The organism is Pseudomonas argentinensis (assembly GCF_001839655.2).
GTDB classification, from domain to species: domain Bacteria; phylum Pseudomonadota; class Gammaproteobacteria; order Pseudomonadales; family Pseudomonadaceae; genus Aquipseudomonas; species Aquipseudomonas argentinensis_B.
In genome coordinates, this window is the sequence record NZ_CP056087.1 from 1,752,786 (window position 1) to 1,976,685 (window position 223,900).

The 223,900-nt window shown below is 64.3% G+C and carries 204 protein-coding genes, 2 tRNA genes, 8 pseudogenes and 1 riboswitch (1 of these 215 running past the window's edge); of the genes and pseudogenes, 123 read left to right on the forward strand and 91 right to left on the reverse strand.

Annotated features, from left to right (window positions below; all coding sequences use genetic code 11):
* Window positions 1-203 precede the first annotated feature (203 nt).
* From SA190iCDA_RS07675 to SA190iCDA_RS07690, 4 genes are all read right to left on the reverse strand, one after another.
* Window positions 204-575: a hypothetical protein gene (locus SA190iCDA_RS07675; RefSeq protein ID WP_070884153.1), complete on the reverse strand. Its 372-nt coding sequence runs from the start codon at window positions 573-575 to the stop codon at window positions 204-206.
* A 213-nt stretch (window positions 576-788) separates the two neighbouring features.
* Entirely contained in the window at window positions 789-1,598 is an 810-nt protein-coding gene (locus SA190iCDA_RS07680) for a putative RNA methyltransferase (protein ID WP_070884152.1), read from the reverse strand.
* Window positions 1,598-2,740 carry a succinyl-diaminopimelate desuccinylase gene (gene dapE / locus SA190iCDA_RS07685; protein WP_070884151.1) on the reverse strand — a complete coding sequence of 381 codons (1,143 nt, stop codon included), beginning with the start codon at window positions 2,738-2,740 and terminating at the stop codon, window positions 1,598-1,600. The genes SA190iCDA_RS07680 and dapE overlap by 1 nt, the downstream gene beginning before the upstream one ends.
* A 183-nt stretch (window positions 2,741-2,923) precedes the next feature.
* Window positions 2,924-5,533 (reverse strand): glycosyltransferase, encoded by a 2,610-nt coding sequence (locus SA190iCDA_RS07690; RefSeq protein ID WP_070884150.1) that lies wholly within the window; start codon window positions 5,531-5,533, stop codon window positions 2,924-2,926.
* 218 nt (window positions 5,534-5,751) lie between these two features.
* Between SA190iCDA_RS07690 and tcdA the strand changes: the two genes are divergently transcribed.
* A complete protein-coding gene (tcdA, locus tag SA190iCDA_RS07695; RefSeq protein WP_070884149.1) occupies window positions 5,752-6,564 on the forward strand; it encodes a tRNA cyclic N6-threonylcarbamoyladenosine(37) synthase TcdA in 813 nt (270 codons plus the stop codon).
* Here tcdA and SA190iCDA_RS07700 read toward each other — a convergent pair.
* The 4 genes from SA190iCDA_RS07700 to SA190iCDA_RS07715 form a co-directional block, all read right to left on the reverse strand.
* Window positions 6,561-6,965, reverse strand: coding sequence for a SufE family protein (locus SA190iCDA_RS07700; RefSeq protein WP_070884148.1), 405 nt, complete (start codon window positions 6,963-6,965; stop codon window positions 6,561-6,563). The two genes, tcdA and SA190iCDA_RS07700, sit on opposite strands and share 4 nt — an antisense overlap.
* Window positions 6,962-8,167, reverse strand: coding sequence for an aminotransferase class V-fold PLP-dependent enzyme (locus tag SA190iCDA_RS07705; protein ID WP_070884147.1), 1,206 nt, complete (start codon window positions 8,165-8,167; stop codon window positions 6,962-6,964). The genes SA190iCDA_RS07700 and SA190iCDA_RS07705 overlap by 4 nt, the downstream gene beginning before the upstream one ends.
* Window positions 8,168-8,240: 73 nt before the next feature.
* Window positions 8,241-9,275, reverse strand: coding sequence for a 2,3,4,5-tetrahydropyridine-2,6-dicarboxylate N-succinyltransferase (gene dapD / locus SA190iCDA_RS07710; protein WP_070884146.1), 1,035 nt, complete (start codon window positions 9,273-9,275; stop codon window positions 8,241-8,243).
* 39 nt (window positions 9,276-9,314) lie between these two features.
* Entirely contained in the window at window positions 9,315-9,662 is a 348-nt protein-coding gene (locus SA190iCDA_RS07715) for an ArsC family reductase (protein WP_070884145.1), read from the reverse strand.
* Between the two features lie 165 nt (window positions 9,663-9,827).
* Here SA190iCDA_RS07715 and SA190iCDA_RS07720 point away from each other — a divergent pair, with 165 nt between their 5' ends.
* Complete coding sequence (locus SA190iCDA_RS07720; RefSeq protein ID WP_070884144.1) at window positions 9,828-11,468, forward strand: Na+/H+ antiporter; 1,641 nt, start codon at window positions 9,828-9,830, stop codon at window positions 11,466-11,468.
* A gap of 222 nt (window positions 11,469-11,690) precedes the next feature.
* Here SA190iCDA_RS07720 and SA190iCDA_RS07725 read toward each other — a convergent pair.
* The 6 genes and pseudogenes from SA190iCDA_RS07725 to leuS all read right to left on the reverse strand — a co-directional run bounded on the left by SA190iCDA_RS07725 (window position 11,691) and on the right by leuS (window position 19,130).
* Window positions 11,691-12,841: pseudogene (locus SA190iCDA_RS07725) on the reverse strand (acyl-CoA dehydrogenase family protein).
* 157 nt (window positions 12,842-12,998) lie between these two features.
* Window positions 12,999-14,291, reverse strand: a complete 1,293-nt coding sequence (locus tag SA190iCDA_RS07730) for a lytic murein transglycosylase (RefSeq protein ID WP_070884662.1) — start codon at window positions 14,289-14,291, stop codon at window positions 12,999-13,001.
* Window positions 14,292-14,362: 71 nt separating this feature from the next.
* Window positions 14,363-14,515, reverse strand: a complete 153-nt coding sequence (gene arfA / locus SA190iCDA_RS07735; protein WP_013792548.1) for an alternative ribosome rescue factor ArfA — start codon at window positions 14,513-14,515, stop codon at window positions 14,363-14,365.
* Between the two features lie 88 nt (window positions 14,516-14,603).
* Complete coding sequence (gene holA / locus SA190iCDA_RS07740) at window positions 14,604-15,638, reverse strand: DNA polymerase III subunit delta (protein WP_070884142.1); 1,035 nt, start codon at window positions 15,636-15,638, stop codon at window positions 14,604-14,606.
* Between the two features lie 182 nt (window positions 15,639-15,820).
* A complete protein-coding gene (gene lptE, locus SA190iCDA_RS07745) occupies window positions 15,821-16,426 on the reverse strand; it encodes an LPS assembly lipoprotein LptE (RefSeq protein ID WP_070884141.1) in 606 nt (201 codons plus the stop codon).
* 97 nt (window positions 16,427-16,523) lie between these two features.
* Window positions 16,524-19,130 (reverse strand): leucine--tRNA ligase, encoded by a 2,607-nt coding sequence (leuS, locus tag SA190iCDA_RS07750; RefSeq protein ID WP_070884140.1) that lies wholly within the window; start codon window positions 19,128-19,130, stop codon window positions 16,524-16,526.
* 178 nt (window positions 19,131-19,308) lie between these two features.
* Between leuS and SA190iCDA_RS07755 the strand changes: the two genes are divergently transcribed.
* Both SA190iCDA_RS07755 and SA190iCDA_RS07760 read left to right on the forward strand, forming a co-directional pair.
* Window positions 19,309-19,635 (forward strand): hypothetical protein, encoded by a 327-nt coding sequence (locus SA190iCDA_RS07755; RefSeq protein ID WP_070884139.1) that lies wholly within the window; start codon window positions 19,309-19,311, stop codon window positions 19,633-19,635.
* Between the two features lie 75 nt (window positions 19,636-19,710).
* A complete protein-coding gene (locus SA190iCDA_RS07760) occupies window positions 19,711-20,475 on the forward strand; it encodes a YdcF family protein (RefSeq protein WP_070884138.1) in 765 nt (254 codons plus the stop codon).
* 266 nt (window positions 20,476-20,741) lie between these two features.
* Here SA190iCDA_RS07760 and lnt read toward each other — a convergent pair whose 3' ends face one another.
* From lnt to miaB, 5 genes are all read right to left on the reverse strand, one after another.
* The gene (gene lnt / locus SA190iCDA_RS07765) at window positions 20,742-22,259 is read right to left on the reverse strand and encodes an apolipoprotein N-acyltransferase (protein ID WP_070884137.1); all 1,518 of its coding nucleotides are present in this window, start codon (window positions 22,257-22,259) and stop codon (window positions 20,742-20,744) included.
* Window positions 22,260-22,314: 55 nt separating this feature from the next.
* On the reverse strand, window positions 22,315-23,151 hold the full coding sequence (locus SA190iCDA_RS07770; protein WP_070884136.1) for an HlyC/CorC family transporter: 837 nt from the start codon (window positions 23,149-23,151) through the stop codon (window positions 22,315-22,317).
* Between the two features lie 25 nt (window positions 23,152-23,176).
* Window positions 23,177-23,635 carry an rRNA maturation RNase YbeY gene (ybeY, locus tag SA190iCDA_RS07775; protein ID WP_070884135.1) on the reverse strand — a complete coding sequence of 153 codons (459 nt, stop codon included), beginning with the start codon at window positions 23,633-23,635 and terminating at the stop codon, window positions 23,177-23,179.
* The gene (locus tag SA190iCDA_RS07780) at window positions 23,632-24,651 is read right to left on the reverse strand and encodes a PhoH family protein (protein WP_070884134.1); all 1,020 of its coding nucleotides are present in this window, start codon (window positions 24,649-24,651) and stop codon (window positions 23,632-23,634) included. Before SA190iCDA_RS07780 ends, ybeY begins: the two co-directional genes overlap by 4 nt.
* A 131-nt stretch (window positions 24,652-24,782) precedes the next feature.
* Window positions 24,783-26,117: a tRNA (N6-isopentenyl adenosine(37)-C2)-methylthiotransferase MiaB gene (miaB, locus tag SA190iCDA_RS07785; RefSeq protein WP_070884133.1), complete on the reverse strand. Its 1,335-nt coding sequence runs from the start codon at window positions 26,115-26,117 to the stop codon at window positions 24,783-24,785.
* A 287-nt stretch (window positions 26,118-26,404) separates the two neighbouring features.
* Here miaB and SA190iCDA_RS07790 point away from each other — a divergent pair, with 287 nt between their 5' ends.
* On the forward strand, window positions 26,405-26,731 hold the full coding sequence (locus SA190iCDA_RS07790; protein ID WP_070884132.1) for a DUF1820 family protein: 327 nt from the start codon (window positions 26,405-26,407) through the stop codon (window positions 26,729-26,731).
* 80 nt (window positions 26,732-26,811) lie between these two features.
* Here SA190iCDA_RS07790 and SA190iCDA_RS07795 read toward each other — a convergent pair whose 3' ends face one another.
* The 4 genes from SA190iCDA_RS07795 to SA190iCDA_RS07810 all read right to left on the reverse strand — a co-directional run bounded on the left by SA190iCDA_RS07795 (window position 26,812) and on the right by SA190iCDA_RS07810 (window position 30,389).
* Window positions 26,812-27,360 (reverse strand): tetratricopeptide repeat protein, encoded by a 549-nt coding sequence (locus SA190iCDA_RS07795; RefSeq protein ID WP_070884131.1) that lies wholly within the window; start codon window positions 27,358-27,360, stop codon window positions 26,812-26,814.
* Window positions 27,361-27,603: 243 nt separating this feature from the next.
* Window positions 27,604-28,893: a glutamate-1-semialdehyde 2,1-aminomutase gene (gene hemL / locus SA190iCDA_RS07800; RefSeq protein ID WP_070884130.1), complete on the reverse strand. Its 1,290-nt coding sequence runs from the start codon at window positions 28,891-28,893 to the stop codon at window positions 27,604-27,606.
* Window positions 28,894-28,914: 21 nt separating this feature from the next.
* Window positions 28,915-29,556, reverse strand: a complete 642-nt coding sequence (gene thiE, locus SA190iCDA_RS07805) for a thiamine phosphate synthase (protein ID WP_070884129.1) — start codon at window positions 29,554-29,556, stop codon at window positions 28,915-28,917.
* A complete protein-coding gene (locus SA190iCDA_RS07810) occupies window positions 29,556-30,389 on the reverse strand; it encodes a bifunctional hydroxymethylpyrimidine kinase/phosphomethylpyrimidine kinase (protein ID WP_070884128.1) in 834 nt (277 codons plus the stop codon). Before SA190iCDA_RS07810 ends, thiE begins: the two co-directional genes overlap by 1 nt.
* A 452-nt stretch (window positions 30,390-30,841) precedes the next feature.
* Here SA190iCDA_RS07810 and SA190iCDA_RS07815 point away from each other — a divergent pair, with 452 nt between their 5' ends.
* Entirely contained in the window at window positions 30,842-31,693 is an 852-nt protein-coding gene (locus tag SA190iCDA_RS07815; protein ID WP_070884127.1) for an ABC transporter substrate-binding protein, read from the forward strand.
* Between the two features lie 151 nt (window positions 31,694-31,844).
* Window positions 31,845-34,250 carry a hybrid sensor histidine kinase/response regulator gene (locus SA190iCDA_RS07820; protein WP_070884661.1) on the forward strand — a complete coding sequence of 802 codons (2,406 nt, stop codon included), beginning with the start codon at window positions 31,845-31,847 and terminating at the stop codon, window positions 34,248-34,250.
* 36 nt (window positions 34,251-34,286) lie between these two features.
* Here SA190iCDA_RS07820 and SA190iCDA_RS07825 read toward each other — a convergent pair whose 3' ends face one another.
* The 4 genes and pseudogenes from SA190iCDA_RS07825 to SA190iCDA_RS07840 form a co-directional block, all read right to left on the reverse strand.
* Window positions 34,287-35,093 carry an MBL fold metallo-hydrolase gene (locus SA190iCDA_RS07825; RefSeq protein ID WP_070884660.1) on the reverse strand — a complete coding sequence of 269 codons (807 nt, stop codon included), beginning with the start codon at window positions 35,091-35,093 and terminating at the stop codon, window positions 34,287-34,289.
* Between the two features lie 66 nt (window positions 35,094-35,159).
* Window positions 35,160-35,911 (reverse strand): annotated as a pseudogene (locus tag SA190iCDA_RS07830) (OBAP family protein).
* A gap of 52 nt (window positions 35,912-35,963) precedes the next feature.
* Window positions 35,964-36,473, reverse strand: coding sequence for a DUF4142 domain-containing protein (locus SA190iCDA_RS07835; protein WP_070884125.1), 510 nt, complete (start codon window positions 36,471-36,473; stop codon window positions 35,964-35,966).
* Between the two features lie 185 nt (window positions 36,474-36,658).
* Window positions 36,659-36,808 (reverse strand): annotated as a pseudogene (locus tag SA190iCDA_RS07840) (general stress protein); the annotation flags it as partial.
* A gap of 362 nt (window positions 36,809-37,170) precedes the next feature.
* On the opposite strand from SA190iCDA_RS07840, the gene SA190iCDA_RS07845 reads away from it, so the two are divergent.
* On the forward strand, window positions 37,171-37,383 hold the full coding sequence (locus tag SA190iCDA_RS07845; protein WP_083329697.1) for a hypothetical protein: 213 nt from the start codon (window positions 37,171-37,173) through the stop codon (window positions 37,381-37,383).
* Window positions 37,384-37,444: 61 nt separating this feature from the next.
* Here SA190iCDA_RS07845 and SA190iCDA_RS07850 read toward each other — a convergent pair whose 3' ends face one another.
* Complete coding sequence (locus SA190iCDA_RS07850; RefSeq protein WP_070884122.1) at window positions 37,445-37,954, reverse strand: ferritin-like domain-containing protein; 510 nt, start codon at window positions 37,952-37,954, stop codon at window positions 37,445-37,447.
* 263 nt (window positions 37,955-38,217) lie between these two features.
* On the opposite strand from SA190iCDA_RS07850, the gene SA190iCDA_RS07855 reads away from it, so the two are divergent.
* The 3 genes from SA190iCDA_RS07855 (at window position 38,218) to SA190iCDA_RS07865 (ending at window position 41,710) form a co-directional block, all read left to right on the forward strand.
* Window positions 38,218-39,099 carry a manganese catalase family protein gene (locus SA190iCDA_RS07855; RefSeq protein ID WP_070884121.1) on the forward strand — a complete coding sequence of 294 codons (882 nt, stop codon included), beginning with the start codon at window positions 38,218-38,220 and terminating at the stop codon, window positions 39,097-39,099.
* A 260-nt stretch (window positions 39,100-39,359) separates the two neighbouring features.
* Entirely contained in the window at window positions 39,360-40,736 is a 1,377-nt protein-coding gene (locus SA190iCDA_RS07860; RefSeq protein ID WP_070884120.1) for an iron-containing redox enzyme family protein, read from the forward strand.
* Window positions 40,737-40,753: 17 nt separating this feature from the next.
* Window positions 40,754-41,710 carry a methyltransferase gene (locus SA190iCDA_RS07865; RefSeq protein WP_070884119.1) on the forward strand — a complete coding sequence of 319 codons (957 nt, stop codon included), beginning with the start codon at window positions 40,754-40,756 and terminating at the stop codon, window positions 41,708-41,710.
* 44 nt (window positions 41,711-41,754) lie between these two features.
* On the opposite strand, the gene dapC is transcribed toward SA190iCDA_RS07865, so the two are convergent.
* The gene (gene dapC, locus SA190iCDA_RS07870) at window positions 41,755-42,951 is read right to left on the reverse strand and encodes a succinyldiaminopimelate transaminase (protein WP_070884118.1); all 1,197 of its coding nucleotides are present in this window, start codon (window positions 42,949-42,951) and stop codon (window positions 41,755-41,757) included.
* A gap of 501 nt (window positions 42,952-43,452) precedes the next feature.
* On the opposite strand from dapC, the pseudogene SA190iCDA_RS23365 reads away from it, so the two are divergent.
* Together SA190iCDA_RS23365 and SA190iCDA_RS23370 are read left to right on the forward strand one after the other, a co-directional pair.
* Window positions 43,453-44,253, forward strand: a pseudogene (locus SA190iCDA_RS23365) (cache domain-containing protein); the annotation flags it as partial.
* Between the two features lie 138 nt (window positions 44,254-44,391).
* Window positions 44,392-45,156 (forward strand): methyl-accepting chemotaxis protein, encoded by a 765-nt coding sequence (locus SA190iCDA_RS23370; protein WP_419203906.1) that lies wholly within the window; start codon window positions 44,392-44,394, stop codon window positions 45,154-45,156.
* A 40-nt stretch (window positions 45,157-45,196) separates the two neighbouring features.
* Here the strand turns inward: SA190iCDA_RS23370 and SA190iCDA_RS07880 are convergent, their stop codons facing one another.
* On the reverse strand, window positions 45,197-47,890 hold the full coding sequence (locus tag SA190iCDA_RS07880; protein WP_070884116.1) for a [protein-PII] uridylyltransferase: 2,694 nt from the start codon (window positions 47,888-47,890) through the stop codon (window positions 45,197-45,199).
* Window positions 47,891-47,927: 37 nt separating this feature from the next.
* Window positions 47,928-48,728, reverse strand: coding sequence for a type I methionyl aminopeptidase (map, locus tag SA190iCDA_RS07885; RefSeq protein ID WP_070884115.1), 801 nt, complete (start codon window positions 48,726-48,728; stop codon window positions 47,928-47,930).
* A 302-nt stretch (window positions 48,729-49,030) separates the two neighbouring features.
* Between map and rpsB the strand changes: the two genes are divergently transcribed.
* From rpsB to tilS, 18 genes are all read left to right on the forward strand, one after another.
* Window positions 49,031-49,774 (forward strand): 30S ribosomal protein S2, encoded by a 744-nt coding sequence (gene rpsB / locus SA190iCDA_RS07890; protein ID WP_013792518.1) that lies wholly within the window; start codon window positions 49,031-49,033, stop codon window positions 49,772-49,774.
* A gap of 127 nt (window positions 49,775-49,901) precedes the next feature.
* Window positions 49,902-50,765, forward strand: coding sequence for a translation elongation factor Ts (gene tsf / locus SA190iCDA_RS07895; protein ID WP_070884114.1), 864 nt, complete (start codon window positions 49,902-49,904; stop codon window positions 50,763-50,765).
* Window positions 50,766-50,950: 185 nt separating this feature from the next.
* The gene (gene pyrH / locus SA190iCDA_RS07900; protein WP_013792516.1) at window positions 50,951-51,694 is read left to right on the forward strand and encodes a UMP kinase; all 744 of its coding nucleotides are present in this window, start codon (window positions 50,951-50,953) and stop codon (window positions 51,692-51,694) included.
* Window positions 51,691-52,248, forward strand: a complete 558-nt coding sequence (gene frr, locus SA190iCDA_RS07905) for a ribosome recycling factor (protein WP_070884113.1) — start codon at window positions 51,691-51,693, stop codon at window positions 52,246-52,248. The genes pyrH and frr overlap by 4 nt, the downstream gene beginning before the upstream one ends.
* Window positions 52,249-52,264: 16 nt before the next feature.
* Window positions 52,265-53,029, forward strand: a complete 765-nt coding sequence (uppS, locus tag SA190iCDA_RS07910) for a polyprenyl diphosphate synthase (protein WP_070884112.1) — start codon at window positions 52,265-52,267, stop codon at window positions 53,027-53,029.
* Entirely contained in the window at window positions 53,029-53,844 is an 816-nt protein-coding gene (locus tag SA190iCDA_RS07915; protein WP_070884111.1) for a phosphatidate cytidylyltransferase, read from the forward strand. The genes uppS and SA190iCDA_RS07915 overlap by 1 nt, the downstream gene beginning before the upstream one ends.
* On the forward strand, window positions 53,841-55,034 hold the full coding sequence (gene ispC, locus SA190iCDA_RS07920) for a 1-deoxy-D-xylulose-5-phosphate reductoisomerase (protein WP_070884659.1): 1,194 nt from the start codon (window positions 53,841-53,843) through the stop codon (window positions 55,032-55,034). Before SA190iCDA_RS07915 ends, ispC begins: the two co-directional genes overlap by 4 nt.
* Entirely contained in the window at window positions 55,031-56,383 is a 1,353-nt protein-coding gene (rseP, locus tag SA190iCDA_RS07925; RefSeq protein ID WP_070884110.1) for a sigma E protease regulator RseP, read from the forward strand. The genes ispC and rseP overlap by 4 nt, the downstream gene beginning before the upstream one ends.
* 73 nt (window positions 56,384-56,456) lie before the next feature.
* Window positions 56,457-58,817, forward strand: coding sequence for an outer membrane protein assembly factor BamA (gene bamA, locus SA190iCDA_RS07930; protein WP_070884109.1), 2,361 nt, complete (start codon window positions 56,457-56,459; stop codon window positions 58,815-58,817).
* 48 nt (window positions 58,818-58,865) lie between these two features.
* Window positions 58,866-59,369, forward strand: a complete 504-nt coding sequence (locus SA190iCDA_RS07935) for an OmpH family outer membrane protein (protein ID WP_070884108.1) — start codon at window positions 58,866-58,868, stop codon at window positions 59,367-59,369.
* Window positions 59,369-60,430: a UDP-3-O-(3-hydroxymyristoyl)glucosamine N-acyltransferase gene (lpxD, locus tag SA190iCDA_RS07940; protein ID WP_139159433.1), complete on the forward strand. Its 1,062-nt coding sequence runs from the start codon at window positions 59,369-59,371 to the stop codon at window positions 60,428-60,430. Before SA190iCDA_RS07935 ends, lpxD begins: the two co-directional genes overlap by 1 nt.
* Window positions 60,431-60,474: 44 nt before the next feature.
* Window positions 60,475-60,915: a 3-hydroxyacyl-ACP dehydratase FabZ gene (gene fabZ / locus SA190iCDA_RS07945; protein WP_013792507.1), complete on the forward strand. Its 441-nt coding sequence runs from the start codon at window positions 60,475-60,477 to the stop codon at window positions 60,913-60,915.
* Window positions 60,912-61,688 carry an acyl-ACP--UDP-N-acetylglucosamine O-acyltransferase gene (gene lpxA, locus SA190iCDA_RS07950; protein ID WP_070884107.1) on the forward strand — a complete coding sequence of 259 codons (777 nt, stop codon included), beginning with the start codon at window positions 60,912-60,914 and terminating at the stop codon, window positions 61,686-61,688. The genes fabZ and lpxA overlap by 4 nt, the downstream gene beginning before the upstream one ends.
* Before the next feature lie 3 nt (window positions 61,689-61,691).
* On the forward strand, window positions 61,692-62,825 hold the full coding sequence (gene lpxB, locus SA190iCDA_RS07955) for a lipid-A-disaccharide synthase (RefSeq protein WP_070884106.1): 1,134 nt from the start codon (window positions 61,692-61,694) through the stop codon (window positions 62,823-62,825).
* The gene (gene rnhB, locus SA190iCDA_RS07960) at window positions 62,825-63,433 is read left to right on the forward strand and encodes a ribonuclease HII (protein WP_070884105.1); all 609 of its coding nucleotides are present in this window, start codon (window positions 62,825-62,827) and stop codon (window positions 63,431-63,433) included. Before lpxB ends, rnhB begins: the two co-directional genes overlap by 1 nt.
* Window positions 63,434-63,508: 75 nt before the next feature.
* Window positions 63,509-67,048, forward strand: a complete 3,540-nt coding sequence (dnaE, locus tag SA190iCDA_RS07965) for a DNA polymerase III subunit alpha (protein ID WP_070884657.1) — start codon at window positions 63,509-63,511, stop codon at window positions 67,046-67,048.
* 241 nt (window positions 67,049-67,289) lie between these two features.
* On the forward strand, window positions 67,290-68,240 hold the full coding sequence (accA, locus tag SA190iCDA_RS07970) for an acetyl-CoA carboxylase carboxyl transferase subunit alpha (protein WP_070884104.1): 951 nt from the start codon (window positions 67,290-67,292) through the stop codon (window positions 68,238-68,240).
* A gap of 74 nt (window positions 68,241-68,314) precedes the next feature.
* Window positions 68,315-69,625 carry a tRNA lysidine(34) synthetase TilS gene (tilS, locus tag SA190iCDA_RS07975; RefSeq protein WP_070884103.1) on the forward strand — a complete coding sequence of 437 codons (1,311 nt, stop codon included), beginning with the start codon at window positions 68,315-68,317 and terminating at the stop codon, window positions 69,623-69,625.
* 219 nt (window positions 69,626-69,844) lie between these two features.
* Here the strand turns inward: tilS and SA190iCDA_RS07980 are convergent, their stop codons facing one another.
* Window positions 69,845-70,030: a hypothetical protein gene (locus SA190iCDA_RS07980; protein WP_236101343.1), complete on the reverse strand. Its 186-nt coding sequence runs from the start codon at window positions 70,028-70,030 to the stop codon at window positions 69,845-69,847.
* On the opposite strand from SA190iCDA_RS07980, the gene SA190iCDA_RS07985 reads away from it, so the two are divergent.
* From SA190iCDA_RS07985 to ispD, 5 genes are all read left to right on the forward strand, one after another.
* Window positions 69,957-71,546, forward strand: a complete 1,590-nt coding sequence (locus SA190iCDA_RS07985) for a CTP synthase (RefSeq protein WP_236101267.1) — start codon at window positions 69,957-69,959, stop codon at window positions 71,544-71,546. The genes SA190iCDA_RS07980 and SA190iCDA_RS07985 overlap by 74 nt on opposite strands.
* Before the next feature lie 3 nt (window positions 71,547-71,549).
* Complete coding sequence (kdsA, locus tag SA190iCDA_RS07990) at window positions 71,550-72,395, forward strand: 3-deoxy-8-phosphooctulonate synthase (protein ID WP_070884101.1); 846 nt, start codon at window positions 71,550-71,552, stop codon at window positions 72,393-72,395.
* Between the two features lie 141 nt (window positions 72,396-72,536).
* A complete protein-coding gene (gene eno / locus SA190iCDA_RS07995; protein ID WP_070884100.1) occupies window positions 72,537-73,826 on the forward strand; it encodes a phosphopyruvate hydratase in 1,290 nt (429 codons plus the stop codon).
* 157 nt (window positions 73,827-73,983) lie between these two features.
* Window positions 73,984-74,262 (forward strand): cell division protein FtsB, encoded by a 279-nt coding sequence (gene ftsB / locus SA190iCDA_RS08000; RefSeq protein WP_070884099.1) that lies wholly within the window; start codon window positions 73,984-73,986, stop codon window positions 74,260-74,262.
* Window positions 74,259-74,969, forward strand: a complete 711-nt coding sequence (ispD, locus tag SA190iCDA_RS08005) for a 2-C-methyl-D-erythritol 4-phosphate cytidylyltransferase (protein WP_070884098.1) — start codon at window positions 74,259-74,261, stop codon at window positions 74,967-74,969. The genes ftsB and ispD overlap by 4 nt, the downstream gene beginning before the upstream one ends.
* A gap of 15 nt (window positions 74,970-74,984) precedes the next feature.
* On the opposite strand, the gene SA190iCDA_RS08010 is transcribed toward ispD, so the two are convergent.
* A complete protein-coding gene (locus SA190iCDA_RS08010) occupies window positions 74,985-75,266 on the reverse strand; it encodes an HPF/RaiA family ribosome-associated protein (protein WP_236101119.1) in 282 nt (93 codons plus the stop codon).
* 170 nt (window positions 75,267-75,436) lie between these two features.
* A complete protein-coding gene (locus SA190iCDA_RS08015; RefSeq protein ID WP_070884096.1) occupies window positions 75,437-76,324 on the reverse strand; it encodes a LysR substrate-binding domain-containing protein in 888 nt (295 codons plus the stop codon).
* A gap of 124 nt (window positions 76,325-76,448) precedes the next feature.
* Between SA190iCDA_RS08015 and SA190iCDA_RS08020 the strand changes: the two genes are divergently transcribed.
* Window positions 76,449-77,561, forward strand: coding sequence for an S-(hydroxymethyl)glutathione dehydrogenase/class III alcohol dehydrogenase (locus SA190iCDA_RS08020; RefSeq protein ID WP_070884095.1), 1,113 nt, complete (start codon window positions 76,449-76,451; stop codon window positions 77,559-77,561).
* An 87-nt stretch (window positions 77,562-77,648) separates the two neighbouring features.
* On the forward strand, window positions 77,649-78,488 hold the full coding sequence (gene fghA / locus SA190iCDA_RS08025; RefSeq protein ID WP_070884094.1) for an S-formylglutathione hydrolase: 840 nt from the start codon (window positions 77,649-77,651) through the stop codon (window positions 78,486-78,488).
* 180 nt (window positions 78,489-78,668) lie between these two features.
* On the opposite strand, the gene SA190iCDA_RS08030 is transcribed toward fghA, so the two are convergent.
* Window positions 78,669-79,226: a Dps family protein gene (locus tag SA190iCDA_RS08030; RefSeq protein WP_070884656.1), complete on the reverse strand. Its 558-nt coding sequence runs from the start codon at window positions 79,224-79,226 to the stop codon at window positions 78,669-78,671.
* Window positions 79,227-79,481: 255 nt separating this feature from the next.
* Between SA190iCDA_RS08030 and ispF the strand changes: the two genes are divergently transcribed.
* The 7 genes from ispF (at window position 79,482) to rpoS (ending at window position 85,397) form a co-directional block, all read left to right on the forward strand.
* Complete coding sequence (ispF, locus tag SA190iCDA_RS08035; RefSeq protein ID WP_070884093.1) at window positions 79,482-79,955, forward strand: 2-C-methyl-D-erythritol 2,4-cyclodiphosphate synthase; 474 nt, start codon at window positions 79,482-79,484, stop codon at window positions 79,953-79,955.
* On the forward strand, window positions 79,952-81,010 hold the full coding sequence (truD, locus tag SA190iCDA_RS08040) for a tRNA pseudouridine(13) synthase TruD (RefSeq protein ID WP_070884092.1): 1,059 nt from the start codon (window positions 79,952-79,954) through the stop codon (window positions 81,008-81,010). The genes ispF and truD overlap by 4 nt, the downstream gene beginning before the upstream one ends.
* The gene (surE, locus tag SA190iCDA_RS08045) at window positions 80,998-81,750 is read left to right on the forward strand and encodes a 5'/3'-nucleotidase SurE (RefSeq protein WP_070884091.1); all 753 of its coding nucleotides are present in this window, start codon (window positions 80,998-81,000) and stop codon (window positions 81,748-81,750) included. The genes truD and surE overlap by 13 nt, the downstream gene beginning before the upstream one ends.
* A gap of 29 nt (window positions 81,751-81,779) precedes the next feature.
* Window positions 81,780-82,415, forward strand: coding sequence for a protein-L-isoaspartate(D-aspartate) O-methyltransferase (locus tag SA190iCDA_RS08050; protein WP_167364665.1), 636 nt, complete (start codon window positions 81,780-81,782; stop codon window positions 82,413-82,415).
* Between the two features lie 22 nt (window positions 82,416-82,437).
* Window positions 82,438-83,367 (forward strand): DUF368 domain-containing protein, encoded by a 930-nt coding sequence (locus SA190iCDA_RS08055; RefSeq protein ID WP_070884089.1) that lies wholly within the window; start codon window positions 82,438-82,440, stop codon window positions 83,365-83,367.
* Window positions 83,368-83,458: 91 nt separating this feature from the next.
* The gene (locus tag SA190iCDA_RS08060) at window positions 83,459-84,277 is read left to right on the forward strand and encodes a peptidoglycan DD-metalloendopeptidase family protein (protein ID WP_070884088.1); all 819 of its coding nucleotides are present in this window, start codon (window positions 83,459-83,461) and stop codon (window positions 84,275-84,277) included.
* Window positions 84,278-84,386: 109 nt separating this feature from the next.
* Complete coding sequence (rpoS, locus tag SA190iCDA_RS08065; protein WP_070884087.1) at window positions 84,387-85,397, forward strand: RNA polymerase sigma factor RpoS; 1,011 nt, start codon at window positions 84,387-84,389, stop codon at window positions 85,395-85,397.
* A 111-nt stretch (window positions 85,398-85,508) separates the two neighbouring features.
* Here rpoS and mqo read toward each other — a convergent pair whose 3' ends face one another.
* On the reverse strand, window positions 85,509-87,011 hold the full coding sequence (mqo, locus tag SA190iCDA_RS08070; RefSeq protein WP_070884086.1) for a malate dehydrogenase (quinone): 1,503 nt from the start codon (window positions 87,009-87,011) through the stop codon (window positions 85,509-85,511).
* Window positions 87,012-87,489: 478 nt separating this feature from the next.
* On the reverse strand, window positions 87,490-87,684 hold the full coding sequence (locus SA190iCDA_RS08075) for a hypothetical protein (RefSeq protein ID WP_070884085.1): 195 nt from the start codon (window positions 87,682-87,684) through the stop codon (window positions 87,490-87,492).
* A gap of 143 nt (window positions 87,685-87,827) precedes the next feature.
* Between SA190iCDA_RS08075 and SA190iCDA_RS08080 the strand changes: the two genes are divergently transcribed.
* Window positions 87,828-88,412 (forward strand): YajG family lipoprotein, encoded by a 585-nt coding sequence (locus SA190iCDA_RS08080; protein WP_070884084.1) that lies wholly within the window; start codon window positions 87,828-87,830, stop codon window positions 88,410-88,412.
* Window positions 88,413-88,440: 28 nt separating this feature from the next.
* Here the strand turns inward: SA190iCDA_RS08080 and SA190iCDA_RS08085 are convergent, their stop codons facing one another.
* On the reverse strand, window positions 88,441-89,646 hold the full coding sequence (locus SA190iCDA_RS08085; RefSeq protein ID WP_329610181.1) for an ISL3 family transposase: 1,206 nt from the start codon (window positions 89,644-89,646) through the stop codon (window positions 88,441-88,443).
* 148 nt (window positions 89,647-89,794) lie between these two features.
* Window positions 89,795-90,958, reverse strand: a complete 1,164-nt coding sequence (locus SA190iCDA_RS08090) for a 1-acyl-sn-glycerol-3-phosphate acyltransferase (RefSeq protein ID WP_070887967.1) — start codon at window positions 90,956-90,958, stop codon at window positions 89,795-89,797.
* Between the two features lie 135 nt (window positions 90,959-91,093).
* Between SA190iCDA_RS08090 and SA190iCDA_RS08095 the strand changes: the two genes are divergently transcribed.
* The 4 genes from SA190iCDA_RS08095 (at window position 91,094) to SA190iCDA_RS08110 (ending at window position 93,168) form a co-directional block, all read left to right on the forward strand.
* On the forward strand, window positions 91,094-91,276 hold the full coding sequence (locus SA190iCDA_RS08095) for a CPXCG motif-containing cysteine-rich protein (RefSeq protein ID WP_070887966.1): 183 nt from the start codon (window positions 91,094-91,096) through the stop codon (window positions 91,274-91,276).
* Window positions 91,276-91,536, forward strand: a complete 261-nt coding sequence (locus SA190iCDA_RS08100; RefSeq protein WP_070887965.1) for a DUF2007 domain-containing protein — start codon at window positions 91,276-91,278, stop codon at window positions 91,534-91,536. The genes SA190iCDA_RS08095 and SA190iCDA_RS08100 overlap by 1 nt, the downstream gene beginning before the upstream one ends.
* 36 nt (window positions 91,537-91,572) lie before the next feature.
* A complete protein-coding gene (locus SA190iCDA_RS08105; protein WP_070887964.1) occupies window positions 91,573-92,190 on the forward strand; it encodes an SOS response-associated peptidase in 618 nt (205 codons plus the stop codon).
* 159 nt (window positions 92,191-92,349) lie between these two features.
* Window positions 92,350-93,168 carry a M48 family metallopeptidase gene (locus SA190iCDA_RS08110; RefSeq protein ID WP_070887963.1) on the forward strand — a complete coding sequence of 273 codons (819 nt, stop codon included), beginning with the start codon at window positions 92,350-92,352 and terminating at the stop codon, window positions 93,166-93,168.
* 119 nt (window positions 93,169-93,287) lie between these two features.
* On the opposite strand, the gene SA190iCDA_RS08115 is transcribed toward SA190iCDA_RS08110, so the two are convergent.
* The 3 genes from SA190iCDA_RS08115 to SA190iCDA_RS08125 all read right to left on the reverse strand — a co-directional run bounded on the left by SA190iCDA_RS08115 (window position 93,288) and on the right by SA190iCDA_RS08125 (window position 96,212).
* Complete coding sequence (locus SA190iCDA_RS08115; RefSeq protein WP_170834001.1) at window positions 93,288-93,878, reverse strand: TMEM165/GDT1 family protein; 591 nt, start codon at window positions 93,876-93,878, stop codon at window positions 93,288-93,290.
* 91 nt (window positions 93,879-93,969) lie between these two features.
* A riboswitch (yybP-ykoY riboswitch) is annotated at window positions 93,970-94,116 on the reverse strand.
* 58 nt (window positions 94,117-94,174) lie between these two features.
* On the reverse strand, window positions 94,175-95,173 hold the full coding sequence (locus SA190iCDA_RS08120) for a class I SAM-dependent methyltransferase (protein WP_070887961.1): 999 nt from the start codon (window positions 95,171-95,173) through the stop codon (window positions 94,175-94,177).
* Between the two features lie 73 nt (window positions 95,174-95,246).
* Entirely contained in the window at window positions 95,247-96,212 is a 966-nt protein-coding gene (locus SA190iCDA_RS08125) for a 2-hydroxyacid dehydrogenase (RefSeq protein WP_070887960.1), read from the reverse strand.
* 156 nt (window positions 96,213-96,368) lie between these two features.
* Between SA190iCDA_RS08125 and SA190iCDA_RS08130 the strand changes: the two genes are divergently transcribed.
* Entirely contained in the window at window positions 96,369-96,998 is a 630-nt protein-coding gene (locus SA190iCDA_RS08130) for a LysE family transporter (protein ID WP_070887959.1), read from the forward strand.
* A gap of 30 nt (window positions 96,999-97,028) precedes the next feature.
* On the opposite strand, the gene SA190iCDA_RS08135 is transcribed toward SA190iCDA_RS08130, so the two are convergent.
* Window positions 97,029-98,204, reverse strand: a complete 1,176-nt coding sequence (locus SA190iCDA_RS08135) for an acetyl-CoA C-acyltransferase (protein ID WP_070887958.1) — start codon at window positions 98,202-98,204, stop codon at window positions 97,029-97,031.
* A 181-nt stretch (window positions 98,205-98,385) separates the two neighbouring features.
* Between SA190iCDA_RS08135 and SA190iCDA_RS08140 the strand changes: the two genes are divergently transcribed.
* The 6 genes from SA190iCDA_RS08140 to SA190iCDA_RS23375 all read left to right on the forward strand — a co-directional run bounded on the left by SA190iCDA_RS08140 (window position 98,386) and on the right by SA190iCDA_RS23375 (window position 105,829).
* Complete coding sequence (locus tag SA190iCDA_RS08140; RefSeq protein ID WP_070887957.1) at window positions 98,386-100,068, forward strand: fatty acid--CoA ligase; 1,683 nt, start codon at window positions 98,386-98,388, stop codon at window positions 100,066-100,068.
* A gap of 211 nt (window positions 100,069-100,279) precedes the next feature.
* Window positions 100,280-102,226, forward strand: a complete 1,947-nt coding sequence (locus tag SA190iCDA_RS08145; RefSeq protein WP_070887956.1) for a DUF1302 domain-containing protein — start codon at window positions 100,280-100,282, stop codon at window positions 102,224-102,226.
* A 28-nt stretch (window positions 102,227-102,254) separates the two neighbouring features.
* Complete coding sequence (locus tag SA190iCDA_RS08150) at window positions 102,255-103,622, forward strand: DUF1329 domain-containing protein (protein ID WP_070887955.1); 1,368 nt, start codon at window positions 102,255-102,257, stop codon at window positions 103,620-103,622.
* 177 nt (window positions 103,623-103,799) lie between these two features.
* Window positions 103,800-104,444: an MBL fold metallo-hydrolase gene (locus SA190iCDA_RS08155; RefSeq protein WP_070887954.1), complete on the forward strand. Its 645-nt coding sequence runs from the start codon at window positions 103,800-103,802 to the stop codon at window positions 104,442-104,444.
* A gap of 126 nt (window positions 104,445-104,570) precedes the next feature.
* Complete coding sequence (locus SA190iCDA_RS08160) at window positions 104,571-105,227, forward strand: OmpA family protein (RefSeq protein WP_083329907.1); 657 nt, start codon at window positions 104,571-104,573, stop codon at window positions 105,225-105,227.
* Window positions 105,228-105,418: 191 nt separating this feature from the next.
* Entirely contained in the window at window positions 105,419-105,829 is a 411-nt protein-coding gene (locus SA190iCDA_RS23375; protein ID WP_170833999.1) for a PAS domain-containing protein, read from the forward strand.
* Here SA190iCDA_RS23375 and SA190iCDA_RS08170 read toward each other — a convergent pair.
* The 4 genes from SA190iCDA_RS08170 to SA190iCDA_RS08185 all read right to left on the reverse strand — a co-directional run bounded on the left by SA190iCDA_RS08170 (window position 105,768) and on the right by SA190iCDA_RS08185 (window position 110,440).
* Window positions 105,768-106,667 (reverse strand): acyltransferase, encoded by a 900-nt coding sequence (locus SA190iCDA_RS08170; RefSeq protein ID WP_070887952.1) that lies wholly within the window; start codon window positions 106,665-106,667, stop codon window positions 105,768-105,770. The two genes, SA190iCDA_RS23375 and SA190iCDA_RS08170, sit on opposite strands and share 62 nt — an antisense overlap.
* 135 nt (window positions 106,668-106,802) lie before the next feature.
* Window positions 106,803-108,896 (reverse strand): phosphate acetyltransferase, encoded by a 2,094-nt coding sequence (pta, locus tag SA190iCDA_RS08175; protein WP_070887951.1) that lies wholly within the window; start codon window positions 108,894-108,896, stop codon window positions 106,803-106,805.
* Between the two features lie 14 nt (window positions 108,897-108,910).
* Entirely contained in the window at window positions 108,911-110,095 is a 1,185-nt protein-coding gene (locus tag SA190iCDA_RS08180; protein WP_070887950.1) for an acetate kinase, read from the reverse strand.
* The gene (locus SA190iCDA_RS08185) at window positions 110,096-110,440 is read right to left on the reverse strand and encodes a DUF3565 domain-containing protein (protein ID WP_083329908.1); all 345 of its coding nucleotides are present in this window, start codon (window positions 110,438-110,440) and stop codon (window positions 110,096-110,098) included.
* Here SA190iCDA_RS08185 and SA190iCDA_RS08190 point away from each other — a divergent pair.
* Window positions 110,409-110,894: an FKBP-type peptidyl-prolyl cis-trans isomerase gene (locus SA190iCDA_RS08190; RefSeq protein WP_070887949.1), complete on the forward strand. Its 486-nt coding sequence runs from the start codon at window positions 110,409-110,411 to the stop codon at window positions 110,892-110,894. The genes SA190iCDA_RS08185 and SA190iCDA_RS08190 overlap by 32 nt on opposite strands.
* Before the next feature lie 139 nt (window positions 110,895-111,033).
* Window positions 111,034-111,516 (forward strand): glutathione peroxidase, encoded by a 483-nt coding sequence (locus SA190iCDA_RS08195; RefSeq protein WP_070887948.1) that lies wholly within the window; start codon window positions 111,034-111,036, stop codon window positions 111,514-111,516.
* 42 nt (window positions 111,517-111,558) lie between these two features.
* Here the strand turns inward: SA190iCDA_RS08195 and SA190iCDA_RS08200 are convergent, their stop codons facing one another.
* Both SA190iCDA_RS08200 and cysZ read right to left on the reverse strand, forming a co-directional pair.
* Complete coding sequence (locus SA190iCDA_RS08200) at window positions 111,559-112,764, reverse strand: glycosyltransferase family 4 protein (RefSeq protein WP_070887947.1); 1,206 nt, start codon at window positions 112,762-112,764, stop codon at window positions 111,559-111,561.
* Between the two features lie 39 nt (window positions 112,765-112,803).
* Window positions 112,804-113,571 carry a sulfate transporter CysZ gene (gene cysZ / locus SA190iCDA_RS08205; RefSeq protein WP_070887946.1) on the reverse strand — a complete coding sequence of 256 codons (768 nt, stop codon included), beginning with the start codon at window positions 113,569-113,571 and terminating at the stop codon, window positions 112,804-112,806.
* 228 nt (window positions 113,572-113,799) lie between these two features.
* Here cysZ and trxB point away from each other — a divergent pair, with 228 nt between their 5' ends.
* Window positions 113,800-114,747: a thioredoxin-disulfide reductase gene (gene trxB, locus SA190iCDA_RS08210; protein ID WP_070887945.1), complete on the forward strand. Its 948-nt coding sequence runs from the start codon at window positions 113,800-113,802 to the stop codon at window positions 114,745-114,747.
* Between the two features lie 84 nt (window positions 114,748-114,831).
* Here trxB and SA190iCDA_RS08215 read toward each other — a convergent pair whose 3' ends face one another.
* From SA190iCDA_RS08215 to metG, 5 genes are all read right to left on the reverse strand, one after another.
* Entirely contained in the window at window positions 114,832-115,011 is a 180-nt protein-coding gene (locus SA190iCDA_RS08215; RefSeq protein WP_070887944.1) for a PA3496 family putative envelope integrity protein, read from the reverse strand.
* Window positions 115,012-115,118: 107 nt separating this feature from the next.
* Complete coding sequence (nth, locus tag SA190iCDA_RS08220) at window positions 115,119-115,757, reverse strand: endonuclease III (RefSeq protein WP_070887943.1); 639 nt, start codon at window positions 115,755-115,757, stop codon at window positions 115,119-115,121.
* A 28-nt stretch (window positions 115,758-115,785) separates the two neighbouring features.
* Complete coding sequence (locus tag SA190iCDA_RS08225; protein ID WP_070887942.1) at window positions 115,786-116,910, reverse strand: RnfABCDGE type electron transport complex subunit B; 1,125 nt, start codon at window positions 116,908-116,910, stop codon at window positions 115,786-115,788.
* Between the two features lie 162 nt (window positions 116,911-117,072).
* Window positions 117,073-117,876, reverse strand: coding sequence for a DUF4349 domain-containing protein (locus SA190iCDA_RS08230; protein WP_070887941.1), 804 nt, complete (start codon window positions 117,874-117,876; stop codon window positions 117,073-117,075).
* A gap of 16 nt (window positions 117,877-117,892) precedes the next feature.
* Complete coding sequence (gene metG, locus SA190iCDA_RS08235) at window positions 117,893-119,926, reverse strand: methionine--tRNA ligase (RefSeq protein WP_070887940.1); 2,034 nt, start codon at window positions 119,924-119,926, stop codon at window positions 117,893-117,895.
* A gap of 152 nt (window positions 119,927-120,078) precedes the next feature.
* Here metG and SA190iCDA_RS08240 point away from each other — a divergent pair, with 152 nt between their 5' ends.
* Window positions 120,079-120,768 (forward strand): OmpA family protein, encoded by a 690-nt coding sequence (locus SA190iCDA_RS08240; RefSeq protein ID WP_070887939.1) that lies wholly within the window; start codon window positions 120,079-120,081, stop codon window positions 120,766-120,768.
* Between the two features lie 94 nt (window positions 120,769-120,862).
* Window positions 120,863-121,957, forward strand: a complete 1,095-nt coding sequence (gene apbC / locus SA190iCDA_RS08245; RefSeq protein ID WP_070887938.1) for an iron-sulfur cluster carrier protein ApbC — start codon at window positions 120,863-120,865, stop codon at window positions 121,955-121,957.
* A gap of 94 nt (window positions 121,958-122,051) precedes the next feature.
* Here the strand turns inward: apbC and SA190iCDA_RS08250 are convergent, their stop codons facing one another.
* Window positions 122,052-122,261: a cold-shock protein gene (locus tag SA190iCDA_RS08250; RefSeq protein ID WP_003245585.1), complete on the reverse strand. Its 210-nt coding sequence runs from the start codon at window positions 122,259-122,261 to the stop codon at window positions 122,052-122,054.
* Window positions 122,262-122,587: 326 nt separating this feature from the next.
* On the opposite strand from SA190iCDA_RS08250, the gene dcd reads away from it, so the two are divergent.
* From dcd to SA190iCDA_RS08265, 3 genes are all read left to right on the forward strand, one after another.
* Window positions 122,588-123,154 (forward strand): dCTP deaminase, encoded by a 567-nt coding sequence (gene dcd / locus SA190iCDA_RS08255; protein WP_070887937.1) that lies wholly within the window; start codon window positions 122,588-122,590, stop codon window positions 123,152-123,154.
* Entirely contained in the window at window positions 123,154-123,324 is a 171-nt protein-coding gene (locus SA190iCDA_RS08260; RefSeq protein ID WP_170833998.1) for a hypothetical protein, read from the forward strand. Before dcd ends, SA190iCDA_RS08260 begins: the two co-directional genes overlap by 1 nt.
* A gap of 109 nt (window positions 123,325-123,433) precedes the next feature.
* Window positions 123,434-123,661: a hypothetical protein gene (locus SA190iCDA_RS08265; RefSeq protein WP_070887936.1), complete on the forward strand. Its 228-nt coding sequence runs from the start codon at window positions 123,434-123,436 to the stop codon at window positions 123,659-123,661.
* 12 nt (window positions 123,662-123,673) lie between these two features.
* Here the strand turns inward: SA190iCDA_RS08265 and SA190iCDA_RS08270 are convergent, their stop codons facing one another.
* The 11 genes from SA190iCDA_RS08270 to SA190iCDA_RS08320 all read right to left on the reverse strand — a co-directional run bounded on the left by SA190iCDA_RS08270 (window position 123,674) and on the right by SA190iCDA_RS08320 (window position 137,602).
* Window positions 123,674-124,525 carry an ABC transporter ATP-binding protein gene (locus tag SA190iCDA_RS08270; protein ID WP_070887935.1) on the reverse strand — a complete coding sequence of 284 codons (852 nt, stop codon included), beginning with the start codon at window positions 124,523-124,525 and terminating at the stop codon, window positions 123,674-123,676.
* A 10-nt stretch (window positions 124,526-124,535) separates the two neighbouring features.
* The gene (gene ntrB / locus SA190iCDA_RS08275; RefSeq protein ID WP_070887934.1) at window positions 124,536-125,381 is read right to left on the reverse strand and encodes a nitrate ABC transporter permease; all 846 of its coding nucleotides are present in this window, start codon (window positions 125,379-125,381) and stop codon (window positions 124,536-124,538) included.
* Between the two features lie 13 nt (window positions 125,382-125,394).
* Window positions 125,395-126,726, reverse strand: a complete 1,332-nt coding sequence (locus SA190iCDA_RS08280) for a CmpA/NrtA family ABC transporter substrate-binding protein (protein WP_070887933.1) — start codon at window positions 126,724-126,726, stop codon at window positions 125,395-125,397.
* A 653-nt stretch (window positions 126,727-127,379) separates the two neighbouring features.
* Window positions 127,380-128,687: a nitrate regulatory protein gene (locus SA190iCDA_RS08285; RefSeq protein ID WP_070887932.1), complete on the reverse strand. Its 1,308-nt coding sequence runs from the start codon at window positions 128,685-128,687 to the stop codon at window positions 127,380-127,382.
* 74 nt (window positions 128,688-128,761) lie between these two features.
* Window positions 128,762-129,508 (reverse strand): uroporphyrinogen-III C-methyltransferase, encoded by a 747-nt coding sequence (gene cobA / locus SA190iCDA_RS08290; RefSeq protein WP_070887931.1) that lies wholly within the window; start codon window positions 129,506-129,508, stop codon window positions 128,762-128,764.
* Window positions 129,509-129,546: 38 nt separating this feature from the next.
* Window positions 129,547-132,288, reverse strand: a complete 2,742-nt coding sequence (locus SA190iCDA_RS08295) for a nitrate reductase (RefSeq protein WP_070887930.1) — start codon at window positions 132,286-132,288, stop codon at window positions 129,547-129,549.
* Window positions 132,288-133,553 (reverse strand): NAD(P)/FAD-dependent oxidoreductase, encoded by a 1,266-nt coding sequence (locus SA190iCDA_RS08300; RefSeq protein WP_083329905.1) that lies wholly within the window; start codon window positions 133,551-133,553, stop codon window positions 132,288-132,290. The genes SA190iCDA_RS08295 and SA190iCDA_RS08300 overlap by 1 nt, the downstream gene beginning before the upstream one ends.
* 260 nt (window positions 133,554-133,813) lie before the next feature.
* Window positions 133,814-136,345: a penicillin acylase family protein gene (locus SA190iCDA_RS08305; protein ID WP_070887929.1), complete on the reverse strand. Its 2,532-nt coding sequence runs from the start codon at window positions 136,343-136,345 to the stop codon at window positions 133,814-133,816.
* Between the two features lie 111 nt (window positions 136,346-136,456).
* Complete coding sequence (locus SA190iCDA_RS08310) at window positions 136,457-136,909, reverse strand: DUF2489 domain-containing protein (protein ID WP_070887928.1); 453 nt, start codon at window positions 136,907-136,909, stop codon at window positions 136,457-136,459.
* Window positions 136,899-137,099: an SEC-C metal-binding domain-containing protein gene (locus tag SA190iCDA_RS08315; protein WP_083329904.1), complete on the reverse strand. Its 201-nt coding sequence runs from the start codon at window positions 137,097-137,099 to the stop codon at window positions 136,899-136,901. The genes SA190iCDA_RS08310 and SA190iCDA_RS08315 overlap by 11 nt, the downstream gene beginning before the upstream one ends.
* A gap of 5 nt (window positions 137,100-137,104) precedes the next feature.
* Entirely contained in the window at window positions 137,105-137,602 is a 498-nt protein-coding gene (locus SA190iCDA_RS08320; RefSeq protein WP_083329903.1) for an LEA type 2 family protein, read from the reverse strand.
* 209 nt (window positions 137,603-137,811) lie between these two features.
* On the opposite strand from SA190iCDA_RS08320, the gene SA190iCDA_RS08325 reads away from it, so the two are divergent.
* On the forward strand, window positions 137,812-138,354 hold the full coding sequence (locus tag SA190iCDA_RS08325) for a hypothetical protein (RefSeq protein WP_070887975.1): 543 nt from the start codon (window positions 137,812-137,814) through the stop codon (window positions 138,352-138,354).
* A 9-nt stretch (window positions 138,355-138,363) separates the two neighbouring features.
* Here the strand turns inward: SA190iCDA_RS08325 and SA190iCDA_RS08330 are convergent, their stop codons facing one another.
* Window positions 138,364-138,846 (reverse strand): YchJ family protein, encoded by a 483-nt coding sequence (locus tag SA190iCDA_RS08330; RefSeq protein WP_070887925.1) that lies wholly within the window; start codon window positions 138,844-138,846, stop codon window positions 138,364-138,366.
* 2 nt (window positions 138,847-138,848) lie between these two features.
* Window positions 138,849-139,346 carry a DUF6231 family protein gene (locus SA190iCDA_RS08335; protein WP_070887924.1) on the reverse strand — a complete coding sequence of 166 codons (498 nt, stop codon included), beginning with the start codon at window positions 139,344-139,346 and terminating at the stop codon, window positions 138,849-138,851.
* Between the two features lie 442 nt (window positions 139,347-139,788).
* Here SA190iCDA_RS08335 and SA190iCDA_RS08340 point away from each other — a divergent pair.
* The 3 genes and pseudogenes from SA190iCDA_RS08340 to SA190iCDA_RS08350 all read left to right on the forward strand — a co-directional run.
* Window positions 139,789-140,145, forward strand: a pseudogene (locus SA190iCDA_RS08340) (OmpA family protein); the annotation flags it as partial.
* A 153-nt stretch (window positions 140,146-140,298) separates the two neighbouring features.
* The gene (locus SA190iCDA_RS08345; protein ID WP_070887922.1) at window positions 140,299-140,610 is read left to right on the forward strand and encodes a DUF1145 domain-containing protein; all 312 of its coding nucleotides are present in this window, start codon (window positions 140,299-140,301) and stop codon (window positions 140,608-140,610) included.
* Window positions 140,598-141,362 (forward strand): collagen-like triple helix repeat-containing protein, encoded by a 765-nt coding sequence (locus SA190iCDA_RS08350; RefSeq protein ID WP_070887921.1) that lies wholly within the window; start codon window positions 140,598-140,600, stop codon window positions 141,360-141,362. Before SA190iCDA_RS08345 ends, SA190iCDA_RS08350 begins: the two co-directional genes overlap by 13 nt.
* A 26-nt stretch (window positions 141,363-141,388) precedes the next feature.
* Here the strand turns inward: SA190iCDA_RS08350 and SA190iCDA_RS08355 are convergent, their stop codons facing one another.
* On the reverse strand, window positions 141,389-141,850 hold the full coding sequence (locus SA190iCDA_RS08355) for a CopD family protein (protein ID WP_070887920.1): 462 nt from the start codon (window positions 141,848-141,850) through the stop codon (window positions 141,389-141,391).
* A 248-nt stretch (window positions 141,851-142,098) separates the two neighbouring features.
* Here SA190iCDA_RS08355 and dinG point away from each other — a divergent pair, with 248 nt between their 5' ends.
* The 15 genes and pseudogenes from dinG to SA190iCDA_RS08430 all read left to right on the forward strand — a co-directional run bounded on the left by dinG (window position 142,099) and on the right by SA190iCDA_RS08430 (window position 160,351).
* Window positions 142,099-144,243, forward strand: a complete 2,145-nt coding sequence (dinG, locus tag SA190iCDA_RS08360) for an ATP-dependent DNA helicase DinG (protein ID WP_070887919.1) — start codon at window positions 142,099-142,101, stop codon at window positions 144,241-144,243.
* A 296-nt stretch (window positions 144,244-144,539) separates the two neighbouring features.
* Window positions 144,540-146,805 (forward strand): annotated as a pseudogene (locus SA190iCDA_RS08365) (beta-agarase).
* Window positions 146,806-146,852: 47 nt separating this feature from the next.
* Window positions 146,853-147,998, forward strand: a complete 1,146-nt coding sequence (locus tag SA190iCDA_RS08370) for a serine hydrolase domain-containing protein (RefSeq protein ID WP_070887918.1) — start codon at window positions 146,853-146,855, stop codon at window positions 147,996-147,998.
* Window positions 147,999-148,087: 89 nt separating this feature from the next.
* Window positions 148,088-148,927, forward strand: a complete 840-nt coding sequence (locus SA190iCDA_RS08375; protein ID WP_070887917.1) for an OmpA family protein — start codon at window positions 148,088-148,090, stop codon at window positions 148,925-148,927.
* 48 nt (window positions 148,928-148,975) lie between these two features.
* Window positions 148,976-149,623, forward strand: coding sequence for a pyridoxamine 5'-phosphate oxidase (pdxH, locus tag SA190iCDA_RS08380; protein WP_070887916.1), 648 nt, complete (start codon window positions 148,976-148,978; stop codon window positions 149,621-149,623).
* Between the two features lie 77 nt (window positions 149,624-149,700).
* Window positions 149,701-150,807 carry a sugar diacid recognition domain-containing protein gene (locus tag SA190iCDA_RS08385; RefSeq protein ID WP_070887915.1) on the forward strand — a complete coding sequence of 369 codons (1,107 nt, stop codon included), beginning with the start codon at window positions 149,701-149,703 and terminating at the stop codon, window positions 150,805-150,807.
* Window positions 150,808-150,955: 148 nt separating this feature from the next.
* Window positions 150,956-152,314: a GntP family permease gene (locus tag SA190iCDA_RS08390; RefSeq protein ID WP_070887914.1), complete on the forward strand. Its 1,359-nt coding sequence runs from the start codon at window positions 150,956-150,958 to the stop codon at window positions 152,312-152,314.
* A 55-nt stretch (window positions 152,315-152,369) separates the two neighbouring features.
* A complete protein-coding gene (locus SA190iCDA_RS08395; RefSeq protein WP_070887913.1) occupies window positions 152,370-153,512 on the forward strand; it encodes a glycerate kinase in 1,143 nt (380 codons plus the stop codon).
* A gap of 179 nt (window positions 153,513-153,691) precedes the next feature.
* On the forward strand, window positions 153,692-154,156 hold the full coding sequence (locus SA190iCDA_RS08400) for a hypothetical protein (RefSeq protein ID WP_070887912.1): 465 nt from the start codon (window positions 153,692-153,694) through the stop codon (window positions 154,154-154,156).
* A gap of 474 nt (window positions 154,157-154,630) precedes the next feature.
* Window positions 154,631-157,423: a monovalent cation/H+ antiporter subunit A gene (locus SA190iCDA_RS08405; protein ID WP_070887911.1), complete on the forward strand. Its 2,793-nt coding sequence runs from the start codon at window positions 154,631-154,633 to the stop codon at window positions 157,421-157,423.
* Window positions 157,423-157,749, forward strand: a complete 327-nt coding sequence (locus SA190iCDA_RS08410) for a Na+/H+ antiporter subunit C (RefSeq protein ID WP_070887910.1) — start codon at window positions 157,423-157,425, stop codon at window positions 157,747-157,749. Before SA190iCDA_RS08405 ends, SA190iCDA_RS08410 begins: the two co-directional genes overlap by 1 nt.
* Window positions 157,749-159,251 (forward strand): monovalent cation/H+ antiporter subunit D, encoded by a 1,503-nt coding sequence (locus SA190iCDA_RS08415; RefSeq protein ID WP_070887909.1) that lies wholly within the window; start codon window positions 157,749-157,751, stop codon window positions 159,249-159,251. Before SA190iCDA_RS08410 ends, SA190iCDA_RS08415 begins: the two co-directional genes overlap by 1 nt.
* Window positions 159,248-159,751, forward strand: coding sequence for a Na+/H+ antiporter subunit E (locus SA190iCDA_RS08420; RefSeq protein ID WP_070887908.1), 504 nt, complete (start codon window positions 159,248-159,250; stop codon window positions 159,749-159,751). The genes SA190iCDA_RS08415 and SA190iCDA_RS08420 overlap by 4 nt, the downstream gene beginning before the upstream one ends.
* Window positions 159,736-160,005, forward strand: a complete 270-nt coding sequence (locus tag SA190iCDA_RS08425) for a K+/H+ antiporter subunit F (RefSeq protein WP_070887907.1) — start codon at window positions 159,736-159,738, stop codon at window positions 160,003-160,005. The genes SA190iCDA_RS08420 and SA190iCDA_RS08425 overlap by 16 nt, the downstream gene beginning before the upstream one ends.
* 13 nt (window positions 160,006-160,018) lie before the next feature.
* Window positions 160,019-160,351 (forward strand): Na+/H+ antiporter subunit G, encoded by a 333-nt coding sequence (locus tag SA190iCDA_RS08430; RefSeq protein ID WP_070887906.1) that lies wholly within the window; start codon window positions 160,019-160,021, stop codon window positions 160,349-160,351.
* A gap of 107 nt (window positions 160,352-160,458) precedes the next feature.
* Here SA190iCDA_RS08430 and SA190iCDA_RS08435 read toward each other — a convergent pair whose 3' ends face one another.
* The gene (locus SA190iCDA_RS08435) at window positions 160,459-162,078 is read right to left on the reverse strand and encodes an NAD(P)/FAD-dependent oxidoreductase (protein ID WP_070887905.1); all 1,620 of its coding nucleotides are present in this window, start codon (window positions 162,076-162,078) and stop codon (window positions 160,459-160,461) included.
* A 186-nt stretch (window positions 162,079-162,264) separates the two neighbouring features.
* Between SA190iCDA_RS08435 and SA190iCDA_RS08440 the strand changes: the two genes are divergently transcribed.
* From SA190iCDA_RS08440 to SA190iCDA_RS08455, 4 genes and pseudogenes are all read left to right on the forward strand, one after another.
* A complete protein-coding gene (locus SA190iCDA_RS08440; RefSeq protein WP_070887904.1) occupies window positions 162,265-162,894 on the forward strand; it encodes a DUF998 domain-containing protein in 630 nt (209 codons plus the stop codon).
* Window positions 162,895-163,047: 153 nt separating this feature from the next.
* A pseudogene (locus SA190iCDA_RS08445) lies at window positions 163,048-163,272 on the forward strand (universal stress protein); the annotation flags it as partial.
* Window positions 163,273-163,411: 139 nt separating this feature from the next.
* On the forward strand, window positions 163,412-163,735 hold the full coding sequence (locus SA190iCDA_RS08450; protein WP_236101346.1) for a universal stress protein: 324 nt from the start codon (window positions 163,412-163,414) through the stop codon (window positions 163,733-163,735).
* Complete coding sequence (locus SA190iCDA_RS08455; RefSeq protein WP_236101128.1) at window positions 163,722-163,919, forward strand: universal stress protein; 198 nt, start codon at window positions 163,722-163,724, stop codon at window positions 163,917-163,919. Before SA190iCDA_RS08450 ends, SA190iCDA_RS08455 begins: the two co-directional genes overlap by 14 nt.
* On the opposite strand, the gene rlmF is transcribed toward SA190iCDA_RS08455, so the two are convergent.
* Window positions 163,868-164,851 (reverse strand): 23S rRNA (adenine(1618)-N(6))-methyltransferase RlmF, encoded by a 984-nt coding sequence (gene rlmF, locus SA190iCDA_RS08460; protein WP_419203831.1) that lies wholly within the window; start codon window positions 164,849-164,851, stop codon window positions 163,868-163,870. The genes SA190iCDA_RS08455 and rlmF overlap by 52 nt on opposite strands.
* 177 nt (window positions 164,852-165,028) lie before the next feature.
* Here rlmF and SA190iCDA_RS08465 point away from each other — a divergent pair, with 177 nt between their 5' ends.
* Window positions 165,029-165,496 (forward strand): bacteriohemerythrin, encoded by a 468-nt coding sequence (locus SA190iCDA_RS08465; protein ID WP_070887902.1) that lies wholly within the window; start codon window positions 165,029-165,031, stop codon window positions 165,494-165,496.
* A 171-nt stretch (window positions 165,497-165,667) separates the two neighbouring features.
* Here SA190iCDA_RS08465 and SA190iCDA_RS08470 read toward each other — a convergent pair whose 3' ends face one another.
* From SA190iCDA_RS08470 to SA190iCDA_RS08495, 6 genes are all read right to left on the reverse strand, one after another.
* Window positions 165,668-167,497, reverse strand: coding sequence for an SLC13 family permease (locus SA190iCDA_RS08470; protein ID WP_070887901.1), 1,830 nt, complete (start codon window positions 167,495-167,497; stop codon window positions 165,668-165,670).
* A gap of 79 nt (window positions 167,498-167,576) precedes the next feature.
* Window positions 167,577-167,873: a winged helix-turn-helix domain-containing protein gene (locus SA190iCDA_RS08475; RefSeq protein WP_070887973.1), complete on the reverse strand. Its 297-nt coding sequence runs from the start codon at window positions 167,871-167,873 to the stop codon at window positions 167,577-167,579.
* A 134-nt stretch (window positions 167,874-168,007) separates the two neighbouring features.
* Window positions 168,008-170,839, reverse strand: coding sequence for a valine--tRNA ligase (locus SA190iCDA_RS08480; protein WP_070887900.1), 2,832 nt, complete (start codon window positions 170,837-170,839; stop codon window positions 168,008-168,010).
* 124 nt (window positions 170,840-170,963) lie between these two features.
* A complete protein-coding gene (locus SA190iCDA_RS08485; RefSeq protein WP_070887899.1) occupies window positions 170,964-171,371 on the reverse strand; it encodes a DNA polymerase III subunit chi in 408 nt (135 codons plus the stop codon).
* A 9-nt stretch (window positions 171,372-171,380) separates the two neighbouring features.
* Entirely contained in the window at window positions 171,381-171,800 is a 420-nt protein-coding gene (locus tag SA190iCDA_RS08490) for a DNA polymerase III subunit chi (RefSeq protein WP_070887898.1), read from the reverse strand.
* Window positions 171,801-171,922: 122 nt separating this feature from the next.
* Complete coding sequence (locus tag SA190iCDA_RS08495) at window positions 171,923-173,413, reverse strand: leucyl aminopeptidase (protein ID WP_070887897.1); 1,491 nt, start codon at window positions 173,411-173,413, stop codon at window positions 171,923-171,925.
* Window positions 173,414-173,558: 145 nt separating this feature from the next.
* Here SA190iCDA_RS08495 and lptF point away from each other — a divergent pair, with 145 nt between their 5' ends.
* On the forward strand, window positions 173,559-174,671 hold the full coding sequence (lptF, locus tag SA190iCDA_RS08500) for an LPS export ABC transporter permease LptF (protein ID WP_070887896.1): 1,113 nt from the start codon (window positions 173,559-173,561) through the stop codon (window positions 174,669-174,671).
* The gene (gene lptG / locus SA190iCDA_RS08505; RefSeq protein ID WP_070887972.1) at window positions 174,664-175,725 is read left to right on the forward strand and encodes an LPS export ABC transporter permease LptG; all 1,062 of its coding nucleotides are present in this window, start codon (window positions 174,664-174,666) and stop codon (window positions 175,723-175,725) included. Before lptF ends, lptG begins: the two co-directional genes overlap by 8 nt.
* A gap of 71 nt (window positions 175,726-175,796) precedes the next feature.
* Here lptG and SA190iCDA_RS08510 read toward each other — a convergent pair whose 3' ends face one another.
* The 3 genes from SA190iCDA_RS08510 to SA190iCDA_RS08520 all read right to left on the reverse strand — a co-directional run bounded on the left by SA190iCDA_RS08510 (window position 175,797) and on the right by SA190iCDA_RS08520 (window position 177,030).
* Window positions 175,797-176,291, reverse strand: a complete 495-nt coding sequence (locus SA190iCDA_RS08510) for an RDD family protein (protein WP_070887895.1) — start codon at window positions 176,289-176,291, stop codon at window positions 175,797-175,799.
* A gap of 98 nt (window positions 176,292-176,389) precedes the next feature.
* Window positions 176,390-176,602, reverse strand: coding sequence for a cold-shock protein (locus tag SA190iCDA_RS08515; RefSeq protein WP_003284681.1), 213 nt, complete (start codon window positions 176,600-176,602; stop codon window positions 176,390-176,392).
* A 343-nt stretch (window positions 176,603-176,945) separates the two neighbouring features.
* Window positions 176,946-177,030: transfer RNA gene (locus tag SA190iCDA_RS08520), tRNA-Leu, on the reverse strand.
* Between the two features lie 113 nt (window positions 177,031-177,143).
* On the opposite strand from SA190iCDA_RS08520, the gene queA reads away from it, so the two are divergent.
* From queA to SA190iCDA_RS08550, 6 genes are all read left to right on the forward strand, one after another.
* Entirely contained in the window at window positions 177,144-178,193 is a 1,050-nt protein-coding gene (queA, locus tag SA190iCDA_RS08525; protein WP_070887971.1) for a tRNA preQ1(34) S-adenosylmethionine ribosyltransferase-isomerase QueA, read from the forward strand.
* Between the two features lie 14 nt (window positions 178,194-178,207).
* The gene (gene tgt, locus SA190iCDA_RS08530; RefSeq protein WP_170834000.1) at window positions 178,208-179,323 is read left to right on the forward strand and encodes a tRNA guanosine(34) transglycosylase Tgt; all 1,116 of its coding nucleotides are present in this window, start codon (window positions 178,208-178,210) and stop codon (window positions 179,321-179,323) included.
* Between the two features lie 38 nt (window positions 179,324-179,361).
* Entirely contained in the window at window positions 179,362-179,697 is a 336-nt protein-coding gene (yajC, locus tag SA190iCDA_RS08535; RefSeq protein WP_070887893.1) for a preprotein translocase subunit YajC, read from the forward strand.
* Window positions 179,698-179,940: 243 nt separating this feature from the next.
* Window positions 179,941-181,809, forward strand: coding sequence for a protein translocase subunit SecD (gene secD / locus SA190iCDA_RS08540; RefSeq protein ID WP_070887892.1), 1,869 nt, complete (start codon window positions 179,941-179,943; stop codon window positions 181,807-181,809).
* Between the two features lie 9 nt (window positions 181,810-181,818).
* Window positions 181,819-182,739 (forward strand): protein translocase subunit SecF, encoded by a 921-nt coding sequence (gene secF / locus SA190iCDA_RS08545; protein ID WP_070887891.1) that lies wholly within the window; start codon window positions 181,819-181,821, stop codon window positions 182,737-182,739.
* Window positions 182,740-182,866: 127 nt separating this feature from the next.
* On the forward strand, window positions 182,867-183,409 hold the full coding sequence (locus tag SA190iCDA_RS08550) for a glycine zipper 2TM domain-containing protein (RefSeq protein WP_070887890.1): 543 nt from the start codon (window positions 182,867-182,869) through the stop codon (window positions 183,407-183,409).
* 239 nt (window positions 183,410-183,648) lie between these two features.
* On the opposite strand, the gene suhB is transcribed toward SA190iCDA_RS08550, so the two are convergent.
* Window positions 183,649-184,464: an inositol-phosphate phosphatase gene (gene suhB / locus SA190iCDA_RS08555; protein ID WP_070887889.1), complete on the reverse strand. Its 816-nt coding sequence runs from the start codon at window positions 184,462-184,464 to the stop codon at window positions 183,649-183,651.
* A 143-nt stretch (window positions 184,465-184,607) separates the two neighbouring features.
* On the opposite strand from suhB, the gene trmJ reads away from it, so the two are divergent.
* The 21 genes from trmJ (at window position 184,608) to SA190iCDA_RS08660 (ending at window position 204,483) form a co-directional block, all read left to right on the forward strand.
* Window positions 184,608-185,384 carry a tRNA (cytosine(32)/uridine(32)-2'-O)-methyltransferase TrmJ gene (trmJ, locus tag SA190iCDA_RS08560; RefSeq protein ID WP_139159562.1) on the forward strand — a complete coding sequence of 259 codons (777 nt, stop codon included), beginning with the start codon at window positions 184,608-184,610 and terminating at the stop codon, window positions 185,382-185,384.
* Complete coding sequence (cysE, locus tag SA190iCDA_RS08565) at window positions 185,377-186,156, forward strand: serine O-acetyltransferase (protein WP_070887887.1); 780 nt, start codon at window positions 185,377-185,379, stop codon at window positions 186,154-186,156. The genes trmJ and cysE overlap by 8 nt, the downstream gene beginning before the upstream one ends.
* Before the next feature lie 149 nt (window positions 186,157-186,305).
* Window positions 186,306-186,803, forward strand: a complete 498-nt coding sequence (gene iscR, locus SA190iCDA_RS08570) for a Fe-S cluster assembly transcriptional regulator IscR (protein WP_070887886.1) — start codon at window positions 186,306-186,308, stop codon at window positions 186,801-186,803.
* Between the two features lie 46 nt (window positions 186,804-186,849).
* On the forward strand, window positions 186,850-188,064 hold the full coding sequence (locus SA190iCDA_RS08575) for an IscS subfamily cysteine desulfurase (RefSeq protein WP_070887885.1): 1,215 nt from the start codon (window positions 186,850-186,852) through the stop codon (window positions 188,062-188,064).
* 42 nt (window positions 188,065-188,106) lie between these two features.
* Window positions 188,107-188,493: a Fe-S cluster assembly scaffold IscU gene (iscU, locus tag SA190iCDA_RS08580; protein WP_002552476.1), complete on the forward strand. Its 387-nt coding sequence runs from the start codon at window positions 188,107-188,109 to the stop codon at window positions 188,491-188,493.
* Between the two features lie 12 nt (window positions 188,494-188,505).
* Complete coding sequence (gene iscA, locus SA190iCDA_RS08585; protein WP_070887884.1) at window positions 188,506-188,829, forward strand: iron-sulfur cluster assembly protein IscA; 324 nt, start codon at window positions 188,506-188,508, stop codon at window positions 188,827-188,829.
* Window positions 188,829-189,356 (forward strand): co-chaperone HscB, encoded by a 528-nt coding sequence (gene hscB / locus SA190iCDA_RS08590; protein WP_070887883.1) that lies wholly within the window; start codon window positions 188,829-188,831, stop codon window positions 189,354-189,356. The genes iscA and hscB overlap by 1 nt, the downstream gene beginning before the upstream one ends.
* Before the next feature lie 54 nt (window positions 189,357-189,410).
* Entirely contained in the window at window positions 189,411-191,276 is a 1,866-nt protein-coding gene (hscA, locus tag SA190iCDA_RS08595) for a Fe-S protein assembly chaperone HscA (RefSeq protein WP_070887882.1), read from the forward strand.
* Window positions 191,277-191,279: 3 nt separating this feature from the next.
* Window positions 191,280-191,621, forward strand: coding sequence for an ISC system 2Fe-2S type ferredoxin (gene fdx / locus SA190iCDA_RS08600; protein WP_070887881.1), 342 nt, complete (start codon window positions 191,280-191,282; stop codon window positions 191,619-191,621).
* A gap of 15 nt (window positions 191,622-191,636) precedes the next feature.
* Complete coding sequence (gene iscX, locus SA190iCDA_RS08605) at window positions 191,637-191,837, forward strand: Fe-S cluster assembly protein IscX (protein ID WP_013792386.1); 201 nt, start codon at window positions 191,637-191,639, stop codon at window positions 191,835-191,837.
* A gap of 139 nt (window positions 191,838-191,976) precedes the next feature.
* Entirely contained in the window at window positions 191,977-192,408 is a 432-nt protein-coding gene (gene ndk / locus SA190iCDA_RS08610) for a nucleoside-diphosphate kinase (protein WP_013792385.1), read from the forward strand.
* 24 nt (window positions 192,409-192,432) lie between these two features.
* On the forward strand, window positions 192,433-193,581 hold the full coding sequence (rlmN, locus tag SA190iCDA_RS08615) for a 23S rRNA (adenine(2503)-C(2))-methyltransferase RlmN (protein WP_070887880.1): 1,149 nt from the start codon (window positions 192,433-192,435) through the stop codon (window positions 193,579-193,581).
* A 10-nt stretch (window positions 193,582-193,591) separates the two neighbouring features.
* Entirely contained in the window at window positions 193,592-194,356 is a 765-nt protein-coding gene (gene pilW, locus SA190iCDA_RS08620) for a type IV pilus biogenesis/stability protein PilW (protein ID WP_070887879.1), read from the forward strand.
* The gene (locus tag SA190iCDA_RS08625; RefSeq protein WP_070887878.1) at window positions 194,353-195,372 is read left to right on the forward strand and encodes a RodZ domain-containing protein; all 1,020 of its coding nucleotides are present in this window, start codon (window positions 194,353-194,355) and stop codon (window positions 195,370-195,372) included. The genes pilW and SA190iCDA_RS08625 overlap by 4 nt, the downstream gene beginning before the upstream one ends.
* 1 nt (window position 195,373) lies before the next feature.
* Window positions 195,374-196,486: a flavodoxin-dependent (E)-4-hydroxy-3-methylbut-2-enyl-diphosphate synthase gene (gene ispG / locus SA190iCDA_RS08630; RefSeq protein WP_070887877.1), complete on the forward strand. Its 1,113-nt coding sequence runs from the start codon at window positions 195,374-195,376 to the stop codon at window positions 196,484-196,486.
* 20 nt (window positions 196,487-196,506) lie between these two features.
* Entirely contained in the window at window positions 196,507-197,796 is a 1,290-nt protein-coding gene (gene hisS / locus SA190iCDA_RS08635; protein ID WP_070887876.1) for a histidine--tRNA ligase, read from the forward strand.
* A gap of 33 nt (window positions 197,797-197,829) precedes the next feature.
* Window positions 197,830-198,468 carry a tetratricopeptide repeat protein gene (locus tag SA190iCDA_RS08640; RefSeq protein ID WP_070887970.1) on the forward strand — a complete coding sequence of 213 codons (639 nt, stop codon included), beginning with the start codon at window positions 197,830-197,832 and terminating at the stop codon, window positions 198,466-198,468.
* Window positions 198,461-199,612, forward strand: a complete 1,152-nt coding sequence (bamB, locus tag SA190iCDA_RS08645) for an outer membrane protein assembly factor BamB (protein ID WP_070887875.1) — start codon at window positions 198,461-198,463, stop codon at window positions 199,610-199,612. The genes SA190iCDA_RS08640 and bamB overlap by 8 nt, the downstream gene beginning before the upstream one ends.
* A gap of 259 nt (window positions 199,613-199,871) precedes the next feature.
* Complete coding sequence (gene der / locus SA190iCDA_RS08650) at window positions 199,872-201,344, forward strand: ribosome biogenesis GTPase Der (protein WP_070887874.1); 1,473 nt, start codon at window positions 199,872-199,874, stop codon at window positions 201,342-201,344.
* Window positions 201,345-201,541: 197 nt separating this feature from the next.
* Window positions 201,542-202,219, forward strand: coding sequence for a type 1 glutamine amidotransferase domain-containing protein (locus SA190iCDA_RS08655; RefSeq protein WP_070887873.1), 678 nt, complete (start codon window positions 201,542-201,544; stop codon window positions 202,217-202,219).
* Between the two features lie 149 nt (window positions 202,220-202,368).
* Complete coding sequence (locus SA190iCDA_RS08660) at window positions 202,369-204,483, forward strand: TonB-dependent siderophore receptor (protein ID WP_070887872.1); 2,115 nt, start codon at window positions 202,369-202,371, stop codon at window positions 204,481-204,483.
* Window positions 204,484-204,734: 251 nt separating this feature from the next.
* On the opposite strand, the gene SA190iCDA_RS08665 is transcribed toward SA190iCDA_RS08660, so the two are convergent.
* The 3 genes from SA190iCDA_RS08665 to SA190iCDA_RS08675 are packed head-to-tail and all read right to left on the reverse strand — an operon-like array spanning window position 204,735 to window position 207,686.
* Window positions 204,735-205,526, reverse strand: coding sequence for an ABC transporter ATP-binding protein (locus SA190iCDA_RS08665; protein ID WP_070887871.1), 792 nt, complete (start codon window positions 205,524-205,526; stop codon window positions 204,735-204,737).
* The gene (locus SA190iCDA_RS08670) at window positions 205,523-206,593 is read right to left on the reverse strand and encodes a FecCD family ABC transporter permease (RefSeq protein ID WP_070887870.1); all 1,071 of its coding nucleotides are present in this window, start codon (window positions 206,591-206,593) and stop codon (window positions 205,523-205,525) included. Before SA190iCDA_RS08670 ends, SA190iCDA_RS08665 begins: the two co-directional genes overlap by 4 nt.
* Window positions 206,586-207,686 carry an ABC transporter substrate-binding protein gene (locus tag SA190iCDA_RS08675; RefSeq protein WP_070887869.1) on the reverse strand — a complete coding sequence of 367 codons (1,101 nt, stop codon included), beginning with the start codon at window positions 207,684-207,686 and terminating at the stop codon, window positions 206,586-206,588. The genes SA190iCDA_RS08670 and SA190iCDA_RS08675 overlap by 8 nt, the downstream gene beginning before the upstream one ends.
* A gap of 303 nt (window positions 207,687-207,989) precedes the next feature.
* Between SA190iCDA_RS08675 and SA190iCDA_RS08680 the strand changes: the two are divergent.
* Window positions 207,990-208,305: pseudogene (locus SA190iCDA_RS08680) on the forward strand (type II toxin-antitoxin system RelE/ParE family toxin).
* 5 nt (window positions 208,306-208,310) lie between these two features.
* A complete protein-coding gene (gene nadS / locus SA190iCDA_RS08685) occupies window positions 208,311-208,598 on the forward strand; it encodes a NadS family protein (RefSeq protein ID WP_070887868.1) in 288 nt (95 codons plus the stop codon).
* Window positions 208,599-208,676: 78 nt separating this feature from the next.
* Here the strand turns inward: nadS and SA190iCDA_RS08690 are convergent.
* The 5 genes from SA190iCDA_RS08690 to SA190iCDA_RS08710 form a co-directional block, all read right to left on the reverse strand.
* A tRNA-Gly gene (locus tag SA190iCDA_RS08690) sits at window positions 208,677-208,750 on the reverse strand.
* 95 nt (window positions 208,751-208,845) lie between these two features.
* On the reverse strand, window positions 208,846-209,724 hold the full coding sequence (locus tag SA190iCDA_RS08695) for an alpha/beta fold hydrolase (protein WP_070887867.1): 879 nt from the start codon (window positions 209,722-209,724) through the stop codon (window positions 208,846-208,848).
* A 226-nt stretch (window positions 209,725-209,950) separates the two neighbouring features.
* Window positions 209,951-210,643, reverse strand: a complete 693-nt coding sequence (locus tag SA190iCDA_RS08700) for a pseudouridine synthase (protein WP_070887866.1) — start codon at window positions 210,641-210,643, stop codon at window positions 209,951-209,953.
* A 3-nt stretch (window positions 210,644-210,646) separates the two neighbouring features.
* Window positions 210,647-210,856 carry a cysteine-rich CWC family protein gene (locus tag SA190iCDA_RS08705; RefSeq protein WP_070887865.1) on the reverse strand — a complete coding sequence of 70 codons (210 nt, stop codon included), beginning with the start codon at window positions 210,854-210,856 and terminating at the stop codon, window positions 210,647-210,649.
* Entirely contained in the window at window positions 210,853-211,005 is a 153-nt protein-coding gene (locus SA190iCDA_RS08710) for a hypothetical protein (protein ID WP_236101131.1), read from the reverse strand. Before SA190iCDA_RS08710 ends, SA190iCDA_RS08705 begins: the two co-directional genes overlap by 4 nt.
* 410 nt (window positions 211,006-211,415) lie before the next feature.
* On the opposite strand from SA190iCDA_RS08710, the gene SA190iCDA_RS08715 reads away from it, so the two are divergent.
* The 3 genes from SA190iCDA_RS08715 (at window position 211,416) to lapD (ending at window position 214,636) form a co-directional block, all read left to right on the forward strand.
* On the forward strand, window positions 211,416-211,871 hold the full coding sequence (locus SA190iCDA_RS08715; RefSeq protein WP_070887864.1) for a hypothetical protein: 456 nt from the start codon (window positions 211,416-211,418) through the stop codon (window positions 211,869-211,871).
* 171 nt (window positions 211,872-212,042) lie between these two features.
* Window positions 212,043-212,684, forward strand: a complete 642-nt coding sequence (gene lapG, locus SA190iCDA_RS08720) for a cysteine protease LapG (RefSeq protein ID WP_419203911.1) — start codon at window positions 212,043-212,045, stop codon at window positions 212,682-212,684.
* Window positions 212,685-212,704: 20 nt separating this feature from the next.
* Window positions 212,705-214,636: a cyclic di-GMP receptor LapD gene (gene lapD / locus SA190iCDA_RS08725; RefSeq protein WP_070887863.1), complete on the forward strand. Its 1,932-nt coding sequence runs from the start codon at window positions 212,705-212,707 to the stop codon at window positions 214,634-214,636.
* Here the strand turns inward: lapD and SA190iCDA_RS08730 are convergent, their stop codons facing one another.
* Complete coding sequence (locus SA190iCDA_RS08730) at window positions 214,637-214,975, reverse strand: tryptophan synthase subunit beta (protein WP_070887862.1); 339 nt, start codon at window positions 214,973-214,975, stop codon at window positions 214,637-214,639.
* Between the two features lie 73 nt (window positions 214,976-215,048).
* Window positions 215,049-223,900, reverse strand: the 3' portion of a protein-coding gene (locus tag SA190iCDA_RS08735) for an Ig-like domain-containing protein (RefSeq protein WP_236101135.1). 4,228 nt of this gene lie beyond the right edge of the window; 8,852 of the gene's 13,080 nt are visible here — the last part of the coding sequence; the start codon falls outside the window, past its right edge; it ends in the stop codon at window positions 215,049-215,051.

Below are 223,900 nucleotides of genomic sequence, written 5' to 3' on the forward strand. Positions count from 1 at the left end.
CTGCGGGGACGACCAGCCGCTCCTGTCACTTCGCAGGCAAAGCACCGAAATCGAGCTGAAAGATCGTAAACAGATTCATACAACGAGGCGGCAAGTGAGGAGGGGTCAGAGGCGGAGCAAGGCAGCGTGTGAGGAAACGCTGCCAAGGCACCCAAAGCCGAGCGGTCGACTTTGGGCGGGATGAATAGCTGAGGGCAGGACGGTCAGCCCGTACGCCAGGTGATTTCCTGTACACCGTCGGCGCCGATGCGCAGCCATTGATCGGCCTGCTCGTCGCTCTCGTCCTCTTCCCAGCTGCCGGGTGCGCAACGGATTTCCACGCCCAGGGCCCCATAGGCCGCCTGGGCGCAGGCCAGGTCGTCGTCCCAGGGGGTGGCGTCGCTTTCCAGGTACAGGCTGTGCCATTTGCCGACGGCCTTGGGCAGCCAGGTCACCGGAATGTCGCCGGCGCGGCACTGGAAGGTCTGGCCCTTCTGCAGCCAGTCCGTACAGGGGCCGAGGGCCTGGGTCAGCCAAGCTGCCACGGCCTGGTGATCGGCGTCCTTCAGGTATATCTCGATATCCGGTTGGCGCATGTTCATCCTCATCGCGATCTGCTGCGCGTCGGCCCTACTGCGTTAAAAACAGACTCGGAAGTTGTTTGCGACTAACGCACTTCAGTGCGGCCCCGAAGGGGCGAACGAAGTGAGTCATGCTCATGTACAAAAGTACACTCCGCTTCCTCGTCTGTTTTTGCGGGGCCGCCTAGGTATTGTAGGGCTCTAGCTCGCAAGATCTGGCACAGGTTGTTAGGGGGCGTCACGCTCGATCCAATCGTAGCGGATGGCGACGGTGACTTCGAAGCTTTCGGCAATGACCGCGGCGCGGCGTTCGGCACTGGCGCGCCAGCCGTGGGGCGTCATCGCCAGCAGGTCGGCGCGTGCTTCCGGGGTGTCGAGCAGCAGCGGGAAACTCAGGGTTTCACTGTGCGCCAGGTGCATGCCCGGCGGGATCAGCTCGAGGTGTTTGCTGTCGTCGTAGTCGCGAACTTCGTCGTAGAGCTTCTCGCGCAGCTCCATCAGGTGTTCGCGGGTCGGGCCCATGCGCAGCAGGCCGCCGCCGTGCGCGAGCAGGCGCTTGGCTTCCTGCCAGTCCAGCGGGCTGAACACGCTGGCCAGCAACCCGCAGCTGGCATCGGCCAGGGGCACGCGGGCCATGCTGGCGACCAACCAGTTGAGCTGGGGCGCACGTTTGCAGGCGCGCTTGACCGCCTCGCGGGAGATATCCAGGGCATAGCCGTCGGCATCCGCCAGCGCCTCGGCGATCTGCGCGGTGTAGTAGCCCTCGCCGCAACCGATATCCAGCCAGCGCTGCGGCTTGTAGCTCGCCGCCAGTTCGGCCAGTCGGGCGGCCAGCGGCGCGTAGTGGCCGCCATCGAGAAAGCGGCGACGTGCTTCGACCATGGCAGCGTTGTCACCCGGGTCGCGGCTGTTCTTGTGCTGCACCGGCAGCAGATTCAGGTAGCCCTGGCGCGCGCGGTCGAAGCGGTGGTTGGCCGGGCAGGCCACGCCATTGTCGACGGCGGCCAGCGGCGCCTGGCAGATCGGGCAGGCGAGCATCAGGCGAGCAGCTTGACCAGGGTCTGGTAGTAGATCTCGGTAAGCACCTCGAGATCGCTGGCCAGCACCCGCTCGTTGACCTGGTGAATGGTCGCGTTGACCGGGCCGAGCTCGACCACCTGGGTACCCAGGGTGGCGATAAAGCGCCCGTCGGAGGTGCCGCCGCTGGTGCTCGGCGTGGTTTCGCGACCGGTCACCTGGCGGATGCTGGTGCTCACCGCATCGAGCAGCGCGCCCGGTTCGGTGAGGAACGGCAGGCCCGACAGCGCCCAGTCGATGTGATAGTCCAGACCGTGCTTGTCGAAGATGGCGTTGACCCGCTGCTGCAGGCCCTCGACGGTCGACTCGGTGGAGAAGCGGAAGTTGAACACCGCCGTCAGCTCGCCGGGAATCACGTTGGTGGCGCCGGTGCCGGCATTCAGGTTGGAGACCTGGAAACTGGTCGGCGGGAAGAAGGCGTTGCCGTCGTCCCAGTGTTCGGCCGCCAGTTCGGCCAGCGCCGGCGCCGCCAGGTGGATCGGGTTCTTCGCCAGGTGCGGGTAGGCCACGTGGCCCTGGATGCCGCGCACTGTCAGGGTCGCGCCCAGGGAGCCGCGGCGGCCGTTCTTCACCACGTCACCAACCAGGGTGGTGCTCGACGGTTCGCCGACGATGCACCAGTCCAGGCGCTCGTTGCGCGCGGCCAGGCGCTCGACCACCGCCTTGGTGCCGTGGTGGGCCGGGCCTTCCTCGTCGCTGGTGATCAGGAAGGCGATGCGCCCCTTGTGGTTCGGGTATTCGGCGACGAAGCGCTCGACGGCGATGATCATCGACGCCAGGCTGCCCTTCATGTCCGCCGCGCCGCGGCCACAGAGCATGCCCTGCTCGTCGATCAGGGCGTCGAACGGGCCATGCTGCCAGGCCTGCAGCGGGCCGGTGGGCACCACGTCGGTGTGGCCGGCGAAGCACAGTACCGGGCCTTCGTCACGGCCGTGGCTGGCCCAGAAGTTGTCCACGTCCTCGATGCGCATCGCCTCGACGGCGAAGCCCAGCGCCGCCAGGCGGCGCATCATCAGTTCCTGGCAGCCCTCGTCCAGCGGGGTGACCGAGGGGCGGCGGATCAGGTCGCAGGCGAGTTCGAGGGTCGGGGACAGGGCCGTCATGGGAGCTCCGGTAACACAATGCAGGGCGGGAAGGGCGCATAGCTTAAAGCAAAACGCCCGGGGCTCGTAGGCGTAAGGACGGTCGGGCTGCAGCAAAGGCAGCGCTTGGGCCGGCTCAGGGGGCTTAGGCCCATAAAAAAACGGCGGCCAATGGCCGCCGTTTTCAGGTAACGCTGCAACCGATCAGGCTTTCTCCGCCTCGTTCTCGCTGTCGCCTTGCACCACCGGAATCTCCAGTGGCTTGGGCTGCGAGGAGAGCATCGCCATGATCAGCGCGGCCAGGTAGGGCAGTGACTGCACCAGCAGCATGATCACCCAGAACTTCACGTCGTAGCTGGGCAGGCCCTGCACGATGGCGATGCCCAGGGCGGCGCCCCACAGCAGCAACATGATGAACACCTCCTCGCGGGCTTCCGCCAGGGCCACCATCAGGCCGTGGCTGGAGCGCATCTTCGGGGTGCGGAAGAACGGAATGGTCTTGGTGAACATGCCGTACAGCACCGCCTTGGCGATGGTGTGCGACAGCGCCAGGCCGGCTACCGCCGCGCAGAAGGCATCCTTGAGGTTGACGCCCACCGCCCGCTGGTAGAGGAAGATGATCTTGCCGACCTTGAACAGGAACAGCGCCAGGGGCGGAATCGCGAAGATCAGCAGCGGCGGGTCGACCCGTTGCGGCACGATGATCATCGCCGCCGACCACAGCAGCGCACCGGCGGTGAAGAAGATGTTCAGGCCGTCGGCGACCCACGGCAGCCAGCCGGCGATGAAGTGATAACGCTGGCCACGTTTGAGCTCGCTGTCCTTGCCGGCCAGCAGCTGACGGGCGTGGCCCTTCATGATCTGGATGGCACCGTAGGCCCAGCGGAAGCGCTGCTTCTTGTAGTCGATGAAGGTGTCCGGCATCAGGCCCTTGCCGAAGCTGTCGTGGGCGTAGGCGGCCGAATAGCCTTTCTCGAACACCCGCAGGCCCAGCTCGGCATCCTCGCAGATGGTCCAGTCGGCCCACTTCAGCTCGTCCATCACGGTGCGGCGGATCATGGTCATGGTGCCGTGCTGGATGATCGCGTTGCGGTCGTTGCGGGTCACCATGCCGATATGGAAGAAGCCCTTGTATTCGGCGTAGCAGAGCTTCTTGAAGGTGCTTTCCTCACCGTCGCGATAGTCCTGGGGCGACTGCACCACGGCGATCGCCGGGTCGGCGAAATGCGGCACCATGTGCTTGAGCCAGTTGCGGTCGACGCAGTAGTCGGAGTCGATCACCGCCACCACTTCGACGTCCGGCGCGGTGTGCGGCAGGATGTAGTTCAGCGCACCGCCCTTGAAGCCGTGCAGCGGCGCGACGTGGAAGAAGCGGAAGCGCGGGCCGAGCTGTTCGCAGTAGTCGCGCACCGGCTCCCACACCGCCGGGTCCTTGGTGTTGTTGTCGATGATCAGGACTTCGAAGTCCGGGTAATCGAGGTTGGCCAGGGCGTCGAGGGTCTGTTTGACCATCTCCGGCGGCTCGTTGTAGCAGGGCACGTGGATCGACACCTTGGGTCGGTAATGGCTGTCGCCGACCACCGGGGTGAAGGGCCGGCGGCGCTGCGTCCACACCGTCTCGGCCAGCTCGTGGGCCTCGGTGAGCAGGACGATGAACACGCCGATGGCGCCAATGCCGAGCAGCACGCCGACCAGGGTACTGAACCAGGTGCTGTACTGCTGGCTGTAGTCGTAGCCGATCCACACCAGCGCCGAGCCGCCGGCGAACGCCACGAAGGTCAGGAAGGTGCGGCCGCGCTGGCGCAGGGCACTGCCGTCGATCAGCATCAGGGCCAGGGACAGCAGCGCCATGACCACCGAGGCGACGGCCAGCATGCGCCATTTCGGAATCGCCACCACCGGGCCTTCGAAGTTGAATTTCGGCTGGCGGTCGAGGTTGTAGACCCCCCAGTAGGCACCCACCGAGCCTTCCTCGCCCGCCTTCCAGGGCTGGTCGAAGGCTTCGATGACGAAGTAGTTGTAGCCCTGGGCGTTGAGCGTGGTGACCAGGGTGCGCAGGTAGATGGCCTGGTCGGCCTGGCTCGCCTCGGCGCCGCCGCGTACCCGGCCGTTGCTCGGCCAGCCCACCTCGGACAGCAGCAGGGGCTTTTTCGGGAACAGTTTCTTCAGGTCGCGGGCGCGGTCCAGGGTGAACTGGGTGGAGTCCTTCATGGGAATGAATTCCCAGTAGGGCAGCACGTGGGCGGCGATCAGGTCGGCGTGGTCGGCCAGCTCCGGGTATTCGTCCCAGATGTGCCACTGCTCGGACGTGGTGACCGGCACCTTGACCGCCGAACGCACACGGTCCATGTAGGCGGTCAGCTGCTTGACGGTGACCTCGCGGCGGAACAGCGCCTCGTTGCCCACCACCACGCGCACCACACTGCGCGAGTTGTTGGCGATTTCGATCGCCTTGGTGATCTCCCGTTCGTTGCGCTCCTCGTCGGGGCTGATCCACACGCCCAGGGTCACGCGCAGGCCGAACTCCTCGGCGAGGGCGGGAATCTTGTCGAGGTCGCCGTCCACCGAATAGGTGCGGATGCTGTCGGTCTGCTTGGACAGCAGCTCGAGATCCTCGCGCATCTCCTGATCGCTCGGGTAGACGCCGGTTTGCGGGCTCTGCCCCTGCCGGAACGGCGAGAAGGAATAGCCGGAAATCTGTTCCGGCCAGTCCGGGGCGGTGACCGGACGGTTGTAGAGCGCCCAGATACCGGTGAACAGGGCGGCAATAGCCAGGAAAACAATTAGATTGAGACCGAACTTGCGCGAAAGCATGCTGTGTAAGGTTCCGAAGGGTGGAACGGGGAGAAGACCGGCGAACGCCGGCTGGCGCGCATGCTACTCCGTCGATGAATGACTGTATAGCACAGCTCCGGGGAGCTGCCCCGTGATGTTCGGGTGCCGCGCACCGGCGCTCTGTACGCGCCGGCCCGATGGTGCTTGGGAAGCGCTGCCGGCCTTCTTATAATGCGCGCCCGGAAAGAGGAGCCCCCATGTCGTTCGATGAACAGCGTTTCGCCGGCATTGCCCGCTTGTATGGCCGCCAAGGCGCAGAACGGCTGGCCGCCGCCCACGTGGCCGTGGTCGGTATCGGCGGTGTCGGTTCCTGGGCGGCCGAGGCGCTGGTGCGCTCCGGGGTGGGCGAGATTTCCCTGTTCGACCTGGACGACGTCTGCGTCAGCAACACCAATCGCCAGGCCCACGCCCTGCAGGGCCAGGTCGGGCGCGCCAAGGTCGAGGTGATGGGCGAGCGGCTGCGCGCCATCAACCCGGCCTGTGTGGTGCATGAGGTGGCGGATTTCGTGACCCGCGAGACCATGGCCGAGTACATCAGCGTAGAACTCGATGGGGTGGTCGACTGCATCGACAGCGTGGCAGCCAAGGCCGCGCTGATCGCCTGGTGCAAGCGCCGCAAGATCGCCCTGGTGACCACCGGCGGTGCCGGCGGGCAGATCGACCCGGCCCAGGTGCAGGTCGCCGACCTCAACAAGACCTTCAACGACCCCCTGGCTGCCAAGGTGCGCTCGACCCTGCGCCGCGACTACGGCTTTTCCCGTACGCCGGGGCGCACCTACAGCGTGCCCTGCGTATTCTCCACCGAGCAGCTGCGTTATCCAGGGGCGGATGGCGGCGTTTGCCAGAGCAAGGCCTTCGTCGGCGAGGGCGTGAAGCTCGACTGCGCCGGCGGCTTCGGTGCGGTGATGATGGTCACGGCGACCTTCGGCATGGTCGCTGCGGCGCGTATCGTCGACAAGCTGGTGGCCGGCGCCCGCCGCCCTAGCGAACGGGTGGCCTCGAAGATTTAAGCCGCTTCGATCAGCCGGCGCATCTGCTGCACCACGGCGTTCATGCCGCTGGCGCGCGAGGGCGACAGCTGACGGGACAGGCCGAGCTGGCCGAACCAGTCGCCGATATCCAGCACGGCCAGCTGGCCGGCATTCAGACCGTTGACCCGGGCCAGCAGCACGGCCAGCAGGCCACGTATCAGGCGGGCGTCGCTGCTGGCGCGGAAATGCCAGTGGCCATCGCGTCGTTCACCCTGCAGCCACACCTGGCTCTCGCAGCCGTGTACGCGATCCGCTTCACGGCGCTCGGCCAGCGGCTCCAGGCGTTCGCCCCAGTGCATCAGCAGGCGCGCGCGCTGTTCCCAGCCGGGGCAGGCGGCGAAGGCGTCTAGGGCTTCCTGCGCGGCGGTGGGCAGGGTCATCGCAGCAGCTCCAGGGCCTTGTCCAGGGCGGCGAAGAAACGCTGCAGGTCGGCCTCGTCGTTGTACAGACCAAGGGACACGCGGATCGCACCGCTCACGCCCAGGCGCTGCAGCAGCGGCATGGCGCAGTGGTGACCGGCGCGCACGGCAATGCCCTGCTCGGTGAGCAGGTGGGCCAGGTCGCCGCTGTGGATGCCGTCGATGCTGAAGCAGGCCAGCGCCGTTTGTGGCTCGCCAAGCAGACGCAAACCTTCATGGCGTTGCAGGCCTTCCAATAACATCTGGTGCAGCGCCGCTTCGTGGCGGCTAACCGCCTCGGCGTCGAGATGCTCGAGGTAGTCCAGGGTGGCGCCCAGGGCGATCACTCCGGAGACTGCCGGCGTGCCGGCCTCCAGGCCAAGCGGCGCCGGGCGGAAGGCCGCGGCGTGATACTGGGCCTGCTGGACCATCTCGCCGCCGAACTGCCAGTGGCGCAGGCGCTGCAGGGCGTCGCGGCGCCCGTAGAGCAGGCCGACGCCATCGGGGCCGTACAGCTTGTGGCTGGAGCAGACGTAGAAATCGCAGCCCAGCGCCTGCACGTCCTGGCGGCCATGCACCACGGCCTGGGCGCCGTCCAGTACGGTCAGGGCACCCTGCTCCTGCGCCTGGCGGATCAGCGGCTGCACGTCCTGCCAGCGCCCCAGCACGTTGGACAGCTGGCTGAGGGCGAGCAGCCGGGTGCGTGGGCCGATCAGCGTGGCGGCCGCTTGCGGGTCGATGTCGCCAACTGGCGTGAGGGGCAGCACCACCAGCTTCAGGCCTTTGCGCGCCGCCAGCTGCTGCCAGGGCAACAGGTTGGCGTGGTGCTCGGCAGCGCTGATGACGAGCTCGTCGCCGGTCTCGAACAGGTGTTCCAGGCCGTAGGCGAGCAGGTTGAGGGATTCGGTGGCGCCACGGGTGAAGACGATCTCGTCACGGCTGGGCGCATTCAGCCAGCGTGCGGCCCTGTCGCGGGTCGCCTCGAAGGCCCGTGTAGCCCGCTCGCCCGGCAGGTGCTGGGCGCGGTGTACATTGGCGGCGCCGCCGGCGTAGTAGGCCAGCAGGGCGTCGAGCACCGCCTGCGGTTTCTGCGCCGTGGCGGCGCTGTCGAGGTAGGTCTGGCCGTCGGCATCGAGGGCCCGCAGGCCGGGGAAATCGGCGCGCCAGGGGGAGTTGAGAGCCATGAGCTTCAAGCTGCAAGCTGCAAGTTCGAGCCGCAACACTTGCGGCTTGTAGCTTGCAGCTTGGCGCTGCCTCTTAGTTGTGAGCGTGCAGAGCTTCGTTCAGCTCGATGGCCGACCTGTTGGTCTTGCACTCGACGGCGCCGCTCTGTGAGTTGCGACGGAACAAGAGGTCGGGCTGGCCAGCCAGCTCGCGACCCTTGACCACCTTGACCAGGTTGTTCTGGTCGTCGAGCAGGGCGATCTTGGTGCCGGCGGTGACGTACAGGCCGGCTTCGACGATGTTGCGGTCGCCCAGCGGGATGCCGATGCCGGCGTTGGCGCCGATCAGGCAGCCTTCGCCCACGGAGATGACGATGTTGCCGCCACCGGACAGGGTGCCCATGGTCGAGCAGCCGCCGCCCAGGTCCGAACCCTTGCCGACGAATACGCCGGCGGACACGCGGCCTTCGATCATGCCCGGGCCGGCGGTACCGGCGTTGAAGTTGACGAAGCCTTCGTGCATCACGGTGGTGCCTTCGCCGATATAGGCGCCCAGGCGTACCCGGGCGCTGTCCGCGATACGCACGCCGGTCGGCACCACGTAGTCGGTCATTTTCGGGAACTTGTCCACCGAGAAGACTTCCAGCAGGTCGCCTTTCAGGCGCGCTTCCAGCTGGCGCTCGGGCAGCTCGGCCAGGTCAACCGCGCCCTGGCTGGTCCAGGCGACGTTGGGCAGCAGCGGGAAGATGCCGGTCAGGTTCAGGCCGTGGGGCTTGACCAGGCGATGGGACAGCAGGTGCAGCTTGAGGTAGGCCTCGGGGGTGCTGGTCAGGGCGGCGTCTTCGGCCAGCAGGGTGGCGACCAGGGGCTTGGCGCTCTCGGCCAGGCGGGTCAGCAGGGCGGCTTGAACCGGGTCGATGTGCTTCAGGGCGCTGGCCAGTTCACCGGCCTGCTGGTTGGTGAGGGCGATGGCCTGGTTGCCGCCGTTGTAGCCAAGCTTCTCGGTGACCTTGGCGACCAGCTCGGCGCCCGGTTTGAGCAGCGGTTGGGCGTAAAACACTTCCAGCCAGGCGCTTTGACGGTTTTGCGTGCCGACCCCGAAGGCCAGGCTGAACAGAGTATTGGACATGGGCTTTTCCTTGCAGCGAATTCGATTGGGGTGGCGATATCAGGCCAGTTCGGCGGCGTAACGCTCGGGTTTGAAACCGACCAGCGTGCGGGTGCCGAGGTCCAGCACCGGGCGCTTGATCATCGACGGCTGGGCCAGCATCAGGTCGATGGCCTTGGCCTGGTCGAGATCGCTTTTCTGCGCGTCGTCGAGCTTGCGGAAGGTGGTGCCGGCACGATTGAGCAGGGTATCCCAGCCGTGTTCGTCGCACCATTTCTGCAGGTTGCCGCGGTCGATGCCGGCGGTCTTGTAGTCGTGAAACTGGTAAGTGGCACCGCGCTCGTCGAGCCAGGTGCGGGCCTTCTTCATGGTGTCGCAGGCCTTGATGCCATAAAGCACGTAACTCATAGGTCTACCTCTGAGGACTCCACTCGTCGAATCCCCGTTGCTACTTGTGAATACGAGGTCGGAGATTATGCCACGTCGATTCGCCTTAGGGTGCGTCAGCCTGCACCTGCCTGGCGTTAGAATGGGCGGGCCTTCGGGCCGTCATCGCAAAGGATTCTCGCCCCCATGCAACTTCTCTACACCATCCTGACCATGTTGCTGGTGGTCAGCGGCACCCGTATCAGCGCCCAGTTCATTCCCTTGCCGTTGCCCATCCTGCAGATTCTCATCGGCGCGCTGCTGGCGGTTCCGGCGCTGGGCCTGCACGTGCGTCTGGACCCCGAGCTGTTCCTGCTGCTGTTCATCCCGCCGCTGCTGTTCGTCGATGGCTGGCGCATGCCCAAGGGGCAGTTTCGCAAGCTGCGCATGCCGATCCTGTTCCTGGCCTTCGTGCTGGTGTTCGTCACCATTCTGGGCGCCGGATATTTCATTCACTGGTTGCTGCCCCAGGTGCCACTGGCCGCCTGCTTCGCCCTGGCGGCGGTGCTCTCGCCAACCGATGCGGTGGCGGTGTCGGCGATCGCCCACGGGCGCCTGCCCAACACCCTGAACAACCTGCTGCAGGGTGAGGCGTTGATGAACGATGCCTCCGGCCTGGTGGCGTTCAAGTTCGCCGTGGCGGCGACCCTGACCGGGGTGTTCTCGTTCGCCGATGCCAGCCTGCAGTTCGTGCTGGTGGCCGCGGGTGGCCTGTTGATCGGCATGGCGTTGAGCTACCTGCTGGGCCGGTTGCGGGCGTGGATGATCGCCCGTGGCTGGGAGGAGCCGGCGCCCCATGTGCTGCTGATGCTGCTGCTGCCGTTCGCCGCCTATGTGGCGGCCGAGCACCTGGGGTTGTCCGGCATTCTTTCCGCGGTGGCGGCCGGCATGATGCAGAGTCGCCTCGACCTGCTGCCGCGGCAGACCACCACGCGGCTGCTCAACCGCGGCGTGTGGGCGATGCTCGAGTTCACCTTCAACGGCCTGATCTTCCTGCTGCTGGGCCTGCAGCTGCCGGACATCATCAAGGCGGTGATCGGTGACCATGCCGACGCCTGGCACCTGTTGCTGCCGGCGCTGGGCTACGTGCTGGCGGTGTATGGGGTGCTGATGGTGCTGCGCTTCGCCTGGGTGTACTGCTACTGGCGCACCTCGGGGATGGTGCGGCGCTGGCGCGGCAAGTCGACGCGCTTCGCCGGCCAGTCGCGCATCGCCCTGACCGCGGTGCTGACGGTCGGCGGCGTGCGCGGCGCGGTGACCCTGGCCGGCGTGATGTCGCTGCCCTTGCTGCTCAACAACGGCGAGGCGTTTCCCGAGCGGGATCTGCTGATTCTCATCGCCGCCGGGGTGATCCTGGTGTCGCTGCTGGTCGCCAGCGTGGTACTGCCCCGGCTGCTGCCGCTGCTGCCCCAGGACAACGTGGCGCGCCACGAGGCCGAACTCAACCGGCATCGCGCCCAGATACTGCAGGCGGCGATTCGCTGCCTGGAAGCCGACGACGAAAAGGCCGCCGATACCGACAGCGCCATCGCCACGGCGGAAATCCGCGCCAAGCTGATGAGCGAATACCGCGACCTGCTCGAGCGCACCCGCACACGCCGCGCCGAGGAGTCGCGTGAGTACCAGCGCCAGGCCGATCAGCTGGAATACCGCATGCGCCTGCAGGCCTTGCGCACCCAGCGTCTGGAGCTGTACCGGATGCGCAAGGAGCATCAGCTGGACGACGACATGCTGGCCGAGATCCTCCGCGATCTGGATAACGCGGAGGTGCGGCTGCTCAAGGGCTAGGGGACGTGCTTAGAAAACGTTCATGACCTTGCCGCCCAGGTTCGTCGATTTTGGCAGCCAAGTGGCGGATGCAGCCGCAAGCTGCAAGCTCCAAGCTACAGGTTAAAAGCAGTCCGCAGTGCTCTAGCTTGTTCTTGCAGCTTGAGGCTTGCGGCTTGAAGCTCAATGTCCGCTTCTGCCTTGTAGCTGCCGCTTCATGCACTAAAGATCGTGAACAGGTTCCTAGAGCGCGTAGTGCTTGAGCTCACGGGCGATCAGCAGGCGCTGGATCTCGCTGGCACCTTCGTAGATCTGGGTGATGCGCGCGTCGCGGTAGTAGCGCTGCACCGGGAAGTCCTCCAGATAGCCGTAGCCGCCGTGGATCTGCAGCGCCTTGGAGCACACTCGCTCGGCCATTTCCGAGGCGAACAGCTTGGCTTGTGAAGCCTCGGACAGGCACGGCTCGCCGGCACTGCGCAGGCGCGCGGCATGCAGGGTGAGCAGGCGGGCGGCATTGATCTGGGTGTGCATGTCGGCCAGCAGGTTGGCGATGCTCTGGTGCTCGCCAATGGGCTTGTCGAACTGCACCCGTTCGCGGGAGTAGAGCAGGGCCGCCTCGAAAGCGGCGCGGGCGATGCCGACCGCCTGGGCGGCGATGCCGATACGTCCGCCCTCGAGGTTGGACAGGGCGATGCTCAGGCCCTTGCCGCGCTCGCCCAGCAGGTTGGCGGCGGGAACGCCGCAGTCGTCCAGGGTGATGGCGCAGGTGTCCGAGGCGCGGATACCCATCTTGTGCTCGCTGCGGTCGATGCGAAAACCGGGTGTGTTGGTGGGCACCAGGAAGGCTGAAATACCCTGTTTGCCAAGGGTGGCATCGGTCACCGCGAAGACGATGGCCAGGCCGGCACGGCGGCCGTTGCTGACGAATTGCTTGGCGCCATTGAGTAGCCAGCGGCCGTCACGCAGCTCGGCGCGGGTGCGCAGGTTGTGGGCTTCGGAGCCAGCCTGGGGCTCGGTCAGGCAAAAGCAGCCGATCACTTCGCCACTGGCCAGGCGCGCCAGCCATTGGCTTTTCTGCTCATCGCTGCCGTAGTTGAGCAGCGGGCCGCAGCCCACCGAGTTGTGCACGCTCATCAGCGTACCGGTGGCGGCATCGGCGGCGGAGACCTCTTCAACCGCCAGGGCATAGGCCACGTAGTCGAGGTAGCTGCCCCCCCAGGTGTCCGGCACTATCATGCCCAGCAGGCCCATTTCGCCCATCTGGGCCACCGCCGCATCGTCTATCCAGCCCGCCTTTTCCCAGTCCTGGGCGTGGGGGCGATGGCGCGCCGGGCGAACTGCCGGGTGCACTCGCGGATCATGCGTTGTTCTTCGTTCAGTTCGATGTCGTGCATAGCGACCTCTCTGTTGTCGTTGACCCGCGCCGGGTCACGGCAGGCGGGTAGCCAGGCACGCCCTGGATCACAGGGCGTGCCTGCTACAGAGTCGCCCAGGATCGGGCGAATCGCAAATAGGCAAGGGCGTGGTGACGGGCGTCGCCACGCGGCTGGGTCAGTGCGGCTGGCGCAACTGCTCGAGCAGCTTGGCATCCGGATAGCCGTCGGCCGGCCAGCCCAGGTGCAGCTGGAAGGCGCGGATGGCCTTGCGGGTATTGGCGCCGATGATGCCGTCGGCATGGCCGGAGTCGAAGCCACGGGCATTGAGGCGTTCCTGCAGTTCAACGCGCTCGCTGCGGCCCAGCTGGCGATCGCCCTCGGGCCAGCTACCCTGCACGGCGTTGCCACCGCGCAGGGCGTCGGACAGCAGGCCGATGGCCAGGGCGTAGGAGGTCGAGTTGTTGTAGCGCAGGATGCTGCGGAAGTTGCTGAACAGCAGGAAGGCCGGACCGCGGTGCCCGGCGGGCAGCAACAGGGTGGCGCTGGCGTCGTCGCGCGGGGTGCTCAGCGGCTGACCCACGGGGTGGATACCCAGTTCACGCCACTGCGCCACGCTGCGCCGTACTTCCGGGTCGGCCAGGGCGTAGTCGAAACCTTGCGGCAGTTGCACCTCGTAACCCCAGGGCTGGCGCAATTGCCAGTTGGCGCTCTGCAGGTAGTGGGCGGCCGAGGCCAGGGCGTCGGCGGTGGAGGTCCACACGTCACGCTTGCCGTCGCCGTCGAAATCCACGGCGTGCTCGTTGTAGGTGGTGGGCATGAACTGGGTCTGGCCCATGGCGCCGGCCCAGGAGCCGACCAGGCTTTCCGGGGCGATGTCGCCATGCTGGAGAATCTGCAGCACGGCGAGCAGCTGGCTGCGCCAGAAGGCCTGGCGACGGCCTTCATAGGCCAGGGTGGCCAGGGAGCGCACCACGTTGTGGCTGCCGATGTTGCTGCCGAAGTTGCTCTCCAGGCCCCAGATGGCGACCAGGGTTTCGGCGTCGACCCCGTAGCGCTGTTCGATCTGGTTGAGCATGGCGCGGTTCTGGGTCTGCAGGATGCGCCCGCGGGCGACTCGGCTCGGCGATACCGCACCCTTGAGGTACTCCCATACCGGGCGACTGAATTCGGGCTGGCTGCTGTCGGCCTTGACCACGTCGGGGTTCGGCACCACGCCGGCGAAGGCCCGGTCGAACAGGGTCGGACTGATGCCGGCGGCGATGGCGTCGCTGCGCAGCAGGTCGCGCCATTGTTCGAAGCTCAGCTGCGCTTCGACGGGTTGGCCGGTGGCCGCAGCGGTGGAGGAGGTGCTCGGTAGCGTACTGGTGGCCGCCAGAGGCTGGGCCGGGGCATCGGCGCACGCCGTGAGCAAAAGCAGGAAGCTGGCCGCAGCGGTGGCAGGCAGGCCGCGAATGAACAGGTTGGGCATGGTCATCTCAACACGTTTTGCAGGCGACCACCTTAGCACGGATGAGCGGAAATGCGGGCTGGACGAGGTTTTCAAGCCGCCTTAAATGAACAAGCCTCCCAGTTTTGCTGGGAGGCTTGGCGGTTGTAGCTGCCTTTTCCTTTGCCGGGGCGTTCCTGGCGTGAGCGGAACAGCGGCTGGGCGATGATGGATTTGGCCTTGTTGGGGCGCTTCTTCTTGCTCATGGCAGATCCTCGATCAGTGCTCGCACGGATAGCGAGCGGCGCGAATGATGCGCCGCTGGGCAGGCGATGTCCATACTCGAGGTGGGCGTTAAGCGCCGAGTTTCAGGCGTTGTCCGGCCATCATCAGCACCAGGCGCGACAGGCTGGCCCAGGGATCGCCTGGCGCCTGGCCCTTGACCTGGGCGTCGATCTGCTGGGCGTCCATCAGCAGGGCATTCCAGCGCGCCGGCGTGTGGCGCTGCAGGGCCTTGCTGACCAGCGGGCGGCGCTTGTCCCACACCGGCGGGCGCGCCGAGGCGAAGGCCTTGTCGAGCGGGACGCCCTGGCCATGCTGGTAGGCGATGTTGGCCAGCTGGCGTAGCTCGCGGGCCAGCATCACCACGATGAACAGCGATTCCTGGCCTTCGCCACGCAGCCCGTCGAGCATGCGCAGGGCGTGGGCGGCCTCGCCATTGAGGATGGCGTCGATCAGGCCGAACACGTCGTAACGGGCGCTGTCGGCGACCGCCGCCTGGACGGTGCCGGCATCGATCTGCTGGCCGTCGGCGAGCAGCTTGAGCTTTTCGATTTCCTGGGCGGCGGCCAGCAGGTTGCCTTCGACGCGGGCGGCGATCAGGTCGACGGCCTCGGCGCTGGCATTCATGCCCGCCTGGGCCAGGCGCTGGCGAATCCACTGTGGCAGCCCGTTGGCGTCCACCGGCCAGATCTGCACGAACTGGCAGCTGGGCCCGTCGATCAGCGCCTTGGCCCACTTGGTCTTTTGCGCGCTGCCGTCGAGCTTGGGCAGAGTGATCAGCAGCAGGGTGTCTTCCGGCGGGCGGCCGAGGTATTCGAGAATCGCCGCGGCGCCCTTGTCGCCCGGCTTGCCGTTGGGGATGCGCAGTTCGATGACGCGCTTGTCTGCGAACAGCGACAGGCTGGCGCCGGCTTCGTAGAGCGTGCCCCAGTCGAAATTGGCTTCGGCGTGAAACACCTCGCGCTCGGTAAAGCCCTGGGCGCGGCTGGCGCTGCGGATCGCGTCGGTGGCTTCCTGGCAGAGCAGGGCTTCGTCGCCGCACACCACGTAAACCGGGGCGAGCGCGCCTTGCAGGTGTTTGCCGAGTTGGGCGGGAGCGAGTTTCATGGGTTCCTGAACTCGATGGGCTGAACAAAAGGTTCTGTCAGCTTGGAACCTGATTCGCGATCAGGTGGCGTTGAAGCAACAGCCAGCGTTTGGCGTTCCATTGTGGGAGCGGGCAGGGACGCCTAGTCCATGCGCGCGAATTCGCGGGCATGGCCCGCTCCCACAGTTGGCGCCTACAAACCTTACTGCACCGGCAGTTCGATGGGCGACTGCTGCGGCTGCGCCGCTTCGCGCTGACGGGCCGCTTCCAGGGCCTCGGCTTCGGCTTTCGCCTTGGCTTCGGCAGTCTGCTGCAGCTCGTCCAGTTGCGCCGGGGTGATCTGCTGCAGGCGCTGGGCCAGTTGCTGCACCAGGTCGCGGCGCATTTCGGTGCGCAGCTGGGCGGCCTGCTGGTCGTTGCCGATCAGGTTGTTGGAGTCCTGCACGTAGTAGCTCTGCACTTCGAGCTTGTTGCTCAGCAGCAGCAGGTTCTTGGCGCCACGGATCTCGTAATCCAGGCTCATGGTGCGCTCGTACTCTACGCTACGCGCCGAACTGGTGTAGCTGGCCGAACGCTGGCTCTCCCGTTCGCCCGCCAGGTACAGCTTGTAGGCAGCGCCCGGGAACACGCGAACGCCGTTGTTCTCCAGCACGTCCTTGACGTCACGCACGGTGTCGCCGTAGGTGTCGCGTGCGCTGACGTCGAGCTCATTGAGGGCGAACTGCACGTCGCCGGTGCCACGCAGCTGGAAGCCGCAGGCGCCGAGCAGGCCAGCCAGGCCGATTACCAACAGATTGCGCTTGATCATCTCGTATCCCCTTGTCCCGCCGGCTCCGCTGGCCGGCATGGCCGAAACTCTAGACCGGATGCCGGTCGCCAGCGGCGACCAGCGGTTCCCTGTCGCCTCAACTGGCGACGATATTGACCAGCTTGCCGGGCACCACGATGACCTTGCGGATCGTCAGCCCTTCGGTGAAGCGTTGCACGTTCTCGTTGCTGCGCGCCGCCGCTTCCACGGCCTCGCGGCTGGCGTCGGCCGGCACCTCGATCTGGCCGCGCAGCTTGCCGTTGACCTGGATCACCAGGGTCAGGCTGTCCTGCACCAGGGCCGCTTCGTCCACGGACGGCCAGCTGGCGTCGATGATAGCTTCCTCGTGACCCAGCTCCTGCCACAGCTCGTGGCTGATGTGCGGAGTGATCGGGGCGAGCAGCAGGGCGACGGTTTCCAGGCCTTCCTGAAGCAGGGCGCGCTGTTGATCGGTGTCCTGCGGGGCCTTTTCCAGCACGTTCATCAGGGTCATCACCTGGGCGATGGCGGTGTTGAACTTGTGGTGCTGGCCCACGTCCTGGGAGGCCTGCTTGATGGCCAGGTGAATGGCGCGGCGCACGTCCTTGCCGGCGTCGTCCAGCGTGGCGATATCCAGCACGCCCGGCAGGCCCTGGCTGACATGGCCCTGGGCCAGGCGCCAGACCCGGCGCAGGAAACGGTTGGCACCCTCGACGCCGGCATCCGACCATTCGCAGCTCATGTCGGGCGGCGAGGCGAACATCATGAACAGGCGGCAGGTGTCGGCGCCGTACTGGTCGATCATGTCCTGCGGGTCGACACCGTTGTTCTTCGACTTGGACATCTTCTCGGTGCCGCCGATTTCCACCGGCAGGCCGTCGCTGGTCAGCTTGGCGGCGATCACCTTGCCCTTGGCGTCACGCTCGACGGTGACGTCGGCCGGATTGAACCAGTCCTTGCCGCCGTTTTCGAGCACGCGGTAGTAAGTCTCGGCGACCACCATGCCCTGGGTCAGCAGGTTCTTGAACGGCTCGTTCGAGGTGACCAGGCCTTCGTCGCGCATCAGCTTGTGGAAGAAGCGCGCATACAGCAGGTGCAGGATCGCGTGCTCGATACCGCCGATGTACTGATCCACCGGCAGCCAGTGGTTGGCTGCAGCCGGGTCGACCATGCCGCCGGTGTAGTGCGGCGAGGCGTAACGGGCGAAATACCAGGACGATTCCACGAAGGTGTCCATGGTGTCGGTTTCGCGCTTGGCCGGTGCGCCGCATTTCGGGCAGCTGCATTCGTAGAATTCAGGCATGCGCGCCAGCGGCGAGCCGGCGCCGTCCGGTACCACGTCTTCGGGCAGCACCACCGGCAGTTGCTCTTCCGGCACCGGCACGTCGCCACAGCTGTCGCAGTGGATGATCGGGATCGGGCAGCCCCAGTAGCGCTGGCGGCTGATGCCCCAGTCGCGCAGGCGGAACTGGGTGCGGGATTTGCCGAGGTTCTTGCGCAGCAGCGCTGCTTCGATGGCGTCGAAGGCGCCTGCGAAGTCCAGGCCGTCGAACTCGCCGGAATTGATCAGCTGGCCGTGCTCGCCGTAGGCGTCCTGCCACTCGCTGCCCACTTCATCGCCAGCGCTGGTACGCACCACGGCCTTGATCGGCAGGTGGTACTTGCGGGCAAAGGCGAAGTCGCGCTCGTCGTGGGCGGGAACCGCCATCACCGCGCCGTCGCCGTAGTGCATCAGCACGTAGTTGGCGACCCACACGGGCAGTTTCTCGCCGGTCAGCGGGTGCTCGACGAACAGGGACGTCGGCAGGCCTTTCTTTTCCTGGGTGGCCATGTCGGCCTCGGCGACGCTGCCCGCCTTGCATTCGGCGATGAACGCCTGCAGCTCGGCATCGTTGCGTGCGGCCAGGGTGGCCAGCGGGTGCTCGGCGGCCACGGCGACGTAGGTCGCGCCCATCAGGGTATCGGGGCGGGTGGTGAACACCTTCAGCGCGCCGGCTTCGCCGATGGAGGCGACGTCGTAGGGGAACTGCACTTCCATGCCGCGGGATTTGCCAATCCAGTTGCGCTGCATGGTCTTGACCTGTTCCGGCCAGCCATCGAGTTCGTCCAGGCTGTTCAAGAGTTCATCCGCGTAAGCGGTGATCTTGAAGTAGTACATGGGGATCTCGCGCTTCTCTATCAGCGCGCCGGAACGCCAGCCGCGGCCATCGATGACCTGCTCGTTGGCCAGTACGGTCTGGTCGACCGGGTCCCAGTTGACGGTGCCGTTCTTGCGGTAGATCACGCCCTTTTCGAACAGGCGAGTGAACAGCCATTGTTCCCAGCGGTAGTAATCGGGCTTGCAGGTGGTGACCTCGCGCGTCCAGTCCACCGCCAGACCCAGGCTCTTCAGCTGGCTCTTCATGTAGGCGATGTTTTCGTAGGTCCACTTGGCCGGTGCCACGTTGTTCTTCATCGCGGCGTTTTCCGCCGGCATGCCGAAAGCGTCCCAACCCATGGGCTGCAGCACGTTCTTGCCGAGCATGCGCTGGTAGCGGGCGATCACGTCACCGATGGTGTAGTTGCGCACGTGCCCCATGTGCAGCTTGCCGCTCGGGTAGGGGAACATCGACAGGCAGTAGAAGGTGTCCTTGCCGGGCTGCTCGCCGACGACAAAGGAGTTCTGCGCGTCCCAGTGGGATTGCGCGGCGGCTTCGATTTCACGTGGCTGATACTGTTCGTGCATGGCTACTTGCGCTAGGAGAAGGGGCTTTCGGGAAACGCCGTAGCATACATGACCCCCCTTGGCAGAGGGAAACGCTGATTGCGCGGCCTGCCTCGGCCAGCGCCATTTGTCGTCGCGGCAGGCCTGCCGTGGGGTGGCGGCTACGCTCAGTGGACGGCGTCCTGCCTGGAGGTGTGCGATGCAAGTCCCTGTGGATACCCAGAACGACAGCGACCCCTATGGGCGGTTGCTGCAACGCCTGACGCTGGCCCTGGGGGAGGCCGACAACCTGGCCCAGCTGTCCGACCAGCCCGCTGCGGATATGGAGGTGCGCGGCCTGTCGCCTGAAGAGCTGGCACTGATCAGCGCCTATCTCGCCAAGGATCGCGCCGGGCTCAACGGCTGGCATGCCACGGCTACGCGCCACTACCAGTCGGCGGCTCTGCAACCGCCATTCGAGCGCCAACCGACCTTTTCCGGGCACGACCATGATCGCCCGCGCCCCAGCGAGCGTCACAAGTCCTGACCATCGGTACGCTGTCCCCTGCTTGCGCGGCAGCGCTAACAGGCCCTAGGCTTCGAGCCTTTTCGGAGGTGCTCGATGCCGCTGCGCTATCTGCTCAAGCAGTTCTTCATGCCGCCCGGCATCCTGTTGCTGCTTGTCGCCCTGGGCTGGTTTCTGCGCCGGCGCTTCCCGCGGCTGGCCACCTGCTGTTTCGCTCTCGGGCTCGGTGGCCTGTGGCTGATGAGCCTGCCGGTGACGGTGGAATGGATGGCCAGGGCGATCGAGCGCGAACCCGCCATCACCCAGCAGCAGTGGGCCACGCTGGCCCAGCAGGCCGACGTCATCGTCGTGCTCGGCGGTGGGCGCGATTCGAGCGACCCCGCCTGGGGTGGCGAGCAGCCCAGCGCCATGGCGCTGGAACGGACTCGCTATGCGGCGCGCCTGGCCAAGGCCTCGGGATTGCCGGTGCTGACCAGCGGCGGCCTGCATTTCGGTCGCCCACCCAGCGAGGCGGCACTGATGGCCGAGGTGATGCACGAGGACCTGGGCGTCGAGGTGCGCTGGCAGGAAGAGCGCAGTCGCACCACCTGGGAGAATGCCATTGAGACCGCTGCATTGCTGGAGCCCGAGGGCACCCGCCGGGTGCTGCTGGTCACCCAGGCCTGGCACATGCCGCGCTCTCGCTGGTGCTTCGAGCAGGCCGGCTTCGACGTGCTTACCGCGCCGGTGGGCTTTCTCGGCGTGCCCAATGGCCGGCCCATGGGCGGCTGGCTGCCGGAAGGCAAGGCCTTCTGGCAGAGCACCTTGTTGCTCAATGAGGTGATCGGCGCGCTGGCCTATCCGCTGGCCTACGGGCGTTAGCATTAATGTGGTGGGCTAAAGCCCACCCTACGCAACGGGTCGCGCCTTAGCTTTTGAGCGTCACGCAAAGGTAAAGCGGGACTTGAACGTGTGCACCTCATGTGGGAACGGGCCATGCCCGTGATTCGCGCGCATAGCCTAGGCGTCCCCGCGCACTCCCACATGTATGACGCCGATCTAGCGGCAGTTGAATCATGGGATGAGTGCCAGCTTTAGTCACTGCAGTCGAAATACCGGCGCAGGCTTTAGCCCGCAGCCCAGATCAGTTAGTTCGTATCCCGGCGCCGCCGCACCAGCGCCCAGCCGGCCAGCAGGCTGCAGAGAATGATCAGCGGCCAGGAGCGCCAGCGCAGATAGGGCGTCAGGTGCTGCATCGGTTGCACCTCGCCGTACAGCGTGGCCTGCTCGAACTGCGGCAGGCGCTCGGTGATGCGCCCGAACGGGTCGATCAGCACGGTCACGCCGTTGTTGGTGGCGCGGATCATCCAGCGGCCGGCCTCCAGGGCGCGCATCTGCGCCATCTGCAGGTGCTGCAGCGGGCCGATGGAGGTGCCGAACCAGGTGTCGTTGCTGACCGTCAGCAGCAGGTCGCTCTGCGCCGCCAGCTCGGCGGCGAATTCGGGATACACCACTTCGTAGCAGATGAAGGTCGCCAGGCGGTGGCCCTTGGCTTCGAGCAGCGGCTGGTCATGTTCGCCGCGGGCGAAGTCGGACATCGGCAGGTCGAAGAAGGCGATCAACCCGCGCAGCAGGTCCTGCAGTGGCACGTACTCACCGAACGGCACCAGGCGCTGCTTGAGGTAGTCGCCACTGCCCTGGCCGATCACGCTGACGCCATTGTAATAGCGCATGTCGCCCTCGGCATTGGGCTGGCGGAGCGGCACGCCGGTGATCAGCGCGCTCTGCCGGTCGCTGGCGAAGCGATCCATCATGCTCAGGTAGCCGATGGCCTGGTCCTTGAGCACCGGTACTGCGGTCTCCGGCCACACCAGGATGTCCACCGGCTTGCTGGCGAAGCTCATGTCGCGGTACAGCGCCAGCTGGGCATTGAGCTGGGCCGGGTCCCACTTGAGGTTCTGTTCCACGTTGCCCTGGAGCGCCGCGACGCTCAGCGGCGCGCCGGCCGGGGCGGTCCAGGCGTGTTCCTTGAACGCCGCGCCGAGCAGCCAGGGGGCGATCAGCAGCACCAGGGCCTCGGCCAGCTGCGGCTTGTTGCCAATGAGGCGTGGCAGGTTGACCAGCAGCGCCGCGCTCAGTGCCAGGGCGAACGACAGCAGCCACACGCCGCCGACCGGCGCCAGGCCGGCCATGGGACCGTCGAGCTGGCTGTAGCCGGCATAGAGCCAGGGAAAGCCGGTAAGGAACCAGCCGCGAAACGCTTCCTGGGCCACCCACAGCGCGGCGAACGCCAGGGCATCGCCCAGTGGCGCGCTGTCGCGGCGCAGGCACAGGGCCCACAGCCAGGTGGCGAGGGCGAAGAACAGACCGAGGCCGGCGACGAAACCCAGGGTCAGGAAGGCGGCCAGCGGCGGCGAAGCGGCGCCGTAATCGTGAATGCTCACGTACACCCAACTGGTGCCCGAGGCGAACAGCCCGAAGCCGTACCACCAGCCACGCCAGGCGGCCTGGCGCGGCGTCAGTGCCCGCAGGCCGCGGTAGAGCAGGGCGATGGACAGCAGCACCAACGGCCAGATGCCGTAGGGGGCCAGCGCCAGGGTGGTCAGCGCGCCGGCCAGCAGGGCGATCAGGTTGCCGGGCCAGCCGGGTTGGAACAGTCGGTTCATCGGGATGCTCATCAAGGGAGAAAGCAAACACCCCGCCAGCGGGCGGGGTGTCAGGTCAGCGGGCCAGCGGTGTCAGGCGCAGCAGGTGCACGCGGCGGCTGTCGGCATTGAGCACGCGAAAGCGGAACTCGCCGATCACCGTTACCTCGTTGCGCTTGGGCAGGTGGCCGAAGGCACTCATCACCAGGCCGCCGACGGTGTCGAACTCGTCGTCGGAGAAAGCGGTGGTGAAGGTTTCGTTGAAGTGATCGATGGGCGTCAGCGCCTTGACCAGGAAGTCGCCGCTGGGCAGCGGCTTGACGTAGCTGTCCTCCTCGACGTCGTGCTCGTCCTCGATATCGCCGACGATCTGCTCCAGCACGTCCTCGATGGTCACCAGGCCGGCGACGCCACCGTATTCGTCGATCACCACCGCCATGTGGTTGTGGTTGGCGCGAAACTCGCGCAGCAACACGTTGAGGCGCTTGGATTCGGGCACGAAGGTGGCCGGGCGCAGCATGTCGCGGATGTTGAAGTCGGGCTGATCGGCCAGCAGCAGCGGCAGCAGATCCTTGGCCAGCAGGATGCCGAGCACGTCGTCGAGGGTTTCGCCGATCACCGGGTAGCGCGAGTGCGCCGCCTCGATGATCACCGGCAGGAATTCCTTGGGAGACTGGCTGGCCTTGATGGTCACCACCTGGGAGCGCGGCACCATGATGTCGCGAACCTGCAGGTCGGCGACCTGGATGGCGCCCTCGACGATGGCCAGGGCCTCGCTGTCGAGCAGTTTGTTCTGGTGGGCATCGCGCAGGACTTCCAGCAGTTCCTGGCGGTTTTTCGGCTCATGAGCAAAAGCCTGGGTCAGTTTGTTCAACCAGGACTTCTGCTCGTTGCTCGATCGGTCTTCGCTCATGGCGTTTTACTCGGGATCCCTATAGTCATTCATCGCCGGCATAGGGGTCGGGATGACCCAGCTCGGCGAGCAATAATCGTTCCAGCGCTTCCATTTCCTCGGCTTCCTCATCCTCGATGTGGTCGTAGCCCAGGAGATGCAAACAGCCGTGTATCACCAGATGCGCCCAGTGCGCATCCAAGGTCTTGCCTTGCTCGACGGCCTCGCGCTCGACCACCGGCACGCAGATCACCAGGTCGCCAAGCAGCGGGATATCCAGTAACTCGTCCGGTACGTCGGCCGGAAAGGACAATACGTTGGTGGCGTAGTCCTTGCCGCGCCAGGTGTGGTTGAGCTCGCGGCCTTCGGCTTCGTCCACCAGGCGGATGGTCAATTCCGAGTCGGCGCTGCGCTGGCGCAGGGCGATCGCGCACCAGGCCTGGAAATCGGCCTGCGCGGGCAGGCGGCCAGCAACGCTGGCGACCTGCAGGTCCAGTTCGATCATGGCTCGGAACGCGCTCCCGGGTCGTTGTCCGCCGGGCGGCGGTCGAACGGCTGGTGCTCGGCATCGAAGCGCTCGTAGGCCTCGACGATGCGCTGCACCAGCGGGTGGCGCACCACGTCCTTGGGCAGGAAGTGGGTGAAGCTGATGCCCGGTACGTCCCTGAGCACTTCGATGACGTGCTTGAGGCCGCTCTTGGTGCCGCGGGGCAGGTCGACCTGGGTGACGTCGCCGGTGATCACCGCGGTGGAGCCGAAACCGATACGGGTCAGGAACATCTTCATCTGTTCCATGGTGGTGTTCTGGCTCTCGTCGAGAATGATGAAGCTGTTGTTCAGCGTGCGGCCGCGCATGTAGGCCAGCGGCGCGACCTCGATCACCTGCTTCTCGATCAGCTTGGCCACCTGCTCGAAGCCGAGCATCTCGTACAGGGCATCGTAGAGCGGGCGCAGGTAGGGGTCGATCTTCTGCGACAGGTCACCGGGCAGGAAGCCGAGTTTTTCGCCGGCCTCGACCGCCGGGCGCACCAGCAGGATGCGACGAATCTGCTCGCGCTCCAGGGCGTCCACCGCAGCAGCGACAGCCAGATAGGTCTTGCCGGTACCGGCCGGGCCGATGCCGAAGTTGATGTCGTGGTCGAGGATCGCCTTGACGTAGCGCTGCTGGTTGGCGCCACGCGGCCGGATCATGCCCTTGCGCGTGCGCAGGGCGACATCGCCGTGGCTGCTGGGGCTGTTGAGTTCCTCGATACCGGATTCCTGCAGGAACAGGTGCACCATGTCCGGGGACAGCTCGGTGCTGTCGGTTTCCCGGTACAGGCGACGCAGCAGGTTCTCGGCCGAGGTGGTCTGCCCGGGCTCGCCCAGCAGCTCGAACTGGTTGCCGCGGTTGCGGATCTCGATGCCCAGGCGCGATTCGATCAGGCGCAGGTGCTCGTCGAATTGCCCGCTGAGGTTGGCGAAGCGCTTGGCTTCGAAGGGCTCGAGGGTGAAGCGATGAGGTGTCGAGGTGGTATTCAAGGTCGTTTTATGGCCGCCGTCGCTGAATGGAAGGGAGAGAATAGCGCTAGCCAGGGACGAGTGAAAGCGCGGCCGACAGCCGCGCTACGCCTGGCGCGTCATCGCTGATATGCGGGCAGCCGGCTGCTTGTTCAATGGCGTTCGATCAGGGTGCCACGCAAGGAGTGCGGCAGCGCCTCGTCGATATGCACGTCGACGAACTGGCCGATCAGGCGCGGGTTGTCGCACGGGAAGTTGACGAAGCGGTTGTTCTCGGTCTTGCCCTGCAACTTGCCCGGATCCTTTTTCGAGAAGTCGCTGACCAGGATGCGCTGCACGCTGCCGACCATGCGCCGGCTGTTCTCGAAGCCCTGCTGGTTTAGGCGGTTCTGCAGGATCTGCAGGCGCTGCTTCTTGACGGCTTCCGGGGTGTCGTCGACCAGGTCGGCCGCCGGCGTGCCGGGGCGCGCGCTGTAGACGAAGGAGTAGGAGAAGTCGAAGCCGACGTCCTGCACCAGTCTCATGGTCTGCTCGAAATCCTTCTCGGTCTCGCCGGGGAACCCGATGATGAAGTCCGAGCTGATGACGATGTCCGGCACCGCGGCCTTGAGCTTGCGGATGCGCGATTTGTATTCCAGGGCGGTGTGGTTGCGCTTCATGGCCGCCAGGATGCGGTCCGAGCCCGATTGCACCGGCAGGTGGAGGAATTTCACCAGCTCCGGGATCTCGGCGTGGGCGCGGATCAGCGCGTCGGAGAATTCCAGCGGATGGCTGGTGGTATAGCGAATGCGGTCGATGCCGTCGATGGCGGCCACCAGGTACAGCAGTTCGGCGAAGTCGGCGATGCCGCCGTCACGGGTTTCGCCGCGGTAGCCATTGACGTTCTGGCCGAGCAGGGTCACTTCGCGCACCCCGTTTTCGGCCAGGTGGATGATCTCGCCGAGCACATCGTCCAGCGGCCGGCTGACTTCCTCGCCACGGGTGTAGGGCACCACGCAGAAGGTGCAGTACTTGCTGCAGCCTTCCATCACCGAGACGAAGGCGCTGGGGCCGTCCACACGGGGTTCTGGCAGGCGGTCGAACTTCTCGATTTCGGGGAAGGAAATGTCCACCTGGGCGGTCTTGGTCACCCGGGCGGCGTCGATCATCTCCGGCAGACGGTGCAGGGTCTGCGGGCCGAAGACCACGTCGACGTAGGGCGCGCGGTCGCGGATCGCCGCGCCTTCCTGGCTGGCCACGCAGCCACCGACGCCGATCACCAGGTCGGGGTTCTCCAGTTTCAGCTCGCGCCAGCGGCCGAGCTGGGAGAACACCTTGTCCTGGGCCTTCTCGCGGATCGAGCAGGTGTTGAGCAGGATGACGTCGGCATCCTCCGGCCGATCGGTAACCTCCAGGGCCTGATGCTCGCCCAGCAGGTCGACCATGCGCGAGCTGTCGTACTCGTTCATCTGGCAACCGTGGGTTTCGATATAGAGCTTCTTGGTCATGGCGATTCGTCGGCGGTGGTTAAAAAATGACCGCGCATTATAGGGGAGCGGCGGGCTACAGGCTACAGGCGTAGGGCTAAAGGCTACAGGCTACAGGCTACAGGTGTAGGGTGTACCAGGCGGCGCTGCGTTCACGCAGCCGTACGCCATTGGCGTCTTGAACGATCATCGTGCTGCCAGGCCACGTCCTACGTGGGATGCCTGGTGGGGCGCGGTGGGGGCGTTAGCTTGCAGCTTCTGACCTTGTGCTATCCTGCGCGCCCCGTTTTTCCTGACTTCGAGTCTCCATGACCAAGCGCGACCCCATCTACAAGGTGATCTTTCTCAATCAGGGCCAGGTGTACGAGATGTACGCCAAGCAGATCTTCCAGAGCGATCTGTGGGGCTTTCTGGAGATCGAGGAATTCGTGTTCGGTGAGCGCTCGCAACTGGTGGTCGATCCCAGCGAGGAGAAGCTCAAGGCGCAGTTCGACGGCGTGGTGCGCAGCTTCGTGCCGATGCATTCGATCGTGCGTATCGACGAGGTGGAGCGCCTCGGCACGCCGAAGATCAGTGAAGCCAAGGGCGGCGGCAATGTGATGCCGTTCCCGATGCCACCCCTGCCGGAGAAATGATGGCGGCATGCTGCAGGCCACAAGCTGCAGGCTGAAACGCCTGACGCGAGTTGCACGTCTGCCGATCAGGCGATGGGGGACTATTTCAGCGGGGCGAACGGCGACAGGCTGTCGGCGGCCTGCAGTTCCTGCAGGTAGTTGCGGAAGATCTGCCCCAGCACCTGGGTGGCGACTTCCTGCTCGGCGCGGGGCATCTGCATGGCCACCTCGTCGGCGCCGTCCATCGCTTCATCCGAGCCGTTGACCGCGGCCATCTTCAGCACGATGTAGGCCTGCACCTTGTTGGCCGCCACGCCTTCGCCGCGAAAGAACATCATGCCCAGGCGATACTGCGCCTGGGCATGGCCCTGCAGGGACGCGTGTTCGAACCAGTTAAGCGCCTGGGGCAGGTCGCGCTCGCCGGCGCGGCCCTCGTAGTAGAACTCGCCCAGCTCGTACTGGGCCTGGGCATCCCCGCCTTCGGCGCTCTGTTGGCAGGCTTGCAGCGCGGCGGACAGGTCTTCGGGGGCGACGTTGAGCGAGCAGCTCCCGGTCGCCGGGATCAGCAATGAGTTTCCATCCGCCACGCCGAGCGTTGGCAGCAGGAGCAACAGGCAGCCCAGGGACAGGGTGCGGCCGGTGCGCTTCATGAAGATCCGGATACCTCGACAGGCTGACAGGTGGATGAATGACGAGGCCAAATGGGCTCGGCATCACATTATGAAATAAGCAGCACCGTTCTTACAAAGTGTTTGCCGGCTTTTCTGCCCCGAGCTGGCGCAAGGGCGGTCTCACCGGTGCCTGATATAACGCGTCGATGTGCGGTGGTGGCCTAGCAAAGAACCGCTCGGGCCACCTGCCGTTCACCCCAGGCGCCGAACGGCGCCGGTCGGTCACCCCTGCTTGAGGGCGGCGAAGGCGCGCTCGGCGGCGTCCAGGGTCAGTTTCAGCTCGGCCTCGCCATGGGCGATGGAGGTGAAACCGGCCTCGAAGGCGCTTGGCGCCAGGTATACGCCGCCTTCGAGCATCAGGTGGAAGAAGCGCTTGAAGCGCTCGGCATCGCTGGCCATCACGTCATCGAAGGTAACGATATCGTCGGCGCCGCTGAAGTACAGGCCGAACATGCCGCCTGCCTGGGTGGTGACGAACGGGATGCCGGCGGCATCGGCGCGATCCTGCAGGCCTTGCAGCAGGCGGCTGGTGTAGTCGGTGAGCTCGGCGTGAAAGCCCGGGCGGCTGATCAGCCTCAGGGTAGTCAGGCCGGCGGCCATGGCCAGCGGGTTGCCCGACAGGGTACCGGCCTGGTAGACCGGGCCGAGCGGGGCGATACGTTCCATGACCGCGCGCTTGCCGCCGAAGCAGCCCACCGGCATGCCGCCGCCGACGATCTTGCCGAAGGTCGACAGATCCGGGGTGACGCCATAGTGCGCCTGGGCACCACCGAGGGCGACGCGGAAACCGGTCATCACCTCATCGAAGATCAGCACCACGCCGTGCTCGTCGCATTGCTCGCGCAGGCCTTCGAGGAAGCCCGGCGCCGGTGGCACGCAGTTCATGTTGCCGGCCACCGGCTCGACGATGATGCAGGCCACGCTGCCGCCGACTTCGCTCAGGGTCTTCTCGACCGCGGCGATGTCGTTGAACGGCAGGGTCAGGGTGTGCTTGGCGAAGTCCGCCGGCACGCCCGCCGAGCTCGGCACGCCCTGGGTCAGCAGGCCGGAGCCGGCCTTGACCAGCAGGCTGTCGGAGTGGCCGTGGTAGCAGCCTTCGAACTTGATGATGGCGTCTCGTCCGGTGTAGCCACGGGCCAGGCGGATGGCGCTCATGGTCGCCTCGGTGCCCGAGCTGACCATGCGCACCATGTCCATGGACGGCACGATGGAGCAGACCAGATCGGCCATCTCGGTTTCCATGGCGGTCGGTGCGCCGTAGGACAGGCCGTGGTCAAGCTGGCGGCGCACCGCGTCGAGCACCTCGGGGTGGCTGTGGCCGAGGATCATCGGGCCCCAGGAGCCTACGTAGTCGACATAGCGCTTGTCGTCTTCGTCGGTGACGTAGGCGCCTTCGGCGTGCTTGAAGAACAGCGGTGTGCCACCCACGCTCTTGAAGGCGCGCACCGGTGAGTTCACACCGCCGGGAATGTGTTTCTGGGCGTTGGCGAAAAGGGTTTCGGAGCGGGACATGGGGGTCTCCTGAAAGGTCAGTCAGTTCGATTCGAACAGGGCGCCGAAGGCGCGCGCGCGGCGCTCGACCTCGGCGGGCGAATCGGCGGCGAACAGGGCGTGGATCACGGCCACCATGCTGGCGCCGCGTTCGATCAGCGGGGCGGCGTTGTGCAGATCGATGCCACCGATGGCGACGATCGGTAGCGCCACGCGGGCCCTGGCGGTAGCGAGCAGGTCGAGGCTGGCGGCCGGGGCGCCGGGTTTGGTCAGTGAGTTGAAGAAGCGGCCGAAGGCCACGTAGCTGGCGCCTTCGCCGGCCGCCTGCTCGGCCAGTGCCAGTTGGGCGTGGCAGGTGCCGCCGATGATCGCCTGACGGCCTAGCAGGGCGCGGGCGGCGGCCAGCGAACCGTCCTGCTGGCCAAGGTGCAGGCCGACACCGAGGCGGGCGGCCAGCTCGGCGTCGTCATTGATGATCAGCGTGGCGCGATAATTCTCGCACAGCCTGCGCAGCGCTTCGGCTTCGCGCAGGCGACGGGCCTCGTTGGTGGACTTGTCGCGGTACTGCAGCAGGCGTGCGCCGCCGGCCAGGGCCGCCTCCACATAGGGCAGCAGCTTGCCGCCGGCGAGCAGCGCGCTGTCGGTGATGGCGTAGAGACCGCGCAGTTTGCCGGGCGCTGCCATCAGCTGAGATCCAGCGGCAGGCGGCGTGGCACGAATTGGCCACGGCCGGGTTGCTCGGCGTCGCGCAGGGTGCGCCAGGTGTAGTCCAGGGCGATTTGCACCGCGCCGATCAGGTCCTGGCCGAGGGCCAGGCGACCGGCCAGGGTGCTGGCCAGGGTGCAGCCCGAGCCGTGGTAGCTGCCTGGCAGGCGGGCACAGGTGAAGTCATGGCGGCTGCCATCACGCAGGTACAGGCGGTTGTGGACCTCGCTTTCGTCGCCATGGCCGCCGGTGATCAGCAGGTGTTCGATGTACGGCAGCAGCTTTTCGGCGCACTGATCCGCGCTGCCATCCGGCAGTTCGGCGAGAATGCGCGCTTCGGGCAGGTTCGGCGTGGCGATGGTGGAGGCGGCGAACAAGCGCTCGCGCATGGCAAAGCCGACGTCTTCCTTGCCCAGGGCGCCGCCGCCACCGGCACGCAGCACCGGGTCGCAGACCAGCGGCACGCCGGGCAGCTGGTCCATGATCATCAGCACGGTGTCGACCATCTCCACCGAACCGAGCATGCCCAGCTTGACCGCCGCCACCGGCATGTCGGCGATCACCGCCTGGGCCTGGGCCAGTACCCAGTCGCGATCCAGTACCCGGAAGTCGCTGACGTCGACGGTGTCCTGCACGGTCAGCGCGGTGACCGCCGGGGCCGCGTGGCAGCCCTGGGCGAGCAGCGCTTCGATGTCGGCCTGCAGGCCGGCGCCGCCGCTCGGGTCATGGCCGGACAGGCACAGCACCACCGGGCGCGACGGGGCGAGGCGGGCGGTGCTGCGGGGGTAATCGGGGAGGCCAAAGTCGATCATCTGTGTCGCGGGTTCCGGTTTACGGGTACGGCGGTGGCCGCGGTACCGGGTTGATCGGGCTCGCACCGGCACATGGCAGGCGGCATTTGGATGGGGCGCGAGCTTAACATTTTATGGGCAACGATGAGGCCGGCCCGGTCGGCGGTTGGGTCGCGGCTGCCGTAGCCGGCTACGCTAGGGCCCGTTTTGCCGCGATGCGGCGTTTCTCGCCGGCTCATTTAGCCCGCTAAACTTCGCGGCTGTGTGACCCACATGGATGTGGGAAATGCCGCAAGCCCGCAGGGAGCGGGCGCGGCCCTTGCCTCGCGGCAAAACGGGCTCCGGCGCGGTCGTGCCGAAGTGTTAACAGGCCCTAGGGCCTTGAGCCCGGGGAGGGGTGTTTGTACGATGGCGTGCCTGTGGATCGCCAGGCGTGCACTGTTATTCATTGGTAAGGGCAGAAGGCGCCTGGCATGAACAATCTGTTGCGTGGTGTCGCGTTGCTGCTCTGCCTGCTGCCGGGTCTGGTCAAGGCCGAGCCGCGGGTGGTGGCGCTGAGCTGGGAGGCCACCGAACACCTGCTCAAGCTCGATATCACGCCGGTGGCCGTGGCCGATGCCGATCGGTACCGCGCCCAGGTGGCGCGCCCGCCGCTACCGGCCTGGGTGCCCAGCGCGGGATCGCGGCGCGCGCCGGATCTCGAACAACTGGCCGTACTCAAGCCGGACCTGATCGTCATCGGCGAGCCGCTGGAGGGCATGCGTGCGCAGCTGGCGCACATTGCCCCGGTCACCGCCTATGGCAGCCTGTCCCAGGAACACGACAGCTACCTGGTCGCCCGTGACGACTACCTGGCCCTGGCCCAGCGCTTCGGCCGCGAGGATCATGCGCTGCGCGAACTGGCGGCCATGCAGGTGCAGGTCGATGAATTGCATCGCCAACTGGTCGAGCATTTTCGCGGGCACCTGCCCAAGGTCGCGGTGATCCGCTTCACCTCGCCGAGCGCGGTGCGTGTCGACGGCGGCGAGTCGATGATCGAGCACGCCCTGCAGCAGTTGCACCTGCAGCCCGCCTACCCGCAACCGCGCGAGGCGGTGGTGCCGGTGCAGGCGCTGGCGAGCATCGAGGAGGGCGTGGTGCTGTATATCGAGCCGTTCGCCGGGCAGGCGCAACTATTCGCCACGCGTGAGTGGCGGGCCATGCCGTTCGTGCGCGCCGACCGTTTCGCGGCGATGCCCGACACCTGGACCCACGGCGGCGTGTTCTCCATCCAGTACCTGGCCGAGGCCATCGCCAAGGCCCTGTTGAGTCTGCCGGCGCCCTGAGCTGACGTCCGGTCGTCATGGTGCTTGCGATGCGCGTTCGGCCCCCATAGAGTTGCCGGCATTCATACATATGTCGAGCCGTGAACGGCTGCATCATTTCGACGGCGTGGGGCCTCGCGATGCGGCACAACAGGGTCATCTGCGGGGCTGCATGCGTTTCTTCCTGATCCTTCTTCTGGCGCTTTGTCCGCTGCTGGCCAGTGGCGCCGGCCCGGCGGTCTTCGACGAGCGCACCCGCGTCTTGCCGCTCGGCGAACACATGGCGGTGTTCGAGGACGTGCGCGGCGACAAGACCATCGATGACGTCAGCTCCAGCGCCCTGCAGGGCAGCTTCCGGCAGCACGACAAGGCGGTGCTGAACGCCGGCTATTCGCGCTCGGCGTTCTGGCTGCGCATCGATCTGCAGTATCGGCCCCAGGGCACGGCCAGCGGCAATCCGCAAAGCTGGCTGCTGGAGCTGGCCTATCCGCCGCTGGACCACCTGGAACTTTACGAAGAGGCTGCCGATGGCCGCTTTCACCTGAGCCATCGCACCGGCGATGCGTTGCCGTTCTCCAGTCGCGAAATCCGCCAGAACAATTACCTGTTCACCCTCGACTTCCAGCCCGAGCAGGTGCGCCGCGTCTACCTGCGCCTGGAAAGCCAGGGGTCGATCCAGGCGCCGCTGAGCCTGTGGTCGCCGACCACCTACCTGGAAGAGCAGCCGGCGCGCATCTACGTGCTGGGCATCATCTATGGCGTGTTGCTGGTGATGCTGATCTACAACCTGTTCATCTTCATCAGCGTACGCGACACCAGCTACCTGTATTACATCTTCTACATCGCCTCGTTCGGCCTCTACCAGGTGTCGGTCAATGGCGCCGGCATCGAGTTCCTGTGGTCTGACAGCCCGTGGTGGGCCAACGCGGCCACGCCGTTCCTGATTGGTGCGACGGCGTTGTTCGGTTGCCAGTTCGCGCGCAGCTTCCTGCACACCCGCCAGCACAGCCCCTGGGTGGACCGCAGCCTGCTGCTGCTCATGCTCTGGGGCGTGCTGGTGATGGTGTTGGCACTGTGCGCCACCTATGCCCTGTCGCTGCGCCTGGCCACTGTGCTGGCCCTGGTGTTCACCCTGGTGGTGCCCATCGCCGGCGCGCTGGCCTGGTGGCGCGGCATGCGGGTGGCGCGTTATTTCCTGTTCGCCTGGGCGGCGTTCCTGCTTGGCGGCGTGATCAACACGCTGATGGTGCTCGGCTACCTGCCCAACGCGTTCCTGACCATGTACGCCAGCCAGATCGGCAGCGCCATCGAGGTGGCGTTGCTATCCCTGGCCCTGGCCGACCGCATCAATGCCATGAAGGAGGAGCGCGCGCGCATCCTGCAGAGTGCCAGTGCCAAGCTGGAGGCGCTCAACCACGAGCTGGCCGACAGCAACCGCCTCAAGGATGACTTCCTGGCCACCGTGACCCATGAGCTGCGCACGCCGATGAACGGCGTGATCGGTTCGCTGGAGCTGATGCAGACCCTGCGTCTGGACCCCGAGGCGGAGCAGTACCAGAAGACCGCGACCCGCTCGGCGCGGGACATGATGCAGATGGTCAACGACATCCTCGCCCTCACCGAGCTGCAGGCCGGCCGGCTCTATCCGCGGCGGGAAACCTTCAGCCTGCGTGGGCTGCTCGACGGCCTGTGCGCGAGTTTCGAAGGCCGCGCCCGAGGCAAGGGCCTGGATTTCAAGCTGGACCTCGACGAGCGCCTGCCCGATACGGTCGAAGGCGACGGCCAGAAGCTGGCCCAGGCGCTGGGTTACCTGCTCGACAACGCCATCAAGTTCACCTTGGTGGGCACGGTGCGCCTGCGCGTTCGCGGCACGGCCCAGGCCGCGGCGGACAACCTGCCGCTGAGCATCGAGGTGATCGATGCCGGCATCGGCCTGGAAAATGTCCGGGAAACCGACCTGTACCGCCGTTTCCATCAGCTCGATACCTCGATGACCCGCGAATACGGTGGTTTGGGCATTGGCCTGAGCATCTGCCGCCAGCTGGTCGACCTGCTCGGTGGCAGCCTCGCCTATGAGCCCAATCGTGCCGGTGCGGGCGGCAGTATCTTTCGTCTCGACCTGACCCTGGCGCTGCCCGTGCAGAAGCCCGCGCAGCTGCCGACGGTGCGGCGCAGCGCCGGCACCGCAGTACGCGCGCCCGAGCAGTGCACGGTGCTGGTGGTCGAGGACAACGCCGTCAACCAACTGGTGATTCGTGGCATGCTGCTCAAGCTCGGCTACCGCGTGCGCACCGCGGACAACGGCAACGAAGCGCTGGAGTACCTGCAGCGTGAACCCATCGACGCGGTGCTGCTCGATTGCCAGATGCCGGTGATGGACGGCTTCGCCACCTGCCGCGCCCTGCGCCAGTTGCCCGCCTGCGCCGAGCTGCCGGTGCTGGCGATCACCGCCCACAGTCAGTCGGGTGACCGCGAACGCTGCCTGGCGGCGGGGATGAGCGATTACCTGGCCAAACCGGTGAAGTTCGACGAACTGCGTGTGCTGTTGCACGACTGGGTGTTGTGCCGCACGGCCTGACGGCCCGCTTGTCTGCTCACGGGGCGCTGCGTGGACCTATGAGTAGCGCGCCAGCTCGCGGGCATCATGGCTGCAGAAGATGGCCAGCTGCGGCTGCTCCAGTGACAGGGCACGCAAACGGTGCTGGTTGATCACCCGCCGGTCGTGGTCGGTGTCCATCAACCGCTGATACAGGCGCAGCCCGGGCGGGCACCGGCGCGACGTCTGGCCGATCTCGTGGCGGAAGAAATAGGCGTCGCCAGCATGCAACACCCAGCCGTCCTCACCACGCACGGCGATGCCCGCATGACCGGCAGTATGGCCGCGCAGCGGAATCAGCAGAACGTCGTCGACCACGCTGCGCACCGACTCGAATCCATACCACTGATCACCTTCTTCACGGTACAACTGCCAGCGGCTGATTCCGCGCCATTGCACTGGTACGAAGCGGCGGCGCGGCAGAAAGCCCCTCAACTGTTGAACCGCGGCGTGTTCATCCTGCATCAGGTGAACCGTGGCGTTGGGAAAGTCGGCCAGGCCGCCGGCGTGATCGAAATCCAGGTGAGTGAGCAGGATATGGCGCACGTCCGCCGCCTGAAAACCCAGCTTGCGCAGCTGTGCAACGGCCGTGCGTGCCGGATCGAACTGGATGTTGTTGAGTAGCCGAAACATCCGGCTCAGCCGCGACGGATCGCCCACGTCACCCTCGCCAAAACCGGTGTCGACCAGCACCAGGCCGTCACGATCGGTCTCCAGCAGCAGGCAGTGACAGCACAGATGAGCCCTGGGCCCTTTGCTGAACCCGTCGAACAGCGCGCCGCCAAACGGGCACATGCAGCCGCAATCGAGATGATGGATCCTGATCATGGCCATTCCCATCGTGCCGAGCGTGCGGCCTTCGACCACAAGGCGGCACAGCGAGACGGCTGGTCAATGATGTACATGGGCACCGGTGGGGTCGTCGATCTGGAACACCTTGCCCTTCTGCCAGGCATCGGCGCCGGGGAGCACCTCGGGGCGTTCGATATCGGCGCGGTTCTGGCGTTTTTTCGCGCTGTCGATGCCGAAGCGCTGGTCGCGCTCCTCGACCATGCGTGGGTCCGCCTGGCCGTCGGCGGTGAAGCCCATCATCAGCTGTGGCACGCCAAGCGGCAGGCTTTTCTTCTGATCGGTATGCCAGGTGTGCCAGGTCTTGCCATAGGTGCGCACCAGCTTGCGCATCAGGGCGTGCTCGGCGGTTTCGGGAATACCGGGGGCCACCAGCTGGCCTGATTTCACCTCATGTACGTGGCTGTGCCAGAGCGTCTTTTCCTCTGCAGGCAGGGTCTTGAATAGCTGTTCGCTGATTATGTACTCGACGCCCATCAGCTTGGCATCCTTGACATTGCCGTCGTAGATCACGCACTGAATCAGTTCTTCACTGAGGACGGAGCAGTAATGATGGGCTTCCATCTGTGCGTCCTGCCTGCCGTTATAGAAGTGAAAGCCGTCGAGGTAGGCATTCAGGGCGGCGACGGGGGATGGGATTGCAGGGTTGCAGCGCCAGCTTCCAGCAGGCGGGTATCGGCTTTGGCGGGAGCGCCTTCGATGCCGACGTTGGAATGACTCTCGGTGGCGATGCAGCCGCTCAGCGGCACAATGGCCAGCAGGGGCAGTAGCGCCAGGCCCATTCGCGCGGTCATGGTGATCTCCAAGCATGCCTGAGCCCGGCATTCACCGGGCTCAGGGCGGAAATTACTGGCGAGTCTGGCTCTGCAGCTCTTTGGCCATCTCCAGGTGATGCTCCAGCTTGGGCAGGGTCTTCTTGGCCCAGGCGCTGACTTCGGCATCATCGGAAGCTGCCGCCTTCTGGTAGAGCTCGATGGTCTGTTCGTGGGCGACTACCTGGTTGTTCGCGTAGGCCTTGTCGAAGTTCTCACCATCGCGCACCTGCAGAATCATGGCCTTGGCCTTGTTCATCAGCTCGGCGTCATCGGAGACCTGCAGGTTCTTCTTCTCGGCCAGTGCCTTGAGCTCATCGTTGGCACGGGTGTGATCATCGATCATGGTTTGGGCGAATTTCTTGACCTCGGCATGGCTGCCTTTCTCGAGCGCCAGCTTGCTGGTCTCGATTTCAGCGATGCCTTTGGCCGACGCTTCCTCGGCGAAGTCATTGGCGCTGACCTTGTCGGCGGCCTGAGCCAGCCCAGCGAAAGCGAAGATCAGTGCGGCGGTTGCGCCGATCAATACACCTGTGCGTTTCATGATGACTCCTTGATAAGTCGTGACCGCGGCTGTCACCACCCTTTGCGGTAGTGGCGGTGGTCCGCTGTCGATTGGCATGAATTGATAAAGGAAACGGGATTAACGAAGCGGTCTTTTAATCATCGGCAGACCGCTTCGTTAATTAGTCGAAGAAGGGAGGGTTGGATCCCTCCCGTTCTCCAGGCTTATCGTCCGCCATGGCTGTTGGAGCCACCTTTACGACCGGCTTCGGATGCCTTTTCACGATCATTGGCAAAGTTGCCGCCAGAGCTCTGTCCGCCTTTCTTGCCGGCTTCGCTGGCTTTTTCACGATCGTTAGCGAAGTTGCCTGGATTGTTGTTTCCGGTATTAGCCATTTCTCTATCCTCTCGGTATGGCCTGCCATCAGCGGCAGGTAAAAGTTCGAGGCGGTGGCGATGCAGAATGTTCGAATAAAAAGTGGCGATGGCGATGAATGGTAAAAATGATGGTGTTGTGATAGTAAGTTGTATAGGCGTTGTATATGAAGGGGCTGCTTCGCTTGCTGTCATTGTGCTGCTGTTTTGCGCGTCGTTATTGGTTGTTATCTATCGAACACTGGCGCATATATACAGTCAGCATTGTTGTGCTTGGCATATTGGCATCTCACTGGAATTGATATCGTTAAACAGCCTTGTGCAGACATGAGGCAAGGCCAACCTGATAGCGAGGCATCACCATGAAAGGGCAGATATTTCTGATCAATTACATATGCGACAACCAACCGATGCATCTGGAAGTGTCGTCCGACGCCGAGACCATGACGGTCGAGCAGGCGCAGCAGCACGTGCAGAACGAGGGGGCCAAGGGGCGAGTGACCGACGTGCAGGTCAGCAAGATCACTCGCACCCACGAGCCGGGTACCACACCCGGCCACCATCAGCAGCCTTGAGAACCCTGTGGAAAGCCGGCGCATGCGCCGGCTTTCAATGTTGGGCGGGTCGGGCCGGCGGTTAGCGCTTGGCCTCCAGGCCAGGCGTGTCGGAGCGGTCCAGAAAGGCCTGGCTCAACTCCGGCAGGTGTTCGCGTAGCCACTCGGCCATGGCGATTTCCTGCTGCAGGATGGTTTCGCAATCCTGCTGGGTCTGGGGATCACCCGCGGCTTTGGCGGCCGCGATCAACACCGTGTACGACGCGATCTCCAGGGTTTCGAACACATAACCCGACATGGCGCCCTTGACGACTTCATCACTCATGACCATGCCACCCATGGCCTGGCCGAACGCCATCAGTTTGCCGCTGAGGTCTTTCAAGGTAGAGGGTTCGCTACCCAGGCGGCTCAATGCCCGTTCCAGGGTCTCGCGCTGGCCCACTGTTTCTTCGATATGTTTTTCGATGCGCGTGCGCAACTTGGGATAATTGTGCAGGCGCTCTTTTTGGGCGGTCAGCATCTGCTCCGCTTGTTGTTCCATGGCATGGGCATCACGCAGCCAGCTCACCAGGTTTTCGCGTTTCGTGGTCATGGTCGGATCTCGCAGTTATAGGCAAGTAATGTTCCGAGACGGCCGCTGCTGCACAGGTTCATTACTTTTCGCCAGCGGTATTAAGCGAGACGCTATCAAGCGAAGCGGCAAGACGCAGGCGCACCTGAAATTGCCGTTTCGCTTGATTGTTAAATTTGTTTTTGCTTGAACTCGATGCGCACTTTTGCATTCGGTATTACATGCCCGATGAGGGCGAGGAGCTGAACCATGAAGGGAATGATTACCGGTGAGGAGAACAGTCCATGTTCGTACATAACAAGCGATTGCAATACACGGTAAGAGTTGCCGGCCCCAATCCGGGCCTGGCAAATTTGCTGCTCGAACAATTCGGCGGCCCGCAGGGCGAACTGGCGGCAGCCATGCGTTATTTCACCCAGGGCCTGGCTGAAGACGATGCAGGCCGCAAGGACCTGCTGCTGGATATCGCCACCGAAGAACTCAGCCACCTGGAAATCATCGGTTCGATCGTCGGCATGCTCAACAAGGGCGCCAAGGGTGATCTGGCCGAAGCCGTGGAAGAGGAGGCGGCGCTGTACCGCTCGCTGACCGAGGGCGGCAACGATTCGCACATCACCTCCCTGCTGTACGGCGGTGGCCCGGCGCTGACCAATTCCGCCGGGGTGCCTTGGACGGCGGCCTACATCGACACAATCGGCGAACCGACGGCGGATTTCCGTTCCAATATCGCCGCCGAAGCCCGTGCCAAGATCATCTACGAGCGGCTGATCAACGTGACCGATGACCCGGGCATCAAGGATGCGCTGGCCTTTCTGATGACCCGTGAGCTGGCGCATCAGAAGTCCTTCGAGAAAGCGCTGCACGCCATCCAGCCGAATTTCCCGCAAGGCAAGCTGCCGGGCGTGCCGGAATTCACCAGCGTGTACTTCAACATGTCCCAGGGCGAAGAGGATCGCCGTGGCCCCTGGAACGAAGGCGACCAGTGGGAGTTCGTTGCCAGCCCGCAGCCGGCGGTCGACGGTGGCGACGGTACCGCGCAGGTCATGCTGCCGGCCAAGCAGGCTGAAACCCTTCTGCAGATGGCCAAGCGCACCGCTTCGGATCCGACCCTGGATTCGATTACCGGTGCCGACCTCGGCTCGGGTGCAGCGCGCAAACCCGAATAAGGGCCAGCCTCACTGCCGTAGGGCAGGGCCACCGACCAGCCAGGCGAGCGATGCTCGGCCTGGCTTTTTTCTGGCTGGCGCCACGGGAGCTGCCGGTGCCATGCCGGTGACCGCTGATCCTGAAGATTGAATCTTTCTCGTCTGTCCCTCTCCCAATTTCATAAGGCCATGACGCGCCGCATGCGCGGCCACTCCAAGAATCGATCGAGTGCCGTCTCGTTTTCCTGGTGCTCCTGAACTGCCCACGCAAGGCTCCGACCATGACGACTTTGATGCCGATCTTCACCACGTCCAGCCAAAGCTGCAATTTTCTTCAGGCCGGCCCCGCCCGCACCCTGTACGAGCGTCTTTTGCAACCCGAACTCGACGAGGGGGCGCTGAACGAGGCGCGCAGCTTCCTGGATGGCCAGCTGGCCAAGGCCCAGGCACTGCCTTGCGATGTGCCCGCGCAGCCCGAAGCGCTTCTGGACTGGATGCGTGGCGCCGCGCTGCGCACCACCGAGGCCTATGGGCAGTATCTGGAGGAGCGACGTCAGGGTGCGCCACGGCGCTACTTCCATAATCGCGCCCATGCGCTGTATTTCCTGCGCCATGTGGCGCCCACCAAGCTGGTGGACGGCGCCTGGCTGTACGGGCTGCTCAGGCACTGGCAGGAGCTGCGCCTGCGCCCGTTGTTGCGCACCTACCTCGAAGAACTGGGCGACGGCGTTCCGGCCATGAACCACGTGGTGCTCTACAAGCAACTGCTGGCTCAGCATGGCTGTGACGAGCTGGCCGAGCTGGAAGACGAGCACTTTCTGCAGGGTGCCCAGCAACTGGCACTGGGCCATCTGGCCGACGATTACCTGCCCGAGGTGATCGGCTACAACCTGGGCTACGAACAGCTGCCGTTGCACCTGCTGATCACCAGCTACGAGCTGACCGAGCTGGATGTCGACCCCTACTACTTCCAGCTGCACGTGACCATCGACAACGCCAGCACCGGCCATGCCCAGAAAGCCGTGCAGGCGGTGCTGGAAAACCTGCCGGTAGTTGGCGATCGCGATGCGTTCTACCGCCGCGTGCTGCGTGGCTACCAGCTCAACGACCTGGGAATCGGCTCCACTGCGGTGATCGCCGCCTTCGACCTCGAGGACGAGGTCTGCGCCATGCTCGAGCGCAAGCGCGAAGTGGCCACCCAAGTGCACTCCGATTACTGCCGGATCGAAGGGCGCACCGTCAATGAATGGCTCAGCGAGCCGGGGCAGGTACGTGCCTTTCTCGAAGCCTTGCAGAAGCGTGGCTGGATCCGCCGCGACGAAGACCCGCAGAACAGTCGCTTCTGGCAATTGGTACAGGGTGACCGAGCCGCCATGTTCGGTGTGTTCAGTAGCTACGAGTTGCAGCTGCTGCATGACTGGATCGCCGGTAGCTGGACACCCGCGCGTACCCGGGGCCGGCCACGTCGCCGCCCGGCAGCGGCGGGCGCCGATCAGGCCATGGGCCTGGACGACGAGGCCCAGGCGCTGCACGCGACGCTACGGGCGATGCCGGCTCAGCAGCAAGCCAGCAAGCTGATCGAGCTGATGTCGCCCGCCAGCCATTTCACGCCGGCAGGGTTGCTGGCCACGCGTCTGTTCAACGCCTATCTCCAATAACCAGATGCGGGGCATCGATGCACAGCGAGCAAAACACCCTACAACAACAGGCGCTGTTGAGCCTTGGCCAGACTCTCGAGCAGAAGGGGTATCGATTTGTCACTGGTACACCCTTGACCCATGAACGGGTCAATGCCCGCCCCGAAAACCGGCAGGCCCATGACCTGGCCGGCGTATTCGGCTGGAGCCGACCGTTCGAAGCGCAGGTCGTGGGCGACGAGCTGGTCGAGTTGATGCGTGCAGGTGGCGTGCTGCAGCAGCAGGGCGAGCAACTGGCCAGCGCGGTGCGCTGGTCCAGCCTTGGTGGCAAGTTGTTCGTGCATTCCCGTTACCCGACCGTGCAGGCCGACGCCGTGTTCTTCGGCCCCGATACCTACCGCTTCGTGCGCGCCATCGACGCCTTTCTCGGTATGCCGTCGACTGCCGTGGTGTCACGGGCGGTGGATATCTGCTGCGGCGCTGGGCCGGGTGCCCTGTGCATCGCCCAGGCGCGACCGGCCGCCCAGGTGCTGGCGGTGGACATCAATCCGCGGGCGCTGGAATTCACCCGTATCAATGCGGCGCTGGCCGGGGTGAGCAACGTCGAGGCGCGTTACAGCGACCTGCTGAAAAACGTCGACGGCGAGTTCGACCTGATCGTCGCCAACCCGCCGTACATGCTCGATGCCGACAGCCGTGCCTACCGCGATGGTGGCGGCGAGCTGGGGGCCGGGCTCTCCGAAGCCATCGTCGAAGCCGCGATCGGCCGCCTGGCACCCGGTGGCAGCCTGCTGCTGTATACCGGGGTGGCGATGACCGCAGCGGGTGATCCGTTTCTGGCCTATGTCAAACGCACCCTGGGAGATCCGTCATTGGCCTGGCGGTACGAGGAGATGGATCCGGACGTGTTCGGCGAGGAATTGCTCAAGCCGGGCTATGAGCAGGTCGAACGCATCGCAGCGGTGGTGCTGACCGTTACCCGCACGGCTGCATGATGCCGTGACGCTGAGGGCGGTGGCCTGCCCTCAGCGCCCAGCCTTCAGGCGGTTTCGATAAAGCGGCGAATGCGCTGCGCCGCTTCCACGCATTCCGCCAACGGCGCGACCAGCGCCATGCGCACGCGGCCGGCGCCCGGGTTGAAACCCTCTACCTCGCGGGACAGGTAGGAGCCCGGCACCACGGTGACATGTTCCTTGGCGAATAGCTCACGGGTGAACTCGGCATCATCGCCTGGGGTTTTGGCCCACAGGTAAAAGCCGCCGTCCGGGCGTTGCACGTCCATCACACCCTGGAGAATCGCCAGCACGGCGTCGAACTTCTCGCGATACAGGTCGCGGTTGGCGCGCACGTGCTCCTCGTCCTGCCAGGCGGCAATGCTGGCCAGCTGGGTTTGCACCGGCATGGCGCAGCCATGGTAGGTACGGTACAGCAGGAAGGCCTTGAGGATCTCCGCGTCACCGGCCACGAACCCCGAGCGCAGCCCAGGCAGGTTGGAGCGCTTGGACAGGCTGTGGAACACCACGCAGCGCTTGAAGTCGCTGCGGCCCAGCTCGGCGCAAGCGGTCAGCAGGCCGGGCGGCGGGTTTTCCTCGGCGAAGTACAGCTCGCTGTAGCACTCGTCGGCGGCGATCACGAAGTCGTACTGGTCGGCCAGGGTGATCAGCTTCTTCAGGGTTTCCAGTGGAATCAGGGCGCCGGTCGGGTTGCCCGGCGAGCACAGGAAGAGGATCTGGCAGCGTTGCCAGACCTGCGGCGCCACGGCGTCGAAGTCCGGGTTGAAGCCATGCTCGGCCAGGCACGGCAGGTAGTGGGGCTGGGTGCCGGCGAGCAGGGCCGCGCCTTCGTAGATCTGGTAGAACGGGTTGGGGCTCACCACCAGGCCGTCGACGTCGCGCTGCGCCACGGTCTGGGTGAAGGCGAACAGCGCCTCACGGGTACCGTTGACCGGCAGCACATGGCGCGCAGCGTCAAACCAGCCGGCCGGCACCTTGAAGCGCCGTGCGCACCAGCTGGCGATGGCCTCGCGCAGCGCCGGGATGCCCTGGGTGGTGGGGTAGACGGCCATCTGATCGAGGTTGTCGGTCAGGGCCTGGGCCACGAAGGCTGGGGAGCGGTGCTTGGGTTCGCCGATCGACAGGGCGATGGACGAGCGATCCGCCGCCGGGGCGACACCGGCGAGCAGGGCACGCAGTTTTTCGAAAGGGTAGGGCTGCAGCTGGGCGAGGGCGTGGTTCATGATGATCCGACGGGTCCTTTGTGGGGCGACGACAAAGTTGTCGACACTAGCACGTGGGCGGTCTCAGGAAAATTGCTTATCGGCGCGACACGTACTGCCCGGCGGTGGGTGTCATCGCCTGGCTGGGGAAAACGGTGCAAATGCCGGCGACAAGCTGTCTTTGCGCCCCTTGGAAAAAGCGCTTTTTTCTGTCGTCATTTATCTGGCTGACGTGTTGGTCAGTTTTTTCGAGAACCCGCTAAAGCCGCACCGCATTGGGTCGATAGCCTGAAGGTAATTCCTCCCGGCATCCCTTTAAGCGAGAGCTCCTTCATGCGCACCCTCAAATTCAGCCACAAGATCATGCTGGCTGCTTCCCTGGTGGTCATTGCGGCCTTCGCGTCCTTCGCGCTGTACAACGACTACCTGCAGCGCACGTCGATTCGCGACAACCTGGCCAACTACCTCAATGATGTCGGCCAGGTTTCCACTGGCAACATCCAGCACTGGCTCTCCGGACGCATGCACCTGCTCGACAACCTGGCCGAATCGGTGCAGGACGACAGCGCACCGGCACCGCTGGCCAGGAACCTGCAGCACCGCAGCATTGCCTCTGCCTTCCTGTATGCCTACTACGGCCAGAACGACGGTACCTACACCCAGTTTCCGCCGAGCGAGCTGCCGGCCGGCTACGATCCGCGGCAGCGCCCCTGGTACAAGAGTGCCGCGAGCAGCAGCGGGCCCGGTCTGACCGAGCCTTATCTGGCGGCCGACCCGCGCGATGGCCTGCTGATCACCATCACCCGGCCGGTCAGCGTCGGCGGCACCCTGCAGGGCGTGGTCGGCGGCGACCTCAAGCTGCAGACCATCGACGACATCCTCAACTCCTTCGACCTGGGTGGCATGGGCTACGCCTTCTTGGTCGACGACAAGGGCACGATGCTGGTGCACCCGGACAAGAGCCTGGTGCTCAAGAAGCTGCCGGAGCTCTACCCCGAAGCGACGCCGCGCCTGGAGTCCGGTCTGCAGAACACCGTCGGCATCGATGGCAGTGCGCGCATCGTCACCTTCCTGCCGGTGCAGGGGCTGGCCGGGGTACGCTGGTACGTCGGCCTGTCGGTCGACGAGGGCAAGGCCTTCGCGGCGCTGCGCGAATTCCGTATCTCGGCGCTGACCTCCACGGTCATCGGGGTAATCGCCATCCTGTTGCTGCTCGGCGCGCTGATTCGCATTCTGCTGCGCCCGCTGCACCTGATGAGCGATGCCATGAGTGGCATCGCCGAAGGCGAGGGCGACCTGACCCAGCGCCTGAAGATCGACTCCGGCGACGAGTTCGGCGAACTGGCCGGGGCCTTCAACCGCTTCGTCGAGCGTATCCACGAGTCGATTCGCGAAGTGGCTTCGACCACCCGCGAAGTGCATGCCCGGGTGAGCACCGTGGTGCAGGCCTCCAATGCCTCCATGGGCAACTCCAGCGAGCAGGCGGCGCGCACCGACAGCGTCGCCGCGGCGATCAACGAACTCGGCGCTGCCGCCCAGGAAATCGCCCGCAACGCCGCCGATGCATCGATTCAAGCCAGCGAGGCGCGCCGCGATGCCGAGGAAGGGCAGGGCATGGTCGAGCGCACCCTGGGCTCGATGGGCGACCTGTCGGACAAGATCCAGGCGTCGGGCAACCATATCGAACTGCTGAGCGAGAAGAGCAACGATATCGGGCAGATCCTCGACGTCATCAAGGGCATCTCCGAGCAGACCAACCTGCTGGCGCTCAACGCCGCCATCGAGGCGGCGCGTGCCGGCGAGGCGGGTCGCGGTTTCGCGGTGGTGGCCGACGAAGTGCGCAACCTGGCCCAGCGCACCCAGAGCTCGGCCCAGGAAATCCAGCAGATGATCGAGCAGCTGCAGGCTGGCGCCCGTGATGCCGTGACGACCATGAGCGAGAGCCGCCGCTTCAGCGACGACAGCGTGCGCATCGGCGGTCAGGCCGGTGAGAACCTGCGTGGCGTGACCCGCCGCATCGGCGAGATCGACGGCATGAACCAGTCCGTGGCCACCGCCACCGAGGAGCAGACCTCGGTGATCGAAAGCCTGAACATGGACATCACCGAGATCAACACCCTGAACCAGGACGGTGTGCGCAACCTGCAGGCCAGCCTCAGCGCCTGTACCGAGCTGGATCAGCAGGTCGGGCGGCTCAAGCAGTTGGTGGACAGCTTCCGCATCTGACCCCCCACAGCGCGGGCCCCGAATCGGGCCCGCGCTGCATTCAGATACTGATCTGCGCCGGGCTGGGGCTGCTGGCCGACAGCTTGGTGATGATGGTCTGCTGCAGGCGGGCGCACAGCTCGGGGTCGGACAGCGGCTGGTTGTTGGCATCGGTGACGAAGAACACGTCTTCCACCCGCTCGCCCAGGGTGGCGATCTTGGCGTTCTGCACCGACAGGTCGAAATCCAGGAAGATGCGCCCGATCTTGGCCAGCAGGCCCGGGCGATCCGGCGCCGTGAGCTCGACCACGGTCACCGGCCGCTGGGCATCGTTGTGGATGGTCACCTGAGGCGCGAAGGCGAAGTGCTTGAGCTGGCGCGGCACGCGGCGCTGGATGATGCTGGGGTACTCGTCCGGGTGCATCAGGGTGTCGACCAGGCTCTGGCGGATCTGCTGGATGCGCGTGGGGTTGTCACCGATCGAGCCGCCTTCGGCTTCCAGCACGATATAGGTGTCGAGGGTGAACTGGCTGGTCGAGGTGAGAATCCGCGCATCGTGGATGTTCAGGTTCAGCTGCGCCATGGCCGCCACCGTCACCGCGAAGAAGTCGTGCTGGTCCGGCGCGTAGATGAAAATCTGCGTGCCGCCCTCGAATTCGCGCTGGGTGGTTTCCTTGATCAGCACCAGCGGGCCGCCGTCATCGGGGTGCTGGAGGATCGCATTGGTGTGCCAGGCCACGTCCTCGGCGCTGTGGCGCAGGAAGTAGTCGTCGCCCAGTTGCGACCACAGCTGCTCGACGTCATCCGGGTCGGTGCCGCCATTGACCAGGGTGTCGAGGGCGGCGCTCTGGGTCAGGCGAATCTGCTCCTCGCGCTCCACCGGGTTCTCCAGGCCGCGGCGCAGGGCGCGCTTGGTCTCGGTGTAGAGCTGGCGCATCAGGCTGGCACGCCAGGAGTTCCACAGCGTCGGATTGGTGGCGTTGATGTCGGCCACGGTCAGCACGTAGAGGTAATCCAGGTGCGTCTGGTCGCCCACGAAGGCGGCGAAGTCGTTGATCACCTGCGGGTCGGACAGGTCCTTGCGCTGGGCGGTGGTCGACATCGCCAGGTGATTCTGCACCAGCCAGACGATCAGCCCGGTGTCCCAGGCGGGCAGGTGGTGGCGCTGGCCAAAGGCCTCGGCATCCAGGGCACCGAGCTCCGAGTGGTCGCCGCCGCGGCCCTTGCCGATATCGTGGTACAGCCCGGCCAGGTAGATCAGCTCGGGCTTGGGCAGTTTGTCGATGAGCTTGCTGGCCAGTGGAAACTTTTCCGCCAGCTCTGGCCACTTGAACTTGCGCAGGTGCTTGATCAGGTTGAGGGTGTGGGCGTCGACCGTATAGATGTGAAACAGGTCGTGCTGCATCTGCCCGACGATATGGCCGAACTCCGGCAGGTAGCGCCCGAGGATGCCGTAGCGGTTCATGCGCCGCAGGTTGCGATGGATGCCCTGCTCGCACTTGAACAGCTCGATGAACAGGCTGGTGTTGCGAATGTCGCGGCGGAACTCGTCGTCGATCAGGTGGCGGTGGTCGCGCAGCAGGCGAATGGTGTCGGCGCACACGCCAATGAGCTCAGGGTGTTGGGCCATCAGCACGAAGATCTCGAGGATGGCGAACGGCGTGCGCTTGAAGACGTTGGCGTGGGTCACCTCGATGTAGCCGTCACGCACCTGGAAACGGCTGTTCAGCGGCTTGGCCGGCGTGCTGTCGCCGGCACGGAGAATTTCTTCCTCGAAGTGCTGGTTGATCAGGTCGCTCAGCTCGGCGATGGCCATCACCACGCGATAGTACTTCTGCATGAAGCGCTCGATGGTGCGCTTGGTATCGCTCTCGTGATAGCCGAGCAGCTCGGCGACCTTGCTCTGGTGGTCGAACAGCAGCCGATCCTCGGCACGCCCGGCGAGCATGTGCAGGGCATAGCGCACCTTCCAAAGAAACTCCTGGGAGGAGGCGAGCAGGGCGTATTCGCTTTCCAGCAGGAAACCCTGGCCGACCATGGCGTGCAGGTTCAGGGTGCCGAAATGCCGGCGCGCCACCCACAGAATGGTCTGGATGTCGCGCAGCCCGCCGGGCGAACCCTTGACGTTGGGCTCCAGGTTGTACTCGGTGTCGTTGTACTTGGCATGGCGGGCCTTCTGTTCGTCGCGCTTGGCCAGGTAGAACGCCTTGCTCGGCCACATGTGGGCGGTGGCGGTCACTTCCTGCATGCGCTCGCGCAGGTGCTCGGGGCCGGCGATGGTGCGGCTTTCCATCAGGTTGGTGATCACCGTCAGGTCGGCGCGGGCCTGTTCGCCGCACTCGGCCACCGAGCGCACGCTCTGGCCGACCTCCAGGCCGATGTCCCAGAGCAGGGTGAGAAAGCCCTCGATGGGCTCGCGGAAGGTTTCCTGGTCATCGCCGCCCAGCAGGATCAGCAGGTCGATGTCGGAATAGGGGTGCAGCTCGCCGCGGCCATAGCCGCCCACCGCCAGCAGGGCGATTTCCGCCTCGCTGCTCCAGGTGAAGCGGCTCCAGGCCTCGAGCAGGATCTGGTCGGTGAAGCGTGCGCGGTCCTCGACCAGACGGCGCACGTCGCGGTTGTCGCGAAAGCGCGCATCGAGCACCTCGTGGGCGCGGCGGATGGCTTTCTTGAAGGCGCCGATGGGGCTGGACTTGAGTGCCAGTTCCGCCTGGAACTGGCCGCGATCGAATAACTCGGCGTCTGGCAGCGACATGCGGCGGCCTTCCTTCATCTATAGGTGGGTGCTCGTATCAGGCCGAGGTGCGGGCGATGGTGTCGTCGCTGCGCAGGGTAAAGATCTCGTAGCCGTCGGCGGTGACCAGCAAGGTGTGCTCCCACTGGGCGGACAGCTTGCGATCCTTGGTGATGGCGGTCCAGCCGTCGCCCAGCACGCGGGTTTCCGGGCGACCCTGGTTGATCATCGGCTCGATGGTGAAGGTCATGCCTTCCTGGAGCTCCATGCCGGTGCCCGCGCGGCCGTAGTGCAGCACCTGCGGATCCTCGTGGAACACCGAGCCGATGCCGTGGCCGCAGAACTCGCGTACCACCGAGAAGCCGTTCTTCTCGGCGTGCTTCTGGATCACCTCGCCGATGTCGCCGAGGCGCGCGCCGGGGCGAACCACTTCGATGCCTTTATAGAGGCATTCCTGGGTGACGCGCGACAGGCGCTCGGCCCATTCCGGCACCTTGCCGACGTGGAACATGCGACTGGTGTCGCCGTAGTAGCCGTCCTTGATCACGGTGATGTCGATGTTCATCACATCACCTTCCTTGAGCGGCTTGTCGTTGGGGATGCCGTGACACACCACGTGGTTGAGCGAGGTGCAGATGGATTTCGGAAAACCCGGGCGACCCGGTGCCGCGCCGTAGTTGAGCGGGGCGGGAATGGCCTTCTGCACCTCGACGATATAGTTGTGGCAGAGGGTATTGAGTTCGTCCGTGGTGACGCCGGGTTTGACGTGCTCGGCGATCATCTCCAGCACGTCGGCGGCCAGGCGACCGGCGATGCGCATTTTCTCGATTTCGTCGGGCGTCTTCAGGGTGACGGTCATGGTGATCTCGGTGGCTCCATAAAGGACGACATTCTAAGCTGCAGGCCACAGGCTGCAAGCCACAAGTGCAAGCAGGGCGCCGATCTTGAGCTAGACTCGAGTGGCTCAGGGAGTCGGGCACTCGGCTTATGGCTTGCTGCTTGTAGCTTACGGCTGCTTCCTGTGGTATAAAACGCGCCGCTTTACGGGGTAGACCCCCGAAAGCCTAACCCCACACACGTATCGACACGATTTCCTGGGTGCCCGCAAGGGTTGGAAATTGGGATGCGTGGAGGCCTAACCCGACTTATCAAGGAACTATCATGTCCCAAGTCAATATGCGCGATATGCTGAAGGCCGGTGTGCACTTCGGCCACCAGACCCGTTACTGGAACCCGAAAATGGGCAAGTACATTTTCGGCGCGCGCAACAAGATTCACATCATCAACCTGGAAAAGACCCTGCCGATGTTCAACGACGCCCTGTCGTTCGTTGAAAAGCTGGCTGCTGGCAAGAACAAGATCCTGTTCGTCGGCACCAAGCGTTCCGCTGGCAAGATCGTTCGCGAAGAAGCGGCTCGTTGCGGCTCGCCGTTCGTCGATCATCGCTGGTTGGGCGGCATGCTCACCAACTACAAGACCATCCGTGCCTCGATCAAGCGTCTGCGCGATCTGGAAGTACAGTCCCAGGACGGTACCTTCAGCAAGCTGACCAAGAAAGAAGCCCTGATGCGCACCCGTGATCTGGAAAAACTGGATCGCAGCCTGGGCGGTATCAAGGACATGGGCGGCCTGCCGGACGCACTGTTCGTCATCGACGTCGATCACGAGCGCATCGCGATCACCGAAGCCAACAAGCTGGGCATCCCGGTCATCGGCGTTGTCGATACCAACAGCAGCCCGGAAGGCGTTGACTACATCATCCCGGGTAACGACGACGCCATTCGCGCCATCCAGCTGTACATGGGTGCCATGGCCGACGCCGTGATCCGTGGTCGCAGCAACACCGGCGGCGCTACCGAAGAGTTCGTCGAAGAAGCGCCGGCTGCAGAAGCTGCCGAAGGCTAAGCGGTAACGCAGAGCATCTCGTGTTATGCGCTGCGCAAAAAGGGGGCTAGGCCCCCTTTTTGCCACTCACAGATTTGATCGCCCGCCCTGCGGGTGATGTTGAAGACCTACAGAGAGGATTTTCAAGATGGCAGAGATTACTGCAGCACTGGTCAAGGAACTGCGCGAGCGTACCGGCCAAGGCATGATGGAGTGCAAGAAGGCCCTGGTTGCCGCTGGTGGCGACATCGAGAAAGCCATTGATGACATGCGCGCTTCGGGCGCCATCAAGGCCGCCAAGAAGGCTGGCAACATCGCCGCCGAAGGTTCCATCGCCGTTCGCGTCGAAGGCAACCGTGGCCTGATCATCGAAGTCAACTCGCAGACCGACTTCCTGGCTCTGCAGGACGACTTCAAGGCCTTCGTCAAGGAGAGCCTGGACGAAGCCTTCGAGAAGAACCTGACCGAAGCCGCTCCGCTGATCGCCTCGCGCGAATCCGCCCGTGAAGCCCTGGTCGCCAAGTGCGGCGAGAACGTCAACATCCGTCGTCTGACCGCTGTTTCCGGTGACACCGTTGGTGCCTACCTGCACGGCCACCGCATCGGTGTTCTGGTGGTCCTGAAGGGCGGTAACGACGAGCTGGCCAAGCACGTGGCCATGCACGTTGCCGCTTCCAACCCTGCCGTTGTTTCCGCGGACCAGGTTTCCGAGGAACTGGTTGCCAAGGAAAAGGAAATCTTCCTGCAGCTCAACGCCGAGAAGATCGCCGGCAAGCCGGAAAACATCGTCGAGAACATGGTCAAGGGCCGTATCGCCAAGTTCCTGGCCGAAGCCAGTCTGGTCGAGCAAGCCTTCATCATGGATCCGGAAGTCAAGGTCGGCGACCTGGTGAAGAAAGCCGGTGCCGAAGTCGTTTCCTTCGTCCGTTACGAAGTGGGCGAGGGCATCGAGAAGGCCGAGACCGACTTCGCTGCCGAAGTTGCTGCTCAGGTTGCTGCCAGCAAGCAGTGATAACTGCTTAGCTAGCGCCCCAGAAGAGGCTGCCCGCTCACGCGCGCGGCCTCTTTTTCAAAGGGGATTTTTTTCGAGACGACGGTCGGTGCCGGTGGCACTCACGGTCGTGAGCGCTGTCGAAGCGCTCGATATGCGAGCCACTCGGTTCGCAGGTTTTTCTTACGCCGCAGGAGAGAATGGTAATGGCTCAGCAGGTGAGTGGTCGTCAACCGCGCTACAAGCGCATTCTGCTCAAACTCAGCGGCGAGGCCCTGATGGGCTCGGAAGATTTCGGCATCGATCCCAAGGTGCTCGATCGCATGGCGCTGGAAGTCGGCCAGCTGGTCGGCATCGGCGTGCAGGTGGGGGTGGTGATTGGCGGTGGCAACCTGTTCCGTGGTGCGGCGCTCAGCGCCGCCGGCATGGACCGGGTCACCGGTGACCACATGGGCATGCTGGCCACGGTGATGAACGCCCTGGCCATGCGCGACGCCCTGGAGCGTTCGAACATCCCGGCGCTGGTCATGTCGGCCATCTCCATGGTCGGCGTCACCGATCACTACGATCGCCGCAAGGCCATGCGCCACCTGAAAACCGGTGAGGTGGTGATCTTCGCCGCTGGCACCGGCAACCCGTTCTTCACCACCGACTCGGCCGCCTGCTTGCGCGGTATCGAGATCGACGCCGATGTGGTGCTGAAGGCAACCAAGGTCGATGGTGTGTACACTGCCGATCCGTTCAAGGATCCGCATGCGGAAAAATTCGATCGTCTCACCTATGACGAGGTGCTCGATCGCAAGCTGGGGGTGATGGATCTGACGGCTATCTGCCTGTGCCGGGATCACAACATGCCGCTGCGTGTTTTCAATATGAACAAGCCCGGTGCCCTGCTCAATGTCGTGGTGGGCGGCGCCGAAGGTACTTTGGTCGAGGAAGGTAAAGAATGATCAACGAAATCAAGAAGGACGCCCAGGCCCGCATGCAGAAGAGCCTGGAATCGCTGGCTCACGCATTCAGCCGCATTCGTACCGGTCAGGCTCATCCCAGCATCCTCGGCGGCGTGATGGTGCCGTACTACGGTGCGGACACCCCGCTGAACCAGGTCGCCAGCGTGACCGTCAAGGATTCGCGCACCCTGCAGGTCGTGGCGTTCGAGCGCAGCATGCTCAGCGCGGTCGACAAGGCCATCCAGAGCTCCGGCCTGGGTTTCAACCCGACCAACCTGGGCGAGCTGCTGCTGGTCACCATGCCGGCGCTGACCGAAGAAACCCGTCGCGGTTTCACCAAGCAGGCCCGTGATGCCGCCGAAGACGCCCGTGTTGCCGTGCGCAACATCCGTCGCGACGCCATGAGCCAGCTCAAGGATCTGGTCAAGGAAAAGGAAATCAGCGAAGACGAAGAGCGTCGCGCTGCTGACGACGTACAGAAGCTGACCGACAAGTTCGTGGCCGAGATCGACGTCGCCGTGAAGCAGAAAGAAGCGGACCTGATGGCCGTCTGACGGCCAGGAAGTCGCCATGGACAATTGCAAAGTCGGTGCCGTGATGGCCGTTCCACGGCACGTGGCGATCATTATGGATGGTAACAACCGCTGGGCGCGCAAGCGCCTGCTGCCCGGTGTCGCCGGGCACAAGGCGGGCGTTGATGCGGTGCGCGCGGTCATCGAGGTCTGCGCCGATTCCGGCGTGGAAGTGCTGACCCTGTTCGCCTTCTCCAGCGAGAACTGGCAGCGCCCGGCCGACGAGGTCGGTGCGCTGATGGAGCTGTTCCTCAGCGCCTTGCGCCGCGAGGCGCGCAAGCTCGACGAGAACGGCATCAGCCTGCGCATCATCGGCGACCGCTCGCGGTTCCATCCCGAATTGCAGGCCGCCATGCGTGAGGCCGAAGCGGCCACCGCCGGCGCGGCCGGCGAAAAGCGCTTCATCCTGCAGATCGCCGCCAACTACGGTGGTCAGTGGGATATCGCCCAGGCCGCCCAGCGCCTGGCCCGAGAAGTGCAGGGCGGCCACCTGCAGCCTGAGGACATCACCCCACGCCTGCTGCAGGGTTGCCTGGCCACCGGTGAGCTGCCGCTGCCGGATCTGTGCATCCGCACCGGCGGCGAGCATCGGGTCAGCAATTTCCTGCTCTGGCAGATGGCCTACAGCGAACTGTACTTCTCCGACCTGCTGTGGCCGGACTTCAAGCACGACGCCATGCGCGCAGCGCTGGCGGATTTCGCCAAGCGCCAGCGGCGTTTTGGCAAAACCAGTGAACAAGTCGAAGCCGAGGCCCGCGCCTGATGCTCAAGCAACGAATCATTACGGCGCTGATCCTGCTGCCGATCGCCCTGGCAGGCTTCTTCCTGCTCGAAGGCGGCGCGTTCGCGCTGTTCATCGCCGTCGTGGTCGTGCTCGGTGCCTGGGAATGGGCGCGCCTGGCGGGTCTTTCCGCTCAGCCGCTGCGGATCGCCTATGGGGCGCTGGTAGCGGTGCTGCTTTATCTGCTTTACGGCGCCCCTGCGCTGGCGCCCTGGCTGCTGGCCGTTGGCGTGCTGTGGTGGGCGTTCGCGACCTTTCTGGTGCTCAACTACCCGGCTAGCAGCCGCTACTGGGGCGGCCTGCCGGGGCGCCTGGTGATCGGTTTGCTGATTCTGCTGCCGGCCTGGCAAGGGCTGGTGGTGATCAAGCAGTGGCAGCTGGCCAACTGGCTGATCCTGGCGGTGATGGCGCTGGTCTGGGTGGCGGATATCGGCGCCTACTTTTCCGGCAAGCGCTTCGGCAAGCGCAAGCTGGCACCGCGGGTCAGTCCCGGCAAGAGCTGGGAAGGCCTGGTCGGCGGTCTGCTGCTCAGCCTGCTGCTGACGGTGGTGGTGGGCTTCTACCGCGATTGGTCGCTCCAGCAGTTTCTGCTGGCGCTGCCGGGCGCTGCGCTGGTGGTGCTGATTTCGGTGGTCGGTGATCTCACCGAGAGCATGTTCAAGCGCCAGTCCGGCATCAAGGACAGCAGCAACCTGCTGCCGGGACATGGCGGCGTGCTCGACCGCATCGACAGCCTGACGGCGGCGGTTCCGGTATTCGCCATGTTGCTCTGGCTGGCAGGCTGGGGCGCATGGTGAGCCAGGTTCAGCGGGTTACCGTGCTGGGCGCTACCGGCTCGATCGGCCTGAGCACCCTGGATGTCATCGCGCGCCACCCGTCGCGTTACCAGGCATTCGCCCTCAGCGGCTTCACTCGTCTGGCCGAGCTGGAGGCGCTCTGCGTCATCCACCGTCCGCGTTTCGCCGTGGTTGCCGATGCCGCTGCAGCGGCCGATCTGCAGGCGCGCCTGCAGCAGGCCGGTCTCGATACCCGGGTGCTGTCTGGCGAGGCCGGGCTGTGCGAGGTCGCCGCCCATGCCGAGGTGGATGCGGTGATGGCGGCCATCGTCGGCGCGGCAGGGCTCAAGCCGACCCTGGCGGCGGTCGAAGCCGGCAAGAAGGTGCTGCTGGCCAACAAGGAGGCCCTGGTGATGTCCGGCGCGCTGTTCATGCGCGCGGTGCGCCAGAGCGGCGCGGTGCTGCTGCCCATCGACAGCGAGCACAACGCGATCTTCCAGTGCCTGCCCCAGGATTACGCCCGTGGCCTGCAGCCGGTCGGCGTGCGGCGCATCCTGCTCACCGCCTCCGGCGGGCCGTTTCGTCAGGCCACGCCCGAGTCGCTGCATGCGGTAACGCCCGAGCAGGCCTGCGCCCACCCCAACTGGTCGATGGGCCGCAAGATTTCCGTGGACTCGGCCAGCATGATGAACAAGGGCCTGGAGCTGATCGAGGCCTGCTGGCTGTTCGATGCGCGCCCGGAACAGGTCGAGGTGCTGATCCACCCGCAGAGCGTCATCCATTCGCTGGTCGATTACGTCGACGGCTCGGTGCTCGCCCAACTGGGCAACCCCGACATGCGCACGCCCATCGCCCACGCCCTGGCCTGGCCGCAGCGCATCGACTCGGGTGTCGCGCCGCTGGATCTGCTTGCCGTGGCGCGCCTGGACTTCCAGGCCCCTGACGACGTGCGCTTTCCCTGCCTGCGCCTGGCGCGTGAGGCCGCCGAGGCTGGCGGCAGTGCGCCGGCGATGCTCAACGCCGCGAACGAAGTGGCGGTGGCGGCATTTCTCGAGCGGCGGATTCGCTTTACCGATATCGCGCGTATCATTGGCGGCGTTCTCGAGGCGCAGCCGGTCGTCGCGGTGGACTGTCTCGATGCCGTGCTCGAAGCCGACCGCCGCGCGCGGGAACTGGCCGGGCAGTGGTTGAAGCGTGGAGAGGTGGCATGAGCGCACTCTATATGATCGTCGGCACCCTGATCGCCCTCGGGGTGCTGGTGACCTTTCATGAATACGGTCATTTCTGGGTGGCGCGTCGCTGTGGCGTCAAGGTGCTGCGCTTCTCCGTAGGCTTCGGCACGCCGCTGGTGCGCTGGCATGACCGCCAGGGTACCGAGTTCGTGATCGCCGCCATCCCGCTGGGTGGTTACGTGAAGATGCTCGACGAGCGCGAAGGCGACGTGCCGCCGGAGCTGGTCGAGCAGTCGTTCAATCGCAAGACCGTCAAGCAGCGCTTCGCCATCGTCGCCGCTGGGCCGGCTGCCAACTTCGCCCTGGCCCTGCTGTTCTTCTGGCTGGTGGCCATGCTCGGCAGCCAGCAGGTGCGGCCGGTTATCGGTGCCGTGGAGGCGGGCAGCCTGGCCCAGGTTGCCGGCCTGCAGGCGGGTGAGGAAATCGTTGCGGTCAACGGCAAGGCCACCACGGGTTGGTCGGCGGTCAATCTGCAACTGGTGCGCCGCCTCGGTGAAAGCGGCGAGCTGCTGATCACCACGCGCCACCCCGATGGCGGCGCGGATACGGCGCATCGCGTCGAACTGGATAACTGGCTGCGTGGCGCCAACGAGCCCGATCCGATCGCCTCGCTGGGCATTCGGCCGTGGCGGCCGAGCCTGGCGCCAGTGCTCGCCGAATTCGATCCTGAAGGTCCGGCCCAGGCCGCCGGCCTGCGCATCGGCGACCGCCTGCTGGCGCTGGATGGGCAAGCCCTGAGCGATTGGCAGGAGCTGGTCGACCGCGTGCGCGGGCTGCCGGGCAAGTCGGTCGCCATTGCCCTGGAGCGCGATGGTCAGCGTCTGGAGGTGCCCGTTACCCTGGCCGCGAAAGGCGAGGGTGAGGCGGCCACCGGCTACCTCGGTGCGGGCGTGGCGCCGGCGCAATGGCCGGCGCAGATGCTCCGCGAAATCAGCTACGGGCCGCTGGAAGCGGTCAGCGAAGCGGGCGCGCGAACCTGGACGATGAGCCTTCTGACCCTCGATTCACTGAAGAAAATGCTCTTCGGTGAGCTCTCGGTAAAAAACTTGAGCGGGCCGATAACCATTGCTAAAGTGGCGGGCGCTTCGGCCGAGTCCGGCCTTGGGGACTTTTTGAATTTCCTCGCCTACCTGAGCATCAGCCTGGGCGTTCTCAATTTGCTGCCCATTCCGGTTCTGGATGGCGGACATCTGCTTTATTACCTGGTCGAGTGGGTGCGAGGCCGCCCACTGTCCGAACGGGTGCAGGGTTGGGGGATGCAGATTGGTATCAGCCTGGTGATCGGGGTGATGCTGCTGGCTCTGGTCAACGACCTTGGTCGCCTCTGAGCTCAGCTGAATTATATATCTGTCGTCTCGCACGACTGATTTCTTATCGTTAGTTGGAATAAGAAAGGACTTCATGAAACGTCTGCTGCTACCTGCGGTTCTTTCCGCATTGATGATCGCCGAAGTTCACGCCGAGTCCTTCACCATCTCCGATATTCGCGTTAACGGTCTGCAGCGCGTCTCCGCGGGCAGCCTGTTTGGCGCACTGCCCCTGAACGTCGGCGAGTCGGCCGATGATCGCACGCTTACCGAAGCGACGCGCGAACTGTTCAAGACCGGTTTCTTCCAGGATATTCAGCTGGGCCGCGACGGCAACGTGCTGGTCATCACCGTGGTCGAGCGCCCGTCGATTTCCAGCATCGAGATCGAAGGCAACAAGGCCATCAGCAGCGACGATCTGCTCAAGGGCCTGAACCAGTCCGGCCTGGCCGAAGGCGAGATCTTCCAGCGTGCGACCCTGGAGGGCGTGCGTAACGAACTGCAGCGCCAGTACGTGGCCCAGGGGCGTTATTCGGCCGAGATCGACGCCGAAGTGATTCCCCAGCCGCGCAACCGCGTGGCGCTGAAGATCAACATCAACGAAGGCAGCGTTGCGGCCATTCAGCACATCAACGTGGTCGGCAACAAGGTTTTCGCCGATGAAGACCTGCAGGATCTGTTCGAGCTGAAGACCACCAACTGGCTGTCGTTCTTCCGCAACGACGACAAGTACGCCCGTGAAAAACTCTCCGGTGACCTGGAGCGCCTGCGCTCCTATTACCTGGACCGCGGCTACATCAACATGGATATCACCTCCACCCAGGTCTCCATCACGCCGGACAAGAAGCACGTCTACATCACCGTCAATATCGACGAAGGCGAGAAATTCACCGTTCGTGACGTGAAGCTGTCCGGCGACCTCAAGGTGCCGGAAGAAGAAGTCCGCGCGCTGCTGCTGGTCAAAGAGGGCCAGGTGTTCTCCCGCAAGGTGATGACCAGCACCAGTGAGCTGATCACCCGCCGCCTGGGCAACGAGGGCTACACCTTCGCCAACGTCAACGGCGTGCCCGAGCCGCACAACGAAGACAATTCGGTATCGATCACCTTCGTCGTCGATCCGGGCAAGCGTGCCTACGTCAACCGCATCAACTTCCGCGGCAACACCAAGACCGAAGACGAAGTGCTGCGTCGCGAAATGCGCCAGATGGAAGGCGGCTGGGCATCGACCTACCTGATCGACCAGTCGAAGACGCGCCTGGAGCGTCTGGGCTTCTTCAAGGAAGTCAACGTCGAGACCCCGCAAGTGCCGGGCACCGATGACCAGGTCGACGTCAACTACAGCGTCGAGGAGCAGGCCTCGGGTTCGATCACCGCGAGCGTGGGTTTCGCCCAGAACGCCGGTCTGATCCTGGGTGGTTCGATCACCCAGAACAACTTCCTGGGTAGCGGTAACCGCGTCAGCCTCGGCCTGACCCGCAGCGAATACCAGAGCCGCTACAACTTCTCCTTCACCGATCCGTACTGGACCGAAGACGGCGTGAGCCTGGGCTACAACGCCTTCTACCGCACCACCGACTACGACGAGCTCGATGTCGACGTCTCCAGCTACTCGGTCGACAGCCTCGGCGCCGGCATCAACATCGGTTACCCGATCAGCGAGACCGCGCGCCTGACCTACGGCCTGACCGTACAGCAGGACGAAATCAACACCGGTCGCTATACCGTCGACGAGATCTTCGACTTCACCCGTCAGGAAGGCGAGAAGTACGTCAACTTCAAGGCCTCCGTGGGCTGGTCCGAATCCACCCTCAACCGTGGCGTGCTGGCCAACCGCGGTCATTCCCAGAGCCTGGTGTTCGAAACCACCGTGCCGGGCAGTGACCTGTCGTTCTACAAGCTCGATTACCGTGGCCAGGTGTTCAAGCCGCTGACCGATACCTACACCATGCGTTTCCACACGCAGCTGGGTTACGGCGGCGCCTTCGGCTCGACCGAGAAGCTGCCATTCTACGAGAACTACTACGCTGGCGGTTTCAACTCGGTACGTGGTTTCGAAGACAGCAGTCTGGGCCCGCGCAGTACGCCGAGCACCGGCAGCAACCCGGGCACGCTGCGTGACCCGGATCAGGATCCGCTGCCGTTCGGTGGTAACGTGTTGATCCAGGGTGGTGCCGAATTGCTGTTCCCGCTGCCGTTCGTCAAGGATCAGCGTTCGCTGCGTACCGCGTTGTTCTGGGATGTGGGTAACGTGTTCGACACCGACTGCAGCTCCGGTCAGAAGCGCCGTGGCGACAGTTGCGACATCGATTTCGGCAACCTGGCCAGCTCGGTGGGTGTCGGCGTTACCTGGATCACCGCGCTCGGCCCGCTGAGCTTCAGCCTGGCGATGCCGGTCAAGAAGCCGGACGACGCCGATACCCAGGTATTCCAGTTCTCCCTCGGCCAGACGTTCTAAGCGTCTGCTCACGAATCACCAAGACAGTTTTTCTGCAGGAGTTGCACCGTGCGTAAGTTGACTCAATTGGTTCTGTTAAGCGTCACCCTGCTGGCCACCCCGGCCTTCGCGGAAATGAAGATCGCCGTGCTCAACTACCAGATGGCGCTGCTCGAGTCCGATGCGGCCAAGCGCTACGCCGTCGACGCCGAGAAGAAATTCGGCCCGCAACTGAACAAGCTCAAGACCCTGGAAAGCGACGCCAAGCGCATTCAGGACCGCATCGTCAAAGACGGCGAGAAGATGCAGACCGCCGAACGTGAGCGTCTGGAGCTGGACTTCAAGCAGAAGGCCCGTGACTTCCAGTTCCAGTCCAAGGAGCTGAACGAAGCCAAGGCGGTTGCCGATCGCGACATGCTCAAGAAGCTCAAGCCCAACCTGGACAAGGCGGTTGAAGAGGTCATCAAGAATGGCAACTTCGACCTGGTGCTCGAGCGCGGCGCGGTCATCGATGTCAAACCGCAGTTCGACATCACCCGCCAGGTCATCGAGCGCATGAACCAGATGCGTTGATGATGTCCACACCGGTATTCACCCTCGGCCAGTTGGCCGAACAGCTGGGCGCCACCCTGCGTGGCGCGGCTGATCAGACAGTCGACGGGCTGGCAACCTTGCAGGATGCCGGCCCGTCTCAGCTGACGTTCCTGTCCAATGCGCAGTATCGCAAGCACCTGGGCAGCTGCCAGGCGGCGGCCGTGCTGCTGACCGCCACGGACGCGGAAGGCTTCGCCGGCAATGCGCTGATCGTCGCCAATCCGTACCTGGCCTATGCGTCGCTGTCCCATCTGTTCGATCGCAAGCCCAAGGCTGCGCCGGGTATTCATCCCACCGCCCTGGTGGCCGAGGGTGCCCAGGTCGACCCGAGTGCCGCGATTGGCCCTTACGCGGTCATCGAGGCGGGGGCGAAGATCGCCGCAGGGGTCACCGTCGGTGCCCACTGCGTGATCGGCGCGCGCTGCGAAATCGGCGAGGGCGGCTGGTTGGCGCCCCGGGTCACCCTGTACCACGACGTGCGTATCGGCAAGCGGGTGGTGATCCAGTCCGGCGCGGTGATCGGCGGCGAAGGCTTCGGCTTCGCCAACGAGAAGGGCGTCTGGCAGAAGATCGCCCAGATCGGCGGCGTGAGCATCGGTGACGACGTGGAAATCGGCGCCAATACCACCCTCGATCGCGGTGCGCTGTCCGATACGCGTATCGGCAACGGCGTGAAGCTGGATAACCAGATCATGATCGCGCACAACGTGCAGGTCGGCGACAACACGGCGATGGCCGCCTGCGTCGGGATTTCCGGCAGCACCTCGATCGGCAAGAACTGTATGATCGCCGGCGGCGTTGGCATGGTCGGCCATATCGATGTGTGTGACGGCGTATTCGTGACCGGCATGACCATGGTCACCCGCTCGATCACCGAGCCCGGTGCCTATTCGTCGGGCACCGCCATGCAACCTGCAGCCGAGTGGAAGAAAAGCGTGGCGCGCATCCGCCAGCTGGACGACATGGCGCGGCGTGTGAAGCAGCTGGAAAAACAGCTCGCTGCCGTGACCTCGAGCGGGAATGCCTCATCTGATGCCTGAGCCAATGGCTGGCTCTCTTCTTTTTATTACGGGCTTCTCTGGAAATGATGGAAATCAACGAAATTCGCGAGTACTTGCCGCACCGTTATCCGTTCCTGCTGGTGGACCGGGTCACGGATCTGGATCTTGAGGGCAAGTGCGTTCGTGCCTATAAGAATGTCAGCGTCAACGAGCCATTCTTCAACGGCCATTTCCCCGAGCACCCGATCATGCCCGGTGTCCTGATCATCGAGGCCATGGCCCAGGCCGCGGGTATCCTCGGCTTCAAGATGATGGACGTGAAGCCTGCCGATGGCACCCTCTACTACTTCGTCGGCTCCGATAAGCTACGCTTCCGTCAGCCGGTCGTGCCCGGTGACCAGCTGATCCTCGAGGCCAAGTTCCTCAGCAGCAAACGCAGCATCTGGAAGTTCGAATGCAAGGCCACGGTCGACGGCAAGGAAGTGTGCTCGGCCGAAATCATCTGTGCGGAACGCAAGTTATGAGTTTGATTGACCCTCGCGCCATCATCGATCCCAGCGCCAAGCTGGCAGACGACGTCGTCGTCGGCCCTTGGTCGATCATTGGGCCCGACGTAGAAATTGGCGAGGGCTGCGTGCTGGGTCCCAACGTGATCATCAAGGGGCCTACCCGAATCGGGAAGCACAACAAGATCTACCAGTTCGCCTCCCTGGGTGAAGACACCCCGGATCGCAAGTACAAGGGCGAGCCTACGCGCCTGGTCATCGGTGATCACAACATCATCCGCGAAGGCGTGACCATGCACCGCGGCACCATTCAGGATCGTGACGAAACCACCATCGGTGATCACAACCTGATCATGGCCTATGCCCACATCGGTCACGACAGTGTGGTCGGCAACCACTGCATCCTGGTCAACAACGTGGCCCTGGCCGGGCACGTGCACATCGGCGACTGGGCGATCCTGTCCGGCTACACCCTGGTGCATCAGTTCTGCCACATCGGCGCGCATGCCTTTGCCGGCATGGGCGCGGCGATCGGCAAGGACGTTCCCGCCTACGTCACGGTATCCGGCAACCCGGCCGAAGCGCGCAGCATGAATTTCGAAGGCCTGCGTCGCCGGGGTTTCAGCGCCGAGTCGATGCAGGCGTTGCGCCGTGCCTACAAGATCGTCTACCGCCAGGGCTTCACCATCGAGGAAGCGCTGGTCGAGCTGGAAGAAGTGGCGGCCCAGTTTGCCGAGGTAGCGGTTTTCCGCGATTCGATCCTGACCTCCAGCCGCGGCATCACCCGCTGAACCATGGCTGAGGTATTGCGTGTCGCGCTGGTTGCCGGCGAGGCATCCGGCGACATTCTTGGCGCGGGCCTGATGCAGGCGCTCAAGGTGCAGCACCCGAACGTCGAGTTCATCGGCGTCGGCGGCCCGCGTATGCAGGCCGAGGGGCTGGTCAGCGATTTTCCCATGGAGCGCCTGGCGGTCATGGGCCTGGTCGAAGTGCTGGGCCGGTTGCCCGAGCTGCTGTCGCGCCGCCGCCGGCTGATCGCCAGCCTGATCGAGCGCAAGCCCGACGTGTTCATCGGCATCGATGCGCCGGATTTCACCCTGGGCGTTGAACTCAGGTTGCGCCAGGCCGGCATTCGCACCGTGCACTACGTCAGCCCCTCGGTCTGGGCCTGGCGGCAGAAGCGGGTGCTGAAGATTCGCGATGCCTGCGACCTGATGCTCACCCTGTTTCCCTTCGAGGCGCAGTTCTACGAGGCCCATCAGGTACCGGTGTGCTTCGTCGGTCATCCGCTGGCCGATGCCATCCCGCTGCAGGCCGATCGTGCGGCAGCCCGCGAGCTGCTTGGCTTGCCAGGCGACGCGCCGGTCGTCGCCTTGCTGCCAGGCAGTCGTGGTGGTGAAGTGGCGCGTCTCGGCAGCCTGTTTCTCGATGCTGCCGAGCGCCTGCGTTCGTTGCGCCCTGGTGTGCGTTTCGTACTGCCCTGTGCCAGCCCGGAGCGCCGCCAGCAGCTGGAACAGATGCTCGGCGGCCGCGACCTGCCGCTGCAACTGCTCGATGGCCGCTCCCACGACGCCCTGGCGGCCTGCGATGCCGTGCTGATCGCCTCCGGTACCGCCACCCTCGAGGCGCTGCTGTACAAGCGGCCCATGGTGGTGGCCTACCGCGTCGCGCCGATGACCTTCAGCATCCTCAAGCGGCTGGTGAAGAGTCCCTACATCTCGCTGCCCAACCTGCTCGCCCAGCGGCTGCTGGTGCCCGAACTGATTCAGGACGCGGCCACCGCCGACGCGCTGGCGCAGGCGGTAGCGCCGCTGCTGGTCGACGGCGAGGTGCAGACCGAAGGTTTCGATGCCATTCATCGCACCCTGCGCCGCGGTGCCTCCGAGCGCGCCGCCGCCGCGGTGCTCGACCTGCTGGGGCGCAACTGATGCAGCTGGGCCTGGATTTCGCCAGCGTCGAGGAACTGGTTGCCGGCGTCGATGAAGTGGGTCGTGGGCCGCTCTGTGGCGCGGTGGTGACCGCAGCGGTGATTCTCGACCCGGCGCGGCCGATTCTCGGGCTCAACGACTCCAAGAAGCTGACCGAGGCGCGTCGCGAAAAGCTGTTCGATGAAATCCGCGAAAAGGCATTGGCCTGGTGCATCGCCCGGGCGGAGGTGGAAGAGATCGACCGCCTGAATATCCTGCACGCCACAATGCTGGCCATGCAGCGTGCGGTCGAAGGCCTCGGCGTGCTGCCGAAACTGGCGCTGATCGACGGCAACCGTTGTCCGAAACTCGCGGTGCCCAGCGCACCGGTGATCGGCGGCGATGCCCAGGTACCGGCCATCGCCGCCGCCTCGATCCTCGCCAAGGTCAGCCGTGATCGCGAAATGCGCGAACTCGATGCCCTATACCCGGGCTACGGTATCGCCCTGCACAAGGGCTATCCAACGCCCGTTCACCTCGAGGCCCTGGCCCGTCTGGGGCCGACCCCCATTCACCGGCGCTCCTTTGCGCCGGTACGCCGCCTGCTGGAAACCGCCGCCTTCGGTTGAGTGCAACCACTCGCTGTCAGGCTTTCCAGTTACGGTACAATCCGCGTTTTGTCGCTTTTCCTGCAGGGCTTCTTCATGGCTGTTTCCTTCGTTCATCTTCGCCTGCACACCGAATATTCGCTGGTCGACGGCCTGGTTCGCGTCAAGCCGCTGGTCAAGGCCGTGGCCGGGGCCGGGATGCCCGCCGTCGCGGTCACCGACATGAGCAACATGTGCTCGTTGGTGAAGTTCTACAAAGCCGCCATGGGCGCCGGTATCAAACCGATCTGCGGGGCCGATATCTGGCTGGCCAGCGCCTACGAGGATGGCCCGCTGACCCGCATGACCCTGCTGGCGATGAACCCCAAGGGCTACCGCAACCTCACCGAGCTGGTCTCGCGCGGTTGGAGCGACGGGCAGAGCAACGACCTGGTGATCATCCAGCGCGACTGGGTGAAGGAGGCCAGTGAAGGGCTGATCGCCCTGTCCGGCGCCAAGGAAGGCGAGATCGGCCATGCGCTGCTCGATGGCGAGCCGGCCAAGGCCGAAGCGTTGCTGCAGGAATGGCAGGCGGTGTTTCCCGAGCGCTTCTATCTCGAGGTGCAGCGCACCAGCCGGGTCAACGACGAGGAGCACCTGCACGCCGCCGTTGCCCTGGCCGACAGGATCGGCGCGCCGCTGGTGGCCACCAACGACGTGCGCTTTCTCAAGCAGAGCGATTTCGAAGCCCATGAAACCCGCGTGTGCATCGGTGAAGGCCGCATCCTCGACGACCCGCGCCGTCCGCGTATCTACTCCGATCAGCAGTACCTGAAATCGCCGCAGGAAATGGCCGAGCTGTTCAGCGACCTGCCCGACGCCCTGCAGAATACCGTCGAGATCGCCAAGCGCTGCAACATCGAGGTGCAGCTGGGCAAGTACTTCCTGCCGGACTTCCCGGTGCCGGAAGGCATGACCATCGACGAGTACTTCCGCAAGGTCTCGTTCGACGGCCTGGAGGAGCGCCTGGAAGTCCTGCTGCCCAAGGACACGCCGGATTACGACGCCAAGAAGCAGGTGTACATCGACCGGCTGAATTTCGAGCTGGATATCATCATCCAGATGGGCTTCCCCGGTTACTTCCTGATCGTCATGGACTTCATCCAGTGGGCCAAGAGCAACGGTGTGCCGGTGGGCCCGGGCCGTGGTTCAGGGGCCGGTTCCCTGGTGGCCTACGTGCAGAAGATCACCGACCTCGATCCGCTGGCCTACGACCTGCTGTTCGAGCGCTTTCTCAACCCCGAGCGGGTATCGATGCCCGACTTCGACGTCGACTTCTGCATGGATGGCCGCGACCGGGTCATCGATTACGTGGCCGAGAAGTACGGGCGTAATGCGGTGAGCCAGATCATCACCTTCGGCTCCATGGCGGCCAAGGCGGTGGTCCGCGACGTGGCGCGGGTGCAGGGCAAGTCCTACGGGTTGGCGGATCGCCTGTCGAAGATGATCCCCTTCGAGGTCGGCATGACCCTGGAAAAGGCCTACGAGATGGAGGAGCCGCTGCGCGACTTCCTCAAGGTCGACGAAGAGGCGGCCGAGATCTGGGAGATGTCCCTCAAGCTCGAGGGCATCGTGCGCGGCACCGGCAAGCACGCCGGGGGCGTGGTGATCGCCCCGACCAAACTGACCGACTTCGCGCCGATCGCCTGTGACGAGGAGGGCGCCGGCCTGGTGACCCAGTTCGACAAGGACGACGTGGAGCAGGCCGGCCTGGTGAAGTTCGACTTCCTCGGCTTGCGCACCCTGACCATCATCAAGTGGGCGCTGGAAACCATCCATCGCGACCAGCGCGCGGCCGGCGTGGCCGAAGAGGATCTGGTCAACGTCGACTTCATCCCGCTGGACGACAAGAAAACCTACGACATGCTGCAGAGGGCCGAAACCACGGCGGTCTTCCAGCTCGAATCGCGCGGCATGAAGGAGCTGATCAAGAAGCTCAAGCCCGACTGCCTGGAAGACATGATCGCCCTGGTGGCGCTGTTTCGCCCCGGCCCGCTGCAGTCCGGCATGGTGGACGACTTCATCAACCGCAAGCACGGCCGTGCCGAGCTGTCCTACCCGCACCCGGATTACCAGTACGCGGGCCTGGAGCCGGTGCTCAAGCCGACTTACGGGATTATTCTCTATCAGGAACAGGTCATGCAGATCGCCCAGGTCATGGGCGGCTACACCCTCGGCCAGGCGGACATGCTGCGCCGCGCCATGGGCAAGAAAAAGCCCGAGGAAATGGCCAAGCAGCGTGGCGGCTTCATCGAGGGTTGTGCCAGTAACGGCATCGATGCCGATCTGGCGGGCAATATCTTCGACCTGGTGGAAAAGTTCGCGGGCTACGGCTTCAACAAGTCCCACTCCGCCGCCTATGGCCTGGTGTCCTACCAGACCGCCTGGCTGAAGGCGCATTACCCGGCGCCGTTCATGGCCGCGGTGCTGTCGGCGGATATGCACAACACCGACAAGGTGGTCATCCTCATCGAGGAATGCCGCAGCATGAAGCTGCGCATCGACCCGCCAGACGTGAACGCCTCGGAGTTCAAGTTCACCGTCACCCGAGACGCCGCCGGTGGCGAGCGCATCCTCTATGGCCTCGGCGCGGTCAAGGGCGTGGGCGAGGGCCCGGTGGAGGCCATCGTCGAGGCTCGCCAGGACGGCCCGTTCAAGGACCTGTTCGACTTCTGCTCGCGCGTCGACCTCAAGCGCATCAACAAGCGCACCATGGAGGCACTGATCCGCAGCGGTGCGCTGGACCGTCTGGGCCCGCACTTCCATGACGAGATCAAGGCCTACCAGGCCAACATCGACCGCAACCGTGCCGTGCTGCTGGCGGCGATGGAAGAGGCGGTGCAGGCTGCCGAGCAGACCGCGCGCAGCCACGACAGCGGCCATATGGACCTGTTCGGCGGCGTGTTCGCCAGCCCCGAGGCGGATGTCTACGCCAACCATCGCAAGGCCCGCGAGTTGTCCCTCAAGGAACGCCTCAAGGGCGAGAAGGACACCCTGGGCCTGTACCTGACCGGTCACCCGATCGACGAGTACGAAAGCGAGGTGCGACGGTTCGCCCGTCAGCGCATCGTCGACCTCAAGCCGGCCCGCGACACCCAGACCATCGCCGGCCTGATCGTCAACCTGCGGGTGATGAAGAACAAGAAGGGCGACAAGATGGGCTTCATCACCCTGGACGACCGCTCCGGGCGTATCGAAGCCTCGCTGTTCGCCGATGCCTTCGCCAGCAACCAGGCGTTGTTGCAGAGCGATGCCCTGGTGGTGGTGGAGGGCGAGGTCAGCAACGATGACTTCTCCGGTGGCATGCGCCTGCGCGCCAAGCGGGTGATGAGCCTGGAGGAGGCACGTACCGGCCTGGCCGAAAGCCTGCGGGTCAAGGTGCAGGCGGCGGCGCTCAAGGGCGACCGGCTACGCTGGCTGGGCGAGTTGTGCCAGCGCCACCGCGGCGCCTGCCCGATCACCCTGGACTACACCGGCGCCGATGCCAAGGCCCTGCTGCAGTTTGGCGAGCAGTGGCGAATCGACCCGGCCGACAGCTTGATTCAAGCTTTGCGTGACCAGTTCGGGCGAGAAAACGTCTTCCTGCAATACCGCTAGAATAGCGGCATTGAATTATGCGGCTGCGGCCGCGTGATTCAGCCCTGACACCCCATGCTTGCCCCCGCTGCGACCCGATCCGCGTGATCTGGCTGCCGTGTGAATGCCTGGCGCATTTACCGGCATTTTCGCCGGAAGTGCACAGCAGGTGTCGACCTGAAGGCGCCTGTTCCTATAAGGTAGGCGCCAATTGGATACACGCTCCCCGGCCCTTTTGGCCGTCGACGCATGACGGATGCCTATGAACCCGAATTATCTCGATTTCGAACAGCCGATTGCCGACCTGCAAGCCAAGATCGAAGAGCTTCGTCTGGTTGGTAACGACAACTCCCTGAACATCGGCGACGAAATCGCCCGCCTGCAGGACAAGAGCAGCACGCTCACCGAGAGCATCTTCAGCAACCTGACCAGTTGGCAGATCGCTCGCCTCGCGCGTCATCCGCAGCGTCCGTACACCCTGGATTACCTGCAGCACATCTTCACCGAGTTCGACGAGCTGCATGGCGACCGCCATTTCTCCGACGACGCGGCCATCGTGGGCGGCGTCGCGCGGCTCAACGGCCAGCCGGCGATGGTCATCGGCCATCAGAAGGGCCGTGAAGTGCGTGAGAAGGTGCGCCGCAACTTCGGCATGCCGCGCCCGGAAGGCTACCGCAAGGCCTGCCGCCTGATGGAAATGGCCGAACGCTTCAAGATGCCGATCCTGACCTTTATCGACACGCCGGGTGCCTACCCGGGTATCGACGCCGAAGAGCGCGGGCAGAGCGAGGCGATCGCCTGGAACCTGCGGGTCATGGCGCGCCTGAAGACGCCGATCATCTCCACCGTGATCGGCGAGGGTGGTTCCGGCGGCGCCCTGGCCATTGGCGTGTGCGACAACCTCAACATGCTCGAGTACTCGACCTATGCGGTGATCTCGCCGGAAGGTTGCGCCTCGATCCTGTGGAAGACCGCCGAGAAGGCGCCGGAAGCCGCCGAAGCCATGGGCATCACCGCCGAGCGCCTGAAAGGCCTGGGCATCGTCGACAAGGTGATCGCCGAGCCACTGGGCGGCGCACACCGCGATCCGGGCGCTGCCGCCGAATCGATCCGGCAGACCCTGGTCGCTCAGCTCGAGGACCTGCGCAAGCTCGACACCGACGCGCTGCTCGCCCGTCGTTACGAGCGCCTGATGAGCTATGGCATCGCCTGATGCCGTTCCACCCCGCAAGCAGGCCAATCGCCCCGATGGCCGTCATGCTTGCGGGGTCGCTTCACTGATCCCCCATGTCTCTCGAATCCGCCGTGCTGGCACGCCTTGCGGCGTGGCGTGATGCGCCCCTCTGGCGAGTCGCGTATTCCGGTGGCCTCGACTCTTCGGTGCTGCTGCACCTGCTGGCCAGGGCGGCCCGGCACCATCGATTGCCACCGATCCGCGCCGTTCACGTCCACCACGGCTTGCAGACCGTTGCCGATGCCTGGCCGGCCCACTGTCAGCGCTTTTGTGACGAGTTGGGCGTTGCCCTGGATGTGCAGTACGTGCGGGTCGCGCCGGGTGCCAGCCAGGAGCGCGCCGCTCGCGAGGCGCGATATGCGGCCTTTGGCGCATTGATGGTGCCGGGCGAGGCGCTGCTGCTGGCCCAGCACCAGAATGACCAGGCGGAAACCCTGCTCTATCGGTTGCTGCGCGGCGCCGGTGTGCGGGGCCTGACGGCCATGGCGCACAGTCGTCGATTGGGGCCGGGCCATGCCGTCAGGCCACTGCTCGATGTGCCACGCAAGGCGCTCGAGGCCTACGCGGCCGACCACGGGCTGGGTTGGGTGGAAGATCCCTCGAACAGCGACAGTGGCTTTGCCCGCAACTTTCTGCGTCGGGAGATCCTGCCGCGTCTGGCCGATCACTGGCCCGGCGCGTCGGCGGTATTGGCGCGTGCGGCGGCGCATCAGGCCGAGGCCCAAGGCTTGTTGCAGGAGCTTGCCGACATCGACCTGCAGCGCTCGCGAGGGCGCTTGGGTGTGGCCTGGCTGAGCATTCCCTGTCTGGATTTGCCGATGCTGCGCCAGCTTTCCGAGGCCCGTCAGCGCAACCTGCTCAGGCACTGGCTGGGTGACCGGACGCGCCTGCCGGATAGTCGGCATTGGCAGGGCTGGGCTGATCTGCGCGATGCTGCCGTGGATGCAACGCCGGTATGGCGGCTGGAAAGCGGCGAGCTGCGTCGCCACGGCGATCAGCTGCTGTGGCTGGATGCTGCGTGGGGCGTGCCCTGGTCGAATCAGGAACTGCCATGGCCCGATGCTCGGCAGCCCCTCGGGTTGCCTGGTAACGGTATCGTGAGGGTTGCCGGGCAGCTTCCCGATGGACGGCTGAGCATCGGTTACCGGCAGGGTGGGGAAGTGCTCAACCTACCAGGGCGTGGGCGGCGTGATCTCAAGCGCCTGCTGCAGGAGGCTGGCGTGCCCGAGTTCATCCGCCCGCGGCTACCGCTGTTACGCTGCGACGGCCAGGTCGTCGCGGTCGCCAACCTGCCGCTCGACCCGGCCATGGGTGAGCTGCATTGGCAATTCTCCCCGTGGCTGCGGCCAGTCGTGCCAGATTGACTGCACAGGGCTTTTGCTCGGATACAAGCTGCTGATTGGCAAGGTATTAATGGCAATGCCAGAATTCTGCCGGCAGCCGTTTCGCGCCGTGCGGGCTTGCCGTTCTTCCCCCTTCAGGACCTTTCCGGTAGACTACGCTCCCGTCTCTATTCAGGTATTCGCTGCTTCTTCCGGAAGCGGTGGATGTTTGCTATTTGCCGGCATGGTTCGCCATGTTTGCTAAGGTGAACCAAGGCCTTCTCTGCTCCCCGGCGGCTCGACCGCCACTGCTGACTTCTTAGGGTTTTTCATGACGCGCTTCATTTTCGTCACGGGTGGTGTTGTTTCTTCATTGGGGAAAGGCATCGCCTCGGCATCCTTGGCGGCAATCCTGGAGGCGCGGGGCCTGAAGGTCACGATGCTCAAACTGGATCCGTACATCAACGTCGATCCGGGCACCATGAGCCCGTTCCAGCATGGTGAGGTGTTCGTCACCCACGATGGCGCCGAGACCGACCTGGACCTGGGTCACTACGAGCGTTTCATTCGCACCACCATGACCAAGAGCAACAACTTCACCACCGGCCGCGTGTACGAAGACGTGCTGCGCAAGGAGCGTCGGGGTGACTACCTGGGGGCGACCATCCAGGTCATCCCGCACATCACCGACGAGATCAAGCGCCGTATCATCAAGGGTGCCGGCGACGCCGACGTGGCGATGGTCGAGATCGGCGGTACGGTCGGTGACATCGAGTCCCAGCCGTTCCTCGAGGCCATCCGCCAGCTGCGCGTGGAAGTGGGCGCCAAGCGCGCCATGCTGATGCACCTGACCCTGGTGCCGTACATCGCCACCGCCGGCGAGACCAAGACCAAGCCGACCCAGCATTCGGTCAAGGAACTGCGTTCCATCGGCCTGCAGCCCGACGTGCTGGTGTGCCGCTCCGACCACCCGATCGACGTGTCGTCGCGTCGCAAGATCGCCCTGTTCACCAACGTCGAAGAGCGCGCGGTGATCAGCCTGGAAGACGTCGACACCATCTACAAGATCCCCGGCGTGCTACATGCCCAGGGCCTGGACGACTTCGTCGTCGAGCGTTTCGGCCTCGATTGCCGCGGCGCCGACCTCTCCGAGTGGGACCGCGTGGTCGATGCCAAGCTCAACCCGGAAAAAGAAGTCACCATCGCCATGGTCGGCAAGTACATGGAACTGCTGGACGCCTACAAGTCGCTGATCGAAGCGATGAGCCACGCCGGTATCCAGAACCGTACCAGGGTCAACCTGCGCTACATCGATTCCGAGGATATCGAGAACCAGGGCACCGACCTGCTGCAGGGCGTCGATGCGATTCTGGTGCCGGGCGGTTTCGGCCTGCGCGGCGTGGAAGGCAAGATCACCACGGTCAAATATGCCCGCGAGAACAAGATTCCCTACCTGGGTATCTGCCTCGGCATGCAGGTGGCGGTGATCGAGTTCGCCCGTAACGTGCTGGGCTGGAGCGACGCCAACTCCACCGAATTCGATATCGCCAGCGGCCATCCGGTGGTCGGTCTGATCACCGAATGGCAGGACGCCACCGGCGCCACCGAGCTGCGCACCGAGGCCTCCGATCTGGGCGGCACCATGCGCCTGGGCGCCCAGGATTGCCAACTGCTGCCGAACTCCCAGGTGCATGCCTGCTACGGCAAGGACGTGATCGTCGAGCGTCATCGCCATCGTTACGAAGTGAACAACAACCTGCTGCCGCAGCTGATCGACGCCGGCCTCAAGGTTACCGGTCGCTCCGGTGACGGCGCCCTGGTCGAGGTGGTGGAAAGCGCCGACCATCCGTGGTTCGTGGCCTGCCAGTTCCATCCGGAATTCACTTCCACGCCCCGTGACGGTCATCCGCTGTTCAGCGGTTTCGTCAACGCAGCGCTCGCTCATCAAGCTAAGAAGGCCTGACCCATGGCACAGAAAAACGTCCGTGTCGGCAAGATCGACATCGCCAACGACAAGCCTTTCGTGCTGTTCGGCGGCATCAACGTGCTGGAGTCCCGGGATCTGGCCATGCGCGCCTGCGAGGAATACGTACGGGTCACCGACAAGCTCGGTATTCCCTACGTGTTCAAGGCCAGCTTCGACAAGGCCAACCGCTCCTCGGTGACCTCTTTCCGCGGCCCCGGCCTGGAAGAGGGCATGAAGATCTTCGAGGAGGTGAAGAAGACCTTTGGCGTGCCGGTGATCACCGATGTGCACGAACCCTACCAGGCGCAACCGGTGGCCGATGTCTGCGACATCATCCAGCTGCCGGCCTTCCTGTCCCGGCAGACCGACCTGGTGGTCGCCATGGCCAAGACCGGTGCGGTGATCAATATCAAGAAGGCGCAGTTTCTCGCTCCCCAGGAGATGAAACATATTCTCGCCAAGTGTGTCGAAGCCGGGAACGATCAGTTGATCCTCTGCGAGCGCGGCTCCTCCTTCGGGTACAACAATCTGGTGGTGGACATGCTCGGCTTCGGCATCATGAAGGCCTTCGAGTACCCGGTGTTCTTCGATGTCACCCATGCCCTGCAGATGCCGGGTGGTCGCTCGGATTCCGCGGGCGGTCGTCGCGCCCAGGTCACCGAGCTGGCCAAGGCCGGCATGAGTCAGGGCCTGGCGGGCTTGTTCCTCGAGGCGCATCCGGACCCGGAAAACGCCAAGTGCGACGGCCCCTGTGCGCTGCGTCTGGACAAGCTGGAGCCGTTCCTCGCCCAGCTCAAGCAGCTGGATGATCTGATCAAGAGTCAGGATCCGATCGAAACCGCCTGATGGCGTTTTCTGGTCCCGTCTGTTTCACCGCCCGGCCCGTTGGCCGGGTTTGTATGTCCGCCTGGCCGCCAGCGCGTGTGGCCGGCAGCGGGCGCCGAATGCTGCAGTGCGTTTTCGACAACTTCTGGAGAGCTTACAAGAATGGCAAAGATCGTCGACATCAAGGGTCGTGAGGTTCTCGACTCCCGTGGCAACCCCACCGTGGAAGCGGACGTAATCCTCGACAACGGCATCGTTGGCAGCGCCTGTGCCCCGTCGGGTGCCTCCACCGGTTCGCGCGAAGCGCTGGAACTGCGTGATGGCGACAAGAGCCGTTACCTGGGCAAGGGCGTGCTGAAAGCCGTGGCCAACATCAATGGCCCGATCCGCGATGCGCTGCTGGGCAAGGATCCGGTTGACCAGAAAGCCCTCGACAAAACCATGATCGAGCTCGACGGTACCGATAACAAGGCCAAGCTGGGCGCCAACGCCATCCTCGCCGTGTCCCTGGCCGCCGCCAAGGCGGCTGCCCAGGATCAGGACCTGCCGCTGTACGCGCACATCGCCAACCTCAATGGCACCCCGGGTCAGTACTCCATGCCGGTGCCGATGATGAACATCATCAACGGTGGCGAGCATGCCGACAACAACGTCGACATCCAGGAATTCATGGTCCAGCCGGTTGGCGCCAAGACCTTCTCCGACGGCCTGCGCATGGGCACCGAAATCTTCCACCACCTCAAGGCCGTGCTCAAGGCCCGTGGCCTGAGCACCGCGGTAGGTGACGAAGGTGGTTTCGCGCCCAACCTGGCTTCCAACGAAGACGCCCTGTCGGCGATTGCCGAAGCCGTCGCCAATGCCGGCTACAAGCTGGGCAGCGACGTGACCCTGGCCCTGGACTGCGCGGCTTCGGAGTTCTTTGAGGACGGCAAGTACAACCTGTCCGGTGAAGGCAAGTCGTTCGACGCCGAAGGTTTCGCCGAGTACCTCAAGGGCCTGACCGAGCGCTTCCCGATCATTTCCATCGAAGACGGCCTGGACGAATCCGACTGGGCAGGCTGGAAGATTCTCACCGACAAGATCGGCGCCAAGGTTCAGTTGGTCGGCGACGACCTGTTCGTGACCAACACCAAGATCCTCAAGGAAGGCATCGACAAGGGCATCGGTAACTCGATCCTGATCAAGTTCAACCAGATCGGCTCGCTGACCGAAACCCTGGAAGCCATTCAAATGGCCAAGGCCGCCGGCTTCACCGCGGTGATCTCGCATCGCTCGGGCGAAACCGAAGACAGCACCATCGCCGACCTGGCCGTGGGTACTGCCGCTGGTCAGATCAAGACCGGTTCGCTGTGCCGTTCCGATCGTGTATCCAAGTACAACCAGCTGCTGCGTATCGAAGAGCAGCTGGGCGCCAAGGCGCCGTACCGCGGTCGCGGCGAGTTCCGCGGCTGAGTCGGGTTCGCGCGGCAGAGGTGCACATCGCCTGCCGCGCGGGCTTTCCTGGAGCATCGCCAGGCTCACTGGCGGCCTTGCCGGATAGCGATGACGCAGGGAGAATCCACGGATGTCCGCCGCAGCGACCCTTTCCTACCCGAGTGCCTCACCTGCCATGCGTAGTCCCTACTGGCTTTTTCTCGTTCTGATCCTCGTGCTTGCAGGCCTGCAGTATCGCCTGTGGGTGGGCGAGGGCAGCCTGGCCCAGGTGACCGAGCTGCAGCAGGAGATCGCCGACCAGCAGGGCGAGAACGAACGCCTGCTCGAACGCAACCGCATTCTCGAAGCCGAGGTGATGGAGCTGAAGAAGGGCATGGAAACCGTCGAGGAGCGTGCCCGTCATGAGCTGGGTATGGTCAAGGAGGGCGAAACCCTCTATCAGTTGGCTGAATGAACACACCTGATCTGCCGTCGTTCTGGGCGGTGATTCCGGCCGCCGGCATCGGCAGCCGCATGCGTGCCGACAAGCCCAAGCAATACCTGCAGCTGGCCGGCAAGAGCATTCTCGAACACACCCTCCACTGTTTTCTCGATCACCCTTGTCTGCGAGGCCTAGTGGTCAGTCTGGCCGAGGGCGATCCGTTCTGGCCATCTCTCGATTGCGCCCGCGATGGGCGAATCCATACCGCCGCCGGTGGCGCCGAACGCGCCGACTCGGTGCTCAATGCCTTGCTTCGCCTGAGCGAGCTGGGCGCCGCTGAGCAGGACTGGGTGCTGGTGCACGATGCCGCACGGCCCAACCTGGCGCAGTCCGATCTCGATCTTCTGCTGGCTGAATTGGCCGACGATGTCGTGGGCGGGCTACTCGCGGTGCCGGCCCGCGATACCCTCAAGCGCGTGGACAGTGATGGCCGGGTGCGCGAAACCATCGATCGTTCGGCGATCTGGCAGGCCTACACGCCGCAGATGTTCCGCCTCGGCGCCTTGCACCAGGCACTGGCCGAAGCCCTGGTATCGGATGTCGCGGTCACCGACGAGGCCTCGGCCATGGAATGGGCCGGGCAGGCGCCGCGGCTGATCGAAGGCCGGGCGGACAACCTCAAGGTCACCCGCCCGGAAGACCTGCACTATCTGGAGCGCCTCTGGCGAGGCCGCCACTGAGTCACCGCCAGGGGCTCAGTGAATCCACTTCTTGGCGTTCTTGCCGATGTTGCGTTCCAGCACCGCCGTCAGCTTGTTCATGGCGCCGTCGATGGCCTGCTGCAGTTGGCAGGCATCAAAGGAAACCGACATCGGATCGCGACCTTTCATCCGTGCTTCGACCTTGCAGCGTTTGTCCTGGGGGCCGCTCTTCAGGGCGTTTTCATCCGAGAGGTGGATTTCCACCCGGGTGAGATGCTCCTCGTAGCGCTGGAGCTTGTCGCGCACTCGACCGCGGATGTCAGTCTTGAATGCCATTGAGGTGTCGACGTGCTTTCCGCTGTTGACCATGACCTGCATAACCATGTCCTCGTACTGGGGGTGGCATCGACCCAAACAGGGGCCTCATGGGTTACGACGGAACCTCAAAGGCAGGGTTCGCCGGCGCTTGTGACATTCTATGAGCGCCAGGCACCGAGCCCCTGCAGTCAGGCGTATTCGGCGCGCTGGGCGAGACCGTAACGTAATGCGTCGATCAATTGCCTGACCTTGGGCGACAGGTGCCGCTGCTGGGGGTACAGCGCCCATACCGCGGTATTGGGCGGTTGATGATTGTCGAGCAGCGACACCAGGGCGCCGCTGCGCAGGTGCTCGAGCACGTAGTAATCCGGCAGCTGACACAAACCGAGCCCGGCCAGGGCCGCGTCCAGCACGGCCTGGCCGCTGTTGCAGCGCCAGTTGCCATTGATCCGCTGCGAAGCTTCACGGCCTTCGAGCTGAAAGGTCCAGACGTCGCTGCTGCCGATCAGGCAATTGTGCCGTGCCAGTTCCGAGAGGCTGTGCGGGCGCCCATAGCGCTGCAGGTAGTCGGCCGATGCACACAGATACATGCGCCGTGGTGCCAGGCGGGTTGCCAGCATGCGCGAGTCCTGCAGGCGGCCGAGGCGAATGGCGATGTCGAAGCCGTCCTGAACCAGGTCGAGGGTGCGATTGCTCAGCTCGATCTCAACCGAAAGCCTGGGATGGCGCGCCATGAACGCGGTGACCAGCGGCACGATAAAGCGCTCGCCGTAGGCCACCGCACAGGTCATGCGCAGCAGGCCCTTGGGCTCGCTGCCTAGATCACCCATGGCGTTCAGGGCTTCTTCACGGGCATCCTGCAAGCGCTGGCAGTGTTGCAGAAAGGTCTGGCCGGCCTCGGTCAGCGCCACCTTGCGCGTGGTGCGGTAGAGCAGGCGAGTGTGCAGGCGCTCCTCGAGGCGGGCGATCTGCCTGCTCACCTGTGACGATGACAGGCCCAGGCGTTCGGCCGCTGCGGTGAACTGGCCGCATTCGGCCACGGCGACGAATTCATCCAGGCCTTCCCAGCGATTCATGGAGCCTCCAGCATGACGGATGATTATCCCTGAAGAGCAATAATGTTTTGCATTCTGCCTGATTATCTCCGTCGATGGCTCTATTACACTCGTTGCCATCGCAATTCATCTGGAGAGCCCCATCATGATCAAGTCGCGCGCTGCCGTAGCCTTCGCCCCGAACGAGCCGTTGAAAATCGTCGAAGTGGATGTGGAGCCGCCAAAGGCCGGCGAGGTGCTGGTGCGCATCGTCGCCACCGGCGTATGCCACACCGATGCCTACACCCTGTCCGGTGCCGATTCCGAGGGCGTGTTCCCGTCGATCCTAGGCCATGAAGGTGGCGGTATCGTCGAAGCCATCGGTGAGGGCGTGACCTCGGTGGCCGTCGGTGATCATGTGATCCCGCTGTACACCGCCGAATGCCGCACGTGCAAGTTCTGCCTGTCGGGCAAGACCAACCTGTGCAGCTCGGTGCGCGCCACCCAGGGCAAGGGCCTGATGCCCGATGGCACCACCCGCTTCAGCTACAACGGCGAGCCGATCTACCACTACATGGGCTGCTCGACCTTCTCCGAGTACACCGTGCTGCCGGAAGTGTCCCTGGCCGTCATCCCCAAGGAGGCGCCGCTGGAAAAGGTTTGCCTGCTCGGTTGTGGCGTGACCACCGGCATCGGTGCCGTGCTCAACACCGCCAAGGTGGAGGAGGGCGCCACCGTGGCGATCTTCGGCCTGGGCGGCATCGGCCTGGCGGCGATCATCGGCGCCAAGATGGCCAAGGCTTCGCGGATCATCGCCATCGACATCAACCCGGCCAAGTTCGACGTGGCCCGTGAGCTGGGGGCGACCGACTTTGTCAATCCGAAGGATTACGACAAGCCGATCCAGGATGTCATCGTTGAACTCACCGACGGCGGCGTGGACTACAGCTTCGAGTGCGTCGGCAACGTGCAACTGATGCGCGCGGCGTTGGAATGCGCCCACAAGGGCTGGGGCGAGAGCGTGATCATCGGTGTGGCCGGTGCTGGCCAGGAGATCAGCACTCGTCCGTTCCAGCTGGTGACCGGTCGCGTCTGGCGCGGCAGCGCCTTCGGTGGTGTCAAGGGCCGCACCGAGCTGCCGAGCTATGTGGAAAAATCCCAGAGCGGCGAGATTCCGCTGGATACCTTCATCACCCACACCATGGGCCTGGACAAGATCAACGACGCCTTCGACCTGATGCACGAAGGCAAGAGCATCCGCACCGTCATCCATTACTAACCAGCGGCAGCGTCAAGCCTCAAGCTGCAAGTCGCGCGCGTTGCTTGCAGTTTGGGGCTTGCAGCTTGACGCTGCCCGGAGGGCTTCATGGAAATCGTATCCAGCAACAAGAGCTTCGGCGGCTGGCACAAGCGCTACAGGCACCGTTCCTCCAGCCTCAACTGCGACATGGTGTTCGCCGTCTACCTGCCGCCCCAGGCCGAGCAGGGCGCCAAATTGCCGGTGCTGTACTGGCTGAGCGGTTTGACCTGTACCGACGAGAACTTCATGCAGAAGGCCGGCGCCCAGCGCATGGCGGCCGAGCTGGGGTTGATCATCGTCGCGCCGGACACCAGCCCGCGGGGCGAGGGCGTGCCGGATGACGCCAACGGCGCCTATGACTTCGGCCTTGGCGCCGGCTTCTACGTCAACGCCACCCAGGAGCCCTGGGCGCGTCATTACCGCATGTACGACTATGTGGTGCAGGAACTGCCGGCGCTGATCGAGGCGAACTTCCCGGTCTCCGGCAAGCGCGGTATCGCCGGCCATTCCATGGGCGGCCATGGTGCACTGATCTGCGCGCTGAAGAATCCGGGTCGCTACCAGTCGGTTTCCGCGTTTTCACCGATCGCCAACCCGGTCAGTTGCCCGTGGGGCGAGAAAGCGTTCAGCCATTACCTGGGCGAAGACCGTTCGCGCTGGCGCGAATGGGATGCCAGCCTGCTGATCGCCGAGGCCGCGGAAAAACTGCCGATTCTGGTCGACCAGGGCGACCGTGACGACTTCCTCGACGGTCAGCTCAAGCCCAAGGCGCTGGAGGCGGCGGCCAAGGCGGCAGGGCATCCTCTGACCCTGCGTCTGCAGCCCGGGTACGACCACAGCTATTACTTCATCGCCAGCTTTATCGAGGATCACCTGCGTCATCATGCCGAGGCGTTGGTAGGCTGATGCTTCTGGTCGGTAGCAAAAGCATTTCGCGGGCATGGACTGGGCGTCCCCGCCCGCTCCACAGATAGTTATTGAGCGGCTTTTTGGGAGCGGGCCATGCCCGCGAAGCGATATAGAGTTTAATGAATTAAAAGGGCGCTGCGAACCAGATCCGCAGCGCCCTTTCTTGTCGCCCAGCGATTACTCGCCCAGGCTGGAACGCAGCATCCAGGCGTTCTGCTCGTGCACGCCGATACGCGCCACCAGCATGTCGTGGCTGAACAGGTCGCCAGCTTCTTCGGCCAACTCCGCGAACTCGTTCATACGGCGGGCAGCGATTTCGTTGTCCAGCACCAACTGCTTGATCATCTGCGGCGTAGTACCGTGGGGCGCCTCGTTGTCGATCACGGTCAGCGAGCGGAAGGTTTCGCCACCGGTCGGCACCAGCTTGCCCAGGGCACGGATGCGTTCGGCGATCTCGTCAGCGGCCTGGTGCAATTCGTTGTACTGCTCGTCGGTCAGCTTGTGCAGGCCATAGAAGTTGGCGCCCTGCACGTTCCAGTGCACACCCAGGGTCTTCACGTACAGGGTGTAGCTGTCGGCCACTGCCTTGGTCAGCGCTTCGGCGACTTTTTCGCGAGCACCGCCATCGACGCTGGTGTTGATGCTCAGGCAATCGCCCTTGAGTTTCGACGGCGCGGTTTTCGGTGCGGCCTTGGCCTTGGGTTTAGCGACTGCCGGTTTCTTTACTACGGCCATGATGTTCTCCATGGTTGCTGGAAATCGTTGCTACCTCTTGTCGACTCCTGCAAGGGCAAAAACATTCCCACGTTTTTCGTCGTGGTGTCTCCCCCGAGGCGCTCCGTCGCGAGTAATCGGAGGGTGAAGCCACCTTTCGCCGGCCGATCGCGAGGGTGGGGATGCTCGAGGTTCCCAGGCCGCCTCGATCGCCGGCAAGTCCGCCTCGCCTTGCGCTTTCGGGTAGAATCGGTCTTTTTGCGAGGGCAACGGCTCATGCGGATTGGCCATGGTTACGACGTGCATCGCTTCGGCGAGGGGGATTTCATCACCCTGGGCGGCGTACGCATCCCCCACAGGTTCGGCCTGGTTGCCCATTCCGATGGCGACGTGGTGCTGCACGCGCTGAGCGACGCCCTGCTTGGCGCCGTGGCGCTCGGTGACATCGGCAAGCATTTCCCCGATACCGACCCCAACTTCAAGGGTGCCGACAGCCGGGTGCTGCTGCGCCACGTGCTCGGCCTGGTGCACGCCAAGGGCTGGAAGGTCGGCAACGTCGACGCCACCATCGAGGCCCAGGCGCCGAAGATGGCCCCCCATATCGAGACCATGCGCGCACTGATCGCCGAAGACCTGCAGGTCGAGCTCGATCAGGTCAACGTCAAGGCCACCACCACCGAGAAGCTCGGTTTCGTGGGGCGCGAGGAAGGCATCGCCGTGCACGCCGTCGCCTTGCTGGTCAGCGCATGACCGAACTGGAACTGCTCGGCCCGCGCGCCCATGGCGAACCCTGCGGGCACGCCGTGCTCAAGGCGACCGCCGAAGATTTTCAAGTCGACGAAGTGCTGGACATCGAGCTGTCCGGCGCTGGTGAGCACCTGTGGCTGTGGGTCGAAAAACGCGGGCTGAACACCGAGGATGCTGCGCGTCGTCTGGCGCGCGCCGCCGGTGTGCCGGTGCGGATGATCAGCTACGCCGGTTTGAAGGACAAGCAGGCGCTGACCCGGCAGTGGTTCAGCCTCCATCTGCCCGGCAAGCTGGATCCCGACCTGACGGCGGCCCAGGACGACACCCTGACCATCCTCAAGCAGGTGCGCCATACCCGCAAACTGCAACGGGGTGCCCACGCCGCCAATGGTTTCACCCTGCGCCTGACCGCGCTGCAGCCCGACCGGGCCGCGCTCGATCAGCGCCTGCAGGTCATTCGCGATCAGGGCATTCCCAATTACTACGGCGCCCAGCGCTTCGGGTACGAGGGCGGCAACGTGGCCCACGCCCGGCACTTCGCCGAGCGCGGCGAAGTGCCGGACAAGCGCAATGTGCGCTCGCGGGTGCTGTCGGCGGCGCGTAGCCTGGTGTTCAACCGGGTACTGGCCGAGCGGGTGGCAGCAGGCACCTGGAACCAGGCGTTGCCGGGCGATCTGCTGGCATTCACCGACAGCCGCAGCTTTTTCGCGGCCGGCGAGGCCGAATGCCGGGATCCTCGCCTGGCTGAACTGGATCTGCATCCCACCGGGCCGCTGTGGGGGGAGGGCGCTTCGCCCGCCCAGGGCGGCACCGGCGATCTCGAGCAGCGCGTCGCCACTGCCGAGGCGCAGCTGACAGGCTGGCTCGCACAAGCGGACATGGCGCACGAACGGCGTATCCTGCGCCTCCCCATTAGCGGTTTGACGTGGCATTATCCCGAGCCTGACATTCTGCAACTGGAATTCGTTCTGCCGGCTGGATGTTTCGCCACCGCTCTGGTGCGCGAAATCGTCGAGCTTTTGCCGGCAGGGCAGACGGACAACCCATGCGTATTCTGATTTCTAACGATGACGGCGTGGCCGCACCGGGCCTCGCCGCGTTGCACGCTGCGCTGGCCGATTACGCCGACTGCACGGTGATCGCTCCCGACGGCGACCGCAGCGGCGCCAGCAGCGCGCTGACCCTGGATCGCCCGCTGCACCCCTGCACGCAGGCCAATGGCTATATCAGCCTCAATGGCACGCCCACCGACTGCGTGCACCTGGGCATCAACGGCCTGCTGCCCGATATGCCGGATCTGGTCGTGTCCGGCATCAACATGGGCCCCAACCTGGGTGACGACGTGCTGTATTCGGGTACCGTCGGCGCCGCCCTGGAAGGCCGCTTTCTGGCCCGGCCGGCGTTCGCCTTCTCGCTGGCCTCCCGTTCGGCCGAGAACCTGCCCACGGCAGCCCATTTCGCCCGCCGGCTGGTCGCGGCCCACGAGCAGCTCGACCTGCCGCCGCGCACGGTGCTCAACGTCAACGTACCGAACCTGCCGCTCGATCGTATCCGGGGCGTGCAGCTGACCCGCCTGGGCCATCGGGCCCGCGCCGCCGCACCGGTAAGGGACGTCAACCCGCGGGGCAAGGCCGGCTACTGGATCGCCGCCGCCGGTGATGTCGAGGATGGCGCCGAGGGCACCGACTTCCACGCCGTGCTGCAGGGTTACGTGTCGGTTACTCCGCTGCAGCTCGACCGCACCTATCAGGAAGGACTCAACCGCCTCAGACCCTGGCTGGAGGGGTTGATGACATGAATCGGGAGCATGACCGCCACGGGATTGGCATGACCTCGCAGCGCACCCGCGAGCGCCTGATCCAGCGACTTTACGATGAAGGGCTGTCCAACGCCGGCGTGCTCGAGGTGATCAGGCGCACGCCGCGTCATCTGTTCGTCGACGAGGCCCTGGCCCATCGTGCCTACGAAGACACGGCGCTGCCGATCGGTCATAACCAGACCATTTCGCAGCCCTACATGGTGGCCCGCATGAGCGAGTTGCTGCTCGCCGCCGGCCCGCTGGACAAGGTGCTGGAGATCGGTACCGGCTCCGGTTATCAGACGGCGATCCTGGCGCAACTGGTCGAGCGGGTGTTCACCGTCGAGCGCATTCAGGGCCTGCAGGAACGGGCGAAGGAACGATTGGTCAAACTCAGCCTGCGCAACGTGGTCTTTCGCTGGGGCGATGGTTGGGAGGGCTGGCCGGCACTGGCGCCTTACAACGGCATCATCGTGACCGCCGCGGCCTCGGAAGTGCCCCAGGCGCTGCTCGATCAACTGGCTCCAGGCGGTCGCCTGGTGATTCCCGTTGGTTCAGGTGACGTTCAGCAACTGTTATTGATCATTCGCGAGGAACAGGGTTTCTCCCGGCACGTACTCGACGCGGTACGGTTCGTGCCCCTGCTTAACGGCCCACTGGCCTGATTCGAATCGAACGGATGGATGCATGAAGAAAACCCTGTTGCTCTATACCAAAGGAATGGCCATGGGCGCGGTCGACGTGGTGCCTGGATTCTCCGGCGGCACCGTTGCCCTGATCACCGGTATATACGACAAGCTTCTTGCTTCGCTCGCGGCCATTCCCCAGGCGCTGATGCTGCTTCTGCGTGGTCGTGTGGTGGCAGCCTGGCAGGCATGCAACGCCACCTTTCTGCTGGTGGTGATGCTGGGCATCCTCAGCAGCATCCTCACTCTGGCGCGGGTCATCAGTTACCTGATGCACGAGCACCCCATACCGCTGTGGGCATTCTTCTTCGGCTTGGTACTGGTTTCCGTCTACCTGGTAGGGCGGGAGGTCACTGCCTGGCGCACCAACCGGGTGGCCAGCTTCGCCGTCGGCCTGGCATTCGCGCTGTGGATTACCCTGGCCGCGCCCATGCAGCTGGCCGCTGACCCGCTGACGCTGTTTCTGGCTGGCGCCATTGCCATCAGCGCGATGATCCTTCCGGGGATCTCTGGCAGCTTCATTCTGGTGCTGCTGGGGCTGTACCCGGTGGTGCTGGGGGCGATCAAGAACCTCGATGTCGCCGTGCTGGCGGTATTCTGCGCCGGCTGCATGCTTGGCCTGCTGGTCTTTTCGAAGGCGTTGAGCTGGCTGCTCTCGCACGTGCGCGACCTGACCATGGCCTTTCTCGCCGGGCTGATGCTCGGTTCGCTGGTCAAGGTCTGGCCCTGGAAGCAGACCCTGACCTGGCAAACCAATCGTCATGGTGAATCGTTTCCACTCGAGCAGGTCAATCTACTGCCATGGCAGTTTGCCGATGCCAGCGGCGAGGGTGCGCAACTGCTGCTGGCCATCGTGCTGAGCCTGTGCGCCATCGCGCTGGTTCTGGGTGTTGAATGGCTGGCGCGCCGCCGCCAGGTTGAAGAGGTGTGACGTTTCGGCGTTCGTTACCGGTCGCTCGAGGCCGTTTGCAAGGGAGATTGGGGTGAGTTCCACAGCCAAGCAAGGACATCGCTCCTCGGGCATGCTGCGCAACCTGCTGGTGCTGACGGCCATGGGTGCGTTGCTGGCCGGCTGCGCCAGCTCGCACTCCGGTGGTGTGCAGGTCGTCGATCGCAACAGCACGGCGTCACAGCGCCAGCCGGTGACCTCCGGCCAGTACCGCGTGCAACGTGGGGACACACTTTACTCGATCGCCTTTCGTTACGGCTGGGACTGGAAAGCGCTGGCTGCCCATAACGCCATTGCGCCGCCGTATCTGATTCGCGTTGGCCAGGTGATTCGTTTCGGTTCGGGCAGCGCGAGCAGACCCGTTACGGCCTCTGCACCGAGCGTCTCGACGCCAGTGGTGACCACGCCCGGCCGGCCCTCCACGCCGGTGCAGGCGCCCCCGGCGCAAACTACCAGCCGTCCGCCGACACCAGTGGTGGTAACCCCTGCCACCACGCCAGTGGAGCCCGTTCAGCGTTCGGCGACAGGCTGGGCATGGCCCGCGAGTGGTGCGATTATCGGCCGTTTTTCCTCAAACGGTAGTTTGAATAAAGGCATTGATATAGCAGGTGAATTGGGACAGCCTGTCCTTGCTGCGTCTGGTGGATCCGTTGTCTACGCCGGGAGTGGGTTACGGGGCTACGGCGAATTGGTGATCATCAAGCACAGCGATACCTACGTGAGTGCCTACGGCCACAACCGCAGGCTGTTGGTGGGTGAGGGGCAGCAGGTCAAGGTCGGGCAACAGATTGCCGAGATGGGTTCCACGGGAACTGACCGGGTGAAGCTTCACTTCGAAATTCGCCGCCAGGGTAAGCCGGTAGATCCAATGCAATACCTGCCACGTCGTTGATCTGTCGCTCGTTCACCCCTTCACGTGGGTTGGACGGGCTCTGATGTTGCCAAGGAGACGCGCACATCAGGGCTTGCTGGTCGAACTCAGCAAGGGACGGAACAATAAAATGGCACTCGATACCAAGGTAGCGCCGGAGTTTGACATCGATGAGGACGTGCTCCTGATGGAGCCGGATATCGATCTTTACGAGGCTAACGACAAGGCGCCTACTGCCAAGGTCGCCACGCGGAGCAAGACCAAGCAGCCCAGTGGCAGCAAGCAGCACAAGTACATCGACTACACCCGGGCGCTCGACGCCACTCAGCTGTACCTCAACGAAATCGGTTTCTCCCCGCTGCTCACCCCTGAAGAAGAAGTGTTCTTTGCGCGTCTGGCGCAGAAGGGCGACCCCGCGGGGCGCAAACGCATGATCGAAAGCAACCTGCGGCTGGTGGTGAAGATCGCCCGGCGCTACGTGAACCGCGGGTTGTCGCTGCTGGACCTGATCGAAGAAGGCAACCTCGGCCTGATCCGAGCCGTGGAGAAATTCGACCCGGAGCGCGGCTTCCGTTTCTCCACCTACGCGACCTGGTGGATCCGGCAGACCATCGAGCGGGCGATCATGAACCAGACCCGCACCATCCGACTGCCCATTCACGTCGTCAAGGAACTCAACGTCTACCTGCGCGCCGCGCGGGAGCTGACCCAGAAGCTCGATCACGAGCCTTCCCCCGAAGAAATCGCCAACCTGCTGGAAAAGCCGGTGGGCGAGGTCAAGCGCATGCTGGGCCTCAACGAGCGCGTTTCCTCGGTGGACGTGTCGCTGGGGCCAGACTCCGACAAGACGCTGCTCGACACCCTTACCGATGATCGCCCCACGGATCCCTGCGAGCTGCTGCAGGACGACGACCTTTCGCAAAGCATCGACCAGTGGCTTTCGGATCTGACCGAGAAACAGCGCGAGGTGGTGGTGCGGCGCTTCGGCTTGCGCGGGCATGAGAGCTGCACGCTCGAGGAGGTCGGCCAGGAAATCGGCCTTACCCGTGAGCGCGTGCGGCAGATTCAGGTCGAGGCCCTCAAGCGCTTGCGCGAGATACTCGAGAAGAACGGCCTTTCCGCCGACTCGCTGTTCCAGTAACACCCGGCCTGCCAGGCCCTGGGCCAGTCAGCCTGCTGACTGGCTTTTTATTGTCTGTGGTAGGACGAGAATGAAAACGGCGCCTCAAGGGCGCCGTTTTCAATAGGCCGGTTACGCCGGCACGGCATCGCGCAATTGCAGCAGCGCATCCGACTGCGCCTGAACGGCGCGGTATTGCTCGGCATCCTTCACCAGCACCGAGGCCGGTGCCGGGAACATCTCGTTCAGCTTGCTGCTCCACTCGGCCGACGCCGCCTGCGCGGGGAAGCAGCGGCGAATCAGGTCGAGCATGATCGATACGGTCACCGAAGCACCTGGCGAGGCGCCCAGCAGGGCGGCGATGGAGCCGTCCTGGGCGGCCACCAGTTCGGTACCGAACTGCAGGATGCCGCCCTTCTTGGCGTCCTTCTTGATGATCTGCACGCGCTGGCCGGCAATCTCCAGGCGCCAGTCGCTGGCCTTGGCCTCCGGATAGAAGCCGCGCAGCGTATTGAGACGTTGTTCCTGGGACTGCATGACTTCCTTGACCAGGTATCGGGTCAGGTCGAAGTTGTCGCGGGCCACCGCCAGCATCGGGCCAATGTTGTTCAGGCGCACCGACATCGGCAGGTCGAGGAACGAACCCTTCTTCAGGAACTTGGTGGTGAAGCCGGCATAGGGCCCGAACAGCAGCGACTTCTTGCCATCGACCACGCGGGTGTCCAGGTGCGGAACCGACATGGGCGGCGAGCCGACTTCGGCCTGGCTGTACACCTTGGCCTGATGCTGGTTGACCACTTCCGGGTTATCGCAGCGCAGCCACTGGCCGCTGACCGGGAAACCACCAAAACCCTTGCCTTCGGCGATACCGGACAGCTGCAGCAGGGGTAGGGCGCCGCCACCGGCACCGAGGAACACGAAGCGGGCCTGGATCTGGCGGTGGTTGCCGCTCTTCTGATCCTTGGTGCTCACCCGCCAGCCATGCTCGTTGCGGGTGAGGTCGGTCACCCGCTGGTTGAAGGTCACGCGCGCCTCGCTCTGCTGAACCAGGTGGTCGAGCAGGCTCTTGGTGAGCGCACCGAAGTTGACGTCGGTGCCGTTGGCCACGCGGGTCGCCGCGATCGGCTCGTGCGGGTCACGGCCCGGCATCATCAGCGGCATCCATTCGTTCATGGTGGCGCGGTCTTCGCTGTACACCATGTCCTCGAAGGCGTGGTGCACGTGCAGCGCCTCGAAGCGCTTCTTCAGGTAGTCGATGCCTTTCTGGCCGCGAACGAAGCTCAGGTGCGGAACCGGGTTGATAAAGGACTTGGGCGCGCCAAAGGTGCCTTTCTTGACCAGGTAGGCCCAGAACTGCTTGGATTCCTCGAACTGGGCGTTGATGCTCACCGCCTTCTTGATGTCGATGGAACCGTCGGCGGATTCGGGGGTGTAGTTGAGCTCGCAAAGGCCGGCGTGGCCGGTACCCGCGTTGTTCCACGGGTTGGAGCTCTCCGCCGCACCGAAGTCCATCGCCTCGACGACTTCCAGCTTGATGCCCGGATCGAGCTCCTTGAGCAGCACGGCCAGCGTTGCGCTCATGATGCCGGCACCGACCAGCACTACATCTACAGCTTCGTAATCGTTCTGCGCCATTACCACATCTCCAAAAAATCAGCGTCCAGTCATAGGCCGTCGGCCTGGGCGGCAAAGCGCCTGTCAGCGGTTGCAGAGCTGTATTGAGGATTGGAATGACGGGAGGAGGTCGCCGTGTCCTGCCGCAAGATGATTCATATGTTCGCCACACTCTTGTGAAGTTATTGAAACCGTCTTTTCACGTTCTTTTGGAACGCGAACCTCAAAAGTTCATGTGCCTGTTGGGCCGTTCCAGCCGGCAGATGTTCCGCGAAAACGCGGCACTGCATGGCGGCGGCCTCTGATATCGAGCAGCACGAAGTGGGCGACTCTCTGTGGCGTTGCCGATGGCATGACTGCATCAGCGGTACGGCGATGCCGATCAGGAGGCGTCCTTATAATCGGGGCGCGATTATAAGGCGAAAGCGCGGGAAGTGATCAGGTGCGTGTGACTTTTATTGCACCCGCCACCGGGGTACGAAAACGCCCTGGCGGGCGCTCAGCGGCGGGTGAATGCGCTTGTAGGCAAGGGCGCGCCGAGCCAGGTCAGGCGCTGTTCGTTGACCTCGTGCCAGCCTGCAGGCCCCGGCGGCTGGGCGCTCTGGCGAAATGCACGGCAGATGCCCTGTTCATCGAGGCGGGCAAAAATGCGCGGGTTTCGGGTGTTGAAGATTTTCTGCAGGAGGGCACGCATCAAACAAGCTCCGTTCATGCAAAGCGACCAAAGTCTTATACCGTCGGCATGTGACGAGGAGGTGACGCGGAACCGTGCTCACCGTTTACAGGTCGATTCGTTATACTTCGCGAGCCTTAAGCGCCCCTCATGGAGAACCGAGTATGAATCGCCTGTTGTTTGGTCTGGTTGCCCTTATCAGTCTGGCTCTTGTCGGTTGTGCCCACAGCCCGCAACAGCTCAGCCCGCAGCCCAGGCTGATCGGATCCTTGACTCCTGTGGGTCAGGGCCAGCCGGTCGTGGTGCGTGTCGTCGATGGGCGTCCCTCTCCGGTGCTGGGTACCCGTGGCGGCCTGTACCCGGAGACCAGCGCCATCAGCGTATCGGGCCAGGACGTACTGCCCAAGCTGCAAGCCCAGGCCGAGGCGGCCGTGCGCCTGCTGGGCTTCACCCCGTCGGCCAATGCCTACAACGCGCCGCAGCTGACCCTGACCCTGGCCGAGCTCAAGTACCAGTCGCCCAAGGAAGGCTTGTACGTCACCGAAGCCAATATGACCGCCAGCTTCCGCGCCGACGTGCAGAACAGTAATCGCCGTTACAGCGGTCGCTACGGTGCCTCGCTGAACCAGCGTTTCGGCATGGCGCCGAACCAGGAAACCAACACCAAGCTGGTCAGCGACGTGTTGAGCGATGCACTGACGCGGGCCTTCAAGGACCCGACCCTGGGGCAGATCCTCAGCGGTCAGTGAGCCTGACGGCAGCCAAGAAAAAGGTTCATCACGGATTGCCGGGAAAGACGCTCTTGATCTTCATGAAAAAGAATTCGCTATCCCGGTAACCGTACGGCATCCGCTTGATCACCTTTATTCGATTGTTTATTCCTTCCAACTGACCGGTGTGCATCGGCCAGCGAACCCGGCTGATGATGCCCCGCCAGTAAGTCTTTAGTCGTTTGGCGAACTGGATCAGAGCCGGTAGTTCGCTTTCCTGGGCATGGCGCAGCCATTGCTTCCAGGCCGATCGCCAGGCCCAGGCAGTACTCGGCGTCCAGAGTGTTTTGAGTTCAGCCTTCATCAAATAGACCGTCATCAACGCTTGGTTGGCGGCTAGCAGGTCCTCCAGACGGACCTGTTGTTCCGGCGCTTTCAAGTTCTGCGGATTGCGCAGCAATAGCCATCGCGCCTGCTTGATGACCTTGCGGGCAGGCTTGTCGTGGCGCAACCGGTTAGCCTCGTCGACGCGGACCCGATCAATCACCTCTCGGCCATATTTGGCCACCACATGGAAGAGGTCGTAGACCACTCTCGCGTTGAGACAGTGCTGACGAACCTCCAGGTCAAAAGCGGTGTTCATGTCCATCGCCACCGCTTCGATTCGAGCACAACCCTCTGGCCCCAGTTCTTCGAAGAAAGGCCTGACTGCCGCTCGGCTGCGGCCTTCACCGATCCACAGCACTCGCCGGGTATCCGCATCCAGCACCACACTGGCGTAACGATGACCTTTGAAAAGGGCGAACTCGTCCATCACTAGGCGTCGCGGTTGCGCCTTTGGCAAAACGCTCAACGCCGCTTGCAAGGCTCGACGCTCCAGCAACCGAACGGTGTCCCAATGCAGCCCGAACATCTGAGCCACGTGTAGCGTGGGAAGGCGCTCGCAGGCTTGAATGACTGCCTCGGCTAAGCGGCGCGTCATGCGGGCATAGCGGTCCAGCCAACTGACAGCCTCCATGCGCTTGCCGCAGTCACGACAGCCCACCCGCCTGAGCAACACGCTGAGGCGCACCGCACGGCCGAGAATCGGCAGATCGCGAATGGTTCGTTCGCAATACTCATGAGTGGTTGAACAGGGCTTTTGGCAGCCGCCACAGGAAGGGAATCGGGTGGCGTGGGGAATCAGTTCGATCTGAAGCGCGTCGCCATCAGGCTTGATCGTGACGACAGAAAAGCCCTCCCAAAAAGGAAGGAAAGTATTAATATCGCGCATAAGAACGCCGGTTTGGTAGATGTGTTTGCTCGCACGAACATCATCAATCAAATCGGCGTTCTTGTTTCTGTGTTTCCCGGGATTCCGTGAAGAACCAAGAAAAAGCCCCGACCTGTCGGGGCTTTTTCTTGCTCGCGCGCCGCTGCGATCAGAGCGGCAGGCCAGCCTTGATGCGGTACTGGTTGCGTACCGGCATCGCGTACTGAAGGATCAGGTAGGGCTGTTGCTCGCTCGGGCAGCGGCTCAGGCGCTGCTGCCACTGCTCCCTGGCGGCAGCCAGCTCGGCGGCGCCGAACAGTGACTCGGCTGCCGGCACCTCCAGTTGCGCATCGCGCTCGCTCCACATGGCATAGGCCAGGTAATGCACGGGGAACAGGCGGTAGCCGCTGAGGATCTGCGCATCGGTCAGGGCGGCCAACTGCTTGGCGTCCTCGAAACCACTGGTGATCGGGTCGCCGAAATGCACGTGCACGCGCCCCTTGTAACCGGTGATGCCCAGGCCGATGCTCTTGTCATCCTCGCCCGGCTGCTTGGTGTAGCTACCCGTGGTGGCGCGGGTGTACAGCTCGCGGGCCTTGGCCTGGTCGCAGGGGTCATACTCGTAGCTGATCGATACCGGAGTGAGCTTGAGGCTGGCGATGACCTCGGCGAAGGGTTCGTCCTTGCGGCTCATATGGAACATCTTGAGGATCGCCGAGTCGGTGCGGTCGTCACCGTCCTTGGCGCGGCCTTCGGCCTGGGCGATCCAGATCGACTCGCCATCCTGGCGGATCGAATGGCTAATGTACGCCGACAGCAACTGGTAGGCGGCGAGTTTTTCGCGACGACCGGCAATCGAGCGATGCACGATGAAGCTCTTGTTCAGACGCATCAGATCGCTGACGAAGGGCTTCTGCAGCAGGTTGTCGCCAATGGCGATACGCGGTGTCTGCAGGCCGGCGTGGTACACGGCGTAGTTGACGAAGGCCGGGTCCATGACGATGTCGCGGTGGTTGGCCAGGAACAGGTAGGGGTTGCCGGCCTTCAGGGTTTCCATGCCCGAATAGCTCACGCCATCGGTGGCGTGCTCGACGGTGCGGTCGATATAGGGCTCGATGGATTCCTGCAGGGCGCGAACCGAGCCGATATGGCGGAACTGCGAACGCAGCCGATGGGCTATAAGAGGTTTGAGCAGCCAGCCAAACGGGCCGGCCAGGCGCGGAAAGCGAAACTGGGTAAGGATGTCGAGAAACGCATCGTCGGCCAACAGGCGCGCCAGAACCGCTGGAATTTCCGCGTCGGCATAGGGTCGGATGCTGTCGAATTCGCCCATCATGATCTCTTGTGATTATCGCTGCGATTGAAGAGTGGAAAGCGCTGGACCCAGTGCCGTAATCACCCGTGACGGCAACTCGAGGCGCAGCAATAGACCGCCCATTATACCCTGCAAGTCACACGGAGGCGCCCCATGTTGGAAACTCAGGATTATCACTGCCCCAACTGCGGCGAGCCGGTCGAGGCGGTACTGGACTTGTCGGCCGGTGACCAACAGTACATCGAGGACTGCCCGGTGTGCTGCCGGCCCATCGTGTTCCTGCTCGAAACCGATGGCCAGAGTTGGCAGCTGGATGTACGGGGGGAGAACGATTGATGAAGCGCGTCTACGAACCGCGGGATCTGATGGAAGGCGAGTTGCTCAAGGCCGTGCTGGCCAGCGAAGGTATCCAGGCGCATCTGGTCGGTGCCCATCTGGCTGGCGCGGTGGGCGAGCTGCCGGCGTGCGGCCTGCTCGGCCTGCTGGTCGAGGACGCCGACACCGAGCGCGCCCGCTGGCTGATCGCCGAGTACAATGGTGCGCAACCGCTACCCGGTGACGAGCCGGACAATGTTCAGGGCGTGCTGCTGTGTTGAACAGCGGGCGCACCCACCCATCCCGATGAGTCTTTCATGAGTGGACGCTTCGCGCTGTTTCGCTGGACCCCCGCCTTTGCGGCGCAGCCAGGTTTTCCCGCTGACCAGCAGCCCCACTGGAACTTCGCGCCTGGCTCCCAGGTGCTGTTATTGCGCAGCGACCATGAACAGCCTGCGCTGGTTCGCGCGCGTTGGGGGTTGACCCCCCCCTGGCTGAAGGATCTGTCGAAAACGCCGGCCCACGCCCGCGCCGAAACCCTGGTCGAGCAGCCGATGTTTCGCGACGCGTTTCGCCTGCGCCGCGGCCTGATTCCGGCCAACGGCTTTTACGAATGGCGCGGTGCTGCGCGCAAGAGGCCGTACTGGCTGAGCAGCGAGGAGTCGCTGCTGTATTTCGCCGCGGTCTGGGAGGCCTATCCCGTCGAGGGGCAGGTTTACCTGAGCACGGCGATGATCACCCAGGCGGCCGCGACGCTGCGCCGCCCGTTGGTTCTCAGTGCACACGACAGGCAGCGCTGGCTGGCGGCCGACACACCGCTCGAGGAGCTGCAGGCGCTGCTCGTCGGCAGACCGCAGCCCCTGCGGGAACGGGTATTGAGCAATCTGGTCAATGATCCGAAGCTCGACGGGCCGGAGTGTCTGACGCCTGCCTGAGGCATTGGCCTGTGCTTGAATACGGCAGCCTCAGCAGGCCGCTGAACAACCTAGGCGAGGCAACTGACGCGAGGCTATTTTTAACGACGCGGCGGCAACGTAGGTAGTTTTTCAACAGCCTGCTAGCATACCTCGCTCAATTTCCCAGGGAGCTCCAGCATGAAATCGTCGTTGTCCATTACCACGCTGACCGCGGCACTGCTGCTGGCAGGATGCCAAGCCGTCAACACCACCAGCGGTGGGGCGGTAGGTGTCGAGCGCAAGCAGTACATGTTCAGCGCGCTGTCGACCGATGAGGTCAACCAGATGTACGCCCAGTCCTACCAGGAAACCCTGCAGAAGGCCTCCAGCCAAGGCGTGCTGGACAAGACCAGTGCCGATGCCAAACGCCTGCAGCGTATCGCCGATCGGCTGATCAAGCAGGCGCCGTTGTTCCGCCCGGATTCGGCGCAGTGGCAGTGGGACGTCAACCTGATCAAGAGCCCTGAGCTCAATGCCAACTGCGGCCCCGGCGGCAAGATCATCTTCTACAGCGGCATCATCGAGAAGCTGAAGCTCACCGATGACGAAATCGCTGCGGTCATGGGTCACGAGATCGCCCACGCCCTGCGTGAGCATGGCCGCGAGGCGATGTCCAAGGCCTATGGGCTGAACATGGCCAAGCAGGGCGCTGCCGCGCTGCTGGGCGTGAGCTCGGATCAGATGGCACTGGCCGATGCAGCGGTGAACTACGGCATGACGCTGCCCAACAGCCGCAGCAACGAGAACGAGGCCGACCTGATCGGCCTGGAGCTGGCTGCCCGTGCAGGCTTCAACCCCAACGCGGCGGTCACCCTGTGGGAGAAGATGGCCAAGGCCAGCGAAGGGGCGCCGCCGGAGTTCATGAGCACCCACCCGTCCTCGTCGAGCCGTATCGCCTCGCTGCAGGCAGCCATTCCCAAGGTCATGCCGCTGTATCAGCAGGCCAAGAAAAGCTGATCCTCGCGACTTTGGCAGCCATGAAGCGGGCCGGTTAGCCAACCAGGTAGCTGGTCGTGCTCTGGCCACTCGGGCTTCGTTCGAGGCCGCTGTCTGGATCGGCAGCGGTCTCGAACCGTTCACCAGCCGTTCAGGATCCCGCTCAACAGCATCGCCTGGTAGGCGGCATAGACCGCCAGTGCCGCGAAGGCGATGGCGGCGAGTCGGCGAATCAGGGTGAGCGGCAGGCGGTCGGCGGCGAAGTTGCCGGCCAGCACCACCGGCACGTTGGCGATCAGCATGCCCAGCGTGGTACCGAGCACCACCATGATGAAGTGCGGATACTGGGCGGCGAGCATGACCGTCGCCACCTGGGTCTTGTCACCCATCTCCGCCAGGAAAAAGGCGATCAGCGTGGTCAGGAACGGCCCGTAGCGCTTGAGGTTGGAGCTTTCGTCGTCATCGAGCTTGTCCGGGATCAGCGTCCACAGCGCCACGGCGATAAACGAGGCCGCCAGGATCCAGCTCAGCAGCGCCGGCGATAGCAGGCCTGCTACCCAGTTGCCCACTGCGCCCGCGGCCAGGTGGTTGGCCAGGGTGGCGACCACCATGCCCCAGATGATCGGCCAGGGCCTGCGAAAGCGCGCGGCCAGCAACAGCGCGAGCAGCTGCGTCTTGTCGCCGATTTCCGCCAGGGCAACGATCAGGGTGGGAACGAAAAGAGATTCCAGCATCGAGGTTCCTAAAGGGGCGGGTAGACACGGCTATGACACGTACAGCCTTCCCGCCCCGGGTAAGGTGTTCGTGTCATAGGTCTTGTCAAACCCTGTGCGGCGTTCGAGCCGAACGGCGCCGATCCGTCTGGGCGGATCTTGGGTCGCACGCACCATGGTCAGCCGACCAAGTATGTTGATGCATGCCGGGCGAGCGGGCGCTCGCGGGAGACTACTCCCCTAGGACGCGCGCATTCTGCCCAAACGCCGTTCGTTGGGCAAGGCCTGCGCCGCTGTGCCGCAGGCGCGGGCCTTCACGGGTTGAGCGCCTGGTAGATACGGAAACCATCGGCGTCGGCCAGGGTGTGGCAGGCGCCGATATGTCTTTCGATCAGCGGTGGGTACTTGAGAAAGCGGTTGGCCACCAGGCGGATCTCGCCGCCCTTGCGCAGGTGTTGCGAGGCCTGGCGCAACAGGTCTTCGCTGGCCTGATAGTGGGTATGCACGCCCTGGTGGAAGGGTGGGTTGCTGAGGATGGCGCTCAGCTCGACGGGGGCCGCGGCGATACCATCGCCGCTGATGACATCCGCCTGCAGGCCATTGGCCGCCAGCGTCAGGCGGCTGCTTGCGACGGCGAAGGCATCGACGTCCAGCAGGCTGACCTGGCTGTGCGGATAGCGGCGTTTGAGTACCGCACCGAGCACGCCGGCACCACAACCGAAGTCGAGCAGATGACCGCCTGGCAGCTGATCCAGATGCTTGAGCAGCAGTGCGCTGCCGATATCCAGCCGGCCGTGGCTGAACACCCCTGGCAGGGTGACCACTTCGAGGGGGCCGTCATCGAGCGGCAGGCTGTAGCGCTGGGCCAGCGAGGCGAGAGCGGGTTCTGCAGGCGCCTGAGCCACGCGCACCTGCCACAGCTGGCAGTGGCGCGCGCTGTCGAGTTTGCGCGGCGTGCCGTAGGCGGCCATCTGTTTGGCCGCGCGCTCGACACCGGCGCGCTTTTCGCCAACCAGGTAGAGCAGCTTGCCAGGCAGGCGGGCGGCCAGGGCGTCGAGCAGGTAGGCCGTCAACTCGCGGGATTTGGGCAGGAACAACACCGCCGTCTCGAAACCAGGTGCCGGTGGTGCGACGTCGAAGGTGCTGCGCCCGGCGAAGCGCGCCTCGAGCCTCGCCTGGTCACCGGCGTGCCAACCCCAGCCCGAGGCCTGGGGCAGGTGTGCCAGCAGATCATCGGCCGGCAGGCCCGCGAGCAGGGCGGGGCCAGCGAACAGCTCGGCCTGGCGCAGCAGCACTTCACTTCGCGGATCCATCAGATCTAACCCCGGCAAAAGCGCGAAGGGTAGGGGCCTGGGCCGCAAGCTGCAAGCCCGACGCGCCAGGCGATCAGTTGACCTGGCGTTTGGCCTGCCCGGCGAAGAAGCCCGCCGCGTCTTCCGCCAGTTGGCCAACGATCCGCTGGCGCGCTTCGCGGGCGCCCCAGGCGCTGTGGGGGGTGATGATCAGGCGCGGGATGTCGGCAGCCAGCAGTGGGTTGCCGTCTTTGGGCGGCTCCTGAGTCAGCACGTCGGTCGCCGCGCCGCCGAGCTTGCCCGCGCGCAGGGCATCGGCCAGCGCCTGTTCGTCGATCAGGCCGCCTCGGGCGGTATTGATCACGAAAGCGCCAGGCTTGAGCAAGGCCAGCTCCCGGGCGCCGATCAGGTTGCGGGTCTGTTCGGTCAGCGGGCAGTGCAGGGTGAGGGCATCGACCTGGGCAAGCAGTTCATCCAGCGGCAGGCGATCGGCCCGCGGCGGGCGGCCAGGCAACTGGCCATAGCGCACGCGCATGCCAAAGGCTTCAGCCAGCCTGGCGACGGCGCTACCCAGCTCGCCGTGGCCGAGCAGGCCCAGGGTCTTGCCTTCGAGCTCGACGATGGGGTGGTCGAGCAGACAGAACATCGGCGACTGCTGCCAGCGGCCAGCGTGGATATCGCGCTGATAGTCCGGCAGGCTGGTGGCCAGGGCGAGCAGCAGCGCCAGGGTGTGCTGGGCCACCGAGGGCGTACCGTAACCCTGGCAATTGCACACGGTCACGCCGTGGGCCCGTGCCGCGGCGAGGTCGACGTTGTTGGTGCCAGTGGCCGCGACCAGTATCAGCTCGAGATCGGGACAGGCGGCCAGCACGGCCCCGTCGATCACCGCCTTGTTGCTGATCGCCACACGGGCCCCCTGCAAACGCTCGATGATCTGCGACGGGCTGCTCTGGTCGTGCAGTACCAGTTCGGCGAACGGTTCCCGCAGCGGGGCCATGTCCAGATCGCCGAGGTCGAGGGAGCGATAATCGAGAAACACCGCGCGGCCTGTTTTACTCATCAGCTGTACCTTTCGGGCTGTCCTGTCGGGAAGTAAAGTGCAGCCTATCAGAAGCGCGCCGCCGCCTGCCCACAGCCGGGGCGCGCGGCCATGGGTGAATCGTCAACAGACCCTAGCCTCTGCCCATCGATCAATCAGCCGATTCCTGGAGTTGCCGTGTACTGGATGGAGTTCTTCACCGTTGCCCTCATTCACCTGCTGGCCGTCGCGAGCCCGGGGCCGGATTTCGCCATCGTGGTGCGTGAAAGCGTGGCCCATGGTCGCCGCGCCGGGGTGTTCTGCGCGCTAGGCGTCGGCACCGGGATCTTCGTTCACGTGGCCTATTCGCTACTAGGCATCGGCCTGATCGTGTCCCAGTCGATCGTGCTGTTCAACGCGCTGAAGTGGCTGGCTGCCGGCTACCTGCTGTACATCGGCTTCAAGGCGCTGCGCGCCCGACCCGCCGCGCCCGGGCCGCTTCAGGAGCAGGCCACGGCCCCGGCGAGAACGCCCCGTGGGGCGTTCGTCACCGGGTTCGTGACCAACGGCCTGAACCCCAAGGCGACGCTGTTCTTCCTGTCGCTGTTCACCGTGGTGATCAACCCGCACACCCCGCTGCTCGTGCAGGGCGGTTACGGTGTCTACCTGGCCGTTGCCACGGCAGTGTGGTTCTGCCTGGTGGCGATGCTGTTCAGCCAGCAGCGCGTGCGCGACGGCTTCGCGCGCCTGGGCCACTGGTTCGATCGGCTGATGGGCGCGGTGTTGGTCGCCTTGGGGATCAAGCTGGCGTTCACCGAGCTGAAATAAGGGGCGCGATTGCGCCCCCAGGCCCGCTTCTTACAGCACTTCAACCGCGACCGCCGTCGCCTCGCCGCCGCCGATGCACAGCGAGGCGATGCCGCGCTTTCCGCCGGTCTGGCGCAACGCGTTGATCAGCGTGACGAGGATGCGCGAGCCGGTCGAGCCCACCGGATGGCCCTGGGCACAGGCGCCGCCGTAGATATTCACCTTGGTGTGATCGAGGTCGTGTTCGCCCATGGCCAGCATGGTGACCATGGCGAAGGCCTCGTTGATCTCGAACAGGTCGACCTCGTTCTTTTGCCAGCCGGCCTTGTGCAGCACCTTGCTGATGGCGCCGATGGGGGCGATGGTGAATTCGCTGGGATCCTGGCTCTGGGTGGCATGCGCGACGATACGGGCCAGCGGTTGCAGGCCGCGGGCGCGGGCCTGCTCGGCGCTCATCAGCAGCAGCGCGCTGGCGCCATCGGAAATCGAGCTGGCATTGGCCGCGGTGATGCTGCCGTCCTTGCTGAAGGCCGGTTTCAGGCTGGCGATCTTGTCTATCCTGGCGTTCAGCGGCTGTTCGTCTTCGCTGACCTGAATGTCACCCTGGCGAGTCGTTACGGTCACCGGGACGATCTCGGCGGCCAGCGCACCCGATTGCATGGCCTGCTGCGCACGGCGTAGCGATTCGATGGCGTAGGCGTCCATCGCTTCGCGGGTGATGCCGTAGCGGTCTGCGGTTTCCTGAGCGAAGGAACCCATCAGGCGCCCGGTGCGGGCGTCCTCCAGCCCATCGAAGAACATGTGATCCTTGACCTCGCCGTGGCCCATCCGCAGGCCACCACGTGCCTTGGGCAGCAGGTAGGGAGCATTGGACATGCTCTCCATGCCGCCAGCAACCATCACCTCGGCGCTGCCGGCCTTGATCAGGTCATGGGCCAGCATCACTGCCTTCATGCCCGAGCCGCAGAGCTTGTTGATGGTGGTGCAGCCCGTAGCGCTCGGCAGACCGGCGGCGAGCGCAGCCTGGCGAGCAGGCCCCTGCTTGAGCCCGGCGGGCAACACGCAGCCCATGATCACTTCCTGCACCTCGCCGGGGTCGATACCCGCCCGGGCGATGGCGGCGCGAATCGCCGCGGCACCAAGATCCGTTGCGCTCAGCGAGGACAGGCTACCCTGAAAGCCACCCATCGGCGTGCGCGCGCCGTTGACGATAACGATATCCGACATGTATCCACCTCAATCTGCAGTAAGGGGCGAAACCGGCCCGCTTGTCATAGTGAGCAACACAATCATCCTATCGGCTGATTGAGTGAGCGCTGGCACAGGCTACCGTTGGCAAGGTGCCATCTCCGCTCCGGTTTCGCTTCATCTTCGTCGCTTCCAACAATAGCCCAGAACAGGTGAGCCCATGTTGCAGACCCGCATCATTCCCCCCGCCGCGAATGCCCACCCATACCCGCTGCTGATCAAGAGCCTGCTGCTGTCGGGCAGCCGTTATGAGCGACATCGCGAAATCGTCTACCGTGACACCCTGCGTTACAGCTACGCGACCTTCAACGAGCGGGTGGCGCGGCTGGCCAACGTGCTTACCCAGGCCGGCGTGAAGGCCGGCGACACGGTGGCGGTGATGGACTGGGACAGCCACCGTTACCTGGAATGCATGTTCGCGGTACCGATGCTGGGGGCGGTGCTGCACACCATCAATATCCGCCTGTCGCCCGAGCAGATTCTCTACACCATGAATCACGCCGAGGACCGCTTCGTGCTGGTCAACAGCGATTTCGTCACGCTGTATCAGGGCATCGCCGGGCAACTCACCACGGTCACCGGCACCTTGCTGCTGAGCGACACTGCCACGGCCGCTGGCGAACTCCCCGGCTGCGTCGGCGAGTACGAGAGTCTGCTGGCGGCTGCCGAGCCGAGCTACGCGTTCGCCGATTTCGACGAGAACTCCGTGGCCACCACCTTCTACACCACCGGCACCACCGGCAACCCGAAGGGCGTGTATTTCACCCACCGGCAACTGGTGCTGCATACCCTGTCCATGGCCACCACCCTGGGCAGCCTGGACAGCATCCGCCTGATGGGCAATGCCGACGTGTACATGCCCATCACCCCGATGTTTCACGTGCATGCCTGGGGCGTGCCCTATGTCGCCACGCTGCTGGGGGTGAAGCAGGTCTATCCGGGGCGCTACGAGCCGGAGATGCTCTGCACGCTGATCAAGAACGAGCAGGTGACCTTCTCCCATTGCGTACCGACCATCCTGCAGATGCTGCTGGCCGCGCCTGGCGCCCAGAGCCATGACTTCAAGGGCATGAAGGTGATCATTGGTGGCAGCGCGCTCAACCGCGCCTTGTATGAGGCCGCCAAGGCCAGGGGCATGCAGCTGACGGCGGCCTATGGGATGTCGGAAACCTGCCCGCTGATCTCCTGCGCCTACCTCGACGACGAGCTGCTCGACGGCAGCGAGGAGCAGCGCACCGCCTACCGCATCAAGGCCGGGGTGGCGGTGCCGCTGGTGGAAGCGGCGATCATGGACAGCGAGGGCAGGCACCTGCCCGCCGATGGCCAGACCCAGGGCGAACTGGTGTTGCGCGCCCCCTGGCTGACCCAGGGTTACTTTCGCGAAGCGGAAAAGGGCCGGGAGTTGTGGGCCCATGGCTGGTTGCACACCGGCGACGTGGCCACCCTGGACGACAGGGGCTTCATCGATATTCGCGACCGCCTCAAGGATGTGATCAAGACCGGCGGCGAGTGGATCTCCTCGCTGGAACTCGAAGACCTGATCAGTCGCCAGCCGGCGGTTCGCGAGGTGGCCGTGGTCGGCGTGGCCGACCCGCAGTGGGGCGAGCGCCCGTTTGCCCTGGTGGTGGCGAAGGAGGGCCAGGCTCTGGACGCCAGCATTCTCAAGGAACACCTCACGCCTTTCGTCGAGCAGGGGGTCATCAACAAGTGGGCGATTCCCTCGCAGATCGCCCTTGTTACCGAAATTCCCAAGACCAGTGTGGGCAAGCTGGACAAAAAACGTATTCGCGTTGATCTCGCGCAGTGGCAGGAGGCCGGAGGTGCGTTTTTATCGTCCCTGTAAGGCACGAATTTCAACGGCAAAAATGTGACTGATCAGTCAAACAAACGTTTGGCTTGCTAATTGCTGGTTTCGGGCCATCCTTGGCTTGTCACGGATGGGACTGATCCCTCTAAACCGGCGAGCCAGAGTGTCTCGGGCACTGCAAGCACACCTGGCAAGGCTCGCTGGCTTTAGTCAATCAGCCATAACAAAAACAAATGGAGTAGCGTCGATGACCAACACAACAAGGCCGTTCTGGCGTCTGGCAAAACTGCCGCTGGCCGTCAGCCTCGCATCAACTCTTGCCAGCCCGGCATTCGCGGTGAATTTCAATATCGGGGAAATCGAAGGGCAATTCGACTCGTCGCTGTCGGTAGGGGCCAGTTGGTCGACAGCCAAGCGTGACGATCGTTTCATCGGCGAAGCCAACGGCGGCACCGGCTACACCCAGACAGGTGACGACGGGCGTCTCAACTTCAAGCGTGGCGAAACATTCTCCAAGATCTTCAAGGGTATCCATGACCTGGAGCTGAAGTACGGCGACACCGGTGTGTTCGTGCGGGGCAAATACTGGTACGACTTCGAGCTCAAGGATGAGTCGCGTCCCTTCAAGGACATCGACGACGACGGCCGCAAGCCGGGTGCCAAGTCCGCTGGGGCGGAATGGCTCGATACCTTCGTGTACCACAACTACAGCATTGGTGATCAGCCCGGTTCCGTGCGCCTTGGTAAGCAGGTGGTGAGCTGGGGTGAAAGTACCTTCATCCAGAACAGCATCAACTCGATCAACCCGGTTGACGTTTCCGCCTTCCGACGCCCCGGCAGCGAGGTCAAGGAAGGTCTGATCCCGGTCAACATGTTCTATGTCTCCCAGAGCATCACCGATCGCTTGTCGATGGAGAGCTTCTACCAGCTGAGCTGGAAGCAGACGGTCGTCGACAACTGCGGGACCTTCTTCTCGACCGCCGATGTGGCGGCCAATGGCTGCAACAACAACTACAACATCCTCAACAGCAGTCTGGTCGGCTTGTTGCGTGGCGTCGATGCCCTGGCAGCCGGGGCGCCGGCCCTGGCGCCGATCGGCGCGTCGGGCGCCGGTGTGAACTACACCCAGGAAGGTATGGTGGTGCGCCGCGGCAAGGACAACACCGCACGCGATGACGGGCAGTGGGGGTTGGCATTGCGCTGGCAGGGCGACAACACCGAGTACGGCGCGTACTTCATGAATTACCACAGCCGCACGCCGTTCCTCAGTGTGCAGAATGCCGATGCGGCCGCCCTGGCGAGGATTGGCGCGGCAGCTCGCAGTATTTACAACACCCTGGGTATTGGCGCCGCGGGCAGCCCTGCAGCCTGGGTGGGATCAGGCAATGCATGGCTCGGCGCCGCGCCACCTGCCGCTTTCGCAGGCCCCCTGGGCGCTCAGGCGCGCACGCTTGCCGGCGCTGCGGTGGCCGTGGGTAACGGCAGTTACTTCATGGACTACCCCGAGGACATTCGCCTTTATGGCCTGAGCTTCTCCACCACGCTGCCTACCGGCACGGCGTGGCAGGGTGAAGTCAGCTATCGCCCGAATGCACCGGTGCAGATCAACACCCAGCAACTGACCCTCGCCCTGGCTGGCGCGGCGGCCGGCACCTCTGCGCCGGGAGCGGTGCAGAAGGGCTACGACCGCAAGGAAATCACCCAGATCCAGACCACCTTCACGCACTTCTTCGATCAGGTAATGGGCGCTGACCGCCTGACCCTGGTGGGCGAGGTCGGCTTCGCGCACGTTGGCGGCCTGGAAGGCAAGGATCGGAACCGCTATGGCCGTGACCCCATCTATGGCATCACCGGCAGTGCGGTGGACCCTAACGAAACGTCCATTGCCCGTTATGGCGACCATGGTTTCACCACCGCCAACTCCTGGGGTTATCGCATGCGCGGCATCCTCGACTACAGCGATGTGTTCGCCGGTGTGAACCTGCGGCCCAACGTCGCCTTCTCCCACGACGTGGACGGCTATGGCCCCAACGGGTTGTTCAACGAAGGTGCCAAGGCCGCCAGTCTGGGCGTCGATGCCGAATATCAGAACACCTACACCGCGACCGTCGCCTACACCAACTTCTTCGATGGTCGTTACAACACCCTGGTTGATCGTGACTTCCTGGCCCTCAGCTTCGGTATGAACTTCTAAGCGCCCGTATTCATAGGAAAACGCATTTATGAAAACAACAAAAAGGCTGTTGCAAACCGGCGCTCTGACCTTGTCGCTGCTGGCCACCGGTGTGATGGCTGCGGTATCGGCGGACGAGGCGGGCAAGCTGGGTAATACCCTGACGCCGATCGGCGCGGAAAAGGCGGGCAATGCCGATGGCAGCATCCCGGCCTGGACCGGGGGGTTGCCGGTCAATGCCGGAGCGGTGGATGCAGGCGGCTTCCTGGCCGATCCGTTCCCCAGCGAGAAGCCGCTGTTCACCATCACCGCGCAGAACGTCGAGCAGTACAAGGACAAGCTGACGCCCGGCCAGTACGCGATGTTCAAGCGCTATCCGGAAACCTATCGGATGCCGGTCTACACCACCCACCGCACGGCGACCGTGCCGGACAACATCATCGCGGCGACCAAGCAGAATGCCACCAATACCAAGCTGATTCAGGGCGGTGAAGGGCTGGAGAACTTCCAGCTGGCCAACCCCTTCCCGATTCCGAAGGACGGTCTGGAAGCGATCTGGAACCATATCACCCGCTACCGCGGTGCCAGCGTGCGTCGTCACGTGGTGCAGGTGACGCCGCAGGCCAATGGCTCGTTCAGCCCGGTCAGCCTGGAAGAAGAGTTCGCCTTCCGCAGCATGATGAAGGATGCCGACACCAGCAAACCGAGCAACATCCTGTTCTACTTCAAGCAGCGAGTGACCGCGCCGTCGCGGCTGGCCGGTAACGTGCTGCTGGTGCACGAGACCATCGACCAGGTGAAGGAGCCGCGCATGGCGTGGCTGTACAACGCCGGGCAGCGTCGAGTGCGCCGTGCGCCGCAGGTGTCCTATGACGGCCCGGGTACCGCCGCCGATGGCCTGCGTACCTCGGACAACCTGGACATGTACAACGGCTCCCCTGATCGCTACGACTGGCAGTTGCTGGGCAAGAAGGAAATCTACATTCCCTACAACAGCTACCGTCTCGATTCGCCGAAGCTCAAGTACGCCGATATCGTCAAGGCAGGTCACCTGAACCCCGACCTGACCCGTTACGAGCTGCACCGCGTCTGGCACGTGACCGCGACGCTGAAGCAGGGCGAGCGCCACATCTATGCCAAGCGTGACTTCTACATCGACGAGGATACCTGGCAGGCCGCTGCCATCGACCACTACGACGGTCGCGGTACCCTGTGGCGCGTAGCGGAAGCCCATGCCCAGTACTACTACGACAAGCAGGTGCCGTGGTACGCCGTCGAGGTCATCCACGATCTGCTCTCCGGTCGTTACCTGGCCCTGGGCCTGAAGAACGAGGAGAAGCGCTCCTACGAGTTCGACTATCCTGCCAAGGAAAGCGACTACACGCCGGCCGCGCTGCGCCAGTCGGGCGTGCGTTGATCGCCGCGTGAAATCGAAAAGCCGGCTCAGCGCCGGCTTTTTGTTGCCCGTTCGTTTGCTATTCGGCGCCAGGGGCAGGCAGCCTTGCCTGATGATCTGGCGACGGATCCAGTGTGCAGTAGCTGGTGCCGGTTACAATGGCTTCCCCGCCTGCCATCTGCGTTACAGGAACAGCCCATGCAATCGACATCCCCGGCCCTGATCCGCGAAACCTTCCCCGTCGGCCCGCTGCAGTGCAACTGCACCATCATCGGCGATCCCGTCAGCGGCAAGGCACTCGTGGTCGATCCGGGTGGCAACCCCGACCTGATCATGGCGCGGCTGGAGGCCCATGGCCTCAAGGTAGTGAGCATCATCCACACCCACGCGCACCTCGATCATTTCCTAGCGTCCGGGCAGATGAAGGAGAAGACCGGCGCGACCCTGCACCTGCACAAGGATGACCAGTTTCTCTGGGATAACCTGGAAATGCAGTGCCAGATGTTCGGCGTTCCCTACACCCCCGTGCCGGCTCCTGATCAATGGCTGGCCGATGACGAGGCACTGGCCTGCGGCTGCGGCGTGGCCCTGCACACGCCGGGGCATACCCCAGGTTCCATGAGCTTCTGGTTTCCCGAGGCCAAGCTGCTGATCGCCGGCGATACCCTGTTTCGCCGCGGCATCGGGCGCACCGACCTGTGGGGTGGCGACCACGCGAGCATCGAACGCTCCATCAAGCAGCGTCTGTACCGCCTGGATGAGGACGCCACCGTGGTGACGGGCCATGGGCCGGACACCCGACTGGGTGACGAGATGCGCGAAAACCCCTTCGTGCGCGCTTGAAAAACAAGCGTTTACAGATTTTTTGCGCGGTCATTGTTAGCCTTGGTCGGGAACTTGGCTGCGTTCGCTGGCTCGAAGCCGCGGATAAAAGCCTGCTTCTCTTCGCAAAACGACTAAGGATTACCCATGATCAAACTCCGTTCCCTGATTGCCGCAACGGCCGTTTTCGCTGTTCTGTCCGGCTGTACGGTCAACCCCTACACTGGTGGAAGCCAGGCGGGCAAGTCCGGTATCTACGGCGGTGTGGGCGCCCTGGCCGGTGCCGCGGTCGGCGCTGCCACCTCGAGCAAGAAGGACCGCAAGAAGGGCGCGCTGATCGGCGCCGCCGTCGGGGGCGCGGCCGGTGGCGGTTACGGCTATTACGTCGATACCCAGGAAGCCAAGCTGCGTCAGCAGCTGCAGGGCACCGGCGTGCAGGTGCAGCGCAATGGTAACGACCTGACCCTGATCATGCCCGGCAACATCACCTTCGCCAGCAATTCGGCGGACATTTCCAGCAACTTCTATCCGACGCTCAATTCGTTGGTGCTGACCTTCAAGGAATTCAACAAGAACGGCGTGAACATCGTTGGCCATACCGACAGCACCGGTTCCGCCGAGCTGAACCAGAGCCTGTCCACCCGCCGTGCCCAGAGCGTGGCCTCGTACCTGGCCGCCAACGGCGTGGCTTCATCGCGCATCTCGGCCTACGGCGCAGGCCCGAACCAGCCGATTGCCAGCAATGCCAACGAAGCAGGTCGCGCACAGAATCGCCGCGTGGAAATCAACCTGCGGCCGCTGTGATCCTGTCCGCCTGTATCTGGAGTCCCGACCTGAAACCCCGCTTCGGCGGGGTTTTTCTTGTCGCTCGATTCGATGATGTGGCTACGCCGCAGGCGAGAGCTAGAGTCTGCTGATCAAGGGTCGAGCCATCAAGCGACGCAGGCAGGGAGGCAAACGCCTCGATTCTCGTCAACACCGCCGAAGGCATTCTGGTGGTCGACGAGGAGGGGCGTATCCGCTTCGCCAACCCGGCGATCACCCGCATGCTCGGCTGCCAGGGGGGCGAGTTGACCGGCAGCCGACTGCTGGACTGGGTCGATGTTGCCGGCCCCGTGCAGTGGCAGGCTTCGAGCTTCTACCAGCATTGGCAGCGCCGCGAGCACCTGCGCCTGCATGATGCCAACCTGCGTACCCGGGAGGGCGCTGCCGTGCCGGTGGCGCTTTCCTGCTCGCCGCTGCCACATGACGGACATGGCATGGTTCTGCTGGCGTTGGACATGTCGGTGGTGCCAAGCGCGGTGGACGCCGCCAGTAGCGCTTTTACGAAGCGGGGAGCTGAGCCTAGGGATGCTGCTGGTGCAGTCGCTCCAGCAAGCCGTCCTTGGATTCCCAGAGCGTATTGATCCACTGCTGGAAATCCTTGCGATAGGCTTCGTCCTGGTCGTAGGCACGGCCGATGAAGCGGCTGGGGATCTCCAGCTGTTCGACGACGACGACCACTTCGTCGAGCTGACCGCTGAGCAGGGTCCAGAAACCCGGGCTGCCCTGGGGGTAATGCAGGGTCACGTTGATCATGCCGTGCAGCTGCTCGCCCATGGCATCGAGCACGAAGGCCAGCCCGCCGGCCTTCGGCTTGAGCAGGTAGCGGTAGGGCGACCGTTGTTCCTGATGCTTGGCCGGCGTGAAGCGGGTGCCTTCGACGAAATTGAAGATGCCCACCGGGTTGTGGCGAAACTTGGCGCAGGTGCGGCGCGTGGTCTGCAGGTCCTGGCCCTTCTTTTCTGGGTGTTTGGCCAGGTATTCCTTCGAGTAGCGTTTCATGAAGGGGAAGCCCAGCGCCCACCAGCACAGGCCGATCACCGGCACCCAGATCAGCTCCTGCTTGAGGAAGAATTTCAGCGGGCGGATGCGCCGGTTGAGCAGGTACTGCAGCACCAGGATGTCCACCCAGCTCTGATGGTTGCTGGTGACCAGGTAGGAATGCTCGTAATCGAAGTTCTGGCCGCCCTCGATATGCCAGCGGGTGTTGCCCAGCAGGTTCATCCACGCCTTGTTACAACTTATCCAGCCCTCCTGGATGACAATCATCAGGCGGTCACAGCCGCGTTGCACCAGCGGCAGGGGCAGCACGATGCGCAGCAGGGTGACGGTGAACAGCGGCCAGCACCAGAACAACGTGTTCAGCGCCAGCGAAACGCTGCCCAAAAGGCCGAGCAGTGGGGCAGGCAGGAAGTGCAGCATGGACGTGCGAACCTCAGGCAGGTTGGCGCCCGGCAAGCGTGCCGGGCGCGAATGGCGCACAGGGTAACGGTTGGTGATGGAACTGCAAGTCGATCCGAAGGCCGGTTGTGTCACCCGCGTTCGGATCGGCCCGTTTCACTGGCGCATATTGGCAGCCTGGATGGCGGTCAGGGCGATGGTGAAGACGATATCGTCGACCAGTGCGCCGCGCGACAGGTCGTTCACCGGCTTGCGCAGGCCCTGCAGCATGGGCCCGACGCTGATGCAGTCGGCGCTGCGCTGCACCGCCTTGTAGGTGGTGTTGCCGGTGTTCAGGTCGGGGAAGATGAACACCGTGGCACGACCGGCCACCGGGCTGTTGGGGGCCTTTTGCCGACCGACGCTCTCGATGGCCGCGGCGTCGTACTGCAGCGGGCCGTCGACCAGCAGTTGCGGGTTGGCCTGGCGCGCCAGGCGCGTGGCCTCGCGGACCTTTTCCACTTCCTCGCCACTGCCCGAATCACCGGTGGAATAGCTGAGCATCGCTACCCGCGGCGGGATGCCGAAGGCCTGGGCGGAGCTGGCGCTCTGCAGGGCGATCTCCGCCAGTTGCTCGGCGTTGGGGTCCGGGTTGACCGCGCAGTCGCCATACACCAGGACCTGGTCGGGCAGCAGCATGAAGAACACCGACGACACCAGGTTGTAACCGGGTGCGGTCTTGATCAGCTGCAGCGCCGGGCGGATGGTATTGGCGGTGGTATGCACGGCGCCGGAAACCAGGCCGTCGACCTCGTCCAGGGCGAGCATCATGGTGCCCAGTACCACGGTGTCTTCGAGCTGGGCGCTGGCCATCGGCGCGTTGAGGCCCTTGCCCTTGCGCAGCTCGACCATCGGCTCGACATAGCGCTCGCGGATCAGGTCCGGGTCGAGGATCTCCAGCCCTGGCGGCAGCTCGATGCCCTGGGCCTGCGCCACGCTGTGCACTTCCTCGGGCTTGGCCAGCAGCACGCAACGGGCGATGCCGCGGGCCTGGCAAATGGCGGCGGCCTGCACGGTGCGCGGCTCGGCGCCTTCGGGCAGGACGATGCGCTTGTTGGCGGCCTTGGCCTGCTGCACCAGCTGGTAACGGAACGCCGGTGGCGACAGGCGCAACTCCCGCGGGCTGCCGCAGCGGGCGGCCAGCCAGTCGTGATCCAGGTGGCTGGCGACGAAGTCGGCGACCTTCTCGGCGCGTTCCTTGTCGTCGACCGGGATCTCCTTGTTCAGGCGGTTCAGGTTGGTGGCCGTGTCGTAGGAGCCGGTACTCACCGTCATCACCGGCAGGCCGCTCTGCAGGGCGCCGCGGCACAGTTCCATGATGCGCGGGTCGGGGGCGAAGTCGCTGCACAGCAGCAGGCCGGCCAGCGGCATACCGTTCATGGCCGCCAGGCTGGCGGCGAGGATGATGTCGTCGCGGTCACCTGGGGTGACCACCAGGGTGCCGGGTTTGAGCAACTGCACGGTGTTGGCCACGGCGCGGGCGCAGAGCACGATCTTCAGCATGCGCCGCTGTTCGTAGTCGCCGGCATTGAGAATGCGCGCGCCGAGCAGTTCGGCGATGTCGCGGGTACGCGGCGCGTTCAGTTCGTCGAGCCACGGGATGCAACCGAGCAGGCGGAATTCCGGGTGGCGCAGCAGCGAGGACTGTTCGCGCAGGCGTGCGGTAAAGGCCTCCAGGCCATCGTCGCTGCGGATCTTGTTGAGGATCACCCCGAGTACCTTGGGGTCCTTCGGGCCGCCGAACTGCTGGGCCTGGATTTCCACGCGGTCGCACAGCTCGCCGAGGGTTTCCTGCTCCTGGGCCGAGACCAGGATCACGTCGGCATCCAGGCTCTTGGCCAGGTGGAAGTTGACCCGCGCGGCGTAGCTGGCCTGACGCGTCGGCACCATGCCCTCGACGATCACCACGTCTTTGTCCTTGGCGGCTTCCTGGTAGAGGCTGATGATTTCCTCGAGCAGCTCGTCCAGGTCGCCGTCGCCGAGGCGCCGTTCGACATGGGCGAGGGCCAGGGGCTTGGGCGAGTGCAGGCCGTGGGTGCGGGCCACCAGCTCGCTGGAGCGCTCGGGCCCGGCGTCACCCTGATGCGGCTGGGCGATGGGCTTGAAGAAGCCCACCTTGAGCCCGGCGCGCTCCAGCGCACCGACCAGGCCCAGGCTGATGGAGGTGAGGCCGACGCCGAAACCGGTCGGCGAGATGAAAAAGGTATGCATGGGGTTCTCCGTATTCAGTCGAGCAGCGCCAGGGTATCGAGGGCGATCTGCCGCTCTTCGTTGGTGGGCACCACCAGCACCCGGGTATGCTTCGGCGCGTGGATCGGCCCGCTGACGCCGCGCAGGCAGCGCGCATTGGCCGCCTCGTCGAGCTTGAGGCCGAGCAGGCCGAGGTGGGCCACCGTCCTGCTGCGGATCAGCGGTGAGTTCTCGCCGATGCCGCCGGTGAAGATCAGCCCGTCCAGGCGCGGCAGGGCGCAGCTCATGGCCGCCAGGGATTTGGCCAGGCGGTAGCAGAACACCTCGATGGCCAGGGTGGCGCCGGCATGGCCCTCTTCGCGGGCCTGCTCGAGGCTGCGCATGTCGTTGGACAGGCCCGACAGGCCAAGCAGGCCGCTGTCATGGTTGAGCATGCGGTCGATCTGCTCCAGGCTCCAGCCCAGGGTGCGCGCGAGGTGGCTGTGCAGGTTGGGGTCGACGTCGCCACTGCGGGTGCCCATCACCAGGCCTTCGAGGGGCGTCAGGCCCATGCTGGTGTCGCGGCTCTGGCCGTTGAGCACCGCGCAGGTCGAGCAGCCATTGCCCAGGTGGGCGACCAGCCAGGCACTGTCGCCCGCTGGCAGGCCGGTGAGCTCGGCGGCGCGGGCACTGACGAAGCGGTGGCTGGTGCCGTGGAAGCCGTAGCGGCGCACGCCGTGGTCGCGGTACAGCCGTTCCGGCACCGCGTAGCGGAAGGCGTGCTCGGGGAGGCTCTGGTGGAAGGCGGTGTCGAACACCGCCACCTGAGGCAGCTGGGGGTATAGCGCCAGGGCCGCCTCGATGCCCAGCAGGCCGGCCGGGTTGTGCAGTGGCGCCAGGGGCGCGACGGCGCGAATCGCGGCGATCACATCGTCGTTCAGACGCTGGGCGCTGGTGAAGTGCTCGCCGCCATGTACCACCCGGTGGCCGATGCCATGCAGTTGGCCGCCACTGGCTTCCTGCACGCGCTGAAGCAGATGAGCGAGCGCTGCACGGTGATCATCGTTGGCAATCGCCTGGCTGTGCTTGATGCCATCCCGTTGCCAGTGCAATACGGCGTCGGCGCTGCCGAGACGCTCGGCCAGACCGCTGATGGCGAACGCCTGCTGGTCGGGGTCGACCAGGGCGAACTTGATGGAGGAACTACCGCAATTGATCACCAGAATATTGCGTGCGGGCATTCAGGAGTCCTTAGCATCGGGAGGCGTTGGCGCCAGTGTTGCGACACACCAGCCACAGGTGAAGTTCGTGCCGATATGGGCGTGCCGCTGCGCCGCGTCGAGCACCCAGGGGCGATTTTGCCAGGGCGGCTGATGGCGCAGGTGTTGAGTATGACCACAAGTTAGGACAGCGACCCAGTGCCCGTCATGATCTTGCTCAAAACCGACCAGGGTAACCACGGACGCGGCCCGCCCGTCTGGGCTTGGGTCGCTTTCACCCCCGCCGTTGGTTACACTCTCACGTTCATTTTCCTCGAGCAAAAGGTTCGCCCCCATGCAGATCGCCGCCAACAAGGCCGTTTCCATCGACTATACCCTGACCAACGATGCCGGCGAGGTGATCGATAGTTCCGCTGGCGGCGCGCCGCTGGTATACCTGCACGGTGCCGGCAACATCATCGTCGGCCTCGAGAAGGCCCTGGTCGGCAAGCAGGCCGGTGACGAGGTCAAGGTTGCCGTCGAGCCGGAAGAGGCCTACGGCGAGTACAGCGCCGAGCTGGTCGCTACCCTGAACCGTTCGATGTTCGAAGGCGTCGACGAGCTGGAAGTCGGCATGCAGTTCCACGCCTCCGGCCCGGACGGCGGCATGCAGATCGTCACCATCCGCGAACTGGAAGGCGATGACGTGATCGTCGACGGCAACCACCCGCTGGCCGGCCAGCGCCTCAATTTCGCGGTCAAGGTCGTCAACGTGCGTGACGCCAGCCAGGAAGAAATCGCCCATGGTCACATCCATGGCGAAGGTGGTCATCACCACTGATCCGTATGTCGGCAGCGCAATCGTCGCTGCTGGCAGATGGTCATGAGTGACTGCTAAGCTGCAGTCACGAAAAGGCGCCTTTTCAGGCGCCTTTTTCGTCTATTTTTCACTGCCTTTCGCGTTACCCGGAGCACCCATCATGAGCGCCTTTCACGACCTGACATTGCACGCACTGGACGGCCAGGAGCTGCCGCTGGCTCCGCTCAAGGGCAAGGTGGTGCTGGTGGTCAACGTCGCCTCCAAATGCGGGCTCACGCCGCAGTATGCGGGCCTGGAGCGCCTGCAGCAGACCTACGGAGCTCAGGGCTTCAGCGTGCTGGGTGTGCCCTGCAACCAGTTCGCCGGGCAGGAGCCGGACCACGAGGCGGCCATTGCCCAGTTCTGCAGCCTGACCTACGGCGTGACCTTTGCGCTGAGCAGCAAGCTGGAAGTCAACGGCAGCGGCCGCCATCCGCTGTATCGCCTGCTGGCCGGCGAAGGCGCGGAGTTTCCCGGCGACATCACCTGGAACTTCGAGAAGTTTCTGGTCGGCCAGGATGGCCGTGTGCTCGCGCGTTTCTCGCCGCGTACCGCGCCGGATGATCCTGCGCTGATCCAGGCCATCGAGAAGGCCCTGGCCTGATCCTCGGGCCGCCGCCTGCGGCCCGTCATTTTTCCGCTCGCTTCAATTCGCGCGCTTGGTCTCGATCACCAGGGCTGGCTTGCGTCCGCTGCTCGGCACCGGGCCGTCCAGCCGCGCGGCATGCAGGTGCTGCTCGAACTGCTCGACGATGCTCGACCAGCTCTGCCTGGCCGCATGCTGACGGGCATTGAGACGAACCCGGCGCAGGTTCTCGCTGTTCTCCATCAGCCAGCCCGCGGCCTCGATGAAGGTGCGCTGATCGTCGGCGCTGGCCAGCATGCCATTGTGGCCATCCTCCACATGCTGGGCGGCGGCGGCCTGATCGAAGGCGACCACGCCGAGCCCCGAGGCCATGGCCTCGAGCAGCACGTTGCCGAAGGTTTCCGAAAGACTCGGAAACAGGAAGATATCGCCACTGGCGTAATGCTGCGCCAGGATTTCACCGCGCTGGATACCGCAGAACAGGGCATCCGGCAGTTGCTTGTGGAGGTGCTCGCGCAACGGGCCATCACCGACCACCACCAGCCTCAGGTTCAGCCCTGCGTATTGTCGCTGCAGCGCCTGGAAGGTGCTGACCAGGAGGTCCAGGTTCTTTTCCGCAGCCAGCCGCCCCACATGCAGCACGGCGATGTCCTGCTCGGCCAGGCCCCAGCTGCGGCGTAGTTCATCGCTACGCCGGGCCGGGTTGAACAGCCCGGCATCCACACCGCGGGCGAGCAGTTCCAGGCGTTCGAAACCGCGGCGCTGCAGTTCGCAGCGCTGGCTGAGGCTGGGCACCAGGGTCATGCGCGAGGCGTTGTGGAACCAGCGCAGGTAGTTGGTCAGCAGGCGGGTCACCAGGGTGATGCCGTAATGCCCGGTGTACTGCTGGAAGTTGGTGTGAAAGCCGCTGATCACCGGTATCCGCAGACGCCGCGCGGCACGCAGGGCGGACAGGCCCAGTGGGCCTTCGGTGGCGATATACAGCACATCCGGGCGCTGACGCCGCCACAGGCGCAGCAGCTTGTGACGAGCCGACTGGCCCCACTGCAGGCCGCGGTAGCCGGGTAGTGGCCAGCCACGGGTAAGCAGCAGGTCGTCGTCATTGGCGGCGCGGGCGTCGTGGTGCTGCCGGGGGCGGATCAACTGCAGGCGATGGCCGCGTGCGCGCAGCCCGTTGACCAGGTGGCCGAGGGTATTGGCCACGCCGTTGATTTCCGGGCTGTAGGTCTCGCTGACCAGGGCGATGAATAGCGGGGGAGTGCTCATGACAACAGTCTGGGCTGCCGTCATGTAGCGTCTGTGACATCAGCGTGGCGGTTGTGTGACAGCCCTGGCGCCCGAACTCACGCCACCTTCACGCACCCAGAAGAGGGTCGCGCCAGCCACGGCGGCAGGCATCATCACGATGTTCACGAAAGGGACCAGCAGGGCTGCGTAGGTGATGCCGCCAAAACCCAGGGACTGCCAGCGCTTCTCGCGCAGCCAGGCGAGCATGTCCTGCCAGCTGACCTTATTGTTGTCGGCGGGGTAGTCGATGTACTGGATGGCCATCATCCACACGCCGAACAGCAGCCACAGCGGCGCCGCGACCAGATTGACCACCGGGATGAACGACAGGATCAGCAAGCCCAGGGCCCGCGGCAGGAAGTAGGCCAGCTTGCGGCCTTCGCGGCCCAGGGTGCGCGGCACCATGGCGATCAGCTCGCCCCAGCTGAACGGCGGGAAGTTGTCCTGGCCGCGCACCACCACCTCGACCTTCTCGGCGAGAAAGCCGTTGAAGGGGGCGGCGACGATATTGGCCAGCATGGTGAAGGTGAAGAACACCATCAACACCACCAGCACCACGAACAGCGGCCAGAGAATGTACTGCAGAAAGCTCAGCCAGCTCGGCAGCGACGGCATGAAGGTGTCCACCCAGCCGCTGAACTGCTGCACGGCGAAGCCGATCATCAGGCTGAACAGGATCAGGTTGATCGCCAGCGGCAGCAGTACGAACAGCCGCAGGCCGGGGCTCATGACCAGTTTCAGGCCTTCGCCGAGGTACTGCGGGCCGGACAGCACGGGAGCGCGCATCGAGGTGTCTCCAACAAGTGAACGTGGCGCGACCTTACCCATTTTGCCGCCCAGGTGAAAGCCGGGCAGGGCGATAGCAGGCAACTATGCAGGGGATTGGCAAAGCGCATTTCCATGGCACGGGCTGCGACGGCTAGTCTGCTCGCGTCCCTTGTTCAGCCGCCGATGTCCGACCGCTTGCGGTAGGTGGCGGCTTTTTTTGCAGCAATGCGCTGTGAGGAGTCTCTGATGTCGAGTAGCCGACACGCCCGCGTGATCATTCTCGGTTCCGGCCCCGCGGGTTACAGTGCGGCGGTCTACGCTGCCCGTGCCAATCTCAAGCCCCTGTTGATCACCGGCCTGCAGGCCGGCGGGCAGCTGACCACCACCACCGAAGTGGACAACTGGCCGGGCGACGCCCATGGCCTGACCGGCCCCGAACTGATGCAGCGCATGCAGGCTCACGCCGAGCGTTTCGAGACGGAGATCGTCTTCGACCACATCCAGGCCGTGGATCTGGCTGCGCGGCCCTTCACCCTGGTGGGCGACAGCCTTTCCTATACCTGCGATGCGCTGATCATCGCCACTGGCGCCAGTGCTCGTTACCTGGGGCTGCCCAGTGAAACCGCGTTCATGGGCAAGGGCGTCTCGGCCTGCGCCACCTGTGACGGCTTCTTCTACCGCAACCGCGAGGTGGCGGTGGTTGGCGGCGGCAACACCGCCGTGGAGGAGGCTCTGTATCTGGCCAACATCGCCAGCCGCGTGACGTTGATCCATCGCCGTGGCGCCTTTCGTGCCGAGAAGATCCTGCAGAACAAGCTGCAGGCGCGGGTGGCCGAAGGGCGCATCGTGCTGGCCCTGAATGCCGAGGTGGACGAAGTGCTCGGCGACGCCTCGGGCGTTACCGGCGTGCGCATCCGTGAACGTGACGGCGACACCCGCGATCTGGCGGTGGACGGTCTGTTCGTGGCCATCGGGCATACGCCCAACACGGCGCTCTTCGAAGGCCAGCTGGCGCTCAGGGACGGCTACCTGCAGGTCAACGGCGGGCGCGACGGCAATGCCACCGCCACCAGCACCCCCGGCGTATTCGCCGCGGGGGATGTCGCCGACAGCGTCTACCGCCAGGCGATCACCTCGGCCGGTGCCGGCTGCATGGCGGCGCTGGATGTGGAGCGTTTCCTCGACGGGCTGTGAACATCGACGGCGCGCCCCGTAAACGGAAAATGCCCGTGTCCATCGACACGGGCATTTTCATTGGATCACAATCATGCTGGCGGCTTACAGATCGAAGTCGTACTCGGCCAGTTGCTTGTGCAGGCGCCGTTCTTCGAGAAAATTGTCGATGATGCGTCGCTTGGTGAGATTGGTCTTCGCCACTTCCACAGGGGCTTCGCTGTTGTCCGTTTCGTCGCTGACGAAGTCGTCGTCCAGTTCCAGGTCTTCTTTGCCGTTGCTCATGCGCTTCACTCCCGGCTACAGGGGCCATTTGCCGACCTTATAAGGGCAAACGTGAAGGGAGTAAAAAAGATTTTTTCAATCAACTCATATCAGAAAGCTATGAAGCATCAATCGTCGGAGGTCTTTTGCTTGTATTCGCACAGGTCTTCGATGCGGCAGCTGCCACAGCGCGGCTTGCGCGCCTGGCACACGTAGCGGCCGTGCAGGATCAGCCAGTGGTGGGCGTCCAGCAGGAAATCCCTGGGTACGAACCTGAGCAGCTTGTTCTCGACCTCCATCACGTTCTTGCCGGGGGCGATGCCGGTGCGGTTGCTGACCCGAAAGATGTGCGTATCCACGGCCATGGTCAGCTGGCGAAAGGCGGTATTGAGCACCACGTTGGCGGTCTTGCGACCCACGCCGGGCAGTGCCTCCAGGGCCTCGCGGGTTTCCGGTACCTGGCTGCCGTGCTGCTCGACGAGAATCCGGCAGGTCTCGATGACGTTCCGGGCCTTGCTGTTGTACAGGCCGATGGTCTTGATGTACTCGCTCAGGCCCTCGACGCCCAGGGCGAGGATCGCCTCCGGCGTATTGGCCACCGCGTAGAGCTTGGCGGTGGCCTTGTTGACGCCCACGTCGGTGGCCTGGGCGGAGAGGATCACCGCGATCAGCAGCTCGAACGGCGTGCTGTAGGCCAGCTCGGTCTTGGGCTCGGGGTTGTCTTCATGCAGGCGGCGGAAGATTTCAAGGCGTTTGGCGGCGTTCATGGTCGGGCATCAGGTCTGTCGTGGCGCTCTAGCTGGCGCTGGTGTGCGCTTGCAGGCGGCGTTCGGCCGCTGCAAGGCGCGCTTGGGCATCGCTTATCTTGGCGGCGTCTTCGGGTTCGCTGCGCTGCAATTTGCTGAGTTCGGCGCGGGCGTAGGCCAGGTCGGTCTTCAACTGGCGCAGCGGCGCGCCGAGCCCGGCCTTGTCGACCAGCACACGGGCGGGCGCCGGCTTGCCGCAGCGCTCTTCGGCCAGGTGCAGGGCCCGTTGGGCGGCGGCATAGGCGCTGCGCAACGGCGTCAGGGCCTGTTCGTCGAGGCCCCGGCGTTCGCCGGCCTTGAGGGCCATGCGGTGGCTGGCCAGGTCGAGCTTGGCCTGCTTGAGCGCTTGCTCGTCCAGGCTTGGCGCGTTTTGTACGGGCGTCGCCTGCAGCTCGGCGAGACGCTGCTGATCGCGCTCGGCGGCCTGCTGCAGGGCAGCGAGCTGCTGGCGCTGATCGGCGTCGGGGGAGTCGCCAAAAGCCTTGAGGGCCTTATGCCACTGGGCACGGCTCATGGCGGCATCGATCTTCGCCTGCTTCAGCGAAGGCCCAACGGCGGGCGGCTGGGGTGCGCCGGTGGGCGTTTCCACCGGCGCGGTGCGCACCGGCCGAGCCGCGCGGCGCCGGGCATCGTTGCGCGCCAGGCGGGCCAGGCGATGCTGATGGCGGGTGCGGAACTGGTCGGCCCGGGCGCGTTGCACTTCGGCTGCGGCTGGCGGCAGGGTGATCAGGTCGATGCAGTCCACCGGGCAGGGGGCGATGCACAGCTCGCAGCCCGTGCATTCGTCGCCGATCACCGTGTGCATCAGCTTGGCGGCGCCGACGATGGCGTCCACCGGGCAGGCCTGGATGCATTTGGTGCAGCCGATGCATTCGGCCTCGCGGATCACCGCCACCTGGGCCGGCGTGGCGGGCAAGGCCAGCGGCAGCTCCGGCACCTGAAGCAGGTCGGCCAGGGCGTGGACGGTCGCGGTGCCACCGGGTGGGCATTTGTTGATCGCCTCGCCCGCGGCGATGCCTTCGGCGTAGGGCAGGCAACCCGGATGGCCGCACTTGCCGCATTGCGTCTGCGGCAGCAGGGCGTCGATGGCGGCGATACGCTGCGCGTTGCTCATGGGCGCACCCAAGCGTGCCGGCAGGGGCGAGCCCCATGACGGTACGGGCGGGTGAGGTGGCGAGAGTCGATCATCGGTGCTGCGGGTCTGGCTAAAGCGTGAGCCGTGCATTATCCGGCATGCGCCGCCCCCGGTACAGGGCAAGACCACCCGAGTGTTCGTTCAGGCGCCGTTGCGCACGCGGCTGGCCTTGCGCCATAGCCAGCGGATCAGCAGGGCGAGCGGGAACAGGATAATGACGAACGGGATGCCATAGCCGAGCAGCCTGATAGCTTCGGTGGCGCCCTCGGTGGCATTGTCGAGCATGCCGCTGGCAGCGGCGCCGATGCGCGCCAGACGCCCGACGGGTTCGCCTTCGGTGCTGAAGCTCAGGGTCAACAGATTGGTGGTCAGGCGCCTTTGCTGCTGCGCCGACTGCTGGGCGTTGCCGGCCAGTTGCACTTCCACGTCGGCCAACTCGCGGGCCAGGGCGAGCATGTCGCTGACGCTCAGGTCACTGCGGGCCTGGTATTGCAGCAGGGTCTTGCGTTGCCGCTCCAGTCGCTGGCGTTGCTGTTCGGTATCGCTGACCGCCTGGGCGAGGTCTTCGGCGCGGGTGTGACGGCTCTGCAGCTCGCCGCCTTCAGCGGCAAAGCCGACCAGGGGCTCGACGCCCGCCGGTGCGATTCGCACGGTGATGCTGGCCGCCTGGTAGGCGCCCTGGCTCTGCTCGATGGCCAGCAGGTCGCACTGGCCGAAACGCTGGCTGTTGCACGCTTCACGCACGGCGGCCAGACGCGGTTCGACCTGCTCGGCCGGCAGGCGAATGCCGACGCTGTGTTCGTAGGCGAGAAAGGCGCCTTGCTGGGCGGTTTCACCGAGCAGCGCGGCGCCCGCTGGCGGTCGAGCGTCACCGGAAGGCGAGCAGCCGACCAGGCTCAGCAGCGCCAGGGCAGTGGCGAAAAACCAGGGTTTGTGGGTCTGCATCCTTGCTCCGGATCGGTTACTTGACGCGCTGGCCCGGCTTGGCGCCGCTGTCCGGGCTGAGCAGGTAGATTTCCTCGCCACCGGGGCCGGCGGCCAGAACCATGCCTTCGGACACGCCGAACTTCATCTTGCGCGCCGCCAGGTTGGCCACGTACAGGGTCAGGCGGCCTTCGAGCTTGCTCGGGTCCGGGTAGGCGCTCTTGATACCGGAAAACACGTTGCGCTTCTCGTCACCGATATCCAGGGTCAGGCGCAGCAGCTTGTCGGCACCCTCGACGAATTCGCATTTCTCGATCAGCGCGATGCGCAGGTCGACGGCTGCGAAGGCATCGAAGGCGATTTCCGCGGCCAGCGGATCCTTCTTCAGTTCGCCATTGCCGGTGGGCGCTTCGGCGGCCGCCAGGTCTTCCTTGGAGGCTTCGACCATGGCTTCCACCTTGGCCGGCTCGATGCGCGCCAGCAGCGGGCTGAACGGATTGAGCGGGTGATCGGCCAGCGGCGTGGCCAGGTCGGCCCAGCTCAGCGGTGGTACGTTGAGGAAGGCCTCGGCGTCGCGCGCCAGGTTCGGCAGCACCGGCTTGAGGAAGATCACCAGCTGGCGGAACAGATTGACGCCCAGGGCACAGATCGCCTGCACCTCGTCGGCCTTGCCGTCCTGCTTGGCCAGCGACCAGGGCGCCTTGTCGGCGATCCAGGCGTTGGCGCGGTCGGCCAGGGCCATGATTTCACGCATGGCGCGGGCGAAGTCGCGGCTTTCGTAAGCGTCGGCGATGCCTGGCGCGGCGCTCTGGAAGGCATTCCACAGCTCCGGCTCCGGATTGGCGGCAACCAGCACGCCGGCGTTGCCCTTGTGGATGAAGCCGGCGCAGCGGCTGGCGATATTGACCACCTTGCCGACCAGGTCGGAGTTGACCTTCTGGATGAAGTCCTCGAGGTTCAGGTCCAGGTCATCGACGCCGCGGCCCAGCTTGGCCGCGTAGTAGTAACGCAGGTATTCCGGGTTCAAGTGGTCCAGGTAGGTGCGCGCCTTGATGAAGGTGCCGCGCGACTTGGACATCTTCTGGCCGTTGACCGTCAGGTAGCCGTGCACGTTGATGGCGGTCGGCTTGCGGTAGCCGGCACCCTCGAGCATGGCCGGCCAGAACAGGGCGTGGAAGTTGACGATGTCCTTGCCGATGAAGTGGTACACCTCGGCGCTGGAGTCCTTGCTCCAGAAGGCGTCGAAATCCAGCTCCGGGCGGCGCGCGCACAGGTTCTTGAAGCTGGCCATGTAGCCGATCGGCGCATCCAGCCAGACGTAGAAGTACTTGCCTGGCTCGTCGGGAATCTCGAAACCGAAGTAGGGCGCATCACGGCTGATGTCCCACTCGTGCAGACCACCATCCAGCCATTCGGCCAGCTTGTTGGCCACCGATTCCTGCAGGGTGCCGCTGCGCGTCCACTGCTGGAGCATGTCCTGGAACTGCGGCAGCTTGAAGAAGAAGTGCTTGGAATCCTTGAGCACCGGCACCGCGCCGGAAATCGCCGAGCGTGGGTCCTTCAGTTCGGTGGGCTCGTAGGTGGCGCCGCATTTCTCGCAGTTGTCGCCGTACTGGTCCGGCGTCGCGCATTTCGGGCAGGTGCCCTTGATGAAACGGTCGGCCAGGAACATGCCCTTTTCCGGGTCGAAATACTGGGTCACCGAACGGGTGGCGATATGACCGTTGTCGCGCAGCGCCTTGTAGATCGACTCCGACAGCTCGCGGTTTTCCGGCGAGTGGGTGGAGTGGAAGTTGTCGAAGTCCACCAGGAAGTCGGCGAAGTCGCTGCTGTGCTCGGCCTTGACGCCGTCGATCAGCTGCTCGGGGGTGATGCCTTCCTTCTCCGCACGCAGCATGATCGCCGAGCCGTGGGCATCGTCGGCGCACACGTAGATGGCCTGGTTGCCGCGCAGCTTCTGGAAACGCACCCACATGTCGGTCTGGATGTACTCGAGCATATGGCCGAGGTGGATCGAACCGTTGGCATAGGGAAGGGCGCTGGTAACGAGAATCTGGCGGGCTTGGGACATTGTCAGGCAGTCATCGGTTGGCGGGTGGTCGGTCACTATAAAGTAAGCGGGCGCGTTCCGGCCAGCGGGCAAATTTGGCGGCTATCGGCTTGAATTTCGCGGCACCAGCGGGTTCCAACCATTACCTTCCGCTCCCAGCAAGGAGATGAACCATGCCTGCAGTTTTACGTCCGCTCGCCTGCGCCACCGCGCTGGCGCTCCTGGTAGGTTGTGCCTCGAACAACCCGTACGACAATGTCGGTGGTGGTGGCGCCGGCGGCGGCCATCGCACCGCGACCTACGGCGGCCTGGCGGCGCTGGCCGGTGCCGCGGCCGGTGCGGCGATCAACCATGACGACCGTGGCAAGGGCGCGGCCATCGGTGCGGTGCTGGCCGGCGCCGCGGGGGCCGGCTACGGCTATTACGCCGATCGTCAGGAGGCCGAGCTGCGCCGCAGCATGGAAGGCACCGGCGTGGAAGTGCAGCGCCAGGGCGATGACATCAAGCTGATCATGCCGGGCAACATCACCTTCGCCACCGACTCGGCCGAGATTGCGCCAAGTTTCTATGCGCCGCTGAACAACCTGGCCACCTCGTTCAAGCAGTTCCAGAACAACAGCATCGAAATCGTCGGCTACACCGACAGCACCGGTTCGCGTCAGCACAACATGGCACTGTCGCAGCGCCGTGCGCAGAGCGTGACCAGTTATCTCACTGCCCAGGGCATCGACGGCTCGCGCCTGTCCAGCCGCGGTGCCGGCCCGGACCAGCCGATCGCCGACAACGCCACCGCCGAGGGCCGTGCGCAGAACCGCCGCGTCGAAGTCAACCTCAAGCCGCTGCCGGGCCAACCCGTGCAGTGAGTCCCGCAGGCTGGCGGCCTGCCGGTCGCCAGCCTGCATCGGTCGTGCGGCTCGGGTAGGATAGGCGTCTTTTCTGCCATCTCCGGAGCCAAGCATGAGCGCTGACATCCGCGCTGCGGTCGAAGCCGTATTGCGCCAGTACACCGACCCCCATCTCGACCAGGATCCGCTCAGCGCCGGCTGCGTGCGTGCCATCGACGTGCAGGACGGGCAGGTCGGCGTGCAACTGGAACTGGGCTACGCCGCAGGGCAATTCAAGCAGGGCTGGGCGCAGATGCTGCAGTTGGCCATCGAGAACCTCGAAGGCGTGCGCAGTGCCACTGTCGAAGTGAGCTGCGTGATCGCCGCCCACAAGGCGCAGGCCCAGGTGCCGGCACTGGCCAACGTCAAGAACGTGATCGCCGTGGCCTCCGGCAAGGGTGGCGTAGGCAAGTCCACCACCGCTGCCAACCTGGCTCTGGCACTGGCCCGTGAGGGCGCGCGGGTGGGCATTCTCGATGCCGATATCTACGGCCCCAGCCAGGGCATCATGTTCGGTATCGCCGAAGGCACGCGGCCCCAGGTGCGCGAGCAGAAGTGGTTCGTGCCCCTGGAGGCCCATGGCGTACAGGTGATGTCGATGGCTTTCCTGACCGACGACAACACGCCGGTGGTCTGGCGCGGCCCGATGGTCTCCGGGGCGCTGATCCAGTTGGTCACCCAGACGGCGTGGAACGACCTCGACTACCTGATCATCGACATGCCGCCGGGCACCGGTGATATCCACCTGACCCTGGCCCAGAAGGTGCCGGTGGCCGGTGCGGTGATCGTCACCACACCCCAGGATCTGGCGCTGCTCGATGCCAGGAAGGGCGTGGAGATGTTCCGCAAGGTGAACATCCCGGTGCTTGGCGTGGTGGAGAACATGGCCGTGCACATCTGCTCCAGCTGCGGCCATGCCGAGCACCTGTTCGGCGAGGGCGGCGGCGAGAAGCTGGCGGCGCAATTCGGTGTCGATTTGCTGGCCTCGATGCCGTTGTCGATGGCCATCCGCCTGCAGGCCGATGGTGGCAAACCCACCGCCATTGCCGACCCGGAAAGCCAGATCGCCATGCTCTACCAGCAGATCGCCCGCCTGGTCGGTGCGCGCATCGCCACCAGCGCCGGCAGCGCCCAGGGCATGCCGAACATCGTCATCGCCGACGACTGATCGCCAGCGCGGGTGCGCCACGGCGCGCCTGCTGCACGAAGCGCAGATATAAAAAAACCCCGCCTAGGCGGGGTTCTTTTGCGGAAAGAGCAGGTTAGATAACCTGAACTTCCTCAGCTTGCATGCCTTTCTGACCACGGGTGGCCACGAAGGAAACCTGCTGGCCTTCTTTCAGGCTCTTGAAGCCATCGCTCTGGATAGCTTTGAAGTGTACGAACAGGTCGTCACCGGATTGCGGGGTGATGAAGCCGTAGCCTTTTTCATCGTTGAACCACTTAACGGTGCCAGTCTGACGATTGGACATGTGATGTCTCCTAAGAACTAAATAATTAACAGCCCTGGATAGAACCAGGCCGGGACTGAGTGCAACGAGTACTAGGAGTCGGACGATGTTTGGATCGAAATCTAGGCATCATGTAGCGATTCGCGGTGACACATGCAGCACAGTGGGATCACCATACCCGCTTTTTTCGCGAAGTGCGAATGGTCTGTCAGTCTTTCTGCGATTTACTTGCATCGGCGCCGGCGCAAGGGCAGCGCAGCGGCCTGTCGAGAGGCTTTGAACCCAGCCTTGCAGCCCGGTAAGATGCCTGCACTTTTTACCGCACAGACCTTCAGGACGGCCCCGCCATGAGCATCAAATCGGACAAGTGGATTCGCCGCATGGCCCAGGAACACGGCATGATCGAGCCCTACGTCGAGCGCCAGGTGCGCGGCGCGGACGACAGCCGGGTGATCTCCTACGGGGTGTCCAGCTACGGCTACGACGTGCGTTGCGCCGATGAATTCAAGGTGTTCACCAACATCCACTCGGCGGTGGTGGACCCCAAGAACTTCGACGCCAAGAGCTTCGTCGACATCAAGAGCGACGTGTGCATCATCCCGCCGAACTCCTTCGCCCTGGCGCGCACCGTGGAGTTCTTCCGCATTCCCCGTGACGTGCTGACCATCTGCCTGGGCAAGAGCACCTACGCGCGCTGCGGCATCATCGTCAACGTCACGCCGCTGGAGCCGGAGTGGGAAGGCCACGTGACCCTGGAGTTCTCCAATACCACCAACCTGCCGGCGAAGATCTATGCCAACGAAGGCGTGGCGCAGATGTTGTTCCTGCAGTCCGACGAGGCCTGTGAAGTGTCCTACAAGGATCGCGGCGGCAAGTACCAGGGCCAGACGGGTGTCACCCTGCCAAAGGCCTGATGGCCCTGCAGCAAAACAAACCGGGCATGGCCCGGTTTTTTATGCCCGGCTGCGCCCTGGCGCTTGTGCCGATACTGGGCGAAGCAGCGAATCGCAGGCAAAAAAATGGGCGCCTCATGCGCCCGGAGAAATCAATCGATGCACCATTTGTGAGTGACTCGGGCAAGTGAAGTTCCCCGAGATTTATAGGGCGAACTGTTCGATGGCGGCAGGTCTACATGAGTATCAGGGCACGCCGGCTTGGCGTGTCGTCACGTTGCTGCCTACGGGAGACTCGCCATGAGCCGATGGATCATCACCTATAGCCGAGATGAGGCTGCCGAAGTCCTCAAGGTGAAATCGAAAGACAAGCCAAGCCTGGAACAGGCGGTGACCTGGGTGCTCGAATGGGCGCAGGCGAATCTCGAACCCCTCGAGCCCAAGGAGCAGCCCCACGAGGAGCAGACGCCAGCGGTGCGCCTCGAAGAGCGCTACGGCATCACCATAACCGGCATCGCCAAGGACTGAACGCCTGTCGCCTCAGGCTCGGGCACGCTGCTGGTTGGCTGGCTCCGACGCTGCGCCGGTACGCCGCTGCAAGGGTTCGACCTTGCGCTGCTTTTCATGCAGGAAGCTCAGTACCGCGTGGCGATAGGCGTTGTAGCGTGGATCGTCCGCCAGGGCGATGCGGTCGCGTGGGCGCGGCAGGTCGATGCTGAGGATCTCGCCGATGGTCGCCGATGGGCCGTTGGTCATCATCACGATGCGGTCGGAGAGCAATACGGCTTCGTCGACGTCGTGGGTGATCATCATCACCGTGTTGTGCAGCTCGCTCTGAATGCGCATGACCTCATCCTGCAGGTGGGCACGGGTCAGGGCATCGAGTGCGCCGAACGGTTCGTCGAGCAGCAGCACCTTGGGCTCCATGGCCAGGGCGCGGGCGATGCCGACGCGCTGCTTCATGCCCCCGGAAATCTCGTTGGGGCGCTTGTGCAGGGCATGGCTCATGCTCACCAGGTCCAGGTGATGCAGCGTCCAGTCGCGGCGCTCGGCCTTGCTCTTCTTGTGTTTGAATACCTTGTCCACCGCCAGGGCGACGTTTTCCTGCACGGTCAGCCAGGGCAGCAGCGAGTGGTTCTGGAACACTAGGCTGCGATCCGGCCCGGGGCCACGTACCTCGCGTCCGTCGAGAATCACCGCACCGCTGGTCGAGTCGGTGAGGCCGGCGACGATGTTGAGCACCGTCGACTTGCCGCAGCCGGAATGGCCGATGATGGAAATGTACTCGCCGCGCTCGACGTTAAGGTTGATCTGGTTCAGGACGTGGGAACTGACGCCGTCACGCTCGAAGTACTTTTCCACATGCTCGATGCTCAGGTAGTGCTTGCTCATGGCTGTCTCCTCAGGCCGATGTGCCGCGGGTGATGCGATTGCCGACGAACAGCACCAGACGGTCGAGCACGAAGCCGACCACGCCGACGTAGATCAGGGCGAGAATGATGTCGCTGATGCGCGAGGCGTTCCACGCATCCCAGATGAAGAAGCCGATGCCCACGCCGCCGATCAGCATCTCGGCGGCGATGATCGCCAGCCATGACAGGCCCACGCCGATACGCAGCCCGGAGAAGATGTACGGTGCGGCGGCCGGCAGCATGATCTTCTGAAAGTATTCCACACCATTGAGGCGCAATACCTTGGCGACGTTGCGGTAGTCCTCTGGAATATTGCGGATGCCCACCGAGGTGTTGATGATGATCGGCCAGATGGCGGTGATGAAGATTACGAACAGTGCCGAGGGGTGGCTGTCCTTGAAGCCGGCCAGGGACAGCGGCAGCCAGGCCAGCGGCGGCACGGTACGCAGGATCTGGAACAGCGGGTCGAGGCCGCGCATCGCCCAGGTCGACTGGCCGACCAGCACGCCGAGGGCCACACCGACCACCACCGCCAGGGCATAGCCATAGGCCACGCGCTCGAGGCTGGCGAGCAGCTGCCAGGCCATGCCGACGTCGGTGCCGCCGTTGTCGTAGAACGGATTGACGATCAGCTCCCAGGTGTCTTCGATGACCTGGCTGGGCGGCGGCAGGGCGGCATTGGCGCCGCTGCACAGGAGTTGCCAGACGAGCATCAGCGCGGCGGTGATGACCAGTGGCGGCAGTACCGACTGCATCAGGGTGGTCGACAGGCGTTTCAGCCAGCTGGGGGCGATGACGCCAGCCGGCAGGGCAAGCGATTTGACGGGCGCATTCATGGCGTTTCTCCGGTTAGACCTTGAGAGTCAGGCTATCGAGATAGGCTTGCGGGTTTTGCGGGTCGAAGGTCTTGCCGTCGAAGAAGGTTTCGACGCCGCGGGATTTACCCAGGGGAATCTGTTCGGCGGGCACGCCGAGCTCGGCGGCCGCCTGGCGCCAGATGTCCTCGCGGTTGACCTGGTCGATCAGCGCCTGGCTGTCGAAATCCTTCGGCAGGTAGCCCCATCGCTTGTTTTCGGTGAGGAACCACAGGTCGTGGCTCTGGAAGGGATAGGAGGCGAACTCGCTCCAGAAGCGCATCAGGTGCGGGCTGTTTTCCACCACGCGGCCGTTGCCGTAATCGATGTTGCCCTGCAGACGGGCCAGCAGATCCTTGGCCGGGGCGCCGATCCAGCGACGCTTGGCGCAGATCTTCGCGACCTCTTCCTTGTTCGCTGCCGCTTCGCAGAATATCTGCGCCTCCATCACCGCCTTGAGCAGGGCGCGGGTGGCGTTGGGGTTGGCGTTCGCGTAGTCGGCGCGCAGCGCCAGGGCCTTTTCCGGGTGGTTGGCCCACAGCTCGCCGGTGGTCACCGCGCTGTAGCCGATGTTCTGGTTGATCAGCTGGGCGTTCCAGGGCTCGCCGACGCAGAAGGCATCCATGCTGCCGACCTTCATGTTGGCGACCATCTGCGGCGGCGGGATGACCACTGTCGGCAGGTCCTTGTTGGGCTCGATGCCGCCGGCGGCCATCCAGTAGCGCAGCCACAGGTCATGGGTGCCGCCGGGGAAGGTCATCGCCGCGGCGATCTTCTGGCCCTTGGCCTGCTTGGCCGCGACCGCCTGCTTGAAGGCGCTGGCGTCGGTACCGAGCTTGAGGTCCGCATATTCCTTGCTGATGGAGATGCCCTGGCCGTTTAGGTTCAGGCGCGCCAGCAGGACCATCGGCAGCGGCGTGTTGTTGGTGGTGATCTTGCCGGCGGCCATCAGGTAGGGCATCGGTGTGAGGATATGGGCACCGTCGATGCCGCCACTGCCAGCGCCGAGCACCAGGTTGTCGCGGGTGGTGCCCCAGGAGGATTGCTTGAGCACTTCCACCTCGGTCATGCCGTGCCTGGCGAACAACCCCAGCTCTTCGGCGACGAACAGTGGCGCCGCATCGGTGAGGGCGATAAAGCCGAGTTTGGCCTTGGTGGTTTCCAGGCCATCGGTGCCGGCAGCCCAGACCGCGCTGCTCAGGCCTGCCGGCAGCAGGCTCATCAAGGCACCGCCGCCGAGCAGCCCCACGGACTGCTTGAGGAAGGTGCGGCGTGGCAGGCCGGTTTTTTCTTCGGCGTTCTGCTGTTCGCGTGACGTGTCGTCCATCTCGTTCTCCCCAAAGGCACGCATAAAAAAACGGCGTCACGCTCAGGCAGCGCTGGGCTGCATCGAGTGTGGACGCCGTTGTCCAGAGTTCGGATTGTGGAGGGGCAGGGCCTGCCTCCTTGCCAGGAGACGTAGCAGGTTGCATGCCAGCCATTTCGGCGCCTGATTCGACTGCGAGGCCGTCGATGGTGGAGCACCCTCATCGAGTCGTTAACTGGTTGAGCGGGAAGGCTTTTCGGATCGCGCTCGATACGTCACGGCGATCCGCGCAGTGCGCGGGCCACCGTCGCTATCGCACAGCAGCGGGGCGCGATACGTCTTTGGTGCCCGGCGCAGGTGCATGGCAGGTTCGGGAATGGGCGCTGGTAGTCAGATGGATCTAGGGAAATAAGGCAAAAGCGGCCGTTACCCTATCCGTGAGAACGGGCGGGGATACCCGTGATTTTTCGCGGGCATGGCCCGCTCCCACAAGGGATCAGGCGTAGGGTGGATGACGCTTCACCCATCCACCGCTCTGCAATCGCAATGGTGGACAAAAAGAGCGTTGTCCACCCTATGGGAACGACCGGCCGCTCCCGCCACGTTTAAGCCATTGCGAATGGCATTCTTGGGGTGGGGGGGAGGCGACGCTCAGTCATAGAGCCGCAGCTCGCTCAGCCGCGTTTGCCCTTGTCGCCTCGCGGAGTTGGCTGCGCCTTGCGCGCGGCAAAGGTGAGCAGGCTCTGGGCCACATCGACCAGGCGCATGCTGCGTTCCATGGCCGATTGGCGCAGACGCGCGTAGGCGTCCTCTTCGCTCAGGCCGTAGTCGTTCATCAGCAGCTTCTTGGCCCGCTCGATCAGCTTGCGCTCGTTGAGGGTTTCGCGGGTTTCCTGCAGTTCGTCGCTGACCTGTTGCAGGCGCTGGTTCTGCTCGTGGAGAAGATCCAGCACCGAGCGGGCCAGGTGGCTGCCCACGGCACCCTGGGGTGGGGTGTCGAGGGTGCTGCTGTGCACGCTGAACAACAGCGCCTGGTCGCTGGCAGCATCCATCTGCGCCACACGGCCGAGCAGGGCGCGGTGGTTGTCCAGGTCGGCATGGGCTTCGGCGATGCTGCGCCGGCAGCGTTCGAGCAGGCACTGGGTCAGGTGGCTTTCCACCTGTTTCATGGCGTCGATGCGTCTGGTGTTGAGCTCGAACCATAGCTCGCACAAGCCCGGGTCCACCTGGGCCGCGGCGGAGGTGCGCCTGGCGACCCCGCGCAGGCTGATCACCTGGGCCACGGTGTCGGTGCCGAGAATACCCTGCCACAGGGCAATGGCCTCGGCATCGGCGAACTCGCCGAAGATGTCGAAGCAGCGCTCCTGGCCTTCCTGCAGATGCAGCAGGCGGGCCTGCAGTTCGTCATCGAAGTGCCCATGGGAAAAACCTTCCACGCCGACTGCACGTTCCTGGCCGGCGAGCTCCTTGCCTTGCATGAAGTTGAACAGCGCTACCAGCAGCCGGGTGAGGCCGGGGTCGGCGGCGGTATCGGCCGCTTCGAAGACTACCGCCAGCAGCCCGCCGATGAGGCGGGTAAAGGCCTGGGTCGCCTGGCGTGGCGACAATTGCCGTTCACGGATGCGCCGGCGTAGCCCAGGCAGTTCGTCGAAGCCATGCAGCACGTAGGCGATACGGTTGAACAGGCGCGCCCGGTCGGCGGCGTTGGCCTGGGCGGTGTCCATGGACAGAAAAAAAATATGCACCTCGCGCTCCACGACGGCGCAGTCTGCGCTGTGGGCATCAAGTTGGTGCAGATAGTGGTCCGTCTGGTTGCCCAGATAGACGTTCGAGTAGCCCCGTTCCTTCTGCAGCTGGTGTACCAGCTGGCTGATCCGGGTAACCAGCTCGCAGGTGACGGACAGGCTTTCCAGGCCCTGCAGCTCGCAACGGCGGGCGGCGAGCATGAAACGCAGGGTGGCGGGCATCTTGTGATCGGGCATGGCAGGGTCTTGTCGGTCGCAGTGTTGAACCAGAACGGTGCAAATAGCAGTCCAGTTCTGCTGGGCCACCTGGTTCAGGCGCTGTGCAGGTGCAATTGCTCGGCGGCCAGCATGGCGGCGCCGACCACCTCGCCGATCACCAGGATGGCCGGGCTTTTCAACTGAAAGGCCTGGGCGTCGTCGGCCATCGCCTGCAACGTACTGCGGCATTCACGCTGCTCGGGCAGCGAGGCGTTCTCGATCATCGCCACCGCGGTGTCGGCGGCCATGCCGGCATCCAGCAGATGCTGGCGGGTGTCGGCCAGGGTGGCGATGCCCATGTACACCACCAGCGTCGTGCCGGCGTGGGCCAGGGCCTGCCAGTTGGGCGAGGTGCCGTCCTGGGTATGGGCGGTGACCAGCGTCACGCCGCGGGCGATGCCGCGCAGGGTCAGGGAGATACCGCAGCGTGTCGCTGCAGCCAGGCCGGCGGTGATGCCGTTGACGATCTCGCAACGCACCCCGCGTGCGGCCAGCCAGTCGGCTTCTTCGCCGCCCCGGCCGAAGATGCACGGGTCGCCGCCCTTGAGGCGCGCCACCACCTTGCCCTGGCGGGCGTAGCGCAACATCAGGCGGTGGATGAACGCCTGGGGCGTGGAGCGACAGCCGCCGCGCTTGCCAACGCGAATCACCCGGGCGCCGGGGCAGTGTTCCAGCACCTGGGGGTTGACCAGATCGTCGATCAACACCACGTCGGCCAGGCCGAGGGCGCGCACCGCCTTGAGAGTGAGCAATTCCGGGTCACCAGGACCGGCGCCGATCAGCCATACGCTTGGGTTCATCATGGGATTCCTTCTGTCTAGGTTCAACCCAGTCTTCGCTAGGCTTCGATCGTCTGTAGCGCCAGCAGGCGCTTGATTTCCGGTACGCAGGAGCCGCACCCGGTGCCGCAGCCGAGATTCTGTTTCAGTGCGGCGAGGTCACAGCCGCGTTCGATGCTCTCGCGCACGGCGGTTTCACTGACGTCCATGCAGGTGCATAGGGTTTTGCCAGCGCGTGAGCGGGTTTCGCCGGGGGGGCTTTCCACGGGAGCGAGTAACCAACGCCGCAGGGCGCGGCCGGTGTCGTCGTCCAGCGAGATCTGGTTCTGCCAGAGTTCACGCAGCCAGTTCCGTGCTCTGCTTTCGCCACTCAGGGCGAAGCCGCTCAGGCGGCTGTCCTCGATACGCACGCGTTTGTTGATGGGCATGCAGCCCGGTTCATCGCGCGGGTCGTCGTAGCGCATCACCGGGCCATCGTTCAGGCCCAGGTGCTGGTGCAGCTGGTCGAGCAAGGCGGCAGCCGGGGCGTGATGATGGGCGGCACGCATCACCAGTGCCGAGGTTTCACGGCCGACCAGGGCGAAGCTGGCATGGGCGAAGCCGTCGCACAGCGGGCGCAAGGCCTGCAGGCGCTGCTGCACGTCGCCTTCGACCAGCGCCTGGAAGGTCCAGGGCAGGTCGATGGCCTGCACCTCGATGCCGGCGTGCTTGAGCTCAGGCTGCTTCGACAGCGGATCGAATGCCGGTAAGGTCAGGGCGTTGACGCCCAGACCCTTGAGAAAGCGGTCGCCCCAGTGCATGGGCAGGAACGCCTGGCCCGGTTGCAGGCTGGCGTCGGCCTGCACACGCAGCACCAGCGCGCCGCGGCGGCTGCGCACCTCGACCAGCCTGCCGTCCTCCAGCTGCCGCTGCGCCAGGTCCTGGGGATGTAGGCCGAGCAGCGGTTCCTCGACATGGGCGAACAGCCGCGCCGCGGTGCCGGTGCGGCTCATGCCGTGCCACTGATCACGCAGGCGGCCGGTGTTCAGCGTCAGTGGATAGCGCTCGTCGCGCTTCTCCTTGGGTGACTGATAGGCCTCGGCGATAAAGCGTGCGCGACCGTTGACGCTCGGAAACTGGCCATCGCCGTAAAGGCGCGGCGTACCCTGCTCGGCGCCTTGGGGAAATGGCCATTGCTGGGGGCCACGGGCTTCCAGCAGGCCGTAGCCGAGCCCGCTCAGGTCCAGGTCACGCCGACGGGTCAGTACCTTGTATTCCTCGAACAGTTGCTCGGGGTTGCTGAAGGCGAAAAGGCCGGCCGGCGTGCCCGGCAGCCTGGCTTCCAGGCGGCGGGCGAAGTCGCAGGTGATCGACCAGTCCGCCCGCGCCTCGCCTGGTGCCGGCACCGCACGGCGCACCCGGCTGACGCGGCGCTCGGAGTTGGTCACCGTGCCTTCCTTCTCGCCCCAGCTGGCGGCGGGCAGCAGCAGGTCGGCGAAGCGGCAGGTCTCGGTGGTGGAAAATGCTTCCTGCACCACCACGAAGGGGCAATCGCTGAGAGCCTGATGAATCCGCTGCTGGTCGGGCATCGACTGGGCCGGGTTGGTGCAGACGATCCACAGCGCCTTGATCCTGCCGCTGCCGACGGCCTCGAACAGCTCGATGGCGCTGAGCCCTGGCTTCTCCGGCAGCCGATCGATGCCCCAGTAGGCGGCCACCTCGGCGCGGTGTTCGGGGTTGGCGACTTCGCGGTGGCCAGGCAGCAGGTTGGACAGGCTGCCGGTTTCCCGGCCGCCCATGGCATTGGGCTGGCCGGTAAGGGAAAACGGCCCGCTGCCTGGCTGGCCGATCTGCCCGGTGGCCAGGTGCAGGTTGATGATCGCGGCGTTCTTGGCGGTGCCGGCGGTGGACTGGTTGACGCCCATGCACCACAGCGACAGAAAGCGTGGCGAGCGGCCGATCCACTCCGCGCAGCGGCGCAGATCCGCCTCGCTGATCGCGCACAGCCCGGCAACCCGTGCCGGCGTGTAGTCGGCAGCCAGGCTTTGCAGGGCGTCGAAACCTTCCGTGTGAGCTTCGATAAAGGCGTGGTCGATCCGCCCCTGTTCCAGCAGCAGGTGCAGCACGCCGTGCAGCAGCGCCACGTCGCTGCCAGGGGCGATGGCCAGGTGCAGATCGGCCAGCTCGCAGGTGTCGGTGCGCCGTGGGTCGACGACGATCACCTTCATCTGCGGGTTGCCAGCCTTGGCCGCTTCCAGGCGACGAAACAGGATCGGGTGGGCGTAGGCCATGTTGCTGCCGATGATCAGCAGCGTGTCGGCCTGCTCGATGTCCTCGTAGGAGCAGGGCGGGGCGTCGGCGCCCAGGCTGCGCTTGTAGCCGACCACGGCCGAGGACATGCACAGGCGTGAATTGCTGTCGATATTGTTGGTGCCGACCAGGGCACGGGCCAGCTTGTTGAAAGCGTAGTAATCCTCGGTCAGCAGCTGCCCGGAGATATAGAACGCCACGCTGTCCGGGCCGTGTTCGCGGATGGTCTCGGCGAATACCTCGGCGGCGTGATCCATGGCGCTGTCCCAATCGGTGCGGGTGCGGCCCAGTCCTTTGCCGAGGCGCAGTTCGGGATACAGGGCGCGGGCGGCGAGGTCGCCGGTCAGGTGCAGCGAGGCGCCCTTGCTGCACAGCTTGCCGAAATTGGCCGGGTGCGCCGGATCGCCGCTGACGCCGAGGATGCGCTCGTCATCGTGCTCGATCAGCACGCCGCAGCCGACGCCGCAGTAGCAGCAGGTCGAGGCGGTGGTTTGCCTGGCGCGGCTGCTCATCAGGCCGCCCCTTGCAGGAGCAGCGGTTCGGCTGGCACGGCCGGTGTCAGGCTGGCCACGGCCGCTTCGCCGAACATCAGCAGGTCGCGGATCGCGGCCAGGTTGCCGCCCTCGCGGATCAGCTGCAGGTACCAGGCGCTGTCAGCGGTGTCGCCGTACAGGCAGGCGCCGACCAGCACGTCGTTCTTGAGCACCAGCTTGCGGTAGCTGCCGGTGGTTGGGTCGTCCAGGGTGATGCTCTGGGTGCCGGGGTGGCCTGCGAAATCACCGGCGGAAAACAGCTCGATGCCGGTGACTTTCAGTTTGGTCGAGGTCAGCGAGCCGAGGTAGCGGCGATAGCCCTGCATGGCCAGGTGGCTGGCGCATACCCGCGCCTGCTCGAACAGCGGCGCCACCAGGCCATAGGCGACGCCGCGGTGGCTGACGCATTCGCCCACCGCGTACACGCGCGGGTCGAAGCTCTGCAGCGTATCGTCGACCAGGATGCCGCGGGCGCAGGGCAGGCCGGCGTCCTGGGCCAGTTCGATATTGGGGCGGATGCCGGCGGCCATCACCACCAGATCGGCGGGCAGGCTCTCGCCATCGCTGAAGCGCACGGCGCTGACCCGGCCATCAGCGCCCCCGATCAGCTCGCTGGTCTGTTTGCCGAGGGCGAAGTGCAGGCCGCGGCGCTCCAGAGCGGCTTGCAGCAGGCGCCCGGCGCGCTCGTCGAGCTGGCGCTCGAGCAGGGTGGCGCCGTTGTGCACCACGCTGACGTCCATGCCGCGCAGCTTGAGGCCGTGGGCGGCTTCCAGGCCCAGCAGGCCGCCGCCGATGACCACGGCGCGGCGGTGCCGGGTGGCGCTGTCGAGCATAAGGCGAGTGTCGGCGATATCGCGGTAGCCGATCACGCCATCCAGCGCGTTGCCGGGGATCGGCAACATGAACGGCCGGGAGCCGGTGGCGATCAGCAGGCGGTCGTACTCGGCACTGCTGCCATCATCGGCGATCACCCGGCGGCGGATGCGGTCGATCTCCAGCACCTTGCGGCCCAGGCGCAGTTCGATGCCGTGGCTGGCGTACCAGGCGAGGTCGTTGAGCACGATGTCGTCGAAGGTCTGCTCGCCGGCCAGTACCGGCGAGAGCAGGATGCGGTTGTAGTTGGGGTGCGGCTCGGCGCCGAACACGGTGATGTCGTAGAGGTCCGGGGCGATCTTCAGGAGCTCTTCGAGCGTGCGCACGCCGGCCATGCCGTTACCGATCATCACCAGCTTCAGTCGCTTCATCCTTCACCTCCATGGAGCCCACCCGGGCGACCTCCAGGCCAAAAAAAAGCGTCCTGCACTGCCAGTGCAAGGACGCCTTTGTCCGGTCCCGATCGTTCGGGGAGCGTGCCGTTTGCCGGCCCGCGTTATGTCTGGGATGTGAAGAGCAGGGACTGTGCCAACTTGATGGAGCCCGCCGGAGCGGGCGCCGGGTGAGGCGCTGCGTTAACGACAGCGCGGCTGCTGACATGTATTGGTGCGCTGCGCACCGCTATTGTGCGTCAAGGCGTCAGCAGCAGGCGTTTGCGCCCATAGGCCTTCTCCAGATTTTGTTGCAGCACCGGAAAGCTCACGTACTGGGCGCGGCGCCAGGCGTCGATGCCGTCGGCGTAGTGCGGGCTGGCCGGGTTACCGGATTGCCCGGAGCTGTTGAGGCCGATCATCGGCTCCTCGCGGCCGAAGTCGACGATCATGCGCATGCTCGGGATCAGCCAGGTGTCGAAATCCTGGCCCCAGTTGTAGGCCGAGACGTTCAGGGTGCTGTGGTCGCCACCGGCCGGGTAGGGGCCGCGGTCCAGGTAGCCCTTGAGCGAGGCGATGCTGGCGCGCTGGCTGGCACCGAGATACGGCGCCATTTGCGTGCTGCCGCTCAGCCACTCGTAGGTGTGCAGCTTGCCCCATTGCCAGGCCGTGCGCTGATTGCCCAGGCGCTGTTCGAGCAGCTCGATGCTGGCCGCCAGGCTGCGGGCCAGGATCGCCGGCTTGTCTTCCTTCTGCGCAGTGCGCACGTCGTCCCAGAACGGGCTGTCGTCGCGGCCGAGCAGGTGATCGGCTTGCGCCGAATAGGATAGGTTGGCGGTGTTCACCAGTGCCTGCCAGGCCGGCGAAGTGTCCGGGCCCAGCTCGTCGAGAAAGATTTCCCGGGCGCTCTGGTGCAGGAAGGCGCCATACACGGCGGCGTCTGCCGAGCTGGCCGACAGCTTGCCATCGAAGGCCATCAGTCGGCTCAGGGCTTCGCGGGCCTTGCCACGCTGCGCTTCGGGCAGGCGGTCGATGGCCTGGCGCAGCGGTTCGGCCATGTTCTGCGCCTCGAGCATGCCCTGCAGCTTGGCCACGAAGGGTGAGGTCTGGTCGTACTGCATGGCGATCATGCTGGGCGTGTCGTGGCGGCCGCTGCCAGCCAGCTGGGCGATGCGCTCGTAGCGCTCCGGCGCATACCAGGAGTTGGACAGCTGCATGCCGTAGCCGCGCGGTGCGCTGCGCTGGTTGGCACTGCCCAGCCAGCCCTGTTGCGGATCCTGGTCATAGGGGTGGAGCATCGGATCGGCAAAACCGTCCCACTCGTAGCGGCTGTCCCAGCCTGGCGAGGGCACCAGGCCCTGGCCTTCGCGGCGATTGGGGAAGCGCCCGGTGACCTGCCAGCCGATATGCTCGGCATCGGCGAACACCAGGTTCAGCGGCATGGCGCGGATCTCCCGGGTCGCCTCGAAGGCCTGCTCCACGGACTGGGCGCGGGACAGGTCGAAGAAGGCGTCCAGGCTGGCATCGTTCTCGAGCGGTGCGGTCTGCAGCGCCAAGCCGTAGCCGCTCTGGATCTGCAGCGGTTGCAGCGGGTGCTTGCGCTCGCCCAGCACGCTGTTGAGCAGCGGGCCGTGGCGGGTTTCGTAAATCGTCTCGCGGATCGGTTTCTGGCCCTTGATGAAGAAGGTCTCCTGGCGCTGCAAGGCCGGCTGCCATTTGCCGTCGGCGAGATACAGCAGGCGGTTGCCATCGCGCTTGACCTGCTCGAGAAACAGGTCCTGGTTGTCGCCCATGACCATGGTCATGCCCCAGGCCAGCTTGCCGTTGAAGCCGGCGACCACCGCGGGGATGCCCGCGACCGTGACCCCGGAAGCCTGGAATTTCGGTGCGCGGACCTGCACGAAGCTCCATACCGAGGGCAGCTCGATCGGCAGGTGCATGTCGTTGGCCAGCAGGCTCTTGCCGCTGCGGCTGCGCGACGGGCCAATGGCCCAGTTGTTCGAGGCGGCGACGCCGAGCATGTGCTGCTCGGACACCTGGGCGGCGGCGCTCTTAACCGCCTGCAGGCCGGGGATGGCACCACCCAGGGCGAGGCCCTTGAGCTTGTCGGCCTCTTCGAACGGCAGCGGCTCGTCCGGATAGGTGGGTAGCAGCCAGGCGAGTTTGTCGGCGCCGACCTTCTGGGTCAGGCTCAGGGCGGCGATTTCTTCCTGCAGGTTCACTGACAGGCCGAAGTTGAGCAGGCAGAACACCAGCACCGAGTCTTCCGGCTTCCAGTACGGCGGGCGATAGCCGGCCTCGGCCAGGTCCATCGGCAGCTTGTCGCGGTAGCGGAACAGGTAGGCGTTGACGCCACGGGCGTAGACCTCGAAGAACGCCTTCATGCGTGGCGAGGCGTTCTTGTAGAGCACCTCGGCGCTCTTTTTCAGGTTCACCGCGCGCATGAAACGGTCCATCTCCAGCACACCGGGGCCGGCCATCTCCGCCAGGCGACCTTCGGCCATCAGGCGCAGGCTGACCATCTGGCTGAGGCGATCACTGGCATGCACGTAGCCCAGGGTGAACAGGGCGTCGTGGAAGGTATGGGTCTCGATCAGCGGCATGCCGAGCGGGTTGCGGCGCACCGAAGCGGTCTGCGCCAGACCCTGGACGCGAAAGGAGCCCTGATCCGGCGCCACGCTGCTGCGGTAACGGCTGTCGATCAGGGATTGGCAACCGCTCAGCGCGACCATGCCGGTGACGAGGCCGGCCAGGCTCAGGGTGGCGAGAGGGCGGAAAGCGCGCGGCAGCATGCGGCGGACTCCTGGAGAATTGATAAGGGTGGTGGGCGGGCTGGAATGGCGCTAAAGGTAGAGAGCGCCATGGCGCCTGGCAAGTGGCGCGAGGGTGAACGCGACGTGGGGTCAGGGGCGCGCAGCCAGCCCCTCGTCGAGCAACCAGCGTGCGGCATCGTGGGCCTGCTGCTGATGGGCCTCGGTCAGCTCGGCGAAATGCGCTTCGTGCTGGCGGCGCTCGGCGCGGCCCAGGTCCTGCCAGTCGGCGTGGGTCGGTATATGGGCGGTAGCGTCGTAGAGGCGCTGGAACACCTGGGCCTGAGGCGCGAGGCTCAGCCCGCTGTGGTAATTGTCGAGCAGTACCTTAATGCGGATGGCGCCTTCGATCAGCGGCAGCTGGCCGTCAAGCAGCGAGGCTGCCAGCACCCGCAGATCGTCATGCAGGCGCTGGCGTTGCGCGAGGCGCACTTCGGCCTGCCGACGCTGCCTGGCCCATACCTGGCGCCAGAGGTGAACAGCGTAGAGGGCCAGTGCGCCAACGATCAGTACCGCAAGCAGGACCAGGAGCTGATCAGGCCCCATGGCACTTCTTGAATTTCCTGTCGCTGCCGCACGGGCAGGGGTCGTTACGGCCGATGTCCTTCAGGGCATTGCGCACCGGCTCCTGGGGGCCGTGGTTGCAGTGCGGGCCGTGCACATGGCCAGGGTGGCCATGATCATGATCGTGATCGTGGTTGCAGTCGGGGCCATGGACGTGGGGTTGCTGGGTCATGCGAGTCACTCCGGAAGATAATCGCCGGGAATTATCTCGCCATTGCGCGCCATGTGCACGCGGCGGCCGAAGAATAATCCGGTTTTCACCTCACCCTGCAGGCGATAACTGATCGGCTGATCGGGCGATTCCAGCAGCTTGACCACCTGACGTACGTGGCGCCACAGGTTGGTACGGACCGGGACGTCGAACTCCAGGTGCCCCTTGGCCGGCACGGTGAACCAGACTTCCGAATCGCCATCGGCGAGCAGCACCTCGTTCAGGTGCACCACGTAGTTGAGGCCACGTACCGGCAGGCTGACGTCGTTGGGGTTGTCGATGCGAAAGCGCAGGATGAAGCGCTGTTCGAGCAACTTGGCCTTGACCACGTTGACGTCCACCAGGCGCACGTCCGGGTCTTCGAAGCGGTCCGAGAACCAGGTCGAGCAGCCGCTCAGCGCCGTGGCCATACCCAGGAATAGCATTAGGCTAAGAATTCTTATCATTTGCGCCTGATAAAACATTTCATACTCCGTTCGAGGCCTCAGTGTAACAAGAGACGCTTTGCTGCCCTAGGCCTGTTGTCATTTCATCGCGCCTACCAGGCGGTTGCGGAAAATGCCGACCGCCACTCGTGCGTGCGCAAAAAGCTGCGTCATACTGGCCTGCATGCATTGAGGTTTTATTGCCGTGGGCGAAATGGCGCGGCGAGCCGACAGGAAGGAAGGGGATGATGGCGCGATACGAGATCGCATTTTCCGGTGAGCTGGTGCCCGGTGCTCAGCTGGACGTGGTGCAGGCCAATCTGGCCAAACTGTTCCAGGCCGATGCCCAGCGCATCGCCCAGCTGTTTTCCGGGCGCCGCGTGGTGATCAAGAACAACCTGGACGAAGCTGGCGCCGAGAAGTATCGCAGCACCCTGGAGCGCGCCGGCGCCCGGGTCGAGGTGGTCGACACCGAGGCGCAGGTCGTCGAGGAAATCGAGCTGGCACCACCGCCACCTGCCGCACCTGTCGGTCAGGCCTCGGCGCAACCTGTCGGGCGATTGGTGGTCGCGCCCCGGGACGAGTACATGGCGGCGTTCTCGGACGTCGATGCACCGGATTTCGGCGTGGCCGAATTGGGGGCGGATCTGCAGGACGGCAAGGCGCCGGTGGCCGCGCCCGATCTGGATCTGTCCTCGCTGAGCCTGGCGCCGGTGGGCAGCGACATGGGCCAGGCCAAGGCGGCGCCGGCTGCGCCGGCGCCGGACACGTCGCACCTCAAGCTGCTTTGAGATGCGCCTCTACAGGTAGGTCGCGCAGCACTTCTTGAACTTCTGGCCGCTGGCGCACGGGCAGGGATCGTTGCGGCCCGCCTGCAAACCCACGGTCGGGTCGATGAAGTACCAGCGGCCGCCGTTCTGCACGAACGCCGAGCGCTCGCGGTGGCTGTGCTCGCCATCGGCGTCATGCCAGCGGGCCACGAAGGTGACCCGCGCATGCTCGGGCTGCCCGCCAAGCAATTCGGAATGCTCGATCTCCAGGCCCAGCCAGGTGCTGTGCAGGCTCCAGGCCCTGATACCTTCAACGTCCAGCTTCGCCTGCTGCGCCGGCAGTGACGTCGCCACCAGGTAATCCACATTGCCCAGTACGTAGGCGCTGTAGCGCGAACGCATCAGACTCAGGGCACAGGGCGCGGCTGCACCGTCGTGATAGCGCCCGCAGCAGTCAGCCAGCGGGTCGCCGCTGCCGCACGGGCAGCCGCTTGAGGTCGTTTCAGCTTTCATGTTTACCACCAATACTTGCCAAAATTCTCGGGGTTGGCCCAGAACTTGGCGTTCAGCCAGTCGGGCGCCTGCTTATATTCGAGCAAATCGTAGGTGAACAGGCTGAGCACCTGCTCGTCGCGTGCGAAGCGCTCGCTGACCTGCAGCGCCAGGGCGAAGAAATCGGTGTCCTTCCAGCCACAGGCGGTCAGGTCGACCAGCACCGCCATGCGGCTGGCATTGAGGTTGCGAATGCCGCCGAGCAACTGCAGACCTTCCTTTCGCTGCAGGTGCTCCAGGCAATCGACCACCACGGCGAGGTCGAAGCGTTGCGCCGCCAGGTCGCCGTCGAGGCTTCCGGGGGCGGCGTGGGCGATCTGGCTGTGCGGATGTGCCTGCTGAAAGGCGTTCACCGCCGGTTGTTCGCTGGCGCTCACTAGAAGCAGTCGGGACGGCGCATAACGTTGCAGTAGAGCGGCCAGCGATTGTTGGGGGGTACGGGGGGATGTGATCTGAGTCATCAGAAACCTCGAAACGATCACGAAAGACTACCGCGCATGCTCACATTCAACTAGAACTGTTCGGCCTTCAGTAATGTCGTAGTGCTGTCTGGCAGATTTAAAAGCGGGCGTCTTTAATCCAGAGTGTCGGTTTTCGCGCCGATTCCCATTAGGAGACTTGCATATGAGTATTACAAGGAAAGCGGTACCCCTGATCATTGCGTCCACCTTTCTGACGGGCTGCGCTGGCGTCCAGAAATCCGACTGGCCGACCTGCGCTGCCGTTGGTGGTGTCAGTGGTGCTGCTCTGGGTGCCATCGAAAGCTCGGCCTGGGCAGGTGGTGGTGCGGTCATTGGCGCGGGCTTCGCCGCTGCCTATTGCTGGGTCCACGGCGCTGAAGCTCAGGAAGTAGCTGTCGTCGAAGAAACCGTCATGGTCGAAGAAACCGTCGCACCAGAGCCGGTTGCCGAAGCGGTACGCGTCGAGCTGGACGTGAAGTTCGACTTCGACAAGTCGCAGGTCAAGCCGGAAAGCATGGGCGACATCCAGAGCCTGGCTGACTTCATGAAGCAATACCCGCAAACCACCACCGTGGTTGAAGGTCATACCGACTCCGTCGGTACCGACGCCTACAACCAGAAACTGTCCGAGCGCCGTGCCAATGCCGTGCGTGAGGTGCTGGTCAACCAGTACGGTGTGGGCGGTACCCGCGTCAACGCAGTCGGCTATGGTGAAAGCCGTCCGGTTGCCGACAACGCCACCGAAGAAGGCCGTGCGATCAACCGTCGCGTGGAAGCCGAAGTCGAAGCCCGGCCGTAAGCCCGGCTCGACCTCCGTGAGCATCCTGGCCGGCCCCGGGCCGGTCAGGAACACGATGTCACGCAATGGGCATCGTTTTCGCTTCGACCCCCTGTTTCCCAGCCCATAAACCCAGTAATGTGCCGCACATTCACAGGTGGGGTGGAGCGGGCAATGAAGATTATTTCAGGACTGGGCAAGCTGTTGGCGACGCTGTTCTGGTGCGTCGTGCTGGCCAATCTGATCTCTCCTTATGCACAACCATTCGCGCAGCTGCTGACCGTTGCCGGCGTTGCCGTGCTGGGTCTGCATCTGGCCGAACTGATGCTGTTCAACGACGTGCTTCGCGCGCAGCCGCGGGTAACCGTCGAGCGTGCCAAGGTGCTGGCGTTCGGCATCTTTCATATCGCCTCGCTGCCTGCTGCCGAGCCCACGGCCGCGGCGGTAGCACTGAATGCCGAGGAGGCCGCCCCGTGCGCAAGCTGATTCTCCTGGCAGCACTGTGCTGCCCGTTGGCGGCGCTGGCAGCGGCGGTCATCGAAGTCGATTCCCACCACTTCACTCGCCTGCCCGTGCAGGGCAGTGTTCTGCAGCTGGAGCGGGTCGCCGTGGCTGACAGCGGTACATTGGTGATTCCTGTCGGGGTCAGCGAAGTGCGCATCGGTGAGTTGTACCTAGGCCGCGATGCGCAGATCGCCATCGCGCCGTCGAACGAGCGTCTGTTGCTGGATATCGGTACCGGGCGGATCGCCGCGGGTGCGCAGATCAGTGCGCCGGGGGCGCCAGGTACGCCGCAACAGGCCGCCATGCCTGGGCGCACCCTGGTGATTCGCATGCAGTCGGTAAGCACCGAGCCCTGGTTGCTGGATGCCCGTGGCGGCCGCGGTGCGGCGGGTTATGCCGGCCTGGATGGCGCCGATGGCAAGGCGGGCGGTTGTGCCTGGGGCAAGGCCAGTGCCGGCCACGACGGCCAGGACGGTAGCGACGGGCATCCCGGCGCGCCGGGTGGGCAGGTTCGCCTGGAAGTGCCCAGCGATTTTCCTGTCGAACATCTGCAGGCGCGTCTCGATGGCGGCCCGGGCGGCCCGGCAGGTGCGGCGGGCAATGCCGGTCGCGGCGGGGCGAGCAAAGGCTGCTGGATCTACAGCACCCGCGCCGGCCTCGATGGCCGCCCTGGCACGCCTGGGCAGCCCGGTACCCCGGGCCATGCCGGGCGCTTGGATGTGGTGCGTTTCTAGATGAAAAGGGCCTAGGCCCTTTTTCGTTAGAGGCTGGGGCGCGCCGCGGCGAGGGCCACCACGGCCAGACCCAGCAGCAGGTTGAAGGCGACCAGGCGGCGGATACGCCCCAGCACGGCGCCTGCCGCCGGCCAGTCCTGCCCCTCGACGGCGCGGCGCATGCTGGGCAGCTGCAGCGCCTGGATGCGCAGGAAGAGCGCCAGCATCGCCAGGTACAGGCCCATCATCACCTGCACATAGCGCGGCGCGCCATCGAAACCGCTGAAGCCCATGTGCAGCAGGCCGATGCCGCTGACCGGCAACAATACCACGGCCATCCACACCCACACGAAGAAGCGGCGAAACACGTCCAGCCATAGCGTCAGGCGCTCCGGCGCCTGCAGGGTGCCAGCGGCCGGGCGCAACACCATCCACGCGAAGAACATGCCGCCGACCCAGATCAGCGCCGCGAGCAGGTGCAAGGTGTAGACAAGGGAATAGGGGGGCATTCGGCACTCCGGTAGCCAGCGGATCACCTCGACGCCGTTGCACAGCCTTCTGCTCCGCTGGCACGTGTCAAGCAGGCCGCAGTGACCTGCCGTGATCGGTTTCAAAGTCGGGCCCGCTGGCGCTTTGTGGCCGTACTCTTCATCGGGAGTCGGCAAGCGAATCAGCACAGGGGCGATAGGCGCGTTATGATAGCGGCCGTTAGCGAATACTGAAAATATATCCAGCCTTTTCTCAGCCAAGATCCTTAATGCTCAGCACCGAACTCAAGACCCAGATTCAGGGCGCCTACTCCCGTTTTCTCGAATCCAAGGGCCTCAAGCCTCGCTACGGGCAGCGCCTGATGATCGCCGAGGTCGCCAAGGTGCTGGGCGCCATCAAGGCCGATGATGAAGGGCACCGGCTCGGTGATCCCGCCGTGGTGGCCGTCGAGGCCGGCACCGGCACCGGCAAGACCGTGGCCTATTGCATGGCCGCCATTCCCACCGCCAAGGCGGCGGGCAAGCGCCTGGTGCTCGCCACCGCCACCGTGGCGCTGCAGGAGCAGATCGTGCACAAGGATCTGCCCGATCTGATGCGCAACAGTGGCCTGAATTTCAGCTTCGCCCTGGCCAAGGGGCGCGGTCGTTACCTGTGCCTGTCCAAGCTCGACGTGCTGCTGCAGGAAGGCCAGGCGCAGAGTTCCACGGCGCAGCTGTTCGAGGAAGAAGGCTTTCGCATCGATGTGGATGAGGAGGGCCAGAAGCTGTTCACCACCATGATCGAGAAGCTTGCCGGCAACAAATGGGACGGCGACCGCGACAGCTGGCCCCAGGAGCTGGAAGACAGCCGCTGGGCGCAGCTGACCACCGATCACAGCCAGTGCACGGGTCGCCATTGCCCGAACTTCGGGCAGTGCACCTTCTACAAGGCCCGCGAAGGCATGGGCAAGGTCGACGTGATCGTCACCAACCACGACATGGTGCTGGCCGACCTCGCCCTGGGCGGCGGCGCCGTGTTGCCCGACCCGCGCGACACCCTGTACGTGTTCGACGAAGGCCATCACCTGCCGGACAAGGCCATCGGCCACTTCGCCCATTTCACCCGCCTGCGCTCCACGGCCGACTGGCTCGAGCAGATCGCCAAGAACCTCAGCAAACTGCTGGCCCAGCACCCGCTACCGGGCGATCTCGGCCGGCTGATCGAGCAGGTGCCGGAGCTGGCCCGCGAGCTCAAGACCCACCAGCAGTTCATGTTCAGCGCCTGCGAGCAGGTGGCGGACTTCAAGCCCGGCGAGGACATGGAAGGGCGAGAACGGCCGCGCCACCGTTTCGTCGGTGGTGTGGTGCCCGATCATCTGATCGAGTTGGGCCTGGAGCTGAAGAAGGGCTTTTCCAAGCTCAACGACCTGTTCACCGGCGTGACCGAAAAGCTCAAGGAAGCCATGGACGGCGAGACCAGCATCGGCATCGCCAGCCATCAGGCCGAGGAGTGGTACCCGCTGTTCGGCAGCCTGCTGGCGCGCGCTCAGGGCACCTGGGAACTGTGGTTGGCGTTCACCGCCGAAGATCCCGAGGACAGCCCGCCCATGGCGCGCTGGCTGACCCTGGCCGAAAGCGGCGCGCTGTTCGATATCGAGGTCAATGCCAGCCCGATCCTGGCGGCCGAAACCCTCAGGCGCAACCTATGGAGCGTCGCCTACGGCGCGCTGGTCACCTCGGCGACCCTTACCGCGCTGGGCACCTTCGACCGTTACCGCATGCGCGCCGGCTTGCCCAAGGTAGCGGCGACGGCGGTGGTGCCCAGCCCCTTCCACCATGCCGACGCCGGCGTGCTGCGGGTGCCGGATCTCAAGGCCGACCCGCGCAATGCCGCCGAGCATACCGCGGCGATCATCCGCGAGCTGCCCGGCCTGGTGCAGGGCTCGCGCGGTACCCTGGTGCTGTTCTCCTCGCGCCGGCAGATGCAGGACGTGTTTGACGGCCTGGAGCGGGACTGGCGCAAGCGCGTGTTCATCCAGGGCAACCTGTCCAAGCAGGAAACCCTCAGCAAGCACAAGGCGCGGGTCGACAGCGGCGAGGAAAGCGTGCTGTTCGGCCTGGCCAGTTTCGCCGAGGGTGTCGACCTGCCGGGCGCCTACTGCGAGCACGTGGTGATCGCCAAGATTCCCTTCGCCGTGCCGGACGACCCGGTCGAGGCCGCCCTGGCCGAATGGATCGAAGCCCGCGGCGGCAACCCCTTCATGGAAATCTCCGTGCCCGACGCCTCGCTGCGCCTGGTGCAGGCCTGCGGGCGCCTGCTGCGCACCGAAGAGGATCGCGGCACCATCACCCTGCTGGATCGACGAGTGGTCACCCAGCGCTACGGCAAGGCGATTCTCAACGCACTGCCGCCGTTTCGCCGGGAAATCGGCTGAACTGATGAAAAATCACCCCGCTGGCCCGTGATCGGACATGCGGGCTTTGCGGTGGAACCCCCATCTGTCGCACTATTGCGCCTGCGCGCGTGATGCGCGGCAAAAGGCTCGTGGCGGGATGGTCGCGGGCACTCATATTCGTCGTCGAGTTGCGGGGAGAAGGGGTCTTGAAGGTCAACACCTGGCTGCTGTCGGCCGATCGTTCGGGGCGCTGCACTGCGCACGCACCCGCGGGTCTGGTTACCAAAGTTCTGTCACTGTGCATCGCTGCAGCCCGTCCTCGACATCCATTGGCGATCAAGCGCCTGGCGCTGGTCACGCTGCTCGGCCTGCCGGCCCTGGGCCAGGCGGCCGATCGCCAGGAGCTGTTCAACTTCGTGCGGCCAATGGACGCCGTGCAGGTGTCCGGCGATAACGCCTACCTGCCCAGCGTCACGGCTGAAAGCGCCGCCCAGGGCGAGATCCTGCGCCGCGTGTCCTTCAACCCGAGCGAGCGTCCGACCCTGCGCCTGACGCCGCAAACCGGCACCTGGGACTGGTCCGAGGCGAGCGCCATGAGCCTGCGCGTGCAGAACGCCATGGACTGGGCGCTGACCCTGGACGTCACCGTCGAAAGCGCCGATGGCAAGCGACTGACCAGCCAGATCGCCCTGCCGGCCGGCCCGGCGCAGACGCTGCTGTTGCCGCTGGGTGCCACGTCGCCGCGGGCCCAGGGCATGCGCGCCGGGGCGCCGATGCCCTGGCGTTACGACGGTCGCCTGCTGCTGCTGGCAGAAACCGTGAAGGGTGAAATCGACCTCAAGAACGTCTCCGCCGTGACCCTGTCGGTTCCCAACCCCCAGGCCGCGCAGCACATACTGCTGGGCCGCTTCGGTGTGCGTGGCAGCGGCGATCTGGAGCAGGCCTACAAGGGGATCGTCGACGGTTACGGCCAGTTCACCCGCCGCGACTGGCCGGGCAAGATCAAGAACGACGAGCAACTGCGCCAGGGCCTGGCCCAGGAAGACAAGCAATTGCAGGCCTGGCAGGCCGAGCATCCCAAGCAGGACATCTATGGTGGCTGGATCGGCGGCCCGTCGTTCGAAGCCACCGGTTTTTTTCCGCACCGAGAAACGCGGTGGGCGCTGGTTTCTGGTCACCCCGGAGGGCAATCCCTTCTATTCGCTGGGCGTGAACACCGTGACCGGTACCCAGAGCCAGACCTACATCGAAGGGCGCGAGAAGATGTTCAGCGCGCTGCCGGCCGAAGGCGAGCCGCTGGCCGCGTTCTATGGCAGCAGCGACAGCCAGTCCGACACCGGTGCCAACCGCGGGCGCGACTTCGACAGCGGCCGCTGGTACGACTTCTACAGCGCCAACCTGCAGCGTACCTATGGCGAGCAGAAACCGGAGCTCTGGCGCGAACGGGCGCAGAACCGCCTGCAGGCCTGGGGTTTCAATACCCTGGGCAACTGGAGCGACAACGATTTCGCCCTCGACAAGCGCATGCCCTACAGCATTCCGCTGTCCATCCATGGCGACTACGCCACCATCAGCACCGGCATCGACTGGTGGGGGGGCATGCCCGATCCGTTCGACCCGCGCTTCGCCATGGCCGCCGAACGTGCCATCGCCATCGCCACCCGTGACCATCGCGACGATCCCTGGGTGATGGGCTATTACGCCGACAACGAACTGGCCTGGGCCGGCCCGGCGGAAGATCCGCTGTCGCGCTATGCACTGGCCTACGCCACGCTGCGCCTGACCACCGACGTGCCGGCCAAGCGGGCCTTTCTCAAGCAACTGCGCGACAAGTACCGCAACCAGCAAGGGCTGTCCAAGGCCTGGGGCATCGACCTCAAGGCCTGGGAGCTGATGGAGGATCCGGGTTTCGAGGCGCCACCGGTCAACCCGGCCTACCCGGCCATCGAAAACGACATGAAGCGCTTCTTGCGCCTGTTCGCCGATACCTACTTCAAGACCATCGCCGATTCCCTCGACTGGCACACGCCCAACCACCTGCTGCTGGGCGGGCGCTTCTCCGCGAGCATTCCCGAGGCGGTCGAGGCCTGCGCCGAGTACTGCGATGTGCTGAGCTTCAACTTCTACACCCGCGAGCCGCAGCACGGTTATGACTTCGAGGCCCTGCGCAAGCTGGACAAGCCGCTGCTGGTCACCGAGTTCCATTTCGGCTCCCGCGACCGCGGCCCGTTCTGGGGGGGCGTCGCCGAGGTGTACAAGGAAGAGGAGCGTGGCCCGGCCTATGCCAACTTCCTGAAAAAGGCCCTGGAAGAGCCACAGATCGTTGGCGTGCACTGGTTCCAGTACCTTGATCAGCCGGTTACCGGGCGCCTGCTCGATGGCGAGAACGGTCACCTGGGCCTGGTGGCGATCACCGACCGGCCGTGGGACGGTTTCGTCAGCGCGGTGCGCAAGGCCAACCTGAGCGTGCCGCCGCTGGTGCTCGAGCACGCCGCCAAGGAGCCAGAGCCAAAACCGGAGACCGCGCCTGCCGAGGATGCTGCACAGGCCACCGAGTCGGCTGGCGATGCTGCCGCGCCAGCCGCCGAACCCAAGCCGTAATCACCCGCGCCGGCTGGGCTGGCGCCTTTTCCATGCAGGAGCAGTCAGTGCAGATTCAGGGTTACTTCGACCTCAAGTTCGAAGCGGTAAAAGACGCCTTCGCCGCCATGTTCGATGATCCTCAGGAGCGTGGCGCCGCCCTTTGCGTGCAGGTTGGCGGTGAAACCGTGGTGGACCTCTGGGCCGGGGTCGCCGACAAGGACGGCCAGCAGGCCTGGCATAGCGATACCATCCTCAACCTGTTCTCCTGCACCAAGCCCTTTACCGCCGTGACGGCCTTGCAACTGGTTGCCGAAGGCAAGCTTGAACTGGATGTGCCTGTGGCGCGCTACTGGCCGGAGTTCGCGGCAGCGGGCAAGGAGCGCATCACCCTGCGCCACCTGCTCTGTCACCAGGCCGGGTTGCCGGCGATCCGCGACAACCTGCCGGCCGAGGCCCTGTACGACTGGCAGACCATGACCGACGCCCTGGCCGCCGAAGCGCCCTGGTGGCGCTTGGGCGAGGGCCATGGCTACGCGCCGATCACCTTCGGCTGGCTGGTCGGCGAGTTGCTGCGTCGCGTCGAGGGGCGTGGCCCTGGCGAATCGATCGTGGCGCGCACCGCCAAGCCGTTGGGCCTGGATTTTCACGTTGGCCTGGCGGACGAGGAATTTCACCGCGTCGCCACCATCAGTCGCGGCAAGGGCAACCTGGGGGATGCGGCAGCGCAGCGCATGCTCAAGACCATGATGACTGACGCCCAGGCGATGACCACCCGGGCGTTCACCAACCCGCCGTCGATCATGACCAGTACCAACAAACCCGAGTGGCGACGCATGCAGCAGCCAGCGGCCAATGGCCATGGCAACGCCCGCAGCCTGGCCGGTTTCTACAGCGGCCTGCTCGATGGCAGCCTGCTCGACAGCCAGTTGCTCGCTGAACTGACCCGTGAACACAGTGTCGGTGAGGACAGAACATTGCTGACGCCGACCCGTTTCGGCCTCGGCTGCATGCTCGACCAGCCCACCGTGGCGAATGCTACCTACGGCATGGGGCCAGGCGCCTTCGGCCACCCCGGTGCCGGCGGCACCACCGGTTTCGCCGACCCGGAGCGCGATGTGGCGGTGGGTTTCGTTACGAATAACCTGGGGCCGTTCGTCTTAATGGATCCGCGTGCACAGAAACTTGCGGTTATCTTATGTGAGTGTTTTTAAGAACCGCGCTTAAACTGTTGCGCAGTAACGCTTTTAGCTGACTCCGGATTACCCGGGTGACTTCGACCGCTTAGATACTGGATGAACCGATGCTTTCCTACAAGACTTGCGCGCTGGCGCTTTGCGTACTGCTGACAGGTTGCTCCCTGTTCGAGAAGAAGGAAGATCCCAAGCCGGTTCCCATGCCGCCGCCCGAAGTCACCCAGGCCTGGCTGGACGAATACGAGCCGCTGGTGCGTGACGCGATCAAGGACAGCAACTTCGAGATGGAGCGTCGTGAGAACCTGCTGGTGGTCACCGCGCCGGTCAAGGGCTCGTTCAACCCGGATCGCCCGGGCATGCTGCTGCCGGTCACCCTGGGCCCGATCACCCGGGTGGCCAAGGTAATGGAGAAAGACGGCAAGGTCGGCGTGCTGGTACTCGGCCATGCCGACAGCAGCGGCGCCCTGGAAACCAACCGCGCGCTGAGCCTCGAGCGCGCCCGTGCCTTCACTGCCATCTTCCGCCTCAGCGGCCTCAAGCAGGATCGCCTGATGGTCAAGGGCATGGGCCCGGACATGCCGCGCGCCGCCAATGACAGCGCCAACGGTCGCGAGCTGAACCGCCGGGTGGAAATCCTCCTGACCCGCCAGGACACCCTGCAGGCCCTGATCGCCAAATACAGCACGCCGGAACCGGCACCGGCTGCCGCCACGGCCGTTGCCGCCGCTGACAAGCCAGCCGAGAAAGCCGCTGCCAAGGCTGACGCCAAACCCGCAGGCAAGACCGTGGCCAAGGCTTCTACCAAGTCCAAGCCCAAGGCCGCTGCAAAACCAGCCGCCAAGCCAGCCGCCAAGGCGGTTGCCAAGGCTGCCGACAAGCCCGCCGCCAAGAGCGCCACCAAGCTGGCCGATGCCAAGAAAGTGGTTGCCTCGGATCAAGCCAAATAAGGTTTACCCCGTTAAGCTAGGGTCTTTGTCGCTTTCGAGAGTACGCTCATGACTCAGACCCTGGCCGACATGCGCCGTGATTACACCCGTGACGGGTTGAGCGAGGATCAGGCGCCGCTTGAGCCCCTCGCGCTGTTCAGAAGCTGGTTCGCCGACGCGGTGAAAACCGAGCAGCTCCCCGTGGAGCCCAATGCCATGACCCTGGCAACCGTCGATGCCAATGGACGCCCGCATTGCCGTGTGCTGCTGCTCAAGGGCCTGGACGAGCGGGGCTTCACCTTCTTCAGCAACTACCAGAGCGCCAAGGGCGAGCAGCTGCAGGCCAACCCCTTTGCCGCGCTGACCTTCTTCTGGCCAACCCTGGAACGCCAGGTGCGTATCGAAGGGCGGGTCGAGCGGGTGACGCCCGCCGAGTCCGATGCCTACTTCCAGGTGCGCCCGCTGGGTAGCCGACTGGGTGCCTGGGCCTCACCGCAGAGTCGGGTCATCCACGACCGTAGTGAGCTGGAAGGCCTGCTGGCGCAAACCGAACGACGCTTCGCCGACCAGGCGCCCGAGTGCCCGCCACACTGGGGCGGTTACCGCCTGCTGCCCGAGCGCATCGAGTTCTGGCAGGGGCGTGCCAGCCGTCTGCACGACCGTCTCGACTATCGCCGCGAGGGCGAAGCCTGGTTACGCCAGCGCCTGGCGCCCTGACCACCTGCAGCCGGCCTGGGTGTCGGCCGAACCGGCAATCGGCCTACAATGTTGGCTTCCCTCGCGCAGGTCCCAGCATGCTTGAACTTGACTCCACCCTGGCCCAGCACATCGTCGATCGCGCCATGGCCATCCTGCCGTACAACATCAACGTGATGGACGCCCAGGGCATGATCATCGGCAGCGGCGACCCGCTGCGCCTGCACACCCGCCATGAGGGGGCGCAACTGGTGCTGGCCAACCGGCGGGTAGTGGAGATCGACGAGCAGGCCGCCACCTGCCTGCGTGGCGTCCGCCCAGGGGTGAATCTGCCCTTGCTGCATGCCGATGAGCTGATCGGCGTACTGGGCATCACCGGCGACCCCGAGGTGGTGCGGCCCTACGCCGAGCTGGTGCGCATGGCCGCGGAAATGCTGGTCGAGCAGCGCCAGCTGCAAGCCGAACGGCACTGGCAGCGCCATCAGCTGGACGCCTGGTTGCGTCAGCTGTTCGATCCGGCAGTGTCGCTCGGCACCCTGGCTGCGGATGCCGAGCGCCAGGGCTTGGCGCTGGCCTGGCCGCGCCAGGTCTGCCTGCTGGAGTTGCAGGACAGCGCCGAGCCGCTGGCCCAGCAGGCGCGTTTGCTGGGTGTGCTGACCGGCAAGAGTGAGCACCTGGCGGCGCCATTGGGCATGCGCGAGATGTTCTGGTGCCGGCCGCTACACGGCGGTCGTGACGACGCGCACTGGCTGGAGAGCGCCGATGAACGCGGCTGGGGCGTGGCCCGCCTGGTGGTCAGCGACCCGGTGCAGTCCCTGGGGCAAATGCGTCAGGCCTGCATGGCTCTGCGCGACCTGCAGGCCTTTGCCCAGGCGCGTTATCCCGCCCTGCGCCTGGTGGCGCTTGAGGAGCATCGCCTGCCGACGCTGCTCCACGCCCAGCGCAACAGCTGGCTGCTGCAAGGGTGGCTGGCACCCTTGAAGCAGGTGCTCGCCCAGGACAGCAACGGCGTGCTACGTGACACCCTCGAAGCCTGGTGTGAGCACGATGGCCAGGTGCAGAGCTGCGCCGCAGCACTGGGGATCCATCGCAACACCCTGCGCTATCGCCTCGAGCGCATCGCCGAGCTCAGCGGCGTGGAGCTGACGCGTCTGGATCGCCGTCTGCAGCTGTCGCTGGGGCTGGGACTGCTCGAGCCAGACTGAACGCCACCTTCCAGAATGATGCCACTGCACAGTTGCAGGCCTGCGCTTTGTCTCTCCTGTTGTGCCAATGAACAGGGTGTCGCCCGGTATTGCTGGGCGACAATGCCCGGTACCTGGCAAATCACATAACAACAATGAGGACACCGGCATGGCTCTGGTTCTGATCCTGGTCGCACTGATCGCGTTCATCGTGGTGTCGACTACCCGTCTCAAGCTGCATCCCTTCCTGGCTCTGCTGGCGGCGGCCCTGATCGCCGGCTTTGCTTACCAACTGCCCCATCAGGACATCATCAAGACCATTGCCACCGGCTTTGGCGGCATCCTGGGCAACATCGGCATCGTCATCGTGCTGGGCACCATCATCGGGGTGATCCTCGAACGCAGCGGCGCAGCGATCACCATGGCCGAGACGGTGATCAAGCTGCTCGGCGAGCGCTTTCCCACCCTGACCATGTCGATCATCGGTTACCTGGTGTCGATTCCGGTGTTCTGCGATTCCGGTTACGTGATCCTCAACTCGCTGAAGAACGCCCTGGCGGCGCGCATGAAGGTCTCGGTAGTGGCCATGAGCGTGGCGCTGGCGACCGGCCTGTACGCCACCCACACCTTCGTGCCGCCGACGCCGGGACCGATCGCCGCTGCCGGCAACCTCGGGCTGGAATCGAGCCTGGGCCTGGTGATCGCCGTTGGCCTGTTCGTCGCCATGGTGACCGCTCTGGCGGGCATGTGGTGGGCAAACCGCTTCGTTGGCAAGGACATCGCCCTGGTGGACGACGGCACGCCGCTGCCCAGCGCCGAGGAATTCGCCGAACTGCGCAGCAAGTACGGCAAGCTGCCGAGCGCCGCCCAGGCCTTCGCGCCGATCTTCGTGCCTATTCTCTTGATCTGCCTGGGCTCCATCGCGGTGTTCCCCAGCAAGCCGTTCGGCGAGGGCGAGATCCTGGCGGTGCTGCGTTTCTGTGGCCAGCCGGTAGTGGCCTTGCTGATTGGCCTGCTGCTGGCCTGCACGCTGCTCAAGGGCAATGGCAAGCGCCAGAATCTCCATGACCGGGTCAGCGAGGGCATCGTTTCCGCAGCGCCCATCCTACTGATTACCGGTGCTGGCGGCGCCTTTGGTGCGGTGTTGAGTGCCTCGCCGCTGGGCGGCTACCTGGGCGCCACGCTGTCGGCCCTGGGTGTCGGGCTGTTCATGCCGTTTATGGTCGCCGCTGCCCTGAAAACCGCTCAGGGGTCCACCACCGTGGCGCTGGTGACTACCTCGGCGATGGTTGCCCCGCTACTGGGTCAGCTGGGCCTGGATAGCGAGATGGGCCGCGTACTGACCGTAATGGCTATCGGTGCCGGCAGCATGACGGTGTCCCATGCCAACGACAGCTTCTTCTGGGTCGTTACCCAGTTCAGCCGCATGCCGGTGGCCGTCGCCTACCGGGCGCAAACCATGGCCACGCTGGTTCAAGGCCTGGTGGGTATCACCACGGTATGGTTGCTGAGCCTGGTGCTCCTGTAAGTCCGATCAATCGCGAGGCGCTCACGGGCGCCTCGCTGTTTTCGAGGTTGTCTGCATGAAAATCGTCATCGCTCCGGATTCGTTCAAGGAGAGCCTTAGTGCGCCTGAGGTGGCCCAGGCCATCGCCCGCGGCTGGCTGGCCGTCTACCCGGACGCCGAGGTCGCCTTGTGCCCCATGGCCGATGGCGGTGAAGGCACCGTGGATGCCGTGCTCGCGGCCACTGGAGGGGAGCGCCGCGAGCTGTCGGTGAAGGGGCCGCTGGCCACGCCGGTGCCAGCGCACTGGGGGTGGCTGGGCGATGGCACGGCAGTGATCGAGATGGCCGCCGCCAGTGGCCTGCACTGGGTACCGAGCGAGCAGCGCGATGCCCGGGTGACCAGCAGCTACGGCACCGGGGAGTTGATCTGCGCAGCACTCGATGCTGGGGCCACGCGGATCATCCTGGGGCTGGGCGGCAGCGCCACCAATGATGGTGGCAGCGGTTTGCTGCGCGCGCTGGGCGTAAGGTTTCTCGACGCCGGCGGCAACCACTTGCGCCACGGGGGCGCGGCACTGGCAGCGCTGCAACGCGTCGACCTCAGCGGGCTGGACAAGCGGCTGCAGAACGTGCAGGTCGAGGTGGCGGCGGATGTCGATAATCCACTGTGCGGGCCCAAGGGCGCCTCGGCGGTGTTCGGCCCGCAGAAGGGCGCGAATCCCGAGCAGGTCAAGGAGCTGGACGCGGCGTTGGCGCGCCTGGCCGAAGTGGTTGGCGAGGCGCTGGGCGAGGACTTCAGCACCTTTCCCGGCGTCGGTGCGGCGGGTGGCCTGGGCTTTGCCGCCAAGGCCTTTCTCGGTGCGCGCTTTCGTCCCGGCATCGAGCTGGTGGCGGAGCTGTCCGGCCTCGCCGAGGCAGTGCGTGGCGCCGACCTGGTGATCACCGGGGAAGGGCGCCTGGATGCCCAGAGTCTGCATGGCAAGACGCCCGTGGGGGTGGCCCGGGTGGCGCAGGTCCAGGGCGTACCGGTGATCGCCCTGGCTGGCAGCCTGGGGGAAGGCTACCAGCAGGTGCGCGAAGCTGGCATCGAAGCCTGCTTCAGCCTGGCACCGGGGCCGATTACCCTGGAGCATGCCTGCGCCAACGCTGGGCAGGAGCTCGAAGCACGGGCGGCCGATCTCGCCAGGTTCTGGCGCCTTGCCCAGGCGGCACGCCGCTGAGCGTCGCCGTATGCCGCGGTGATAATTGCCAATGGCAGCTGTCTATACTGCTGTCGCGAATTGCTTGGGTTACTGAGCTGTACCGCAGCTGAACGCGCGAAGCAATTTGTCGGCAATCACAGTGACCGTCCTGGCGGCCAAGCTGTCATAGGGTTATCAGTCCAGTCTGGAGAATCGTCATGCTTAAACCTGGTCTTTTCGCTGTCCTGTTTGCTGCAGCGACGCTCACCCTCGGCGGCTGCGCATCCAGCCTGACCGGTGACAGCTACTCGCGCGACGAAGCGCGCGCCGTACAGACCGTGCGCATGGGCACCATCGAGTCCCTGCGACCCGTGAAGATCGAAGGCACCAAGACCCCCATCGGTGGTGGTGCGGGTGCAGTGATCGGCGGCGTGGCCGGCAGCGGCGTCGGCGGTGGCCGCGGTTCGGCGGTCGCCGCGGTGATCGGTGCGGTAGCCGGTGGCCTGCTGGGTGCGGCGGCCGAGGAAGGCATCACCCGTACCCAGGGTGTGGAGATCACCGTTCGCGAAGACGACGGCAGCATGCGCGCCTACGTGCAGGCGGTCGAAGAGAACCAGATCTTCCGCGTCGGCGATCGGGTACGCATCATGACCGTCAACGGTACCAGCCGCGTCACCCACTAACGGGCCCATTGCGCCAGCGGGACAAGAGGCCGGATCAGCTCGCTGATTCGGCCTCTTGCATTTTCGGGGCGCGCTGAAAGTATCGAGCTAGAGCGGCTGACGGCATCGCAGTCGGAGCGGCCCTGAATCAATCCAGAGATAGTTTTAGTAATAATTCTATCCATGACGTCAGGTCGATAGCTCAGCATAATCGAAGGCACTTCCTGGCGGGTTTTTGCAGGCTTTTGCTGGAAAAACAAGTCGAACGCTCGGGTGTATCACCAGTCAGTTACAACGTGCCGAACACTAGGCGCACACAGGTTCGTAGCTGGCTCGGCAGGCTCCGGGTCGACTGGTGCAGGTGGTTTCTCCTCCTGCCGGGTTGGCATCACGCACACCATCGCAGGGATCGGCCGGGCGCCAGGCGACCGGCATTCTGGCACCCACTAACTGGCCGTTTGGCTGCATGACGGGCTCGTACAAGGGGTTTAGTGTATGGCGCTTGCGCTGATCATCGCCTTACCATTTATAGGCATCTTTCTACCGCTGCTGGCTGACCGCATGGGCCGCTCGCTCTGCGCGCTGGCCGCGGCGCTCGGCCCGGCCGCCGCCTTGCTGCTGCTGTGGCTTCAGCAACCGGCAGTGTTCGCTGGCGATGTACAGGTGGTGAGCTATCCATGGTTACCGGAGTTGGGGCTCAACCTGAGCCTGCGCCTGGATGGCCTGGGGTTTCTGTTCGCCCTGATGATTCTCGGCATCGGCCTGCTGGTGATCCTCTATGCCCGTTACTACCTGAGCAAGCAGGAGCCCATGGGGCGTTTCTTCGCCTATCTGCTGCTGTTCATGGGGGCCATGCTGGGCGTGGTGCTATCCGAGAACATGCTGCTGATGCTGGTGTTCTGGGAGCTGACCAGCCTGACTTCGTTCCTGCTGGTCGGCTTCTGGAATGGCAGCTCGGATGCCCGTCGCGGCTCGCGCATGGCGTTGACCGTCACCGGCGGCGGTGGCCTGGCGCTGCTGGCCGGCATTCTGCTGCTGGGCAAAATCGCCGGCAGTTTCGAACTGAGCGAGGTGCTGGCGGCGGGCGACACCATTCGCAGTCACGGCCTCTATCCGATCACCCTGATCCTGATCCTGCTCGGCGTGTTCACCAAGTCGGCGCAGTTCCCGTTCCATTTCTGGTTGCCCCAGGCCATGGCGGCGCCAACCCCGGTTTCCGCGTACCTGCACTCGGCAACGATGGTCAAGGCGGGGGTTTTCCTGCTGGCCCGTTTATACCCGGCCCTGGCCGGCACCGAGTGGTGGTTCTACCTGGTCAGCATGACCGGCATGGCGACCCTGCTGTTCGGGGCGATCATGGCGCTGTTCCAGCATGACCTCAAAGGGCTGCTCGCCTATTCGACCATCAGCCATCTGGGCCTGATCACCCTGTTATTCGGCTTCAACACCGAGTTGTCCTCGGTCGCCGCGGTGTTCCACATCATCAACCACGCGACCTTCAAGGCCTCGCTGTTCATGGCCGCCGGCATCATCGACCACGAAACCGGCAGCCGCGACATGCGGCGTATCGCCGGGCTCTGGAAGTACATGCCCCATACCGCCGTGCTGGCCATGGTGGCTGCTTCGGCAATGGCCGGGGTGCCGCTGCTCAACGGCTTCCTGAGCAAGGAGATGTTCTTTACCGAAACGCTCAATCAGGACCTGCTGGGCATCTTCAACTGGATGATTCCCACCGTCGCGACCCTGGCCGGGGTGTTCTCGGTGGCCTATTCGCTGCGCTTCATCCACGACGTGTTCTTCAATGGCGAACCCAGGGATCTGCCCAAGTATCCGCCCCACGAGCCGCCGCGCTACATGAAGATTCCGGTGGAGATCCTGGTGTTCCTGTGCCTGCTGGTCGGCATGCTGCCGGCCTACACGGTGGCGCCGCTGCTGGCATCGGCGGCCAGCGCCACCCTGGGCGGCGAGTTGCCGTACTACAGTCTGTCCATCTGGCATGGTTTCAATCTGCCGCTGGGCATGAGTGTGGTGGCGATGATTGGTGGCGTCGTCGTCTACGCCTGTCGTGAACCGCTGTTCCGCTGGTACAACGGTATGCCGGAAGTGGATGCCAAGGAAATGTTCGAGCTGCTCAATGCCCGCTTGGTCAAGGCTACCCGTTGGGTGACCAAGCTGCTGGAGAGCGGTTCCCAACAGCGTTACGTGGCCTTCCTGTTGCTCAGCGCGCTGATCCTGATCATCACCGCCTTGTCGCCGATGGAATCGCTGGGCGGTAATGTGCCGCTGACGCCGCCCGATGGCATCACCGTGTTCGGCATGGCGGTGTTGTGCGTGATGGCGGTGCTGACCGTGGTGTTCCACCGCAATCGCCTCAAGGCGCTGATGACCCTGAGCTGCGCCGGCCTGATGGTGGCCCTGGCGTTCGCCCGTTATTCGGCGCCGGATCTGGCCCTGACCCAGCTGTCGGTGGAGGTGGTGACCATCATCCTGCTGGTGCTGGCGCTGTTCTTCATGCCTGATCGCACGCCCGTGGAGTCGAGCAGCCTGCGTGGCCTGCGAGACGTGCTGCTGGCCGGCGGCACCGGGATCGTCGTGGCGCTGCTGGCCTATGCGGTAATGACCCGGCCGTACGACAGCATCGCCTCGTTCTTCCTCGAGAACAGCGTCAGCGGTGGCGGCGGCACCAACGTGGTCAACGTGATTCTGGTCGACTTCCGCGGCTTCGATACCCTGGGCGAGATCAGCGTGCTGGCAATCGCCGCGATCGGCATCTACGGCCTGCTGGCCGGTCTGCACCTGCCTCACCCGCTTACCGATCCGAACGGCAAGCCCTGGTCCCTGGACAGTCACCCGATGATTCTCGACAGCATCGCGCGCATCCTCCTGCCGATGGCGCTGCTGGTCTCGGCCTTTATCTTCCTGCGTGGCCACAATCTGCCTGGGGGCGGCTTCATCGCCGGGCTGATCACCGCCATCGCGCTGATCCTGCAGTACGTAGCCCACGGCGTGGAGTGGACCCAGCGGCGCATGCCCTGGAGCTACCACAGCATCGCGGGCCTCGGAGTGCTGATCGCCGCGCTGACCGGCCTGGGCAGCCTGGCTTTCGGCGCGCCGTTCCTGACCTCGGCGTTCGGCTATTTCCACCTGCCGCTGATCGGTAAATTCGAGTTGGCCACCGCGCTGCTCTTCGACCTGGGCGTCTACCTGGCGGTGGTCGGTTCCACATTGCTGATCCTCTCCAACATCGGCCACGTCAGCCAGGATGAAACCAGCAAGGAGGTACTCTGATGGAAGCGCTATTCGCCATTACCCTTGGCGTGCTGGCCGCCAGTGGCGTTTATCTGCTGATGCGCGCCCGCATCTACCCGGTGGTCATGGGCCTGACCCTGATCTCCTACGCGGTCAACCTGTTCCTGTTCGCCATGGGCCGGCTGGGTACCGGAGTGCCCGCGGTCATCGGCAAAAGCGCCGAGCACGGTGACCCGATTCCCCAGGCGCTGGTGCTCACCGCCATCGTCATCGGTTTTGCCATGACGGCCTTCGTGGTGGTGCTGTCGCTGCGCGCCCTGGGTGAGCTGCGTACCGACCACGTCGACGGCGAGGAGTCGCGCTGATGAATCATGCGTTGATCCTGCCGATCCTGATTCCGCTGTTCACCGGCAGCCTGCTGCTGATTCGCTCGCAGCTGTCGATCACCGCCAAACGCTGGGTGTCCCTGCTGGCCACCTGGTCGCTGTTGCCGCTGAGCGCCTGGCTGGTGCTGCAGGCGGACGCCGGCGCGCTGCAGGTCTATGCACTGGGCAACTGGCAGGCGCCGTTCGGCATCATCCTGCTGCTCGACCGCCTGGCGGCGCTGATGCTGCTGGTGACCGCCGCGCTGGCCAGTTTCGCCATGCTCTACGCGGTGCGCGGCGATGACGAGCGGGGCCCGAACTTCCATGCCCTGATGCAGTTCCAGCTGCTCGGCATCAACGGCGCCTTCCTGACCGGCGACCTGTTCAATCTGTTCGTGTTCTTCGAGATCCTGCTGATCGCCTCCTACTCGCTGCTGGTCTACGGTGGCGGGCCGGAGCGCATCAAGGCGGGCATGCACTACGTGGTGCTCAATCTGGTGGCGTCGTCGTTCTTCCTGATTGGCGTGGGCATGCTCTACGGCCTGCTCGGTACCTTGAACATCGCCGACCTGGCGCTGAAGGTGGCCGAAGCCGATGCCGACCGCCAGCACCTGCTGGCCGCCGCTGGTTATCTGCTGCTGATCGTGTTCGGTCTCAAGGGCGCCATCCTGCCGCTGTATTTCTGGTTGCCCAGCGCCTATGCCGCGGCCACGGCGCCGGTGGCTGCGCTGTTCGCGGTGATGACCAAGGTCGGGCTGTACGCGATCATTCGGGTGTTCACCCTGGTGTTCGGCAGCGAAGCGGGGCAGCTGGCCCATCTGGTCGATTACCTGCTGTGGCCGCTGGCGGCGCTGACCTTGCTGCTCGGTGTGACCGGCGCGTTGGCGGCGCGCAGCCTGGGCCGGCTGACCGGCTACCTGGTGATCGTCTCGGTCGGCACCCTGCTGGCGGGCGTCGCGCTGGGCAGCGTGCAAAGCCTGGATGCCGCAATCTACTACCTGATTCACAGCACCTGGGTATGCGGCGGCCTGTTCCTGCTGGCCGATATGCTGGCCCGTCAGCGCGGCGAGGTCGGTCTGCGTTTGCGCAAGGGCCCGCAGTTGCTGCAGCCCAAGCTGCTGGGCGGGTTGTTCTTCATCGGTGCGATCTCGGTGGCCGGCCTGCCGCCGTTCTCCGGTTTCCTGGGCAAGCTGATGCTGCTGCGTTCGGTGGAAACCGGCTGGCAGGCATTGGTGCTCTGGCCGGTGGTACTGGTCGGCGGCCTGGGCATGATCATCGCCCTGGTGCGCGCCGGCAGCACGCTGTTCTGGCGCTGCACCGGCGAGCCGGCGGCAACTGCCGAGTCTGATCGTATTCGTGCACTGGCGACCGTTTGCCTGCTGGCCGGCGGGCCGCTGCTGGTCGCGGCGGCGCAGCCGATTCATGAGTACACCCAGGCGGCCGCCCAGCAGTTGCTGGATGTGAACGCCTATCTGCAGATCGTCCGCGGAGGTGAGCGATGAGCCTGTCCCGTCTGTTCCCCCACCCCATGCTCAGCGTGCTGCTCACGGTGATCTGGTTGCTGATGGTCAATGCGCCGAGCGTAGGCCACCTGGTGCTGGGCGCGCTTCTCGGTTGGGGCATCGCCCTGCTGTGCAGTGGCTTCATGCTCGACGTGCCGCGCCTACGCCGCCCGCTGCTGCTATGCCGCTACCTGCTGATGGTGCTGTGGGACATCGTCATCGCCAACCTGCACGTCGCACGCCTGGTGCTCGGCCCCATGCGCAAGCTGCGCCCGGCATTCGTCGAGGTGCCCATGGACATCGACAACGACTTCATGCTCTCGGTACTCGCCTGCATCGTGTCGCTGACGCCGGGCACCGTGTCCTCGGGCCTCAGCAGCGACCACAAGACCCTGCTGCTGCACGGCCTGGACGTGGCCGACGACCAGGCCCTCATCGCCCAGGTGAAGTCGCGCTATGAAGCCCCGCTGATGGAGATTTTCGAATGCTCGCGTACGTGATTCCCTTCTGCATGGCATTGATGGTCGTCGCCATGATGCTCAATGTGATCCGCCTGGTGCGCGGCCCGGACATGCCAGACCGCGTGCTGGCCCTGGACACCTTGTATATCAACGCCCTGGCGCTGATCGTGGTATTCGGTATCTGGCTTAAGTCGGATCTGTTCTTCGAGGCCGCGCTGCTGATCGCGGTCATGGGCTTTGTCGGCACCGTGGCGGTGGGCAAGCACCTGCTGCATGGCGAAATCATCGACTGAGGAGGCTTCACCCATGCCATTCTGGATCGAAGCACTGGTTTCGTTCTTTCTACTGGTCGGCTGCTCGTTCGCGCTGATCGGCGCCATCGGCCTTTATCGCCTGCCGGATTTCTTCACCCGCCTGCATGGCCCGACCAAGGCCACCACACTGGGGGTGGGCAGCATGGTGGTCGCCTCGATGATCTTTTTTGGCAACCACGCCGAAGGCTTGAGTGTGCACGAGTTGCTGATCGTCATGTTCCTGTTCATCACCGCGCCGGTCAGCGCCCATATGCTGGCCAAGTCGGCGATGCAGGAGAAGGTCAAGCTGGTGCGGCGCACCCGCGGGCGTCCCTGGGAGTCCTGAGTTGGGCTGAAGCTTTGGGCGCCGATCTGGATCGCAGTGGGGTGCAAGTCGAGATCGGCAGGCTCCTCAATCCTGCGCCGTACCAACGGCGCACCCACCCTGTGCCGCTAGCGGGCTTGCTCAGCCATCAGCGCACGTGCCAGACCTTCGGCCACACGAATGCCGTCGACACCCGCGGACAGAATGCCACCGGCATAGCCCGCGCCTTCACCGGCCGGGAACAGACCGCGCACGTTGAGGCTCTGCAGATCCTCGCCCCGGGTGATGCGCAGGGGCGATGAAGTGCGGGTTTCGATACCGGTGAGCACCGCATCGTGCAGGTCGAAGCCCCTGATCTGCTTGGCGAAGGCCGGCAGCGCTTCACGGATCGCCTCGATGGCGAAGTCCGGCAGCGAGGGGGCCAGGTCGCCGAGCTTGATCCCCGGCTTGTAGGACGGCTCGACGCTGCCCAGCGCGGTGCTCGGCTTGCCGGCGATAAAGTCGCCGACCAGTTGGCCCGGCGCCTCATAGTTGCTGCCGCCGAGTACGTAGGCGTGGGACTCCAGGCGCTCCTGCAGTTCGACGCCAGCCAGCGGGCCGCCGGGATAATCCTGCTCCGGGGTGATGCCGACCACGATGCCCGAGTTGGCATTGCGTTCGTTACGCGAGTACTGGCTCATGCCGTTGGTGACCACCCGGTGCGGCTCGCTGGTGGCCGCCACCACGGTGCCGCCCGGGCACATGCAGAAACTGTATACAGAGCGGCCGTTCCTGGCGTGGTGCACCAGTTTGTAATCGGCGGCGCCCAGTTTCGGATGGCCGGCGTACTTGCCGAGCCGCGCGCGGTCGATCAGCGACTGCGGGTGCTCGATGCGGAAGCCCACCGAGAACGGCTTGGCTTCCATGAACACGCCGCGCTTGTGCAGGGCACGGAAGGTGTCCCGCGAGCTGTGGCCAAGGGCCAGGATGACGTGGCGGCTGTGCACCTGCTCGCCGTTTTCCAGCTCCACGCCGACCAGCTGGCCATCTTCGATCAGCACGTCGCTGACGCGCTGTTGGAAGCGTACCTCGCCGCCCAGTGCCTTGATCTCCTCGCGCATGGTGGCCACCACGCCAGTCAGGCGAAAGGTGCCGATATGCGGCTTGCTGACGTAGAGGATCTCCTCCGGGGCACCGGCCTTGACGAATTCTTCCAGCACCTTGCGCCCGTAATGGTTGGGGTCCTTGATCTGGCTGTACAGCTTGCCATCGGAAAAGGTGCCCGCGCCGCCCTCGCCGAACTGCACGTTGGACTCGGGATCCAGCACTTTCTTGCGCCACAGCCCCCAGGTGTCCTTGGTGCGCTGGCGCACTTCCTTGCCGCGTTCCAGCACGATGGGCCTGAGGCCCATCTGCGCCAGGATCAGCGCCGCGAAGATGCCGCACGGGCCGAAGCCGATCACCAGCGGGCGCTGGGCAGGGTGTTGCCCGGCACTGACGCTCAGTGGCCTGTAGCTCACGTCCGGGGCGATGCCGAGGTTGCGGTCGTTGGCCAGGCGCGCCAGCAGGGCGGCCTCGTCGCGCACGCTGAAATCCAGGGTGTAGATGAACGGCATGTCGCCGGACTTCTTGCGGGCATCGTAGCTGCGCTTGAACACGCTGAATTCGAGCAGTTCGTTGTCGTCGATGCCCAGGCGCTCGACCAGGGCCGGGCGCAGGGCGTCGTCAGGGTGATCGAGAGGCAGTTTCAGTTCGGTGATGCGCAGCATGGGATCGTCCTTTCAGGGCCGGAGGCAACCCGGCAGCTTTTTCGAGGGCGGCGATTATGGACGAAAAATGCCCGGCAGGCTGCAGTTGACGCTTTGCAGTCGACGGGCCGCTGCGCAACGGATGTGCCGCATATCGTCAAGACTGCGTCACTGAACAGACTCTCACGACACCGAAAGGAAACTCGCATGCACTCGAACAGGACGCTCAAACTGGGGTATTTCGCAGGCCTGATCACGCCCTTGTGGCTGGCCCTGGGCGTGACCTACGCCGGCGCGCTGTACCCTGGCTACAGCCATGTCGATCAGGCCATGAGCCTGCTGGGCGCCGAAGGCGCACCGACTCGATTGATCTCGCCGCTGATCAACAATTTCCCGCTGGGCGTACTGTTCCTGCTGTTCGGTGGCGCGGTGTTGCTGAGCTTTCGCAGCCGCTGGGGGCGCCTGAGCGGCCTGCTGATCATCCTTCACGGCCTGGGCAGCTTCGGCACCGGCTACTTCGCCTGTGACGCCGGCTGTGCACCGGAGAACCCATCTGCCAGCCAGAATCTGCACAACCTGGCGGGGCTGATCATGGCCTTCAGTCTGTTGCTGGCAGGCGGGCTCTGGGTGTGGCTGGGCCGGCGCCTGTTCGCCTCGCCAGGTTTTTCCTGGTTTTCGCTATTCTGCACACTGGCAGCCCTTGGCGCCTTGCCGCTGATGGCCAGTGCGCTGGAGAGCGGCCACGGTTTCGGCCTTTATCAGCGCATCAATTACGGAGCATCGTTGCTGTGGGTCGCCGGGCTGGCGCTGATGCTGCTGCGCCGCCCAACTGCCTGACTCGTGTTTGCTTACGATTTGCCGATGTCTCTCGACCCGAGGAGTTGCTAGGTCTAAGACCCATTTCCCGCAGGGATATCGAGGTGTGTGGTGAGCAGACACCCCTGGACCGAAGGCACACCGGCAAGTGTATTGCTGGTCACCGACCTGAGGGTGCGTTGCGCCCGTGCGCTGGATCGCGCGGCGCAACTGGCGAGCGAGTGGCAGGCGCTGCTGGTGGGCGTCAATGTGCTGGAAACCGCCCAGGCGCCAGAGCTGGTGCTGGGCTGGGTGGGCGCGCGGGATGACGCCAGCCTGGCACGCTTTGCCGAGCAGCAACTGCAGGAGGATCTGTCGGGCCTCGAGGTGCAGGTGCGCCTGCGTATCGAGCGTGGTGAGCCCGTCCAGGTCATCGCCAAGGCGGCGCGGGAAACTGGCAGTGCGCTGGTGGTCACCGGTGTGGCGAGCGATGCGTTGTGGGCCGCTTGCTGCTCGGCTCCACGGTGGAGTCGCTGGCTCGGCACTGCCGCAACCTTTGTTGGTGGTACGCCAGCGACCACGCGGGCGTTATCAGCGCATTCTGGTGGCCACCGACTTTTCCGACGCGTCGCGCCATGCGCTGCATGCGGCTGCCGGTTATGTTCCCGATCGCCAACTGGTGCTCTACCACGCCACCGAGGCGCCGCTGTCCGACCGCCTGGAGCGGGTGATCGACGGTGAGACGCGCCGGCATATCGAGGCGGGCAATTACGCCGCGTTTCTGGGTGCCAGTGATCTGCCGGACGAGGCGAGAAAGCGCACGCGTATCGTGATCGAGCGGGGTTCGCTGGCCTTCCCTAAGCCATTACGTGCGCGAGCATGACGTCGATCTGGTGGTGATGGGCACCCACGGGCGCAGCGGGCTGATGAATGTGCTGCTGGGCAGTGCGGCCAGTGAACTGCTGCAGTGGGTGCCGTGCGTCACCCTGATCGTGCGCGAGCCGCGTGCTGAGGATCAAGGCTCGCTGCGCGCCTTCATCCAGCGCTGGCGCTGTTCGGCATTGTGAAAGGTCCAGGCCACGAAGCGGCTCTGCTTCTGGCCCTGGCTCATTGCCACCGTGCGAGTGTCCAGGGCGCGGACCTTGTTCAGCATGGCGTATACGCCCGGCAGGTTGCCGGCCTTGGAAATCAGCGTGCTGAACCACAGCACCTGATCGCGGTGCTCGGCGCTTTCGCCAATCAGCCGGGCCACGAACGCCGCTTCGCCGCCCGGGCACCACAGCTCCGCCGCCTGACCGCCAAAGTTCAGCACCGGCAGCGTGCGCTTGGGGTCGAGCTTGCCGAGGTTGCGCCATTTGCGTTTGCTGCCGCTGCTGGCTTCAGCCGCCGAGGCATGGAAGGGCGGGTTGCAGAGGGTCACCTCGAAGCGCTCGTCGGCCCGCAACAGATTGGTGAAAACGTGCCCGGCATCCGCTTGCAGGCGCAGTTCGATCTGCTCGCGCAAATCGGTGTTCGCTCGCACGATGGCCGCTGCCGAGGCAATGGCCTGGGGCGCGATGTCCGCACCGAGGAAGCGCCAGCCGTATTCGCGGTTACCCAGTAGCGGGTAGATGCAGTTGGCGCCCACGCCGATGTCCAGCGCCCGTACTGCCGCGCCGCGAGGCGTTTCACCGCCGTTGTCGCCTGCCAGCAGATCGGCCAGGTAGTGCAGGTAATCGGCGCGTCCCGGAATCGGCGGGCACAGGTAATCGGCCGGAATGTCCCAGTGCGCGATGCCATAGAACTGCTTGAGCAGGGCGCGGTTGAACACCTTGACCGCCGCCGGGTTGGCGAAGTCGATGCTCTGGTTGCCATAGGGGTTGATGATCACGAACGCCGCCAGCTCAGGGCTGGCCTTGATCAACGCCGGAAAGTCATAACGGCCCTGATGGCGGTTGCGGTGGTGCAGCTGGCCTTTTTCAGGCGAGGCGGGCGGTTTGGGCGGACGTTTGGCGGGCATGCTGATCATTGCGCAGGTGACGGGCCGGGCATTTTCCCACAGCCACTGGCGCCGTGCTCAGGGTCTTGAATATGAAACCGTGCGCCTGCGGCCGGACGTGCACTGATCCAAGTCAACCAGCGGCTGCCTGGTCGGCTCTAGACTGGCCCCATCCAGGGGAACGACAGGGCAACCACCGTGGCTTATCTCAGTTGGAGCGATGACCTGAACACCGGAATCGCGGTGATCGACGGTCAGCACCGCCGCATCGTCGACATGATCAACGCGCTGTACGTTGCGCAGCACGACGGTAAGCGCCAGGCTGTGGCACTGGTGATCGAGGAACTGGTGGACTACACCAGCTCGCACTTCGCCTTCGAGGAGGCGATGCTCGAGGAAGCGGGCTACGTGTTCACCAAGGCGCACAAGCGGGTGCACGAGTTGTTCATCCGCCGGGTCGAGGATTACCGCGCGCGGTTCCGGCAGGGCGAGGATGTCTGCGATGAACTGCGCAGCCTGCTCGGCCGCTGGCTGTTCGGGCATATCCGCAACGACGACCAGAGCTACGTGGCGGCGGTGACCGAAAACCTGCGGCGCCTGGCGGCCGACAAGGCCGAGGACGGATGGTTGAACCGCGCCAAGCGGCGGTTTTTTCGCGCGGCTTAGCGTGCGGTTTCAAACGATAGCGGACGGTGAGAAGATCTTTTGTGGAAGAGGCCGGGCGGCGATCCGCTTTAGCCTCGATTTTGCCTGGCTATGCGTAAAGAACTCGCGGCTAAAGCCCCTCCCACGTAATTGCGAGCGGCCGCGTCCCTTTTATCCCGCGGCTGTCGTGAGCTATAGCGGAAATATCCACGGCACCATCACCACGCTGACGATCATCACCAGGATGGTGAATGGCACGCCGATGCGTACGAAATCTGCAAACCGATACTGGCCTGGCCCTAGCACCAGGGTGTTCACCGGGGAGGAAATCGGCGTCATGAAGGCAGCCGAGGCGGCGAGGGCGACGATCATGGCGAACGGCAGTGGCGATACGCCCAATGCCTGGGCGGTGGCGATGGCTACCGGCGCCATCAGCACCGCCGTCGCGGTGTTGGAGATAAACAGACCGATCAGCGCGGTAACCGCGAACAGGCTGGCGAGAATCAGCCGCGGCCCGGCATTGCCCAGGGCGCCGACCAGGCCATTGACCGCCAGGTCGATGCCGCCGGTTTTCTGCAGGGCCAGGGCGAACGGCAGCATGCCGACGATCAGGATCAGGCTCGGCCAGTGGATCGACCGGTAGGCGCTGGGCATGTCGATGCAGCGAAAGGCACCCATCAGCAGGCAGCCGATCAGCGCGGCCATCACGTTGGGCACCAGGCCGCTGATCATCAGCCCGACCATCACCGCCAGGCTCAGCAACGCATAGGGCGCCTTGCGCGCGGCGGGCGCCACCTCATCGACCTCGGCGGGCAGGCTGAGTACCAGAAAGTCGCGGTTGAGGCTTTGCAGGTGATGGATCTGCTTCCAGCTGCCGGCCACCAGCAGGGTGTCGGCGTGGGTCAGCTTTTCATCTACCAACAGGCCTTCCAGCGCCTGGCCGTGGCGACGCAGGCCGACCACGTTGAGCTTGTAGCGGCTGCGCAGGCCCAGCTCCTGAATGCTCTTGCCCGGCAGGTGCGACTCCGGCGGCAGCGCCACCTCGGCCAAGCCCAGTTCGTGGGCGTGCACGCTGTAGTAGGAGTTGCGCAGCGGTAGCGGTTCCAGGCCCAGCTCCTGGTAGGTGCCGAGCAGCGCGATGGCCGGGCTGGCCAGGTCGACCAGCAGCACGTCGCCAGGCAGCAGCTGGGTGTTGCCTGTGGCCATCAGCAACAGGGTACGGAATTGCCGCTGGCGCTCCACGGCAATCACGTTGATGCCGTAGTGCGAGCGCAGCTGCAGCTCGTCCAGCGCCTGGTTGGCCAGGGGCGAATCGGCGCGTACCTGCAGGCGCCGTTCGCGTTCACCGAGGCGGTAGCTGTCAGCCAGGTCGGCGAGGGTCAGGCGTGGCGGCGCCGAGGTATCGCCATCGGCGTCACGTTGCAGCCAGCGCCGGGTGGCGAGCATATACAACACGCCGAGCACCAGCACGGCCAGGCCAATCGGCGTGAAGCTGAAGAAACTGAAACCGGGCAGGCCGGCACGCAGCAGCTCGCTGTGCACCACCATGTTCGGCGGCGTGGCCACCAGGGTGAGCATGCCGCTGATCAAGCCAGCGAAGGCCAGGGGCATCATCAGCCGGCCTGGAGCGATCTTCAGGCGCGCCGCCACACCGAGTACCACGGGGATGAAGATCGCCACCACGCCGGTCGAGCTCATCACCGAGCCGAGTCCGGCCACGGCCACCATCAGCAATACCAGCAGGCGGGTTTCGCTGCTGCCAGCCTTGGCCACCAGCCAGTCGCCAAGGCGGTAGGCGATGCCGGTGCGCACCAGCGCCTCGCCGATCACGAACAGCGCGGCGATCAGGATCACGCTGGGGTCGGCAAAGCCGGCCAGGGTTTCCTGGACGGTCAGCACGCCGGTCAGCGGCAGGGCGACGAGGATCATCAGCGCGACCACGTCCATACGCGGCTTGTTGAGGACGAACAGCACAACGGCCGTGAACAGCAGGCCGAGCACCATCAGCAGGTCGATATTCATTCAGGCTCCTTGCCGAGCAAATTTCAGAGCCTGCTTTCAACGCCGCAGTATCGACGCGCAGCAGACTTTGGACAGGTTCTCAGGGATAGCCGAGCACTGCTTTGACCTGCTGCAGATTGGCGGCAATCCAGCGCTTGTCGATGGCGCCCCAGTCGCGGATCACGTAACGGCCGGCGTTGTTGCGCTCGCCATCCTGCTGCTGGAACTGGCAGTCGATATCCAGCTCCTCCAGGGCACTCAGGGTGTCCTGGGCGGTGCGCCGGGGCATGCCGGTGGCGGCCATCAGGGCGGGCACGCTATCGGCGGTGCCACTGTCGATCAGCCAGGCGACGTAGAGGCGGCGGTAGAAACTGGTCTTGGTCTTGCTCACATCCATTTGCATCGTCCGATCAGGTGAGGAGTCGCGAGCATACTGCCTGATGCACCACGGCATGCCCATAAACGAAAACGGCCCGCCGGGTTTTCACCGCGGCGGGCCGTTTCCTTATCACTGCGCGGAGCTACAGGCTGTTAGAGGCTGGCGATCTTGCCGCGCTGCTCCACCAGATTGGCCAGGGCCTGTTCGGCCTCGGCCAGTTTGGCGCGTTCCTTCTCAAGCACCTCGGCCGGGGCCTTGGCGACGAAGCCTTCGTTGGCCAGCTTGCCGCCGACCCGCTTGGCTTCGCCTTCCAGGCGCTGGATTTCCTTGTCCAGGCGCGCCAGTTCGGCTTCCTTGTCGATCAGCCCGGCCATCGGCACCAGTACCTGCATGTCGCCGACCAGGGCAGTAGCGGACATTGGCGCTTCTTCGCCGGCAGCCAGCACCGTCACCGACTCGAACTTGGCCAGCTTGTTGAGCAGCGGGGCATTGTCGTTGAGGCGGCGCAGGTCGGAGGCCGAGGCGTTGGCGAGGATCACGTCGATGCGTTTGGCCATGGAGATTTTCATCTCGCCACGGATCTGCCGCACGCCGAGCATCAGCTGCTTGACCCATTCGATATCGCCTTCGGCCGCGGCGTCGAGGCGGGCCTCGTTGGCCACCGGCCACGGCTGCAGCATCAGGGTGTCGCCGCTGACGCCGGCCTGGCCCTTGATGCGCTGCCAGATTTCTTCGGTGATGAACGGCATGAACGGGTGGGCCAGACGCAGGATCACTTCCAGCACACGCGCCAGGGTACGGCGGGTGCCGCGCTGGCGCTCAAGCGGTGCGTTCTCGTCCCACAGCACGGGTTTGACCAGCTCCAGGTACCAGGCGCAGTACTCGTCCCAGACGAACTCGTACAGCGCTTGAGTCGCCAGGTCGAAGCGGAAGGCGTCGAGGTGGCGGGTCACGTCCTGCTCGCAGCGCTGCAGGGCGGAGATGATCCAGCGGTCGACCGGCGACAGGTCCACGGCCTCGCCAGTGATGCCGGTGTCCTGGCCATCGGTGTTCTCGATGACGAAGTTGGCGGCGTTCCACAGCTTGTTGCAGAAGTTGCGATAGCCCTCGACGCGGCCCATGTCGAACTTCACGTCGCGGCCGGTGGTGGCCAGCGAGCAGAAGGTGAAGCGCAGGGCGTCGGTGCCGTAGCTGGCGATGCCTTCCGGGAACTCGGCCTTGGTCTGCTTGGCGATCTTCTCGGCGAGCTTGGGCTGCATCATGCCGCTGGTGCGTTTGGCCAGCAGGGTTTCCAGGTCGATGCCGTCGACGATATCCAGCGGATCGAGGACGTTACCCTTGGACTTGGACATCTTCTGGCCCTGGCCGTCGCGCACCAGGCCGTGCACGTACACGGTCTTGAACGGAATCTGTTTGGTCAGGTGGGTCGAGAGCATGATCATCCGGGCAACCCAGAAGAAGATGATGTCGAAACCGGTGACCAGCACGTCGGTCGGGTGATGGGTCTTCAGGAAGTCGGTCTGCTCGGGCCAGCCGAGGGTGGAGAAGGTCCACAGGCCGGAGCTGAACCAGGTGTCCAGCACGTCGTCGTCCTGGCGCAGGGCGATGTTGCCCAGGTCGTGCTTGGCGCGCACCTCGGCTTCGTCGCGGCCGACATAGACGTTGCCCGCCTGGTCGTACCACGCCGGAATACGGTGACCCCACCACAGCTGACGACTGATGCACCAGTCCTGGATATCGCGCATCCAGCTGAAGTACATGTTTTCGTACTGCTTGGGCACGAACTGGATCTCGCCGTTCTCGACCACTTCGATGGCCTTCTCGGCCAGCGGCTTGGTGGACACGTACCACTGATCGGTCAGCCAGGGTTCGATGATGGTGCCGGAGCGGTCGCCCTTCGGCACTTTCAGGGCGTGGTCGTCGATGCTTTGCAGCAGGCCGCGGGCATCGAAAGCTGCGACGATCTGCTTGCGCGCCTCGAAGCGATCCAGGCCGGCGTATTCGGCGGGCAGGCTGGCATCGAGCAGGGCGTTGACGCTGCCGTCGATGTTGAAGATCTGCGCGCCGGGCAGCACCTTGGCATCCTGGTCGAAAATGTTGATCAGCGGCAGGTTATGGCGCTTGCCGACCTCATAGTCATTGAAGTCGTGGGCCGGGGTGATCTTCACGCAGCCGGTGCCGAATTCCGGGTCGCAATAATCGTCGGCGATGATCGGGATGCGGCGGCCCACCAGCGGCAGCTCGACGTACTGGCCGATCAGCGCCTTGTAGCGCTCGTCTTGCGGGTTCACGGCGACGGCGGCATCACCGAGCATGGTTTCCGGGCGCGTGGTGGCGACGATCAGGTAGTCGTCTCCCTCTGCGGTCTTCTGGCCGTCGGCCAGCGGGTAGCGCAGGTTCCACAGGTGGCCTTTCTCGTCGTGGCTTTCCACTTCCAGGTCGGAAATGGCGGTGTGGAACTTGGTGTCCCAGTTGACCAGACGCTTGCCGCGGTAGATCAGGCCGTCCTCGTGCAGGCGTACGAATGCTTCCTTGACCGCCTCGGACAGGCCGTCGTCCATGGTGAAGCGCTCGCGCGACCAGTCCACCGACGAGCCCAGGCGACGGATCTGCCGGGTGATGGTGCCACCGGACTCGGCTTTCCACTCCCAGACTTTCTCAAGGAATTTCTCGCGGCCCAGATCATGGCGATCGATACCCTGGGCGCCCAGCTGACGTTCCACCACCATCTGCGTGGCGATACCGGCGTGATCGGTGCCCGGCTGCCACAGGGTGTTGCGACCCTGCATGCGGCGGAAGCGGATCAGCGCGTCCATGATCGCGTTATTGAAACCGTGGCCCATGTGCAGGCTGCCGGTCACGTTCGGCGGCGGGATCATGATGGTGTAGGGTTCACCGGAACCCTGCGGAGCGAAGTAGCCCTTCGCCTCCCAGTTTTCGTACAGGGCGGTTTCGATGGCGTGGGGCTGGTAGGTCTTGTCCATGCGCGGCGGGACCCTTCTGGCGTCTGATCGGAAAAGCCGAGCAGTATAACCAACCGCCGTGCAGTTTTCCTCCGCTGTCGCGGCTATCGGTCGCGCTGAAAAAGGCCGTCAGGGCGGGGAGAGATCAGCGGCGCGGCGGGAGCAGGCGATTGAGGCGCGCCTGCAGGCGGCGCTTGAGCTCGGCTTCGATCTGCGGCACGAAATCGTCGATCACATCCTGCAGCAGCAGTTGCGCCGCGGCGCGCAGCTCGGTGTCCAGGCGGTTGATCTCGTTGTCGCGGCCGATGGCGCGCTGCACGGTCTGGCGCAACTCGTCTTCCGAGGCGATCCCGGTTGCGCTGCCGGGCGCGGCGGGTTGCGCGGCGATTACCGGCTCGGGGGCGCGAACCACCTCGGAGAGCAGGGGAATGTCGTCCGGTTCGAACCTGTCGGTGAGCAGCGGCGGGTCGAGGTCGTCGTCGAGCAGCTCGCGAATCGATTCGAGATCGCTCAGCAGGGCGCCGGGTTTGTGGGGCGGGTTCAGGTTGTCCATGGCAGGGGTCTACAGTTCGACACGTTTGGGATCATAGCCGCGTTGCCGGTAGCTGCGGAAATTCTCCCGGCAGGCGGCCAGCAGGTCGGGTTCCTGGTTGACGATCTCGATCACCCGGCTGAACCGGTCGATATGCGGGCTGAGGGCGCTGCTGAGGTTGATCAGCACCGCTTGCTGCGCCGCCGGTTCCTCGTCCAGACCGATCACCACGGACGCGTGGGGATCGTCCTGATGCAGGCCGTGGGGAATGAAGCTCTCCTGGCGGACACGCCAGAGCAGCTCGTCGAGTTCGTGGCATTGCGCGTTGTCGCGACCGCGCAGAAACACCGGCAGACCGGCTCGCCAGGCTTTGCCGGCGAGCTGGCAGGCAGCGCGCAGGCGTTCGGCTGGAGTGGCCGACGACAGTACGTAGAATTCGATTCGGGGCATGGCGGCAAGTGTCGGGCTTCAAGCGGCAAGCTTCAAGCGAAAAGCGCAGTGGACGGTTTCGAGCAGGGCAGGAGTGACAGGCGAGGGTGGCCGGGAGTGGCCACCCTCAGCAGCGCTGGTGGTCAGGCCGTCACGCGGTCGAGCAGGTACTGGGTGAGCAGCGGCACCGGGCGGCCGGTGGCGCCCTTGTCCTTGCCGCCGCTGACCCAGGCGGTGCCGGCGATGTCCAGGTGCGCCCACTTGTAGGCCTTGGTGAAGCGCGACAGGAAGCAGCCGGCGGTGATGGTGCCGGCTTTCGGCCCACCGATGTTGGCGATGTCGGCGAACGGGCTGTCCAGCTGCTCCTGGTATTCGTCGTACAGCGGCAGTTGCCAGGCGCGGTCATCGGCCTGGCGGCCGGCGGCGAGGATCTGGTTGACCAGCTCGTCGTCGTTGCCCATCAGGCCGGAGACGTTGCTGCCCAGGGCGACGATGCAGGCGCCGGTCAGGGTGGCGATATCGATCACCGATTGCGGCTTGAAGCGCTCGGCGTAGGTCAGGGTGTCGCACAGCACCAGGCGGCCTTCGGCGTCGGTGTTGAGGATTTCCACGGTCTGCCCGCTCATGGTGGTGACGATGTCGCCCGGGCGGGTCGCGCCGCCACTGGGCATGTTCTCGGCGCAGGCCAGCAGGCATACCAGGTTGATCGGCAGTTGCAGTTCGAGCACCGCGCGCAGGGTGCCGAACACACTGGCCGCACCACCCATGTCGTACTTCATTTCATCCATGCCGGCAGCCGGCTTGATGCTGATGCCGCCGGTATCGAAGGTGATGCCCTTGCCGACCAGGGCGTGGGGCTTGTCACCTTTCTTGCCGCCGTTGTACTGCATGACGATCATTCGCGGCGGCTGGTCGCTGCCTTGAGCCACGGCGAGGAAGGCGCCGGCACCCAGGGCCTGCAGCTTCTTCTCGTCGAGAATATCGACCTTGAGATTGTTGTGCGCCTTGGCCAGCTCCTTGGCCTGTTCGGCCAGGTAGCTGGGGTGGCAGATGTTCGGCGGCAGGTTGCCCAGGTCCTTGGTCAGTGCCATGCCGATGGCGATGGCGCGTGCCTCGCGGGTAGCGCGCTCGACGGCGGCGGTGTCGGCCTTGTCGGTGATCAGGATGATCTTCCTCAGGGCGCCGGGCGTGGCCTTCTGGCTCTTGAAACGATCGAACTGGTAGCTGGCGTCGGCCAGGCTTTCCACCAGCAGGCGGGCCTTGCCGTAGGCGTCGCGGCCCTTCACCTGGACATCCTGCAGGGCCAGCAGGGCATCGCTGCCACCGAGATTTTTCAGTACGCCATAAATGGCAGCGATCAATTTGCGCAGTTGGCGGTCAGACAGTTCGGCGTCCTTGCCGGTGCCGACCAGCAGTACGCGCTCGGCCTTGAGGTTCGCCACACCGTGAACCAGCAGGGTCTGGCCAGGCTTGCCCGCCAGGTCGCCACGCTTGAGCAGGGCGGCAATGGCGCCGCCGCTGGCAGCGTCCACGGCCTTGGCCGTGGTGCCGAGCTTGCCACCCTCGGCAACCGGGATGACCAGGGTGGCGGTTTTCAGTGTTTCCGGGCGAGCGCTTTTGACGATAAATTCCATGCGTGGTGTCCCCAAGACAACGAGTCGCGAATACAGGATAATGGACGACAATTTTTTCGGCCGGTTCGCTTGAAAGTGCGGGCCAGCATGCTGTTCGGCTAGTTTGAGCACAGCCGCCTGAGCCTGACAACCCTGGAGTGTCTGTTTGATCGTCTTCCGATATTTGTCCCGAGAGGTTCTGGTTACCCTGAGTGCGGTGAGCGCCGTACTGCTGGTAATCATCATGAGTGGCCGCTTCATCAAGTACCTGGCCCAGGCGGCCCAGGGGATACTCGACCCGAGCGTGCTGTTCCTGATCATGGGGTTTCGCCTGCCCGGTTTCCTGCAGCTGATTCTGCCTCTCGGCCTGTTCCTGGGCTTTTTGCTGGCGTACGGGCGGCTTTACCTGGACAGCGAGATGACCGTGCTGTCGGCCACCGGCATGAGCCAGCAGCGGCTGTTTCTCTACAGTTTGGCGCCCGCCACCGTGGTGGCGCTGCTGGTGGCCTGGCTGAGCCTGGGCCTGGCGCCCCAGGGCGTGACCCAGGTCGCCAGGATCTTCAATCAGCAGGATGCCCTGACCGAGTTCGATACCCTGGTGCCGGGGCGCTTTCAGTCGATGCGCGACGGCACCCGGGTCACCTACACCCGGGAGCTGTCGGACGACCGCACCGAGCTGGGCGGCATCTTTATCTCCGACAAGCGTGTGTCCCGCGAGGGCGACAAGGATCGCGGCATCAGCGTGCTGGTCGCCGAGCGTGGTCGCCAGGAAGTGCAGCCCGACGGCAGCCGCTACCTGATCCTGGAAAACGGCTACCGCTATGACGGCAATCCGGGGCAGGCCGATTACCGGGTGATCCAGTACGACACCTACGGCGTGCTGCTGCCCAAGCCGTCGGTAGCGGCGGACATCAGCGAACGCGAGGCGATTCCCACCTCGCAATTGATCGGCAGTGACGAGCCGCGCCTGCAGTCCGAACTGCAGTGGCGTATCTCCATCCCGTTGCTGGTCTTTATCGTCACCCTGATGGCCGTACCGCTGTCACGGGTCAACCCACGTCAGGGCCGCTTTCTCAAGCTGCTGCCGGCGATTCTCCTGTACATGACCTACCTCGGCCTGCTGGTGGCGGCCCGCAGTGCGCTGGACAAGGGGCGTATCCCGCCTTATGTCGGGCTGTGGGGCGTGCACCTGTTGTTCCTGCTGGTTGGCCTGGCGCTGCTCTACTGGGAGCCGCTGCGTCTGAAGTTGGTAAGCCGTCGGGAGAATGCTCGTGGTTAAGCTGGATCGTTACATCGGCGTGCAGGTGCTGTTCGCCATTCTGGCTGTGCTCGGCATCATCGTCGGCCTGGCCCTGCTGTTCGCGCTGATCGATGAGCTGGGCGACATCGAAGGCAACTATGGCATCGGCGATGCGCTTTGGTACGTACTGCTGACCGCGCCGCGGCGCATCTACGACATGCTGCCGATGGCGGCGCTGGTGGGTTGCCTGATCGGCCTGGGTACGCTGGCCAGCAACAGCGAGCTGACCATCATGCGCGCGGCCGGCGTGTCCATCGGGCGTATCGTCTGGGGCGTGATGAAGCCCATGCTGGCGCTGATGCTGGTGGGCATTCTGATCGGCGAGTACCTGGCGCCCTGGACCGAAAACCAGGCCCAGGCCAGCCGTGCCATGGCCCAGGGTGGTGGCGAAGCGCAGACCGCAAAGCGCGGCATGTGGCACCGTCAGGGACAGGAGTTCGTGCACATCAATGCCGTGCAGCCCGGTGGCGTGCTGTTCGGGGTGACCCGCTATCGCTTCGATGACGAGCGCCGCCTGGAGTCGTCCAGCTTCGCCCGCCGCGCCACCTACGAAGGCAGCTATTGGGAGCTGGAGGATGTGGCGACCACGCTGTTCCATGATCGCCGCACCGAAGTCGTCAAGGCACCGACCGAACGCTGGGATATCGAGCTCAGCCCGCAGTTGCTCGGCACCGTGGTGCTGGAGCCCGAGGCGCTGTCGATCACCGGCTTGTGGAGCTACATCCATTACCTGAAAGAGCAGGGCCTGAACAACGGCAATTACTGGCTGGCGTTCTGGACCAAGGTGCTGCAGCCGCTGGTCACCGCCGCGCTGGTATTGATGGCCATCTCCTTCATCTTCGGCCCGCTGCGTTCGGTCACCCTCGGCCAGCGGGTATTCACCGGTGTGCTGGTGGGCTTCGTGTTCCGTATCGCCCAGGATCTGCTCGGCCCATCGAGCCTGGTGTTCGGCTTCTCGCCTCTGGTGGCGGTGCTGCTTCCAGCGAGCATCTGCGCCATCGCCGGCCTCTGGCTGCTGCGCCGGGCTGGCTGATCCCACTGTGCCCTCTCCCATCAGTGGAGAGGGCGCAGTTTCGCGGTAATTCGAATCTCTGCCGACCCTTGTTATTTGCGGTGCGCGTGCTTGGGCAGGCGCACGATCACAGTATTGGAATACAGGTCATGCCAGCTGCGCTTGCGCTTGTCGACCAGCATCCACAGAAAACCCAGCCCCAGCGTCAGCCATGACAGGATGGCGATCAGAAAGCGCAGCAGCGCCTGCCACAGGCTGATCGCCGTGCCATCGGCGTTCTGCACGCGAATGCCCCACACCTGCATGCCCAAGGTCTGGCCGCCGTGGGTCCAGAACTTGGCGAAGAAGCCGAACAGGCTCAGCAGCAACAGGCTGGAGAGCAGTGGGTCATGGTCCAGGGCGCCCGCATCCGCCCATTGCCGCAGCTGCGCTTCGCCGTAGATGGCCATCTGGATCAGTTTGTAGATGAAGCCCACGACGATCAGCAGCGCGATGCACAGGAAGCCGTCGTACAAGATGGCTGCCAGGCGCCGGCCAGGGCCGGCCGGGGGAAAGTCGCCTTGCGGGCGTAGTGCGGATCTTGGCATATCGGGTTCGCATGCATAAGGGCGGTTAAAGCACGGATACTAAGTTGCAGGTATAAAAAAACCCCTGACGTGAGTCAGGGGTTTTTTCAAACAGCGGCTTATTCCTGGATTTGAACCTGGTCAGCCTGCATGCCTTTTTGACCTTGTACAGCAACGAAGCTAACTTTCTGGCCTTCTTTCAGGCTCTTGAAGCCGTTACCTTCGATAGCGCGGAAATGTACGAACAGATCCGGACCGCTTTCTGGAGTGATAAAACCAAAACCTTTCTCGTCGTTAAACCACTTGACGGTACCGTTCTGACGATTCGACATGTCTCTTATCCTTGGAACTAGAGTTGATGACAGCCTCCATGTGTAGAGGACTGAAGACTGGTTGCAAGGAGTGATGGAAGTCGAACGGGATGTAGCGGATCTAGGGCGATCTACTGCATCAGGTCACGATTCTCGGCGACCCATGCAAACACAGTGGCTGAACTCTACGCTAACTTTTAGGCAAATGCCAACCCTTCGGACACGCATAAACCCACGTAATGATCGCGAGGCTTTGTCCGAATTGCAGATGGGTTTTTATAATGGCTCAAGCCTGTGCAGCGAGGCGATGCACGGCACTGTTTCAGTGCGAACTGTCACAAGTTGGCAACAGTAGAAGGATATATGGTGCCCCGGGGGAGACTCGAACTCCCACTTCTTTCGAAAACGGATTTTGAATCCGCCGCGTCTACCGGTTCCGCCACCGGGGCACAATGGCGGCGCAGTATAGGGAGCAAGATGCCGTTGGTCAATGCGCTTGCGTGGTCAGCGTAGGCGAATTCCGGTAAGCTGCTCTGCCCTGCAGTACGACACCTTTTCGATCATGCGCGTTGCCGACTTTCATTTCGATCTGCCTGACGGGCAGATCGCCCGTCACCCCCTTGCCGAGCGCCGTGCCAGCCGATTGCTGATTCTCGATGGCGCCAGCGGTGCACTCGCCCATCGGCAGTTCGCCGACCTGCTGGAATACCTGCGCCCCGGCGACCTGATGGTGTTCAACAACACCCGGGTGATCCCGGCGCGGCTGTTCGGGCAGAAGGCCACCGGCGGCAAGCTGGAGATTCTGATCGAGCGGGTGCTCGACGAGCACCGCGTGCTGGCGCACGTGCGTTCGAGCAAGTCGCCCAAGCCGGGTTCGCTGCTCGATATCGATGGTGGCGCCCAGGCGCAGATGCTGGCGCGTCACGATGCGTTGTTCGAGCTGCGTTTCGAGGAGGCGGTGCTGCCGCTGCTCGAGCGCGTCGGGCACATGCCGTTGCCTCCTTATATAGACAGACCCGACGAGGACGCCGACCGCGAGCGTTACCAGACCGTCTATGCACAGAAGGCCGGCGCCGTGGCAGCGCCCACGGCGGGCCTGCATTTCGATGACGAGCTCCTGGCCGCGTTGCGCGAAAAGGGTGTCGAAAGCGCCTTCGTCACCCTGCATGTTGGCGCCGGGACCTTCCAGCCGGTACGTGTCGAGCACATCGAAGATCACCACATGCACAGCGAGTGGCTCGAAGTCGGCCAGGACGTGGTCGATGCCGTGCAGGCATGTCGCGCCCGCGGCGGCCGCGTCGTGGCGGTGGGGACCACCAGCGTCCGTTCCCTGGAAAGCGCCGCCCGTGATGGCGAGCTCAAGCCCTTCAGCGGCGACACCGACATCTTCATCTACCCGGGCCGGCCCTTCCATGTGGTCGATGCCCTGGTCACCAACTTCCACCTGCCGGAGTCGACCCTGCTGATGCTGGTGTCGGCATTCGCCGGCTATCCCGAAACCATGGCGGCCTATGCCCAGGCCGTGGCCGAGGGCTATCGCTTCTTCAGTTACGGTGATGCCATGTTCATCACCCGCAATCCCGCACCGCGCGGGCCCGAGGTTTCAATATGACGCGCAGCTGCCGCATGTCCTTCGAACTGCTCGCCACCGATGGCAAGGCCCGTCGCGGCCGCCTGACCTTCCCGCGTGGCGTGGTGGAAACCCCGGCATTCATGCCGGTGGGCACCTACGGCACGGTCAAGGGCATGTTGCCGCGCGACATCGAGGCGATCGGCGCGCAGATCATTCTGGGCAACACCTTCCACCTGTGGCTGCGTCCGGGTACCGAGGTCATCAAGCGCCACGGCGACTTGCACGACTTCATGCAGTGGCAGGGGCCGATCCTCACCGACTCCGGCGGTTTCCAGGTGTTCAGCCTGGGGGCGATGCGCAAGATCAAGGAGGAGGGCGTGACCTTCGCCTCGCCGGTCGACGGCGCCAAGGTGTTCATGGGGCCGGAAGAATCCATGCAGGTGCAGCGCGACCTGGGCTCGGACATTGTGATGATCTTCGACGAATGCACGCCATACCCCGCTGAGTTCGACGTGGCCAAGACCTCCATGGAGCTGTCGCTGCGCTGGGCCAAGCGTTCCAAGGTCGCCCATGGCGACAGCAGCGCCGCGCTGTTCGGCATCGTCCAGGGTGGCATGCACGAGTCGCTGCGCATGCGCTCGCTGGAGGGCTTGAACGAGCTGGAGTTCGACGGCCTGGCCATCGGCGGCCTGTCGGTGGGCGAGCCGAAGGAAGAGATGATCAAGGTGCTCGACTACCTGCCCGGGCAGATGCCGAGCGACAAGCCGCGTTACCTGATGGGCGTCGGCAAGCCCGAAGATCTGGTCGAGGGCGTGCGCCGTGGCGTGGATATGTTCGACTGCGTGATGCCGACCCGCAATGCGCGCAACGGCCATCTGTTCGTCGATACCGGGGTGTTGAAAATCCGCAATGCCTTCCACCGTCACGATGACTCGCCGCTGGATCCGACCTGCGACTGTTACACCTGCAAACACTTCTCGCGCGCCTATCTGCATCATTTGGACAAGTGCGGCGAAATGCTCGGCAGCATGTTGAATACAATCCACAACTTGCGCCATTACCAGCGCCTCATGGCTGGTTTGCGCGAGGCAATTCAACAGGGTACATTGGCCGCCTTTGTCGATGCCTTCTATGCCCGACGCGGCCTGCCAACGCCGCCGCTGGACTGATTTCCGATGGTCAAAAGATCTTTCAACAGGAGTATCAAATGAGCTTTTTTATTCCCGCTGCCTACGCTGATGCCGCTGGCCCTGCTGCCGGCCCGGCTGGTACCGGTTTCGAGTGGATCTTCCTGATCGGCTTCCTGGTCATCTTCTACCTGATGATCTGGCGTCCCCAGGCCAAGCGCGCCAAGGAGCACAAGAACCTGCTCGGCAACCTGCAGAAGGGTGACGAAGTGGTAACCAGCGGCGGCATCGCCGGCAAGGTTTCCAAGGTCAGCGATGACTTCGTGGTCATCGAAGTGTCCGACACCGTCGAGCTGAAGATCCAGAAAGCAGCCGTTGCGGCAACCCTGCCCAAAGGTACGCTGAAAGCCATCTGATCACGGTTGAAAAACGACCTGCGTTGCCATCGCTGCGTTAGATACAGGCTCGGAATGCGCATTTGCACCGGTAAAGTCGTTCGCGACTCCGAGCACTTCCTCGCCTGTACCTGTGGGCCGCCATCGGCCTGGCGCTGGCCGCCTCGTCTAGGGTTTTCAGCGGTCTGTTAAGTCTCTGTTGCAGTTTTATCCATCCCGCGGGGCGCATATTGCGCCCCGCGTCATAAGCGGGCGGCGTCATTCATGCTCAACAAATACCCTTTGTGGAAGTACCTGCTGATCGCAGCTGTGCTGATCGTCAGTCTGATTTATTCCGCACCCAATCTTTACCCCGATGATCCGGCGATCCAGATCAGCGGGGCCAGTTCGGCGCAGACCATCGCGCAGGCCGATCTCGACCGCGTCAGCAGGGCGCTGACCGAGGCGGGGATCGAGGTCAAGGCATCGAACGTGGGCGAGCAGGGCCGCAGCGGCCTGATTCGCCTGGTCAGCCAGGGCGACCAGCTGCCAGCCAAGGATGTCGTGCGCAAGACCCTGGGCGACAATTTCGTGGTGGCCCTGAACCTTGCCCAGACCACGCCCGAGTGGCTGCGCAGTCTCGGCGCGAGCCCCATGAAGCTGGGTCTCGACCTCTCCGGTGGTGTGCACTTCCTGCTCGAAGTCGACATGGACAAGGCCTTGGAAGTGCGTCGCCAGGTCTACGAGGGCGAACTCAAGAGCCTGCTGCGCAAGGAGCGTGTGCGTTATCGCAGCATGCCGCAGCAAGGTGGCGCCATTCAGCTGGGCTTCGCTGACGCCGAGACGCTGGCCAAGGCCGAGCAACTGATTCGCAAGGATTACAACGATTTCGAACTCAACGCCCAGGAGCGTGGTGGCCAGCAGGTGTTGCGTGTCACCCTGACGCCGGCCAAGATCGCGGAAATTCGCGAGTACTCGATTCGCCAGAACTTGACCACGGTGCGTAACCGGGTCAACGAGCTCGGCGTCGCCGAGCCACTGGTGCAACGCCAGGGTGCCAATCGCATCGTGGTCGAGCTGCCGGGTGTGCAGGACACGGCCGAAGCCAAGCGTATCCTCGGCAAGACCGCCAACCTGGAGTTCCGTCTGGCGGCCGACCCGAATGCGCCGCGTGGCACCACCGAGCAGTTCGGCTTCCGCGAGGAAGGCCGCCCGCCGGTGCAGCTCGAGCGTGAGCTGATCATCACCGGTGACCAGGTGACCGACGCCCAGGCCAGCTTCGACGAGAACGGTCGCCCGCAGGTCAACATCCGCCTGGATGGCCACGGTGGTGACCTGATGAACCGCGCCACCCGCAGCAACGTCGGGCGCAGCATGGCGGTGATCTTCATCGAGCAGCGCCCGCAGACCCGCTACGTGAAGCAGATGGTCGACGGCGTCGAACAGGAAGTGCAGGTCGACTCCTTCAAGGAGGAGAAGCAGATCATCAGCCTGGCGACCATCCAGTCGCCGCTGGGCAGCCAGTTCCGCATTACCGGTCTGAACGGCCAGGGTGAGTCGTCCGAGCTTGCGCTGTTGTTGCGCGCCGGTGGCCTGGCCGCGCCAATGTACTTTGCCGAAGAGCGCACCATCGGCCCGAGCCTGGGTGCCGAGAACATCGTCAAGGGCATCGAATCCACCGAGTGGGCGATGGTCTTCGTGTCGTTGTTCATCATCGCCATCTACCGTTTCTTCGGTGTCCTGGCCACCATCGCCCTGGCGTTCAACCTGACCCTGCTGGTCGGCCTGATGTCGGTGATCGGTGCAACGCTCACCCTGCCAGGCATTGCCGGTATCGTGCTGACCCTGGGCATGGCGGTCGATGCCAACGTGCTGATCTTCTCGCGGATTCGCGAGGAGCTGGCCAAGGGCCTGAGCGTTCAGCGGGCGATCCATGAAGGTTTCGATCGCGCCTACTCGGCAATTCTCGACAGTAACCTGACCACGCTGCTGGTCGGCGCGATTCTGTTCGGGCTGGGTACTGGTCCGGTGAAAGGCTTCGCTGTGACCCTGTCGCTGGGCATCGTCACCTCGATGTTCACCGCGATCATGTTCACTCGCGGCATGGTCAACCTGATCTTCGGTGGCCGTAACTTCAAGAAACTGTGGATTTGAGGTGAGATCATGAAGTTACCTTCACGAATTCCGTTCATGGCGATACGCAACATCGCGTTCGCCGTCACCGTGGTTATCAGCCTTATCGGTCTGGGTAGCCTGTTCAAACATGGTCTTAATTTCGGTCTGGATTTCACCGGCGGAACGTTGATCGAGCTGACCTACGAGCAGCCGGCGGATCTGGAGCTGATCAAGCGCGAGCTGGGTCAGGCCGGTTACGCTGACGCCGTGGTGCAGAGCTTCGGTTCCACCACCGACGTACTGGTGCGCCTGGCCGGCGACTCGCCCGATCTGGGCAACGAAGTGGCCAGCGCGCTGCGCAAGATCGACACCGAGACCTCGTTCGAGGTCAAGCGCGTCGAGTTCGTCGGCCCGCAGGTGGGCGAGGAGCTGCGTGACCAGGGTGGCCTGGCCATGCTGCTGGCGCTGGGCGGCATCTTGCTGTACCTGGCCTTTCGTTTTCAATGGAAGTTCGGTGTCGGCGCGGTCGGTTCCCTGGCGCACGACATCATTGTCACCCTTGGCATACTGGCATTCTTCAAGGTGCCCTTCGACTTGACCGTGCTGGCTGCGGTGCTGGCGATGGTGGGCTACTCGCTGAACGACACCATCATCATCTACGACCGGATTCGCGAGAACTTCCGGATGATGCGCAAGGCCGACATCATCGAGAACATCGATGTCTCGGTGACCCAGACCCTGCTGCGTACCATTGCCACCTCGCTGTCGACCGCCCTGGCGCTGATCGCGTTGCTGGTGTTCGGTGGCGACAGCCTGGGCGGCTTCGCGCTGACCCTGCTTATCGGTGTGGTAGTGGGTACCTACTCTTCGGTGTACATCAGTGCGCCGGTGCTGATCTGGCTGAAGTTGACCTCCGAGGACCTGATCCCTCCGGCCACTGATGCCGAGGGTGTCGACGAGCGCCCATAAAGCGTGATTCGCTCATCATCTGTGCTGCATTAAAGGCGGGCGACAAGGGAACTTGTCGCCCGTTTTACATTTCCAAGGCTGGGAGTAGGGCGCATATAGGCGCTGCAGTTGTGATCAGGAGAATCGCATGAACAAGTCATTGTTGGTTGGTGCTGTGCTGGGTGCCGTTGGTGTCACTGCAGGTGGTGCTGTCGCGACCTATAGCATGGTGAGCGGACCCAAGTACGCCGAGGTTCTGGCGGTCAAGCCGGTGACCGAGACCATCAAGACCCCCCGTGAAGAATGCCGTGACGTGGCCGTTACCCGTCAGCGCCCGGTACAGGATCAGCATCAGATCGCCGGTACCGCTATCGGCGCCGTGGTCGGTGGTCTATTGGGTAACCAGGTAGGCGGCGGTAATGGCAAGAAGATCGCTACCGTGGCAGGCGCGGTGGGCGGCGGTTATGCCGGCAACAAGGTGCAGGAAGGCATGCAGGCGCGTGACACCTACACCACTACCGAAACCCGCTGCAAGACCGTCCACGACACCAGTGAGAAGATCGTCGGCTACGACGTCAAATACGACCTGGATGGCAAGGTAGGCCGTGTGCGCATGGACGAAGAGCCGGGCAGCAAGATTCCGGTTCGCGACGGCAAGCTGGTACTGGCTGACTCCGAGTCGGGCGAGTGATCCGCTCGGCGGGCTGAAGAAAAGGCGCTCCCGAGAGCGCCTTTTTCATGGGCGATAAAAAACCGGCCTTGGGCCGGTTTTTTTGATTCAGGTCTTCAAGGTCTAGCGAGCTAGAGCCATGCGGGGCCTAGGCGGCCCTGAAAAACAGGCGGGGGAAGCGGAGTGTACTTTTGTACAGGAGCGTTCCGAGCCTGCTTTTAGCGCCGCAGTGCCGACGCGCAGCAGACTTTCGCCAGCCCTTAGCGCTTGAGCGATGCCGACAGGTGCGGCTGAATCGCGGTCAGTACGGCCTTGAAGCACTTGGTGTTGCCGGCAACGATCTGGCCCTTCTCGAGGAATTCGTGGCCGCCGCTGAAGTCGCTGACCAGGCCGCCCGCTTCCTGGATCAGCAGGGCGCCGGCTGCCATGTCCCACTCGGACAGGCCGAATTCCCAGAACGCATCGAAGCGGCCGGCGGCGACGTAGGCCAGGTCGAGGCTGGCGGCGCCGGCGCGGCGTACGCCGGCGGTCTGGCCCACCAGGCTGCGGAACATGCCCAGGTAGTTCTCGAGGTTGTCCAACTGGTCATTGCGGAACGGGAAGCCGGTGCCGAGCAGGGCGCCGTCCAGGCTCTTGCGGTTGCTGACGCGCAGGCGGCGACCGTTCAGGGCGGCGCCCCGGCCGCGGCTGGCGGTGAATTCTTCCTGGCGAACCGGATCGATGATCACGGCGTGCTCCAGGCGGCCGCGGTATTTGCAGGCCAGGCTGACGGCGAAGTGCGGGACGCCGCGAACGAAGTTGGTGGTGCCGTCGAGCGGGTCGATGATCCACTGGTAGTCAGCGCCTTCGCCGCTGCCTTCGAGCAGGCCGCCTTCCTCGCCGAGAAAGCTGTGGGTCGGGTACGCCTTGCGCAGGGCCTGGACAATCATCAGCTCGGCCGAGCGGTCGATCTCGGTCACGTAGTCCTTGGCGTCCTTTTCATCTACGGCGATGACGTCCAGGCGTTCGATTGAGCGGAAGATCATTTCACCGGCGCTACGGGCTGCGCGCAGCGCGATATTCAGCATGGGCTGCATGGAAGTTCACCTGGGGTCGTAATAAAGCCGGCCATTCTAGCAGAAAAGCCCGGCGCATGAAGTGCCGTCGGTGTCCTGCATGACACAAAGGAGGGTGCTTCTGTAAGATTTGTCACCTCATTTATCCGACGCGGGCTTCTACCTTGCTGCAGAACATTCGAGTGGTACTGGTCAATACCAGTCATCCCGGCAATATCGGCGGGGTGGCCAGGGCCATGAAAAACATGGGGCTGTCGCGCCTGGTGCTGGTCGAGCCGCGCCAGTTTCCCAGTGAGGAGGCGGTCGCCCGGGCCTCCGGCGCTACCGATATCCTCGATTCCGCCCAGGTGGTGTCCTGTCTCGAAGAGGCCCTGGTCGGCTGCAGCCTGGCCTTTGGCACCAGTGCCCGGGAGCGGCGCATTCCCTGGCCGTTGATCGATCCGCGTGAATGCGGCGTGGCGGCGGTGCAGAAGGCTGTCGAGGGTGGCGAGGTGGCGCTGGTGTTCGGCCGTGAGCACGCTGGCCTGACCAACGAAGAACTGCAGCGTTGCCACTTTCACGTGCACATCCCTTCCGATCCGGCGTTCAGCTCGTTGAACCTGGCGGCTGCCGTGCAGGTGCTGACCTACGAGGTGCGCATGGCGGCCCTGGCTTGCGAAAGTGCCCCGGTCGCGCCGCAGCAGGATGCGCCCGTGGAGGAAGGTGATCAGCCGGTGACGGCGGATGAGATGGAGTCCTTCTACGGGCATCTGGAGAAATCGCTGGTGGAAATCGGCTTTCTTGATCCCGCCAGCCCGCGGCACCTGATGAGTCGCCTGCGCCGCCTGTATGGGCGAGCCGAGGTGACCCGCCTGGAAATGAATATCTTGCGCGGCATCCTGACCGAGACCCTCAAGGCCGCGCGCGGTGAGCACCATAAACGGGGAAAGACTGATGTTTGAGCGCATGCGGGAAGATATCCAGGGTGTATTCCATCGTGATCCGGCGGCGCGCAATGCCTTCGAGGTGGTCACCTGCTACCCCGGGCTGCATGCGGTGTGGCTGCATCGTGCCGCCCACGCGCTCTGGGCCTCTGGCTGGAAGTGGCTGGCCCGTGGTGTGTCGAATTTCAGTCGCTGGTTGACCGGGATCGAGATTCACCCGGGGGCGGTGATCGGCCGGCGTTTCTTCATTGACCATGGCATGGGGATCGTCATCGGTGAGACCGCCGAGATCGGCGACGACGTGACGCTCTATCAGGGCGTGACCCTGGGCGGCACCAGCTGGAACAAGGGCAAGCGCCACCCGACGCTCGAGGATGGCGTGGTGGTGGGAGCTGGCGCCAAGGTGCTCGGCCCGTTCACCGTGGGCGCGGGTGCCAAGATCGGCTCCAACGCGGTGGTCACCAAGGCGGTGCCGGCGGGTGCGACCGCGGTCGGCATCCCGGCCAAGATCATCGTCAAGGGCGATGACGGGCTCGAGGCGCAACGCCAGGCCATGGCCGACAAGCTGGGCTTCGATGCCTATGGGGTCAGCCAGGACATGCCCGATCCGGTGGCCCGTGCGATCGGCCAGCTGCTCGATCACCTGCATGCGGTCGACAATCGCCTCGAAGGCATTTGCGGCGCGCTGGGTAAGCTGGGCAGTGACTACTGCGCCAAGGATATGCCGCAATTGCGTGACGAGGATTTCGCCGGCGTCTGCAAGGAGCAGGGCGACAAGCCGGCGGCGTGATGCGGGGCGGGTCTGGCTTTGCTATGATCCGCCGCCACTTTGCGTGGAGAGGGATTCTAAATCCGAGTGTTTTGGTTGGTCTTATAGTTGACTCAAATACTCGGAAAAGGGGATAATCGCTTCACATTGTGAATCCTTGGTAACCCTTCATGCGACTGACTACCAAAGGCCGCTACGCCGTGACTGCCATGCTCGACCTGGCGCTGCATGCCCAGAACGGGCCGGTATCCCTCGCCGATATCTCCGAGCGTCAGGGCATTTCCCTTTCGTATCTCGAGCAGCTATTCGCCAAGCTTCGTCGTGGAAGCCTGGTTTCCAGCGTACGCGGGCCGGGTGGTGGCTATCAGCTGTCGCGCAACATGCAGGGCATCCAGGTCGCGGAAGTGATCGACGCGGTCAACGAATCCGTCGATGCCACGCGGTGTCAGGGGCAGGGTGGTTGCCACTCCGGCGACATCTGCCTGACCCACCACCTGTGGTGCGACCTGAGCCAGCAGATTCACGAGTTTCTCAGCGGCATCAGCCTGGCCGACCTGGTCACGCGCCGCGAAGTGCAGGAAGTCGCCCAGCGTCAGGATCAACGTCGCTGCGCCAACAACGGCAGGGCGCACCATCTGGATAAGATTGAAGCGTCCACCGTCGATTGAGCACGCAAGGCGCCGGCCTGATACCTGATTAGGAGATACCGAAAAAATGAAATTGCCAATCTACATGGATTACTCTGCGACAACGCCGGTCGACCCGCGCGTTGCGCAGAAAATGATCGAATGCCTGACCAATGAAGGCAACTTCGGCAACCCGGCTTCGCGCTCCCACGTATTCGGCTGGAAGGCCGAGGAAGCGGTCGAGAACGCCCGTCGCCAGGTGGCCGAACTGGTCAATGCCGACCCGCGCGAAATCGTCTGGACCTCCGGTGCCACCGAGTCCGACAACCTCGCCATCAAGGGCGTCGCTACCTTCTACGCCAGCAAGGGCAAGCACCTGATCACCTCGAAGATCGAGCACAAAGCGGTGCTCGACACCATGCGTCAGCTCGAGCGTGAAGGTTTCGAAGTCACCTACATCGAGCCCGGTGAAGACGGCCTGATCACCCCGGCCATGGTCGAGGCGGCGCTGCGCGAGGACACCACGCTGGTGTCGATCATGCACGTCAACAACGAGATCGGTACCGTCAACGACATCGCCGCGATCGGCGAGCTGCTGCGTGCCCGTGGCGTGTTCTTTCACGTCGATGCCGCGCAGTCGACCGGTAAGGTCGACATCGATCTGCAGGCGCTGAAGGTCGATCTGATGTCCTTTTCGGCGCACAAGACCTATGGCCCGAAAGGCGTCGGCGCGCTGTACGTACGCCGCAAGCCGCGTATTCGTCTGGAAGCCCAGACCCACGGTGGCGGCCACGAGCGTGGCATGCGTTCCGGTACCCTGGCGACCCACCAGTGCGTCGGCATGGGTGAAGCCTTCCGTATCGCCAAGCAAGAGATGGCTGCCGAGAACGCCAAGGTACTGGCGCTGCGCGATCGCTTCTTCAAGCAGGTCGAGGCCTTGGAAGAGCTGTACGTCAACGGCAGTATGACCGCCCGCGTGCCGCACAACCTGAACCTGAGCTTCAACTACGTCGAAGGCGAGTCGTTGATCATGGCCCTCAAGGACCTGGCGGTTTCGTCCGGTTCGGCCTGCACTTCGGCGTCCCTGGAGCCTTCCTACGTGCTGCGTGCCTTGGGCCGCAACGACGAGTTGGCGCACAGTTCGATTCGCTTCACCTTCGGCCGCTTCACCACCGAAGAAGAAGTCGACTACGCCGCGGAGAAGGTCTGCGAGGCCGTTACCAAGTTGCGCGAACTGTCGCCGCTCTGGGATATGTTCAAAGAAGGTGTCGACATTTCCAAGGTGGAATGGGCAGCACACTAAAAGCTGCCGGTGAGCGGCGCCTGATGAGAGAGGATTGATAACATGGCTTACAGCGAAAAGGTCATCGACCACTACGAGAACCCGCGCAACGTCGGCAAGATGAACGCGGAAGACCCGGACGTCGGCACCGGCATGGTCGGCGCGCCGGCCTGCGGCGACGTGATGCGCCTGCAGATCAAGGTCAACGAACAGGGCGTCATCGAAGATGCCAAGTTCAAGACCTACGGCTGCGGTTCGGCCATCGCCTCCAGCTCCCTGGCCACCGAGTGGATGAAGGGCAAGACGCTGGACGAGGCGGAAACCATCAAGAATACCCAGCTCGCCGAAGAGTTGGCGTTGCCGCCGGTGAAGATCCACTGCTCGGTGCTCGCCGAGGACGCCATCAAGGCGGCCGTGCGCGACTACAAGCAGAAGAAAGGTTTGCTCTAAGGAGGTTTGTCGATGGCCATCAGCATGACTCAAGCCGCTGCCCAGCATATCCGTCGCTCGCTCGACGGTCGTGGCAAGGGTGAGGGCATCCGTCTCGGGGTTCGCACCACCGGGTGTTCCGGCCTGGCCTACGTGCTGGAGTTCGTCGACGAAACCGCCAGCGAAGACCAGGTGTTCGAAAGCCATGGCGTCAAGGTGATCATCGATCCTAAGAGCCTGGTATACCTCGACGGCACCGAGCTGGACTTCGTGCGCGAAGGGTTGAACGAAGGCTTCAAGTTCAACAACCCGAACGTGCGCGGCGAGTGCGGCTGTGGCGAAAGCTTCAACATCTGATGAAGCGATCAGGCCCCTGTCACTTCGCCCTGTTCGAGCTGCAGCCGAGCTTTCGGCTGGATCTCGATCAGCTTGCCGCCCGTTACCGTGAGCTGGCGCGCAGCGTGCACCCGGACCGTTTCGCCGGTGCGCCCGAGCGTGAGCAGCGCGTGGCGCTCGAGCGTTCGGCAAGCCTCAACGAGGCTTACCGCACGCTGAAGAGCGATTCGCAGCGCGCGCGTTACCTGCTGGCGATGCGCGGCCCTGAGCTGCCGCTGGAAGTCACCGTGCAGGATCCCGACTTCCTTATGCAGCAGATGCAGTGGCGTGAAGAGCTCGAAGACCTGCAGGACGAAGCCGATCTGGCTGGCGTGGCCGCCTTCAAGGGCCGTCTGAAAGTCGCCCAGCAGGCGCTGAACGAATGCTTCGCCGAGGCTTGGGAGGACGATGCGCGCCGAGAAGAGGCCGAGCGCCTGATGCGCCGCATGCAGTTTCTCGACAAGCTTTCCCACGAGGTGCGCCAGTTGGAAGAGCGCCTCGACGATTAATGCTCGCGCGGCTGCCGTGGCCGCGCCTGATACCCAGATAAGCACCGACTACCTATGGCTTTATTGCAGATTGCTGAGCCCGGCCAGAGCCCTCAACCTCACCAGCGTCGCCTGGCGGTAGGGATCGATCTGGGCACCACCAATTCCCTCGTGGCGGCCGTGCGTAGCGGCGTCAGCGAGCCATTGCCCGATGCCGAGGGGCGCCTGATTCTGCCATCGGCCGTGCGCTACCGCGCCGATCGCGTCGAAGTGGGCGAGGCAGCTCGTCTTCAGGCCGCCAGTGACCCGTTCAACAGCATCCTGTCGGTCAAGCGCCTGATGGGTCGCGGCCTTGCCGATGTGAAGCAATTGGGTGAGCAACTGCCTTACCGCTTCGTGGCGGGCGAGTCGCACATGCCGTTCATCGACACCGTGCAGGGCCTGAAAAGCCCGGTCGAAGTGTCCGCCGATATCCTCAAGGTGTTGCGCCAGCGTGCCGAAGCGGCCCTGGGTGGCGAGCTGGTTGGGGCGGTCATTACCGTGCCGGCCTATTTCGACGATTCCCAGCGCCAGGCCACCAAGGACGCTGCGCGTCTGGCCGGCCTGAACGTGCTGCGCCTGCTCAACGAGCCGACTGCCGCTGCGGTGGCCTACGGTCTCGACCAGAAAGCCGAAGGCGTGGTGGCCATCTATGACCTGGGCGGCGGTACCTTCGATATTTCCATTCTGCGTCTGACCGGCGGCGTGTTCGAAGTGCTGGCGACCGGGGGCGACAGCGCCCTGGGCGGCGATGACTTCGACCATGCCATCGCCAGCTGGGTCGTCGAGCAGGCCGGTCTCTCGGCCGATATCGAGCCTGGCGCCCAGCGCAGCCTGCTGCAGGCGGCCTGCGCCGCCAAGGAAGCGCTGACCACCGCCGATAGCGTCGAAGTGGCGTACGGACAGTGGCGGGGCGTGCTGCCCCGCGCCGACTTCCAGGCACTGATCGAGCCGATGGTGGCGCGCAGCCTGAAGGCCTGCCGCCGCGCCGTTCGCGACGCCGGTATCGAGGTCGAGGACGTCGGTGCGGTGGTCATGGTCGGCGGCTCGACCCGTGTGCCGCGGGTGCGCGAGGCGGTTGGCGAGCTGTTCGGCCGTCCGCCGCTGACCGATATCGACCCGGATCAGGTGGTCGCCATTGGCGCCGCGATCCAGGCCGATGCCCTGGCCGGCAATCGCCGGGCCGATGGTGAAGAACTGCTGCTGCTCGATGTCATCCCGCTGTCCCTGGGGCTGGAAACCATGGGCGGGCTGATGGAAAAGGTGATTCCGCGCAACACCACCATTCCGGTCGCTCGCGCCCAGGAATTCACCACCTACAAGGATGGCCAGAGCGCCATGATGATCCACGTGCTGCAGGGCGAGCGCGAGCTGATCAGTGACTGCCGCTCCCTGGCGCGCTTCGAATTGCGCGGCATTCCGCCGATGGTGGCGGGGGCAGCGAAGATTCGGGTGACCTTCCAGGTCGATGCCGACGGTCTGCTCAGCGTCAGCGCCCGCGAACTCGCCTCGGGCGTCGAAGCCAGCATTCAGGTCAAGCCGTCCTACGGCCTCACCGACGGCGAGGTCGCGCGCATGCTGCAGGACTCCTTCCAGCATGCCGGTGGCGACAAGGCCGCCCGTGCCTTGCGCGAGCAGCAGGTCGACGCCCAGCGCCTGCTCGAGGCGGTCGAGGGTGCACTGCAGGCTGATGGCGAGCGTTTGCTGGATGCCGAAGAGCGTATGGTGATCGAGCTGCAGATGCAGGAGTTACGTGATTTGTTGATGGGCACCGATGGCCTGGCCATCGAGCAGCAGACCAAGCGTCTGTCGCAGGTGACCGATGCCTTTGCCGCCCGGCGTATGGATTCGACGGTTAAAGCCGCGCTGGCCGGGCGCAGCCTGAATGAGATCGAGGAATAAGCGATGCCCGTGGTAACTTTTCTGCCCCACGAGAAATTTTGCCCTGAAGGGCTGGTGGTCGAGGCGCCCTCCGGTACCTCGATTCTGGAACTGGCCCACGAGCACCATATCGAGATGGAAAGCGCCTGTGGCGGCGTGTGTGCCTGCACCACCTGCCACTGCATCGTGCGCAAGGGGTTCGACTCGCTGAACGAGGCCGACGAACTTGAAGAGGATTATCTGGACAAGGCCTGGGGGCTGGAAGCGCAGTCGCGCCTGGCCTGCCAGGCTATCGTCGGTGAGCAGGACATCACCGTCGAGATCCCCAAGTATTCGCTCAATCACGCCGCTGAAGCGCCGCACTGATCAGGAAACCACGACATGAGCCTGAAATGGGTTGATGTGCTCGAAATCGCCATCCAGCTCGCCGACAGCAAGCCGGACGTCGATCCCCGTTATGTCAATTTCGTCCAGCTGCACCGCTGGGTGGTCGAGCTGCCGGAGTTTTCCGACGACCCGCAGCGCGGCGGCGAGAAGGTCCTCGAAGCCATTCAGGCTGCCTGGATCGAAGAAGCGCAGTAAGCGTGGGCTGGACGATATCCAGCCTTTTATGCCGAGCAGGTGCCACCTCGGGGCATCGCTCTTATGCTTTTGACTGGAACCCGCGTATAATTCGCGGGTTTAATTTTTGGCTTTAATCCACCGTTTCTGGAGTTTCCCAATGGCTGTTCAACGTACCTTTTCCATCATCAAGCCGGATGCCGTTGCTAAGAACGTGATCGGCAAGATCACCACTCGCTTCGAAGAAGCCGGTCTGCGCATCGTTGCTTCCAAGCAGCTGCAACTGTCCGAGCGCGAAGCGGCCGGCTTCTACGCCGAGCACAGCGAGCGTGGTTTCTTCAAGGATCTGGTCGCCTTCATGACCTCCGGTCCGGTTATCGTTCAGGTGCTGGAAGGCGAGAACGCCATCGCCAAGAACCGTGAACTGATGGGCGCCACCAACCCGAAAGAAGCCGCTGCCGGCACCATCCGTGCCGACTTCGCCGTTTCCATCGACGAGAACGCGGTTCACGGTTCCGACTCGGAAGCTTCCGCTGCTCGCGAAATCGCTTACTTCTTCTCCGCTACCGAGATCAACGCTCGCATTCGCTAAGGCGAAGCGTGCGAAGGTGACGTCATGACCGACACGAATGGCAAGATCAACCTGCTGGGCCTGACCCAGCCGGAAATGGAGCAGTTCTTCGACAGCCTCGGAGAGAAGCGCTTTCGTGCCGGTCAGGTCATGAAGTGGATTCACCACTTCGGCGTCGATGATTTCGCCGCCATGACCAATGTCGGCAAGGCCTTGCGCGAGAAGCTCGAGGCCGCCGCCTACATTCGCGGACCCGAAGTGGTCAGCGAAGACATTTCCTCCGATGGCACGCGCAAGTGGGTAGTGCGCGTGGCGTCGGGCAGCTGCGTGGAGACCGTGTACATTCCCCAGGGCGGGCGTGGCACCCTGTGCGTTTCCTCGCAAGCGGGCTGTGCTCTGGATTGCAGCTTCTGCTCCACGGGCAAGCAAGGTTTCAACAGCGACCTGACCAGCGCCGAGATCATTGGCCAGGTATGGATCGCCAACAAGTCGTTCGGCAGCGTGCCGGCGAAGATCGACCGTGCCATCACCAACGTGGTGATGATGGGCATGGGCGAGCCGCTGCTGAATTTCGACAACGTCGTCTCTGCCATGAAGATCATGATGGACGACCTGGGCTACGGCATTTCCAAGCGCAAGGTCACCTTGTCGACTTCCGGCGTGGTGCCGATGATCGACAAGCTCGCCGAGGTCATCGACGTGTCCCTGGCGTTGTCGCTGCACGCGCCCAATGACGAGCTGCGCAGCCAGCTGGTACCGATCAACAAGAAGTACCCGCTGGACATGCTGCTGGCCGCCTGCAAGCGCTACGTTTCCCGCCTCGGCGAGAAACGTGTGCTAACAGTCGAATACACCCTGCTCAAGGACGTGAACGATAAACTCGAGCACGCCGAGCAGATGGTCGCGCTGCTGGCCGACGTGCCCTGCAAGATCAACCTGATTCCCTTCAACCCGTTCCCCCATTCGGGTTACGAGCGTCCTAGCAACAATGCGATTCGCCGTTTCCAGGAGCTTCTGCAGAAGGCCGGACACAACGTCACGGTGCGTACCACCCGTGGCGAGGACATCGATGCTGCCTGCGGGCAACTGGTCGGCCAGGTCATGGACCGCACCCGTCGTAGCGAGCGCTATATTGCCGTGCGCCAGCTGAATGCCGATGCCGAGGCGGCGCGTCCCACCGCCAGCCGTAACTGAGAGGATCTCCATGACCGTGCTGCGTTCCCTGCTGTTCTTGTTCGGTGCCTGTCTGCTCGCCGCGTGCGTATCCACTGGCGACGTCGACCCGATGAAAACCCCTGAAGGGCGCAAGAAGGCCTACGACTCGTTCGTGCAGCTGGGCATCGGTTATCTGCAGCAGGGCGAGACCGGGCCGGCCAAGGTGCCGCTGAAGAACGCGCTGGATATCGACTCCTCGGCTCCCGATGCCCATGCCGTGCTGGCCCTGGTGTTCCAGCGCGAGATGGAGCCCAAGCTGGCCGATGAACATTTTCGCAAGTCGCTGTCCAAGAACCCCAGGGATGCACGTCTGCTGAACAACTACGGCGGCTTCCTGTTCGAGCAGAAGCGCTACAAGGAAGCCATGGAGCGCTACAGCCTGGCCGCCGAAGACAGCCTCTATCCCGAGCGCGCCCGGGTGTTCGAGAACATGGGCATGACCGCCATGATGCTCAACCGGCGTCAGGAGGCCAAAGGCTATTTCGAGCGTTCGTTGCGCCTCAACAGCCGCCAGCCGCGGGCCTTGCTGGAAATGGCCAATCTCTCCTTTGAAGATCGCGAATACGTGCCGGCGCGCAGTTATTACGAGAGCTTCAGCGCCATTTCCGAGCAGAACGCCCGCAGCTTGTTGCTGGGCGCGCGCCTGGCCACGATCTTCGAAGATCGTGACCGTGCTGCCAGCCTCGGCCTGCAGTTGAAACGTCTTTATCCCGGTACGCCGGAATATCAGCAATATCTGTCGGAGCAAAGATGAAAGCGGCCCAACCCGAAGTTGCAGCAGCTCATCGCGTCAATCCTGGAGAAGCCCTGCGTGCAGCGCGTGAGAGCCGAGGCTGGTCGGTGGCGGAAGTCGCCACCCAGCTCAACCTCACGCCGATGCGCCTGAGCCAGCTGGAGGCTGGCGAGTTCGAGAAACTGCCGGGCAACACCTTCTCCCGTGGTTATATCCGCGCCTACGCGAAGTTGCTGGGCCTGGAGCAGGCGCCCCTGGTGGCCGACTTCGATCAGTTCACCGGCAGCAACGCCACCGGCAGCAGCGTGCATGCGCTGGGCCGCATCGAGGAGCCGACACGCTACTCGCAAAGCATCCTGCGCCTGGTCAGCTTTTTGCTGCTGCTCGGCGTTGGCGGCGCCTGTTTCTACTGGTGGCAGGATCAGGGCTGGCAGCTCGACGACCTGAAGAACGTCGGCCTGGGCCATGTCGAAGTCGACGGCGCCGACGGCAGCACCCAGATTCATCCGCTCGACGAGCCGGAAGACCAGGCCGTCGCCGCGGCGCAGAATCAGGGTACCGAATTGCCGTTGCCAGGGGTTCCGGCCGAGCAGGCCGAGGAAGCCCCGAGCGAAACGCCGCCGGCCACCGCTACCGAACTACTGGAGCAGAACCCGCCAGCTGGCCAGGCCGCGCCCGCTGAGCAGGCTCCTGCTGCGCCTGCCGAATCGACTGCACCTGTGGCGCCAGCCGCACCGGCTGCCCAGGCGCCTGCCACCGCAGCCGCTCAGCCCCAGGCCCCGGTCGCTGCCGGCGAAGGCTTGGTCAGCATGAAATTCACCGCCGATTGCTGGATCCAGGTGACCGATGCCAATGGCAAGGTGGTCGCCAGCGGCTTGAAACGCGGCGGTGACAGCCTGGATGTACGTGGCCAGGCGCCCATGGAACTGCGCCTGGGCTTTGCCCGCGGCGCCCAGGTGACCTACAACGGTGCTGCTGTCGATGTGACGCCGCATATCTCCGGTGAAACCGCACGCTTGAAGTTGGGTGGGCAGTAATATGCACGGTGAATCACCGATCAAACGTCGGCTCTCTCGCAAGATCTGGGTCGGCTCGGTACCGGTCGGCGGCGATGCCCCGATTGCCGTACAGAGCATGACCAACACCGACACCAATGATGTCGCCGCCACCGTCGAGCAGATCCGTCGCCTCGAGGCGGCCGGTGCCGACATCGTGCGCGTCTCGGTACCGGACATGGACGCCGCCGAGGCCTTCGGGCGCATCAAGCAGCAGGTCAACCTGCCGCTGGTGGCCGACATCCATTTTGACTACCAGATCGCCCTGCGGGTGGCCGAGCTGGGCGTCGACTGCCTGCGCATCAACCCGGGCAACATCGGCCGTGAGGATCGCGTCAAGGCGGTGGTCGAGGCGGCGCGCGACAAGGGGATTCCGATTCGCATCGGCGTCAACGCCGGCTCCCTGGAAAAGGACCTGCAGAAAAAATACGGTGAGCCGACGCCCGAGGCGCTGGTCGAGTCGGCGCTGCGCCATGTCGAGCATCTCGACCGTTTGAATTTCCCCGATTTCAAGGTTAGCGTGAAGGCCTCCGACGTGTTCATGGCCGTCGAAGCCTATCGCCTGCTGGCCAAGCAGATCGAGCAGCCCCTGCACCTGGGCATCACCGAAGCCGGCGGCCTGCGCTCCGGTACCGTGAAGTCCTCGGTGGGCCTGGGCATGCTGTTGGCCGACGGTATCGGCGACACCATCCGCATCTCCCTGGCTGCCGATCCGGTGGAAGAGATCAAGGTCGGTTTCGATATCCTCAAGTCGCTGCGCCTGCGCTCGCGGGGCATCAACTTCATCGCCTGCCCGAGCTGCTCGCGCCAGAACTTCGACGTGGTCAAGACCATGAACGAGCTGGAAACCCGGGTCGAGGACCTGCTGGTGCCGCTGGACGTGGCGGTGATCGGCTGCGTGGTCAACGGCCCCGGCGAAGCCAAGGAAGCCCATATCGGCCTGACCGGTGGCACGCCGAACAACCTGGTGTACATCGATGGCAAGCCGGCTTCCAAGCTGACCAATACCAACCTGGTGGATGAGCTGGAAAAGCTGATTCGCGAAAAGGCGGCCGAGAAGGCCGCAGCCGATGCGGCCGTGATCGTGCGCGGCTGATCCGTGCTTAAGGAAAACAAGTGAGCAAGTCCCTGCAAGCCATTCGTGGCATGAACGATATCCTGCCGCAGCAGACCCCGGCCTGGCGTTACCTGGAAACCACCCTGGCGGCCTTGCTGGACAGCTACGGCTATCAGGAAATCCGCCTGCCGATCCTCGAGTTCACCGACTTGTTCGCCCGCGGCATCGGTGAAGGCACGGACGTGGTCGACAAGGAGATGTACACCTTTCTCGACCGCAACAACGAATCCCTGACCCTGCGCCCGGAAGGCACCGCCGGCTGCGTGCGCGCCGTGCTCGAGCATGGCCTGACCGGTGGCGGTCAGGTGCAGAAGCTTTGGTACGCGGGCCCGATGTTCCGTTACGAGAAGCCGCAGAAGGGCCGTTATCGCCAGTTCCACCAGATCGGCGTGGAAGTCTTCAACCTGCCCGGGCCGGACATCGATGCCGAGCTGATCACCCTGACCTGGCGCCTGTGGAAGCAACTGGGTCTGGGCGATGCGGTGACTCTGCAGCTCAACAGCCTGGGTTCCAGCGAAGCCCGCGGTGTGTACCGTGATGCGCTGGTGGCCTACCTGCGCGAGCGCTTCGACCAACTCGACGAAGACAGCCAGCGGCGCCTGACCACCAACCCGCTGCGCATCCTCGACAGCAAGAATGCCCAGACCCAGGCGTTGCTCGCCGATGCCCCGACGCTGCACGACTATCTGGACGACGAGTCCCGCGAGCACTTCGAAGGCCTCAAGGCGCGTCTGGATGCCGTCGGCATCAAATACGAGATCAACCCGAAGCTGGTGCGTGGCCTGGATTACTACGGCCGCACCGTGTTCGAGTGGGTGACCGACAAGCTCGGCTCCCAGGGCACCGTGTGCGCCGGTGGCCGTTACGACGGGCTGATCACCCAGTTCGGCGGCAAGCCGACCCCGGGCGTGGGCTTTGCCATGGGTGTCGAGCGTCTGGTGCTGCTGCTCGAAACCCTGCAGTGCGTACCCGCCGAGTTGAACCGCCCGGCCGATGCCTTTATCTGCGCCTTCGGCGAGGCGGCCGAGCTGGCGGCACTGGCACTGGCCGAGGACATACGTAATCAGGTTCCGGGGCTGCGTCTGCTGGTCAATGCCGGTGGTGGCAGCTTCAAGAGCCAGTTCAAGAAGGCCGACAAGAGCGGCGCGCTGTATGCTCTGATTCTCGGTGAGGACGAACTGGCCAAGCGCGTGGTAGGTTGCAAACCTTTGCGTGACGACAGCGAACAACAAAGCATTGCCTGGTCGGATCTTGCCGACCATCTGGCATCCTGCATCCAGCAGGCTTGAGCGATTTAGCGATTAAGGAGTATTGGGGTGGCGTTGAACAGCGATGATGATGAACTGGCCGGCCTGAAAGACTGGTGGAATCGTAACGGCAAGCCATTGCTGGCGGGCGGCGCCCTGGCGCTGATCGCGGTATTCGGCTGGCAGGGTTGGCAGAAGTATCAGACCAACCAGGCGCAGGGCGCATCGGTGATCTATCAGCAGCTGCTGGAGTCGGCCATGACCCCCAGCGGTCAGCCGGACGCCGCCAAGGTGGCCGCCCTTGCCGGTGAGCTGAAGAAAGACTTCGGCGGCACCCAGTACGCCCAGTACGGCAGCCTGTTCGTGGCCAAGGTCGCGGTCGAATCCGGCAAGCTGGACGACGCGGCGACTGAGTTGCGCAGCGTGGTCGACAAGCCGGCCAACGAGACCCTGGGCGAGCTCGCTCGTCAGCGTCTGGCCCGTGTACTGGCCGCCCAGGACAAAGCCGACGAAGCGCTCAAGCTGCTCGACGGCGACGCCGATCAGGCCTTCCAGGCCAGCCGTGAAGAGCTCCGGGGTGACCTGCTGGTGAAGCTGGGTCGTACCGACGACGCCCATGCCGCCTATGTGAAAGCCAAGGGCGCGTTGGCTGAAGAAGCTGCCGTCGGTGGTCTGCAGTTGAAGATCGACGACCTGGCCAAAGGGGATGCATGACGTGATGCGTTGGAAGAATGCCGCACTGCTGGCCCTGGCCGTTCTGGCCGTGGGTTGCAGCAGCAACAGCAAGAAAGAACTGCCGCCTGCCGAGCTTCCCAAGTTCACCGAGGAAGTGAAGCTGCAGAAAGAGTGGAGCCGCTCGATCGGTAACGGTCAGGGCGACATCTACAACATGCTCGAGCCGGTGGTCGATGGCGAGCAGATCTTCGCCGCCGACGTTGAAGGCCTGATCGTGGCCATGGACCGCATGACCGGCAAGGTCGCCTGGAAGCAGGAGCTGGACGTTCCGGTTTCCGGTGCCGTGGCGGCTGGCTATGGCATGGTCGTGGTCGGCACCCTCAAGGGTGAAGTGATCGCCCTGGATTCGTCCAGCGGTGAAGAGAAGTGGCGCGCCCGCGTGCCGAGCGAAGTGCTGTCCGCCCCGGCCATCAGCAGCGACACCGTGCTGGTGCAGACCCAGGATGACACCCTCGTCGCGCTGGATGCCTACAGCGGCCAGCAACGCTGGATCTTCGAGAACACCCCGGCGGTGCTGACCCTGCGCGGCACCGGCAGTCCGCTGCTGACCAATCAGCTGGCCATCGCAGGCCTGTCCAGCGGCAAGGTCATCGCCCTGGACGCGCAGCGCGGCATCCCGGTCTGGGAACAGCGCGTGGCCATTCCCCAGGGCCGTTCCGAGCTCGACCGCATCGTCGATATCGATGGCGGCCTGCTGCTCTCCGGTGGCCAGCTGTACGTGGTCACCTACCAGGGCCGCGTCGCGGCACTGGACCTGCAGAGCGGTCGGGTGATCTGGCAACGCGAGGCGTCCAGCTCCATGGGTGTGGCCCAGGGCTTCGGTAACGTGTACGTGACACTGGCCAGTGGCACCGTGGAAAGCATCGACGAGCGTTCGGCGTCGGCACTGTGGAACAACGACGCCCTGGCACGCCGCCAGCTGTCGTCGCCTGCGGTGTTCTCCAGCTACGTCGCCTTTGGTGATCTGGAAGGCTACCTGCACCTGATCAGCCAGGTCGATGGACGCTTCGTCGGTCGTACCCGTATCGACAGCGACGGCCTGCGTGCGCGCCCTCTGGTGGTTGGCGACTGGCTGTATGCCTTCGGTAACGGTGGCAAGCTGGTGGCCCTGACCATCAAGTGAGCCCCGGCCCTGCTGGTCTGGCAGCGCCAGGCGAGCAGAGCAGCTAGGCTGTCTACGAAAAGTACCTGCGCTCGGTGATGCTTCGTTAAAAATCGGTTCGGACTGCTCATTTACAGCTCGTAAACTCCGCGTCCTCACCGATTTTTGCCTCGCCTGACCTTCGCTCGGGGACTTTTCGCACGCAGCCTGGTGCGAGATTTGTGGCCGCTGCCTGTGCAGCGGCTTTTGTATTTTTTGAAATAACGAAGTGGAGAGCCGAATGGTTCCCGTAATTGCCCTGGTGGGCCGGCCGAACGTCGGCAAATCCACCTTGTTCAACCGCCTGACCCGCACCCGCGACGCGATCGTCGGGGACCTTTCGGGTCTGACCCGCGACCGCCAGTACGGCGAGGCCAAGTGGCAGGGGCGCACCTATATCGTGATCGACACCGGGGGTATCTCCGGTGACGAGGAAGGCATCGACGCTAAGATGGCCGAGCAGTCCCTGCAGGCCATCGAGGAAGCCGACGCCGTGCTGTTCCTGGTCGACGCCCGTGCCGGGTTGTCCGCCTCCGACCAGATGATTGGCGAGCACCTGCGCAAGCGCAACAAGCGCAGCTTCCTGGTGGTCAACAAGGTGGACAACCTCGATCCGGACCTGGCCCGCGCCGAGTTCTCGCCCCTGGGTATGGGCGAAGCCCTGCCGATCGCCGGTGCCCATGGCCGTGGCATCACCCAGATGCTCGAAGCCGCCCTGGGCAGCTTTCCCAAGGATGCCGGCGAGCCGGAAGAGAGCGAGGAGGCCGAAGTGGTCGCCGAGGGCGAGGAAGCCAAGCGCATTCCCGGCCCGAGCGAGAAGGACGGCATCAAGCTGGCCATCATCGGCCGCCCCAACGTCGGCAAGTCGACCCTGGTCAACCGCATGCTCGGGGAAGACCGGGTCATCGTCTACGATCAGGCCGGCACCACCCGCGACAGCATCTACATTCCCTTCGAGCGTGATGACGAGAAGTACACGCTGATCGACACCGCTGGCGTGCGCCGCCGCGGCAAGATCTTCGAGGCGGTGGAGAAGTTCTCGGTGGTCAAGACGCTGCAGGCCATCCAGGACTCCAACGTGGTGGTATTCGTCATGGACGCCCGTGAAGGGGTGGTCGACCACGATCTCAATCTGCTCGGCTTCGTGCTCGAGAGTGGCCGCGCCCTGGTCATCGCCCTGAACAAGTGGGACGGCATGGAGCCCAGCGAGCGTGACTACGTGAAGACCGAGCTGCAGCGCCGGCTGTTCTTCGTCGACTTCGCCGATATCCACTTCATCTCGGCGCTACATGGCACCGGCGTTGGTCACTTGTACAAGTCGGTGCAGGCCTCGTTCAAGTCGGCGATCACCCGCTGGCCGACCAGCCGCCTCACGCAGATCCTCGAGGATGCCGTGCAGGAGCACCAGCCGCCGCTGGTCAACGGTCGCCGCATCAAGCTGCGCTACGCCCACCTGGGGGGCGCCAACCCGCCGCTGATCGTGATCCACGGTAACCAGGTCGACGCCGTGCCGCGTGCCTACTCCCGTTACCTGGAAAACACCTACCGTCGTGTGCTCAAGCTGGTCGGCACGCCGATCCGCATCGAGTACAAGGGTGGCGAAAACCCCTATGAAGGCAACAAGAACACCCTGACCGATCGCCAGGTGAACAAGAAGCGCCGCCTGATGAGCCACCACAAGAAGGCCGAGAAAAAGCGCAAGGACAAGCGCTGACAGCTCCTGGTAATCAGCAGGTGTTGAAGGAGGGGTAGCTACAGCAGTAGCTACCCCTTTTTCGTTCTGGCGGCTCCCACCAATCGTCATGGGCATCGTTCCGTTGCCGCTACCGGTCATGAACGAAAAAGCTGGGGCACTCTGCGCCGTTTCAAGCCACTAACCCAGAACCCCATCGCCACAAGCAAGGAGTCATGATGAATGTTTTGATGGTGCTGACCTCCCATGATCAGCTCGGCAACACCGGCGCGAAAACCGGCTTCTGGCTCGAAGAATTCGCGGCGCCTTACTACGTGTTCAAGGATGCCGGCGCCACCGTCGTGCTCGCCTCGCCGGCCGGTGGCCAGCCGCCGCTGGATCCGAAAAGCGATGCGCCCGACGCGCAGACCGACGCTACACGCCGCTTCAAGGCCGACGCCGAGGCGCAGCGTGAGCTGGCCAGCACCGTGAAGCTGGATTCGGTTAACCAGCAGGATTTCGATACGGTGTTCTACCCGGGTGGCCACGGCCCGCTGTGGGACCTGGCCGAGTCGCGCGAGTCGATTGCCCTGATCGAAGCCTTCGAACGCGCCGGCAAACCCATCGGTTTCGTCTGCCACGCGCCGGGTGCGCTGCGCCACGTCAAGGCGGCCGATGGCAGCCCGCTGATCAAGGGCCGGCGGGTCACCGGTTTCAGCAACAGTGAAGAAGCCGGCGTGCAACTGACCGACGTGGTGCCATTCCTGATCGAAGACGAGTTCCAGAAACTGGGCGGCCAGTATGAAAAGGGCGAGGACTGGGGCTCCTTCGTGATCGAGGATGGCAAGCTGGTCACCGGCCAGAACCCGGCCAGTTCGGAAGCCGCCGCCGAGGCGCTGCTGGCCAAGCTCAAGTAGGCCTTGGCAACGCTGGCGCCACCTCCTGGCGCTGCAGCCACGCATGAAACGGTTGTGAGGGAAGGGCCTGTAGGTGATTATTTAATGCAATTGTGAGTGAATCGCAGTTGGATTATGATCGCGGCCCCTCCCATCTGGACCTTCTTTTCATGCGCTGGAGTCGTGCTTCAATCTGCCTGTTGTCCCTGTGTTCCGTCGGCATTCATGCCGCTTCGCTGACCGTGCCGGATGACGGCACGCTGGAACTGCCCGACTCCGTCGTTACCGGCAGCGCAGAAAGCGCCACCGGCCCCGTGCAAGGCTATGCGGCGACGCGCTCGGCCAGCGCCACGCGCACCGATACCGCCCTGCACGAAACGCCCCAGTCGGTCAGCGTGGTACCGCGTGACGTGATCGACGACATCTCCGCCACCCGCCTGCAGCAGGCACTGGACCAGGCTGGTGGCGTTGGTCGTGCCAACAACTTCGGTGGTCAGGGCCTGACCAACTTCACGGTGCGCGGCTTCACCTCCGCCGAGTTCTACCGCAACGGTTTTCCGATCAACCGTGGCTATCCCAATTCGCCGGACGCCAACACCCTGGAGCGCGTGGAAGTGCTGCGCGGCCCGGCGGCGACGCTGTATGGCCGTGGCGACCCCGGCGGCACCTTCAACGTGGTCACCAAGCAGCCGCTGGACGAGCAGCGCACCACAGTCGGCAGCCAGTTCACCGACCAGGGCCTGCGCCGTGGCACCCTGGACACGGGCGGCCCGCTGGACGAAGAAGGCCGCCTGGCCTATCGCCTGAACGTGGTGGGCGAGGGCGGCGACAGCTTCCGTGACGATGTGGAGAGCGAGCGCTACGGCATCGCCCCGGTGCTCAGCTGGCAGGTGTCCGACGCCACGCGCATCACCTTCGAAGGTGATTTCATGCGTAACAACCACCCGCTCGACCGTGGCCTGACTCACTACCCGGGTCAGCGTGGGCAGCCCAGCCATTCCACCTATTACTGGGAGAAGGGCACCGACAACAAGCTGCATAACGACAATGACATGGTGCAGTTGCGCTTCGAGCATCAGCTCAATGACGATTGGTCGTTGGCCGGCGGTTACCAGTACCTGGACGGCTCGCTCAAGGGCAACGCGGTGGAGGCCAACGGCATTGCCGCTGATGGCGTGACGCTGAATCGCAACTTCAACTACCGCAAGCTGGAGTGGACCGATCACGATTTCCAGCTCAACCTGACCGGCCACTTCGAGACGATGGGGCTGGCCCACACGCTGATCACCGGGGTCGAGTACGAAGATTACGATTACAGCTCAATCATCAATCGCTCCACCGCCGCCTACCCGATCAATATCTTCGATCCGGTGCTCGGCCAGCCCCGTCCCGCGCTCGGCAATATCACGACCCATGATCGCGAGAACCTGAAAACCTGGGCCGCGTTCGTGCAGGACCAGATCGCCCTGACCGAGCGCTTCAAGGTGCTGGGCGGCGTGCGCCTGGAGCGCTTCGAACACAAATACGATGATCTACGGGTAAACAACGCAGACTGGGAAAAGGCCGACAACGCAGTGACCCCGCGTGTCGGCGTCATCTATGACCTGACCGATAGCGTTGCCGTCTACGCGAACGCCTCCAAATCCTTCAAACCCAACTCGGGTGCGGCGCGCCTGAGCGGTGGTTTCGATCCCGAAGAAGGCAAGGCCTACGAGCTCGGCATGAAGTGGGCGGCGCTGGATGGCCTGCTGAATATCGATACGGCGGTGTTCCATACCATCAAGGAAAACGTGCAGACAGTCGACCCGGTCGATCCCAACTTTCGTATCGCCGCGGGTGAAGTGCGCAGCCGTGGTTTCGAGATCAACGTGGCCGGTGAGCTGACGCCGGAGTGGCGGGTGATCGGCGGCTACGCCTATGTGGATGCCGAGGTCACGCGTGACAACTCACTGCCTAAGGGAACCCGCCTGGCGAATATCCCGCGTAACGCCTTCAACCTCCTGAGCGTCTACGAGTTTCGCGATGGGGTCTGGCGTGGCCTGGGGCTGGGTGCCAACCTCAAGTACGTGGATGACCGTGCCGGGCAGACGGCCGCAACCACCTACACGATGAGCGATTACACGGTTACCGACCTGCTGAGCTTCTACAAGGTCAACGAGCAGCTGCGGCTGAACCTGGACGTGCGCAACCTGTTCAACAAGGGTTACGAGGAAGGATCGTTCAACGCCTACGCCTACCCGGGCGAGCCGCGCACCGTGCAGACCGGCTTCACCTACACCTTCTGATAACCCGTGGCGCTAGAACCTGTTCATGATCGTTCAGGCCCGATTCGTCGATTTTGGCAGCTAAGTGGCGCAAGCGATCATTTGCAGTGGTGGGCTAAAGCCCACCCTACAGATCGTGCCAGCCTCGTAGGGTGGGCCGGGCGGCGATCCGCTTCAGCCCACCGATGTGAGCAGGTTTGAAATCGCAGCACGAACGGCCGCTTCTGCCTTGTAGTTGTCGCTTCATGCGCATAAAGATCGTGAAGAGGTTCTCAGGCGAAGGCCTGAGCGCTTAGCGGTTGCACCACCGGGCGCCCCTGACGGTCTTTCAAGATATCCACCGCCACGCCATAGGTGCGCTGCAGCAACTCTGCGGTGACGATCTCGCCTGGGTGGCCGCTGGCCGCCAGTTTGCCGTCGACCAGCACCAGCAGGTTGTCGGCGTACTGGCAGGCCAGGTTCAGGTCGTGCAGCACCACCACGGTCACCAGGTTGCGGCTGCGCGTTTCCTGGCGCACGCGGTCGAGCAGGGCGATCTGGTGGCGCAGGTCCAGGGCGCTGACCGGCTCGTCGAGCAGCATCACCTCGGGTTCGCGCATCAGTACCTGGGCGAAGAACGCCATCTGCCGCTGCCCGCCGCTGAGCGAGCCGATGCTGCGCCCGGCCAGGTGGGCGATACCGACCTGGGAGAGCTTTTCCATGGCGCGCTGCAGCAGTGCGTCATCGAGGCGCAGGCCGATCTGGCCGAGATTGCCCAGCACCACCACTTCGAGCACCGACAGCGACACCTCGGTGCTGCAATCCTGGGGCATATAGGTGAAGTCGCGGCGCCAGGCTTCCAGTACGCGTCGCCCTGGCGCCTGGGCGCCGCGGCGGTGTTCGCCATGGGTGATGGCGCCGCCGGCCAGCGGCAGGTCGCCGGCCATGGCGCGCAGCAGGGTGGTCTTGCCGGTGCCGTTGGGGCCCAGCACCACGTGGATGGCGCCCGGCTCCAGGGTGGTACTCAGGCCATGCAGGATGGTGCGCCCGGAGCGGGCGAGGGCGAGGTTGTCGAGCTGGATCATGTGCGGCCTCGCTGGGGGGCGAAGATCAGCCAGAGCAGGAACGGCACGCCGACGATGGCGGTGACGATGCCGATGGGAAACAGCGCGCCCGGCACGATGGATTTGGACAGCACCGACGCCGCCGACAGCATGAAGGCGCCGCAGATGGCCGACAGCGGCAGCAGAAAGCGCTGATCCTCGCCGACCAGCATTCGCGCGATATGCGGCGACACCAGGCCGACGAAACCGATCACACCGACGAAGCTGGTCGCCGTGGCGGTCATCACCGCCACCAGAATCAGGATCTTCAGGCGCAGCACGCGGATGTTCACGCCCAGGCTCACCGCGCGGGTTTCGCCAAGGCTCAGGGCCGCCAGCTTCCAGGCATCGCCCATCAGGATCACGCAGCACAGCAGGGTCACGCCGGCGGTGATGCCGAGGGTCGTCCAGGTCGCCTTGCCGAGGTTGCCGAACAACCAGAAGAGGATCTGCTGCGACAGCTCCGGCGAGGACAGGAACTGCACCAGCGATAGCAGCGACTGGAACAGGAACAGCATGGCGATGCCGCCGAGGATGATGGTGTGGCTGCCGGCGTGGCGCAGGGTGGCCAGGGCAAACAGGAACACCACCGCCAGCATCGAACAGGCGAAGGCGCCCAGCGGCACGCCGATCAGCGGGCCCAGCCCGAAGCTGCCAAAGGCCAGGCTCAGCGCCGCGCCAAAGCCGGCCGCGGCGGCCATGCCCAGGGTGTAGGGGCTGGCCATGGGGTTGTTGAGCAGGGTCTGCATCTGCGCGCCACCAGCGCCGAGGGAAGCGCCGACCGCCAGGGCCATCAGCGCCACGGGCAGGCGCAGGTCATGGACGATGGTGTCGGTCATCGCCGGGCGCTCGCCGATATCCAGCAGCGAGCGCAGCACGTCCCACGGTGAGAGCATCGACGGCCCGGTGGCGATATCCAGCACCAGGCAGGCGCTGCATAGCAGGGTGAACAGCAGGCAGTTGCGCCAGCGCTTGCGCTCGCGCAGGCGGTGTTCGGCGATGGCATTGCGCTCGACCGCAGCTGCCACCACGGTTTCCGGCTTATTCATGGGCGCTGATGGCATAGGTGCCCTCGAGCAGGATCGGCAGGTACTTGCGGTAGTAATTCTCGTAGTTGGCCATCGGGTTCAGGTCGGCAAAGATATCCGGGTACAGCTGCTTAGCAATGAACTGCAGCATGGTGAAGTCGCCCAGGCTGCGCGAGCTGCCCTGGTAAACGCCGTACAAACGACCGTCACGAATCGCCGGCAGTTCCGCCCAGCCCGGGCGCGAGGCGAAGGCCTGCAGCTGCTTGCGCGCCGTGGCCTCGTCCACGCCAGGGCCCATGGACAGGGCGGTGGGGTTGGTGTTGTCTTCTCGGCCGGAAATGATGATCACCTCGGGGCGCGCGACCAGCACCTGCTCCGGGTTGATCTGGCCCCAGTCGCGCACGTAGGGCGCGGCGATATTGTCACCACCGACCGCGATGGCCATCGCGCCCCACATGTTCTTGCCGTAGGTGAAGGAGTACTCGGCCGGGCCCTTGTTGCCGAACTCGATATAGATGCGTGGCTTGGGCTTGTTGGCCTTGGCGATGCGCGAGTCGATATCCTTGACCGCCGCGCTGTACAGGTCCGCTAGCTCACGGGCGCGGGCCTGCTGGCCGGTCACTTCACCGAGCAGCAGGGTGGAATTCACGTGGCGCTCCAGGGTCTGGGCGTTGTAGTCGATCACCAGCACCGGCACGCCGGCCTTCTCCAGCCGCGCGACCTCATCGGGCAGTGCCTGGAATTGCCAGTCGGTAAGCACCAGCAGATCCGGCTCCAGGCTTAGCACCTTCTCGACCGAAAAACTCTGGGTTTCCACCTCGCCGATATCGGCCAGGGTGTCCAGCTTCGGGTAGTGCGCGACATAACGCTTCCAGTTCTCCGGCACCTTGCGCTCCCAGGCCCCGCGGGAAATCCCCACCACCGAGTCGAACGCCTTTTCGCCACCGACGGCTGCGTAATCCTCGAAGTTGAACCCCAGCACCACCCGTTTGGCTGGCAAGGTCACCGTCACACTACGGCCCAGCACATCGACCACCTGCTCGGCGCGACAAAGGCTAGAAAGAAGAAAAGCGATAACCATTACTACTAGCGGGTAAGCGCGTTGCTTGCTCATCGTCTTGTTGTCCGTTTTTACCGTGGGGTGCTGGTTGCCGTTGGGCCAGAGTGGCGCGAAAAGCTCTGCGAAGGCAGGGCTTTGGTGGGGAAGGTGAGTAAGGGATTCGAACCCTTCTTCAGCTTACGCGATGCCCCTGCCGTACTCGTGTGCGCGCGGATTTTACACGCTTTCCGCTGCGGCCGCGCTGCAGCGGTTTCGGCACCAGAATGCTTGTGGTTGGCTAGGCTGCAAAAGGGATATCACGCAGCTACCCTCCGGCAGCCAATTGAAGGGAGATACGCCATTGGCGTACTATCGCGCATAATCTTTATCGAAACTCCGATTTTCACCAAACGCTTGAAAGAGCTGCTGGCTGACGACAGCTACGGCTCATTTCAACGAGCCCTGGCAGAGCGGCCAGATATGGGCGATGTGATCGAAGGCACGCGCGGAATCCGCAAGGTGCGAGTGGCCTCAAGCGGCCATGGCAAAACGTGGTGGGTCCAGGGTCATCTACTATCACTTCACGTCCGCTTCGCAGATTGCGCTGTTGCTGATCTACCCGAAGAACGAGAAGGATGATCTGTCAGCCGATGAGCGCAAAGTGCTCAAGCAAATTATCGATCGGTGGAGGTAATCACCATGAACAAGTTCTTCGACGACCTGCTGGAAAGCGTTCAGCAGATGGACGAGATTCACCGGGGCGAACGCCAGCCATCCAGGGAGTTCACCGTGGATGCCCTGCAGGTGAAAGAGATCCGCAAGGCCACTGGCCTCACTCAAGCCAAGTTCGCGGCCATGATCGATGTGCAGCTCGGCACCCTGCGCAACTGGGAACAAGGCCGCCGCGAACCGACCGGCCCGGCCAAGGCGTTGCTGCGCGCTATCCACAACGACCCCAAGCACGTCATCCAGGCACTGTCCGTCTAGATTTCGACACTTCTTCGACAGTCCCAAACGCCGCCCACAAAAAAGCCCTGTAAAAACAGGGCTTTAATGTTTCTGATCTGGAGCGGGCTAAGGGAATCGAACCCTCGTCATGAGCTTGGGAAGCTCAGGTAATGCCATTATACGAAGCCCGCTTGAGGGCGCCTTTATACCCGAATCCGCCGGCGAAATGAAGTCCGCGTTGCCGTTTGGTGATCAGCCGGGGCAATGCCGGCTGCTCTGCTGCGCCTTATACGGCCATGGCGTGCAGGCCGGGGTGGACGCTGAAGCGTTTGCTGGTGGTGTGGTGTTGCAGAAAGCCGAGCAGGGCGTTCTGGGTCTGCAGCCAGGCGCCCTTGTGTTCCATGTCGATAAAGTGGCCGGCGTTGCTGACCGTGGCGAAGTGGCAGTCGTTGATGTAGCGGGCCATCAGGCGGGCGTCGGCGGCGGCGGTGTATTCGTCGAGTTCGCCGTTGATGAACAGCAGCGGGATGTCGATGCCGCCCAGGCGATCCATATGACAGTGGGCCTGCATGCGCAGCACCTGTTGCACATGGGCGTTCATCTGCCGGTATTCATGGGCAGTCAGGCGGCTGGTGTGCTTGTGGTTGTAGCGTTTGAACAGCGACGGCAGGTGCTTGCCGATGGTGTCGTTGATCAGGTGACCGACCTTGTCGCCGTCCTGCTGGCTCAGGCACATCAGGGCGCGGCCCAGGTAGCCGAGCATCGGTTCGTTGAGAATGGGCGAGAACGAGGCGAACACGGCCTTTTCCAGCGTAGGCGGGCGCTCGGTGAGGGCCAGCATGCTGGCTATGCCGCCCCAGGAAAACGACATCAGGTAATGGGCCCCGTAGTGGTCGATCAGGTCGAGCAGGATCGCCGCTTCGTCTTCCTTGCTGATGCAGTGGTCGTTGCGGTTGTGCGCCCGCGACTGGCCGGCGTAGGGCTGGTCGAAGAGCACCACGTTGAAGCGGGTGCCGAGGTACTTGACCGTCTGCGCGAAGGAGGCGGTGGTCGCCAGCGAGCCGTTGACCAAGATGATGGTCTTCTGCGCCGAAGGGTTGGCGTGAAACTCCGTGTGTACCTTGTACGTCCTGTGCACGTCGATGACAGCGATTGCTGGCTTCATATGGATTCCTCCGGGCGCAAAAGGTGAACGAGGCTGACGGCGAACGTAAACCGGGCCAGTCGCCTAGCTAGGAAAGCGCCTGGACATGACAAGGCAATGTCAGGCTGGAGGATCTTGTGATTGGCTGGTTAGCGGAGGTTTCAGGGCTTTGAGGTAACGGGCTTGGGCATGCGCTCATCTCACCAGTCGGTTTTGCGCGGCACCCAGGCCACTCGGCGGCGGCAGTTCACACGCTGGCGATTTCTGCCGCGCTGAGGGCGCGGTACAGGCCGGGCGCCAGTTGCGGATCGAGAACGATCTCGCCCATACGCTCGCGGTGCAGGGCGACGACGCGGTTACGGAAGTGGCCGAACATGCGCTTGACCTGATGGTAGCGCCCTTCGAACAGGGTCAGCCGGGCGTGGTGGCTGTCCAGCACCTCGAGCTCGGCGGGCAGGGTGGTGAGACCCTCGAAGGCGAAGTACAGGCCGCGGGCGAAGACCTCGGCGTACTCGTCGGTGATCGGTTGCTCGGTGGTGACGTGATAGACCTTGGGTTTGCGCTCTTGCGGCTGGGTGATGCGCCGCGACCAGCGCCCGTCGTTGGTTATCAGGAGCAGGCCGCTGGTGTTGAGGTCCAGGCGCCCGGCCAGGTGCAGCTCGTGCTTGTCCGGCTCATCGAGCAGGTCGAGTACGGTGCGGTGTTCGTCGTGCTCGGTGGCGCTGACCACGCCGACCGGTTTGTGCAACATCCAGTAGCGCGCGCTGCGCCCGGCCTGCAGCAGTTCGTCGTCCAGCTCCACACGCTGGAAGTCGCGGATATCGAAGCGTGGATCAACGATGATCTCACCGTCCACGCGCAGGCGGCCGATGCTGATCAGCAGGCGGCTGTCCTGCCGGCTGAAGCGCGGGAAATTGCTGAGGAAACGATCCAGGCGCATGGTTCAGTCGAGCTCTCGAGAAGCGGTGATGTGCACGGCCCCCGCGCAGCGCGGGCACAGGCAGGCACGGTTCAAGGCCTCGGGCGGTAGTTCTTGCAGCGCTTGCGGCTGGACCTCGACTGCGAAGCACCAGCAGTGCGTCACCTCGTTGTCGCTCGCGGCCTGGGCACAGCGGTTGGGCTGGCCGCAGGCGGGGCACAGGCTGGTGTTCATTGGGCTACCAGGTTGCTGTGAATTTTTGCAAAGAGGGTGTCTGCGCAGGGCGGCAGCCCGCTATTGGTGACCCGGTTAACGATCGAGCCGTGGCCGGCGGCCGAGGTGGCGGGCCAAGCGTCGGCGAGCCGATCCAGCAGGCTGAGCATCCGCAAGCGAACGCTGATGGTTTGGGCAGACGGTGACGGCATGGTGCTGGCTTCTCGAGGGGTGGCCGCAATGCTAGGTGGGCTATGCCCAAGGCGCAAGCCGAGCGGCGCGAAGCCTGGTGTTCGCGTTGCTCGGTCTGGCTTGACGTTGGCCGAGGCGTTCACGCCTGTTCGATAACGGCCACCCGCTGGCCGGCGCGCACCGCGGCGCCCGGTTGCACAAACATCAGAATTGGCTGCGCGGTCTCGGCGCATGGTGTTGAGCGTTGCAGCGGCCACCGCTGAAATCATTTGTAGCCCCTTACCGACGAGTGGAGCGGATTCGCCGTAGCCGAGATTGTCTGATGCGCTGGGGACACCCCGGTATCGGCAGCCGCCGGTGCGTGATTCGCGGTCGAAGGAGGCCGCTCATGATTCGTAAATCCATGCTCGTTGCGTTGTTGGGTTTCTCGCTGACCGGTTGCGCCGTGTATGGCGACAGTCGCTATGGCAATCGCTACTACGAACGCCAGTACCACCCGGGCACCTATGTGGAGCGCACCGAGGTGTATGGCGCACCCCGCGTTTACGTCTATGAGGATCGTCGCTACGGCCGGCGCTACGCACCGCCCGTCTACCATGCACCGCCGCCCAGGTATTACGCGCCGCCACCGCCGCCGCGTCATTACAACCCACCGGGCTATGACCAACGCTATTACGGCCGGCACGACCGCAATCGCCGTGACTACCGCCCGGCACCGCGGCCGGGTTGGGAAGGGCAGCGCCATCACTTCCAGCAACAGCAACGCCAACGCTATTCGCCGCCGCAATGGCAGCAGCGCGAGGCGCCGCGGCGCATTCAGGGCATGCCCATGCGCGAGCGCTAACAGCCGTGCCGATGCGTACCGCGGTGCGCATCGGCACGTTCGTCGCCTGTAGTGGCATCTGGCAATTGTTTTTTGCGTGCCCGCGCCGCACCATGACGGCGTTGCGTGTCTGGAAGCATTGTCGTGCCAATCGGCGGTTCTGGCGTTCTCTCACTTCGTTATCGCTGGCCGTTGCTGGTGGCGTGGCTGCTCGCCCTGTCGCTGGTGGCTGGCGGCCTGCAGGCGCAGTGGGATTTCCAGCGTATCGCCGCCCGTGCCGAGCAACTGTATGGCCCATTGGGCGCCGGCAAACCGCGCATCGATGCCTGGCAACGGCTGCTCGACGAGCAGCGCAACGCCCCCGAAGCCGCCAAGCTCATGGCCGTGAACCGGTTTTTCAACCTGCAACTGCGCTTTCGTGACGACCAGCAAATCTGGGGCGTTGCCGACTACTGGGCGACGCCCGTCGAAGCGCTGATGCGCGGCGCCGCCGATTGCGAAGATTACGCCATCGCCAAGTACTTCAGCCTGCGTGAGCTGGGCGTGCCGAGCGAAAAGCTGCGCATCACCTACGTCAAGGCGGTGCGCCTCAACCAGGCACATATGGTGCTGACCTATTACCCGACCCCCACCTCGGTACCCCTGGTACTGGATAACCTGATCGATGCCATCGAGCCCGCTACCGAGCGGCGTGACCTGGTGCCCGTGTATGCCTTCAATGCCGAAGGGCTGTGGGTGCCCGGGCCGGCTGGCGGCAAGCAGGTGGGAGACAGCAAGCGCCTTTCGCGCTGGCAGGATTTGTTGAAGAAGATGCGCGCCGAAGGGTTCCCTTAAGGCGTAGCGAGGAGTTGTGCATGTCACTGTTCAAGCAGTTGTGTGTCGCCATCTGCGTGCTGATGCTGGTGAGTTTCGCCGGCAGCGTCGTGGTCAACGTGGAGAGCTCGCGCGAGCAGCAGGTCAACCAGCTGCGCTCCCACGCGCAGGACGCGGCGACGGCACTGGGTCTGTCGCTCGGCTCGCACCTGGACGACCCCGCGATGCTGGAACTGATGGTCAGCTCGATTTTCGACAGTGGCTATTTCGAGAGCATCCGGGTGATCGGCCCGGATGAAAAGGTGCTGGTCGAGCGCTCCGGCCCGAGCCTGGGCCGGGGTGCGCCGCAGTGGTTCGCCGATCTGGTCAACCTGGCGCCGGCCCAGGGCGACGCCATCGTCAGTGACGGCTGGAATCAGGCGGCCCGTGTCGAGGTGGTCAGCCACCCGTATTTCGCCATCGCCAAATTGTGGCAGACCGCCTACGCCACCTTCCTGTGGCTGGCGCTGATCAGCCTGCTGTGCATCATCCTAGGCGTGCTGCTGCTCAAGCGCCAACTGCGCCCGCTGGAATACATGGTCGAGCAGTCCAACGCCATCGCCCGCCGCGAGTTTCTCAGCGCGCCGAACCTGCCGCGCACTCCCGAGTTTCGCCGGGTGGTAAACGCCATGAACCAGATGGTGGAGAAGCTCAAGACGCTGTTCGACGAGGAAGCCTCACGTAGCGAGAAGCTGCATGCCGAAGCCTACCAGGACAGCCTGACCGGCCTGGCCAACCGTCGCTATTTCGACCTCGACCTGCAGGCCCGCCTGACCGGAGAGGAGCGGGCCAGCAGCGGTGTGCTGATGCTGTTGCGGGTCAATGACCTGATCGGGCTGAACCAGCGTATCGGCGGGCAGCGTACCGACCAATTGCTCAAGGCGGTGGCCGAGCAGCTGCAGCAGGTCAGCCAGGGACGTTTTCTGCTGGCGCGTAACCGCGGCGGCGAATTCGCCTTGCTGGCCGGCGGCGTCGATCGCCATGAAGCCGAGCAATTGGCCGAGCAGCTGTGCAGTGCATTGCTGTCGTTGCAGCAGACCGGTGCCAGCGATTGCTCGCCGGTCGCCCATATCGGCATCACCACCTTCGCGCCGGGGGCGAGCAGCAGCGAGCTCTACAGCGCGCTGGATGCCGCACTGGCCGAGGCCGTCAGCAATGGCCGCAGCCACTGGGCGTTCGTCGGGCATCGTCAGCAGGTAGCTGCCAACAACGAGCGCAACGATTGGCACCGCCTGCTGGACAGCGCCCTGGAGCAAGGGCGTTTCCTGCAGTACGTGCAGCCGGTGGTCAACGCTGCCGATCCCACTCAGGTGCTGCATAACAAGGTGCTGGCGCGCTTGCTCGACGAGCATGGCGAGACCATCCCGGCCGGCCAGTTCCTGCCGTGGCTGGAGCGCTTCGGCTGGACCGCTCGCCTGGATCTGGTGATGCTCGACGCCTTGCTGGCGCAGCTCGCCAATCATGAAGGGCCGGTGGCACTGAGTTTGTCGGGCATCACTGTGCGTGATCCACTGGCCCTGCAGCAAGTCTACGAGCGCCTGCGCCTGCATCCGGCGGCCAGCGGCCGTCTGATTCTGGAGCTGGACGAAGGCCAGCTGCCGGGCTCCACGGAGCTCGAGGCGATTACCCGCAAGCTGCGCAGCCTCGGTGTCGAGCTTGGCCTGCAGCACTTCGGTGGGCGCTTCAGCATGATCGGTAACCTGGCCAAGCTCGGTCTGGCCTACCTGAAGGTGGATGGCAGCTTTATCCGCGGCATCGATCAGGAAGGCGATAAGCGCCTGTTCATTGAGGCCATGCAGCGCGCGGCCAACAGCATCGACCTGCCGTTGATCGCCGAACGGGTGGAAACCCGTGGTGAGTGGGAAGTGTTGCGCACCATGGGTGTCAGCGGCGTGCAGGGGCGCCTGTTCAGCGAGCCGGCTGCCTGGGCCTGATCAGATCAGGCCGCGCTCTTCGTCGTTGATCAAACGGTTCATGCCGCCGAGTGCATCGCGCGCTCGGCTGCGACCCATCAGCTTGCTCTGGGCTGCGTCCGGTAGATCGGTGATACGCACCACGCCTTTCTTGATCAGCACGTCGATCAAGTCCTCGAGTACGCGGATCATGTCCAGGTCGCTCTGCTTGAGTTGCAGCAGGCTGCTTTCCACGTTCTGGTTGGAAAACCAGGCCCGGGCTTCTTCGCTATCGGCCGGCAGTTCGCCGTTCATTCCTTCGAAGGGTTCGGGCTGCACGCGCAGCAGTTCGCCTTCGGCATTACGTTTTATGTAGAACACGGCCTTCTCCGATAAACCTGTCTGCAACAGACCCTAATGCCCCGCCACGAAAGTGTGGCGGGGCATTGGCCTATCATGGGTCGACTTTGATCGTGTGGCTGGCGATCAGCGTGTTGATGTCATAGCTCGGCAGGCTGGCTTGGCCCAGGTCGATCTGTACATCGGCCTTGGCTGCGACCTGCTGGTTGCTGGTGTCGGTGTTGTTGAACTCGCCCTTGGTGCTGATCAGCAGGGTGGAACTGCCGTTGTCGGTCACCAGTTTCAGGTAGCTGTCCAGGTTGTTGCTGTGATCCTGCAGCAACGAGCTGAGGTCGATGGTGTCGCCCTCGGCGACGTTGAAGTCCTTGATCGCATCCTTGCCGAAGTCGCCTTTCTGCCAGGCGAAGGTGTCGGCACCGGCGCCGCCGAACAGGATGTCGTCGCCCGCTCCGCCCACCAGCAAGTCATTGCCGCCCTGGCCGTAGAGGATGTCGTTACCGCCACCGCCATACAGCTTATCCGCGCCGCCGCGGGTATCGCCCGCCACGTTGAAGGTCTCGTGGTTGGCGCGGATGTAGTCATACAGATCGGCGTTGCTCGGTGCGAGACCGTTCTTCAGCTCCAGGAAGGTTTCCAGGGCTTTCACACCAGCACCATCATGCAGGTCGGCGGGCCTGGCCGGGTTGCCATCCACGCCCCATTTCAGGCCGTCGGTATTGATCACGTCACCAAAGATGATGTCGTTGCCCTCGCCGCCGGAGATGGTGTCGTTGCCTACCGTCACCGGCACATTCGCATTCGAACCACCATGCAGGGCGACCGAGAGTTCATCGGCTGAGTTGACGATCTCGACCTTGCCAACCGGCACCTTGGCGTAATCCACGCGGGTGATGTTATCGATCGCCATCGTGGCGCTGGCGAAGTTGCTCGACTTGTCATCGACACTGAAGGCCAGACGATAGGTTCCTGCGCCGACGACCGCGGTTTCCGCCGTGGTCCAGTTGCCGCCGGTGGTTCCGCCACCGGTCTGCACATCGGTCCAGACGCCCTGTACCAGTTGCTGGAGTTTCCAGCTAAGCGCGTCACCGTTGCCGGTATCCGCGGTGCCGTAGGCGAAGCGCAGGCTGCTGAACGCACCGTCGGCAATGGTCAGCGACGGCGTTGTGGCGGTGACGGGAGAGCCTCCAACCGTGTCGCGAATCATCAGGGCATCGGAGCTACGGCCGACGGAGCCACTAAAGTTGCCTGTGCCGGATGTCTGCCAATTGGCGAGGTTGTTCCAACCCGTGGTGTTGTTGTCGAAGTTGGCCAGCGTGGCCGCCGAGCCGTTGGCCAGGTAGGTGGACGCAGGCGCGTCGGTGGTGTTGTCGAACAGGCTGAGATTCTTCTGGCTGACGCCCGAACCGATACCGATGGCCTGCACGGCGCTCTTGCCGGCGAGCACGTTGAAGGTATCGAGCGAGCCCAGCAGCACCTGATCATTGGTGGTCGATCCGTTGCCACTGACCGTGATGGTGTTGCCATTGTAGTAAAAGGTCGGGTCACCGTCGGACAGGAAAAAGGTCAGGTTCTCGTACCCAGCCGCTTTGGTATTACCAGCAGCGCTCTGCGCGTCGAACCAGGCGCTCGCTACCTTGAAGGCAGCTTCATAGTTGGTGCCGCCGTTGGCGGTCAGGCGCTGGATATCGGCCAACAAGCTGTCGAGCTTGGTGCCATTTTGCAGGTCGGCAACCCTGGTGCTCAGCGTGACGTCGCCGGCAAAGCCCACCAAGGTGAGGTTGACGACTCCATCATGGCCCGCCAGGGTTTTCGCGAAGTTCGACAGCGCGCTCTTGGTCAGGCTCATGCGATCACCCTGCATGCTGCCGGAGGTGTCGACGAGCAGGGCGATGTTGTAGTTGGTCGCCGGTTGGAGGGTGGTCAACGTACCGCCTGCGTCACCAAGCAGCACGTCGTTGCCAGCACCGCCACCGATGGTGTTGTCACCGTTGTCGTTGGCGCCGTTGCCCGCGACGCGGATGGTATCCGCCGGCTGGTTCACCTTCAGGGTGACGGTGGCGATATCGCTGCCGCCCTTGCCGTCGCTGATGCTGTACTGGAAGCTGGCGTCGCCATAGAAGCCCGCCTTCGGCGTGAACACCACGTTGCCATTGTTGAGCGTGACCGTGCCGTTGGTGGCGTTCTGCACGCTGGTAATGGAGAGCGCATCACCATTCGGATCGGTGTCGTTGCCGAGCAGGGTGCTGCCGGCGATCGTCAGGCTGTCGCCGGCTTCCATCACCAGGCTGGAGGTGGTGGGCACGTGGTAGAGCATGTCCGAGTCGACGACCTTGAAGGTGCCACCCTGGCCCACCTCGACCTTCAGGCGCGCATCGCCGCCCTGATCCCAGTAGATGATCTCGATCTGCTGAGGCCCGGCATTGGCGGCGCCGATGGTGAAGGATCTACCCGTGGCGGTGGCGCTCGACTGGATGTTGTTGAACTCGGCGACGACCTGGCCATTGATGCGGATGCTGTAGCCGTCATCGGCGGTCACCCGGAACTGGTAGGTACCGGCTGCCAGGTTGATATAGCCGCTCATCTTGATGATGGCGTCGGAGGTATTACCCGGGTCCGTGGACAGCGAATTGGCCTTGGCTCCATTGCCCGTGGTGGTGTTCACGCCCAGGAAATTCTGCAGGTTGGTGCCATTGCCCAGGCCGGATGCACTGCTCAGGTGGCCGTAATCGAGCGTGGTGGCGTTGAAGGTCGCCGCCGGATTTTGGCTGTCGATGAACTGGCGAACCTGGCTCAGGTTGGTCAGGTTGGCGCCATCGTTGCCCGCCCCGGTGCTCGAGTCGTTATAGCCATAGTATTCGGCCTTGAGACCCGTGACCTTGGTGTAGCTGTCGTCCTTGGCATCCGGGGTGCCGTCGGTGATGCCGCCAATGGCGCTCTGGCCACCGATATCCAGCTTCACCGTTTCCAGCGGCTCGCCCACTACATTGTCGGCAAGCGTCGGTACGGTCACCGAGAAGCTGGTGACACCCGCGGGCACGGTGATCTTCCCGGTGCTGGCATCGTAGGTCACGCCGTTGCTGAAGCTCTGGGCGGTCAGCTTGTAATCGACGTTGGCGATCGCCGTGCCGGTGGCGTTGAAGGCCAGCACGGTCGGCGTCGAGCTGGCATTGCTCAGGGTGACGTTGAAGACCAGGTTGTTGCCTTCCACCACATTGTCATCAGCCGTGCCGGGTTGCCCGATGTCGATGATTTTTACCGTCGGTGCCGGATCGTTATCGATAATGGTCGCAGTACCGGTTTTCCCACCAACAGTCAGGCTGAAGGTTTCGGTCGGCTCGCTGACCGTGTCATTGATGGTCGGCACGGTAACGGTGAAGCTGGTCACGCCTGCCGGCACGGTGACCTGGCCGGTGGTGGCGTTGTAGGTCACGCCGTTGCTGAAGCTCTGGTTGGTGAGTGCTGCGTTGTAGTCACTACCTGCCACGGCCGTACCAGGGTTTAACGCCAGACTGAAGGTGGTCGGCGTGCTGCTGGCATTGGTGAGGTTGACGGTAAAGACGGCGTTGTCGCCTTCGTCCACTTGGCCGCCAGCGCTATCGACCGCGGCACTGACGGAGCCGACAGTCGGCGCTGCATCGTTGTCGATAATGGTCGCAGTGCCGGTTTTCCCACCAACGGTCAGGCTGAAGGTTTCGGTCGGCTCGCTGACCGTGTCATTGATGGTCGGCACGGTGACCGTGAAGCTGGTGACGCCTGCCGGCACGGTGACCTGGCCGCTGGTGGCATTGTAAGTCACGCCGTTGCTGAAGCTCTGGTTGGTGAGTGCTGCGTTGTAGTCACTACCTGCCACCGCCGTACCAGGGTTTAACGCCAGACTGAAGGTGGTCGGCGTGCTGCTGGCATTGGTGAGGTTGACGGTAAAGACAGCGTTGTCGCCTTCGTCCACTTGGCCGCCAGCGCTATCGACCGCGGCACTGACGGAGCCGACAGTAGGCGCTGCATCGTTGTCGATAATGGTCGCAGTACCGGTTTTCCCACCAACAGTCAGGCTGAAGGTTTCGGTCGGCTCGCTGAGGGTGTCATTGATGGTCGGCACGGTAACGGTGAAGCTGGTGACGCCTGCCGGCACGGTGACCTGGCCGGTGGTGGCGTTGTAGGTCACGCCGTTGCTGAAGCTCTGGTTGGTGAGTGCTGCGTTGTAGTCACTACCTGCCACGGCCGTACCAGGGTTTAACGCCAGACTGAAGGTGGTCGGCGTGCTGCTGGCATTGGTGAGGTTGACGGTAAAGACGGCGTTGTCGCCTTCGTCCACTTGGCCGCCAGCGCTATCGACCGCGGCACTGACGGAGCCGACAGTCGGCGCTGCATCGTTGTCGATAATGGTCGCAGTGCCGGTTTTCCCGCCAACAGTCAGGCTGAAGGTTTCGGTCGGCTCGCTGAGGGTGTCATTGATGGTCGGAACGGTGACGGTGAAGCTGGTCACGCCCGCCGGCACGGTGACTTGGCCAGTGGCGGCGTTGTAGGTCACGCCGTTGCTGAAGCTCTGGTTGGTGAGTGCTGCGTTGTAGTCACTACCTGCCACGGCCGTACCAGGGTTTAACGCCAGACTGAAGGTGGTCGGCGTGCTGCTGGCATTGGTGAGGTTGACGGTAAAGACAGCGTTGTCGCCTTCGTCCACCTGGCCACCAGTGCTGTCCACGGCAGCGCTGACGGCACCGATGCCAGGGGCCACTTCGGTGCCGATGATGGTGATGGTGGCGGTGGCGGTAGCAGTACCTCCATAGCCGTCACTGACGGTATAGGTGAAGCTTTGAGTCTTGAGCTCACCCGATTTCAGGTTGTTGTCATTGGCGGCAAAGTTGAAGCTGCCATCGGCGTTGACGGTCAGTACGCCCGTGGCCAGCACGACCTTGCCGTTTGCCGGGACGTCGGCACCGTTGATCTTGACGACGTTGAGTGTCTGGTTGGCCTGGGCATCGCTGTCGTTGTTGAGTAGGCCCTTGCCCTGCTCGATGACCAGCGTCTGGCTTTCATTGACCACGTAGGCGCTGTTTGCCGACGCAGGACCGGAACCGGAGAAGCCGGTCAGGAAGTAGTCGGACCCATCCCCTGCGCCATTTGCCGTAGGTAGCGCTTCGAAACGGATGCTGTCGAACACTTGGGTGCCGGTATCGAGCGAGAAGATGCCAGAGCCGCCACCGCTGAGCTTGAAGGTGCCGCTGGCCACTTCAACACCTTCGTACATGGCCACCCAGCGCCCGACTTCGCCACCTTCTTCGGCAGCGATCAGACGACTTACACGGAATTCGGCCTGGTTGAGATTGCCGCTGAAGTTCAGTGTGATGGATTCGGATTTGCCGGTGGTCGGGTCGTATTCCAGCTGGTCAGGAACCTGATTGACCACGGCGCGCGGCGAACCTGCGACACCCAGGGCGTTCTGGTTGCCGTCGACAGCCAGCTGCAGCAAGTTGGCGTTGTCGCCATTGCCATCTCGTGCCTGGATTACCGTCTTCTGATTGTTACTGTCGTTCTGTGCCCAGTTGTTGGTGGCTGAGCCACCACCCAGGTCGCCGATCATCACGGTGTAAGGGCTGCCGACAGGATCGTCCACCGCTACTGGATTACTGTTCACAAGCGCTTGGTCGATGCCTTTGCCGGACGTGTTGCCGAACTGATCCTGCAGTGTCGCTTCAACGACGATAGTCTTGCCTTCGCCGGGGTTGGCGAAGGTGGTGTCGACGTGCCCCGAGGTGATTTGCGCTGCAGTCAGTGTGAAGGTCTTGATGGTCGTGCCATCGGTAACACTGACGGTGTCGCCGGCCACGGAGCCAGCTGGCAAGCCGACTCGAACGTCGATCGCACCGCTGAGCTCGTTCTGACCGATCACCCCATCGTTGTTGATGTCTTCGCGAATTTCTACGGTTGGAGCTGCCCCCGTGGCACCTGCCAGCGTATCGACGCGTGCCGTGTCGGTTCCTTTTTCCGACGTGTTGCCGAATTGGTCACGCAGGGTGGCTTCGACGGTCAGGGTGTTGCCTTCGCCTGGGCTCGGGAAGGTGGTGGTGACGAAGCCTGCAGTGATTTGCGCAGCGGTCAGCGTGACGGTCTGCGGCGTGGTGCCGTTGGTGATGACCAGCGTATCGCCCGCTACGGCGCCGGCCGGCAGACCTACGCGCACGTCTACCGGGCCATTCAGTTCGGCCTTGCTGATGATGCCGTCGTTGTTGGCATCTTCGGTAATGGTAACGACCGGAGCAGCACCCGTGGTGCCGGCCAGGGTGTCTACCTTGGCGGTGTCTGTGCCTTTTTCGGAGGTGTTGCCGAACTGATCTTGCAGCGTTGCTTCAACGGTCAGGGTGTTGCCTTCCCCTGGGCTTGGGAAGGTGGTGGTGACGAAGCCTGCAGTGATTTGCGCAGCGGTCAGCGTGACGGTCTGCGGCGTGGTGCCGTTGGTGATGGCCAGCGTATCGCCCGCTACGGCGCCGGCCGGCAGACCTACGCGCACGTCTACCGGGCCATTCAGTTCGGCCTTGCTGATGATGCCGTCGTTGTTGGCATCTTCGGTAATGGTAACGACCGGAGCAGCACCCGTGGTGCCGGCCAGGGTGTCTACCTTGGCGGTGTCTGTGCCTTTTTCGGAGGTGTTGCCGAACTGATCTTGCAGCGTTGCTTCAACGGTCAGGGTGTTGCCTTCCCCTAGGCTTGGGAAGGTGGTGGTGACGAAGCCTGCAGTGATTTGCGCAGCGGTCAGCGTGACGGTCTGCGGCGTGGTGCCGTTGGTGATGACCAGCGTATCGCCAGCCACGGCGCCGGCCGGCAGACCTACGCGCACGTCTACCGGGCCATTCAGTTCGGCCTTGCTGATGATGCCGTCGTTGTTGGCATCTTCGGTAATGGTAACGACCGGAGCAGCACCCGTGGTGCCGGCCAGGGTGTCGACCTTGGCGGTGTCGGTACCTATCTCGGAGGTGTTGCCGAACTGGTCACGCAGGGTGGCTTCGACGGTTAGGGTGTTGCCTTCGCCCGGGTTGGCGAAGGTCGTTGGGACGAAGCCTGCAGTGATCTGCGCAGCCGTGAGCGTAATGCTCTGCGGGGTGGTGCCGTTTGTGATGACCAAGGTATCGCCAGCCACTGCACCTGCTGGCAGGCCTACGCGGACGTCGATAGGGCCGTTGAGCTCAGCCTTGCTGATCACGCCATCGTTGTTGGCGTCTTCAGTGATGGTGACTACTGGGGCCGCGCCGGTGTCGCCGGCAAGGGTGTCGATAGCTCCATTGTCGGTAGCGCGGCCAGTATTGCCAGCCGGATCAGTGACCTGGGCACCAACGGTGTATGGGCCTTCAGCCAATGCCTGCGGTACATCGACGGTATAAGTGCCGCCAGCCAAAACCGGGGTGGTGAAGGTAAAACTTGTACCGTTCTGGGTGACGGTCAGGGTGACGATGCTACCAACCGGCGCGTCGGTCGTACCGGTAATGGTTGGAGTGGTGTCGTTGCTAATCGTCGGAGCATCGACGCTGATGGTCGGTGCGGTGGTATCGACGCTATAGCCTTCGGTATCGGAGGCGGTGCCGACGTTACCGGCGGCATCGTTGGTGCTGATGCTGGCAGTGATGGTCTGGCCTGCATCGGCGACCAGGTCGGCACCGGGCACGTTGATACTGAAGCCCAGGGTGCCGTTGGTGTTGGTCACCAGGCCGGTGAAGGTATTGCCATTGACGGTCAAGGTGACGGTGTCGCCAACCTTGGCATCGCCACCAACGGTGCCAGTAACGGGGATCTGCTGGCCGGCTTCGGTGCCGTTGATCACGTCATCAGCGGTGATATTGGCATCGAGGGTGATGGTCGGTACTGGAGCAGTGGTATCGACGCTATAGCCTTCGGTGTCGGATGCAGTGCCGACGTTACCGGCGGCATCAGTGGTGCTGATGCTGGCGGTAATGGTCTGGCCAGCGTCGGCTACCAGGTCGGCGCCCGGCACGTTGATACTGAAGCCCAAGGTGCCGTTGGTGTTGGTCACCAGGCCGGTGAAGGTATTGCCATTGACGGTCAAGGTGACGGTGTCGCCAACCTTGGCGTCGCCGCCAACGGTGCCAGTAATGGGGATCTGCTGGCCGGCTTCGGTGCCGTTGATCACGTCATCAGCGGTGATATTGGCATCGAGGGTGATGGTCGGGACTGGAGCTGTAATATCGATAGCCCCGCTGTCGGTGGCCGAACCGATGTTGCCAGCTGGATCCGAGACCTGAGCAACGACGGCGTATGGACCATCGGCCAATGCCTGAGGCATATCGACGGTGTAAGTCCCACCAGCCAGAACCGGCGTGGTCACGGTAGTGACGTTGGTGCCCTGGGTAATGGTCAGCGTAACGGTGCTGCCCACTGGTGCATCGGTAGTACCGGTGATGGTCGGCGTAGTGTCGTTGGTGATAGCCGGCGCATCGACCGTAATCACCGGTGCGGTGGTATCGACAGCACCGCTGTCGGTAGCCGAACCAGTGTTGCCAGCTGGATCAGTCACCTGAGCGCCAACGGTATACGGGCCTTCAGCCAATGCCTGAGGCACATCGGCGATATAGGTGCCGCCAGCCAGAACCGGGGTAGTCACGGTAATGACGGTACTGCCCTGGGTAATGGTCAGCGTAACGGTGCTGCCCACCGGCGCATCGGTGGTGCCGGTGATGGTTGGCGTGGTGTCGTTGGTGATCGCAGGCGCATCGACGGTGATTGCTGGAGCAGTCGTGTCGATGGCACCACTGTCGGTAGCCGAGCCGGTGTTGCCGGCGGCGTCAGTGATCGAGGCATCGACGGAATAGGGCCCTTCGACCAAGCCAGCCGGTACGTTTGCAGAATAGGTTCCACCAGCAACCACGGTAGCCGTGGTGGTCAGTACGGTGGTGCTCTGAGCAATAGTCAGCGTAACGACGCTGCCCACTGGTGCATCGG

What these genes read in the sequence shown, in the direction of transcription:
- kdsA (WP_070884101.1), top strand. Translation starts at nt 71,550, where the DNA reads ATGGCACAGAAAAACGTCCGTGTCGGCAAGATCGACATCGCCAACGAC.
- SA190iCDA_RS08325 (WP_070887975.1), top strand. Translation starts at nt 137,812, where the DNA reads ATGGCGCGATACGAGATCGCATTTTCCGGTGAGCTGGTGCCCGGTGCT.
- SA190iCDA_RS08335 (WP_070887924.1), bottom strand. Translation starts at nt 139,346, where the DNA reads ATGACTCAGATCACATCCCCCCGTACCCCCCAACAATCGCTGGCCGCT.
- SA190iCDA_RS08240 (WP_070887939.1), top strand. Translation starts at nt 120,079, where the DNA reads ATGCCTGCAGTTTTACGTCCGCTCGCCTGCGCCACCGCGCTGGCGCTC.
- SA190iCDA_RS07855 (WP_070884121.1), top strand. Translation starts at nt 38,218, where the DNA reads ATGTTCGTACATAACAAGCGATTGCAATACACGGTAAGAGTTGCCGGC.
- SA190iCDA_RS07730 (WP_070884662.1), bottom strand. Translation starts at nt 14,291, where the DNA reads ATGCCCAACCTGTTCATTCGCGGCCTGCCTGCCACCGCTGCGGCCAGC.
- SA190iCDA_RS08715 (WP_070887864.1), top strand. Translation starts at nt 211,416, where the DNA reads ATGATTCGTAAATCCATGCTCGTTGCGTTGTTGGGTTTCTCGCTGACC.
- SA190iCDA_RS08355 (WP_070887920.1), bottom strand. Translation starts at nt 141,850, where the DNA reads ATGCCCCCCTATTCCCTTGTCTACACCTTGCACCTGCTCGCGGCGCTG.
- SA190iCDA_RS08670 (WP_070887870.1), bottom strand. Translation starts at nt 206,593, where the DNA reads ATGAATAAGCCGGAAACCGTGGTGGCAGCTGCGGTCGAGCGCAATGCC.
- SA190iCDA_RS23370 (WP_419203906.1), top strand. Translation starts at nt 44,392, where the DNA reads ATGGGCAACTCCAGCGAGCAGGCGGCGCGCACCGACAGCGTCGCCGCG.
- cysZ (WP_070887946.1), bottom strand. Translation starts at nt 113,571, where the DNA reads ATGCGCGCTCCCGTGCTGTCCGGCCCGCAGTACCTCGGCGAAGGCCTG.
- SA190iCDA_RS08695 (WP_070887867.1), bottom strand. Translation starts at nt 209,724, where the DNA reads ATGAAGCCAGCAATCGCTGTCATCGACGTGCACAGGACGTACAAGGTA.
- SA190iCDA_RS08010 (WP_236101119.1), bottom strand. Translation starts at nt 75,266, where the DNA reads ATGGCATTCAAGACTGACATCCGCGGTCGAGTGCGCGACAAGCTCCAG.
- SA190iCDA_RS07815 (WP_070884127.1), top strand. Translation starts at nt 30,842, where the DNA reads ATGAACAATCTGTTGCGTGGTGTCGCGTTGCTGCTCTGCCTGCTGCCG.
- tgt (WP_170834000.1), top strand. Translation starts at nt 178,208, where the DNA reads ATGTCCTTCGAACTGCTCGCCACCGATGGCAAGGCCCGTCGCGGCCGC.
- ispG (WP_070887877.1), top strand. Translation starts at nt 195,374, where the DNA reads ATGCACGGTGAATCACCGATCAAACGTCGGCTCTCTCGCAAGATCTGG.
- SA190iCDA_RS07690 (WP_070884150.1), bottom strand. Translation starts at nt 5,533, where the DNA reads ATGCTTTCGCGCAAGTTCGGTCTCAATCTAATTGTTTTCCTGGCTATT.
- SA190iCDA_RS08225 (WP_070887942.1), bottom strand. Translation starts at nt 116,910, where the DNA reads ATGAGCAACGCGCAGCGTATCGCCGCCATCGACGCCCTGCTGCCGCAG.
- SA190iCDA_RS08705 (WP_070887865.1), bottom strand. Translation starts at nt 210,856, where the DNA reads ATGAACACCAGCCTGTGCCCCGCCTGCGGCCAGCCCAACCGCTGTGCC.
- hemL (WP_070884130.1), bottom strand. Translation starts at nt 28,893, where the DNA reads ATGTCCCGCTCCGAAACCCTTTTCGCCAACGCCCAGAAACACATTCCC.
- SA190iCDA_RS07700 (WP_070884148.1), bottom strand. Translation starts at nt 6,965, where the DNA reads ATGACCCTGCCCACCGCCGCGCAGGAAGCCCTAGACGCCTTCGCCGCC.
- SA190iCDA_RS08410 (WP_070887910.1), top strand. Translation starts at nt 157,423, where the DNA reads ATGGAAGCGCTATTCGCCATTACCCTTGGCGTGCTGGCCGCCAGTGGC.
- SA190iCDA_RS08320 (WP_083329903.1), bottom strand. Translation starts at nt 137,602, where the DNA reads ATGTTTTATCAGGCGCAAATGATAAGAATTCTTAGCCTAATGCTATTC.
- SA190iCDA_RS08155 (WP_070887954.1), top strand. Translation starts at nt 103,800, where the DNA reads ATGCAATCGACATCCCCGGCCCTGATCCGCGAAACCTTCCCCGTCGGC.
- SA190iCDA_RS08420 (WP_070887908.1), top strand. Translation starts at nt 159,248, where the DNA reads ATGAGCCTGTCCCGTCTGTTCCCCCACCCCATGCTCAGCGTGCTGCTC.
- SA190iCDA_RS08085 (WP_329610181.1), bottom strand. Translation starts at nt 89,646, where the DNA reads ATGCGCGATATTAATACTTTCCTTCCTTTTTGGGAGGGCTTTTCTGTC.
- SA190iCDA_RS08190 (WP_070887949.1), top strand. Translation starts at nt 110,409, where the DNA reads ATGCAGATCGCCGCCAACAAGGCCGTTTCCATCGACTATACCCTGACC.
- SA190iCDA_RS07845 (WP_083329697.1), top strand. Translation starts at nt 37,171, where the DNA reads ATGAAAGGGCAGATATTTCTGATCAATTACATATGCGACAACCAACCG.
- iscR (WP_070887886.1), top strand. Translation starts at nt 186,306, where the DNA reads ATGCGACTGACTACCAAAGGCCGCTACGCCGTGACTGCCATGCTCGAC.
- SA190iCDA_RS08265 (WP_070887936.1), top strand. Translation starts at nt 123,434, where the DNA reads ATGAGCCGATGGATCATCACCTATAGCCGAGATGAGGCTGCCGAAGTC.
- SA190iCDA_RS08170 (WP_070887952.1), bottom strand. Translation starts at nt 106,667, where the DNA reads ATGCTGCACTTCCTGCCTGCCCCACTGCTCGGCCTTTTGGGCAGCGTT.
- secD (WP_070887892.1), top strand. Translation starts at nt 179,941, where the DNA reads ATGCTCAACAAATACCCTTTGTGGAAGTACCTGCTGATCGCAGCTGTG.
- pyrH (WP_013792516.1), top strand. Translation starts at nt 50,951, where the DNA reads ATGGCTCAGCAGGTGAGTGGTCGTCAACCGCGCTACAAGCGCATTCTG.
- SA190iCDA_RS08285 (WP_070887932.1), bottom strand. Translation starts at nt 128,687, where the DNA reads ATGCCCGATCACAAGATGCCCGCCACCCTGCGTTTCATGCTCGCCGCC.
- SA190iCDA_RS08415 (WP_070887909.1), top strand. Translation starts at nt 157,749, where the DNA reads ATGAATCATGCGTTGATCCTGCCGATCCTGATTCCGCTGTTCACCGGC.
- apbC (WP_070887938.1), top strand. Translation starts at nt 120,863, where the DNA reads ATGAGCGCTGACATCCGCGCTGCGGTCGAAGCCGTATTGCGCCAGTAC.
- mqo (WP_070884086.1), bottom strand. Translation starts at nt 87,011, where the DNA reads ATGGCGCAGAACGATTACGAAGCTGTAGATGTAGTGCTGGTCGGTGCC.
- eno (WP_070884100.1), top strand. Translation starts at nt 72,537, where the DNA reads ATGGCAAAGATCGTCGACATCAAGGGTCGTGAGGTTCTCGACTCCCGT.
- SA190iCDA_RS07810 (WP_070884128.1), bottom strand. Translation starts at nt 30,389, where the DNA reads ATGATCGACTTTGGCCTCCCCGATTACCCCCGCAGCACCGCCCGCCTC.
- rlmN (WP_070887880.1), top strand. Translation starts at nt 192,433, where the DNA reads ATGACCGACACGAATGGCAAGATCAACCTGCTGGGCCTGACCCAGCCG.
- lapD (WP_070887863.1), top strand. Translation starts at nt 212,705, where the DNA reads ATGTCACTGTTCAAGCAGTTGTGTGTCGCCATCTGCGTGCTGATGCTG.
- dapD (WP_070884146.1), bottom strand. Translation starts at nt 9,275, where the DNA reads ATGTCCAATACTCTGTTCAGCCTGGCCTTCGGGGTCGGCACGCAAAAC.
- SA190iCDA_RS08675 (WP_070887869.1), bottom strand. Translation starts at nt 207,686, where the DNA reads ATGAGCAAGCAACGCGCTTACCCGCTAGTAGTAATGGTTATCGCTTTT.
- rseP (WP_070884110.1), top strand. Translation starts at nt 55,031, where the DNA reads ATGAGCGCACTCTATATGATCGTCGGCACCCTGATCGCCCTCGGGGTG.
- SA190iCDA_RS08435 (WP_070887905.1), bottom strand. Translation starts at nt 162,078, where the DNA reads ATGCTGCGCATCACCGAACTGAAACTGCCTCTCGATCACCCTGACGAC.
- SA190iCDA_RS08140 (WP_070887957.1), top strand. Translation starts at nt 98,386, where the DNA reads ATGTTGCAGACCCGCATCATTCCCCCCGCCGCGAATGCCCACCCATAC.
- rlmF (WP_419203831.1), bottom strand. Translation starts at nt 164,851, where the DNA reads ATGCCCGCCAAACGTCCGCCCAAACCGCCCGCCTCGCCTGAAAAAGGC.
- SA190iCDA_RS08665 (WP_070887871.1), bottom strand. Translation starts at nt 205,526, where the DNA reads ATGATCCAGCTCGACAACCTCGCCCTCGCCCGCTCCGGGCGCACCATC.
- SA190iCDA_RS08485 (WP_070887899.1), bottom strand. Translation starts at nt 171,371, where the DNA reads ATGGACAACCTGAACCCGCCCCACAAACCCGGCGCCCTGCTGAGCGAT.
- SA190iCDA_RS08050 (WP_167364665.1), top strand. Translation starts at nt 81,780, where the DNA reads ATGACCTCGCAGCGCACCCGCGAGCGCCTGATCCAGCGACTTTACGAT.
- trxB (WP_070887945.1), top strand. Translation starts at nt 113,800, where the DNA reads ATGTCGAGTAGCCGACACGCCCGCGTGATCATTCTCGGTTCCGGCCCC.
- SA190iCDA_RS07850 (WP_070884122.1), bottom strand. Translation starts at nt 37,954, where the DNA reads ATGACCACGAAACGCGAAAACCTGGTGAGCTGGCTGCGTGATGCCCAT.
- tcdA (WP_070884149.1), top strand. Translation starts at nt 5,752, where the DNA reads ATGTCGTTCGATGAACAGCGTTTCGCCGGCATTGCCCGCTTGTATGGC.
- leuS (WP_070884140.1), bottom strand. Translation starts at nt 19,130, where the DNA reads ATGCACGAACAGTATCAGCCACGTGAAATCGAAGCCGCCGCGCAATCC.
- nth (WP_070887943.1), bottom strand. Translation starts at nt 115,757, where the DNA reads ATGAACGCCGCCAAACGCCTTGAAATCTTCCGCCGCCTGCATGAAGAC.
- SA190iCDA_RS08090 (WP_070887967.1), bottom strand. Translation starts at nt 90,958, where the DNA reads ATGGGCGAATTCGACAGCATCCGACCCTATGCCGACGCGGAAATTCCA.
- SA190iCDA_RS07880 (WP_070884116.1), bottom strand. Translation starts at nt 47,890, where the DNA reads ATGTCGCTGCCAGACGCCGAGTTATTCGATCGCGGCCAGTTCCAGGCG.
- SA190iCDA_RS07715 (WP_070884145.1), bottom strand. Translation starts at nt 9,662, where the DNA reads ATGAGTTACGTGCTTTATGGCATCAAGGCCTGCGACACCATGAAGAAG.
- frr (WP_070884113.1), top strand. Translation starts at nt 51,691, where the DNA reads ATGATCAACGAAATCAAGAAGGACGCCCAGGCCCGCATGCAGAAGAGC.
- dinG (WP_070887919.1), top strand. Translation starts at nt 142,099, where the DNA reads ATGCTCAGCACCGAACTCAAGACCCAGATTCAGGGCGCCTACTCCCGT.
- SA190iCDA_RS08440 (WP_070887904.1), top strand. Translation starts at nt 162,265, where the DNA reads ATGCACTCGAACAGGACGCTCAAACTGGGGTATTTCGCAGGCCTGATC.
- SA190iCDA_RS08575 (WP_070887885.1), top strand. Translation starts at nt 186,850, where the DNA reads ATGAAATTGCCAATCTACATGGATTACTCTGCGACAACGCCGGTCGAC.
- SA190iCDA_RS08280 (WP_070887933.1), bottom strand. Translation starts at nt 126,726, where the DNA reads ATGGACGACACGTCACGCGAACAGCAGAACGCCGAAGAAAAAACCGGC.
- ybeY (WP_070884135.1), bottom strand. Translation starts at nt 23,635, where the DNA reads ATGATCGAACTGGACCTGCAGGTCGCCAGCGTTGCTGGCCGCCTGCCC.
- SA190iCDA_RS08015 (WP_070884096.1), bottom strand. Translation starts at nt 76,324, where the DNA reads ATGAATCGCTGGGAAGGCCTGGATGAATTCGTCGCCGTGGCCGAATGC.
- SA190iCDA_RS08390 (WP_070887914.1), top strand. Translation starts at nt 150,956, where the DNA reads ATGGCTCTGGTTCTGATCCTGGTCGCACTGATCGCGTTCATCGTGGTG.
- SA190iCDA_RS08305 (WP_070887929.1), bottom strand. Translation starts at nt 136,345, where the DNA reads ATGCTGCCGCGCGCTTTCCGCCCTCTCGCCACCCTGAGCCTGGCCGGC.
- tilS (WP_070884103.1), top strand. Translation starts at nt 68,315, where the DNA reads ATGTCTCTCGAATCCGCCGTGCTGGCACGCCTTGCGGCGTGGCGTGAT.
- fdx (WP_070887881.1), top strand. Translation starts at nt 191,280, where the DNA reads ATGCCCGTGGTAACTTTTCTGCCCCACGAGAAATTTTGCCCTGAAGGG.
- yajC (WP_070887893.1), top strand. Translation starts at nt 179,362, where the DNA reads ATGAGCTTTTTTATTCCCGCTGCCTACGCTGATGCCGCTGGCCCTGCT.
- SA190iCDA_RS08120 (WP_070887961.1), bottom strand. Translation starts at nt 95,173, where the DNA reads ATGGATCCGCGAAGTGAAGTGCTGCTGCGCCAGGCCGAGCTGTTCGCT.
- SA190iCDA_RS07675 (WP_070884153.1), bottom strand. Translation starts at nt 575, where the DNA reads ATGCGCCAACCGGATATCGAGATATACCTGAAGGACGCCGATCACCAG.
- hscA (WP_070887882.1), top strand. Translation starts at nt 189,411, where the DNA reads ATGGCTTTATTGCAGATTGCTGAGCCCGGCCAGAGCCCTCAACCTCAC.
- SA190iCDA_RS08625 (WP_070887878.1), top strand. Translation starts at nt 194,353, where the DNA reads ATGAAAGCGGCCCAACCCGAAGTTGCAGCAGCTCATCGCGTCAATCCT.
- SA190iCDA_RS08385 (WP_070887915.1), top strand. Translation starts at nt 149,701, where the DNA reads ATGCTTGAACTTGACTCCACCCTGGCCCAGCACATCGTCGATCGCGCC.
- SA190iCDA_RS08700 (WP_070887866.1), bottom strand. Translation starts at nt 210,643, where the DNA reads ATGCGCCTGGATCGTTTCCTCAGCAATTTCCCGCGCTTCAGCCGGCAG.
- SA190iCDA_RS08470 (WP_070887901.1), bottom strand. Translation starts at nt 167,497, where the DNA reads ATGAATATCGACCTGCTGATGGTGCTCGGCCTGCTGTTCACGGCCGTT.
- pta (WP_070887951.1), bottom strand. Translation starts at nt 108,896, where the DNA reads ATGCATACCTTTTTCATCTCGCCGACCGGTTTCGGCGTCGGCCTCACC.
- SA190iCDA_RS08495 (WP_070887897.1), bottom strand. Translation starts at nt 173,413, where the DNA reads ATGGAATTTATCGTCAAAAGCGCTCGCCCGGAAACACTGAAAACCGCC.
- SA190iCDA_RS08080 (WP_070884084.1), top strand. Translation starts at nt 87,828, where the DNA reads ATGAATCGCCTGTTGTTTGGTCTGGTTGCCCTTATCAGTCTGGCTCTT.
- rnhB (WP_070884105.1), top strand. Translation starts at nt 62,825, where the DNA reads ATGCAGCTGGGCCTGGATTTCGCCAGCGTCGAGGAACTGGTTGCCGGC.
- SA190iCDA_RS08195 (WP_070887948.1), top strand. Translation starts at nt 111,034, where the DNA reads ATGAGCGCCTTTCACGACCTGACATTGCACGCACTGGACGGCCAGGAG.
- map (WP_070884115.1), bottom strand. Translation starts at nt 48,728, where the DNA reads ATGACCGTCACCCTGAAGACGCCCGACGAAATCGAGAAAATGCGCATC.
- pilW (WP_070887879.1), top strand. Translation starts at nt 193,592, where the DNA reads ATGACCGTGCTGCGTTCCCTGCTGTTCTTGTTCGGTGCCTGTCTGCTC.
- SA190iCDA_RS08125 (WP_070887960.1), bottom strand. Translation starts at nt 96,212, where the DNA reads ATGAGTAAAACAGGCCGCGCGGTGTTTCTCGATTATCGCTCCCTCGAC.
- SA190iCDA_RS08100 (WP_070887965.1), top strand. Translation starts at nt 91,276, where the DNA reads ATGAAGCGCGTCTACGAACCGCGGGATCTGATGGAAGGCGAGTTGCTC.
- bamA (WP_070884109.1), top strand. Translation starts at nt 56,457, where the DNA reads ATGAAACGTCTGCTGCTACCTGCGGTTCTTTCCGCATTGATGATCGCC.
- accA (WP_070884104.1), top strand. Translation starts at nt 67,290, where the DNA reads ATGAACCCGAATTATCTCGATTTCGAACAGCCGATTGCCGACCTGCAA.
- SA190iCDA_RS08270 (WP_070887935.1), bottom strand. Translation starts at nt 124,525, where the DNA reads ATGAGCAAGCACTACCTGAGCATCGAGCATGTGGAAAAGTACTTCGAG.
- SA190iCDA_RS07705 (WP_070884147.1), bottom strand. Translation starts at nt 8,167, where the DNA reads ATGGCTCTCAACTCCCCCTGGCGCGCCGATTTCCCCGGCCTGCGGGCC.
- arfA (WP_013792548.1), bottom strand. Translation starts at nt 14,515, where the DNA reads ATGAGCAAGAAGAAGCGCCCCAACAAGGCCAAATCCATCATCGCCCAG.
- SA190iCDA_RS08250 (WP_003245585.1), bottom strand. Translation starts at nt 122,261, where the DNA reads ATGTCCAATCGTCAGACTGGCACCGTTAAGTGGTTCAACGATGAAAAA.
- SA190iCDA_RS08055 (WP_070884089.1), top strand. Translation starts at nt 82,438, where the DNA reads ATGAAGAAAACCCTGTTGCTCTATACCAAAGGAATGGCCATGGGCGCG.
- lpxB (WP_070884106.1), top strand. Translation starts at nt 61,692, where the DNA reads ATGGCTGAGGTATTGCGTGTCGCGCTGGTTGCCGGCGAGGCATCCGGC.
- cysE (WP_070887887.1), top strand. Translation starts at nt 185,377, where the DNA reads ATGTTTGAGCGCATGCGGGAAGATATCCAGGGTGTATTCCATCGTGAT.
- SA190iCDA_RS07865 (WP_070884119.1), top strand. Translation starts at nt 40,754, where the DNA reads ATGCACAGCGAGCAAAACACCCTACAACAACAGGCGCTGTTGAGCCTT.
- SA190iCDA_RS08710 (WP_236101131.1), bottom strand. Translation starts at nt 211,005, where the DNA reads ATGCTCAGCCTGCTGGATCGGCTCGCCGACGCTTGGCCCGCCACCTCG.
- SA190iCDA_RS07760 (WP_070884138.1), top strand. Translation starts at nt 19,711, where the DNA reads ATGCCGCTGCGCTATCTGCTCAAGCAGTTCTTCATGCCGCCCGGCATC.
- SA190iCDA_RS08310 (WP_070887928.1), bottom strand. Translation starts at nt 136,909, where the DNA reads ATGGGGCCTGATCAGCTCCTGGTCCTGCTTGCGGTACTGATCGTTGGC.
- SA190iCDA_RS08135 (WP_070887958.1), bottom strand. Translation starts at nt 98,204, where the DNA reads ATGTCGGATATCGTTATCGTCAACGGCGCGCGCACGCCGATGGGTGGC.
- SA190iCDA_RS08030 (WP_070884656.1), bottom strand. Translation starts at nt 79,226, where the DNA reads ATGGCCGTAGTAAAGAAACCGGCAGTCGCTAAACCCAAGGCCAAGGCC.
- SA190iCDA_RS07770 (WP_070884136.1), bottom strand. Translation starts at nt 23,151, where the DNA reads ATGAGCGAAGACCGATCGAGCAACGAGCAGAAGTCCTGGTTGAACAAA.
- SA190iCDA_RS08425 (WP_070887907.1), top strand. Translation starts at nt 159,736, where the DNA reads ATGCTCGCGTACGTGATTCCCTTCTGCATGGCATTGATGGTCGTCGCC.
- SA190iCDA_RS08515 (WP_003284681.1), bottom strand. Translation starts at nt 176,602, where the DNA reads ATGTCGAATCGTCAGAACGGTACCGTCAAGTGGTTTAACGACGAGAAA.
- SA190iCDA_RS08150 (WP_070887955.1), top strand. Translation starts at nt 102,255, where the DNA reads ATGAAAACAACAAAAAGGCTGTTGCAAACCGGCGCTCTGACCTTGTCG.
- ispD (WP_070884098.1), top strand. Translation starts at nt 74,259, where the DNA reads ATGAACACACCTGATCTGCCGTCGTTCTGGGCGGTGATTCCGGCCGCC.
- lpxA (WP_070884107.1), top strand. Translation starts at nt 60,912, where the DNA reads ATGAGTTTGATTGACCCTCGCGCCATCATCGATCCCAGCGCCAAGCTG.
- holA (WP_070884142.1), bottom strand. Translation starts at nt 15,638, where the DNA reads ATGAAACTCGCTCCCGCCCAACTCGGCAAACACCTGCAAGGCGCGCTC.
- ispF (WP_070884093.1), top strand. Translation starts at nt 79,482, where the DNA reads ATGCGGATTGGCCATGGTTACGACGTGCATCGCTTCGGCGAGGGGGAT.
- SA190iCDA_RS08400 (WP_070887912.1), top strand. Translation starts at nt 153,692, where the DNA reads ATGCTTAAACCTGGTCTTTTCGCTGTCCTGTTTGCTGCAGCGACGCTC.
- SA190iCDA_RS08345 (WP_070887922.1), top strand. Translation starts at nt 140,299, where the DNA reads ATGAAGATTATTTCAGGACTGGGCAAGCTGTTGGCGACGCTGTTCTGG.
- hscB (WP_070887883.1), top strand. Translation starts at nt 188,829, where the DNA reads ATGAAGCGATCAGGCCCCTGTCACTTCGCCCTGTTCGAGCTGCAGCCG.
- SA190iCDA_RS08295 (WP_070887930.1), bottom strand. Translation starts at nt 132,288, where the DNA reads ATGAGCAGCCGCGCCAGGCAAACCACCGCCTCGACCTGCTGCTACTGC.
- SA190iCDA_RS08330 (WP_070887925.1), bottom strand. Translation starts at nt 138,846, where the DNA reads ATGAAAGCTGAAACGACCTCAAGCGGCTGCCCGTGCGGCAGCGGCGAC.
- SA190iCDA_RS08660 (WP_070887872.1), top strand. Translation starts at nt 202,369, where the DNA reads ATGCGCTGGAGTCGTGCTTCAATCTGCCTGTTGTCCCTGTGTTCCGTC.
- SA190iCDA_RS07680 (WP_070884152.1), bottom strand. Translation starts at nt 1,598, where the DNA reads ATGCTCGCCTGCCCGATCTGCCAGGCGCCGCTGGCCGCCGTCGACAAT.
- SA190iCDA_RS08395 (WP_070887913.1), top strand. Translation starts at nt 152,370, where the DNA reads ATGAAAATCGTCATCGCTCCGGATTCGTTCAAGGAGAGCCTTAGTGCG.
- SA190iCDA_RS08200 (WP_070887947.1), bottom strand. Translation starts at nt 112,764, where the DNA reads ATGAGCACTCCCCCGCTATTCATCGCCCTGGTCAGCGAGACCTACAGC.
- SA190iCDA_RS08405 (WP_070887911.1), top strand. Translation starts at nt 154,631, where the DNA reads ATGGCGCTTGCGCTGATCATCGCCTTACCATTTATAGGCATCTTTCTA.
- SA190iCDA_RS08110 (WP_070887963.1), top strand. Translation starts at nt 92,350, where the DNA reads ATGAAATCGTCGTTGTCCATTACCACGCTGACCGCGGCACTGCTGCTG.
- nadS (WP_070887868.1), top strand. Translation starts at nt 208,311, where the DNA reads ATGAACAAGTTCTTCGACGACCTGCTGGAAAGCGTTCAGCAGATGGAC.
- SA190iCDA_RS07860 (WP_070884120.1), top strand. Translation starts at nt 39,360, where the DNA reads ATGACGACTTTGATGCCGATCTTCACCACGTCCAGCCAAAGCTGCAAT.
- ntrB (WP_070887934.1), bottom strand. Translation starts at nt 125,381, where the DNA reads ATGAATGCGCCCGTCAAATCGCTTGCCCTGCCGGCTGGCGTCATCGCC.
- iscX (WP_013792386.1), top strand. Translation starts at nt 191,637, where the DNA reads ATGAGCCTGAAATGGGTTGATGTGCTCGAAATCGCCATCCAGCTCGCC.
- iscA (WP_070887884.1), top strand. Translation starts at nt 188,506, where the DNA reads ATGGCCATCAGCATGACTCAAGCCGCTGCCCAGCATATCCGTCGCTCG.
- thiE (WP_070884129.1), bottom strand. Translation starts at nt 29,556, where the DNA reads ATGGCAGCGCCCGGCAAACTGCGCGGTCTCTACGCCATCACCGACAGC.
- lnt (WP_070884137.1), bottom strand. Translation starts at nt 22,259, where the DNA reads ATGAACCGACTGTTCCAACCCGGCTGGCCCGGCAACCTGATCGCCCTG.
- ndk (WP_013792385.1), top strand. Translation starts at nt 191,977, where the DNA reads ATGGCTGTTCAACGTACCTTTTCCATCATCAAGCCGGATGCCGTTGCT.
- dnaE (WP_070884657.1), top strand. Translation starts at nt 63,509, where the DNA reads ATGGCTGTTTCCTTCGTTCATCTTCGCCTGCACACCGAATATTCGCTG.
- SA190iCDA_RS08475 (WP_070887973.1), bottom strand. Translation starts at nt 167,873, where the DNA reads ATGGATGTGAGCAAGACCAAGACCAGTTTCTACCGCCGCCTCTACGTC.
- tsf (WP_070884114.1), top strand. Translation starts at nt 49,902, where the DNA reads ATGGCAGAGATTACTGCAGCACTGGTCAAGGAACTGCGCGAGCGTACC.
- SA190iCDA_RS08655 (WP_070887873.1), top strand. Translation starts at nt 201,542, where the DNA reads ATGAATGTTTTGATGGTGCTGACCTCCCATGATCAGCTCGGCAACACC.
- cobA (WP_070887931.1), bottom strand. Translation starts at nt 129,508, where the DNA reads ATGAACCCAAGCGTATGGCTGATCGGCGCCGGTCCTGGTGACCCGGAA.
- bamB (WP_070887875.1), top strand. Translation starts at nt 198,461, where the DNA reads ATGCATGACGTGATGCGTTGGAAGAATGCCGCACTGCTGGCCCTGGCC.
- SA190iCDA_RS07820 (WP_070884661.1), top strand. Translation starts at nt 31,845, where the DNA reads ATGCGTTTCTTCCTGATCCTTCTTCTGGCGCTTTGTCCGCTGCTGGCC.
- lpxD (WP_139159433.1), top strand. Translation starts at nt 59,369, where the DNA reads ATGATGTCCACACCGGTATTCACCCTCGGCCAGTTGGCCGAACAGCTG.
- SA190iCDA_RS08215 (WP_070887944.1), bottom strand. Translation starts at nt 115,011, where the DNA reads ATGAGCAACGGCAAAGAAGACCTGGAACTGGACGACGACTTCGTCAGC.
- der (WP_070887874.1), top strand. Translation starts at nt 199,872, where the DNA reads ATGGTTCCCGTAATTGCCCTGGTGGGCCGGCCGAACGTCGGCAAATCC.
- SA190iCDA_RS08105 (WP_070887964.1), top strand. Translation starts at nt 91,573, where the DNA reads ATGAGTGGACGCTTCGCGCTGTTTCGCTGGACCCCCGCCTTTGCGGCG.
- rpoS (WP_070884087.1), top strand. Translation starts at nt 84,387, where the DNA reads ATGGCACTCGATACCAAGGTAGCGCCGGAGTTTGACATCGATGAGGAC.
- lptE (WP_070884141.1), bottom strand. Translation starts at nt 16,426, where the DNA reads ATGATCAAGCGCAATCTGTTGGTAATCGGCCTGGCTGGCCTGCTCGGC.
- SA190iCDA_RS08075 (WP_070884085.1), bottom strand. Translation starts at nt 87,684, where the DNA reads ATGCGTGCCCTCCTGCAGAAAATCTTCAACACCCGAAACCCGCGCATT.
- SA190iCDA_RS07720 (WP_070884144.1), top strand. Translation starts at nt 9,828, where the DNA reads ATGCAACTTCTCTACACCATCCTGACCATGTTGCTGGTGGTCAGCGGC.
- pdxH (WP_070887916.1), top strand. Translation starts at nt 148,976, where the DNA reads ATGACTCAGACCCTGGCCGACATGCGCCGTGATTACACCCGTGACGGG.
- surE (WP_070884091.1), top strand. Translation starts at nt 80,998, where the DNA reads ATGCGTATTCTGATTTCTAACGATGACGGCGTGGCCGCACCGGGCCTC.
- SA190iCDA_RS07790 (WP_070884132.1), top strand. Translation starts at nt 26,405, where the DNA reads ATGACCAAGCGCGACCCCATCTACAAGGTGATCTTTCTCAATCAGGGC.
- secF (WP_070887891.1), top strand. Translation starts at nt 181,819, where the DNA reads ATGAAGTTACCTTCACGAATTCCGTTCATGGCGATACGCAACATCGCG.
- SA190iCDA_RS07755 (WP_070884139.1), top strand. Translation starts at nt 19,309, where the DNA reads ATGCAAGTCCCTGTGGATACCCAGAACGACAGCGACCCCTATGGGCGG.
- dcd (WP_070887937.1), top strand. Translation starts at nt 122,588, where the DNA reads ATGAGCATCAAATCGGACAAGTGGATTCGCCGCATGGCCCAGGAACAC.
- SA190iCDA_RS08480 (WP_070887900.1), bottom strand. Translation starts at nt 170,839, where the DNA reads ATGGACAAGACCTACCAGCCCCACGCCATCGAAACCGCCCTGTACGAA.
- iscU (WP_002552476.1), top strand. Translation starts at nt 188,107, where the DNA reads ATGGCTTACAGCGAAAAGGTCATCGACCACTACGAGAACCCGCGCAAC.
- SA190iCDA_RS08230 (WP_070887941.1), bottom strand. Translation starts at nt 117,876, where the DNA reads ATGCAGACCCACAAACCCTGGTTTTTCGCCACTGCCCTGGCGCTGCTG.
- SA190iCDA_RS08060 (WP_070884088.1), top strand. Translation starts at nt 83,459, where the DNA reads ATGCTGCGCAACCTGCTGGTGCTGACGGCCATGGGTGCGTTGCTGGCC.
- miaB (WP_070884133.1), bottom strand. Translation starts at nt 26,117, where the DNA reads ATGACCAAGAAGCTCTATATCGAAACCCACGGTTGCCAGATGAACGAG.
- SA190iCDA_RS08260 (WP_170833998.1), top strand. Translation starts at nt 123,154, where the DNA reads ATGGCCCTGCAGCAAAACAAACCGGGCATGGCCCGGTTTTTTATGCCC.
- SA190iCDA_RS08185 (WP_083329908.1), bottom strand. Translation starts at nt 110,440, where the DNA reads ATGGAAACGGCCTTGTTGGCGGCGATCTGCATGGGGGCGAACCTTTTG.
- uppS (WP_070884112.1), top strand. Translation starts at nt 52,265, where the DNA reads ATGGACAATTGCAAAGTCGGTGCCGTGATGGCCGTTCCACGGCACGTG.
- queA (WP_070887971.1), top strand. Translation starts at nt 177,144, where the DNA reads ATGCGCGTTGCCGACTTTCATTTCGATCTGCCTGACGGGCAGATCGCC.
- SA190iCDA_RS07915 (WP_070884111.1), top strand. Translation starts at nt 53,029, where the DNA reads ATGCTCAAGCAACGAATCATTACGGCGCTGATCCTGCTGCCGATCGCC.
- rpsB (WP_013792518.1), top strand. Translation starts at nt 49,031, where the DNA reads ATGTCCCAAGTCAATATGCGCGATATGCTGAAGGCCGGTGTGCACTTC.
- suhB (WP_070887889.1), bottom strand. Translation starts at nt 184,464, where the DNA reads ATGCAGCCCATGCTGAATATCGCGCTGCGCGCAGCCCGTAGCGCCGGT.
- SA190iCDA_RS08430 (WP_070887906.1), top strand. Translation starts at nt 160,019, where the DNA reads ATGCCATTCTGGATCGAAGCACTGGTTTCGTTCTTTCTACTGGTCGGC.
- SA190iCDA_RS08510 (WP_070887895.1), bottom strand. Translation starts at nt 176,291, where the DNA reads ATGCCAAGATCCGCACTACGCCCGCAAGGCGACTTTCCCCCGGCCGGC.
- SA190iCDA_RS08020 (WP_070884095.1), top strand. Translation starts at nt 76,449, where the DNA reads ATGATCAAGTCGCGCGCTGCCGTAGCCTTCGCCCCGAACGAGCCGTTG.
- SA190iCDA_RS08490 (WP_070887898.1), bottom strand. Translation starts at nt 171,800, where the DNA reads ATGCCCCGAATCGAATTCTACGTACTGTCGTCGGCCACTCCAGCCGAA.
- SA190iCDA_RS08180 (WP_070887950.1), bottom strand. Translation starts at nt 110,095, where the DNA reads ATGCCCGCACGCAATATTCTGGTGATCAATTGCGGTAGTTCCTCCATC.
- SA190iCDA_RS07835 (WP_070884125.1), bottom strand. Translation starts at nt 36,473, where the DNA reads ATGAAACGCACAGGTGTATTGATCGGCGCAACCGCCGCACTGATCTTC.
- truD (WP_070884092.1), top strand. Translation starts at nt 79,952, where the DNA reads ATGACCGAACTGGAACTGCTCGGCCCGCGCGCCCATGGCGAACCCTGC.
- SA190iCDA_RS08315 (WP_083329904.1), bottom strand. Translation starts at nt 137,099, where the DNA reads ATGACCCAGCAACCCCACGTCCATGGCCCCGACTGCAACCACGATCAC.
- SA190iCDA_RS08145 (WP_070887956.1), top strand. Translation starts at nt 100,280, where the DNA reads ATGACCAACACAACAAGGCCGTTCTGGCGTCTGGCAAAACTGCCGCTG.
- metG (WP_070887940.1), bottom strand. Translation starts at nt 119,926, where the DNA reads ATGTCCCAAGCCCGCCAGATTCTCGTTACCAGCGCCCTTCCCTATGCC.
- SA190iCDA_RS08095 (WP_070887966.1), top strand. Translation starts at nt 91,094, where the DNA reads ATGTTGGAAACTCAGGATTATCACTGCCCCAACTGCGGCGAGCCGGTC.
- SA190iCDA_RS08550 (WP_070887890.1), top strand. Translation starts at nt 182,867, where the DNA reads ATGAACAAGTCATTGTTGGTTGGTGCTGTGCTGGGTGCCGTTGGTGTC.
- fabZ (WP_013792507.1), top strand. Translation starts at nt 60,475, where the DNA reads ATGATGGAAATCAACGAAATTCGCGAGTACTTGCCGCACCGTTATCCG.
- dapC (WP_070884118.1), bottom strand. Translation starts at nt 42,951, where the DNA reads ATGAACCACGCCCTCGCCCAGCTGCAGCCCTACCCTTTCGAAAAACTG.
- SA190iCDA_RS08375 (WP_070887917.1), top strand. Translation starts at nt 148,088, where the DNA reads ATGCTTTCCTACAAGACTTGCGCGCTGGCGCTTTGCGTACTGCTGACA.
- SA190iCDA_RS08300 (WP_083329905.1), bottom strand. Translation starts at nt 133,553, where the DNA reads ATGAAGCGACTGAAGCTGGTGATGATCGGTAACGGCATGGCCGGCGTG.
- ftsB (WP_070884099.1), top strand. Translation starts at nt 73,984, where the DNA reads ATGCGTAGTCCCTACTGGCTTTTTCTCGTTCTGATCCTCGTGCTTGCA.
- SA190iCDA_RS07795 (WP_070884131.1), bottom strand. Translation starts at nt 27,360, where the DNA reads ATGAAGCGCACCGGCCGCACCCTGTCCCTGGGCTGCCTGTTGCTCCTG.
- fghA (WP_070884094.1), top strand. Translation starts at nt 77,649, where the DNA reads ATGGAAATCGTATCCAGCAACAAGAGCTTCGGCGGCTGGCACAAGCGC.
- SA190iCDA_RS08160 (WP_083329907.1), top strand. Translation starts at nt 104,571, where the DNA reads ATGATCAAACTCCGTTCCCTGATTGCCGCAACGGCCGTTTTCGCTGTT.
- dapE (WP_070884151.1), bottom strand. Translation starts at nt 2,740, where the DNA reads ATGACGGCCCTGTCCCCGACCCTCGAACTCGCCTGCGACCTGATCCGC.